The sequence below is a fragment of the Arthrobacter sp. LFS091 genome (assembly GCF_047977885.1).
Classification (GTDB): domain Bacteria; phylum Actinomycetota; class Actinomycetes; order Actinomycetales; family Micrococcaceae; genus Arthrobacter.
Map to the genome: position 1 here is coordinate 284,606 of NZ_JBFPFP010000001.1, position 230,686 is coordinate 515,291.

Here is a 230,686-nt window from a genome sequence, read left to right on the forward strand (position 1 = left end):
TGGTGGTCTTCCAGCCCAAGCTGCAGGCCTGGGTGCGCAGCAGGGAACAAAACCCCGAGCATGCGATCCGCGATCGAAGCCACGGCGTACTGCTGGTGGTCCTCGTGTACCTTGCCGGTGTTTATGGTGGCTACTTCGTCGCAGCCCAGGGGATTCTCCTGGTGGGAATCCTGGGGGTCTTCCTCTCGGGAACCATGCAGAACGCGAATGCCATGAAGAACATCTTGGTCCTTGGCGTCAACATGGTAGCCGCCGTTTCCTACTTGATTTTCGCCTTTGACCGCATCGAATGGTTCTTTGTCCTGATCATTGCCGTGAGTTCCACCATCGGCGGACTCATCGGTTCGAAAGTGGGGCGGAAGCTCTCCCCGAAAGTCCTGCGGGCCGTCATTTTCGCGCTCGGCCTCGTTGCACTGGGCTTCATGATCGCCAACCTGCTGAAGTAATCCCCTGTGACCTTTCACTACCTCGAGTCCGCAGATGATCCACGCGTCACGGACTACACCACCCTCACCGACGTCCACCTTCGCAAACTCCGCGAGCCGGAGGAGGGCATGTACATCGCAGAATCCTCCCGGGTACTCCGCCGGGCGCTGGCTGCGGGACACCAGCCCCGTTCTTTCTTCCTTGCCGAAAAGTGGTTGGCGGACCTCGACGACGTTTTCCGGCAATACCCCGACGTTCCGGTTTTCATTGGCAAGGCCGACCTGCTGGAACAGATCACCGGGTTCCACCTCCACCGCGGAGCGATGGCAGCCATGCACCGGCCAGCGCCTGTTCCCTTGGAAGAACTCCTCGCGAAAGCCCGGCGGGTGGCCGTGCTGGAGGACATCGTGGACCACACCAACGTGGGCGCAATCTTCCGGTCGGCGGCAGCGCTCGGCGTCGACGCAGTCCTGGTCTCGCCACGGTGCGGTGATCCGCTGTACAGGCGCAGCGTCCGCGTGAGCATGGGCACGGTCTTCCAGGTCCCGTGGGCGCGCTTGGAAAGCTGGCCGGATGACTTGTCGCGTCTGAAGGAACAGGGCTTCACGGTGGCCGCCATGGAGCTGACGGAGGATGCGGTAGACCTCGACGATCTGGCCGCACGGCAGATCCCCAAACTTGCCCTGGTCCTTGGTACCGAAGGTGCCGGCATGAGCGAGGAAACGCTCGCCGCCGTCGATCTCGCCGTCAAAATCCCGATGCGGGCTGGTGTCGATTCACTCAACGTGGCCGCGGCCTCGGCGGTGGCGTTCTGGGAACTCCGCCCGCGGGACTGAAGCCGGTTCGTATGGCATGGACGTTTCCGCTATGATTGGTTGTTGGCCCAGTCGCTGGAATATCCACTTTCCAGTGACGGACCACCTCCATTCATACCTGGCAGCTGGCAAAATCCAGTTGCGTGAACAAAAGGTCCCATTATGAAGTCTGATATCCACCCGAAGTACGAAGCTGTTGTCTTCAACGACCTGGCCTCCGGTACGCAGTTCCTGACCAAGTCCACCGTGTCTTCCTCGAAGACCATCGAGTGGGAAGACGGAAACACCTACCCGGTTATCGACGTCGAAATCTCTTCGGAGTCCCACCCGTTCTACACGGGCAAGCAGCGCATCATGGACTCCGCTGGCCGCGTCGAGCGCTTCAACGCTCGCTTCAAGGGCTTCGGCGGCAAGAAGTAACCACTTCACCCCGAGTCTTTTCAAAAGCCCGCATCGCCGTCATTCCGGCAATGCGGGCTTTTGCGTTTTCCGGCAAGATGGAGAGCATGACTTCCCAGCCCAGGCCTGAAACCCTGAACCACGACGACGACACCCGCCTTCACGGCGAATATAAGGTTCCCGGCGGAAAACTGGTGGTGGTTGACCTTGAGGTGGCGAACGGCCACTTCGCCAATGTCTCCCTGAGCGGAGACTTCTTTTTGGAGCCCGACGAGGCCCTGCAGGACATCAACAAGGCACTGACAGGACTGCCGGGCACGTCAACGGCAGCGGACATTGCCGCGGCCGTAACCGCGGGCTTGCCTGAAGGTGCCGTACTGTTCGGCTTCTCCGCAGAAGCCGTGGCCATAACAGTTCGGCGGGCCTTGTCCAAGGCCACCGGCTGGTCAGACCACCAATGGGAAGTCATCCCACCCACGGTCCTGCCAACCGAGGTCAACGTGGCCCTGGACGAAGTCCTCACTGAGGAGGTCGGTGCCGGGCTGCGGAACCCGACGCTGCGGTTCTGGGACTGGGAAGAGCCCTCTGTGGTGATTGGCAGCTTTCAGTCAGTGCGTAACGAAGTGGACCCCGACGGCGTGTCCCGGCACGGCATCACCGTTGTGCGCAGGATCAGCGGCGGGGGAGCGATGTTCATGGAGGCAGGAAACTGCATCACGTATTCGCTGTACCTGCCGCAGACACTGGTGGACGGCATCAGTTTCGCGGACTCCTATGCCTTCCTTGACTCCTGGGTCATGGCCGCGTTGGAGAAGCTCGGCATCAACGCTTTCTACGTCCCGCTCAACGACATTGCAACGGACCAGGGCAAAATCGGCGGAGCAGCACAGAAGCGGCTTGCCAACGGGGGCATGCTCCATCACGTCACCATGAGCTACGACATCGACGCCGACAAGATGGTGGAGGTCCTGCGCATCGGCAAGGAGAAGTTGTCCGACAAGGGAACCCGGAGCGCCAAGAAGCGCGTGGATCCCTTGCGTCGGCAGACCGGCTTGGCCCGGTCCGCCATCCTCAAGGCCATGCAGGAAGTCTTTACCGAGCGCTATGGCGCAGTCGAGTCCCGGCTCAGTGAAGCGGAGCTCGATGAAGCCCGAAAACGGGTTGACGCGAAGTTCGGCACGGACGAATGGCTGAACCGGGTTCCCTGACGGGTTCTATTCCGCCGGCCTAGCCCTTGGCGGCCTGCGCAGTCAGGGCACGCAACAGGTGGCTGCGCTGCTCGATAATGATGCGCCGCAACGCACGCGGAGCGTCACCATGTTCGGCCAGCCATTCGTCGGTGCGGAGCACCACCGGGTGCCGGGCAGGTTCCATGCCGTCGCCAAGGTCCTGGGCGGCCGGGAACAGTCCGCGGACAATCCTTCCGGCAATTTCAATGCTTCGCTCTGCCCACACTTTTTCAAGGCAATCGAAATACGGTTCCACGTAGGGCTCCAGCATGGCAGCCGGGGCCGTGGCGAAGCCGGCAATGGTGGCGCTCAGGATTTCATTGGAGAGTCCGGTACCCAGGACCGCCGAATCCCATGCCGCGGCCTTCACCGAAGGGGCTGGGCGGGCCGCCGAGGCAAGAGCGTGGCCCTCACGTCCTGAGGCTGTCTTGTCCGCTTCCAGTTCCCGGTCGAGCTCAGCTTGCGACGCCTGTCCGTGGGCTGCCAGGGCCTGCCACAGGCTCCAGCGCAGTTCTGCGTCGACTGCGAGTCCGTTAATGACAACGCTGCCGTCAAGGATGCTGCGCAGCAGGGAGAGTTCAGCGTCGCCATGCCGCGAGACATCCGCGAGTGTCCTGGCCCAGGCGAGTTGCTGGTCCGACCCCGCTGGGGCAGCCTTCAACTGTGCGGCAGCAACGGCCAGGAAGTCCTTGCGGACACCGTCCCGCGTCTTAGCAGGCACGAATCGCTCAATGGCGGTGGAGGCGTTGCCCAGGACATTGAGCAGGACTCCAATGCCGGTTTCGGCCGGAGCGAACTGTTCCACCGCGGCGACATACCGGGCTGCAGGGGTGACGCCGTCGCGGGCCGAATCCCAAAGCGCCGTCCAGCACAGTGCCCGGGCCATGGGGTCCTGGATCTTGTCCAGCGAAGACCTCACCGTGTGTTCGGATCCGGGATCGAGCCTGATCTTTGCATAGCTCAGGTCGTCATCGTTGACCAACAGCAGGGCAGGCCGGGTCTTGCCGTTCAGCTCGGCTACCAGGGTGCTGGGAACGTCCACATCAATTTCGATACTTTCGGTCCTGACAAGGGCACCGTCTGCGTTGGGGTCATACAAGCCAAGCCGCATGCGGTGGGGGCGGAGTTCCTGGTGCCCTGTGATGGGGTCGATGGCGTCCTGTTGGAGCGTCACCGCGCCCAGCGTCCCGTCGTCTTCGACAATCCCGGCTGAAATGGTGGAGATTCCGGAAGTCTGCAGCCATTGGCGCGCCCAACCGGACAGGTCCCGGCCAGAGGAGGCACTTAGCGCTTCCAGCAGGTCCTTCAGGGAGGTGTTGCCGTAGGCGTGGTCGCGGAAATATTGGCGTGATCCGGCGATGAAGGCGTCAAAACCGACGTAGGCAACCAACTGTTTCAGGACCGAAGCGCCCTTGGCGTAGGTGATGCCGTCGAAGTTCTGCTTGGCCGCCTCAAGGTCCGGAATGTCGGCGACGATCGGATGGGTGGTGGGCAGCTGGTCCTGCAGGTACGCCCAAGCCTTGCGTTTGCTGGCGAAGTTCACCCATGCGGAGTCCCAGTCAGTGGCACGATCCACGCCAAGGGTTCCCATGTAGTCAGCGAACGACTCCTTGAGCCAGAGGTCGTCCCACCAGTTCATGGTGACGAGGTCGCCGAACCACATGTGTGCCATCTCGTGCATCAGGGTGTTGGCGCGTCCCTGGTACTGGGCGTCGGTGGCCCGCGAGGCGTAGACATACTTTTCCGTGAAGGTGACCAGTCCGGGATTTTCCATGGCCCCGAGGTTGTATTCGGGCACGAATGCCTGATCGTACTTGCCCCATGGGTAGGGATAGTCGAAGAGGGCGTTAAAGAACTCCAGGCCGTTCTTGGTCAAGCGGAACAGCTCGTCGGCGTCGAAAGCGTCTGCCAATGAGGCGCGGCAGTAAAGTGCCAGCGGCACCTCAAGCCGGGTGTCGCCGTCGAGCGTTGCTCCCCAGTGGTCTGTCGCTTTGAAGTAAGGCCCGGCCAGCACCGAGGTGATGTACGTGGACATCCGCTTGGTGGTTTCAAAGTCCCATTGGGCCGCTTTGGGGTCATCCGCCAAGGGTGTCCGCGCCGCCTCCACGCCATTGGACGCGACCTCCCAGCCAGCAGGCGCGATCACGTGAAAGGTGAATTCGGCTTTGAGGTCGGGCTGCTCGAAGTTGGCGAAGACGCGTCGGCTGTCTGCCGGTTCGTACTGGGTGTAGAGGTAGCACTGCCCGTCAGCAGGGTCCACGAAGCGGTGCATTCCTTCCCCGGAACGGCTGTAGAGCGCTGTTCCGGATACCGTCACCTGGTTGTCCGCAGCGAGGTTTTCGAGGATGACCCGGTCCCGGTCCACCACCGCATCGACGTCCAGGGCCTGGCCGTTCAGCACCACTGACTGCACGCTGCCGCTGATGAAGTCCAGGAACGTGGCAGAGCCGGGCTCTGCGGAGAACGTGATGGTGCTGGTGCTCGGGTAGCCGGCGACTGCGGGATCTGCCGCGTCGCGGACATCGAGGATGACGTCGTAGCTGTGGGTGGTGATCAGGGCTGAACGGGAGGCGGCTTCATCGCGCGACAGATTGTGATTCGACACACGGCTATCTAATCATGATCCAGGCAGCAACCAGGCCCAGCGATGCGATGAGCAGCCAAGAGCCCAGGGCCACCATCACCGCGCGTCCACCCGTGTGGATCAGCGTGCGGACACGCACGGCGGATCCCAGTCCGAAAAGCGCCGATGCGAGCAGGATGTCCTGGACCAGGGCGGCTCCTTCCAGGACCGCCGGGGGAGCCCAGCCCACGGATCGCACAGCGACCATGGCAAGGAAGCCGAGCACAAAAAGCGGAACGATAGGCGGGAACCTACCGTCGGTCCCGTCATCCTGGCCGGCACCATTGGCCCGCTTCCGCACATGGTCGACGCGCTGATGCAGTCCCGCCGCCGCCACTACCGGAGCCAGCAGGACAACCCGCGTCAATTTCACGACGACGGCGATCGCCAGGGCCGCCGTCCCCGCAGTTTGCGCCGTGGCCACCACCTGGCCCACATCGTGCACGGAAGCGCCGGTCCATGCCCCAAACTGTTCCGGGTTCAGGTTCAGGGGGTGCATGAGGAGGGGCAACACGCCAATGGCAAGGGTGCCGCATAGCGTTACGAGCGCCACCGGGAGCACAGTGTCCTGATGCCTGATGCGCCGCACAGCAGCCATCGCGCCGATAGCCGAGGCGCCGCAGATGGAGAAACCCGTGGCGATCAGCAGGGCGGTCTCGCCAGGCAGCCGCAGTAAGCGGGCCAACCCATAGGTGCCCACAAAGCTGACCAGCACCACACCGGCTATGAGGACCAGGGACAACCAGCCCAGTCCCAGCACATCCTGAATGCTGACCTTGAGGCCCAGCAGCACGATTCCGGCCCGCATGAGGTGCTTTCCGGCGAAGTCCAGGCCCGGGCGGGCGCGCCCTGCAGTGAGGACAGAGGTGCCCGGTATATTTGCTGAGAGCAAGCCCAAGGCAACAGCGAGAGTCATTGCTGGAACAGCTGGCAAGACCGCGTGGATGGTGAAGGCAAGGCCCGTTGCGGCGAAGCACAGGACCAATCCCGGCCCCAACCGGGACAGCTGGGAAGCGGGACTCTTGAAGGGCATGCCTCAACCCTGCCGGATGGGGGCACGGAAAGGCGAACCGGGGGTTCCCGGAAACAGCGACACAATCAACGCGAAATGCGCTCGACTCGAAAAGGTGATTGTCTAATTCCCATGTCTGACCTATTCCAGGATTACTCCGAGGCCGCCGCCCGCAGTGGCGCCTACGACGAGATGTTTGCCCCGGGCCACGTAGCCAGAAAATCCTACGGTCAGGTTTCCGGTGCCTTGCGCGAGCTTTCCCTGGCGGATGTCACCGCCAGGGCGGACTCCATGGCCCGCACCTTCCTGGACCGCGGAGTGACCTTCGACTATGCGGGGGAGGAGCGGCCCTTCCCGCTCGATATTGTTCCCCGCGTCATCCCGGCCGACGAATGGGACGTCCTGGAGCGCGGTGTCGCCCAGCGTGTAAAGGCCCTTGAAGCGTTCCTCAACGACGTTTATGGACGCATGGCGGTGGTGGCCGATGGCGTGATCCCACGGCAGCTCGTCACCACCAGCGCGCACTTCCACCGGGCGGTCCACGGCTTTGAACCGTCCGGCGGGGTCCGTGTGCACGTCTCGGGTATCGACGTCGTCCGCGATGCTGCCGGAACTTTCCGCGTGCTGGAGGACAACGTCCGTGTCCCGTCGGGCGTAAGCTACGTCCTGGAAAACCGCCGGGCCATGGCAAAGGGCCTACCTGAAGCGTTCGGCCAGCAGCACATCAGGCCCGTGGAGGAATACCCCCGGCGGCTGCTTTCGGCCCTGCGCAAAACAGCACCGGCCGGTGTCGACGATCCGACGGTTGTTGTCCTGACTCCGGGTGTCTTCAACAGCGCCTACTTTGAGCACACCCTCCTCGCAGGCCTGATGGGTGTGGAACTGGTGGAAGGGCGCGACCTCATCTGCCGCGGCAACCGCGTCTACATGCGGACCACCGCGGGTGAACAGCGTGTGGACGTGATCTACAAGCGCATCGATGACGACTTCCTCGATCCCCTCCAGTTCCGCTCCGATTCGATGCTGGGTTGCCCCGGTTTGGTCAACGCTGCCCGCGCGGGCGGAGTCACCATCGCCAACGCAGTAGGCAACGGCGTAGCCGATGACAAGCTCGTGTACAGTTACGTGCCTGACCTGATCCGGTACTACCTCCACGAAGAGCCGATCATCGCCAACGTCGACACTTTCCGACTCGAGGAAAAGGAAGCCAGGGAGCATGTTCTGGACCGCCTCGATGAACTGGTGGTCAAGCCGGTTGACGGCTCGGGCGGCAAGGGACTTGTTATTGGCCCGGACGCCTCCAAGGACGAACTGGATGCCTTGCGCAAGCGTGTGATCGCCGATCCCCGCGGGTGGATCGCCCAGCCTGTCCTGCAGCTCTCCACGGTGCCGACCCTTTCGGGCGACAAGTTCGGTCCCCGCCACGTGGACCTGCGTCCGTTTGCCGTGAACGACGGCGACGACGTCTGGGTCCTGCCCGGTGGCCTGACCCGGGTTGCGCTGAAGGAAGGGTCCCTGATTGTGAACTCCAGCCAAGGCGGTGGTTCCAAGGACACCTGGGTGCTGGCCAATTCACCGGAGTTGCCTGCCGAGTTCATCCCGCGCCAGTCCGTGACCGTGCGTGAGCAGGTTTCTGTGTGGCCTGTGGAAAGCAACTGGCGCGACCGGCAGACGGAGCAACAGCAGTGAAACCCCTCCACCAACTACTTGAACTCCGACAGGCACCACGTGAAGGAGGCACAGTTCCATGCTGAGCCGTATTGCTGAGTCACTCTTTTGGATCGGACGCTACGTAGAACGCGCCGACGGTACTGCCCGGATCCTTGACGTGCACCTGGAGCGCCTGAACCACCTTCCCCTCGAGGAGCAGCGCAGCGTGGCGCGGGAACTGCTCGCCGTCATGGGCGCCAAACCCCAGAGCGAGGACTTCGGCCTGCCTGAACTGCTCCATGCCCTGGCCTACGACAAGCAGAGCGCCTCCTCGATCGCCGGTTCCCTCGGGGCAGCCCGGGAAAACGCGCGGCGTGCCCGGGAGACCGTCTCGCAATCCCTGTGGGAAAGCCTCAACACGACGTACTACGGCCTCAACCAGCACCGCAAGGACGTCGTTGGGACATACCGTTTCTGCAACTGGGTGCTTGAACGGACCGCGATGGTTCGAGGACTGGCTGATACGACCGTCAGCCACGACGAAAGCTGGCTGTTCATGGTGCTGGGGCGCTCCCTTGAGCGTGCCGACATGACCGCCCGCATGCTGTCCACCCGTGATGTCCAGTCGGCTGGTATGTCCTGGGTCAACATGCTGCGCTGTGCCGGTGCCTACGAATCCTTCATCCGCACCCGCCGGGCAGCCTTCGGGGACCAGCACGCAGCCGAATTCCTGCTCCTGGACCGCTTGTTTCCCCGCTCGATCGTGTACGCGTTGCGCGACGCCGATGAGTGCCTTGCCAAGCTGGACCCCTCGGCGCAGCGCGTTGGTTTCATCAACGACGCCCGGCGGATCGTGGGCCAGGCCCGGACCTTCCTTGAGTTCCACCGCACCGATGACCTCATGTCTGAACTGCCCGAGCACATGGAACGTGTGCAGAAGGCCGTGACACAGGCTTCTGATGCCATTTCCCGTAAGTACTTCAATCAGGCTGATGAACACGCCTGGGTGGGAGAAGTTTCATGACCCGGCTGAGCATCGTCCACAAGACGGCCTACAAGTACAACCGCCGCGTGACCCTGTCCTACAACGAGGCCCGGATGACCCCGTTGACGGACGGACAGCAGGTGGTCCTGGAAGCGTCCCTGAAGGTCTCACCGAACCAGGCTTCCGTGAGCACCTACCGCGACTATTGGGGCACCCGGGTCACGGCCTTCGATATGCAGATGCCGCACGAAAGCCTGGAAGTGCTTGCAACGGCCACGGTGGAGGTCCACCGCAGTGAGCGCGTGGCAACGGAAGACGACATTGTTGGTTGGGACGTCATCGCCTCGGACAAGATCCAGGACGAATTCAGCGACTGGCTGCCCCAGTCGCGGTTAAGCGGCCCCGGTGAAGAGGTACTCGACATTGTTCCCGGCATTGTCGAAGGAAAGAACCCCCATGAGGCGGCGTTGGCGGTGTTCGCGTGGATGGCTGGCGAGATGACCTACATGAAGGGCACCACCGGCGTGACGACGAATGCCGAGCAGGCGTGGTCGCAGCGCCAGGGTGTGTGCCAGGACCTGGCCCACCTTGCCATTGGAGCCCTGCGCTGCAGCGGCATCCCTGCCCGCTACGTGTCCGGTTACATCCACCCGCGGTCCTCGGCTGACATCGGGGAAACAGTAGCCGGACAGTCGCACGCCTGGTTGGAATGGTGGGACGGCGAATGGCGCAGCTGGGACCCCACCAACCACAAACCGGCCGGCGACTATCACGTCACTGTCGCGAGGGGCCGCGACTACCGAGACGTTCCTCCGCTGAAGGGAATCCTTTCCGGCGGCGGAGGCTCTGGGCTCTCCGTTTCGGTGGAGATCACCCGTCTCGCGTAGAAGCTCCTATATAGCCAAGGCCCTTAAGAAGAACTCTTAAGGGCCTTGGCTGTACTCAATATAATTCTTTACCAGGGGGACGGCTTGTAATCCTTGAGAAACACGCCGTACTGGTCCTCGCCCTTTTCGCCCATCACGATGGGGTCGTAGACGCGCGCGGCACCGTCCACCAAGTCCAAGGGAGCATGGAAACCTTCTTCCATCAGCCTGACCTTGGTGTAGTGCGGACGTTCATCGGTGATCCAGCCCGTGTCCACGGCGGTCATGAGGATGCCGTCGGAGTCCAGCATCTCCTGGGCGCTGGTCCGGGTCATCATATTCAACGCAGCCTTGGCCATGTTGGTGTGGGGGTGCCCGGGGCCCTTGTAGGCGCGCGAGAACTGCCCTTCCATCGCTGAGACGTTCACGATGTACTTGCGATGTGCCGTGGAACGCTTCATCGCCCCACGCAGCCGGCTGACCAGCAGGAAGGGTGCGGTGACATTGCACAGCTGGACCTCGAGCATCTCCAGGGGATCCACTTCGTCCACCACCTGGGTCCAGCTGTTGATCGAGGCCAGGTCCGGGACCAGTCCGCCGGCATCAATGGCTGTCCCCGATTCGATACGCTCCAGGGACGCAGAACCCGTCGAGAGCGCCAAGGACGTGATCGCATCACCAGCCAGCACCGGGTGTTCGGTGACGCTGCTGGCCAGAGCCAAGGGGTGCTTGTCATGCGCATGGCCGAACGTCACCAGCTCGGGTCCGCCGTTGGCCGCTTCCAGGGCGGCAGGCAACGGTTCGTCTTCGGCATCCACCAGCGGTTTGTAGGCATTGCCTGAACGCCGCACAGTCTGGGCTGCATTGTTGATGATGATGTCCAACGGTCCGGCCTCGTTGAGCGAATCCGTGAGCGCCATGACCTGGGCCGGGTCGCGAAGGTCGATGCCAACGATACGTAGGCGGTGCAGCCATTCCGAGCTGTCTTCCATCGCGGCAAAACGACGGGCGGCGTCCTTGGGGAAACGGGTGGTGATGGTGGTGTGGGCGCCGTCCCGGAGCAGGCGCAGGGCAATGTACATGCCAATCTTGGCGCGTCCGCCGGTCAACAACGCCCTCCGGCCAGTGAGGTCGGTGCGGGCATCACGCTTGCTGTGGCTGAAGGCCGCGCATTCCGGACACAACTGGTGGTAGAAAGCATCCACCTGGGTGTAATGCGTTTTGCAGATGTAGCAGGGGCGGGAACGGATCAGGTGCCCGGCGATCTCGCCTGTGGCCGACGGGGCAAGCTTGTTGCCGCGGGTCTCGTCATCAATCCGGTCCGGGGCTGCTGTTGCTGTCAGGGCAATAACAGCACGGTCGGCCTCGGCGATGGAGTCGCGTTTGGTGACGCGGCGGTGGCGCTTGACGGCCTTGAACATCTTGCCGGTGGCACGCCGGACGGCAACATAGTCCGGGTGCTCTTCGTCATAGACGTGGATCGTTGTCAGAACCTTGAGGCAGGCCTGGATCTCTTCAGGCGTCAGATCGGTGGAGCTCATTGACCTGATTTTACAGCCTTGGGAGCCTCCGGCCTGCCTCGGGTTCTGTCGATGGACTGCGGGTTAGTGCGCGGCGCCCTGGGATGCAGCGTCCGCCACTCGGGCCTGGATTCCAGCGGCTACCTTTTCGGCGGAGTCACGGATGTCGGGATCGTGGTGTGTGGCTGCCTTGACCGCTTCCGGAAGGCTGCGGCGATGCTGGGCTGACAGAGCGAGCTCGACTTCGCCTGGCTCCGGGACCACCTGGCCCTTCGCGAGGACAGTGATTCCGGACTCCGTGACCTTGTATCCACGTGCCCTGTCCAGCTCCGGGTCCAAGCCGATGGCAGCCCCCGCGGGGACCTTGACGTTTTTATCCAGGATGGCGCGCTTGATCACGGCGCCTTCACCCACACGGACCTTGTCCATGAGGACGGAGTCCTGGACACGGCTCCCAGCCGCCACGTACGCATCGTTGGAGAGGACGGATCCTTCAACGATGCCTCCGGAAATCACCACGCCGCTGGCCACGATGGAATCGAGGGCAGTGCCCACCGTGTTGTTTTCGCCGCGAACAAACTTTGCCGGCGGGGAAATGCTTTGGCGGGTGTAGATGGGCCATTCGGAGTTGTAGAGGTTGAAGACAGGGACGGGGGAGATGAGGTCCATGTGTGCGTCATAGAACGAGTCGATGGTCCCCACGTCCCGCCAGTAAGTACGATCCCGGTCCGTAGCGCCGGGGATGTCATTGAGCGTGAAGTCGTACACGCCGGCTTCGCCTTGGTCAACGAAATAGGGGATGATGTCGCCACCCATGTCGTGCTTGGTGTCGAGCCGTTCCGCGTCAACGTGCAGTGCCTCAACCAACGCATCGGCGTCGAAGACGTAGTTGCCCATGGAGGCAAGGAACTGCGTGGGGTCGGCTGCGAGCCCGGGGGTGCTGGCAGGCTTCTCCACAAAGGCGGCAATCTTCTGGGGATCGTTCTGGTCTACCTCGATCACGCCGAACTGGTTGGCCATGTTCAGCGGCTGGCGGACTGCGGCCACGGTGGCCTTGGCACCGCTGGCGATGTGCTGCTCCACCATCTGCGAGAAGTCCATGCGGTACACGTGATCGGCGCCGACCACTACCACGATGTCCGGGGCGTCGTCATGGATGAGGTTCAGCGATTGGTAGATGGCGTTTGCACTGCCAAGGAACCAGCTCTTGCCCACGCGCTGCTGCGCCGGAACCGACGCCACGTAACGGCCCAACTGCGTGGACATGCGCCAGGTTTCAGAGATGTGGCGGTCAAGGCTATGCGACTTGTATTGCGTCAGCACAACTATTTTCAAGTATCCCGAGTTAACGAGATTGGATAATGCAAAGTCGATGAGCCGGTAGCCGCCGGCAAACGGAACCGCGGGCTTGGCCCGGTCCGCCGTCAGCGGCATGAGTCGGTTGCCCTCGCCGCCAGCCAATACAATTGCCAAAACTTTCTTCAACGCCATGGTCACTGCTCCCCGTACGTCTTCGTAGCCCCCAAAAGTCCGATTTTCCGGACTCTTTCACACTAGAACACATACGCCGGAACGACTACGTTGGTTAGCGTGCGAATAGACATTGTGACTAAAGAATTCCCTCCGGAAATTTATGGCGGTGCCGGTGTCCACGTTGCCGAGCTCAGCCGGGTGCTGGCAAAGCACGTCGACCTTCACGTCCGGGCGTTCGGTGCGCCCCGTGATGCCGACTACCACGGGGCTACGGTGGCGTCATACGCCACGCCCGAAGACCTCGGCGATGCCAACGCCGCAATCCAAACGCTGGGCGTGGACCTGAGGATCGTTCCGGACATTGCGGGAGCGGACCTCGTCCACTCGCACACCTGGTACGCCAACATGGCCGGCCACCTCGCTTCGCTGCTGCACGGCATTCCGCATGTCCTCAGCGCCCACAGCCTTGAGCCCCTGCGCCCATGGAAGGCTGAACAGCTTGGAGGCGGCTATGCCCTGTCCTCCTGGGTGGAAAAGACCGCTTATGAGGCTGCCGCTGCCATCATCGCCGTATCCGACGGCATGCGCCAGGACATCCTCCGCAGCTACCCCAGCGTGGATCCGGACAAGGTCCGCGTGGTCCACAACGGCATCGACGTCTCGCTGTGGGAGCGTGATGACGAGGACGACGCGATCCGGGCGTTGGGGATCGATCCCGCCAAGCCGAGCGTGGTGTTCGTGGGGCGCAACACGCGCCAGAAGGGCGTTCCCTACCTGCTTCGCGCGGCTTCGAGCTTGCCGGACGATGTCCAGCTGGTGCTGTGCCTCGGCGCCGCGGACACCCCGGAGCTGGCTGCGGAAACTGCCCGCCTCATCGAGGAACTGCAGACCAAACGCGAAGGCGTGGTCCTGATTGAGCGGATGCTCCCGCGGCGGGAACTGATCCAGGTCCTCAGCCATGCCACCGCCTTCGCATGCCCGTCGATCTACGAGCCCCTGGGCATCGTGAACCTTGAGGCCATGGCCTGCGGCGCAGCCGTGGTGGCCAGCGCAACCGGCGGCATCCCCGAAGTGGTCCAGCACGGGGAAACCGGCCTGCTGGTCCAACTGGAACAGGTCACCGACGGAACCGGCACCCCGCTGGATCCGGAAAAGTTCGTCAGCGATTTCGCGGCGGCTTTGAACGAAGTGGTGGCTGACCCGGCCCGGGCCCGCGAAATGGGTATTGCCGGCCGGCGAAGGGCAGAGGAGCACTTCTCCTGGGAGTCCATCACCGAAACAACCCTTGAGGTGTACCGCTCGGTCCTGCGCTGAGGCACAGCGTCCAACCAGCAGTCCAAACCACGACGGCGCCGCCCCACTTCGGTGGGGACGGCGCCGTCGGGCGTTAACAAAGCTTCCGCAACTGTTCACCGCCTGTCAGCGGAGTACTGCTAACGGGACTTGGCGGCCTTCAAGGCAAGCAGGGCTTTCTCGTCGGCAGGAGCGGTGCCACTGGCGCGCTGCCCACGGAAATGTTCGCGGGCCTGGTCCTGCCGGGTGGCTTCAGCCCCGGTCGCGATGGCAGCGCGCAGGTGTTCCGGGCCGTATCCAAAGGCATCGACGAGGTCCAGTGCGTGCGGCCGGATCTTGACCAGCAGGCGGTTGATGTAGGTGCCCACGGTCCGGCCACGCTGCATGGACAACCTGCCGTTCATGAGGTACCAGGAGAGGTGCTTCTCGATCAGCGACAAGCCGAACAGATCACGCAGCCAGGTCAGGACACGCTTGGTTCCCTCATCGGCAACGTGGGGGAGTGCCTCGGTGAAAGCCTCCCACTGCAGGAGTTCCGCGTGGGCCTGTGCAGCTTCGATGAGTTCGTGTTGGTGCTGGTTGAACAATGCTGCGGCCTGGTGCTGGGGAAGCTTGTTGGCACCCTTGAGTGCCGCACCCACCTCAGCGACCATGGACTGGACCCGGTCAGCGAGCAAGGTCCGCTGGCCTTCTTCGTCCCGCAGCGCGAGAGCCGCTTTTTGGACCGAGCCGGTGTCGGCAACGAACTGTGCAACCTGCCGCAGGCCCGTCCTGTGCAAGGCCACCCCGGCGGCCTGATCCACGACGTAGCGGGCAAGGACACCGAAGTCGGCGCTGCGGAATTCCTTGGCGTAATCGGCCAGCAGGCGCTTTGCCACCAGCTGCAGCAGGACGGTGTTGTCGCCCTCGAAGGTCACATACACGTCCAGGTCCGCACGCAGGGAGGCGAAGCGGTTCTCGATCAGGAAGCCGGCACCGCCACATGCTTCGCGGCATTCCTGCAGCGTATCCAGGGCATGCCAGGTGCTGAGCGGCTTGAGCGCGGCAGCGAGCGTTTCCAGGTCCTGCCGGTCGGCGTCAGTGTCGTGCGCGCCCGAGAAGACGTCGTCGAATTTCTGCAGCAGCTGTTCGTGCGCGAAGCTGGCTGCGTAGGTCGTGGCCAGCCTGGTGAACAGGCGCCGCTGGTGCCGCTGGTAATCCAATAGCACTTCCTCATCCGTGGCGGACGAGGCATTGAACTGCCGGCGTTCGGTGGCGTACTGGATGGCCGTCTTGAGCGCGAGCTTGCTCGCCGCAACCGCGGCGCCGTCCAGAGAAACCCGCCCCTGGACCAGAGTTCCCAACATGGTGAAGAAGCGGCGCCCCGGGCTTTCGATGGTGGAGGTGTAGGTGCCGTCCGCAGCCACGTCGCCATACCGGTTCAACAGGTTGGTCCGGGGGATACGGACATTGGTGAAGTGCAGCCGGCCGTTATCGATGCCGTTCAGGCCACCCTTGATGCCGTCGTCCTCGCCGCCGATGCCGGGCAGGAATTCCTTGGTGGCGGGGTCGCGGAGTTCGACGTAGAAGGCGTGGACGCCGTGATTGACATTCTTGGTAATCAGCTGCGCGAATACGACGGCGGCAAGGCCGTCAGTGGCAGCGTTGCCGATGTAGTCCTTCCAGGCAGCACGGAAGGGCGTGTTGATGACGAATTCCTGGCTGGCTTCGTCATACGTGGCGGTGGTGGCAATGCTGGCCACATCTGAGCCATGCCCTGTTTCTGTCATCGCAAAGCAGCCGGGTATCTCCAGGCTCATGATGCCGGGGAGCCACTTGTCCTGGTGTTCAGCGGTGCCCAGGTGCATCACGGCGGAGCCGAACAGGCCCCACTGCACACCGGCCTTGATCTGCAGGGAGGGATCTGCGGTGACGATCTCCTCGAAGCCTGCGATGTTGCCGCCGTGATCGTCGGAACCGCCCAGGCGGGTCGGGAAGGCGCGGTGGACGGTGTTGTTGTCCACCAGGAATTTCAACTGCTCGAAGACGCGGGCGCGGTGCTCGGTGTGGTGCAACCCTTCGATCTTTTGCACGGCCGGGTTGCCTGCCACCTTGCGGGCCTCGTGACGGATATGGGCCCATTTGCCGAGGAGTTGCTCCCCGAGCGCAGCCACATCCACGACGGGTTCAGTGGCAGCGGTGGCGGCGTCGTCGCGGCCGGAGGATTTCTGGGCCGATGAGGCCTTGTCCACTACTTCAGTCATGTTGCTTCCTTCTTTGGTTCCGACAACTGATGAGTCATTGCTGGTGTCAGGTGGTGGTCTTGAGGGCCGGAGCGATGCCCAGGCACAGCCAATCGGTAATCTGCCCGGCCATGGTTGCCTGATCGGGCTTTGCGCTGTCCGCGGGGCTTCCCAACCACATCTCGCCGGCATTCCTGACCAGCCCGATTGCGGCCGTGGGCCAATAGACGATTACCGACTCGTGGTGGTCGCCGAGGTATTCACGCATGGGCGTGGCGATCATCCCGGTGATCTGTTCAAAAAAATTGCCCAGCGCACCGGATGCCGCGATGGCGTCCTGGGCGGATGCCTCGCCTGGCGAGAGCCGGGTAATAAAGGCGTAGACATTGGGACTGGATTCGGCCATTTGAAGATACGCGGACACCATGGCCAGCAAACCTTCCCGGGGCGTTTGGGCCTGTTGGGCTGCTTCCTGCATGCGGCGTTGCATTTGTCCGAGGACTACCTCACCCATGGCCTGCTGCAGCCCTGCCTTGTCACCGAAATAGCGGTAGAAAACCGACTTCGATGTGCCCGCTGCGCTTGCAATGTCCTCCATGGAGGAGTCGCTGCCCAGCTTATGCACGGCCTTGCGGGCCGCCTTGATGAGTTCCCGCCGGCGTTCTTCCCGGTGCGACTGCCAGCGGGCGGCCCGGCCGTCAACCACCCCAACGGCACCGGCTTGCGGGGTCGCTGTTGAGACGGCGGATTCATCGTGGCTGTTGTTCACGATACCCAGCGTATCAGGTACGCTGGGTATCAGTAACCCGCATTGATCGAAGGAGACCAGCATGGCTGCATCAGATCTGAACCCGAACGCTTCCCGGGAACACACCGCTAGGCCCACGGCGAACCGCGCCGCCGTTATTGTCGGCGGCAACCGCATCCCCTTCGCCCGGACCGGCGGCGCCTACGCCAAATCCTCCAACCAGGACATGCTGACCGCCTCACTTGAGGGGCTCATTGCCCGGTTTGGCCTGCAGGACGAACGCATCGGCGAAGTCGCGGCCGGAGCGGTGCTCAAGCACTCAAGGGACTTCAACCTCACCCGCGAAGCCGTCCTCGGCTCGGCCCTTTCACCCGAGACACCGGCCTACGACCTTCAGCAGGCCTGTGCGACGGGACTGGAGACAGTCCTGGGGCTGGCCAACAAGATCAAGCTGGGCCAGATCGACTCGGCGATCGCCGGCGGCGTTGATTCAGCCTCGGATGCGCCCATCGCAGTGAGCGAGGGCCTCCGCGAGATACTGCTGGACCTGAACCGCGCCAAGACCCCGGTGCAGAAAGTGAAGATCCTCAGCCGCATCAGGCCCAAGGATCTGGCACCCGATGCCCCGAACACCGGCGAACCGCGGACAGGCCTCTCCATGGGGGAGCACCAGGCCCTCACCACCGCACAGTGGAAGATCACCCGTGAGGCCCAGGATGAACTGGCTTTCAACAGCCACCGCAACCTGGCGGCCGCCTACGAGCGGGGCTTCTTCGATGACCTCATCACTCCCTACCGCGGACTCAACCGCGACTCCAACCTCCGCCCCGATACCACGCTGGAGAAGCTGTCCACACTGAAGCCGGTCTTCGGCAGGAACCTTGGCGCCGAGGCAACAATGACGGCCGGCAACTCCACCCCATTGACCGACGGCGCCTCCACCGTCCTGCTGGCAAGCACGGAATGGGCCGATACCCACGGCCTGCCGAAGCTGGCCACGGTCCTGGATGGTGAGGCGGCCGCCGTCGACTTCGTCCACGGCAAGGACGGCCTGCTGATGGCGCCCGTCTTCGCTGTCCCGCGCTTGCTGGCCCGCCATGGACTGACCTTTGAGGACATCGACTTCTTCGAGATCCATGAAGCCTTTGCCGGAACCGTCCTGAGCACGCTGGCCGCATGGGAAGACGAGGAATTCGGCCGCACCCGCCTGGGCCTGGACGGTGCACTGGGCAAGGTGGACCGCGCAAAGCTCAACGTCAACGGATCGTCGCTCGCGGCAGGACACCCTTTCGCCGCAACGGGTGGGAGGATCGTGGCATCGCTTGCCAAGATGCTGCATGAGAAGGGCACCGTCAACGGGCGGCCCGCGCGCGGCCTGATCTCCGTGTGCGCCGCCGGCGGGCAGGGCGTCGTCGCCATACTGGAAGCAGCTTAGGGGGAGTCTTGGCAGATAAATACACACAATTGGTGAGCCAAGGGCTCGGCAAGGACCTCGCCAAAAGGCTCGGCCTTCCCCAGCCGGTGGAACTTCGGCGTTACAGCGCCGGTGCACCGCTGGTCACCGGCCCTGTCCTCGTCAGCGGGGACAGCCCGGGCGCCGACGACATCGCCACAACCCTGCTGGGGTGGGGCCTGGATGTCCGGCGGAACGCCCTGCCCAAGGAAAAACTCGGTGCGATCGTACTGGTCCTGGATGCCGTGCAGCACCCCGACGACCTGGCAAAACCTGTCCTCACAGCCGGGGCCTCATTGCGTGACCTCGCCGTCAACGCCAGGGTAGTCACCATCTCGCGCACTGCGGACTCCGCCCAGTCTCCGGCCTCCGCCGCCGCGCGGCAGGGCATTGATGGCTTTTTGCGCTCCTTGGCCAAGGAGCTTCGGGCAGGGGCAACGGCCAATGGCATTCTCCTGGCCGACGACCTTGCAACCACCAGTCCCTCGGCACTGGGGGCCCTGCGCTTCTTCCTGTCGGGACGTTCTGCCTATGTTGACGGACAGTTCCTGACGGTCAGCTCCACCAAGGGCATCCTGCCGGGCGATCCGGAGAAGCCGCTGGCTGGAAAGGTGGCCGTGGTGACCGGCGCGGCGCGTGGCATCGGGGCAGCTATTGCCCGGACCCTTCACCGTGACGGGGCTACGGTAGTCGTCGTCGACATTCCGGCCGCGGGTGACCATCTGGCGAAGGTCGCCAACGATGTCCGCGGGACCGCCCTGCAGTTGGATATCAGCCGCGACGACGCCGGGCACCGCATCATCGAGCACGCAGTGGAACGCCACGGACGCCTCGACATCGTGGTCCACAACGCCGGCATCACCCGGGACAGGCTCCTGGCAAATATGGATGAGGGGCGTTGGCGCTCAGTCATCGCAGTGAACATCGCGGCCCAGCTCCGGATCAACGAAGCTTTGCTCGCTTCCGAACACTTCAAAGACTCTCCCCGCATAGTTTCGGTTGCCTCCACCAGCGGCATCGCCGGCAACCGGGGACAGACAAACTACGGAGCGTCAAAGGGCGGTGTCATCGGCATGGTGCGTTCCACTGCCGACCACATGGAACCATTCGGTGGCACCATTAACGCGGTTGCCCCGGGCTTCATAGAAACGGAGATGACAGCCAAGATGCCGTTCGCCATCCGCGAGGCGGCCCGCAGGCTCAACTCCCTCAAGCAGGGCGGCCAGCCCCAGGACGTCGCGGAGGCCATTGCGTTCCTGGCCAGCGACGCTGCAGGCGGAATCACCGGAGGGGTGCTGCGGGTGTGCGGCCAACAACTGGTGGGAGCATGAGCACCCTGCAGCCGGTCCTTCTTGGCGAACTTCCGTCGCTGTCCAAGCTGTACGTGAATGCGGCGGCCACGGCAGCACGGCGCCGGGTCCTTGGTGCGGCGGGTGGGACAGGGCAATTGCCGGCCGTCAGCCATGAGGTACGGAACGTCCATGCCGACGTCGGAAACCTCACCGCCTACCAGCACCTGGTCGGCGAGACCGCCAGCGACACCCTGCCCGCCGGGTACGTGCATGCACTGGCGTTTCCCATCTCCATGAGCGTCATGAACCGGGACGATTTTCCCCTGCCCCTCCTGGGGATGATCCACTTGAAGAACAAGGTGGAGCAAAGGGTTCCCATCGTATTCTCCGAGTCCCTGGACATCCTTTCCTGGGCAGAGAACCTGTCCGGGCACAGGGCAGGGACCCAGGTGGACATTGTGGCCGAGGTCCGTTCACATTCAACCGGTGAATTGCTCTGGCGGGGCGTCTCTACCTACCTCGCCAAAGGAAGCTTCCTTCCTGGCATCGACAAGCCGGGGGCCCCGAATGGCGCCGCTGGGACCGGGGATTTCTCCCCGCCCAACCCTACGGCGCTCTGGCAACTTGGCCTCGATACCGGGCGGAACTACGCCACGGTTTCCGGCGACTTCAATCCGATCCACCTGAGCGTCCTGTCGGCCAAGGCGCTCGGCTTGCGTGGTTCAATTGCCCACGGAATGTACCTGGCATCCCGAGCGTTGGCGGACGTTGGAGCGGTGAAGGCGGATTCGTTCGCCTGGGAGGTGGCGTTCGAGGCTCCAGTGTTCCTTCCGGCACGGGTCGCGTTGGACATCACCACGGTCCCGTCGGAGTCCGGTGGCTGGGAGCGCTCGGATTACGTCGCGTGGAATCCCCGAAGCGGGCGTCGGCACTTCACAGGCACAGTCTCCGCGCTGGCCTAAGACAACGCGGACGACGGCGGCGGTCACCTTCGGGGGACCGCCGCCTTTTTCGTACCTGTGTTGTGCATCTGTCCGTGCGGCCTAGGTTAGTCCTTCTTGCTGTCAGCACTTTCCGGCACATATGCGCCAGCCCAGCGGAAGACTTCCTGGAAAAACCGGCTCCTCGCCGGTTCGGCCGAGAGCGCCAGGTCGTGGATGCCGCCGTCGGTCTTGCCAAAGTCACCAGGCGGCCGAGCCGTGTACTGCGGTCAGCGATGTGCCGCACGTCCAGGACGATGTCCGCGGAACTGATGGTCTCCAGCGGTGCTGTCTCTGCGGCGCTGGCCGTCGACGCGCACACCAGGACCGGGCAGCGGATGTCCAGCCCTTTGGCGAGTTCGGCGTGACCGCGCCGGATCGCACGAAGCCAGCCTGCCAGCACCGGAAAGCCTTCGAGCGGCTTCCAGGCGAGGTTGAAATCCCAGGCACCCCCGGTGGTTACGTGCAGGCTCTGGCCGTACCGCTGACCCAGCACGCCAACCTGGCGTCTCGGCTGGTAGTTGGCAAGGCGTTCGACGACGGCGGTACCCACCGTGCGCTGGAAGAAAGGCTTGTTCAGGTCGAACCACGGGCTATTGAGGACCAACGCGTCCACGATGCCATCGAAACGCCGCCGATGCGCCCACAGGCTGGTCACCAAACCGCCCGTCGAGTGGCCAAGGACAACCAGTACGTCGTGTCCGTCCTCGTCCTTGATGATCCGCGCGGCCTCGTCCAGCTCTTCGTCGTAGCTTTGGAGTGACTCGATGTAGTTGGGCGTCTGGTGTGGCAGGAGCGAGCGTCCGTATTTTCGGAGGTCCAGGGCATAGAAGTCGTACCCGGCCTTGATCCACTCATCAGCCAGGTGCCCTTGGAAGAAGTAGTCCACGAAGCCGTGAACGTACAGCACCGCCCGCCCGGCCGGCACCGTCGCTTTCCGCGACAGGAGGGTAGCTGTTACTTCACCCTCGTCATCGGGCTGGAGTGCCAGCGTCCGTACCGTGTACTCGGCGCCGAGGATGACTTCTGAGCTGTCCATCGTTTCCTTATGTGAGCTGGGAAGTGATACGTGTGATCAAACTCGCATTGTATGGGCCGGCGAACTCCCGACAAAACAAACAAGGCCCGGAATCCTTTGGATTCCAGGCCTTGTGTTGGTGCGCGGAGGGGGACTTGAACCCCCACCCCCTTTCGAGGACTAGCACCTCAAGCTAGCGCGTCTGCCATTCCGCCACCCGCGCAGGTGGTGTTCAGAGAAGTGATTAAGGACCTTGCGGTGCTTTGCTTTCCTCCGAAGCAGCGAGAAAAACTCTAACACGGTTTGGGGTTACGGAAAAATCGGGGCTGGCCAGGGCCCCTTCCTTGGTTGTCCGGCGACCCATGGCGCAACGAATTCCTGACTCGTACCGCTGCTGGTGAGTAGGCTGAGGGGACACGGGACGGGCTGCGGAAGCCGCAGAGCGCGTCGCCGGAACCTGCAGCCCAGCCACGCAAGGAGAGTTTCCATGTCTGTCATCCGCCCCGAAGACGAAGTAGTCCGGATCTGCCAGGAGCTCATCCGCATTGACTCCTCGAACTTCGGCGACGACACCGGCCCGGGGGAGCGCGCGGCGGCCGAATACACCGCCGGACTCATCACCGAAGTAGGCCTTGAGGCTGAAATCTTCGAGTCCGCCCCGGGCCGCGCCAATGTGGTGACCCGCCTGGCAGGAGAAGATCCCTCGGCGGACGCTTTGGTGGTGCATGGGCACTTGGATGTGGTTCCTGCATTGAAGGACCAGTGGAGCGTTGATCCTTTCAGCGGGGAGTTGAAGGACGGGCTGGTATGGGGTCGGGGTGCCGTGGACATGAAGGACATGGACGCCATGATCCTCTCAGTCATGCGCGATTTTGCCCGGACCGGCCGTAAGCCCAAGCGGGACATCATCTTCGCCTTTTTTGCCGATGAGGAAGCTGGCGGCACGTACGGTGCCCGCTACGCCGTGGAACACCGGCGCGAGCTTTTCGATGGCGCCACGGAGGCCATCTCCGAGGTGGGTGGCTTCTCCGCCACGATCGGTGGGCAGCGGACCTACCTGCTCCAGACCGCTGAAAAGGGTCTCTCCTGGCTGCGGTTGGTGGCCCATGGACGTGCGGGCCACGGCTCCCAAATCAACACCGACAACGCGGTCACCCGGCTGGCTGCTGCGGTAACGAGGATTGGGGAGTACAAATGGCCAGTGGAACTGACCCCCACCACCCGCCAGTTCCTGGACGGCGTGACGGAACTGACCGGCGTCGAGTTTGACGCCGACAACCCGGACATCCTCCTGAAGGAGCTCGGCACCGTGGCCAGGTTCGTTGGAGCCACCCTGCAGAACACGTCCAACCCCACACTCCTGCGGTCGGGCTACAAACACAACGTCATCCCGGAGTCGGCGGAAGCTTTCGTTGACTGCCGCACTCTTCCTGGCCAGCAGGAACTGGTTTTCGAGACGATCAAGGAGCTCGCGGGGGACGGCATCGAGATCAGTTACGTCAACAAGGATGTGTCCCTTGAGGTGCCCTTCGCCGGGAACCTGGTGGACTCCATGATCGACGCCCTGCATTCGGAGGATCCCGGGGCAAAGGTCCTCCCATACACACTCTCCGGCGGCACCGATAACAAGTCGCTGAGCAAGATCGGCATCACCGGCTACGGATTCGCGCCGTTGATGCTGCCCGATGAGCTCGACTTCACCGGCATGTTCCACGGGGTGGATGAGCGGGTTCCGGCCGAGTCCCTCCAGTTCGGCGCCCGTGTCCTGAACAGGCTGCTGAGCAACTACTAGACGCCACCACCAGAAGAAGGCACGTCGATGAATTCCGAAGAAATCCTGCCGGATGTCCTGCTCGAGCGCCTGCGCGGCCGTGCCGCAGGGTACGACCGCGACAACCGCTTCTTCCACGAAGACCTGGAGGAGTTGGCCGACGCCGGGTACCTCAAGCTTTTCGTACCGGAGGCCGACGGCGGACTGGGGCTTGGTCTTGAAGCGGTGGCGGCGTTGCAGCAGCGTCTCGCCACGGCGGCCCCGGCCACGGCGCTGGCCGTCAACATGCACCTGGTGTGGACCGGCGTCGCGCGTGTCATGGCGGCCAGGGGCGACAATTCTTTGGACTTCGTGCTGAAGGAGGCCGGCCAGGGGGAGATCTTAGCGTTCGGCATTTCAGAGGCGGGCAACGACTCCATGCTTTTCGATTCCGGAACAGTGGCCGAAGCGCTGCCCGATGGGGGCTACCGGTTCACGGGCAGGAAAATCTTCACCAGCCTTTCCCGCGGCTGGACACGCCTGGGGACGTTCGGTAAGGACGCCGCCGCCAGGGACGGGGCAGGGGAGCTGGTGTTCGGCTTCATCCGCCGCGACGAACCCGGCCACGAAACGCTAAGTGACTGGGACACTTTGGGAATGCGGGCCAGTGCCTCGAACACCACCCTGCTGCATGGTGCCGTGGTTCCTCCGGACCGGATCTTCCGCAAACTGCCGGTGGGCCCCAACCAGGACCTGCTGATTTTCGCCATCTTCGCCTGTTTTGAAACGCTTCTCGCCGCCGTGTACACAGGCGTGGCAGAGCGTGCGTTCTTCCTGGGCGTCGAGAACGTCAAACGCCGTGTTTCGGCCAAGAATGGCGGCCGCAGCCTCGCCCAGGACCCCGACATCCGTTGGAAGGTAGCAGATGCCGCCTTGGCCATGGACGGGATCCAACCTCAAATAGCCACCGTTGCCCGGGACGTCGACAACCTCGTGGATCACGGCGCGCAGTGGTTCCCCAAGCTGGTGGGCATCAAGTCCAGGGCCACCGAGAATGCGCGCCACGTGGTGGACCTGGCAATCCGGGTAACGGGCGGTTCGAGCTACTTCAGGGGTTCTGAGATGGAACGGCTGTACCGGGATGTGCTGGCGGGCATCTTCCATCCCTCCAACGACGAATCCGCGCACAACACTGTCGCCAACGCATGGCTTGGACCCTTGGAGAAGTAGTGTGGCCGGGCGGTGGCGCCTAGACGGTGCGCTGGACGGAATACACTTTTCGCCGCAGCCAGAAACGGCGCCCACCGCCCAAGTACAGGACGCTGCGTTCGAGTTCCCATTTGCCGTACTCGGAATGCTCGGCCAGCCGGCGGCGGGCCTCAGGCAGTGAATCGTCAGGGCCCACCGTCAATACGAGGTACTCGTACTGACGTGCATAGTCTCGTTGGCGCTCCACGGAGCTGCCCGGAAATTGTTCTCTCATCCCTCTCCATTTTCGTCTTTTTCCGGCTAACGTGAAGTCATGAGCATCGATCCGCGTGTCGCGCTTCAATCACTGACCGCCGCCTTGGAAGAGCACCTGGTTGCCGCATCCGCCCGAAGGGGCGAGGGGGACCCCAATGTCGAGGCCGCGTTCTTCGCGGTTGCCGACGCTTTCGAAGTTTACGAGGACGCACTTTACGAGGCATTCTCCGAGGTCACTCCGCTTCAGGTCTTCGACGACGAGGATGAGGACGACGACGAGGCACTCGATGAGGACCTCGAAATAGTAGAGGACTAAGACTCTCCGCTTTGCACCGGCTGCCTTCGGGTGGCCGGTTTTTTGTGCCCATTGCCGTCACGGCATTGCCGTTGATGACCCATGATTCCGGGCTATTTTACCCGGCGTACAGGGCCCGGGACACGTAGTCCCAGCGGTGCCGGCTAGGTACTTGCACGTAGGGGGATTGGGTAATGCTGCGCAAACTTGAGTACACACTACTGGTGCGCCCCCTGACAGCCGAGGCTTCACTGATATGTAGGCAATGGCAGGTCTGCGAAGAAGGCTGACATGGTGAAAGTTCCAGTCTTGCGTCTGGGCAAGGTAGCGGCACCCACGGGTCCGAACCATGCCACCGTGGGATCAGTCTTTCCAACGGAACCTGCCACTGCCGATGTCAATCCGCCGGCGTCTCCCTGGATTGACAAGTCCGTTGCTGCACAACGGACTGAAAAGGCGGGACTGGCGGCGCCGAGGCCGGATGTCACCCTGGACCTTGTGCCGCCAGTCACCCACCGGCGCTCCCGGGTCGCCGCACCGCCCAAGGACCGCCTGACATGGACGCACCGGCTGACCACCAGCCTCCGACTGGCTGACACCATGTTGGTAGCGGCGGCCGTCACCGTCGGGTTCCTGGTGGATACGGCGGGATGGCCGTTCACCGCCGACCCCCCGGCGCAGGCAAACCACCTGGTGCTGGGCGGGATACTGGGCTTCGTTTGGCTGGCAGCACTGGAGGTCTACAGGACCCGGGATCCCAAAGTCCTGGGCGTGGGCCCGGAGGAATACAAGCGGATCTTCTCAGCGAGCATCCGCGTCTTCGGTTTCCTTGCCATCGTGGCTGTAGTCTTCCGCCTTGAAACTGTCAGTTCCTTCGTCCTGGTTTCCCTGCCGCTTGGCCTGATATCGCTGACAGGCAGCAGGTGGGGGTTCCGCCGGTGGCTGAGCCAGGAAAAATCGCGGGGGCGCTGCCTCTCGCGCGCCCTGGTAGTCGGGGAGCCGCAGGACGTCCGGTACGTGATCAAGCAAATCAACAGGAGATCAGGGGCGGTCTACGAGATTGTGGGCGCCTGCCTGCCGGGTGCCCGGCGGGGAGCGGTCCTGGCTGTAGACCACCAGCGCGTCCCGGTCCTGTCATCAATCTACGGGATCGCGCACACCGTACGGCAGACAGGCGCGAACGCAGTCATTGTGGCGGGGCCTGTTCCCGGTGGCAACCAGTTCATCCAGGAACTCGGATGGCGGTTGGAGGAGAACGCCGCAGAACTCGTCCTCGCGGCAACCCTCACCAACGTCGCCGGTCCGCGCATCCACTGGCGGCCGGTCGAGGGGCTTCCGCTAATGCATGTCGATATCCCGCATTACTCCGGCGGCAAGCACACACTGAAACGCCTGATGGACATCGTCATCTCATCGGCCGCGCTGATCGCCCTGGCACCGGTGTTGATGCTGTTGGCCGCGATAGTCCACGCCGACAGTCCAGGCCCGATCCTTTTCCGGCAAGAGCGGATCGGCAAGCAGGGGACGACCTTCAGGATGCTGAAGTTCCGCTCCATGGTGGTAGATGCCGAATCCCAAGTGGAAGCCCTGGGCAGCCAGGACGAAGGTGCGGGTGTCCTGTTCAAGATCCGGGGCGACCCCCGGATCACGCGATGTGGTCGATGGATGCGCAAATACTCCCTCGACGAACTGCCCCAATTCTGGAATGTCCTCATGGGCGATATGAGCCTCGTTGGCCCCCGCCCACCGTTGTCCCGCGAGGTCAGCGCCTACGAACAACACACGCACCGGCGCCTGCTGATCAAACCGGGCATTACCGGCCTGTGGCAAATCAACGGACGTTCCGACCTTCCCTGGGATGAAGCGGTCCGGCTGGATCTCTACTACGTGGAGAACTGGTCCCTGGCCGGTGACCTAATGATCATGTGGCGAACTTTCCGGGCGATGACCCGGCCATCCGGCGCCTATTAGCGACGAACTGCAGTACAGACCGAGTACCGGGCTACCAGCACAGAAGTTGAGTGGGAAATGAGCATACGCACTGTTCCAGCAGGACCATTGAACGGACATGACCTCAGGCCGAAGCTTCGCGCGGCGGTGGTAGGGGCAGGCTACTGGGGTCCAAACCTCGCAAGGAACCTCAAAGCAAGCCCCGATTGGGACCTGGTTGCCATCTGCGACCTGGACATCGAGCGCGGACTGAAGCTCGCCGGAACCGTGGGCGGGGTGGCCGTCGTCGAGTCTTTGGACGAACTGCTGGACACCTACAACCTGGACGCGATCGCCGTCGCCACACCGGCGCACACCCATCACGGCGTGGTGATGACGGCCCTGCGCGCAGGAAAGCACGTGCTCGTGGAAAAGCCGCTCGCGGACAGCCGAGCCAAGGGACTGGAAATGGTGGAAGAAGCCAACGCCCGCGGGCTGGTCCTGATGGCCGACCACACCTACTGCTTCACCCCGGCAGTCCTGAAGATCCAGGAACTGGTCTCCAGCGGAGTGCTGGGCGACATCCTGTACGTTGACTCAGTCCGCATCAACCTGGGACTCGTGCAACCGGACGTCAATGTCTTCTGGGATCTGGCACCCCACGACCTCTCAATCCTCGACTTCGTGCTCCCCGGCGGACTGCATCCTACGGAAATCTCGGCCCACGGCGCGGATCCCCTCGGCACCGGCCGGGACTGCGTGGGACATCTGACCTTCGGCCTGCCCAACGATGCGATCGTGCACATCCACGTGAACTGGCTCAGTCCCACCAAAATCCGCCAAATGATCATCGGAGGGTCAAAGCGGACCCTTGTGTGGGACGACCTGAACCCGCAGCAACGGCTCAGCGTCTACGACCGCGGAGTCAGCCTGGACCAGCAACCCAGATCAGCGGCCGACAAGAAGGCCTCAGCGATCTCCTACCGCTTGGGCGACACGTGGTCCCCGGCGCTGCAGGAACGCGAACCCCTCGGCCAAGTAGTAGCGGAACTGGCCACCTCCATCCGTAACCACACCCGGCCCCGCACCAGCGGCGAATCCGGGCTGCGGGTCCTGTCCGTCCTTGAGGCCGTGACCCAGAGCCTGGGTACCGATGGCCAGGCAACCGTGGTAGCCGGCAACGAGGTAAATCTCCAGGTCGCACGATGAAGAAGCTACTGGGCGCCAGCGTGCTGGTCACCGGAGGCGCCGGAACCATCGGATCCACCCTGGTGGACCAACTGCTCGACGCCGGTGCGGCGCATGTGGACGTCCTGGACAACCTGGTCCGGGGACGGCGGGCCAACCTGGACGGCGCACTGGCCACCGAACGCGTCCAACTCGTCGAAGGCGACCTGCGGGACAGGGATCTCGTCCACGACCTCACCCACGGCAAGGACCTGGTCTTCCACCAGGCGGCCATCCGCATCACCCAATGTGCGGAAGAACCCCGGCTTGCCCTCGAAGTGTTGGTGGATGGCACGTTCAACGTGTACGAGGCAGCCGTAGAACACAAAGTGGACAAGCTCATCTCGGCGTCCAGCGCCTCTGTTTACGGGATGGCCGAGCAATTCCCCACCAAGGAAAGCCACCACCACCACAACAACGACACCTTCTACGGAGCCGCAAAATCCTTCAACGAGGGGATGGCCAGGAGCTTCCGCGCCATGTCAGGCCTGGACTACGTCATCCTGCGCTACTTCAACGTCTACGGACCCCGCATGGACGTGCACGGGCTCTACACCGAAGTGCTGGTGCGCTGGATGGAACGGATCGTCGATGGCAAGCCACCTATGATCTTCGGCAGCGGAGAGCAAACAATGGACTTCGTCCACACCGCGGACGTGGCCAGGGCCAACGTCCTGGCAGCCGTCAGCGACGTGCGCGAAGGGGCCTACAACGTGGCCAGCGGCACCGAAACCAGCCTGGCCGAACTGGCTCAAACCCTGCTGACGGTCATGGAATCCTCACTGCACCTTGAACACGGCCCGGAACGCGCAGTGAATGGGGTTGCCCGGCGCCTGGCGGACGTCACCGCTGCCCGGGAAGACCTCGGCTTCGAAGCAGCGGTCGGCCTGGAAGACGGGCTGCGGTCGCTGGTCTCCTGGTGGCGTCCCCTCCGCGACGAGATTGCAGCGGCCAGGCTGGTGGATGGGCCCGGAGCCCCGGCAGTTGGTGCGCGATGACCATCTCCGGGACACGCTTGGGCCGCATCGACGTCATGAAACCCTGGCTGGGCGAAGAGGAAGCCCAAGCCGTGGCCGAAGTGATCGCTTCGGGTTGGGTCGCGCAAGGCCCCAAGGTCCGCCAGTTCGAAGAAGCGTTCGCAGTGGAACAGGAATCCCGTCATGCGGTGGCAACCTCCAGCTGCACCTCGGCCCTTCACCTGGCGCTCGCCGTCGCCGGCGTCGGCCCGGGAGACGATGTGGTGGTCCCGTCTTTCTCTTTCATTGCCACCGCCAACGCAGCCACCTACATGGGGGCGCGTCCCGTCTTCGCCGACGTCGATATCCAGACGGGCTGCCTGACCGCAGAGACGGTCGAGAAGGCCCTCACACCGGCCACCAAGGCCGTCATCGCCGTAGACCAGGGCGGGGTTCCAGTTGACTTGGACCCCATCAGGTCCCTCTGCGATGGCCGCGGCATCATCGTGGTCGAAGACGCAGCCTGCGCCATCGGCTCCCGCTACCGCAGCCGTCCGGTAGGCGCCGGTGCCGAGGTGGCCGCGTGGTCCTTCCATCCCCGCAAGATCCTCACCACCGGTGAAGGCGGAATGCTCTCCACCCCGCGCCAGGACTTCGCGGACCGGGCACGGCGCCTCCGGGAACACGCCATGAGCGTTTCAGCCACGGACCGGCACGCCAGCATCCTCGCTCCCGCGGAAGAGTACCTCGAAGTCGGCTTCAACTACCGGATGACAGACCTTCAAGCCGCCGTCGGACTCGTCCAACTGGGTCGCCTCCACGAGGCTGTCCAGCGGCGCCGTGAACTGGCCGCCACCTACGCGAACGCGTTTGCCGGCGTCGAAGGCCTCCGGTTGGTCAGCGACCCCGGATACGGCACCAGCAACTTCCAATCCTGCTGGCTGGAAATCGGTGCTGCATTTCCGTTGGGGAGGGATGCCCTGATGATCCGCCTCGCCGAAGACGGCATCTCCGCGCGGCGCGGCATCATGGCGGCCCACCGCCAGCCCGCCTACGCCGGGAAGGACACAGGCGGAGCCGAACTTCGGGCCACGGAATGGCTGACCGATCACACCCTGATTCTCCCGGTGTACCACCAATTGGCTCTCCACGACCAAGTCCGCGTCATCGATTCCGTACTCCGCGCGGCAGGACAAGGACGATGACCGAGCTACTCCTTATCGCAGCCAGCGGACTCGCCCGCGAGGTCCTGGCGATGGTCCGCAGCAGCGGCCCGTTCGACGTCATCGGCATCCTCGACGACGACGAAGACAAACTCGGGCGCGTGGTCGATGGCGCCCACGTGCTCGGTCCCATCAAGGACGCGCTCCTCTTCCCACACGCCTTGTTGTTGGTCTGCATCGGTTCAGGGGCGGGCCGGGAGAGCGTCGTGATGCGGTTACGGTCCCTGGGGCTTGCAGAGAACCGCTACGCCACCGCCATCGATCCCACAGTCAATGTCCCGGAAGGGTGTGTGATCGGCGCAGGCAGTATCCTCCTGGCCCACGTCAGCATGACAGCCTCCGTCACTATCGGCAGCCATGTAGTCGCCATGCCCGGGGTTACCTTCACCCACGACGACATCATTGGCGACTTCGCGACGTTCGCTTCCGGGGTTTCGCTCGGTGGGAACGTCAGCATTGGCCGCGCCGCCTACATAGGAATGAACGCCAGTGTCCGCGAGCGCCGTTCCATTGGCGCGAAAGCCACCATCGGCATGGGCGCGGCGGTCCTCAACGACGTACCCGATGACGAGACGTGGGCAGGTGTCCCCGCCCGGGTGATCAGGCGCGGCAACTCTCCGGCGCTGGAGGGGGCCCAATGAGGGTGATGCGTCCAGTCCCGGCCTCGGCCCCTCCCACTGTGAGTGTGGTGGTTCCCTGCTACAACTACGGCCACTACCTGCCCCAGGCCGTGGGGAGTGCACTGGCCCAGGAGGGCGTGGACGTCGAGGTCATTGTGGTGGACGATGCGTCTACGGACGGCAGTGCCGCGGTGGCTTGGCGGCTGGCTTCCTCGGATCCGCGCATCAGCGTGGTGCATCACGCCACCAACCAAGGGCATATCGCCACCTACAACGACGGTCTTGCCCGGGCCGGGGGCCGCTATGTGACCCTGCTCTCCGCAGACGACCTGCTTGCTCCGGGCGCCCTGGCCCGGGCAGCTGCCCTCATGGAGGCCAACCCGCGGGTGGGCATGGTGTACGGCTTGCCGAAGGACTTCACGGATCAGCCACCTGCCGTGGCCCCGCACGAACGCTGTACATGGACCGTGTGGGGTGGCAGGAGCTGGATCGCGTTGGCGTGCGCCCGTGGCAGGAATTTCATCCTGTCACCAGAGGTAGTGATGCGGACGGAGGCTGTCCTTAGCATTGGGGCCTACAGTTCCACCCTGCCGCACTCCGGGGACCTGGAGTACTGGTTGCGGGCTGCTGCTTCCTGGGACGTGGGACGGATCAACGGGCCCGTCCAGGCTTTCTACCGTGTTCACGGGGCGAACATGCACCAAACACAGTTCGCTGCCGCTGCGGTGGACCTTCAGCATCGGTTGGATGCTTTCCGTGTCCTGGAGGACCCCCGGTTTCCGTGCCCTACGGACAAGCGGTTCAGGCAGTTGGAGCGGGCGAAGCGGGCCTTGAGCAAGGAAGCTGTGCAGCTTGGTTCGAAGGAGACCGCCCGGGGTGGGTCGGTGGAAGCGGCCATTGAGCTGCGAAAGTTCATTGAGCGCCTCCAGGATGTTCCAGGCAACGTCCACCGGGCCAATGTCCTCCAAGCCCGGATCTCCCGCCTCTCGCAGGGCAGGGGACCAGGCACAGGACGGGTCGCTGCACAATTCGTCCATACCCAGTTGGACAGGGCCCGTTGGCGTTTCTGGGCCATGACGGGCATCTCATGACCACCGCCAGCGGGCAGGACCGCCCCCTGGGTCACCGGGCTGCGAGCGCGACGCTCTGGGGCGGGGTCAACATGGCCCTGGGCAGGGTCGTCCAGTTCGCGACCACCATCATCGTGGCCCGGCTGCTGGCACCTGAACACTTTGGAGCACTCGCAGTCGCCATCGTGGTACAGACGATCGCGACGAACATGGCTGAACTCGGCGCGACGGCGGCACTGGCCAGGGGAGAGGGCGATCCTGACAGGATCGCTCCAACGGTGTTCTCCATTGCCCTCCTGACCAGCGGGATCATGACGGCCGCTGCGGTGATCCTTGCCCCGGCCCTGGCAGCGGCCTTTGACGACCCCGCCGCGACACCGGTCATCCAGGTACTCTCGATCACCATCCTCCTGCAGGGCCTTGGTGCCGTGCCTTCCACGATGGTGTGGCGGGAGTTCCTGCAGAAGCCGCGTGTCGTCGTCGATCTTTGCAGCCTGGTGACAGTGCTGGTCCTGGTGGTTCCGATGGCGCTGGACGGCTGGGGTGCCATGGCGCTCGCCTGGTCCAGGGTGGGCGGGCAACTGGTTGCGATGGCCGGGTACTGGATCATTACGCCGAAAAGGTATGGACCGGGTTTCGACCCCCAGGTGGCTGCAGGGATTTTGACCTTGGGTATGCCGCTCGCGATGGCCAATTTGGTGGTGTTTGTCACCCTGAATGTGGACTATTTGCTGGTGGGGCGGATGCTGGATCCGACGGCGTTGGGCCTGTACCTGCTCGCGTTCAACCTCGCAGGGCTGCCAAGCTCGGTGATCACTTCCGTGATCCGGGCTACGGCGGTTCCAACTTTCGGCAGGCTTTTCGCTGAAGGCACCTTGGGCCCGCTTGCAGCGAAGTTTGTGAGCGGGGTGTCCTATTGCGCCTTTCCGATCTCGGCCATGGTCGTAGCGCTGGCACACCCGTTGATCGTGACCGCCTACGGTGGGCCATGGGCGCCGGCGAGCGTCGCACTGGCAACACTGGGGGTCTTCGGCGCCACGAGGATCCTCGTGGAACTCTTCGCTGACCTGAGCGTCGGGGCAGGCCGGACCGGTTGGCTGTTCTGGGTGCAGGTTGCCTGGCTCCTCACCCTCACGCCTGCGCTCTTCTTCGGCATCGCGTGGTGGGGGATAGCGGGTGCGGGGGTAGCCCACGCGACAGTGGCCTGCCTGGTGGTCATTCCGCTCTACGTAAAGTCCCTGACGACGGTACTGCACGTTTCAGCGTGGCAGCTCCTGCGCGGCAGTACCTTTCCGCTGCTGGGCGCAACGGTGGCCGGGCTCGCCGCATGGCTGGCCACCCGGGGGATGGAAAACCCGGCAGCAGCGCTCGCCGCCGGGACCGTTCTCGGTACGGCACTGTATGCCCTCCTGACTTTCCGCCAAGGCAAACTCCTGTTCGCGGACATTCGAGCATTACTGAGGCCCAGGGCCGCCGCCTTCGATCCGGCCGGCTCCGCCCCTCCCGGAGAGGCGGCACGGCCATGACATCACGGCTTCCGGCAACAACCCGGCTTGCTGCCGACCGTCTGCGCAGGGACGGCTGGCGGGCACTGGCCAGAACAGTGGCCGCGAAAGCAGCAACCATCGCCACCGACAGGTGGAACCTCGCCGAACCGACCCTTCCCTTGCGGGAAGAGGACATCATGGACTCCCGTTCCAGCGTCCGGACTTCCCCTGAACCGAAGACGGCTGGCTCCCTCAACGTCGGCTGGATTTGTACGCCCCCGGCACCGGGCTCAGGGGGGCATACCACGTTCTTCCGAATGGTCGAGGAGATGGAACAACGCGGCCACGATTGCACCCTGTTCCTCTATGACACCAATGATGACGAGGTACGCCGTCACGAAGACACCATCCACAGCCACTGGCCGGCGCTGCGTGCCGGGGTTCGCAGCGCCACACAAGGGATGGAAGGGGTGGACGCTATGGTAGCCAGCTCATGGCCCACGGCACATGTTGCTGCGGGCAGGGCCCCGGCCGGCGTCCACCTCTTCTATTTCATCCAGGACTACGAGCCTTACTTCTACCCCCGCGGGTTCCTCTACGCCCTGGCCGAAGACAGCTACCGGCTGGGACTGACCACCGTCGCCCTCGGCCCGATGATCTCCGAGGTGATGCGCAACGAGCTTGGCCAGCCCGCCCAGGCCGTCATTCCTTATGGCACCGACACCGCAACGTACCGGTTGCTCAGTCCAGCCCCAGCCGCCACCCGAACGGGCGTTGTGTACTACGCCAAGAAAAAGGTGGACAGGCGCGGCTACCTTCTGGCCAAACTCACGTTGGAACGGTTCCACTCCCTCCGGCCCGAACAGGAAATCCACATTTACGGGGACACTGTCACGGGTTGGCCGATACCTGTGACCAACCACGGCAACCTCAGCCCCGCCGACTTGAACGTCCTGTACAACCAAACAATCGCGGGCCTGGCCATTTCGTTCACCAACATCTCCCTGGTTCCCGACGAATTGCTCTCGGCAGGATGCGTTCCGGTGCTCAACGAAGCGGCCTTCGCGTCGGGGCTGCCGACGGACCCTGACGCCGTCTGGGCCCCGGCAACACCCGCTGGCCTGGCCATGGCGCTCGCAGATGTGGTCGGCACCCCGGGCGTGGAGGCACGCGCAGCAGCCATCGCGGGCAGGAAACGGCTGGACTGGGCCGACTCCCGCCAGGCGTTCGCGCAGCTGATCGAATCATGGTGCGCGGGCCAACCCTTTGACGTTCCGGGCAGCTCTTTGCGGGGAGCCAGGCCATGAAGTCCCTTCGGAGGACCCTCATCTTCCCGGCCCCACGCGAGGTGCGGCCCAGCGAGCTGTCGGAGTTCACCGGCAAGGGTGGCCACGTGGGACTGTTGCTGAAATTCGCCGTTTTCGGCATCTTTTTCTTCCCGTCCAACATGGTCATCAAGCCCATCGGTGCTGCAGGCACGGTTCCGATCATCCTGGCTGTCCTGCTACTGGCGGTCTGGTTGTCGTCGGCGCTTTTTGGACTGCACAATCCGCTGAAATCCAGTAATCCAGGCCGTCTGGGCCTCGGACTGCTGTGGGTGGGTTCATGCGCCTCCTACGCGGCCTTGTTTTCGGGCTTTACGGGTAACACCAACGTGTCGGCGCAGGCCGCGGCCGACCGCTGGCTGATCCTTATTCTTGCCTGCGGCGGAATAGCCCTGGTGACCAGCGAGGCTGTGCGCACCCTCGACAACGCCATGTCACTGGTGAGAGCCATCCTTGCCGGCGCGTTCTTCTGCTGCATCGTTGCGCTGATCCAGTTCCTTTTCCGCGTCAACCCCATGGTGTGGATTCAGGAAGCCATGGTGGGGTTCACGGACAACGGCGGCAACACGGCCTTCCAGGTGCGCGGATTCATGACACGCGTTGCCGGCAGCACCTTCCACTCGATTGAGCTGGCCGTCGTCTGCGCCATGTTGCTGCCGTTATCCATTTGGCGCGGGCTCTATGACCGCTCGGGCCATAAATGGTTCCACTGGACGGGGACAGCCCTGCTGGTCGTCGCCATCGCATCCACCGTGTCACGGTCCGGTGTTCTCGGATTGTTCCTCGGGCTTGCGGTCTTTATCCCCTTCATGCCCCGGGTGGCCCGCCGATGGGCGGTGATAGCCGCCCCAGCAGCCATGGCTGCACTGTTTGTCGCCATCCCCGGACTCGTGGGCACTTTGACGTCATCCTTCACCGCCGGAAACAGTGACCCGTCCCTGACAACGCGGACAAACAACTATCCCCGCGTCGCGGAGATGTTCGGCGAGCTGCCATACCTGGGGCTTGGACCCGGGAACTACATGCCCGACAACGCCCTCTACATCCTGGACAACCAGTACCTCAACTCCCTGGTCACCCTGGGCCTGGTGGGCTTCGTCGGTACTTTGGCGTACCTGGCCTTGCCGGCCGTTTCATCGTTCATCGCAGCGCGGGCATCCCGGATCGCTCCGCTCCGCTGCCTTGCCGGCGCGATAGCTGCGGGCGGCGCGGTAGCTGCAGGCTGCTCACTGACATTCGACTCCATGGCGTTTCCTGTTTTCGCACTGTCCTACCCCCTCATCGTCGGGCTCGGAGGAGGGACCTGGGTCATGATCCGCCGCGAAATCGAGCTTCGGAACAACAAAGCACCGGATCACCACAACAGCGGGCCACCCCTGGGGGGACCTCCAAGCCAACCGTCAACACCGAATGCAAAGGCAGACACATGGACCCGGTAGCAGTCATCCGAACGTTATGGCACCACAAACTCATCGTGCTGCCGGTCCTGCTGGTCACGGCCCTGGCAGCACTCTATGTCTACACCTTGGCCCCACGGTCCTACGAGGCCAAGGCAACCTACGCGATCGTCAACCCCAAGATTCCCACCGCAGCAGAACTGGAGAAGAACCCTCAGCTCAGCAACCTCAACTCGGACAACCCCTACCTCCGATCGGCGGACTCTTCCCTGATCGCGCAGGTAGTGGGCACACGCTTGAGTGACGACGCCACCGGCGACGCGCTGCTCCGGGACGGACTCAGCACCGATTTCACGGTGCAGCGCCCACCGGCATCTTTCCTGATCGAGATTTCGGCAGTCTCAAGCAGCAAGGACAAAGCAGTCGCCACGGTCAAAGCGCTCGGAGCGCGGCTGGAGTCCGACCTTTCGGCCATCCAGACTGTCAACGGCGCCGACGCACGGTACCTGTACACATCCCTGATGATCGCCGCACCGGACAACGCCACTGAACAGTTCTCCAGCCGGCTGAGGTCACTCATCGTCGTCCTGGTTGCCGGGGTGGTCCTCACTTTCGGTGCCGTGTCCATTGCCCGGGGCTTGGAATCCTCCCGGTTGCGGATCCGTTCAGCGGCCCCTGACGGGGATCGGCGGAAGAGAGCACGCCGCCGGCATGAGAAAGACCACGATGACCTGCCGGTGGGCGGAAAGCTTGACGAACTGACCATCGAGGACGTGCTGAATCCCGCCGAGGCTGATCAGTTCTTCGCCGCCCACGCCCCCTTGGCCAAGACCTTGAAAACCAGCAGCAACGGGAAAACGCCCGTCAAGGAAACGTCGGCCTGAAAGGTAGTCCGTGAAACGAAGGACAATCGGCGTCCTGGCAGGCACTGCTTTGGCCGGCGTCGCCGTTGCCGTGGCGGCCGCCAGCGGAGTCCCTCCCTTCACCGGCCCTCCTGCACCGGCCAGCAGCCAGCCCGGGACCAAAGCGACCCCGTCACCGTCCTATGAGGGCGTCGTGCTGCGGCCCGTCGACGGGGGCGCGGACTACTACGGACGATTCAGGAACGGGCTCCCCGCTGATCCCGCCTATTTCCCTCTTGCCGTCTGGTTCGAGAGTGTCCTGGACAAGGGCAACATCGCCCTGGACACCCAAGCCGGCCTCAATACCTATGTCGAGCTGACCGCCAACTCCGACCTCCAACTGGTGCGGGCCTCGAACATGTACGCCATCCCTACCTTCGACTCTGCCTATGCCTCCGGTTTCGCGCTCAGTGATGAAGTGGACATGTGGGCAGGACCGGGAAGCACTCCCTGGACCGGAAAGTACCCCGGGGAGGGGCCACTCTGCATTCCCGAAGAGAGCAAGTGCGGGTACACGGTACAGAAAGAACGCCGCGCCGTTGCCCCGACAGGTGCCATGCTCTACGCCAATTACGGCAAAGGCGTGGCCTTTTGGCTCTCGGATGAAGAATCCTTCGAATTCTTCAAAGGCGTCCAGGACGTCGTCTCAGCCGACACTTACTGGTTTACGGACCCCAGCATCTGCGCCAAGGGCGAAGGGGGCGCCATCGTGGGCTACACACGGGACCTCACCCCTGGCGAATGCCGGCTCGCAGCCAACTACGGCTGGACCATAGACCGGATCCGAAAGCTGCAACCGGCCGGAAAGGCCACCCCCATCTGGGCCTTCGTGGAAGCCGGGCATCCCTTCAAGGATTCGCCCAACGCCACAACCATCACCGCCCCCCAGATCCGCGCTGCCGTATGGAGCAGCCTGATCCATGGTGCAAGGGGAGTGATCTACTTCAACCACAACTTCGGGGGCGACTGCATTTCCCAGCACGTCCTACGGGACTGCGGCACCCAAGTCCGACCAACAGTGACGGCACTGAACCAACAGATCACTAAGCTCGCGCCCGTCCTCAACGCACCCTTCCTGGACGGTGCCACCACAGCAACCGGCCCGGTGGACCTCAGCACCAAAATGTACGACCATACGGCCTACATCTTCGCCGGTGCCACCAAGCCAGCCGGCGGTCAGGCCAGCTTCACCCTCAAGTGCGGCGGCAGCTCCGCCGTCGTGATCGACGAAAACCGGACCATTCCCATCCTCGACGGCCGCTTCACCGATACCTTCCAGGACGGCAACGCCGTCCACCTGTACCGCATCGAAGGAGGCGGGAACTGCGGCTTCTGACTAGCGGCTGCTCTCGTCCCGCTCCCAGGCCGTTGCGGGCCTACGGCCCACCAGCGGACGACGACGGCCCGCAACGGCGAAGGCGGCGTACACGGCGGCGTCAACAGCAGTCAGCGGCCCCCGCACGGACGAAAGCAGCTCACGCAGGGTACGGGAGGCCGACTGCCCCGCGAATCGTTCATCCTGCTGCGCGTTCCCGCGATACGTCCGCCGAAGAACGGCGAGCAAGGAAGCCGCGGTCCGTGGCGTCCGCACCACCACAGGTACCGTCGCCACCACTGCCTTCTCCGAACCACTGAACAGACGATCCACGTAGTAGTCGTCCCCGGTCAGTGCAGGAAATTCGCCCAAACGATCGTGCCCCGCGCGGCTCAGGGCGTACGCCCCCGCACCCCACAGGCCCCGCGCATTGGCCGGCACCCGGCCCCGGGCCCGGTAATAAGAGCGCACCAACCAAGAAGCGCCACTGGTGTCGTAGCGGAACGCCGGGCGGGCAGCAAGCAACGGCCCCTCGGCAAGGGACCGCAAAACTTCCGCCACCGCTTCCATGCTGACCTCGATGTCAGCGTCCAGATACAGCCTCGGCCAAAGGCCCGCAACCTGGTCGGCGGCATTCAACGCCGCAGACTTCGAAGCAGCCTCAACGTGAAGCACACGCACCCCATGGAACGTCGACGCGATATCCTCCGTCTCGTCCGTGCACCCATTACAGGCAACAATGACCTCCACCGTGCCCCAACCGAAGACACCACCCAGTGATTCGAGCGTCCGGCCGATCACCGCCGCTTCGTTGTGTGCAGGAATGATCACAGCACCCGCCGGAGGCGGCCCACCACCCAACGCTGCCGTGGTGGCCCTCGTGGCGTGCGGCAGCCCTTCCCACCGCCTTCGGCTGACCACAGCAAACGCAGCCTCACGATGCCCCGGCTTACCCATGCGTACAAGCTCCCCGGCAAGCACGACGGCCGTAAAGGCCCCCAAACGGGCCGGCGGCAAATACTTCGACGCGTATCGCACACGATTGACCGCCATCAACGCCGTCAACTGCGGCGAAGAACCCGAACCCCCTCGTTCATGCCACATCCGGGCCAACGGCTCAAACCACATGGAACCACCGGACTCCCGGACACGCCGACAATAATCCGTCTCCTCCGAGTAGAGGAAGAACTGTTCATCCCAATCGCCTACGGCCCGCGCGGTGTCGCCGCTGATCAACAGCGCAGCACCCGTAGCCCAATCCACCAGGTGTGCGTGCCGGTAGCTTTCCGGGTCGTAGTCCATCTCCGATAACCAACCAGGCCTGCCCTGCACCCGGCTCCCGAACACCGCATCGCCCAGCGCTCGCAGAACACCGGGCTCCCGTCGCAGCGACGGATAGACAGTGCCATCGTTGTCCAGCAGGACCGGCACCACCACTGCCGCCCCGGATTCGGCCATCCGGCGACGCATGGCCAGGATCGCGCCTTCATCGACCCGCAAGTCGGGGTTGAGGACGAGGTAGGCATCCGCGGCCCCCGCGATGCGCATGGCGGCATTGATTCCGCCCGCGTATCCGAGGTTGCCACCTGTCGGCACGGCCACGACATCCCTATGCCGTGACAGTTCCAGCATGGTGCGATCGTCCGGGGAGTTGTCTGCCACCACCACCTTGATGCTTTGCGCAGCGGTTTCCTTCCGCAACCCCGCAAGCAGGGGCCCGACGTCGTCGGCGTTGTTGTAGGTGACCACCACAACGGCCACGTCGGCTGCGGACTCCACGGGGACAAACGATCCCGGAGCACGGCTGGGCTCATGCTCCGGGTCGGCTGGGACGAAGGCGGCAGCAGCATTCGGCACGGCGCCGGCAGCTGGAAGGGGTGTGGCATCGCTGCGCATCCGCAGCTTAAGATAGGCACCCGGCCCATCCACGAGGTAGCGGTGGGCGAGCCTCGTGGGTTCAAGCATCAGTCGCCAGGCCCACTCAAGGCCATGGGCGCTGACCCATGCCGGTGCCCGGCGGATCCGGCCGGACAGGAAGTCGACAACCGCGCCGAAGGCCAGGAGGACCCTGGCCCCGGTCAAGGGCCCATATTCAGCGATCCAGAGTTCCTGACGCGGCTTGCCCAAGCCCACCACCAGGATGTCCGTTCGGCTGGCAGCTATGTCGGCGGCCAGGCGGGAGGACGCGTCGACGTCGCTCAGGACTGAACGCTCGGGGGCCCACCATCCTGCGACCACCAGACTGGGACGCTCCACGGCGAAACGCTCGCGGATGAGGGCCTGGGCTGCGGATGAACCTCCCAGGAAACCCACGCGGAGCCCACGCTGCTCAGCCTGGTCAAGCAACGGCCCTATGAGGTCACTGCCGGCCAACCGGGGCCAGTCACGGTGGGTGAGCCTCCGGGCTTGAGCCACCAGTGGTGCCCCGTCAAGCAGCGTCAGCCACTCCACCGGCACATGCGGGTTCAAGGTGCCCGCCCAACGGCTGCCGGCACCGAAGTGCCGCAGGTGATCGAGGTTGGCCGAGCAGACACCCAGGGGTTTGGCGCCATCCGCAGAGGCACGATCCACGATGTCGCGCAGGGCGTCCTCGAATCCCATCAGCTCTACAGGTGCGCCGCCGAGCAGCAGGGAGCGGGCGTTGACGGCGGTACCGCGGTGGGGGAGGACTGTCCTGTATGGGGCGATCTTTGGCAGCAGCATTCTTGGCTCTCCAGGCTTCGGGGTCCAGCTCAAGGCACAACTCACAGCCGGCGATCCTGGGCCGCTGCACAGCCCTGGGTCGCCGTGGCCAGCGTGGTGCTGGCCTGCCAGTTTGTTTACTTAAGGTGTCTCCCGGCCCGCCCGGACGGGCTGCCGTACGCCAACTCTAGGACGAATGTGACCCCTTCGCTAGGGTTTCCCGCGCGAGGAGGTACTCAACGAGGCGCTGCGACGCGTCCGGGGGAGAGAACCCGGCAGCCTTGATTTTTGCCAGGTCCAGCACACTGTTCCGTGGTCTGGGGGCGCTGCCCGGTCCCGCGTAGGCAGCGGTGCTGACAGCGGTTACCTTGAGGGGATCCACTCCGCTCAGCCGATACACCTCCCTGGCCACCTGGGCCCACGAAACCGGCGCGCCGCTGTTGCTGATGTTGTAGGTCCCGTAGGGAGCCTGCGTATCCAGCAGATGCTTGATTCCGGCGGCCAGGTCGTCGGCGAAGGTCAGCCTGCCAAACTGGTCGTCCACGACGTTCGGCGACGCTCCGCGTTCAGCCAGGGCAGCCATGGTCCGGACAAAGTTCCGGCCATCGCCCACCACCCAGCTTGTCCGCACGAGGTAGTGCCGCGGCACGGTTGACGCCGCCAGGTCGCCTGCCGCCTTGCTTTGGCCGTACACCCCCAGGGGAGTCAGCGCCTCTTCCTCGCTGTGAACCTCCGCCGAGCCGTCAAAGACGTACTCGCTGGACAGATGGACAAGCGTCAGGGAATGCTCGACGGCGGTACGCGCCAGGGCAGCCACGGCACCGGCGTTGATCAGCCAGGCAGCGGTCCGGCCTTCAGTGGTTTCTGCGACGTCCACGGCTGTGAACGCTGCTGCGTTGATGACGGTGGAATAATGGGGCCAATCGACCGACTCGAACGACTCCACCGAGGTGATGTCGAACTGGGGATGCCCAGCGAAATCAACTGTCGCGTCGCCCGCAAAAGCCTTCCGGAGCGCCGAACCCAACTGGCCATCGGCCCCCACTACCAGAGTGCGCTTTTTCTGCATCGGACGGACGTCCGCCAGCCGCGGATGCTTCCTGTCCTGCGGAGACACTGTTGCCTGCTCCACGGGAATAGGCCAGGGCACGGCGACCTGCTCGTCCGCAAGGTTCAGGAAGGTGTACTCCTCCTGGGCTTCAGGGCTCCAATGATCGTTGACGAGATAGGAGTACACGGTGCGGTCCTCAAGCGTTTGGAAGGCGTTGCCCACGCCGCGCGGGACGAAGATCGCGTCACCCGGAGTCAGTTCGGCCGTGAACAACACACCGAAGGTCGGTCCTTCGCGCAGATCCACCCAGGCACCGAAGATCCGCCCTGCGGCCAAGGAGACAAATTTGTCCCACGGCTCAGCGTGTATACCGCGGGTGGTGCCGCGTTCGGCGTTGAAGGAGATGTTGTTCTGCACTGGACCGAAATCCGGGAGCCCGATATCCATCATCTTGCGACGATGCCAGTTCTCCTTGAACCATCCGCGGCTATCGGCGTGAACCGGAAGACGGAACAGGGTCAGTCCCGGAATGGACGTGGCCAGGGACTGCAGCCGGTGTGCCCCGTCCATCAGTGTCCTTGGCCTGCGTACTTGGACTCCGTCGCCGCCTTCTGGGGACGCCACCAGTCCTCGTTGTCCCTGTACCACTGCATGGTGTCCGACAACCCGGCGTCGAAATCCCGGTAACCCGGCATCCAGCCAAGTTCGCGGCGAAGCTTGCTGGAATCAATGGCGTAGCGCAAGTCATGGCCGGGGCGGTCATGGACGAGGTCGTAGGCGTCACGGGGTTTACCCGAAATCTCCAGCAACATCTCCACAACCTCACGGTTGGACCGTTCGCCGTCGGCACCAATCAGGTAGGTTTCACCGATCCGCCCGGCCTCGAGGATTCTCAGCACCGCCGAGGAATGGTCTGCCACGTGGATCCAGTCCCGCACGTTGCGCCCCTGGCCGTACAGCCTGGGACGTACGCCGTCCAGGATGTTGGTGATCTGGCGCGGAATGAACTTTTCCACGTGCTGGTACGGGCCGTAGTTGTTGGAGCAATTACTGATGGTCGCCCGAAGTCCGAACGACCGGACCCACGCCCGGACCAACAGGTCCGAACCCGCCTTCGTGGCGGAGTACGGACTGGTGGGGCGGTAGGCGGAGCTTTCCGTGAACCTGTCCGGATCCTCCAGGGCCAGGTCCCCGTACACCTCGTCCGTGGAGATGTGATGGAACCGGGTGCCGTGCTTCCTCGCCGCTTCGATGAGGGTGAAAGTACCCCCCAGGTTGGTGTCAAGGAACGGCCGTGGATCCTCCAACGAGTTGTCGTTGTGCGACTCTGCAGCAAAATGGACCACCGCATCGACCGTGGGGGTCAGGGAGTCCACCAAGGCGGCATCACAGATATCGCCTTTAACAAATTCAAGGCGGCCGGACGGCAGCCCCGAAAGCGAATCAATAGTGCCGGCGTAGGTCAGTTTGTCCAGGACAGTGACATGGAGGCGGGTGTGCTCCATGATGAAGTGAACAAAATTGCATCCGATGAATCCGGCCCCGCCGGTGACAAGGATTCTCTGCATGGCCATAGCGTAACCGCAGGATACTGCAGTGCGCAGCGGGAGAGGACAGTAGATGCGCGGAATTATTCTTGCCGGTGGCACAGGTTCCCGGCTTCATCCAATTACGCTCGCCATCAGCAAGCAGTTGGTTCCCGTCTTCGACAAACCCATGATCTACTACCCGCTGTGCACTCTGATGCTTGCCGGCATCCGCGACATCCTCATCATCACCACACCTGCCGACGGCCCGCAATTCGAGAACCTCCTGGGCGACGGTTCCCAGTTCGGGATCAACCTGACATACGCCCGTCAGCCGACGCCGGATGGCCTGGCCCAGGCGTTCATCCTGGGGGAGGAACATATCGGGGCCGGCAAAGTAGCCCTGATCCTTGGAGACAACATCTTTAACGGCCCCGGAATGGGCAACCAGTTCCGCCACTACGCCGACGTCGATGGCGGCGCCATCTTCGGGTATTGGGTCAAGGACCCGAGCGCTTATGGCGTGGTGGAATTCGACGACGAAGGGCTGGCGGTATCCATCGAAGAGAAGCCGGCTAAACCCAAGAGCAATTACGCAGTTCCGGGCCTCTACTTTTACGACAACGACGTAGTTGCCATGGCAAAAGACCTAAGACCCTCGCCCCGCGGCGAATTGGAAATCACGGACATCAACCGCAAATACATGGAACTCGGAAAGCTGCATGTGCAGAAATTCCCCCGGGGAACCGCCTGGTTGGATACCGGAACCTTCAGCGACTTGAATGACGCGTCGAACTACGTGCGCACCACCGAGAACCGCCAGGGCCTGAAAATCGGAGCCCCGGAGGAAGTGGCCTGGCGGATGGGTTACCTGAACGACGACGGACTGCGTCAACAGGCCGCGAAGTTGGCCAAAAGCGGTTACGGAAGCTACCTGCTGGATATTCTGGATCGCCATTAGGCAATCCGCGGCAGCCCTGGCTACGACGCCGAAACGTCCTCAAGGGCGCGCGATATCTCTGCGGGCAGGTCAGTCAGCGCGGCGTCCAGGAGCTCTTTGAGCTGGACGGCGTTCCTGGCGCCCACGACGGCCGTGGCAACGCCGGGCCGGGACAGCAGCCAGCTCAGGGAAACATCCAGGGAAGATCTGCCCAAGCCGCGTGCGGCCATGGCCACAGCTTCAACCACCCTGGAAGCCCGCGGCTCCAGGTACGGCTCAACATACGCCGCGAGGCGGCTTTGGGCGGCACGGGAGTCTGCGGGAATTTGTCCGCGGTATTTGCCACTCAGGACACCCCGGCCCAGCGGCGCCCACGCCATGATCCCCAGCCCGGCGTCCTCCACCGCGGGAATGAGCTCGTCCTCCGCCTTGCGCTGGACCAAGGAATATTCGGACTGGTTGGCCACCAAGGTGAAACCGGCGATGGCCGCGGCCTTCGCTGTCTGCCAACCGTTGTAGTTGGAGATGCCCACGTAACGCGCACGCCCGGTCCGCTGCGCCAGTTCCAAAGCGGAAAGGGTCTCCTCCAAGGGCACGTTGTGGTCCCACTCATGGGCGAACCAGATGTCGACGTAGTCGGTTCCGAGCCTGGCAAGGCTGGCGTCAAGTGCCGAGAGCATTGCGCCACGTGAAGCATCGACACTTCGTCTGGACTCCGTGGACGACACGCCTGCCTTCGTGGACAAAACCACCTCGGACCGTGCCACGACATCTCCAAGCATGGAGCCGATCATGGCCTCAGCCCGCCCCTGGCCGTAAGACGCAGCGGTGTCTATGACGGTGCCCCCTGCAGCTACGAACGCGTGAAGGACCTCGGCAGCGTCCTGCTCATCAGTTTCCTGGGCCCAGGACATGGTTCCGAGGGACAAGGAGGACACGCGAAACCCGCTGTTTCCGACATAACGCTGCTGCATAGCTGCTAGCTTACGGGCAGTTCCCAGTCTTCATGACGTAGGGTCTATTCACGTGAACTGGATAGAAGCAGCCTTGCTGGGCCTCGTGCAGGGCCTCACCGAATTTCTCCCGATCTCCTCAAGCGCGCACTTGAGGATCGTCGGATCATTCCTCCCCGGGGCCGCCGACCCGGGCGCCGCTTTCACTGCGATCACGCAGCTGGGAACCGAAACCGCCGTCATTGTGTACTTCTGGCGCGACATCGTCCGGATCGTCCGTGCTTGGTTCGGCTCCTTGAGGGGCAAAGTCGAGCGCAACGATCCCGATGCCCGCATGGGCTGGTTGGTGATCCTGGGCAGCCTGCCGATCATCATCCTGGGCCTGCTGTTCCAGGACCAGATCGAATCGGTACTTCGCAGCATGTGGATCGTAGCCACCATGTTGATCGTCTTCGGCATGATCCTGGCCGTCGCCGACGCCACCGGGCGGCAGGAGCGGGACCTCACCCAGCTGAGCTACAAGCACGGCATCCTCTATGGCTTCGCTCAGGCAATGGCCCTGATTCCGGGAGTTTCGCGGTCCGGCGGCACCATCACTGCCGGCCTGCTCATGGGCTACACGCGTGAAGCCGCAGCCCGGTATTCCTTCCTGCTGGCCATTCCGGCCGTGTTCGGCAGCGGGCTTTACCAGCTCTACAAGACGGTTTCCCACGAGGGCCTCACCGGACCGTACGGCCTTCCGGAGACAGCCCTGGCCACGGTCATCGCCTTCGTGGTGGGCTACGTCATCATTGGGTGGTTCTTGAAATTCGTCTCGACCAGGAGCTACCGCCTCTTCGTTTGGTACCGCATCCTCCTCGGACTGGCCTTGTATGTCCTGCTCGGTTTCGGTGTCATCAGTGCCTAGCACTAAGGTTGAGTCGTGAAATCGTGGACTTCCCGCCCTGTTCCTGAGCTGCCCGGCAGCATGCCGCAACTACGCCTGTTCGACACTGCCCTGGGCCGTGTCGTGGAGGTTGAGCGGCAACCGGAGCAATCGATGTACGTCTGCGGCATCACGCCCTACGACGCCACCCACATGGGGCACGCCTCAAGCTATGTTGCCTTCGATCTGCTGAACCGCGCCTGGCGCGATGCAGGGATCCGGGTGTCCTACGTGCAAAACGTCACGGACATCGACGACCCCCTGCTTGAGCGGGCCAATGCCACGGGCGTTGACTGGCAAGACCTGGCCCAGAGCCAGATCGAACTGTTCCACACCGACATGGACGCGCTGAACGTCCTTGCACCTGATCACTACATCGGCGCGGTTGAAGCCATCCCGGACATCGTGCCGGCCATCGAGAAACTCATAGCTGACGGCGTGGCCTACAGGGTTCCCGGCACCGACGGTGAACCCGACGGTGATGTCTATTACGACGTCGAAATGGCCGGGAAACGCTCGGATGCCACGGATGCGTGGACTTTGGGCGATGTGTCGGGGCTCGGCGAAAAGGACATGCTCGCCCTCTTCGCGGAGCGCGGCGGCGACCCGGCACGGCCCGGCAAACGCCACGCGCTCGACCCCCTGCTCTGGCGTGTGGCCCGCGAAGGTGAACCCAGTTGGCCCGGAGCAAGCCTAGGCTCCGGCCGCCCCGGTTGGCACATCGAATGTACGGTGATCGCCCAGAAATACCTTCCGGCACCCTTCACGGTCCAAGGCGGCGGCTCGGACCTGGTCTTCCCGCATCATGAGATGGGAGCCGGCCATGCTTATTCGCTGTCTGGAGTTCCCCTGGCACGGCACTACTCCCACGCGGGCATGGTGGGCCTGGACGGCGAGAAGATGAGCAAGTCCAAGGGAAACCTGGTCCTTGTGTCCAAACTTCGCGCAGCAGGCGAGGAACCCGCAGCCATTCGCCTGGCCATCCTCGCCAACCACTACCGCTCGGACTGGTCATGGACTAATGAAGGCTTCGCCGCGGCCAAGGAGCGCCTGGCGAAGTGGCGGGCCGCCCTGAACCATGCTCCGGCAGGTTCCTCGGCCCCCTTGCTTGCGGCCATGCGCGCTGGACTGGCCGATGACCTCAACGCTCCCGCAGCCCTTGCCGCCGTCGATCAGTGGGCCCAAGAGGCACTGCGCTCCGCCGCCGAAGGCTCGGCCACGGAGAGGGCCGTCATCTCGGATGCCGTCAACGCCTTGCTCGGCGTGGAGCTGTAACCGGACCTGCTGATGTTCAAACGCCAACGGCCCTGACATTCCTGTCAGGGCCGTTGGCGTTTACCGATAGTGGGAACGGTCAGGGACGGTCTTTGCCACGGCGCTTGAGGTAGCGCTCAAACTCGCGGGCAATGGATTCGCCGGAAGCTTCCGGGAGGTCGGCCGTGTCCTTGGCTTCCTCGAGTTGCCGCACGTACGCCGCGATCTCGGGGTCCTCGGTGGCGAGCTCGTCAACGCCGCGTTCCCACGCCTCGGACTCTTCGGCAAGTGCCTGGCTGTCCAGCGGGACCTGGAGCAGGTCTTCCACTTTGTGCAGGATCGCGAGCTGGGCCTTGGGGGAGGGGGGCTGGGCAACGTAGTGCGGCACCGCGGCCCACAGTGAAACCGTCGGCAGCCCTGCAAGCATCGCAAATTCGGCCAGGACGCCTACGATCCCCACCGGCCCCTCGTACTGGGACGCCTCCAGGTTGAGGCGCTCACGCAGCGAACTGTCCTCAGTGCTGGTGCTCACGGGAATGGGGCGGCTGTGCGGCACATCGGCCAGCAGGGCACCCACCAAAATGACGGAGTCCACCTTGAGTGCCTCGGCGTGGACCAGCAATTCCGTAGTGTATGCACGCCAACGGTAGGAAGGCTCGGTGCCCAACACGAACACCACGTCCACATTGCTGTCCGGAACTGCCGCCTTGTAGATCCTGGTGGATGGCCACTTGACCTTCCGGGCACCTGACGACGTGCGGCGCACAGTGGGCCTGGTGAACTGGAAGTCGTAATACTCCTCCGCGTCCACAGTGGCAACCTTCTTGCCGTCCCAGAGCTTGTTCAAGTAGTGCAGGGCGTCGCTGGCTGCCTCTCCGGCGTCGTTCCAGCCTTCGAACGCGGCGAGCATCACGGTGACACGTTGGCCTTCCACGGGTTCCTTGAGGAAACGCTCGGGCTCCGCGGTGATGTCCTGTCCTTCGGGGGTCCCGTCCACACTGTTCATCCACTCACCCTACGTCCAAGACCCTCCGGGATGCATGGCATTTCACGCCGGTGCGTGTCCCCTCTTCGCCCACAGCGCAATGCGCGCACAGGCGCCCGCCCGGTTCCACGTAGACTTGAAGCCATGCATTCCTTACCCAGCCAGCCCCTCCTCAAAGCCGTGCTCTGGGATATGGACGGCACCCTGGTGGACACTGAGCCCTACTGGATCGCGGCTGAACGCGCCCTGGTGGAGTCCCATGGCGGCACGTGGTCGCACCAGCAGGCGATGCAGTTGGTGGGCCAGTCCCTGCTGCACTCGGCAGCCATCCTGCAGGACGCGGGGGTCAAGCTTGAGGCCCGCCAGATCGTCGACACCCTTAGTGCCCAGGTGATCGCGCAGGTGCGCCGGAACGTTCCATGGCGGCCAGGCGCGCGGGAGCTCCTCGATGAACTCCACCAGGCCGGCGTCCGGTGCGCGCTGGTCACCATGTCCGAAGGCCCCCTGGCCGGAGTGGTAGTGGAGAGCCTGCCCAAACCGTACTTCGAGTTCATGGTCACCGGAGACACCGTCACCAACGGAAAGCCGCACCCCGAGGCCTACCTGACTGCGGTTGAAAGGCTCCGCCTGGATGATCCTGCCCTGACCATCCACCACTGCGTTGCGCTGGAGGATTCCGTTCCCGGTGCCACGGCCGCCATTGCTTCAGGCGTCGTGACGGTGGGCATACCCCACCAGGTGCCGCTGCCCGAAGACCCACGCATGGTCATGTGGGACACGCTCACAGGCCGGACCGTCGAAGACGTGAGGCAACTCGTCGTCGATCGCTTCCCGGCTGGAAACGTTCTTGAAAGGGCCAACTAGGTGAGCAGTCCCACCACACCGCACCACGCCTCCGCCAAGAAGGAGGGTATCCCGCTGGGGAAGATCGCCGGCATTCCGGTCTACCTTGCGTACTCGTGGTTTGTTATTGCAGGGTTCACCGTCATTGTCTACGGGCCGGCCCTGCTGGTGCAGATGCCGCGCCTGGGCCTGGGCGCCTACTTCGTAGCATTGGGCTACGCCTTGCTGCTGGCCATCTCCGTGCTGCTCCACGAACTGGCACATGCCCTCAGCGCCAAGGCCTTCAAATGGCCCACCCAGAAGATTGTCCTGAATCTCTGGGGCGGACACACGCAGTTTGAGAACTTCACGGCCTCACCTGGCCGCTCAGTCGTGGTGGCCCTGGCCGGGCCTGCTTCGAACTTCGTCCTGGCAGCCGCCATGTGGGGTGTCCTCTCCGCCGATGTGCTGAGCGGCGTATCCGAAATCCTGGCCAACATCCTCATGTGGGCCAATCTCTTGATCGGCCTGTTCAACGTGCTTCCGGGTTTGCCGCTCGACGGTGGTCGTTTGGTGGAATCCGCAGTGTGGAAAGCCACCGGAAGCCAGGACAAGGGAACAATTGCTGCCGGCTGGTCCGGCCGCATCATCGTCGCGGCCTTGGTCATCTGGTTCATTGCGTTGCCACTCCTGACCGGTGCTCCGCTGGATATCAGCCTGATGTTGATCACCGTCCTTGTCTGCGGATTCCTCTGGATGGGTGCCTCCAGCTCCATCCACCACGCGAAGCTCCGCAGCCGCCTGTACCTGGTCAGCGCGGCGGGACTCGCGGATCGCGCCGTCGGGGTGCCGAACTCGGCTTCCGTGGCCGATGTCCTGGCCATCGCTCCTAACGGAATCCCCGCCGTCGTCATCTGTGGACCGGACGGTAAGCCGCAAGGCGTCGTGGACCCGGGTGCCGTCGCTTCGGTGCCGCTTGAGGCCGCTACGACGACGCCGGTTACCGCAGTGGCGCACGCACTGGGGGCCGGGGCCTATGTCCCCGAATGGTCCAAAGGACAGGAACTCATCCAGTACTTGGCGCGCTTGGAAGGGGGCGAATACGCTGTGGTGGACCACAACGGAATCGTCACCGGACTGCTGCGCCAGCAGGCTGTCGTGACAGCCATTACAGGTAAGGAAGCCCGCCGGAGCGGTCGCCCCTGACCCAGCGACCGGTAGAGTTACATGCCGGCCGTCTTAGCAAACAACTCCGCGGCCTTTTTGGCGCCCACCAGCCAGCAACACGTCGCGGCCCAGCCGTACAACAGCGAGGAAACACCACATGAGCAGCGAAAACGCCGCCCCCGAGGCCAGCGCAGGCCCTGACGCGGCAGCTACCGGAACCGCCGTGCAGCCGACGGGCGCAGCCCGCCGCCGTGGCCCTTTCCGCGTGGGCGAACGGGTGCAACTCACGGACGAACGTGGCCGCATGAACACTGTGACGCTGGAAGTCGGCGGGGCATTCCACACGCACCGGGGCTTCCTGAACCACGATGAGATCATCGGCAAGGTGGATGGCTCCGTGGTCAGCAACAACGTCGGCCAGCAGTACCAGACGCTGAGGCCGCTGCTGTCCGACTTCGTTTTGTCCATGCCTCGCGGTGCCGCCGTTGTTTATCCGAAGGACGCCGGCCAGATTGTCACCATGGCTGACATTTTCCCGGGCGCACGTGTCGTGGAAGCCGGCGTGGGTTCCGGTGCCCTGTCCATTTCCCTGCTGCGGGCTGTCGGCGACGGCGGTTACCTGCACTCCTTCGAGCGCCGCGAAGAATTCGCCGACATCGCCCGCGGGAACGTCGAGACAATCTTCGGTGGTCCGCACCCGGCCTGGCAGATCTCGTTGGGTGACTTCCAGGAAGAGGTCGTCAAGGCAGAGGCCCCCGGATCAGTCGACCGCGTAGTGCTTGACATGCTGGCTCCGTGGGAGTGCTTGGACGCGGTGGCTACCGTGCTGGCGCCTGGCGGCGTCTGGATCAACTATGTAGCGACAGTCACCCAGCTGTCCCGCACTGCCGAAGCCATCCGCGCTGACGGGCGTTTCACCGAGCCGGATGCCTGGGAGTCGATGGTACGGGGCTGGCACCTTGAGGGCCTGGCTGTCCGGCCGGATCACCGCATGGTGGCGCACACCGGCTTCCTGCTGGTCACCCGCCGCCTCGCCGAAGGCGTCACCGGAATCTCGGTAAAGCGCCGTCCTTCCAAGACCGAATTCAGCGAAGAGGACCTCAACGCCTGGACGCCCGGCGCAGTAGGGGAGCGGGCAGTTTCGGACAAGAAACTCCGGCGCGCCGCACGTGATGCCATCGCCGGAACCAACGTCCAGGATGACCCCACGGTCACAAACTGACAAAGGTCACAATAGGGTCCGCATTCCGAATGTCACCCAGCACCCTGAGCTTTTCGGGACTAAGGTCTTGTTAAGCGCAGGAAGGGGCTGATGATTCGTGGACACGTCAAACAACGACCTTGGACGGCAGACGCCGGAAGAAGGACACGCCGCACCGGAAGAGGCAGCAAGCCGGGGGCTGGCCCCCGCGCAACCGTCGGAGGCCTCGAGTGAACTGACTGTTGCCGAGCGGCAGATCAACATCCTCCGGGACAAGCTCCGCCACATCGACCGCCAGCTGGCCGCCGCTACGCAGAACAACGGCAAGCTCGTCAGCATGCTGGAAGCAGCGAAGTCCGAGATCCTGCGCTTGAAGGGTGCTTTGGAGCAGGAGGGGCAGCCGCCCTACAGCTTTGGGACCGTGGTGCAGGTCAACCCCCGGAAGCAACCCTCGGCCGGGAGCTCCGGCCAGGCCGCAACCGAAGAGTCGGTGGATATCTTCAACGCCGGCCGCAAGATGCGCGTGGGTGTCAGTCCCTTGGTCAACATCAACCAGCTTGCCGTCGGACAGGAAGTCCTGCTCAACGAGGCACTCCTGGTGGTTGCCGGGCTCGGTTACGAGCGCGCCGGCGAACTGGTCACGCTGAAGGAGATGCTCGGCAAGGACCGGGCGCTGGTGGTGGGCCGGGCGGACGAGGAACGCGTTGTGCGGCTTTCTGGAGCCCTGCAGAACATCCACCTGAAGGTGGGCGATGCGTTGTCACTGGATTCACGCACGGGCTACGCCCTGGAAAAGGTCCCGCGCGCCGAGGTGGAAAACCTTGTCCTCGAAGAAGTACCTGACATCACTTACCAGGACATCGGCGGCCTCGGCCCGCAGATTGAACAGATCCGCGACGCCGTCGAACTGCCGTTCCTGCACCCGGACCTTTACCGTGAGCACGGACTCAAGGCTCCGAAGGGCATCCTGCTGTACGGTCCTCCGGGCTGCGGCAAGACGCTGATCGCCAAAGCCGTGGCCAATTCGCTGGCGGCCCGCGCCGCCGAGCGCGCCGGCAACACGGAGGTCAAGAGCTACTTCCTCAATATCAAGGGCCCGGAGCTGCTCGACAAATACGTGGGTGAAACGGAACGACACATCCGCCTGATCTTTTCGCGTGCCCGTGAGAAGGCTTCCGATGGCAGCCCGGTGGTGGTCTTCTTCGATGAAATGGATTCGCTGTTCCGTACCCGCGGCACCGGCGTGTCGTCCGACGTCGAAACGACCATCGTTCCGCAGTTGCTCAGCGAGATCGACGGCGTGGAACGGCTCGATAACGTGATCGTCATCGGTGCTTCAAACCGTGAGGACATGATCGATCCCGCGATCCTTCGCCCGGGGCGGCTCGATGTCAAGGTCAAGATCCAGCGGCCCGATGCCGAGGCTGCAGCGGACATTTTCGGGAAGTACATCACCACGGACTTGCCCTTCCACGCCCAGGACCTCGCTGAGTACGGAGGAGACGTGCAAGCCACGGTGGACGCCATGGTCCAGCGAACGGTGGAGGCCATGTATTCGACGGAGAAGTCCAACGAATACCTCGAAGTCACCTATGCCAACGGCGATACGGAGATGCTGTACTTCAAGGACTTCAACTCCGGCGCAGTGGTCCAGAACGTGGTGGACCGCGCCAAGAAGTACGCCATCAAGGACCTCCTGACGAACCACCAAAAAGGCCTGCGCATCGAGCACCTGCTGCGGGCCGTGGTGGACGAGTTCCGTGAGCACGAGGACATGCCGAACACCACCAACCCGGACGACTGGGCCAGGATATCGGGCAAGAAGGGCGAACGGATCACCTACATCCGCACGATCGTGCAGGGTAAGGCCGGGCAGGAGCCGGGCAAGTCGATCGAGACTACCGCCAACACGGGCCAGTACCTGTGACAGCAAGAGTCGAAGGAACACCGTCCGCGCAGTTACCCGAAGGCGGCGCAATGCGCGTCATGGGCTCGGAAACCGAATACGGGATCCACGCCCCGTCGGCCCCGGGCGCGAACGCGACCATGATGTCTGCCAGGATCATCCAGGCTTATGCCACGGTGACCCGCCAACGCGCTGCCGGCGGTGCGGAGACCCGCTGGGATTACACCGACGAGGAACCCTTGCATGACGCACGCGGGTGGACCCTGGACCGGGCGGCAGCGGACCCCAGCCAGTTGACGGATCAGCCGCCGGTGCTCGACGCCGAGGCCGTGGCCTTGGCTTACGGCCGCCAGGAGTTGGAGCTGGACGGCGCGGACGAGTCCGGCTCCCTGCTGATGAACATGGTCCTGGGAAATGGTGCGCGCCTCTACGTGGACCACGCCCATCCCGAATACTCGAGCCCGGAAGTCACCAACCCCCGTGACGCCGTTGCGTGGGACGCCGCCGGGGACCTCGTCGCCCTGGCCACGGTCCGGAAGGTCGCGGCTGATACCAGCCTTCCTCCCATCAACCTGTACAAAAACAACACCGACAACAAATCCGTCTCCTACGGATCCCATGAGAACTACCTCATGCCCCGTTCGGTGCCCTTCGGTGACATCATCCGGGGACTGACCCCGTTCTTTGTTTCCCGCCAGGCAATATGCGGCGCGGGACGGGTCGGCCTTGGCCAGGACAGTTCGACGCCCGGGTACCAGATCAGCCAACGTGCCGACTTCTTCGAGGCGGAGGTGGGGCTGGAAACCACTATCCGCCGGCCCATCATCAACACCCGGGACGAGCCCCACGCCACCGCGGACAAGTACCGGCGACTCCATGTGATCATTGGGGACGCGAACCTCAGCCAGGCGTCCAACTACCTCAAATTCGGTACTACGGCCATGGTTCTGAGCCTCATCGAGGCCGGGCAGGCTCCAAGGATCGAAGTCCATGAGCCAGTCCAAGCCCTTCAGTCCGTCAGCCATGACACCACGCTTACGGCCACCGTGCGACTCGTCGACGGACGGAGGGTGACCGCCCTCGACCTCCAATGGATGTACTACGAAGCAGCGTCGAAACTGGCACAGGAAACAGGGGTGTCGGATTCGGTCTCGGGCGACGGACACACCCACGGCGTGTTGTCCCAGTGGGAGTCCACGCTCACCACGCTCGGGACTGACCTCGACGCCGCGGCTTCCTCCGTGGAATGGGTGGCCAAGAAATCACTGCTGGAGGGGTACCGCAACCGGGACGGACTCGCTTGGGACGACGCCCGGCTGGGACTGGTGGACCTGCAGTGGGCTGATATTCGACCGGAGAAAGGCCTCTATTACCGGCTGCTGTCCAGGGACCGCATGACGCGCATCGTCGACGACGGCGACATCGCCCGGGCGGTGAGCGAACCGCCGTCGGACACCAGGGCCTACTTCCGTGGCCGCTGCGTCACCAAGTACGGCAAGGACGTCGTCGGTGCCAGTTGGGACTCGGTGATTTTCGACGTTCCCGGGCTCGGGAAGCTCCAACGGGTGCCCACCCGGGAGCCTTTGAGGGGGACCCGTTCCCTGACCGGTGCGCTGTTCGACCGCCATCAGGAGGCCGGCCCATTCCTTGCCGAATTGATGGGGCAAGGCCAGCCACCGGCAAAGGCCTGATCCGGTTCGCCACAGGCGGCTTGGCAGCTGGCCAAAGCCGTCCGCAACGGCCCGCAGCGTGGCAATATTGCAGTAGGAAGTCTCCGCCCCCGGAGACGGACAGTAGGGAGAAGAAAATGGCAGCTCAGGAGCAGCAACAACCGCAGTCGCGGGAAACCGAGACTGAAGTGGACGTCCCGGAGGCTCCGCCGGCAGCACCCGAAGCGAAAGCCTCGGAGGCGACGCAGGGCGTGGATGACCTCCTGGACGAAATTGACGGCGTGTTGGAATCCAACGCCGAGGAATTCGTCAGGGCGTTCGTTCAAAAGGGTGGCCAGTAACCGGAGCCCCCACAGGTTGTACGGCCCGGCCGCGTGAGGCCGCCGGGCATCGGAACGCAGAGTCGAAGGAGTGCAGCAATGCAGGACCCATCAACCGGCCCCCTGGCCAACCAGGCAACGTCTTCCTTTACGGAGCATCTCCAACGATCCCGTCCCGAGCTCCTGCCGTTCAATCAGTTGTTACCCGCAGGCACCGTGCCGTCGTCCCCACATGCCACCACAATCGTCGCGCTGACATATGCCGGCGGGGTGCTGATGGCCGGTGACCGCAGGGCCACCATGGGCAACGTCATTGCCAGCAGGCACATCGAGAAGGTGTTCCCGGCCGACCAGTACTCTGTCCTTGGTATCGCCGGGACGGCAGGCCTGGCCATCGATATCACGCGCCTGTTCCAGGTTGAACTGGAACACTACGAGAAGATCGAGGGAACACTGCTCAGCCTCGTGGGCAAGGCCAACCGCCTCGGGGCCATGATCCGCGGAAACCTGCCCATGGCCATGCAGGGGATGGCCGTCATCCCACTCTTCGCCGGATTCGACCATTCATCCGGAGTCGGCCGCCTGTTCTCCTACGACGTCACCGGGGGCCGCTATGAAGAGCAGGAACATCACTCCGTGGGTTCCGGATCCGTGTTCGCCCGCGGCGCCCTGAAGAAGCTCTGGAAGCCGAACCTCCCGGAGGAGGCCGCCGTCGCCGTGGCTGTCGAGGCCCTCTACGACGCCGCCGACGACGACTCCGCCACGGGTGGACCGGACCCTGTCCGGCAACTCTGGCCGGTGGTGTACACAGTTAATCGCGCTGGTCACCGACGGGTTCCCGAAAGGGACCTGGCGGCCATCGCCGGGGCCATTGTTGAGTCGCGGGCCATCGCCGGACGGGAGGCCTGAGATGACGCAGCAGTTCTATGTATCGCCCGAGCAACTGATGAAGGACCGTGCGGACTTCGCACGGAAAGGCATCGCACGTGGCCGTTCCGTTGTGGTCATCAGTTGCGCGGATGGCATCGCCTTGATAGCCGAAAACCCGTCACCCTCCCTGCACAAGATCGGCGAGATCTATGACAAGATCGCCTTCGCCGCAGTGGGAAAGTACAACGAATTCGAAAGCCTTCGACAGGCCGGCGTCAGGTACGCTGACGTCCGCGGCTATTCGTACGATCGCGAAGACGTGACTGCCCGCGGACTGGCGAGCGTCTACGCCCAGAGCCTGGGTGCCGTGTTCACCGCCGAACAGAAGCCATTCGAGGTGGAACTGGCAGTGGCCGAGGTTGGCGCCACCCGGGAGCAGGACCACCTCTACCGGCTTACTTTTGATGGATCGATCGCTGATGAAAACGGCTTTGTCGTCATGGGCGGTTTGGCTGACCAGATCTCCGACGTCGTCCGTGAGGCTTGGGAGCCGGAAATCAGCCTGGCCGGGGCCATGCGTTTGGCATTGCGCGCCTTGGCGACAGACAAGGAAGCGGATGAACTGCCCGCCACCGCCGTCGAGGCAGCAGTGCTGTACCGCGCCTCCGAAAGCCACCGCGGCTCGCGCAGGGCTTTCCGGCGGTTGCTGCCCGAGGATATGACCCGGTTGCTCACAGAGGAGACCTGAGATGGACAAGCGAATATTTGGCATTGAAACGGAGTTTGGAATCTCCTATTCCAGCCCGGATTCGCGCCCGCTGGCACCGGAGGAAGTCGCACGATACCTCTTCCGCAAGGTGGTCAGCTGGGGCAGGTCGTCGAACGTGTTCCTGACCAACGGCTCCCGCCTGTACTTGGACGTTGGTTCGCACCCTGAATATGCCACGGCTGAATGCGACGACCTCGCCCAGCTCATCGCCCATGACCGGGCCGGCGAACTTATCCTGGACGACCTCGTGGACGAAGCCCAGTCGAGGCTTGCTGCGGAGGGCTTCAACGGCACGGTTTATCTCTTCAAGAACAACACCGACTCCGCAGGCAACTCCTACGGCAGCCACGAAAACTACCTCATCCCGAGGCGCGGGGAGTTTTCCCGCCTCGCTGAGATCCTCATTCCCTTCCTGGTGACCCGGCAATTGATCGCCGGTGCGGGCAAGGTCCTGAAGACCCCGCACGGCGCCACGTTCGCGTTCTCCCAGCGCGCCGATCACATCTGGGAAGGCGTGTCGTCGGCCACCACCCGTTCGCGTCCCATCATCAACACCCGTGATGAGCCGCACGCCGATGCCGAGTTCTACCGCCGCCTTCACGTGATCGTGGGCGACTCCAACATGTCCGAGACCACCGCGCTGCTCAAAGTCGGAACCGTCGACCTCATCCTGCGCATGATCGAGGCCGGCGTCATTATGCGTGACATGCGGATGGAGAACCCCATCCGCAGCATCAGGGAAATTTCCCATGACCTGACCGGGCGCGCACTGGTACGGCTTGCCAATGGCCGGCAACTGACGGCGCTGGACATCCAGCGGGAGTACCTGGCAAAGGTCACCGACTTCGTGGCCAGCAACGGGGCGCACAACGCCCATGTACCGCTCATCCTTGATCTGTGGAAGCGGACTCTGGATGCCATCGAAAGCGGCGATACCAGCACCATCGACACCGAAGTTGACTGGGCCATCAAGAAGAAGCTCATGGACGGCTACATGCGCCGGCATAACCTCGGCCTGGACTCGCCCCGCATCGCCCAGCTCGACCTCACCTATCACGATATCTCCCGGCAGCGCGGCATCTTCTTCCTGCTGCAGGCCCGTGGAGCAGCCCGCCGCCTCGTGACCGAGACGGACGTGAAGGACGCTGTGGACGCGCCGCCCCAGACCACCCGCGCCAAGTTGCGTGGGGACTTCGTCCGGAGGGCCCAGGAGCTTGGCCGTGATTACACCGTGGACTGGGTGCACTTGAAGCTCAATGACCGCGCGCACCAGACGATCCTGTGCAAGGACCCGTTCCGCAGTGTCGACGAGCGGGTGGACGCCCTCCTGGACTCTATGAGCTGACTCCCAGCTTCACGGGCTATCCTGAGTAGTGGTCTCCTCTAGAGGGGCCACCTGCTTGGATGCGCAATGCGTCATTCCAAGTCTCCCTTGCCCCGACGAAAGTGTCTTTTTTGTGCGCCGACTCCTAGCAATTCTCCTTCCTGCCCTGCTGCTGATGACCGCGTGCGGAGGAGGAACAACTCCAGCCAGCGAGCCCACCAGCCAGTCGACGGGAGACCTCTCCAAGCTCGACTCCCTCAAAGTGACGGACAACGGCGAAAAGAAGACGCCGGGCGTTGAGTTCGCCAAGCCGCTCACGGTCGCCGAGCCCACCGTGAAATTGGTCAGTGCCGGCACGGGTGATGCTGTCAAGGCCGGACAGACGGTACAACTCGCCTATGTCGTGATGGATGGCAATGACGGCTCTTCGCTGGAGGACACCTACGCCAGCGACCCCGAAAAGCTGGACATCAACGATCAGTTGAAGTCTTCCAACGCCGCCATGTACAACGCCATCGTCGGCGCCAAGGTGGGAAGCTACATTGCCATCGCCGCTCCGGGCAACGCGACGGCTTCACCTGCAACTTCTGCCAAGCTGATCGTTTTCAAGGTGGTCGGAGCCCAGGACGCGGCACCTGTTCTGGACAAGCCTGAGGGCGAGACCGTGACGCCGCCGGCAGGGCTTCCCACCGTGAAGGAAGACGACAAGGGCATTCCGCAGATTTCCGTGGACGGGGTTGCCGCTCCGAAGGAACTCATCTCCCAGGACCTGATCAAGGGCAGCGGTGCTGAAGTCAAAGCCACTGACACACTCACGGTGAACTACGTAGGCGTCACCCTCGTCGGCGGAACCAAGTTCGATTCCAGCTACGACCGCGGACAGTCCACCAGCTTCCCCCTCAGCGGAGTCATCAAGGGCTGGACCCAGGGCCTTACCGGCAAGACCGTAGGCTCCCGCGTCCTGCTGGTCATTCCGCAGGACCTGGCCTACGGCGCTGCCGGCCAGGGCGAAGCCAAGGGCGACCTCGTCTTCGTCGTAGACATCCTCGGCGTCAAGTAATCACCGACGCACGTCGACATCCCTGCCGCGTGCTGGCTTAGGCTGGTATCCGACAACCATTCGTACATCCTGCAAAAGGAGCAACCATGTCATTTGGTCAGCGTGACTTCGACCGCACCAAGCCTGAAATCGACTTCCCGGAAGGTGACGTCCCCACGGACCTCGTCATCACGGACCTCATTGAGGGCACGGGCGCGGAGGCAAAAGCCGGAGACACCGTCTCCACCCACTACGTTGGTGTCGCCTGGTCCACGGGCGAAGAGTTTGACGCTTCCTGGGGCCGCGGCGCTCCGCTCGACTTCCGTGTCGGCGTCGGCCAGGTTATCCAGGGCTGGGACCAGGGCCTCCTGGGCATGAAGGTTGGCGGTCGCCGTCGACTGGAGATCCCGTCGGAGCTGGCTTACGGCTCCCGTGGTGCCGGCGGAGCGATCAAGCCCAACGAAGCACTGATCTTCGTGGTTGACCTCGTCGCTGTCCGCTAGGACCCGCGTTCTGCGCAAGGCGCGTTGCCCTCCGGTTTTACCGGTCGGTGACGCGCCTTGCTGCTTTCCCGCCGGACTTTAGTAACGTAGCAACCGTGTCTGCATCCCGCACCGAACGACTCCTGAACCTCCTCCTGGCTTTGCTCAATACCAAGGTGGGGCTTCCGCGTTCCGTCCTTCGCGAAAAGGTCTACCACGATTCAGCCGAGAACGACGTCGCTTTTGGGCGCATGTTCGAGCGCGACAAAGTGGACCTGAAGCAGTTCGGCTTCGAAATCGAAACATTGACCGATCCCCGCAGTTTTGGGGCCGACGACCCCGCGTCCACCCGATACCGGATCGGCAAGGACTCCAACCGGCTTCCCGAGGTGAACCTGACACCGGCAGAGAGCACGGTGCTCCTTCTCGCTGCGCAGTTGTGGGAACGCGCCGCTTTGGGTACCGCGGCAGCAAACGCCGTCCGGAAGCTGCAGGCTGCCGGTGGTTTCACGGACGTCGACCTGCCTGCCGGGGTTCAACCCCGCATCAAGCCCGCCGGACAAGCGTTCGACGACGTCGTGGCGGCCATGCACGGCAGGCATCCGGTCCGTTTCGGCTACCTTGCGGTCAGCACCGGACGCGAAGAAGTGCGTGAAGTGGAGCCGTGGGGTCTCGGGAGCCGGTTCGCCCAGTGGTACCTCGTGGGCTTCGACCGGGGGAGGGGAGCGAAGAGGCTCTTCAGGCTCTCGCGCATGACGACAGCGGTAACGGTCGTAACCGGAGGCAGTTTCGAGCCCCCGGCGGGATTCAACGCCCGGGCCGAGCTTGACGCCCTCAACGAACTGCCCATCCAACAAGCTATCCTCGACGTTGACAGCGGCCGGCTCCTCGCGCTCCGCAAGAGGGCTGTCCGGCCCGGCTCGACTCCTGCCATCAGCGACCCTGACGGTGACCGTGACCGCATCGTGGTGGAGTTCCGGGATCCTGAGCAGCTCGCCGAAGAGCTGGCATCCTATGGACCACACGCCACGGTGATCGAACCCGCAGAGTTGCGGTCCGCCGTCGTCCGCCGCCTTAAAGCTGCCTTGGACTTCGACGCCGCGCCGGAGCCACCGGTGATCTTCCCCGAAGCCGGACCGACGCCGCGGGCGCGCAAGCGTACATCGGAGGACCAGCTGGCCAGGATGCTGCAGCTCGTCCCGTTCCTGGTCCACCACCAGGGCCTGCACATCCAGGAAGTCGCAGACCACTTCGGCATCAGCCGCAAAGCGCTGATAGACGATCTCAAGATCCTGATCTGTTCCGGCTTGCCGGAAGGCTATCCGGACGACCTCCTGGACATCCAATGGGAAAACGACCATGTCTACATTTCCGAGCACCTGGACCTGAACCGCCCCGTACGCTTCAGCGAAGACGAAGCAGCGGCCCTCCTGACCGGGCTGGCCATGCTGGGAGACCTACCGGCCCTGGCGGGCATGCCTGAGGACGAACCAGGGAGCGCACTGGAGTCCGTCACCATCAAGTTGACCGGCGCTGCGGGGCAGGCTGGTCGGCTGGCGGGGTCGGTCGCAGGCCAATCCGTGGCACCCGAACAATCCCAGGCCTTCGCCACCATTACCAAGGCCATCCGGGACGGCGAGCAGCTCCGGCTGAGGTACTTGTCGCTACAGCGGGACGAAGTTTCAGAGCGGGATGTCGACCCCTTGCGGCTCTTTTCCCTCGACAACACCTGGTACTTCGAAGCGTATTGCCACAGCAAGGAAGGGCTCCGGAATTTCCGGCTGGACAGGGTTGAGTTCCTGGAGCCGAACGGCCGTCCGGTATCCGGGACGGTGACGGCTCCGGACGCCTTCCCGGCGCGGCTCTACACACCCAGTGATGACGACGTGCTGGTAGTGCTGCAACTTACCCGGCAGGGCGCTGGGCTGGCTGACGACTACTACGCCGAGCGCACGGCGCAATTGCCCGACGGCGGCCTCCTGGCTGAGGTCCGGTTCGGCAGCGCGGAGTGGCTTCCCATGTTTGTTTCCCAGAACGGCGGGTCGGTGCGTATTCTCACTCCTGGGGCCTTGCGGCAGGCAACCCGCGCATGGATCAACGAGGCCCTGGCTGGATACGACTCTTCGTCGGCCGGCCAGGCTGGCTAGACTACTCAGATGCCTTGGTGGTTCTGGATCCTGTTGTGGATCGCGCTCATTGCCCTTTCGTTGCTCCTCCACGTGACGCTGGGGTATCGGTTGTTCAGGAAATTCATGACAACTGTTCATGAATTGGCTGACGCAGGTAAACGTTTCAGCAACCTTCCACCGGTCCCGAAAACCTCCGATGTTGAAACGCCCGCGGACCGCCCTGAACCGGGTTCCGCCATTTTTGCCTCCCCGGAGCAGATGCGTCATGATTACCTGACGGCCAAAGCCTCCCGACAGGAAGTTCGGCGTCAAAAACGCGTCAAACGCAAAGCCGAGCGGGGTCAGCCACAATCCCTGCACGACATGGAATTCAGATAGACGTAGGATGTATCCAAAAGGAAAGGACCTCCCCACATGAGGCTCGAAGGCTGGCATCTCATCATCATCATCGTCCTGGCTCTGGTGCTTTTTGCCGCACCGAAGCTGCCGTCCATGGCGCGCAGCATTGGACAGTCGATGCGCATTTTCAAGTCTGAAGTCCGGGAAATGAAGAAGGACGGTTCTTCCGAAACGAAGGATACGCAGCAACCTTCCGACGCCGTTGAAGGCAAAGTGGTAGGGCACCCGGATGTGAAGGCACAGAACAACGGCGAAACCGACGTTCCGCCCGCTAACCGCGTCTAAGAAGAAGTGGTAGAAACGAAGGGGCGCAAGACCAACCCCGAAGCCCGGATGGCGCTCCTTGACCACCTCAAGGAGCTCAGGAACCGGCTCTTCAAGGCTGCTATCGGCGTCATTGTCGGAACCGTGGTGGGCTTCATCGTCTACCAGCCGCTCCTTGAAGCGCTGATCAAACCGATCAAGGACCTCAACGCCAAAGAGGGCAGGGCGGCCACCCTAAACTTTGACGGTGTGGCCAGTTCCTTTGACCTCATGGTCCAGGTGTCGGTGTTTCTTGGCGTGATAGTTTCCAGCCCCGTCTGGATCTATCAACTGTGGGCGTTCATTGTCCCCGGGCTTCACAAAAAGGAGCGCCGCCTGGCGCTGTCGTTTGTGGCGGCGGCAGTTCCCCTGTTCATTGGTGGTGTCCTCCTCGCGTGGTTAGTGCTGCCCAACGCAGTGCGCGTGCTGACCGACTTCACCCCGATCGGCGGTTCAAACTTCATCAGCGCCGAGATCTACTTGGCGTTCGTCCTCCGGCTGTTGCTGGCTTTCGGTATCGCCTTCCTTGTTCCGGTGGTGCTGGTTGGCTTGAACCTCGCGGGAATCATCAAAGGTAAGCAACTCGTCAAGAGTTGGCGCATCACCATCTTCCTGGTGTGCCTTTTCGCGGCCATGGCCGCTCCGGGTGCCGACGCAATGAGTATGTTCTACCTGGCCGCCCCCATGTTGCTGCTGTTCTTCGCAGCCGTTGGACTGTGCCTCGTCAACGACAGGCGCCGGGAACGACGCTCCCTGAAGCGTGCTGCTGAGACTGAAGCCACTGCGGACATCGCCACCTCTGCCGCGGATCTGGAGAATCTGTAGACCTCGGCCTACTAGGCTTGAGGCATGTCCTCCACTTCCGGGTCTCCATCACCGTCCGACCGTTACCAGGCCGCAGCCCAGCGGGCGGCCGAGTCGAAAACGTATCTCGGATCCTTTGCCCGTTCGCTTGATTTCGAACTCGACGACTTCCAACGGGACGCGTGTCGCTCCCTTCAGGAGGGGCGGGGAGTCCTGGTGGCCGCCCCGACCGGTGCCGGCAAGACAATCGTTGGCGAGTTTGCCATCTACCTTGCCTTGGAACGCGGCCTTAAGGCTTTCTACACCACCCCCATTAAGGCGTTGAGCAACCAGAAGTTCTCCGAATTGGCGGCCAAGTACGGTGCGGCCAATGTGGGACTGCTGACCGGTGACACCACCATTAACGGCGACGCTCCTGTGGTGGTCATGACCACCGAGGTCCTTAGGAACATGTTGTACGCCGATTCGGAGACGCTCGGTGATTTGGGCTTCGTGGTGATGGATGAGGTCCACTACCTGGCGGATCGCTTCCGCGGGGCGGTGTGGGAAGAAGTCATCATCCACTTGCCCAGCGAGGTACAGGTTGCTTCCTTGAGCGCTACAGTCTCCAACGCCGAGGAATTTGGCGCGTGGCTGGACACCGTCAGGGGCGACACCGACGTCATTGTCTCGGAGCACCGGCCCGTTCCACTCTGGCAGCACGTAATGGTGGGCCGCGAGATCGTTGATCTTTTTGCCGGGGACACTACGTTCGATGAAATAGCTCCAGCCGTGCCGGGCCCACTGGACCCCGAGGTGCCTGATCTCTCCGAGAACGCCGAGATCCCTGTCGAGCCAAGCGGCCCCCAACGCCGCAAAGTGTCTTCCGCGCGCTCCGCATCGACCAAGGCGAGCCAAAGCCTCGTTAGCCGGGAATTTGAAGTGAACCCCGACCTCCTGGCCATGGCACGCTCGGAAAGCAGGATGAACTCAGCCGGCCGATACGGGCACGGGGGCCGGAGCCGGCGCCGCCAGGACCGCTACAGGGAGGAGCGGCAGCAGTCCGAGCAACGCAGCCCGGTCCGCAAAGCCAGCCGCCCCCAGGTGATCGAAAGCCTGCGTCGCCAGGATCTGCTGCCTGCCATCACCTTCATCTTCTCCAGGGCGGGCTGTGACGCCGCGGTTGCCCAGTGCGCGGCATCGGGGTTGTGGCTCACAACCGAGCGCGAGCAACAGATCATTGCCCAGCGCGTGGACGAAGCAAGCCACGAAATTCCTGCAGACGACCTCGATGTCCTTGGCTTTTGGAGCTGGCGGGACGGCCTGGTCAGGGGCTTCGCCGCCCATCATGCCGGCATGCTCCCTACCTTCAAGGAGGTAGTGGAAAAGCTCTTCGCAGACGGTCTGGTCAAAGCCGTGTTCGCAACAGAAACACTCGCTTTGGGCGTCAACATGCCGGCGCGCTGCGTGGTCCTGGAAAAGCTCGAGAAGTTTAACGGCGAAGCGCACGTCAACATCACCGCGGGGGAGTACACCCAGCTCACGGGTCGCGCTGGACGACGCGGCATCGACGTCGAGGGCCATGCGGTGGTGCTGTGGCAGCCCGGAACTGATCCCACCGCCGTCGCAGGCCTTGCTTCGCGGCGCACCTATCCCTTGAACTCCAGCTTCCGCCCCACGTACAACATGAGCATCAACCTGATCGCCCAGTTTGGCCGTGTGCGGGCGCGCGAAATCCTTGAATCATCCTTCGCGCAGTTCCAGGCGGACCGATCCGTCGTTGGCCTCGCCCGGCAGGTGCGCGGCCGCGAAGAGTCACTGGCTGGGTATGCAAAGTCCATGCAATGCCATTTGGGGGACTTCACCGAGTACTCCAAGCTCCGCCGCGACCTCAGCGATGCCGAGAACTTCGCGGCCCGGGATAACCAGCGCGCCCGCCGCTCCCATGTAACCGACTCGTTGACACGGTTGATCCCTGGGGATGTCATCAGCATCTACAGCGGCAGATTGGCTGGGCACGCAGTGGTCCTCGAGGTGGATCGGAATGCCCGCGAACCGCGGCCCTCCGTGCTGACATCCGATAACCAGCTCCGGCGCATCGGTGTCCACGACCTGGAGGGGCCCGTGTCACCGGTTACCCGCATCAGGATCCCCAAATCCTTCAATTCCAAAGTACCCAAGGCCAGGCGGGACCTTGCCGCGGCCATGCGTCATGCCATCAGTGAGGACGTACCCCAGAGCCGTCGCAACAGCAGGCACGAGGACTTCGGTTTGGGTGCCCGGCTCCCGGACCAGGAAAAAAAGATTGCGGATCTGCGCCGTGCATTGCGCGCCCACCCCTGCCACGGATGCAGCGAACGCGAGGACCACGCCCGCTGGTCGGAGCGCTGGTGGAAACTGCGCAAGGAAACCGACGGACTGGTTCGCCAGATCCAAGGCCGGACCAACACGATCGCCAAGACGTTCGACCGTGTCTGCGATGTCCTCTCGGCCTATGGTTACCTGGAGACCGACGACGCCGGTCATGTGACGATCAGCGCTGATGGCCAGCGTCTCCGCCGCATCTACGGAGAAAAGGACCTCCTTATCTCCCAGTCGGTCCGGCAGGGCGCCATCAACGACCTTGATGCCGCAGAGCTCGCTTCCCTGGCCAGTACCTTGGTGTACCAGGCCAAGCGCGAGGACCGAGGGCTCAGGCCGAAGATGCCCTCGGTTTCGCTCGAGTCGGCCGTGGACATCGTGGTGCGTGAGTGGTCACAGCTGGAGGACACAGAAGAACACCACAGGCTCCCGCTGACCGGGGAGCCCGAACTTGGACTGATGTGGCCCATGTACAAGTGGGCCAAGGGACGCCACCTCCAGGATGTCCTCAACGGCACCGACCTCGCGGCCGGCGACTTCGTCCGTTGGGCGAAGCAGGTAGTGGATCTCCTGGACCAACTGGCCAAAATTCCCCAACTGGACCCCCGCCTGTCCAGGATCTGCCGCGAGTCCATCGACCTGGTCCGGCGCGGCGTCGTGGCCTATTCCACCGTGGCCTGACGCCACCTCCATGAATTACCGTCTTCAACCGCTCAAGGAGCTCAACGCATGAACCAGCCAGGCGTGCCTGCCGGCCATCACCACGCAGGGACCGGCAAGAAGGTCACCATGTACCGCAATGGTTCGATCTATACAGCTGCGGATCCGTTCGCAACAGCCATGGTGGTCGACGGCGATACCGTTGCCTGGGTGGGCTCTGAGCAGGCCGCAACCTCCATTGCGGATTCATCAATGGACATCATTGACCTTCGCGGAGCCTTGCTCGCACCAGGCTTTGTCGACTCGCATGTGCACCTGACAGAAACCGGGCTGGCCCTGTCGGGGCTGCAGCTGGGCGCTGTGCGTTCGGCCAGGGAACTGCTCGACGCCGTTGCTTCTTCGGGTGGTACGGGAACAATCCTGGGCCACGGTTGGGACGAGACGCTGTGGGATGATCCCACGCTTCCTACCCTCGAAGAACTGGAACGGGCATCGGGGGGCCGCCATGTGTACCTCTCACGCATCGATGTCCACTCAGCACTGATCACGGCTTCGCTGGCTGCCGAGGCCAACGCAGCGGGCCTGGACGGGTGGTCAGGAACCGCGCAGGCAGTGCGGGCGGCACACACAGCAGCCCGGCTGGCAGCCCGAAAATTCCCGGAAGACCAGCGGCGCGCATATCAGGAGCGGGCCTTGAAGGAAGCATCCGCCAACGGGTATGTGGCGTTGGCAGAGATGTCCGCACCCCACATCTGCGGCCCGGAAGACCTTCGCTTGGCGACATCATGGAATGGGCAGCCGGGCAGTCCCGAGGTACTTCCGTACTGGGGTGAGCTGGCTACCTCCGAAGAGCATGCCCGGAGCATCCTGGCAGGCCTGGGTACCGATGTGAGAGGACTCGCCGGGGATCTCAACATGGATGGGTCCCTGGGTTCAAGGACGGCCGCGTTGCTGGATGATTACTCTGATGCACCCGGTCAACGCGGCAGCCTGTACCTCGGGGTGGATGACGCAGCGAAGCACATCGCAGCTACGTCCTTGCTGGGCATCCAGGCAGGCTTCCACGTTATCGGCGACGCCGGGCTGGCCGCGGTACTGGACGCGCTGGACGTGGCCGCCGCCGAGGTGGGGGAGCAGCGCATCCGTGCAGCCAGCCACCGCCTGGAACATGTCGAGATGGCTGACCAGGCCGCCATCGACAGACTGGCCAAGTACTCCATTACCGTCAGTGTGCAGCCGGGCTTCGATTCCGCGTGGGGTGCAGCTGGCGGCCTGTATTCGCAACGCCTCGGCGCGCGAAGCCAATCCATGAATCCCTTCGCCTCCTTCTACGCCAGCGGAGTCCCCATTACCTTCGGCAGTGACAGTCCGGTCACACCGTTGCGCCCCTGGTCCAGCGTCCGCGCCTGTTTGGAGCACAGCAACCCCGAGCAGCGGATCTCAGCCAGGGCTGCGTTCCTCGGCCACACCCGGGCCGGCTGGCGGGCCACCAAGCATCGGAACCCCCTGATGGGCCAGCTCGTGCCCGGCGCCCCGGCCAGTTTCGCGGTGTGGGAAGTCGACGAACTCATGGTCCAGGTTGCCGATAGCAGGGTCCAGTCCTGGAGCACGGACCCCCGTGCGCGGACACCCCTGCTGCCTGCCCTGGACACCGGCACCGATCCGCGTTGCCTCCAGACTGTCCGGGAAGGACAGGAGCTATTCGCCCATGAGGCACTCAGGTCCTAGCTGGCGAATTTTCCGCGGAGAGCGAGTGCTCTGAGCTGGGAAGACAGACGGATCCGCAGGTCATTGACTGGTTGACAGCATGCTGTGAGTCCGTAGCATTGAGGCTCAACGGATGATCAACTTAGAGGCAGCACACGGAGCCTAACGGTCCAGCCGTGGCCGGTTTTCCATGTTGGCGGCACATGAGTGGGCAGATCCTCGGTGACCCAGAAAACAGTTTGTCCTGGACTTCGCTTCCCGGCACTACTGGCCCTGGGCCTGCGGAGCTGCCCGCACATGTGTTCGGCGCCACAGCCGCCCGAGGAGGTCCCGGCGTCGTCCTATAATGGAGAGTTGCGCCAGAATGCCAGCCGACTGGCTGGTCCGGCACACTGACCGCTCCATCAAGGAAAGGCCTCTTCTTGCGTGTCCTGACGATCATTCCCACCTACAACGAGCTCGAATCGCTCCCCAAGACCCTCGGGCGCCTCCGCGCAGCAGTTCCCGATTCCGATGTCCTGGTGGTTGACGACAACAGCCCTGATGGCACGGGACAGTTGGCCGACGGCTTCGCCGCGGAGGACAGCAACGTCCATGTCCTGCATCGGAAGGGCAAGGAAGGCCTGGGGGCCGCCTACATCGCAGGCTTCAAATGGGGTCTCGCCGCTGGGTACGACATCCTGGTCGAAATGGACGCCGACGGTTCGCACCAGCCGGAGCAACTTCCCCTCCTCCTGGATGCAGTCAAGGACGGAGCAGACCTCGCCATGGGTTCCCGCTGGGTGGAAGGCGGCAGCGTCGTCAACTGGCCGCTCTACCGCCAGGCCATCTCCCGGATCGGCAGCACATATGCGCGCATCATGCTGGGCGTCAAGATCAAGGATGTCACCGGCGGCTACCGCGCATTCCGTCGCAGCACGCTGGAAGCGCTGAAGCTGGACGAGGTCGAGTCGGTTGGTTACGGCTTCCAGGTTGACCTTGCCTGGCGCGTAGCCAAACTGGGCCTGCGCATCGTAGAGCGACCCATTACGTTCGTGGAGCGCGAACTCGGTGCCTCGAAGATGAGCGGCAACATCGTTGTCGAGGCCATGATCAATGTCACCAGGTGGGGGCTGGCAGCACGCTGGGCCAAACTCACCCGGAAGTCGCAGGCGGTGACCAAGTAACCGCCACTGCACACCAAAAAGGCCGGCTCCGATTTCCCTACGGGAATCGGAGCCGGCCTTTGGTGTATCTGGCTTGCTATGCGGAGCGGCGTTCTCCACGGCGCTCACGCAGAATGTTCAAACGATCCTCAAGGATCTGCTCCAGTTCGGGAAGGCTGCGGCGCTCAAGGAGCATATCCCAGTGCGTACGGACAGCTTTCTCGTTGGCATCCACGGGACGCTCGCCATCAACCAGGAGTGCTTCCTTGCCGGTCTTGGAAACCCAAACCGGGGGGATCTCGGCTTCTGAGGAGAAGGTCACGAAGACCTGCTCTCCATCTTCGCAACGGTACTCGACCCGCTGGCGCGGTGCCGGCTCAACACCGGATTCGGTTTCCATGCTCTGGGCGCCAAGACGCATACCCCGCAGGCTGCGATCGCTCATGATTACTCCCTCTGTCTGTTCGCGGAGCAGTAACCCCGCGCTAGCCGTAAGCCGTTTTCACGATCCTTACGGACTACTTCTGCACACCTTGCATCACTAATTGCAACGCCTGGCAAAGCTTTTATGTTCCATCCACGCTGAACCAGCCGGACAAATATCCCATTATACGCGGATCGGCGCTCCGTACTCAAAAGGGGCCGGACGCGACGAACGGCCAGCCACTGGGGCTGGCCGTTCGTCGCGTGTTGGCGCTGCGTTTACTCAGCGCTCCGGGACGGCGCCGCCGGTGTAGTCTCGGCGGACTTGGCTTGTTCGTTACCGCCAAAGAGGCCAGCTACAGGAGACTCTCCCGTAGCGCCCCCGAGGGCACCGCCGATTCCCTTGAGTGCCTCGCCGACTTCGCTGGGAATGATCCACAGCTTGTTGGAGCTGCCCTCGGCAAGCTTGGGAAGCGTCTGCAGGTATTGGTACGCCAGCAGCTTTTGGTCCGGGTTCCCCTTGTGTATCGCGTCGAACACCTTCTGGATGGCCTGGGCTTCACCATCGGCCCGGAGGATAGCAGCCTTCGCATCACCTTCGGCGGCGAGGATAGCGGCTTGGCGCTGGCCTTCCGCTGTGAGGATCTGCGACTGCTTGGTGCCCTCGGCGGTCAGGATGGCCGCGCGGCGGTCACGTTCAGCGCGCATCTGCTTTTCCATCGAATCCTGGATGGAGTGGGGCGGATCAATGGCCTTGAGCTCGACCCGTGAAACGCGGATTCCCCAACGGCCTGTTGCCTCGTCCAACACACCACGGAGTTGGCCGTTGATCTGGTCGCGGGACGTCAGTGCCTCTTCGAGGTTGAGCCCACCCACCACGTTACGCAGCGTGGTAGTAGTCAGCTGCTCCACAGCCTGGATGTAGTTGGCGATTTCGTAGGTGGCCGCCCTGGGATCAGTGACCTGGAAGTACACCACGGTGTCGATCGAGACCACCAGGTTGTCTTCGGTAATGACCGGCTGAGGCGGGAAGGATACGACCTGCTCGCGCAGGTCAAGCAACGGCAGGAGCCGGTCGACGAACGGGATCAGGATGGTGAGTCCCGGATTGAGCGTGCGCTGGTACTTACCAAGCCGTTCAACGACGCCGGCGCGCGCCTGCGGGATGATCCTCACCGAGCGGACCAACACTATGATCACAAAAATGACGAGAACAATCAGCACAATTGCTGCTGCTGTTCCTCCTAAGCCGTCCATACATCTCCTTCGTTCCCCAATTGCGTGGTTTGATGCCGCTCTGCACGGGAGTCCCCGCCGGCCCGATAACCGGCAGGCGGGTGTCGCGCCCTAGAGCGGGCTGTTTTCGGCAGGCGTGGCGACCACTGCCGTCGCGCCGTCAATCCTCGTGACCTGGACTGTCTTTCCGGCGTCCAGGGTGCCGGCGGCGCTGCGGGCTGTCCAAACGTCGCCGCCTATTTTGACGAGTCCACTGGTGCCGGTAACGGCTTCAATGACCAAGGCAGGTTGTCCGATCAGGCGGTCGATGTTGGAACGCTGCTCTTCAGGCCCCTTGTGAAGGTGCCTCAGGGCAACGGGCCGCAGGAAGACGATCATCAAGAGGGAAACCACGCAGAAGACGACGATCTGCAGCCATAGTTCGGCACCGGCGAAGTCGGCGACCAATCCTGCAAGGGCTCCGCCGCCCAGCATGATGAAGAAGAGGTCGAGAGTCAGCATCTCCACCACTGCAAACGCGAGGAAGAGGGTGAGCCACAATGCCCACCAATTCTCGCCGAGCCATTCGAACATCGGTTCCCCCTTGGTCCCGGACCCCTTCAGGAGGGATCACAGTCGCTGTTCTTCCATCCTAGCCCGGCGCGCCCTCCCACGTCAGGACACGGTGAACACGCTGATCCGGAACATGGCGGTGGTGGAAACGGAACCGTCGAATGCGGCCAATTCAGCCAACTTCCCGTCCTTCAGGTGGTGCCCCGCGGGTCCCATATATGCAAGGTCCGCCATCTCCGGGCCGCGCAGCGTCAGGGCGATGTCCAGGTCCACACTGGACGTTGACGTGAAATGCCCACGCATGGACTCGGCGAGGCGTTCCGCTTTGCCTTCCTCGATGCCGAGCATGCCCGTGCGCTCGGCGATCCCGGCCAGGTGGCCAGGCCGAGGAGTCACTACCACCAGCGTCCCCCCGGGACGGAGGACACGGGCGAACTCCGCCGGATTCCTCGGCGCAAAGACCACCATGACGGCGTCCACGGTGTCATTGGCCAAGGGCAAGGGGCGCCAGATGTCCCAGACGAGGTTGGCCACCTCCGGATTCAGCCGGGCAGCCCTCCGAAGGGCGAACTTGGAGATGTCCAGGCCTACGGCAGAAGTGCCGGATCCCTGTATGGCCTGATGCAGGTAATGGCCCGTTCCCGTCCCAGCGTCAAGGACGAGGGACTCCGGCCCGTGGAGCACCGCCCTCACTGACTCCGCGACTGCCCCGGCAAGATCGTCATAGTGTCCCGCGTCAAGGAAACGCTGCCGTGCTGCAACCATGGCGGCGGAATCGGCTTCGAACACCGTGCCTTTGCCGGTCAGCAGGTTGAAGTATCCCTGCCGTGCCGCATCGAAATGGTGCCCGGACGGGCAAGTAAGGGTCCTTTGCGGCTTCTCCAGGAGCCGGAACGGCCCATGGCAAACAGGACAGCGGAGGGCCGCAACGGCATCAGGCAACATGGCTCCAATCCTACGGCGGGCCGGAGTGTCTGGTGCCGGCGCCGCAGCCGTCGGGCTAGGCTCACCAACGTGAAACCAGAGCAACTGCCTTTGCTGAACTCCGTGTCCGCCCCCGCAATCCACCCTGATGGCAGCAAAGCCGTCGTGTCCGTCACCAGGCCCGACTTCGACGCGGACAGCTACGTCGGCCAGCTCTGGACGGTCCCGTTGGACAGCACCAAACATTCGCGCCGAATCACCCGCGGGTTCCGTGACACCTCCCCGGCGTTCTCGCCCGACGGACTGGTCCTGGCCTTCATCCGCACCGAACCAGACGGTAAGCCGCAACTCTTCGTGGTGGAAGCGGCCGGCGGGGAGCCCCAGCGGATCACGGACCAACCGCTGGGAGTCTCCGGCTTCAGGTGGGCGCCGGACTCCCACCGAATTGCCTTCACCTCGCGCGTACCGGAGCAGGGGCGCTACGGAACGGTCGACGGCGTCGGTTCCGGAGCTGAGGACGCCCGCCTGGTCACCGCAAACCAGTACCGGATGAACGGGCTCGGCTATACCGCCGACCAGCGCCAGCAACTGTTCATCGTGGAGGTACCGGAGCTGGGCGGAGAACCGGCCGTCACCCCGCGGGGCAGGGCCGCGCACGAACAGCCGAAGAATCCATCCAAGGGAATTCCAGCGGCAAAGCAGCTCACGTTCGGCGATTCCGACCATGAGTCCCCATGCTTCTCCGCTGACGGCAGTGAGCTCTACTTCGTGGCGGCCCTCCATGAAGGACACGACGACGACCTCGTCACCTCCGTGTACCGGATCGCCACCCACGGAGGCCAGCCGACCGCCGTCGAACCTTCCAACGCCGGACGCCAAACCGTGACGGACGTCCACGCATCCTCCGATGGGCAGTGGCTGTTCTATCTTGCGCAGGATATGGGTGACACGGGCCGGGACTTCGTCGCGCGCAACACTGCGCTCCACGTCATGCCCGTCGGCGGGGGAGAGGCAGTAACCCTGACCGACGTCGAACATTTGGACGTGTCGGGACCGTTGGAGCCCAGTGGTCCTGACAGTGTGCTGGTCCTGAACAACGCGCTGGGCAGCGTTGAACTCTTGGAAGTGTCTGCCGGAGGAGCAATCACCCCGCTGGTGCACGGGGCCAGGGTCGTCCTAGGCGCCACGGTGGCAGCGAACGGTGAAATCGCGGTCAGCTTCTCCGACGCCGCCACAGTGGGCGACGTCGCAACCTTGGAACGCGGTGAAATCCGTCTCCTCACGGACTTCTCGGCCACACTCCGGAACGAGTCGCGGGTGATTGAGCCCCGGGAGTTCGAGGCTCACTCCGGCGATGGACACCCCGTCCAGGGTTGGGTTGTGCTGCCGGACGGGCCCGGTCCGCATCCGGTCCTCCTCAACATCCACGGCGGGCCCTTTGCCCAGTACACCGGAGCGTTCTTCGACGAGGCACAGGTATATGCTGCCGCCGGTTACGCCGTGGTGATGTGCAACCCCCGCGGTTCGTCCGGCTATGGCCAAGCCCACGGACGTGCACTCAAGGAACGCATGGGCACCGTTGACATGCAGGATGTCCTCGCTTTCCTTGACGCCGCTTTGGCTGGCTTCGGCACCCTGGATAAGGAGCGGGTGGGAATCATGGGAGGCTCATACGGCGGTTTCCTGACCGCATGGATCATCGCGCATGACCACCGGTTCAAGGCCGCGATCGTTGAACGCGGATACCTGGACCCTGTCAGCTTCGCCGGTTCCTCTGACATTGGCTGGTTCTTCGGCGCGGAATACACCGGAGGGACGGCCGCACAGATGGCGGCGCAAAGTCCTATGGCTGTCGTCACTGACGTCCGCACTCCCACCCTCGTGGCGCACAGCGAGAATGATCTTCGTTGCCCCATTGAGCAGGGACAGCGCTACTACTCGCAGCTCAAGTCGCAAGGGGTAGAGACAGCCCTGCTGGTCTTCCCTGGTGAGGATCACGAACTGTCCCGTTCCGGCACCCCGCATCATCGGAAGCAGCGCTTCGACCACATCCTTCGCTGGTGGGCGCGGTACCTTCCGACGGCTTCCAATCACCTGGCGTCATAGGACTTTGCAGGGGTTGAGGCCCCGCGCCACCACCTAGGGCTGGAAACCGAGGGTCCTGCGTGCTTCATCGACATCCGGGGCGGCCCACCGCGCTGAATGCTCCGCATTGCTGGACAGTGACCGTATCTCGGCCCGGTCCAGGTAGAGGGTTCCATGGAGGTGGTCTGTTTCATGTTGCACGATGCGGGCCTGCCAGCCGGAGAACCACTCTTCCACGGGCTCGCCGGCAGTATCGGTGTACCGCAACTCGACGTTCCGATGGCGTCTCACGACGGCTTGGTATCCGGCGACAGACAAGCACCCTTCGAAGAACGAGGCTGTCTCCGATCCCAGGGGCTTGTACGTCGGGTTGATGATGGCGAAGAACTCCAGCTGCTCCCGGTGCCGCACAGCGGCCGACGCCGGGTCAACCTCGTATTTGTCCTCAAGGACGGCCAGTTGAAGGGGGATGCCCAACTGCGGAGCAGCCAAGCCCACGCCCGGAGCGTCATGCATGACCTCACGCATCCGATCAACGAGTGCCAGCAACTCAACGTCGTCTATCTGGCCATCAAAGGGGGCCGCAACATGACGCAGGACAGGATGACCCGCCTGGACAATTGCCGGAAGCCCCTCTGCGTCAAGCAGCCTTCGGACAGCATCCCTGATCTGCGTGGGGTTGAAGTCGGTGGCGGGGCTGGGCGCCTCGGGATGAGGTTGATGCGTCATGCCTTTGAGCCTAACGCGGAAGTGTCCGCGACGGTGGGCTAGGCTCGACGGATGAGCCATTCCACTCCCTTGGACCAGGTCCTTGCCTTCGTCAGGACCGTAGAAGCCGGCGGCGGAGCTGCAGAACTGCGGCCGTTCCTCGCCGAGGACTTCACGCTCACCGAGTGGCCACACGCACTGTCCAAATCAGGTTCCACCCGCAACCTGGCCGAGACGCTCTCCGGGGCGGACCAAAGCAAGGACATCGTTGCCAAGCAAACATTCGACGTTGTCCGGACCACCTGCCAGGGTGACCGGGTCGTGCTCGAAATGAATTGGTCGGCCACACTGCTTCTTGACCTTCCCCACTGGGATCGCGGCGACACTATCCGGGCCCGCAGCACGGCCGTCTTCGAGCTCCGCGACGGGCTCATCATCAGCCAGGACACCTACGACTGCTACTACACCGCGCCGGAATAATCAGCGCATGGTGAAGCGCCGCTCCACCAGCGCTGCCACAGCAGGAAGCTCCAAAGCCGCAGCAAAAAGCCTGTTCCGGGTTTCCATAACGGCCGGAGGCAGCGGCCTGCCCAGCGCCATGTTCAAGCCGGCCTGCCGCGAAGCCCGTAACGCTGTCCTGCGCCTGGTTACCTCAAACCGTGCAAGCCGACGCCCAACATCATTCCCCATGAGGGAAGCGTGCATTATTGGCGCGAGTTCCGCCGCATCCAGCCATCCCAGGTTCATGCCCTGCCCACCAATCGGACTGATCTCATGGGCGGCGTCACCGAGCAAGACCACCCGGCCGTGAACCATCCTCCGTACCAGGCGGGACCGTACTTCAAAGGCACTGATCATGGTGTTGCTGGCCGGGTCAAGCACCTCGCCGGTCCTGGCCCCCACCAGACCGGCCAGCCCGGCCGCCGTCGAGCCTTGATCCGGTTCACCCAACCGCACCACCCACCTGCGCACCCCGCCCGGCAGCGGAAACGACTCCACAATCCCTTCCGGTTCCAAATACAGCACCGCATCGGAGCCATGACCGGTGGCGTCAGAGAAGTCACCCATGATGTAGCTGTCCGGGTAGCCCCGTGCCGGCAGTTCCGGAACGATCTGCCGGCGAACAGTTGAATGGGCACCGTCGGCGGCTACCACCAGGCGGGCGGTGAACTGTTTCTCCCCGGCGGGTATGGCCGCAGCCACCTCCACCACTCCTGAACTGTCCTCGACGAGGCTCATGACGTCGGCCCCGCGGATGATCGCTCCAGAATCAAGGCGCACTACGGCCTCCTCCAGGACCTTTTCGGTGAGGGGCTGCGGTACGGCGAGGATATAGGGGAAGTCCGGGTCACCGGAGAACGGCAGTTCGGCCACCCGCTTTCCGCGGCTGTACGCAAGTCCACGACGGATATGAACTCCGGCCTCTGTCAGTTCAGCCGCCACTCCTGCGCGTGCCAGCTGGCCCAGCGCCGGGGGATGAATACCGATGGCGCGGGACCGATGGCTCCGGGCGGGCCGCCGTTCCAGGATCCTGACCGTATGCCCCTGTTGCAGCAACAAGGCGCCCATGAACAGGCCTACGGGCCCGGCGCCGACCACCACAACGTCAAACACTTTCGCCCTCCTGACTGGCGCCTGCGGCATCGTAGACGAGCAGGGTGTGCCAGGGGCCGTTGGCTTCCACCGACCAGCTGCCAGGAACGGCGGACCGCAGTTCCGCACGGGTATAGCTGCGTTTGATGGACACCAGGCCGTCCCCGCATATGTAGGAGCCGAGGCCCAGAGGCCAAAAACCCGCCATGAACAGCAGGTAGGAGATATTGCTGCGCACGAGATCGTTGTGGAGGACGAGTCGCCGGCTCAGGAGCTCTGAGTCCCGTAGCACTCCGGCGAGCTGATCGGCGTCGAGGTGGTGAAGGATGTGGTTGGACATCACGACGTCGAAGGTCCGGCCCTCGGCTACCAGCTGGGAGCTGTGCGCGCGCCGGTAGGTGACACCCTCAACGTGGGGTGCATGGCGGGCGAAGTCGTACGCCCTGGGGTCTGGGTCGATCGCAGTCACCTCGAGCCGGAACCCATCGCGTTGTGCCCATCGCGCCAGGCTCCGGGCAACGTCGCCGCTGCCGCAGCCGACATCCAGCAATGTCACCGGATCCGAACCGGACATCAGGGGCCGGATGCGGTGCTCATAGGTGCGATGCCAGCCGGACAAGAGACTGTTGACCACCGGAAAGCGGGCGTAGGTCCGGTTCAGGCGCACGGGATCGCAGTCCGGCCTGTCCATTTCCTCCACGGCGTGCAGGTCCCTGTGCTTGAGGGAACCCCACGGGCTCACAGTGCGGGGGAGACCAACGTGAAAAGGCCTGTCTCCACCGTCAGGCCGGGACCAAACGCCATGGAGCAGATACGTTCCTCGCGTTCGGCCGCATCCCGTTCCAGCATGTACTTCAGGACGAACAGGACGGTGGCGCTGCTCATATTGCCGTACTCCCGCAGCGTCTCACGGGCCGGAACCAACTGCTCTTGGGTGAGTTCAAGCTTTGACTCGACCTTGTCCAGGATGCTGCGTCCGCCGGGGTGAATGGCCCAGTGCGTTATGTCGCGGTAAGGCAGGCCGGCCAGCTGCGGCTCCTTGGCCAGGAGTGGCTCCAAGGCTCCCGTGATGTGTTCCTCGATGATGTGGGGAACATAGGACCCGAGCACCATTTCGAACCCTTCATCGCCGATGTTCCAGGCCATCGCTTCCTCGCCCACCGGGGTGAGGACCGTCTCGAAGTGGTCCAGCCTGATGACAGGATCAGGACCTTCCGGTTCACGGGCCGTGACGATGGCAGCGGCAGCTCCATCGCCAAAAATGGCCGACCCCATGATCGTGTCGGGATCATTGGAGGTCCTTACGTGCAGCGAACAGAGTTCCACGCAGATCACCAGGACCACAGCCCCCGGATCGGCCTCGCAGAATTGCTTTGCCGCCTTGAGCGCGGGGAACGCGGCGTAACAGCCCATGAAGCCCAGGTGATAGCGCTGTACCGATGGGCTCAGACCCAATGCCCGGACCACTTTGTAATCCGGTCCAGGGTTGAAGAACCCCGTACAGGAAACCGTGATGACGTGGGTGATGTCGTCCAGGTCAATGCCCGCAGCCTGGGCCACCGCGGTCTTGCCGGCCTCCACGAAGAGCTTGGTGGCCTCGGTGGCAAAGATCTCGTTGCGGACCTTGGTGCTGGGGCTCAGCACCCTGTTCGTTTCCGGATCAAAGAACCTGGGATTCTCGGGATGGGCGTCAAGGCTAAGTTCTTCCACGGCCGTGTACCGGGTGTCGATCGCGGCGGAGTCAAAGCAAGTGGAGACGAGCCGTGTTCCCAGCCGGGTCAGGCCCGGTTGGGACGCAAAAACTTCCCGTGCTTGTTGCTGGATCAGGATAGTTGGCGGAACTGCGGTTTCTAGGGACCTCACATATACCGGCATGCTTCATTCTTAGCGAGTAAACCGTGGAAGACAATGGCAGAATCGAAGCTACTGGCCGAGGCTGGCCAGTGAGAGCCAGGGGCGCCAACGGGGGACTGTTGGGCAACGCCGCCTAACAGATGGAGAAATCATGAGTATCGCCACGGGCACGCACACATCATCTCCCGCGTCGCACGTCGCCGACACCCACGATCTGATCAGGGTCCAGGGTGCACGTGAGAACAACCTGAAGGACGTCACCATCGAGATCCCGAAGCGCAGGCTCACGGTCTTCACGGGTGTCTCCGGCTCCGGAAAGAGTTCGCTCGTCTTCGCAACCATCGCCGCCGAGTCCCAGCGAATGATCAACGAGACGTACAGTGCTTTCGTGCAGGGCTTCATGCCGTCCCTGGCGCGGCCCGACGTCGACATGCTTGAGGGCCTCACAACGGCGATCATTGTCGACCAGGAACGGATGGGCTCCAATCCGAGGTCCACGGTTGGTACGGCCACTGATGCCAATGCGATGCTCCGCATCCTCTTCAGCCGCCTCGGCCACCCGCACATCGGTTCGCCCAACGCCTACTCCTTCAACGTGCCAACGGTGAAAGCCAGCGGCGCCATCACCGTGGAGCGCGGGGAAGGCAAGACCAAGACGGAAAAAGCTACCTTCAACCGGCTGGGTGGCATGTGTCCCCGGTGCGAAGGCATGGGATCTGTCAACGACTTCGACCTGACGGCCCTGTATGACGACACCAAGTCACTCAGCGAAGGGGCGCTCACCATCCCGGGTTACACCATGGACGGTTGGTACGGACGCATCTTCAGCGGTTCGGGCTTTTTCAACATGGACAAGCCGATCGCCAAGTTCACTAAAAAGGAACTCCACGACCTTCTCTACCGCGAACCCACAAAAATCAAGGTTGAGGGAATCAATCTCACCTACGAAGGCGTGATCCCCAAGATCCAAAAGTCGATGCTCAGCAAGGACGTCGACGCCCTGCAACCACACATTCGCGCCTTTGTTGAACGAGCCATTACTTTCACCACCTGTCCCGAGTGTGACGGCACCAGGCTCAGTCCCGAGGCCAGGTCGTCGAAGATCAAAGGCAAGAGCATCGCTGATGTCTGCACCATGCAGATCAGCGACCTCGCCGATTGGATCCGGGGAATCGACGAGCCCTCCGTCGCTCCGCTGTTGAAGGGCCTCCAACACCTCCTGGACTCCTTTGCCGACATCGGCCTTGGCTATCTTTCCTTGGATCGCCCGGCGGGAACCCTGTCCGGGGGCGAGGCGCAGCGGACCAAGATGATCCGCCACCTGGGGTCCTCCCTGACCGACATCACGTACGTTTTTGACGAACCAACGATCGGTTTGCACCCCCACGACATAGAGCGCATGAACCAACTCCTGCTGCAGCTCAGGGACAAGGGCAACACAGTCCTTGTGGTGGAGCACAAGCCCGAAACCATCGCCATTGCCGACCACGTGGTTGACCTTGGACCCGGCGCAGGCAGCGGCGGCGGATCTGTCTGCTTCGAAGGCGATGTTGAGGGGTTGCGCGGCAGCGACACGATCACCGGCCGGCACCTCGACGACCGGGCGGGCATCAAGGCCTCGGTTCGTCCTGCCACCGGCAAACTCGAGGTCCGCGGCGCGTCCACCAACAACCTAAAGAATGTCGACGTCGATATCCCCTTGGGTGTCCTCTGCGTCCTGACCGGCGTGGCCGGTTCGGGCAAAAGCTCGCTGATCCACGGCTCAGTTGCCTCGCGTGACGGCGTCGTGGTGATCGACCAGGGCGCCATCCGGGGTTCACGCCGAAGCAACCCGGCTACGTATACTGGCCTGTTGGAGCCGATTCGAAAAGCGTTCGGAAAAGCGAACGGTGTGAAGCCAGCGCTCTTCAGTTCCAACTCGGAAGGCGCATGCCCCACGTGCAACGGTGCCGGCGTGATCTACACCGACCTTGGCGTCATGGCTACCGTCGAGTCGACCTGCGAGGAATGCGACGGGAAACGATTCCAGGCGGCTGTCCTGGAATACACCCTCGGGAAGCGCAATATTGCAGAAGTGCTTGCAATGTCCGTGGTCGATGCCGAACGCTTCTTCGCCGAGGGTGACGCCCGCACTCCCGCCGCCCACAAGATCCTGGAACGCATGGCCGACGTCGGGCTCGGCTACCTGACCCTCGGCCAGCCTCTCACTACGCTGTCCGGCGGAGAGCGCCAGCGCCTCAAGCTGGCCACCCAGATGTCAGAGAAGGGCGACATCTACATCCTGGACGAACCAACAACCGGCCTGCACCTGGCCGATGTCCAGAACCTCCTTGGCATGCTTGACCGCCTGGTCGAGTCCGGCAAATCGGTCATTGTTATCGAACACCACCAGGCCGTCATGGCCCACGCGGACTGGATCATCGACCTTGGCCCGGGTGCAGGGCACGACGGCGGAAGGATCGTTTTCAACGGAACGCCGGCTGACCTCGTGGCCGCCAAGGGGACGCTGACGGGGAAGCACTTGGCTGCCTACGTGGGTGCCTGAGCTCTTGGTCAGTTCGCTGGTACGTCCGTTCGTCAGGAGCCCACGGTGCTTGCCGTGTCCCAGTCGATGTGGTGGTGATACAGCCAGTCGAAATTGTCAGCGGACTTGCGTGAGAGGGCACGGAATACCAGCGGCAGGGTCATGTCCTCGAACACCCGCTTGAATTGGCCCCTGATCTTCGGTGCTGCATTCCGTCGCCCCCAGTGGACCACCAGCTCCGCCCGGTTCCTGCGTTCGGCTTCGTAACGGGCCAGGGCTTCAGGTATCGGTTCCGGCCCGGCGCCGCGCAAAGCGCGCCCCAACGTGACGGCGTCCTCTATGGCCATGGACGCTCCTTGCCCGGAGGAGGGCGATGCCGCGTGGGCGGCGTCTCCCACCAGGACCATTCTTCCGCGCCACCAGCGCGGGATGCCCGGAAAGTCGGAGGTCCTATACGGCCGGATGACGTCCTCTGTCGCGGCAACGATCACAGCCATGGGTGTGCGATCGCGTTCCACGAGCTCTGTCAGCCACGCTTTGCGGGCCCCGGCATCCAAAGTGGCAGGATCTTCCGAGGACCGTTCCAGCGGGTTGGCGAACCACCACACCCGCCCGTCGGGATCCCGCATGTAGCAATAGAAACAGCGTTTTCCAAAAACCATCTTCATGCGGCCAACCTCCACATCGATCGTCCCCGGATGTAGGACTCCGGCTGGCACGATGCCGCCGGTGTTGAGCAGCGGAATGCTCCTGGGCGCAGGGGAGGAGGGGTCGATGAGGTCCCTCACCTTCGACTTGAGTCCATCGGCACCGATCAGGACGTCTCCGGCGGCTGAGGTTCCGTCGGCGAAAACTGCGGTCACGCCGTCGGGCCGTTCTTCCACCGCGGTGAGCCGTTTGCCGTAGCCGATGCCAATGCCGCGTCGGCTGGCCTCTTCACGGAACATGCCGTATAGCTCCGAGCGGGTCATGGTTCCGGCGGTGGTGCCGTCCGGCAAGGAGCCGCCATAGTCGAAGTCGATGAGGTGCTTCCCGTTGCTGCCCAGGTACATGGACATCAGGATAGTGGGGAAACCCAAGCGACAGGCGTCGTCTTTGAGGCCAAGTGTTTCCAACGCGTCAAAGCCGTTGACGGCAACTGTGAGGAAGCCGCCAATACCGTCGGAGGGTGCGTCGTAGGCTTCAAAGATGACCGGCCGATGTCCGGCTTTCTGTAGTGCAATTCCGGAGGCCAACCCGGCGATCCCAGCTCCAATGACCAAACAGTTCATCATGTCGTGCTCCATTTTATTTCGTTCGGACAAACGAAATATATAGCTGGAGCGTGCGGAGCGCAATCCTTTCGGGAAAACGAAATAACTTGCTAGCCTCGTCGCATGGAATCCGAAGCCAAGCACAGCGCCCACCGGCAAGCGCTGATGGACGCCGTTTTCACTTCCGGAAGGGAGCTTTCGACGGCCGCCGTCATGTTCCACACCAAGCTGTCCGAGCTGCGCGGGTTGTCCGCCACGGAGGGAAAAGCCATTGATATCCTGTTGCGCTTTGGGCCCATGACAGCAGGGGAATTCGGACAGCATTCAGGGTTGGCGCCTGCCTCAGTCACCGGCCTCATGCAACGGCTGGAGGCCAAGGGAGTCGCCAGAAGGGTCCGGAGCGACGAGGACAAACGAAAGGTACTGATCGAGCTGATCGGCGACCAGGTCACCGCTGCGACACCGTATTTCGTCGACTTCATGGACGGACTCGGGCGCCTTCTTGAGGGGTACAGCGACGACGAACTGCGGACCATCGCCGACTACTCAACCAGAGCTGCGGAGATCCAGAAGAAAGCCGCGTCGCGCTTGGGCAATCCGGGAACTGTCGGGACCTAAGGGCACCCACTTCCGGCTCTCGACATTAAGTGCCGATAATCTACATTATGTAAAGTAGAGATGAATCGGGGCTCCCCTCAGTCACCAGCCATAGCCTCGTGGATCTCCTTGAGATCCTGCAATGCTTCATGGCAGCGACGACACACGGCCACGTGGTGATCGAGCCTTTGCCGCGCGGCCCTACAAACAGCGTTCCTGACGAACTTGCCCAAATGTCGGGAAAAATCGATGCATGGATCGTCCGGCGATACTTTCACATGTTGTTGGAGATACGCCTGCCGGAGCCCTTCACGCGCCCTGATAAGCAGCGAAGAAACTCCATTGGGGCTCAGTTCCATGACCCGCGCGGTTGCCGCAGGTTTCAGGCCTTCAACTTCCACGCACCACAGGACCGCCTGCCATCGCACAGGTAACGAGTGGAAGGCCCTCATCAGGGTCGTGGATTCGAAAGCTTTGATGGTCGAGTCCTCGCTGAGAACCAGGGAATCCATGGCGCTGCCGTAACCAAGCGTTGCACGTCGTCGGCCCTGGATGTTGCGCCGATGTGCAATTCGCCTGACAGTTGTCGTCAGGTACGCCTGGAACGACTCGCGGGGCCCGCCTCCTTTGGCCAGTGATCCAAACACCGAGCCAAAGGCTTCTGCCACGACGTCGTCCGGATCGTTGCCGGGGTCGCACTCCGCGCGGGCCACGTAACCGGCCACCGCCACGTGGCGACGGTACAGCCCGGCGAACGCCGCGAGGTCCCCCCGACGTACAGCGGACACCAACAAGGCATCGGACCAGCTTCCATCGGCCGGATGCGCAGCCCCACCTCTCCCCCACGCTTTCCGTACGTCGGCGGCATGAGCCTGCGCAGTGATGGCAGCCGGGTCGGCGGTTTGAGTGGACATGAGATGGGCCTTTCAGTGGGGCGGCCCCAAACCTAGGCAATAGGTGGTTGAATACACTCAAAACGCAGGTTTTTTGCTGAAAGAGCAGGAAAAATGCAGGAATATCATCTCGACGAGCGGGATCTTCGGCTTCTGCACGCCCTCCAGATCCGTCCCCGTGCTCCGTGGGCCGCTTTGGCTCCTGTAGTCGGAGCCGACGCCGTGACACTGGCCAGGCGCTGGAGTGCGTTGGAAGACGCCGGGCTGGCCTGGATCACGGCCTATCGGGGGCCCGGAGCGAAATACACCGGCGCCATCATCGAGATTGATTGCGCGCCTGCAAATATTGCTTCCGCCACTGCGGACCTCGCGGATGATGACGAGGTCCTGTCGATCGACCAGACCGCCGGCGGTCGGGACCTCGTACTGACTTGCCTTTGCCAGTCCGATGCTGACCTGGGCCGCTTTGTCCTGGACAGGCTCCCCTCCATTGCCGGCGTCAAGACTACCCGTACCCACCGCGGCATCAGGCTGCTCGCGGACGCGCAGCAGTGGAGATTGCGTTCGCTGCAGGAAAGGGAAATCGCCCGGCTCGAACTTGGACTCCCCCAGCCCACTGCAGCCCAGCGGGGTGTTCCTTCAGAAGTGGAAAATGCCGTTGCCGCAATTCTGCGCCACGACGGCCGCGCGTCCGTCGCCCACATCGCCAAGAGTGCCGGTATCAGCCCTGTCCGCGCGAAGAACGCCCTCTTAGCGCTCCTTGCCGAAAAGCGCCTCATTGTGCGCTTGGAGGTGGCCCGCGCCTATGCCCCCTGGCCTGTATCAGTGTGGTACTTCCTGCGCGTTCCCGTCACGCAGGTTGAAGCAGTCGCCGGACGACTCGTGGGCCTCCAGGAGGTCCGGTTCGTAGCCACCACTGCTGGGCTGTACTCCATCTTGATGATGGTCTGGCTTCGCCGCATCGAGGACATGACAGTCCTGGAACGGCAGCTCGGCGAAAGGCTTCCTTTCGCCGAGATCATGGACCGCTCCATCGTGTTGCGCACACCAAAACACATGGGCAAGCGACTTACCGCGGACGGCCGGCGGATCGGCTGAAGCCACCTGGATGCCCCTCCGGGAATCCGGGCGGGGCATCCAGTGAAGGCGGGATCGTGGAGCTACTGCTGCTGCTGTTCTCCTGCGATGTTGATCAACCAGTTGATACCGAACTTGTCGACGCACATTCCAAAAGTGTCGCCCCAGGGCGCCGATTCGAGCGGAACGGTGACCGTACCACCGTCGACGAGCTTGTCCCAGAAGCCACGCAGCTCAGCTTCGTCTGATGCGTCACCGCTAAGGGATACAGAAATGTTGTCGCCGGGGTTGTATTCCATGCCGTTCGGCGTGTCAGCTGCCATGAGGGTCAGGCCGCCGGGAGTGACCAGCATGGCGTGCATGACCTTATCGGCTTCGGCCGGGTCCTGACTCCCCGGCATATCACCGAAAGTGCTGATGTTCAGCTCACCGCCAAAGACGGATTCGTAGAACGTGATTGCGTCCCGGGCATTGTCCCGGAATGAGATGTATGGGTTGAGGCGCGTTGTCATCGGTCGGTTCTCCTCATGGTTGCCAGGTGCGTGAATACGGCACCCTGCGCACATGCTAGCAGCGCGTCCGGCGCCTGTCCCCCATGGTTACTCAACGCCGTCGTAAGCCCTTTGGAGCTCGTTGATGTCGAGCTTGCGCATCTTCATCATCGCTTCCATGGCGCGCTGGGAACCTGCCGGGTCCGGCCCATTGAGGATCCCGGCCATACCAGTGGGAACAACTTGCCACGAAAGGCCAAACCGGTCCTTTAACCAACCACACTGGCTCTCTTCTCCCCCGACGAGCAGGGCATCCCAATAGCGGTCCACTTCCTCTTGGGAGTCGCAATTGACCACCATGGAAACCGCCTCAGTGAACTTGAACAATGGGCCACCATTGAGGCCCATGAACTGCCTGCCCTCGATCTCGAATTCCACGGTGAGTGCCTTGCCGCCGGGCCCAGGCATAACCTCGCCCATGGACGAATTGTCGAACGTGGAAGTGTAGAACTCCGCTGCCTCCTCAGCCTGGCCGTCGAACCACAAACAGGTGGAAATCTTCTGCATCTGCCATCCCTCCAAGGAACCGGGGAACTCCTTGTCCCCCGTCCGAGGCTAATACCGGGGCTTTCACCCCCACAATGGCCCGGAGCGAATTCCCGCCTGACCGCAATGGCCGCTAATGTCGGAGGCATGCCTTCCCCATCCAAGCCGTGGCTTCCGGCCGCAATCGCCGACCTTTTGTTGATTCTTGTCTTCGCAGCCATTGGTCGCGATGCTCATGCCCGTGGCGACATTGTCCTCGGGGCCTTCACCACGGCGTGGCCCTTCCTTGCCGGCGCCGCCATCGCATGGATGGTCCTGCGTGCATGGCGGGCGCCGTTCTCCCTATGGCCGGTCGGCGTGGGCGTCTGGCTGGGCACGGTAGTGGTGGGAATGCTCCTGAGGGCAGCCACCGGGCAGACAGTCGTACTGCCGTTCATCGTGGTAGCACTGATCAGCCTCGCTGTTTTCCTGCTTGGATACCGCGCGCTGGTGGCCTTGGTGGTGCGGGTCGTGCGCAAGGGGCGCAGCCGGGTGTGATCCAGCCCGGGACATGGTGGATGCACTAGGCTGGAAAGCGTCCGCAATGATGCTTTTCCGGAAGGGCCCCACGTGATCACTGCTTTCGTCCTGATCAAGACCGACGCCTCGCGCATCCCGGAGACGGCCGAGCAAATCTCCGCCATCCAGGGCATCAGCGAGGTCTACTCCGTCACGGGCGAATGGGACTTGATCGCGGTGGCCAGGGTTTCAAAGCATGAAGAGCTAGCCGACGTTATCGCCGACAAGCTTTCAAAGGTTGATTCTGTGGTCCACACCACCACACACATCGCGTTCCGCGCGTATTCGCAGCACGACCTCGATGCGGCATTCGCACTCGGCTTCGAATAAACAGAACCGGGTCAGCTGTCAGCTCTGGCTGAGCGCCGTCCACTTCTCCAGGACCGCGGCTGCCTTACCCGAATCAACAGTTTCAGCTGCGCGGGCGAAGGCGGCACCCATCCGCTCCACCAGGCTGCCCTGGGCCTGAAGGTCGAAGGACACCAGCCCTGCTGCCGCGTTCAGGAGAACAGCGTCACGCACGGGCCCGCCCTTACCGTCGAGGATCTCCCGGACAACGGCAGCGTTGGCTGCGGCGTCACCGCCCCGCAGATCGGCCACGCTGGAGGGACCTATTCCCAGGTCCGCAGGAGTGAAGACCTGCTCCGTAACAGCTCCATCCCTGATTTCCCATACCGTGGACGGCCCGGTGGGCGTGAGCTCATCCAGGCCGTCGTCACCCCTGAACACCAATCCGCGGCTTCCACGCCGGGCCAGTACTCCGGCAACCAACGGGGCCATCCTGGCATTGGCCACACCAACAGCAGATGCCTGCACATGGGCCGGGTTGGTCATCGGCCCCAGAAAATTGAAGGCTGTTGGAACGGCCAGCTCCCGCCTCGGGACGGCCGTGTGACGGAATGAAGGGTGGAAAACCTGGGCAAAACAGAACGTGATTCCTGCCTCTTCGGCGTTCCGGGCCACCTGCTCGATCGAGAGGTCAAGGCGCACGCCCAGAGCTTCCAGGACATCAGCAGAACCGGACGTCGACGATGCCGCCCTGTTGCCGTGCTTGACCACCTTTGCACCCGCACCCGCAGCAACGAGCGCGGCCATGGTGGATATGTTGACCGTATTGAGGCGGTCCCCTCCCGTTCCAACGATGTCCAGCTTCTCCCCGGTGATCCCGATGGGATTGGCGTGCTGGACCATGGCCTCGACAAGGCCGGCCAGCTCTTCGACCGTCTCGCCCTTTGCACGCAAGGCCACAAGGAAGCCGGCGATCTGCGACGGCGTGGCTTCACCGGACATGATCGTGTTCATGGCCCATTCGGTGTTGGCCACCGCAAGGTCGTCGCCGTTGATCAGTGCTGAGATGAGCCCTGGCCAGGTGTTGCTGGCTGCAGGTGCCGATGCCGGAGAAGTCACTCCCTGATGCTATCGAGCCAGCCACGCCGATGACCAATGTGAACCGGGCCGGGAACTTTTCCGCGCGATTTCGCGTCTTTGTAGAAAAAGTCTCCCGAATCGGTGGTTTGCATTGGGAACTCTGGACTTTTACAGACATAATGTCCTTGTGACATCTGCGACCCATGCCCCCAGTACCCCGGCGCACCCGACGCTGAACCGCCCCAACTTGGTTTCTGTTGGAACCGTAGTTTGGCTGTCCAGTGAGTTGATGTTCTTCGCCGGCCTCTTTGCCATGTACTTCACCCTGCGCTCCACATCGGGAACGATGTGGGCCGAGGAGACGGCCAAGCTCAACTTCCCGTTTGCGCTCGTCAACACCATCGTCCTTGTGGCTAGTTCCTTTACTTGCCAGATGGGCGTCTTTGCCGCCGAGCGGCTGGAGCCCCGCCGGACCGGCAGGCCGCTTCAGTTCACCCGCTGGGGCATGTCGGAATGGTTTGTCCTCACGTTCATCATGGGTGCCTTCTTCGTAGCCGGCCAGACCACGGAATACGCCATGCTCGTCTCCGAGCATGTTTCCCTGTCGTCCAACGCCTACGGCTCCGCCTTCTACATGACTACAGGCTTCCACGGCCTTCACGTCATCGGCGGTTTGATCGCGTTCCTGTTCATCATTGGACGCGCCTTTGCAGCCAAGAAGTTCGGACACTTCGAAGCGACGTCGGCAATCGTCACCTCTTACTACTGGCACTTCGTCGACGTCGTGTGGATCGGCCTCTTCCTGGTCATCTACGTCCTCAAGTAAGCCCCAGCTTTGACTCTTTTTCTACAAGAGGCAGAATTTAAAGAAGCGGCTCCCGGAGCCGACGCAGGATCGAAAAAAGGAACCACCACGTGAAGGCACTCTCGCAGAAGCGACGTCACCCACTGGCAGCCATAGCGCTGCTGTTGATGGGCCTCCTCCTCACTGGTGGGCTCTACGCCGTTGCCACAACCGTCAACCAGGCCAAGGCCGACACCACTAGCTACAGCGCCAGTGACGTAGAAGAAGGCGGAAAACTTTTCGCCGCCAACTGCGCCACCTGCCACGGCATGGGTGCAAGCGGAACCAACGACGGCCCCTCGCTGGTCGGCGTGGGTGCTGCTGCTGTTGACTTCCAGGTTGGTACCGGTCGTATGCCCATGCAGATGAGCGGCCCCCAGGCCCAGAAGAAGCCCGCCCAGTTCAATGAGGAACAGACCAAGCAGCTCGCTGCTTACGTTGCCTCCCTCGGTGCAGGTCCGGCAATTCCCGAGGAAAAGCTCCTCGACGGTAAGGGAGACGCAGCCAAGGGCGGCGAGCTCTTCCGCGTCAACTGCGCGATGTGCCACAACGCAGCAGCCGCTGGCGGTGCGTTGACCCGCGGCAAGTTCGCTCCCGGCCTGGCAGGTGTCACCGAAGCCCACATCTACGAAGCCATGGTCACGGGCCCGCAGAACATGCCCGTCTTCAACGATTCGAACGTCACGCCTGAAGACAAGCGCGACATCATCACCTTCCTGAAGACGATTGAAGCCAATGGATCGCCCGGTGGAGCTGAACTTGGTTCCCTTGGTCCGGTATCCGAAGGCCTCTTTGTTTGGGTTGCCGGCCTGGGTGTCATCATCGCCTTCACCATCTGGTTGACGTCCCGCACGTCCTAGCCTGCAGGCAAGAAACTTCTGCTGCACAGTCAGCAGTTTGAAACTGAAAATAACTCGGCCCCGGCCGAGACAACGAGAGAAGGATGAGGCGAATTATGGGCAACCATAGTGACGGCAGTCCGAACCACTCGGGCACCGTAGCTACGGCTGGTCAGAATGAGGTGGAGAAGTTCCAGGATCCTGGACTTCCTCCGCATCGTTTGCGCCTGGCTGACACGGACCCGGTAGCCGCGAAGCGCGCCGAGCGTCAGGTAGCCATTCTGTTTGGCACCTCCGTCATCGGTACGTTGGTCTTCCTGGTGGCGTACTTCGCCATCGATTTGGGCGACGACACCACCATTGCGACCATCCGCACCCAAAACCTCCTTCTGGGCCTGGGAACGGCTTTCGCCATGCTGGGTATCGGAACGGGCATCGTGCACTGGGCCAAGGCCCTGATGCCCGATCATGAAGTGTCGGAAGAGCGTCACGCCATCCGCACCGAGGAAGACCGCCAGGCTGCGGTCCGTATCGTCGACGACATCGTGGAGGAGACGGGCATCAAGCGCCGTCCGCTGATCCGCAACACCCTCCTTGGTGCCGTAGCATTGGCTCCCCTGCCGGCCCTCGCCATTTTCGGCGATTTGGGTCCGCGTCCGGACAAAGCCCTTGCACACACCATGTGGGCACCCGACGGCGACAAGCTGAAGCGACTCACCCGTGACCCTGATGGCACCCCCATCAAGGCATCCGATGTGACCATTGGTTCGGCATTCCACGTGATTCCCGAGGGACTCAACGAGCTGCACGAAGGCAAGTTGAATGAAAAGGCAAAAGCAGTTGTCCTGCTCATGCGCCTCGACCCGAACTCGTTGAACCCCTCCAAGGGCCGTGAAAACTGGAGCTACAACGGCATCGTTGCTTACTCCAAGATCTGCACGCACGTTGGTTGCCCCGTTGCTCTCTACGAGCAGCAGACGCACCACCTCCTGTGCCCCTGCCACCAGTCCACGTTCGACCTTACGCAGGAATGCAAGGTCATCTTCGGGCCGGCCAGCCGTCCGCTCCCCCAGCTGCCCATCGCAGTTGATGCAGAGGGCTACCTCGTCGCCACCAGCGACTTCAGAGAACCTGTAGGACCGAGTTACTGGGAGCGTGACGAGCATGAGCGCCTCATCAACAGCTGAAGCCCCCTTCGTTCCGAAAACCAAGGTTGGTAGTTTCACCAACTTCGTTGACGAGCGCGTAGGCGGCTCCGGCATCCTGCGTGAGTTCGGCCGGAAGGTCTTCCCGGACCACTGGTCATTCATGTTTGGCGAAGTGGCACTGTACTCCTTCGTCATCCTTTTGATGTCGGGTACCTTCCTGACGTTCTTCTTCGATCCGTCCATGGCGGAGACCCACTACCAGGGCTCGTACACCCCGCTGTACAACGTCGAGATGTCGGTCGCTTACAACTCCTCGCTGAACATCTCGTTCGATGTGCGTGGCGGGCTCTTCATGCGCCAGGTCCACCACTGGGCAGCACTGCTGTTCGTGGCCTCACTCGGCGTTCACATGCTGCGTGTCTTCTTCACCGGTGCGTTCCGCAAGCCCCGTGAAATGAACTGGGTAGTGGGCGGCGTCCTGCTGATTCTTGCCATGGCAGCCGGCTTTACGGGCTACTCGCTCCCTGATGACCTGCTGTCCGGTAACGGCCTGCGCATCATCGACGGCGTGATCAAGTCCATCCCGGTGATTGGTACTTACATCTCGTTCTTCCTCTTCGGTGGAGAATTCCCGGGAACGGCCATCATTGGCCGACTCTACGTACTGCACATCCTGCTGGTGCCGGCACTTATCCTCCTGATGATTGTCATCCACCTCTTCATGGTGGTCGTACACAAGCACACCCAGTACCCCGGCCCCGGCCGTAATGACGGCAACGTCGTCGGCTACCCCCTCGGCCCGGTATACGCAGCCAAGGCCGGTGGATTCTTCTTCATCGTCTTCGGCGTCTTGGCCCTGATGGCTGCAGCATTCACGATCAACCCGATCTGGAACTACGGCCCGTACGATCCTTCGCCCGTTTCGGCTGGTACGCAGCCTGACTGGTACATCGGATTCGTCGACGGCGCCTTGCGTCTCATGCCAGGTGTTGTGAACAACTTCCACTTCGAGTGGATCGTCTTTGGCCACACCCTGACCCTGAACGTGCTGCTCCCGGCCCTCGTGCCTGCCGGCATCATCTTCACGGTTCTGTTTACCTACCCCTGGATCGAACGCTGGATCACCAAGGACAACCGGGAACACCACGTCCTCGACCGTCCGCGTAACGCTCCAACGCGTACCGCAATCGGCGTTGCAGGCTTCACCTGGTACTGCGTTATGTGGGCAGCGGCTGGTTCCGACCTCATTGCAACCCACTTCCACGTGTCGTTGAACGACGTTACGTACTGGCTCCGCACGCTGTTCTTCATTGGCCCGATCATCGCGTTCATCGTGACCAAGAGGATCGCTTTGGCTCTCCAGCGCAAGGACCGCGAAATTGCACTCCATGGCCGCGAAACCGGCCGCATTGTGCGCCTCCCGCACGGTGAGTTCATCGAGGTTCACGCCCCGTTGGACGAGTACAAGCGATACAAGCTGGTTGGCTTCGAGTCACCTGCTCCCCTGCCGGCCCAGCCTAACGAGCACGGTGTGGTCACCCGTCAGGAAAAGCGCCGCGCGGCACTCTCCAAGTGGTTCTTCGAGGACCGGGTCGCACCGGCAACTCCGGCCGAACTGGAAGCAGCACACGCTCATGGCCACCATGAAGCAATCACCTCCGGTGAAGACCAGAAGAGCCTGAGCCACTAGCGCCCAGTAGCCTCTGTCAGATCACGTAAAAAGCCCGGCTGGATTTCTCCAGCCGGGCTTTTTACGTGCCCTTCATTACACCGGTACAGCAACGACGGCGGTGGGCCGGCTTTGGCTGGCGTCGCCGCTTAGGGCGTCCTGTAGCCCGACGAGTAATTACGGGTAGGACGGACGCCAGGACGCTGGAGGGGTACCCACAGCTTGTATCGGTCTGCCCGGTAATACGACACGGAGTAGTCCACCATCGCCCGAGCCACAAAGGCATGGCGCTGGATCTTTAGGAGGGGCGAACCGACGTCGACGTTGAGAAGGCGGGCCGTGGACGGTGACGCGGCGGTGGCCTCAATCATGTCCTCGCCCCACTCCATGACCAGTCCGAAACGTTCGCTCAGGACGTTATAGAGCGATGTGGGTGGGGCCTCATCCAACAAGCCGGGGACGCGGTGGGCTGGGATAAAGTTCTCATCAACGCTCATTGGCTCGTTATCTGCCAACAGCAGGCGTCGGAACCGCACCAGCGGCGTACCCTCATCCAGTTGCAATTCGCGCGCCAGGAAGGCACTTGCTGCGATCTGCTCAAAGCTGAGGACCTTGGCGGCCGGAACCATGCCTCGTCGCTGCATCTCCTCGCTGTAGGAGGTCAACTTCACCTGGAGATCCAGTTTGGGCTTCTTCACGAAGGTTCCGAGGCCGACGACGCGCTCTATGACATCTTCGCCGACCAAGGCGTCAATTGCTTGGCGCACGGTCATTCGGGCCAAGCCGAAACGTTCGGAAAGGTCCCTCTCGGACGGCAGCGAAGACCCGGGCGGACAGGACTGTGCTATGAAGGTCCGGAGGATTTCGCGTAGCTGGACGTAGATGGGTGTTCCGCTGGTCCGGTCGATATCTCCAGCGATACTCGCCGCTTCAGGCACGGCTGCTATCCATCATGTGAGTCATGGCTTAAGGATAATTCACTGGCACGTCAGGTCTAGACCACTGCCTTCGGTACCTACTGGTAACAGCTGGGCCAGCTACGCTTATATGGATCATTTCACGCGGAGCATCCGTCGTAACAAAGGAGTTGAGGTTGCCGGAGCTGAAGACCTACGTCGCTGCCGGGATCGGACTGCATGCGCGGGCCGCCGCCGTATTCGTTCGTGCTGTCACGGAGACCGGGCTGCCAGTGACAATTCGGAAACGGGAAGGTCGTGCTGTTGACGCACGCTCATTGTTGGAGGTCATGACAGAGGACTTTGCCCACGGCTGCGAGGTTTTCCTCGGAGTAGCTCCAGAGGCCCTCGCTGACGAGCACAGTATCTCAAGCATCGAGAATGCCCTGGCGCAACTTTCGTCCGTTCTGGAGGCCTCTGAGGGTCACTGAACGGACATCCAGCATCCCGGTGCGCCGAGCAGGCGAGCAACACTGCGAAACCTTGGAACGATGTTAAAAGAAAGGGCCCCACCTTTCGGTGGGGCCCTCTATTTGTTCTCAGGTGCTGCTAGTGTGCGTGGTCGCCACGGCTGTATTCAAAGACCCAGCCAATGAGTGCCACCAAGGCCAGACCACCGGCAACGTAGGTGATCCAGAAACCAACTGCGAGACCCAGGAAGCCGCCTGCGCAGGCAAGGCCGAGAACCAGCGGCCACCAGCTCCAAGGGCTGAAGTGCCCCTGTTCGCCTGCGCCCTCGTGAACCTCTGCATCGGGACGGTCTTCCGGACGCATGCCGACACGCTTGCCGGTGAAACCAAGGTATGCGCCGATCATGCCCGCAAGGCCACCGACCAAGAGGATTCCCAAGACGCCGACCCACTCAGACCAATTGGTCAGGAAGCCATAGGCGATGGCTACGGGGACGAAGAAGAAGACTCCGGCTCCGAAGAGCCACGATTCAATTTTCATTTGTTGACGTCCCTCTGGTCGGCGTTACCCAAAACAGCTGCTGCGGGTGACGGGGCCTCTGCGGTGTGGATCTGAGCCAACTCGGGGTGGTGCAGGTCCAGTGCCGGGCGCTCGGAGCGGATACGGGGCAAGGAGGTGAAGTTGTGGCGCGGCGGCGGGCAGGACGTAGCCCACTCCAGCGAGGCACCGAAGCCCCAAGGATCATCAACTTCAACCTTCTTGTTGCTGCGCCAGGTGATGTAGACGTTCCAGAAGAACGGCAGCAGCGAGGCGCCCAGTACGAAGGAGGAGATAGTGGAGAACTGGTTCATCCAGGTGAAGTTATCCTGCGGCATGTAGTCGGCGTAACGACGCGGCATGCCTTCGACACCCAACCAGTGCTGGATGAGGAAAGTGCCGTGGAAACCAAGGAACAGGAGCCAGAAGTGGATCTTACCCAGGCGTTCGTTGAGCATCTTGCCCGTCCACTTTGGCCACCAGAAGTAGAAGCCGGCGAACATGGCGAACACAACCGTACCGAAGACCACGTAGTGGAAGTGCGCCACCACGAAGTAGGAGTCCGAGACGTGGAAGTCGAGCGGCGGCGACGCCAGGATGATGCCCGTCAGGCCACCGAAGAGGAAGGTCACCAGGAACCCGATGCTCCAGAGCATAGGAGTTTCAAAGGTGATGGAACCCTGCCAGAGCGTTCCGATCCAGTTGAAGAACTTCACGCCCGTCGGTACCGCGATCAGCATGGTCATGAAGGCGAAGAACGGCAGCAACACCGAACCGGTCACGTACATGTGGTGTGCCCACACGGTAACGGAAAGTGCAGCAATGGCGATGGTGGCGTACACGAGCCCCTTGTAGCCGAAGATCGGCTTGCGGCTGAACACCGGGAAGATCTCGGAAACAATGCCGAAGAACGGCAGGGCGATGATGTACACCTCGGGGTGTCCGAAGAACCAGAAGAGGTGCTGCCAGAGAACGGCACCGCCATTTTCAGGGTCAAAGATGTGGGCACCGAAGCGACGGTCCGCGCCGAGCGCGAACAGCGCAGCTGCCAGCGGCGGGAAGGCCATCAGGACGAGGATAGCCGTCACGAGAGTGTTCCAGGTGAAGATCGGCATACGCCACATGGTCATGCCCGGTGCACGCATGCAGATGATGGTGGTGATGAAGTTGACGGCACCAAGGATGGTTCCGAAGCCTGAGAGCGCGAGGCCAAAGACCCACAGGTCACCACCTACACCAGGGCTGAACGTGGTGTTCGACAGTGGAGCGTAGGCGAACCAACCGAATGACGCAGCACCCTGGGGGGTGATGAAGCCTGAGACGGCGATGGTGGAACCAAAGAGGAAGAACCAGAAGGCCAAGGCGTTCAAACGCGGGAAGGCGACATCGGGAGCACCGATTTGCAGCGGCATGATGACGTTGGCGAAGCCCGCAAACAGCGGGGTTGCGAACATCAGCAGCATGACGGTGCCGTGCATCGTGAACATCTGGTTGTACTGCTCTTTGGTCTGCAGGATCTGCATGCCGGGCTCAAAGAGCTCGGCGCGGATCAGCAGGGCCATGACACCACCGAGGCAGAAGAACACGAAGGACGCAATGAGGTACATGTACCCGATGGTCTTGTGGTCGGTGGAAGTGATCCAGTTGACGACGATGCGTCCCTTGGACTTGGGTACTACCGGAGCTTCAAGAACCCCCGGCGCGGATTGAGTGTACGTAGCCACGTCGCTCCCCTTACTTGGATTCGTTCAGGTTCGGGTTGCGGTCGTATTCCGCACCGAGGAGACCCGTGTTGCCTTCTTGGCGAAGCTTGTCCATGTGCGACTGGAATTCAGACTCGGAGACAACCTTGACTCGGAAGAGCATTTCGGAGTGGTATTCACCGCAGAGCTCGGCACACTTGCCATCGAAGGTGCCCTCCTTGGTGGGGGTGAACCTGATGTAGTTCGTCTTACCAGGGATCATGTCGCGCTTCTGGAGGAATGCGGGAACCCAGAATGAGTGGATGACATCGCGGGAGTTCAGCTCCAGGTCCACGGACTTGCCAACGGGCAAGTACAACGTGGGGAGGAGTTCCTTGTCGACATCGTTGCCGGTCAGGTGGGCCTGGACGCCGGCCTCGTGGAGGTCCTCGTTGACGACCTCACCCTTTTTGTAGTTGAAGTCCCAAGCCCACTGCTTGCCGCGGACGTCAACAACGACGTCGGCAGGCTGCGAACGGTCATCGATCGCACGCTGGTCCTGGTCGGTGAAGTAGAAGAACACCAGCACCATGAACAGCGGAATGGTCAAGTAGAAGACCTCAAGCGGCAGGTTGTAGCTGAGCTGCTTGGGGAATCCCGTGGTGCCCTTGCGGCGACGGTACGCGATGATGCACCAGACCAGGAGGCCCCACGTGATGATACCGACTGCCAAGGCGGCGATCCATGAGTTGACCCAGAGGTCCATGATCCGGTCAGTGTGGTTGGTCGTGCCGCGCTCTGTTGGCAGCCAACCCTTCTCTACCTCTGGTGAACATCCGGTCAAAACCAACGCGCCGGCGACTGCCAAGCCAGTGATCGAGGTGATCTTTATGCGTCGGCTGCCGGTTCGGTTCTGCGAACTCACAGACGGCCCTTCCTCTTGTTGCTGTCTCCCGGCAGGCCGAAGGCTCACCGGGCACACTAAAAGTTTTACTACCCGATGTAGAGCTTACCGCTATCAAGCGGTTTTCGCGCACATGTCGGCGCCGTGGCTCCCAACGCGTTTAACCGCGTCGGAAGTGGCGCCGACGTGCAGCGACGGCTCACATCAGTGGAATGAATCACCGCAGGCGCAGGAGCCGCCCGCGTTCGGGTTATCAATGGTGAAGCCCTGCTTCGAGATGGTGTCTTCGAAGTCGATGCTTGCGCCGCTGAGATACGGAACGCTCATCTTGTCCACCACGACCTCGACGCCGTCATAGTCACGCACGGCGTCGCCGTCGAGCAGGCGCTCGTCGAAGTAGAGCTGGTAGATCAAGCCGGAGCATCCGCCGGGCTGGACTGCAACGCGCAGCCGAAGATCGGTGCGCCCTTCCTGCTCGAGGAGGCTGCGGACCTTGCCTGCGGCGACGTCGGTCAGATTGACCTCGTGCGTGGCCAGTTCGTCGTTGGCGACGACCTGCGTTCCGGTGCTGTTTTCGTTGGTTGCAGTGCTCATTGGCCTACCTTCTTATGAAGCTCTTGGCGGCGGCGCCGGGACGCTGCCTGCCCTTACCCAATTACGTACGGGTTATAGCTAATGCTACGTCGCGCAGACGCTTAGCTATAACTCCTGACGTAACCACCTGCGGCATTTGGTTGTTCCCGGCCTGCACTTTCGGTTCAGCCCGCGAGGCCCTCGGCATTGAGCCTGGCCAGCATGAGAGCCTCTGCGACCACAGCATGGCGGAAATCGCCGATATGCAGTGACTCGTTGGCACTGTGGGCCCTGGAATCAGGGTCTTCCACCCCGGTCACCAGGATCTGGGCTTCCGGGTACATTTCCAGGAGGTCCGCGATGAAGGGAATGGATCCACCTATTCCCATCTCGACAGGCTTCACTCCCCAGGACTCCCCCAGGGCCCAAAGGGCCACCCGGGCCGCAGCTGATGACGTATCGGTGGAGAACGCATCGCCCCTCTCCCCCGGCGTGAAGGTCACCTTGGCGCCGAACGGAGCATGGGACTCGACGTGCCGCCGCAGGGCGTCCATGGCGGCCTCGGGGTCCTGGCCGGGCGCCAGCCGCATGCTGAATTTGGCTCGCGCCGCCGGAATGAGCGTGTTGGAGGCAACGTCCACTGCCGGAACGTCCATGCCAATGATCGAAAGGGCGGGCTTGGTCCACAAGCGGGAAGCGATGGTACCGCTCCCGGCGAGCCGCACGCCGTCGAGCACTGACGCGTCGGCGCGATAGTCCGCTTCGGCGAGGTCCACGGCCACCTCGTCCCGGCCCACCAGACCGGCAACAGCGACGTTGCCCTCGTCATCGTGGAGGGTAGCAATGAGCCGCGAAAGTAGGGTCGGGGCGTCGAGCACTGGGCCGCCGAACATCCCGGAGTGCACCGCGTGGTCGAGCACGCGGACTTCAAAAGTGCCGTCAACGAGGCCGCGCAGGCTGGTGGTCAGGGCCGGAACGCCCACTTTCCAGTTGCTGGAGTCTGCAACAACAATGACATCAGAACGCAGGAGTTCGCGATGCTCCTCGAGGAAAGTCCTGAAGGTGGGCGAGCCCGCCTCTTCCTCGCCTTCGAAGAAGAATGTCACTCCGAGGCCGAAATCCTCGCCCAGGACTTTGGTTGCTGCACTGTAGGCCGCCAGGTGGGCCATGATGCCTGCCTTGTCATCAGCCGCACCGCGACCATACAGCCGACCGTCACGTTCCTCAGCGGCGAACGGCTCCGACTCCCACAGTCCACGGTCTCCGGGGGGCTGTACGTCGTGGTGGGCGTAAAGGAGGATGGTCGGCTTGCCTTCCGCCGGGGGACGGCGCGCGACGACGGCGGGCCCGCCGGGGGTGCCGTCACTTTTGTCGCAACGAAGGATGTGGACGTCCTCCATGCCTGTTGCCTTTACCAGTGCGGAAACAGCTTCGGCGCTCTTATCCAGTTCCGAGGGGTCGAAGCTGGACCAGGCAATTCCCGGTATGGCGACCAGGTCTTTCAAGGATGCCAGAGTGGCATCGAAGGAGTCATGGACCGCCCGGGTCAGTGCCTCCACCGGGGTAGCGCCGGAGTCCAGGGGCTTGTTCTGCGGGGTCTCCGCATGTGCTGAAGTCATGGGCCACACTTTACCGCCGGGCGTTCTCCCGGCGGGGCAGGCACGGAGTGGCCATTGGGGCACGGGCAACCCCGGGCGTAACCTGCGCCACCTTGGTGCGGGGTATTCTGTAGGGGTGTTCGGACGCAAAAAGGAAGAGCCCAGCGCTCAATCAGTAGTAGACCAGGCCTATGCCACCGCCCAGGAGCCCGTAGCCGGAAAGGGCGCGCCCACGCCCAAGCGGAAGGACCAGGAAGCAGCCCGCAAGCGCCCTCTGGTGCCCACCGACCGTAAGGCATCAAAGGCAGCGGAGCGGGTGGCCATCCAGGACCAGCGCCAGAAGATGCGGCAGGCCCTGGATACGGGTGACGAAAAATTCCTGCCACTTCGGGACAAAGGGCCCCAGAAGAGGTACGTCCGCGACTACGTCGACGCACGGTTCAGCCTGGGCGAGTACCTGATGTTTGGTGCCCTGTTGTTCGTTGTCATTTCACTGATCATTCCCACCACGAGCGCGGGAATCAGCTACGTACTGGTGGGCTTCTGGATCATGTTCCTGGCTGTATTCATCGATGCCTTCATCCTCTCCCGCAAGCTGCGGAAGAAACTTACCGAGAAGTTCGGCGAAGTGGAGCGTGGCTCTGTCTGGTACGGATGCATGCGAGCCCTTCAGTTCCGCAAACTCCGCCTGCCCAAGCCGCAGGTGAAGCGCGGACAGTACCCGGCCTAAGGCCCCAACCCCTGTCAAACGTATGAAGACCCCGGACCAATGGTCCGGGGTCTTCATCGCTTAACCGCAGTCTTAGTGGCCTGAGCCCCGCCGAAGCCTTACAAGGCCCTTGTTGATTCGGGACGCCCAGAACGGGCCTTCGTAAAGGAATGCCGTGTAGCCCTGGACCAGGGTGGCGCCGGCCTCAAGGCGTTCGTGGACGTCCTCGGCCGATTCGACGCCGCCGACCGCGATCAGCACAAGGTCATCGCCCACGGCCTGCTTGAGCCTGCGAAGCACCTCCAGGGACCGCTCCTTGAGGGGCGCTCCTGACAAACCTCCGGCACCGATGGAATCCACCTTCGCACTTCCGGAAACAAGCCCCTCACGGGTAATCGTTGTGTTGGTCGCGATGATTCCGTCCAGCTTGAGGTCAAGTGCAAGCCGGGCGACGTCCTCGATGTCTTCGTTGGACAGGTCAGGCGCAATCTTGACCAGAAGCGGTACGTGGCGCCCCGCGGCTTCGTCGGCAGCGTCTCCAACTGCCCGCAGCAAAGGACGCAGCGTCTCCACGTTCTGCAGTAACCGCAGGCCCGGCGTATTGGGCGAACTGACATTGACTACCAGGTAGTCTGCGGCGGGGGCGAGGCTCCGAGCGCTCACCAGGTAGTCCTCCGTGGCGTCGGCGAGGTCCACCGCCTTGGTCTTGCCAATGTTCACCCCGATGATGGGCCGAAGATCAGGATGGTTTTTCTGCAAAGCAGCCCGAGCAGACTTGAGCCGGGGCGCAACGGCAGCGGCGCCGTCGTTGTTGAATCCCATCCGGTTGATGACCGCCCGGTCCTCTATCAGGCGGAACAGGCGTGGTTTGTCATTGCCCGGCTGCGCTTGGCCCGTGATGGTACCCACTTCGACGTGGCCGAAACCCAGCTCCGTCAGGGCCTCGATGCCGTGGCCTTCCTTGTCGAAACCCGCTGCAAGTCCGAAGGGCGAGGGAAAGCTCAGGCCCAGCGCCTCGGTGCGGAGCGAGGCATCCGGGGCAGTCATGCGGGCAAGGACCCGCCCCGCGCCAGTACGGTGGGCGGCACGGATTCCCTGGAATCCGATCTTGTGGGCCTTCTCGGCATCCATCCAGGAGAAGGCCAACTTAAAGAATGTGGGGTAAAAACGCATGGTCTTAGTTTTGCTGTTCGTGGACGACTCACCAAACCCGTGACTGTGCCGGGCGCTAGCATGTACGCATGCCGCCTAAAAACAGTGACCTGCGTCATCCCCGCACGAGCCGCAGGATCACGGCCGATGTCGTGGTGGTCGGGGCGGGCCTGTCGGGACTGGTGGCAGCCGCCACAGCATACGCAGCGGGCAAGACGGTGGCCGTCCTGGACCAGGAGCCGGAAGCCTCGGTCGGCGGCCAGGCCCATTGGTCCTTTGGCGGCCTCTTTATGGTGGATACGCCGGAGCAGAGGAGGCTCGGCGTGCGGGACAACGCGGACCTCGCACTTTCCGACTGGCTGGCCTCCGCGGCTTTCGACCGACCGGTGGATTCGAACGCCAGGCAATGGGCCGAGGCCTATGTGGACTTCGCCGCCGGTGGGAAGCGGGCGTGGCTGAAAAGCCTCGGCGTTGGCATCTTTCCGTTGGTCCAGTGGGCGGAGCGGGGCGGGTACGGGCCGCAGGGCCATGGAAATTCAGTACCCCGCTTCCACGTCACCTGGGGCACGGGACCAGCCCTGGTGGAACCCTTTTTGGGGAAGGTGCTCGAGGGCGTCGAAGCCGGAAGGGTGTCGCTTCACTTCCGGCACAGGGCGACAGCCCTCACCATCACGGCCGGTTCGCTGACCGGCGTCGTCGGAGATGTCCTGGAACCGTCGACGGCGGTGCGGGGCCAGGCCTCATCCAGGCTCCCCGTTGGGGACTTCGAGGCTGCGGCAGGAGCGGTTGTGGTGACAACCGGGGGCATAGGCGCCAACCACGCGGCAGTCCGACGCCAATGGCCAGGAGGGCGACCACCCGCGGAGATGCTCAGCGGCGTCCCCGCCTCAGTAGACGGTAAATTCCTTTCAGTGGTGCAATCCGTCGGCGGCGCCATGATCAACGGCGACCGGATGTGGCACTATCCCGAAGGTATCCACAACTACGATCCCGTGTGGCCGATGCACGGTATCCGTATTCTTCCCGGGCCATCATCCTTGTGGCTCGATGCGGAAGGACATCAACTGCCGGCGCCATTGTTCCCGGGGTACGACTCCCTTGGCGCCCTCCGTCACATTGTGGCAACAGGCCACAGCCATTCGTGGTTCGTCCTCAACCGCACCATCGCCCTCAAGGAACTTGCTTTGTCAGGCTCGGAACAAAACCCTGACCTGACCGGCAAGGACGTCAGGCTCCTTGCGTCGCGGTTGAGGGCGGGAAGCGACTCCCCCATCCAGCGGTTCCTGGACCGAGGTGTGGATTTCCTGCAGGCAGCCACCCCCGGGCAGCTCGCGTCGAAGATGAACCAGCTGGCCGGAGGCGACCTCATCCAGCGGGAGTCCTTGGAGTCCCTGGTCAGCGCCCGGGACCGGCAGGTATCCAGTGGGCTCGGCAAGGACCCGCAGCTTGCGGCCATCAGGGCAGCGAGGCGGTTTGCCACCGACAAGCTGATGCGAGTGGCTCCCCCGCACCGCCTGACCGACCCTGCGCACGGGCCACTCATCGCCATCCGGCTCTCGGTATTGACCCGGAAGAGCCTGGGCGGCTTAAGGACAGACTTGGCCTCGAGGGTTCTGGACGATAGTGGACAGGCGATTCCAGGGCTCTACGCAGCCGGGGAGGCTGCCGGGTTCGGCGGCGGAGGCATCCACGGTTACCGGGCACTGGAAGGGACATTCCTGGGCGGCTGCCTCTTCACCGGAAGGGCGGCCGGAAAGGCAGCAGCGGCTTTTGTCTAAGCTGGAGCCATGGAATGGACCGCTGACATCCTGGGAACCGGCTACCAGTCCTGCAGTATCGACGCAGCAGGACCGGATGGCGTGATCCGCCATGCCACGCTGATCCGACACGACGCGGATCCGCTGGCCCAGGCCGAAAGCGGCGACGACGGTTCGGTGCGACGCCTTGGCGTTGTTTTGTTCCTCCATGGATGGAGTGACTACTTCTTCAACACCGAGCTCGCCGAGTTTTGGTCGCGCCAGGGCTATGAGTTCTATGCCCTGGACCTGCACAACCATGGACGGAGCCTCCAGCCCGGAGATCCCGGTGGCTATGTCGCCAACCTGGCCGACTACGACGCCGAAATCAACCAGGCCATTAACGCGATTCACCAAGGACGTGCCGGATCCACGGCGGACAACCTGACACTCATGGGCCACTCGACAGGCGGGTTGGTAGCCGCCCTCTGGGCCAGCCGACACCCTGAACGAGTCCAGTACCTCATTCTCGACAGCCCCTGGCTGGAGATGCATGGGAGTTCCATGGTCCGGCGGACAGCGAACGCCATGGTGGCGCCTTTGGCGAGATTCCGTCCCGAAACGGTCCTGAAACTGCCGGAGCGTGGTTTCTATTTTCGCAGCATCAGCAGTTCCGCAGAGGGTGAATGGCACTTGGACGAAAAGTATCGGCCGCCCTTGGCCTTTCCTGTCCGGGCGGGCTGGCTCCGCGCCGTTTTCGCCGGCCAGTCGCAGGTGGCCCGCGGCCTGAACCTGGAAATGCCGGTTCTGGTCCTGATGTCCTCAGCCAGCGCAAACGGCATGATGTGGCACGAGTCCATGCGCCGTTCAGACGCTGTGCTTGATGTAGGCGTAATGGCTTTGCGAGCCATGGCACTGGGCCGGACTGTGACTTTGGAGCGTATCGATGGTGGCCTCCATGACGTATTCCTGTCGGCACCTGCCGTGAGGAAGGACGCCTACGGCCGCCTGGCCCGATGGATCAGGGGCTTCATGCAGGACAAAGCACCGGATGACCACCATGAGGGGGACAGATGAGCGCCGCAGGTAAAACCGGTGCCGGATGGGAAGACGACGTCTTGGGCCACGGCTATGAATGCTTGGACCTGCCCCTTAAGCCGGATGAGGAGGGACAGGTCAAGGCGACGCTGGTCAGGCACGCGCCTCCCGTCGCCCACCCCGCCCCGCAAGGTGTACTGGACTTCCTGGTGTCCTTTACCAAGCGCCATCGTCGCGCCACCCCTGCGGATCCCGGAGGTGCCCCGCGGGCCGTCCTGTACCTCCACGGATGGGCGGACTACTTCCTCCAGACCGAGCTCGCCGAATACCTCACAGCCTCCGGTTTCCACTTCTACGCGCTGGACCTGCGGAAGTTCGGCCGCAGCCTCCTCCCCGGACAGACTCCCGGATACACCTCCGACCTTGGTGTTTACGACGAGGACATTGCGGCAGCCTTAGTGGAAGTCGAACGGGACGTGATGGCCCGGACCGGCAACTCCACTGCACCCACCATCCACATGGTGGCCCACTCCCTGGGCGGTCTCATCGCTGCCCTGTGGGCTGACCGCAACCCGGGCAGAGTGGGCACCTTGGTACTGAATTCACCGTGGCTTGAACTGCAGGGAAGCAGCTTGGTCCGAAGTATCGCCATGCATCTGGTTGAACCTTTTGCCCGAACGGACCCGAAAAGGCCCTTCAGGTTCCCCGAGATGCCGGCGTACTGGGAAAGCGTCAGCAACGAAGCCCACGGCGAGTGGATCCTGGATCCGGTCTGGCGACCACGGGCGTCCTTCCCGATCCGGGCGGGATGGACCAAAGCAGTGCTCGCCGGCCACGCTGCCGTGGAACGTAAGCTCAACATTGACGCGCCGGTGTTGGTCCTCTTATCCGGACGGACCCGGATCCAAGCGGAATGGACGGCGGACCTCATGCGGGCCGATGCCGTCATCGACGTCGAGGAAACATCCCGACGTGCGCTGGGCCTGGCCCGGCGCACGGCCGTCTTCCGCTATCCCGGAGCCCTTCACGATGTGTTCCTGTCCCGACGCACAGTACGCCAGCAGGCCTATCGGGACGTCGCCGTCTGGCTTGCGGCATACCCCTACTGAGCAGGCACACCTCGTATTAGCGCGGCCGTGCTATTTGGTAGCGGGGGCGGCATCAATCGCACCACCGTAGCGGCGATCCCGCTTGGCGTAAATCTCCACGGCCTCCCAGAGCGTCCGCCTGTCAACGTCCGGCCACAGAGTGTCCATGAAAACGAACTCCGCGTAAGCCGACTGCCAGAGGAGGAAGTTGGAGAGGCGCTGCTCGCCGGAGCTGCGAAGGAAGAGATCCACATCCGGAAGGTCGGGTTCATCCAGGTACTTCTGGATGGTCTTCTCCGAGACAGAGCCAGGCTTCAACCGCCCCGCCGCCACGTCCTGGGCAATGGCTGCGACCGCGTCAGCGATCTCCGCCCGTCCCCCGTAATTAACACACATGGTCAAAGTGCAGGTGTCATTGGCCCGCGTGTAGTCCTCGGCCTCTTCCAGTTCCTTAATCACCGAACCCCACAGTCGTGGCCGACGACCGGCCCAGCGGATCCGGACTCCCCACTCGTCAAGCTGATTGCGTTGACGACGTAGCACGTCCTTGTTAAATCCCATGAGAAACCGGACTTCATCAGGCGAACGCCGCCAGTTCTCGGTGGAGAAGGCATAGACGCTGACGTACTTGATGCCCAGCTCGATCGCACCGGCCATGACGTCCAACAGTGCCGGCTCCCCTGCCTTGTGCCCCTCTACCCGGGGCAGTCCCCTCTGGTTGGCCCAGCGCCCATTGCCATCCATGACAATGGCCACGTGCTGCGGTATGAGCTCAGTGGGTATCTTTGGTGGCACTGCCCCGGAAGGGTGTCCATAAGGCGCAACCACTGGCGCCGTCCTCGCTACTGTTGACTTGTTCTTTTTGCCAAGTGCCACTGTCAGCTTCGCTCCACATGTTTGAGTGATTTCACGGCACGTTCCAAATGCCATTGCAGGTAACTGGCCACCAGCCCCGCGCTTTCCCTGCGATGCCGGGGATCCGAGGCATCGGCAATGCTCCAATTGCCTGTCAGCAGCGCTCCGAGGAGTTGCACCGTTTCCGGTGCGGGAGCCGGAGAACCCGGAGGACGGCAATCGCTGCACACCATTCCGCCCACCGGCGCCGCAAATGCAGTGTGGGGGCCGGGACGGCCACATCGGGCACAATCCGTAAAGCTTGGTGCCCAGCCACCGGTCGCCAGGGCGCGCAGGAGATACGAATCCAGAATGAGTTCGGGCGGGTGGTCGGAGCGACTCAAAGAGGCCAGTGCTCCAACCAGCAGATTGTATTGAGCGGTCCCCGACTCGGTGTCGGCATCCGTCAATTTCTCGGCTGTCTCGGTCATTGCGGCCGCCACGGTGAACCGGCCGTAGTCGGCGGCTATGGCGCTTCCGTAGGCTCCTTTGGCGACTGCCTGGGTCACGATGTCGAGTGTTCGGCCGGACACGAGTTGCAGGTCGGCGACCATGAACGGCTCAAGGCGCGCTCCAAACCGGCTGCTGGTTCTCCGGACTCCCTTGGCGACGGCCCGTACCTGCCCATGGTGCTTGGTCAGCAGCGTAATGATCCTGTCCGCCTCGCCCAGCTTGTGAGTACGGAGCACTACGGCATCGTCCCGATAGGACCGTGCTGCAAACGACGGATTGGCCACAACTAATCTTTGCACTTCGCGCCGGTCGGGCGTGACCGCCGGACGGTGTGGTGACTGAAAATCCAGCCACCACACCGAAGGGTTCTATGCCTGGGCGTCGCGGACTGCCCGGTTTACTGCCGAGATCAGGGCCTTCAGTGATGACGTGGTGGTGCTGGGATCAATCCCGACGCCCCAGAGTACGCGTTCACCGACAGCGCATTCTACGTACGCTGCCGCACTCGCGCTGCCGCCTTCGGACAGTGCGTGCTCGCTGTAGTCGAGCACCCGGACGTCCACGCCGTCCTGGTGCAGGATGTCCAGAAGTGCCGCGATGGGACCGTTGCCGTGACCTGTTCGGCGTACTTCGGCGCCGTCGATCCTGAGGTTCGCGTTCATGGTCATGGCGCCGGACTCGTCAGTCTCGGTGCTCACGCTGCCCAGGGTGTAGCGGCCCCATTGCGCCTGTTCTTCGTCAGAGGGGAGGTACTCGTCTTGGAAGATCTGCCACAGCTGGGCGCCACTGACCTCACCGCCCACAGCGTCGGTGCGTCGCTGGATGACACCGGAGAACTCGATCTGGGCCCTGCGCGGCAGGTCCAGGTTGTGCTCATTCTTCAGCAGGTAGGCGACGCCACCCTTGCCGGACTGGGAGTTAACCCGGATGACGGCTTCGTAGCTTCGGCCGAGATCCTTGGGGTCGATGGGCAGGTACGGAACCTGCCACGTGAAGTCATCCACCGACTTGCCGGCAGCCGCGGCATCCTTCTCGAGCGCCTCGAAGCCCTTCTTGATCGCGTCCTGGTGCGAACCGGAAAACGCGGTAAACACGAGGTCTCCACCATACGGGGAGCGCTCCGGCACCGGCAGTTGGTTGCAGTACTCCACCGTGCGGCGGACTTCATCGATGTCGGAGAAGTCGATCATGGGATCAACGCCCTGCACGAACATGTTCAGGCCCAAGGTCACCAGGTCCACGTTGCCGGTGCGCTCTCCGTTGCCGAACAGGCAGCCTTCAATCCGGTCGGCACCTGCCAGGTATCCCAGTTCAGCAGCAGCCACGCCAGTCCCGCGGTCGTTGTGCGGGTGCAGGGAGATGATGATTCCCTCGCGCGGGTGCAGATTGCGGTGCATCCACTCGATCGAGTCCGCGTAGACGTTGGGTGTCGCCATTTCCACCGTTGCCGGCAGGTTGATAATGACTTGCTTGTCCGCGGAGGCCTCAAAGACATCGGCGATGGCATTGCAGACGCGGGCAGCGTACTCGAGCTCGGTGCCCGTGAAGGACTCCGGGGAGTATTCGTACGTGATGTGCGTGTCTTGCAGCGTCTCTTCGTACTTCTTGCACAGGCGGGCACCCTGCAAGGCGATGTCCATAATGCCGTCTTCGTCCTGGTTGAAGACCACCCGGCGCTGCAGCACGGAGGTGGAGTTATAGAGGTGGACGATGGCCTGCTTGGCGCCCACCAAGGACTCGTAGGTCCGCTCAATCAGGTGCTCGCGCGCCTGGGTCAGGACCTGGATGCTGACGTCGTCAGGAATGTGGCCGCCTTCGATGAGCTGCCGAACGAAGTCGAAATCTGTTTGAGATGCCGAGGGGAAGCCAACCTCGATCTCCTTATAGCCCATCTTGACGAGCAGCTGGAACATCTTCAGTTTGCGTGCCGGACTCATCGGATCGATCAGTGCTTGGTTTCCGTCCCGCAGGTCAACCGCGCACCAGCGAGGGGCCTTGGTGATGACTTTGTCAGGCCAGGTGCGGTCCGGAACATCTACAGTGATCTGGTCCTGGAACGGCAGGTAGCGGTGAATCGGCATACCGGAGGGCTTTTGTGCATTACGCATGATGTGGCCTTTTCTGTAAAGAACTAAGTGAAAGCTTAGCCGGACACAACGGAACTCCGCGGCGAGGATGGCCCAGCGTCAGATAGCTTTCAGGCCTCGCCGCGGCAGCTAAGAAGAAGCATTTCCGCACGCACAAATTCACAGTAACACGATGCGTATGATGACAGTGCAACACCTCATGCAACGTCCACTATGCAGACGCCACGACGGTGGAAACGCCGGCTGCAGCGTCCACACAAGGAGCCACAGTGCCACAGTCGGGGATCACTCTTTCCAACATCGACCACAACGTCCGGCCCCAGGACGACCTCTACCAACACGTCAATGGCGCGTGGCTCAACAGCACGACGATCCCGGACGACCGCCCGTTGGAAGGAACATTCACCGCACTGAGGGACGGTGCCGAGCTTGCCGTGAAGGCGATCATCGAAGAAGCCGCCGCAAAAGCGGACTCAGCTACCGGCGTCGAACAAAAAGTCGGCGGCCTCTATGCCAGCTTCATGGATGAAGCGGCGGCGGAGGAAAAGGGCTACGAGCCGGTCCGCGGCAGGCTCCAGGAGGTTGAATCCGTAGACTCCCCGCAGGAATTGGCAGCGCTCATCGGGCGGTTGTTCCGATCCGACGTCTCAGGCTTGTTCTCCATCTACCCTGCGCCGGATGCCGGCAATCCCGAACGCATCCTTCTCTACATCGGTCAGGGCGGCCTGGGGTTGCCTGACGAATCGTACTACCGCGACGAAAAATTCGACGAGATCGTGACGGCCTACGGTAAATATATTGCCGCCATGTTCAACCTCGCGTCCATCCCCGATGCAGAGGCCGCCGCCGGGCGCGTGGTTGCCCTGGAACGGGCGCTGGCCTCACATCACTGGGACAACGTCACCCTTCGGGATCCGCAAAAGACCTACAACCTCAAGACCGCAGACGAAGCGCGGGCGCTGTTCCCCTTACTGGACACGTGGTTTGAAGCGGCTCGCGTGGACCAGGACAAGCGGAGCGAGCTGGTGGTGAGCACGCCGGACTTCTTTACGGGAGCCGCTGCACTCCTGGAATCCGAGTCCCTGCAAACGTGGAAGGAATGGCTGACCCTGCGCATCCTGAGCTCGGCAGCCCCATATTTGTCGTCCGGTTTCGTCGAGACCAACTTCGACTTCTATGGGACCACGCTCAGCGGCACGCCCCGCAACAAGGAAAGGTGGAAGCGCGGCGTAGCCGTGGTGGAAGCTGCCCTCGGCGAAGCAGTAGGCCAAATCTACGTTGAGCGGCATTTTCCTCCCGGTCACAAGGCCCGGATGGAGACACTGGTGGGAAACCTCATCGAGGCCTACCGGGACAGCATTTCAGCGCTCACCTGGATGAGCGAAGAAACCAAGGTTGAGGCCCTCAAGAAGCTCCAGGCCTTCCGGCCCAAGATCGGCTTCCCCGAGAAGTGGATTGATTACTCGGCCGTCGAGATCGACCCCACTGACCTTTTGGGCAATGTAGAGCGTGCACACAATGCCGACGTCGACAGGCACCTTGACGAGATCGGCAAGCCGGTGGATCTCACCAAGTGGCTCATGACGCCACAAACCGTCAATGCCTACTATCACCCGATGCTGAATGAAATCGTCTTTCCCGCCGCCATCCTCCAGCCGCCATTCTTCAATGCCGATGCGGACGACGCCGTGAACTACGGCGGTATCGGAGCCGTCATTGGACATGAAATCGGCCACGGATTCGACGATCAGGGGTCCCAGTTCGACGGAACGGGCGCCCTTCGGAACTGGTGGACCGAAGAAGACCGAACTGCCTTTGAAGCCCTCACCACCAAACTGGTGGCACAGTACGACGCCCTCTCCCCCTATGCCGCCCCCGACCACAAGGTGAACGGAAAACTGACTCTGGGTGAGAACATCGGCGATCTGGGTGGCCTCGCAATCGCCTACAAGGCCTTCCTCCTCAGCCTGGACGGGGCGGAACCTGAAGTCATCGACGGCTTCACCGGACAGCAGCGGTTCTTCATGTCGTGGGCAGCCGGATGGCGCCAGGTAATCCGCACTGAGGAAGCAATACGGAGGTTGGCCACCGACCCGCACTCCCCCAACGAGTTCCGTACCAATGCCATTGCCCGCAACCTCGACGCTTTCCACCAGGCGTTCTCCGTGGCCGAGGGCGACGGAATGTGGATGGAACCCGGAGAACGGGTCAGTATCTGGTAAGCAGCCGACGAGCTAACCAAAGAGGACGGGCCATCTGGCCCGGCCTCTTTGGGCTTCAATAATTATTGGTCGATATACAGCGGATTGACCTGCTGGCAGACGGCGTCGCTGGCTGTCTGATTAACAACGTCCGGCGGTACCGAAGCAGCCCCATAGACCAAGCCCGTTCCGAAGTCAGTGCCCACATAGAGCTGAACACCGGCGACTCCCGCTGCCTGCTGGACCTGCGCGGCAGGAATACCGTAGAGGGTCGCCACATCGGCGGCCACGTCCGCAAAACCGGCTCCGTAATAGACCACGGTCCGGTCCACCGGGTTGGCCAGGTAGGACACAGCCTGGGTGAAGCCGTTGCCCGTGAGGACGGCCATTACTTCCTGGGCCCTGGTGGCTACTCCGCTGCCGTTGGCAACCGCTACCGGCTGGATGGCCTTGTTGTAGGCGGGCACGGCTGGCGTCGTAGCAGTTGGCTGGGCTGCCGGGCTTTGGGAAGCGGCCGGGCTCGAGGTCGCACCCGGCGTGGTGAGGTCAAGATCGGCCCGCAGTGCCGAGAAAAGCTGCGATGCCTGTGGTTCGGCCAGCTCCAGTCGGTTCGGATCGATGGCAGCCGGCTGGGTGGGAACAGCGACGAAGGCCACCTTTGAGACATCAATGTCCTTCAGTCGCCCGCCGATCGTCAGCAGGGACGGCACGGAAGCCAGTCCGTTGTCGACCGTGAGGTTCTGCGTTACGACGTCGGCAATTTGCAGCAGCCGCTGCGGGTTGCCCAAAGTACCTTCGTCCTTGAGCTTCCTGGTCATTGACGAGAGGAAAGCCTGTTGGCCCTTGATCCGTCCGAGGTCGCCACCATCACCAAATGCATGCCTGGTTCGCAGGAACGCCAATGCCTGTTCGCCTTCAACCAGGGAATTGCCCTTGGGGAGGCGGAGCCGGGAGTCCGGATCGAAAACGGGGTCGCTGACACAGACACTAACGCCACCAACAGCTTTGGAGAGCTCCTTGACAGCGTTGAAGTCCGCCATCATGAAGTGGTCGATCTCCAGGCCGGTCAGTTTGTTGACCGTGTCCACAGCGCAGCCGATGCCGGCCTCTGCCATGGCCTCATTGATCATCACGCCACTTCTGGCGGGAAAGGTCTGGTTGTTGGTGTGGTCCGTACACTGCGGCACGTCAACCAGCAGGTCGCGTGGGAAGCTCATGACATTGACGCGCTTGTTGTCCGCGGAAATGTCCAGCAGCATCATGACATCGGAATGCCCGTAGCCGGTGGAGTCCTCAGAGGTGCCGTAGTCGGAGTTTTTTCCGTCACGGGTGTCCGACCCAAGAATGAGGATCTGCAACCGGTCGGTTTTGTCGTTCGCTGCCGCAGCCCCCGAATCCCGGTTTTCGCCGGCGCTGAGTGGGGCTTTGGTGATGTTCGACTGAAGGCGGATAAACCAGAATGCGGCAAAGGCAACGCCGGCAACCAGCGCCAAGGAAACCACGCCGGTCGTAATTTTCAACCAGAGCGGCAGCCCCTTGCGTTCCTTCATGTGCCGGGGAGTGCCATCAGCATCCTCCCCATGGCGTCCCGCAACGGGGCCGGCGGTGCCGGTGCCCTGCGGGCGGGCGTCACGACGTCGCACTATTCGGTTTACCTTTCCTTAATCACCTGAATCTCCGCAATCATAGTTGCCAATTCTGGGAAGTTCCCTATCGGAGGGGCACTGCGCAGGATCGTGTCCCGGCAAACCTAGAACCCGAGTTTCACCAACTGCTTGGGGTCGCGCTGCCAGTCCTTGGCCACCTTGACGTGGAGATCAAGGTAGATCCGGGTGCCCAGAAGGGTTTCGATGCCTTTTCGGGCGTTCGTTCCCACTTCCCGCAAGCGGCTCCCCCCCTTACCGATGATGATCGCCTTTTGGGACGGCCGCTCAACGTACAAGTTGACCCTGACGTCCAGCAGCGGGTTGTCCTCGGTTCGGCCTTCGCGGGGAACAATTTCTTCGACCACCACTGCCAGGGAGTGCGGGAGCTCATCCCGGACACCCTCCAAAGCAGCTTCCCGGATCAATTCGGCGATCATGACTGCCTCGGGCTCATCAGTGAGTTCGCCGTCAGGGTACAGCGGCGGCGACGACGGCATGTGGCTGATCAGGACATCGGCAACCGTTGAGACCTGGAAGCCATCCGCCGCGGAAACCGGGACAATGTCTGCCCAGCCCTGTTCACCCAGCACATCCCGGCCCAGTTCAGCGACGGCGAGCAACTGCTCGGTCAATGCCTGGCGGTCCACCAGGTCGGTCTTGGTCACGATGGCGACAATCGGCTTGCGACCCACTGCGGCCAACTGCGCCGCAATGTACTTGTCGCCAGGGCCGATTTTCTCATTGGCCGGAAGGCAGAATCCAATGGCGTCAACTTCGGACAGGGTGTCTGCCACCAGATCGTTGAGGCGCTTGCCCAACAACGTGCGCGGCCGGTGGAGACCTGGCGTGTCAACGAGGATGAGCTGCGCGTCGTCGCGGTGCACGATGCCACGGATGGTGTGGCGCGTGGTCTGCGGTTTTGCGGACGTGATGGCCACCTTTTGCCCCACCAAGGCGTTGGTGAGGGTTGACTTGCCGGCATTGGGCCGGCCGACCAGCACGGAGAAACCTGCGTGGAAGCCACCGAAGTCCTGATCGGCGTCGAATTTCTTATTTTGCTTGCTCACGTGGAACTCCCTGTTGCGTTGAGTCGGCGTCTTCGAGGAGGTCCTCAAAGTCAGTGTCTTCCTTTGGGATGGCTGCCGCAATGATGTGGCTGACCCTGTTTCGGCGACCCTCAAGCCTATCGGCCCGCAGCGACACTCCGTTCACCTCCACGGAACTTCCGACAATGGGTACCTGCCCCAGTGCCTTGGCGAGGAGGCCACCGACAGTGTCTACCTCGTCGTCGTCGAGGTCCATGTCGAACAGTTCGCCCAGGTCATCGATGCTCATCCGTGAGCTGACCCGGTACGTGCCATCCCCCAGATCGATGGCCTCTTCAGCGGCGGCGTCGTATTCATCCACGATCTCACCCACGATTTCCTCGATCAGGTCCTCGAGGGTAACGAGGCCGGCTGTGCCACCGTACTCATCAATGACAATGGCCACGTGGGTGGATTCCTGCTGGAGTTCGCGGAGGAGGTCACTGACCGGCTTGGACTCCGGAACGTAACGGACATCCCGGGCCAGCGAGTCGACGTCGTGGGCCTGGAGCCCTGGCTCCGTGCGGTGCAGGGCCGCTGCCACGTCCTTCAGGTAGAGAATTCCACGGATCTGGTCGGTGTTTTCACCGATTACCGGGATTCTCGAATAGCCCGAACGCAGGAACAGGGCCATGGCTGTCTCCAGGTCCGTGCCGGTTCCGATGGTGACAATGTCAGTACGGGGAACCATGACGGAGCGCACCAGGGTGTCCCCGAAGTCGAAAACAGAGTGAATGAGTTCTGCCTCGTTGTCCTCGATCATGTCGGATTCGGCTGCCCGGTCCACGAACTCGCGGAACTCTTCCTCGCTGACGAACGCGTCATCACCGGCTGGAGCGCCGGGCGCCACTGCCTGTCCCAGCGCCACAAGCCATCCGGGAATGGGTCCCAGGATCCAGCAGAGGAACCTGATCAGGGGCGCGGTGAACCGGACTACCGGTCCTGAGTGCGCCCTGCCCAGCTGCCGGGGGGAAACCCCTACCAACACAAAACCGATGACGGCCATAATGCCGGTGGCCGCGAGGCCCGCAAGCCATACGTTGTCCAACAGGCTGTGAAGGACGACGGCGACTGCCACCGCAGCCGCCATCTCGAACCACACCCGCCAGAACCGCAAGGCGCGCATGTGCGCGATGGGGTTCCGCAGGATGCCGCCCAGGGCCTTGCCCTTGTTTCGGCCTATGGATTGTTCGGCTTCATGCCGGGGCAGGAAGTTGAAAGCAGCCTCCGCTGCGGTCAGCAAGGCGACGAAGCTCAGGAAAACCAGCGCCATGCCGACCAGGATGATCGAGGTCACTGCATGGTCTCCATGGGGGCATCCTTGCCCAGGAATTCAGACAGCAACTCACGCTGCAAACCGAACATCTCGGCTTTCTCCTCAGGCTCTGCATGGTCGAAGCCAAGCAGGTGGAGAATGCCGTGGGTGGTAAGGAGCAGCATCTCGTCCTGTGTCGGGTGTCCCGCGTTGCGCGCCTGCACCTCGGCCACCTGGGGGCAAATGGCGATGTCCCCAAGCATGCCTTGGGGCGTCGGCTTGTCCGGAGTACCCGGCGTCAGCTCGTCCATCGGCACCGAAAGAACGTCCGTGGCTCCGGGCTCGTCCATCAGCTCGATGTGCAGTTTCTCCATGGCAGGCTCGTCCACCAGCAGGATGGACAGCTCGGCCTGGGGATGGATGTAGAGACGCTCAAAGATGAAGCGCGACAACGTCACCAACTGGGCCTCGTCCACCGCGACGCCGGACTCGTTGTTTACTTCGATGCTCATTTACGTTCTCCACGCTTGTGATGGGTGTTGGCGTCGGCGCGATGCGCGTCATCCCAGTTGCTGTAGGCCGAGACGATGTCGGCTACCAAACGGTGCCTGACGACGTCGGCGGCTTCAAGGATCGAGAAATTGACGTCGTCGATCCCCGTGAGGATTTCCCGGACGATGCGCAGGCCTGACGTCGCCCCGAACGGAAGGTCGATCTGGGTGACGTCTCCGGTGACTACCATCTTGGATCCGAAACCGAGTCGGGTCAGGAACATCTTCATCTGTTCGGGTGTGGTGTTCTGCGCTTCGTCAAGAATGATGAAGGCGTCATTCAAGGTGCGGCCACGCATGTAGGCCAGGGGCGCTACCTCGATGGTCCCGGCAGCCATCAACCGCGGTATGGATTCAGGATCCATCATGTCGTGGAGGGCGTCGTACAGCGGACGAAGATAGGGATCGATCTTGTCGCTCAGCGTCCCGGGCAGGAACCCCAGGCGCTCCCCTGCTTCGACGGCGGGCCGCGTCAGGATGATCCTGCTGACTTCCTTCGTTTGCAGCGCCTGGACGGCTTTCGCCATGGCGAGGTAGGTCTTGCCCGTACCGGCGGGGCCGATCCCGAAGATGACCGTGTTGTCGTCGATGGCATCAACATAGTTCTTCTGGTTCAGCGTCTTGGGGCGGATGGTCTTGCCCCTGCTGGAAAGAATGTTGTGGGTCAACACGTCTGCAGGATTTTGCACTGATTGGGTGCGCAACAGTGAGACAAGTTGCTGCAGAACGTCAGGGGTCACCAGCGTGCCCTTTGACACCAGCCCACGGACTTCCTCAAGCAGGCGCATCACCCGGGAGATATCGGTGGACGGACCTGTCATGGAGAGCTCGTTGCCACGGACGTGGAAACTGACGCCTTCGAACTGATCCTCGATGTAGCGCAGGGCTTCATCGTGGCTTCCCAACGAGTGAACCATCTGGTCGGAGTTGTCGAACGTGACAATTTCCGTGCGCGTGCCCGGTAAGGTGTGCGGGAACTCAGTGGGCGGCAGGTTGCCGTTTCCGGTCCTGAGCCGTCCGTTCAAAGATTCACTCATAGTGTTGGCCGTATGGCCTGTTCTCCTCCGGTTCGATGGTGTCCTGGCAATAATCCTACGCCAGCCCGTCCCTGATGGACCTCACCTGAGCCGTCCGTCCAAGCCACAAAGGGATGGCCGACATTTTGTCTCAACTCTGCATCAAGCCGGTATCAATCATGTTTCAGTTGCTCCGGGCCCCCTCATTCCCGGCCGGCAGCCGTCGGCGGTGTGCCAAGCTGGCATAGCGGGTGGACAAAGCGCCCCGCAGCCACGCCGACCCGGCGAAGGGTTGCCAACGATGCACCGCAGGACAGGAATCCCCATCAGCAAGCCAGGAAACACCGCGCAGGGCGCACACAAGCGGAAGAAGTCCGCTTTTGCCGTGCCCGCGATGGTCTCTGTGCTGCTGCTCACCGGCTGCATCGCCGATGGGGCAGGAAACCAGGTTTCACCGAGCTCCCCTTCGCTCTCCGTGCAGGAGGCCCCGGCAAGCAACGCCCCCTTGGAAACCACGCAGGCCTCCACGAAAATTCCCGTGTACTGGATCGGCCGCAGCAAGGATGAGGTCTACCTCTACCGGGAGTTCCGGGACATCGACGGTGACGACAACCCCGTAACCACCGCCCTGCGGATCATGATGGCGGAAAAGCCACTGGACCATGACTTCTTCACGCCGTGGCAGCAACCCAGCAGCCTGGCTACTTCCATATCGGGCAAGAACGTCATCACAGTGGACATCTCCCGTGATGCTTTCAATTCGAATCTCGATGCCGCCATGGCTCAGCGGGCCATTCAACAGTTGGTCTACACAGCCACTGCCGCGGCGTCGTCGTCGGGCCTTATCAATTCCGGCCAGCAGATCCAGGTGGTCATCCTGGTGGACGGCCACCCCGATTACATGGCTTTCGGGCAGGTGAAGCTGGGACAGCCGATGGCACGTGACGCCTCCCTTGTGGCACCGGTGTGGATCATCGATCCGCAGGAGGATGTCACGGTGCCGCCGGGCGCGGTGAAGTTCAACGGCCGCAGCACCGACAGCTCCAAAACCATCGCCTGGCAGATCCTCAGGGACAACGGCAAGGCCGAGAAAACGGGTCTGCTCAACGGACAGGCCAAGCCAACGGGCGAGCCGGGCCAGTACGGCGTCTTTACTTTCAGCGCGACGTTGAAGGCCGGCAAGTACGAGCTGCGGGTCTCACAGGTCGACGCCGCAGGCAAAGTCATCGAGTCCAGTACCGACACGCGACTGTTCAGCGTCGGCTAGGACCCGCCGGCGTCCTACCAGCGGCCCAGGACGTCACTGGCGAGAACGACGGCGGTTGGTCCCGCCGTCGACGACCGCAGGACATGGTGTCCCAACAGCGCCGTAACGGCTCCGGCGTCACTGAGCCGGGTGACTTCACGGGGTGAGATTCCGCCCTCCGGCCCAACGATCAGCAACACTTCCCGGGGTGATCCCGGATCTGAGCCATCCGGCACGCCCGACTCCTCCAGGACGGTCCGCAAGGGGTTCTTGGCATCTTCGTGCAGGATGATGGCCAGGTCCGCAGCAGCGACGACTTTCGCCAAGGCCGCGGTATCCACGATGGGGCGAACATGCGGGATGTGTGACCTCCGTGCCTGTTTCGCTGCGGCGGCAACCACCGATTGCCACTTGGCATGTGCCTTGGCGGCCCGATCACCCTTCCATCGGACAATGGAGCGTTCGGACTGCCACGGAACCACCGCGTCAATGCCGAGTTCGGTGGCCGTTTCGACGGCAAGTTCGTCACGGTCCCCTTTGGCAAGCGCCTGGACGAGGACCAGGCGAACGGCCGGCTGCTCTTCGAAGACGACGTCCGAGGCCGTCACAGCCAAGGTGCCTGACCCGGTCTCGGAGACCGTACCCGTCAAACGTGTACCGGCGCCGTCTGCGATGTCTACCTGTTCGCCCACCGCCAAGCGTTTAACGGTGACCGCGTGGCGCGCCTCCGGGCCTTCCAGTACAAACACGGAACCAGGCCCCAGGTGGCTGAGGTTGCCTGCCTGGGTGAAGAAGACGGGGTTGCTCACCGCTACAGGTTACCGAGCTTGTCCCGCAGTTTGGCGAACATGCCGCCGCTGGCAACGAGCTTTCCCTCGGTGAACTGCTCTCCCCGCAGTTTGGCGAGCTGCTGGAGCAGCTCCTCCTGGGCGGCATCGAGCTTGGTAGGCGTTTCGACGTGCAAATGCACCTTGAGGTCGCCTCGGCCATAGCCGCGAAGGTGGGTGACGCCAAGCCCGCGAAGAGTGATGATTTCGCCTGACTGGGTTCCCGCCTTGACGTCGATGTCCTGTGCTCCGTCGAAGGTGTCCAACTGAAGTTCCGTACCCAGGGCAGCGGCTGTCATGGGCACGCTCAGGGTTGCGTGCAGGTCGTCGCCTTCACGCATGAACATGGAGTCGTTGTTGACGCGGATTTCGACGTAGAGATCGCCGGCCGGGCCGCCCGCGGGGCCGGCTTCACCCTGGCCGGACAACTGGATCCGGGTACCGGTGGCAACACCGGCAGGAACCTTGATGGTGAGGGAACGACGACTGCGGATGCGACCCTGCCCGCTGCACTCGTTGCAGGGGTCCTTGATGACCGTGCCGAAGCCCTCGCAGGAGCCACAGGGTGCCGTGGTCATGACCTGGCCGAGAATGGACCGGACAGCCCGCTGGACCTGGCCGCTGCCACCACAGATGTCACACCGTTCAGGATGGGTACCAGGGCGGCAGCAACTGCCATCACACGTGGGGCACACAACGGCCGTGTCGACTTCGAGCTTCTTGTTGACGCCGAATACCGCATCCTTGAGGTCGATGCGGACGCTGATGAGGGCGTCCTGGCCGCGCCGGACCCGGGAAGCCGGGCCGCCATGGCCGCCACCGCCGCCAAAGAAGGTGTCGAAAATGTCCTGGAAGGCGAAGCCCTGGCCGGAATAACCGCCGCCGAAGCCGTTTTCGGTTCCGTTTTCATTACCGGTGGCGTCGTAGACACGGCGCTTCTGCGGGTCCGACAACACCTCGTAGGCGTGGGTCACTGCCTTGAACTGCTCCGCGACATCTTCCCCGGGGTTGACGTCCGGGTGAAGTTTCCGCGCCAACTTGCGGTACGCCTTTTTGATCTCTTCCCCGGTGGCTTCCGGAGAGACTCCCAAAACGTCATAGTGGCTGCTCAAAGTCGGTATCTCTTCCTTGTTGTACTGCGGATGTTTCCTCGGGCCGGTGTTCAACCGCCGAGAATGCGGGAAAGGTATCTGGCCACGGCCCGGACTGCGGCCATGGTGGTGGGATAGTCCATGCGGGTAGGGCCAAGGATCCCAACCTTGGCTCCGGAACCGTAGCCGGTGGCCACGACGGAAGCCTCGGCCAAACCGTCGTACGGGTTCTCCCGGCCGATGCTTACTGACACGCCCCGCGGATCATCGCCCATATCGGACAACAACCGCAGCATGACGACTTGTTCCTCAAGGGCTTCAAGCACCGGACCGATGCTCAAGGGGAAGTCCACATTGGAGCGGGCCAGGTTGGCGGTGCCTGCCATCAAGATCCGCTCTTCGCGGCTGTTGTCGCTCAGTGACTGCAGCCCGTGCGCAAGAGTCTGGGCCACGCCGCGAAGCTCGGGCGGGCAGAGGGCCACTACCGATGGAAGGACCTGTGGGAGAAGGTCCAGTTGCGTCCCGGCTATGCTTCCGAGGAACCGGGACCTCAGCAGCATCAATGCCTCGTTCGCAACATCTGATCCGGCATCGATGACCTTCTGGCCAACGCTGCCTGTGTCCGCAATGAGGACCACCAGGACCTGCTTTGGCGCAAGCAGCACGAACTCGACGTGGCGGACGACCGCCCGGCTCGAGTGCGGGTACTGCACGACGGCGACCTGGTTGGTCAGCTGGGAAAGGAGCCTCACGGTCCGCTCCAGGATGTCGTCCACGTCATCCGGGCCCTCGAGGAGGGAGTGGATGGCACGGCGCTCCGCGGCCGAAAGTGGCTTTACCTGGGAGATACGGTCCACAAACAGGCGGTAGCCCTTGTCCGTGGGAATGCGTCCTGCGCTGGTGTGGGGCGCCGCGATGAGTCCTTCTTCTTCCAGGACAGCCATGTCATTGCGGATGGTGGCACTGGAAACACCGAGGTGGTGGCGCTCGACAAGGGCCTTGGATCCAACGGGTTCCCTGGAATGCACGTAGTCTTCAACGATGGCACGCAGCACTTCCAACTTGCGTGGCTCACTCATTGCTCCACCTCCTGACGACGTCCGTGGTCGTGGCGACCGGCGACTGCGGCACGCCCGCCGGGCCTCCGCACTTAGCACTCAACATGCCCAAGTGCTAACAAGTCTATTATGGGCCACCCCGTTGCTAGCATTGAAAACGCCCGTATTCAGCTTCCGGCGTGCAGGTTCGGCAGCTTCGCAACCCAAACGGCTCCCCCACCCATCAAGTACTCAAAGGTAGGAAATATCCCTTGGCTTTCGACAATTGGGGTCCACAGGATCTGACCGCTCCCGCCAAACGCCAGCTTCCTGAGGTAGCGGTCCAGCGGGGAATGGTCCTTGAAGACGTCCAGTCAGGATGGGTGGGTGAAGTGACCAGGGTGGAGAAGACCGGCGGCATGCATATCGTGTCCTTGGAGGACCGGCGTGGTAAGTCCAAATCGTTCCAGTTGGGATACGGCTTCCTGCTCGAAGGCCAGCCCATCCGCCTGATGCCTCCAGCAGTCCGGCAGTCGCCGTCGGCCGCCCAGCCGGGCCGTACCGCCTCAGGTTCCGTCAAGGTGCAAGGCCAGCGCGCACAGGTGGCCAAGGCCAGCCGCATCTGGGTGGAAGGAAAGCACGACGCCGAACTGGTCGAGAAGGTCTGGGGTGACGATCTCCGGGTCGAAGGGATCGTGGTTGAGCCCTTGCATGGCGTGGACGACCTCGCGTCCGCCATTGCGGATTTCAACCCCGGCCCGGACCGCCGCCTCGGGATCCTGGTGGACCACCTGGTCCAGGGATCGAAAGAATCCCGCATCGCCGCCGAGGCCATGGCCTGTCCCGGAGCCGCTGGAAACGTCCTCATTGTGGGACATCCGTACGTGGATGTGTGGCAAGCCATCAGGCCCAAGGTGTTGGGCATTGAGAAGTGGCCCACAGTACCGCGTGGCATGGATTGGAAGACCGGCATCCTCCGCGCCTTCGGCTGGCCGCACGAGACCGCCGAGGACATCGGGTTGGGCTGGCAAAGGCTGCTGGGGGCCGTACGGAGCTACGCCGACCTTGAAGCATCCCTGCTGGGCCGTGTTGAGGAAGTCATCGACTTCCTGACGGTCCCCTAAAGCATTCACCCTGAACCACTGCTACTGCAGCGCCAACGGGGAGTTGGTCCAGAGAAGCGGGCTCGTGCCGGTATTCTGGGACAGCAACACCGCAGCATCTTTACAGCAAAGGGAAGACACCGTGGCAGAGAACGCTCCTGAAGAACCGGGCAGCGCCGCAGGGCGGCCCCAGTACCATGGCGCGCCAGCCAATGCACTGCCCTTGACGGCCGGCGAAGACCGGCAGTGGGCCACATTGGCGCACTTTGGCGGCATTCTTGGCTGCTTGCCTTCCCTGTTGATCTACCTGATCTTCCGGGACCGGGGACCCTTCACTGCACAGGAATCCAAGGAAGCGCTGAACTTCACCCTTCCCCCGACCATCGCAGCGGTCCTCGCCAACATCCTCGTCCTGCTTCCAGTGGTCGGCAACATTTTCGCCGTGATCGCGACCGGCATTTGGGTAGCCCTGACGTGCTTCTCCGTTTCAGCCGGAATCCGCGTGAACCACGGCCAGCCGCACCGCTACAAACTGAATTTGCGCTGGATCAAGTAGCTGCCTCACCAGCAGGAGAGTCCCGGCAGTGCTGCCAAACGGCCGTGAGGCTCAGTCCGGGAGGATCCTGCGGACCACTGCGTCTGCCAGCAGGCGACCCTTCAGCGTGAGGACCAAGCGGCCCTTGAAGGCCTGGATCGGGTCAACCAGTCCGTCTGCGATCAACCCGGCCATTGCATGCCGCCCCACGGCGTCCAAGGCGTCGACAGCCAGGCCTGTACCCAGGCGGGCTTCGAGCATGATGCGCTCCACCTCGCGCGTGTCAGGGTCCAGCGTCTCCCTGCCTGCCGCCGGCGAGCTTCCCGCTCCCAGTCGCGCAGCATAAGCAGTAGGATGCTTGACGTTCCACCAGCGCACACCGCCTATGTGGGAGTGCGCTCCGGGGCCCACGCCCCACCAGTCATCTCCACGCCAGTAAGCAAGGTTGTGGCGGCATGCCTGCTCCGGAGAGCGCGCCCAGTTGCTGACCTCGTACCAGGCCATCCCCGCCGCTGAGATGAGTTCATCGGCGAGTTCGTATTTCGCGGCGTGGTCGTCGTCGTCGATGCCGGGCACCTCGCCTCGACGGATTTGCGCAGCAAGCTTGGTGCCGTCCTCCACGATCAACGCATAGGCGCTGATGTGGTCCGGTTCGTACGACAAGGCCGTTTCGAGGGAAACGCGCCAGTCCTCCATGGACTCCCCCGGGGTCCCATAAATGAGGTCCAGGCTGACGGCGAGTCCGGCGTCGCGCGCCCACTGCACCACCAGCGGAACGCGGCTTGGCGTGTGAGTGCGGTCCAGCACTTTGAGGACATGCGGCACAGCGGACTGCATGCCGAAGGAGACCCTGGTGAATCCGGCATCCGCGAGCAGCATCAACGATTCGGGCGTGACGGAGTCAGGATTGGCCTCGGTGGTCACTTCCGCGCCGGATTCCAGCCCCCACGTCCCAACCGCGGAACGCAGGATCCTTGCCAAGTCCTCGGCTGGAAGCAGAGTCGGGGTACCACCGCCGAAAAAGACGGTACTCAGGGGGCGCGCCGGAACCGATGAGGACTCGAGTGCCTTCACGGCGAAGTCGAGCTCCGAGATGGCGGTACTGGCATAGGCATCCTGCGAGGCACCACCGCCCAGTTCCGTCGCGGTATAGGTATTGAAATCGCAATAGCCGCAACGCACGGCACAAAAAGGGATGTGGACGTACAGTCCGAACTTGCGGTGCTCGACGCCCGTCAGCACCTGCGGAGGCAGAACGCCATCCGCAGGTGCTGGATCGCCCAAAGGAAGGACGCTGGGCATTTACTTTTTGGCCTTGTCCTTGGACTCGTCGGTGGTCAGGGCAGCGATGAACGCCTCCTGGGGCACCTCCACGCGGCCCACCATCTTCATGCGCTTCTTGCCTTCCTTCTGCTTCTCGAGCAGTTTGCGCTTACGGGTGATGTCACCGCCGTAGCACTTGGCAAGAACGTCCTTGCGGATGGCCCTGATGCTTTCACGCGCAATGATGCGCGAACCAATGGCCGCCTGGATGGGCACTTCAAACTGCTGGCGCGGAATAAGTTCGCGGAGCTTGGCCGTCATCATCACGCCGTAGGCGTACGCCTTGTCACGGTGTGTGATGGCACTGAACGCATCTACTTGCTCACCCTGGAGCAGGATGTCGACCTTCACGAGGTCGGCGACTTGTTCGCCGTCGGCCTTCCAGTCCAGCGAGGCGTAGCCACGGGTCTTGGACTTCAGGAGGTCGAAGAAGTCGAACACGATTTCAGCCAGCGGGATCCAGTAACGGAGCTCCACGCGGTCCTCGGACAGGTAGTCCATGCCCTTCATCTGCCCACGACGGCTCTGGCACAGTTCCATGATGGAGCCGACGAACTCGTTTGGCGCAAGGATGGTAGCCGAAACCATCGGTTCACGGACCTCGGAAATCTTTCCCGTGGGGTATTCGCTGGGGTTCGTCACGTGGACAACTTTCTTGTCCTCGAGCGTTACCTCGTATTCCACGTTGGGGGCGGTGGAAATGAGATCCAGGTTGTACTCACGCTCAAGGCGCTCCCTGGTGATTTCCAGGTGCAGCAATCCGAGGAAGCCCACGCGGAATCCAAAGCCCAGCGCAGCCGACGTCTCGGGTTCGTAAACGAGCGCGGCATCGTTGAGCATCAACTTTTCGAGGGCATCTCGAAGCACCGGATAGTCCGTGCCGTCCAACGGATACAGGCCGGAGAAGACCATGGGTTTCGCGTCCGCGTAACCGCTCAAGGACTCCGAAGCAGGTTTGGCCAGGTTGGTGACAGTATCGCCCACCTTGGACTGGCGGACGTCTTTTACACCGGTGATCAGGTACCCCACTTCACCCACGCCGAGACCCTTGGACGGGGTAGGTTCCGGGGAACTCACACCGATTTCCAGGAGCTCGTGCGTGGCCCGGGTGGACATCATCTGGATTCGCTCACGGGGGTGCAGCATGCCGTCAACCACCCGGACGTAGGTGACCACGCCACGGTAGGTGTCATACACGGAGTCGAAAATCATGGCACGGGCCGGAGCGTCCGGGTCACCCACGGGCGCGGGGAGGTCCCGGACAATTTTGTCCAGCAATGCCTCGACGCCCACGCCGGTCTTGCCGGAAACCTTGAGGACGTCTTCGGGGTCGCCACCAATCAGGTTCGCCAGCTCCGCAGCATACTTCTCCGGCTGCGCTGCCGGGAGGTCGATCTTGTTCAGTACCGGGATGATGGTGAGGTTGTTTTCCATGGCCAAGTACAGGTTGGCCAAGGTCTGGGCTTCGATACCCTGTGCCGCGTCGACCAGGAGAACCGCGCCTTCACAGGCAGCCAGGGATCGCGAGACCTCGTAGGTGAAGTCCACGTGGCCGGGGGTGTCGATCATGTTCAGTGCATAGCTGGTGCCATCCAGCTCCCAGGGCATGCGAACAGCCTGGGACTTGATGGTGATGCCGCGCTCACGTTCGATGTCCATACGGTCCAGATACTGGGCCTTCATGTCGCGCTGTTGAACGACGCCGGTGTACTGCAGCATGCGGTCGGCCAGGGTGGACTTACCGTGGTCGATATGGGCAATGATGCAGAAGTTCCGGATGATGGCCGGATCTGTTGCGGCGGGCACCGGTGCGGTGCGGGCCATGGGAGACACGCAGGATCCTTACTGTCGATACTCACACGGCAATTCCGCGAACTGGGCATAGGCCAGCCGGAATGCGCCGCGCATCTGATCCTCCAGTCTCCCACGAACCAGCGGTTCACCGTACATTGCCGGCGCAGAGCGGTACCGGCCCGGTTGTAGCGTTGTCACATGGCTATCGACTTGCGCCCCCTGGGCAAACTCATCCTGCGATCGCTCAAGGCATGGGGAAGCGGCAACACCAAACCGGCCACCCTCCCCAGTGGAGCAAAAACGCAAACCCGGCCTGCCGGCGTCGGCGGCCCCTACCCCGGTGACTTTAGCGGGCCGCTCCGGCCCAAGTACTCCCCCAAGCCGGATGGGCAACCGGACCCGGGCGAGATCGTGTGGGGATGGGTGCCCTATGAAGAGGACCACAGCCGGGGGAAAGACCGTCCCGTGCTGCTCGTAGGTGCTGACGCCAAGTGGCTCCTGGGCCTGATGCTGACATCCAAGGACCACGACCACGGCGCCCGCGCCGACGATTACGTCGACATCGGCGCCGGAGCCTGGGACCGGCAAGGGCGACCCAGTGAAGTCAAAGTGGACCGCGTGATCCGGCTCGACCCGGCGTCCATCCGCCGGGAGGGTGCGGTGCTGGACAAGGTCCTGTTCAACGAGGTCTCCCGGGCACTCCGCGCGCAACAGGACAGGCGGTGACTTCAAAGTCGCCGTCAGGGCGGACCGTCTGCTATTCTTTATAGCTGTGTGTTCGTGCAGGTCGACGGCCACACATGGTTGGCTGCCATAGGCATCCCCACGCCGCTCAGTCGATGGCCAACCTGAAAACCCTCTAGACCATTTCCGCATTAAAAAGAGAGTTCATACGTGGCTAATATCAAGTCCCAGAAGAAGCGCATCCTCACCAACGAGAAGGCTCGCCTGCGCAACAACGCAGTCAAGTCCGAGCTGAAGACTGCCATCCGCGCCGTCAACACCGCCGTTGAGTCTGCTGACAAGGATGCTGCTGGAACTGCACTTGTTGCTGCCAGCCGCAAGCTGGACAAGGCTGTCAGCAAGGGCGTTATTCACAAGAACAACGCTGCAAACCGCAAGTCGGCGATCTCCAAGAAGGTCAACGCACTCTAAGGTTTTTCCAGTTCGACTGAGCTGATCACAAGGCCGGCGCCCAATGGGTGCCGGCCTTTGGGTTTAACGCGGTCAGCGTCGGCTGGTTTAACGCGGTCAGCGTCGGCTGGCCGATGTGGCAATAACCGTCACTGCGTGCTCCACCGCGTACACGGGATCGCGGGAAAGACCCTTGACCTGGGCGTCCGCTTCCGCAATGACCTGAATGGACCGGATAAGACCCTCAGGCGTCCATCGTCGGACATCACGTTGGGCCTGCTCCACGAGCCAAGGCTGCATGCCCAGGTTCCTGGCGATGGTGGCCGGGGAGCCATTGGCTCCGGCCACTTTGGCCAGGGTACGCAACTTGGCCGCCAGTGCTGCAACCAAAGGAACCGGATCCACTCCTGTCGCCAGAGCGTGACGGAGCGTTGATAATGCCACGGGACCATTACCGGCCATTGCGGCGTCGGCAACCTTGAATGCGGTGGCTTCGACTCTTCCGCCGTAGTATCGCTCCACAGTCGCCGCATCCACGGCGGTGGTAGCGTCGGCGATCAACTGGCTGCAGGCCGCGGCCAGTTCGGACAAGTTGGCGCCCACGGCATTAACCAGTGCCATGACAGCCTCGCCTTCGATGCGCCGGCCCCCGGCTTTGAATTCAGAGACAACAAAGGAGGTCTTCTCGGCGTCCTTCTTTAGCGGCTGGCAATCCACCACTGGCCACCCAGCCGACTTGACGGCGTCGAGCAGTTTCTTGCCGCGAACGCCGCCCGCATGCCTGAGGACCAGCACGACATCCTGGTCGGGGTTCTGCAGGTATGCCAGGCCATCGGCGAGGAAGGCGTCGTTCATGGCTTCCAAGCCCTCGATTTCAATGAGCTTTCCCTCGCCAAACAGTGACGGGGTAACGGTCATTGCCAAGGAGCCGGCCTCATAGGAGCCTGCGTTGAGCCGGCTCAACTCTACCTCCGGAGTAGCCGTCCGCACGTGGGACCGGATGCGGTCCATGGCACGGATGCCCAGGTACTCCTCGGGACCCGTAACCAACACCACGGCCGCAGGAGTGATCTCCCGCCAGCTGACGTTGTTGGCCGAGGCGGTTTTGGCCCGGTTATTTTGGGCAGCAGCCAATGGTGGTTCCTTCCGGACGTTTCCTTGCAGGATTCAAGTCTGCCATGCCCGGGCGGGAGCTTCGGACAGTTGCCACCATGCTCACACCGTCCCAGGGAAGGCCGCACGGATTGCCCTCATTCGTTCTTCAGAAGGTGTTCGAAAAGGTCGTGGTGCCGATCCCCGTACCGCTGATCTGGTAGCTGAGGGTCGTGGTTTCCGTCGGCCCTTTCCTGGTGACCCCGAGGCCGAACCGGAGAGCCGCAGGGTCCACCCTGGTGCTGACGCAACGGAACTGCCTGGTCGTGGAGGGGTCGTGGGTACACGTCCAACCGTCGGGAGCATCAAGCTTTCCTGGAATCATGTCGGAGCCTTCGGACACTGTGAAGACGGCTTCAGCTGTGCTGGGAGCGGCCCCGCCAAGGTCGAAGGTAATGATCACGTTGACATCCGACGCTGTTGTGCCTGCTTCGGTGCTGAAGGTCGCGCTCACCACGGGTTGCGGCTGCGGGGTGACAGAAACCGATGGAAGGGGCGTGCTGGACGGACCCGGAGTTGGTATTGGGGTTGGAAGCAGCGAAGGCAGGGAACCAGGTTCTCCCGGAACGGCGGGTGGCAGCGGAAGAACGGGAATGCCCGGCGAGGCTGGGGAAGACGGCTGGATAGCCGGTGGCCGCTGCACGTCCGGGAGCAGTGGAAGCGCCTTGGAACTGCCGGCCTTTGTACCGGCCGCAGAGGGCTTCCCTGGAAGGACCGGAACCCCTTCCTGATCCTTTTTTCCGGGATCAGCTATGTCCTCGACGACGGCGGGGATCGTTTCCGGTGTGGCTGTGGGCTTGGCTGGGTTTGCAGTAACACCGGGCAGGGGGCTCGTCGCACCGGCAGGTCCTTCCAACGATGGCGAACCTGTGACTCCCAGCGCTACGGCCGCACCCAAAACCACAGCAGCGCCCGTGAGCACACCTGCGGCTATTTTCCACGTCAAAGACCATTGCCTGGGAGCAGCGTGGGAACCCCGTGCCACCGCCGTGGCTCCAGAACCCGAAAGAGCCGGTACTGCGGAGGTGAACCCAACACCGGTCACCAGAGGGAAGAGGGCGGCACGCATTGCTGATTGGACGTCGTTAAGGTCCAGCAACAACGCTGTGCATCGAGCACACTCGTCCAAATGCGCCTGCATCTTGTCCTGGGATCGCCGACGCAGTCCATTACGGGCATACACACCGAGCTGCGACGAATACTCTTCGCAGTCCTGTCCCACGGAATTACTGAGGTGCTGCTGGAGGTAGACCTGACGTAGCCGTTCCCTGGCCCTCAATGCCAGGGAAGAGACCCCGTTGGGGCTCAGCCCCAACATCACCGAGGCGGCTGCCGGCTTCATCCCCTCTATATCCACATACCAAAGAACCGCCTGCCATCGCTCAGGAAGGGTCTTGAACGCCCGGGCGACCGCTGCGGACTCGAACTCCGCCATGACCGGGTCCTGCTGCTCCTCCACGGAATCGAGCACGTATGACTCGTCCGTCGGCCGCGTGCGGGACGCTGCCTGGTTGGCCTTGAACGAGATGCGTTTGACGGTGGTCAGCAGATACGCCCTAAAGAACGTATCCGGACCCTTTCCCGACTTCAGGGACTGAAAAACGGAGGCGAAGGCGTCGGATACAACATCATCGACATCGGCCCGGTTATCGGCCTGGTTCGCTGCGACATATGTGGCGATGCCTCGGTGCCGCTCGTACAGCACATCAAATGCCTCCGTGTCACCGGAGCGCACCCGCGCCACCAGGTCAGCATCGCTGTCAGCCAGACCGACTCCGGCGCGTCCCTCGCTCTCCGCTGGAACTGTTCCCTCCATACCGGCCCCGAGTTCGGACGCGGATCATCCAGTGGACCAACCTGGTCATCGCGGACCAAGGCTTTATGGGGCCACGCTGCTGCAGCCCCGTCGCAGTCGCCGCATCCATGCGCTGCGCTCCACGGGCCCAGCTTACGATCGGGCGGTGAATTAATACACAACGCCCTGATGAATGTCCACACGTAGGAGGCTTGGCCTCCCTTCCCCGGCGGGAGGCCATTGCTTCCAGCAGCGTGACGATTTCGCTGTGGAGGGCAATGACAGAACCCTGCAGGGTCGTCGGATGAAGCATCATCCACGCCGACAAGACCGTTACCACCGAGAAAACAGCCATGGCGACCACACCCGCCGGACCTTCTGCCCAAGGCAACGCTGCGCCCGGCAACCCAGCAAAAAACCTGGCCAAGGCCGCTATCGCCCCGGCACAATACCCAGCGATGGCCAGCGGGGCCGCCGCCACCCAGGGAACAAACGCAGCGAGTGGCACCGCAATGGTCCCCAGGATTGTCACAGGAGCCACCAGCGGACCGGCCGTCACGTTCGCGACGAGCGCGTACGGGGTGAACTGTGGCTGCAGCGCAGCAATGACGGGGCCGCACAGTAACTGCGCAGCTAACGGTACTGCAACAGCCGTTGCCAGCCACCGGGGCACCTGTGGTGGAAACCAGGAGCATATGCGGCTGCCCAGTAAAACAATGCCCAAGGTGGCAAGCACAGACAGGAGAAAGCCGACATTGCCGGCAAGCGAGGGGTCCACGAACAAGAGTACGGAACTGGCAACGCAGAGAAAGGTCAATGCCCGTCCCCTCAGCCCACCAGCCAAGGCTGTCACACCAACGCACCCCATGACCGCGGCGCGCAGCACGCTTGGGTCCGGTCCCACCAACACCACAAACGCGAAAAGCCCAAGGCAACCACCTGCCGCAGAAAGGGGCCTGGACAGCCGAAAGTACCTCGCCAACAGAACGAACCCGCCCAACACCAGGCTGCAGTTGGCGCCGGACACGGCTGTCAGGTGCGTCATGCCGGTAGTTTTCATGTCGACACCAAGACTCTCCGGCAGCGCGCTCGTGTCGCCAGTGACCATTCCGGGTAACAACCCCGCCGCGTCCGGGGGTAGCCATGCGGTAGCTTCCACGAAGTGTTTCCTCAGGTCACCCGCGACACCGTGCACGTCGAAATCCGCCCCCACGGCGACAGGGGCAGACGCCGCCGAGAGTAAGCCCGCTTCCGGTTGACCTGTTCGCACTTCCTTGAGGGAGCCGGTTGTCCTGACCCGGTCTCCCGCACGTACGTTCTGCCAGCGATCGTCACCCACCACCACCACATCGGCCTCACCCCGCACCCTGGCGCCGGAGTACGTGGCATCGATGAGGTGGGCATCGACGGTCCACCGGTCCCTCGCGGACTGTCCCGGGGCAGGGATCTTGCTGGGGCTGCCCGTGATGACCAAGTGTGCGACGACGCCGTCCCCTGACTCGACTGCCGGCGCGAGCGGACCGTGTTCCTGCTTGGCTTCACTCACAGCGCAGTGGGCCGCGACAGCAGCCCCCACGACGCAGGCAAGCGCAAAGGTGGCTGCCATGGTCCGTTGGGGCCGGCGCCTGTGGTGCCGCCCTCCAACGAGCAGCCCTCCCCCGGCCACAAGAAGCCCCGACGCGAGGACTGCACAGCCCGCCGCACCCAAAATCCCACCAGCAAGCGCCGCGGCCCATGAAACCAGCACTGTGGGCACAAGCCTCAGATCCAGGCGGCGAGGAGAAGTTTCCGCCTCAGCCACTGTCCACCGCCACGAGGTCCTTCAATGACTCCATCAGTTTGGGCCCGATCCCATCAATTGCGTCGAGTTCATCCACGGAGGCGAAAGCACCGTGTTCCTTCCGCCAATCGACGATGCGCTGAGCCATCACCGGCCCCACTCGTGGCAACGTTCCGAGTTCTTCCACGGAGGCGGTATTGATGTTGATCCTGGCAGCGCCTCCCGCAGTGGCACCCGCAGGTGTGCTTGCAGCCCCGGAACCGCCGGTACCCACAGGTGGTTCCCCCTGGGGTGGCTCGCCGAGCGCGGGTACATGGACCTTGGTGCCGTCCCTGAGGACTTCCGCGAGGTTCAGGCCGCCGAGGTTCGCGTTCGGCGAGGCGCCACCTGCCGCTTCGATGGCTTGAAAGACGCGGCTGCCTTCGGGCAGTGACACTACGCCTGGCGCTTTCACGGCACCTGCTACATGGACCAGCACAGTCCCGGATGCATCACCGTCAAGACCTGCCGCGGCAGTGGGTACCGGACTGCTGCCCGATGAACTGCTAGGGCTGAGGGGAACAAATGTCGGGGCCGCTGCCGGGGACATCCACCATTGGAGCCCGATGAAGCCAACAACCAGCACGGCCAGGAGAGCCGCAACCCGCCAAGGTGTCCGCCATCGGAGGCGGGCCGGGGCCGCTCGTTCAGGATCTGCCCCGCCTTGGTTCCCCGCCTCTGGAAGCTCCAACAACGGAGGTGCCGTAGGGCCGGTAGCCACGCGGTCCACGAAACGCTGCCGGACGGCCTTCGCTGCGGCATCCGGCGACGGGTCCTGGCTCCACCGTGGCATGGAACGAGCCTATGGCCAGCACTCCGGGCCGGAACCCGGGGAAGTTTCCTATGTGGAAAACACGGGTGCTCAACCCGCGGGTGTACTGCTTTCCCCAACGATGACAGCCAGCACGCCCAGGCCCGCGTGGGCAGCCAGGACAGCCGGTAGCGCACTGATTTGAGGCGCCGGGCACTCCGGGCATTTCTGGTTCAACCGGGCGGCCAGGGCTTCGGCCTCTATTTGATTGCCGAAGTGGTGCACGGCCAGGCGCTGCTGGCCCGCCGGCCGGGAGGCAACATCGGCTGCCACGATTTCCTCGAGGCGGCTTATGGCGCGGACGGCGGAACGCACCTTTTCGAGCGGAACGATCTTGCCGCCGTCGACCGCCAGAATCGGCTTGATGGCCAGCACGGTTCCAAGCAGCGACGCTGCCGCCCCAATGCGTCCGCCACGCCGCAACTGCTCCAAGCTGGGGACATAGAAGTAGACCTTGGTCCGTTCCATGCGGCGCTCCGCGAAATGGCGCACTTCAGCTGCCTCGCGACCGTCGGCCGCAGCCACCACGGCGCTCTGGACACCCATGCCTTGTGCCATGCCAACCGTGCGCGAGTCCACCACTTCCACCGGAATGCTGACCCGGGCCGCAGCCAGCCGGGCTGCATCGGCAGTTCCGGACAGCTCTGAGGAGATGTGGATGGAGACCACGGCCTCGAAACCCCGGCGCTGCGCAAGGAGGTAGGCCTGTTCAAATTGTCCGGGCGATGGCCTTGAGGTTTTGACCGATGCCCCTGACGCCAAAGCCAGCGATAACGTTTGGGTGATGTCGTCTTCGCCCTCACCGTAGATCTCGTTCCCCACCATAACGGGCATGGGAACGACCGCCAGGCGCCCGTCGGCGGTGAAGGCGGATACCCATTCCGGTGGCAGGGCTGCCGCTGAATCCGTGACGACAGCAGTCTTAACGACGGCGGCCAGCGGCTCGCCAGGGACGGTAACCGGAACTGTGGGTTGCCGGAGGCGCGCCACTCTTTCCTTGAGCCATATCCAGGCGGGTGGTTCTCGCTCAGGCACGCAACCTCCAAAGATGATGGCCGGCCGCCGGCACGATACCGGCGGCCGCACAATCCCTGCTAGGCAGGAACGATGTTCACCAGTTTAGGGGCCCGCACGATCACGGTGCGGATACCGCGGCCGTCCAGGGCACGCTGGACGTTTTCCGAAGCCAGCGCAAGTTCCCGGAGGGCGTCTTCGGTGATGTCCGGAGAAACGTCCAAGCGGTCGCGAACCTTGCCTTGTACCTGGACCACAGCAGTCACGGTGTCCTGAACCAGCAGTGCGTCGTCGTGTTTGGGCCAGCCTGCATTGGCAACTGATGCCGGGTGGCCCAGCGTGTTCCAGAGGTCCTCGGCTGTGTACGGAGCGAACAGGCTCAGGATGACCGCAACGGCCTCCACTGCTTCGCGTACAGCCGGATCGGCAGCGCCCGCACCGGAATCGATGGTCTTGCGGGTGGCGTTGACCAGCTCCATGAGGCGGGCCACGACCACGTTGAACTTGTTGTTGTCCAACAGTTCGGCGGCATCGGCAATGGTTTTGTGCGTCACCGTACGCAGGGCGCGGTCACCGCCGGCCGGGTCAACGCCGGGCTCGCTGCTGACATCCTGGCCGAGCCGCCAGGCACGCGCCAGGAACTTGGCAGAGCCCGACGGCGACACGTCCGCCCAGTCGACGTCGTCTTCCGGTGGGGAGGCGAAGACCATGGTGAGGCGGACGGCGTCGACGCCGAACTTATCCAGCTGTTCGCCCAGGTCCACGCCGTTGCCGAGCGACTTGCTCATGGCCTTGCCGCCGTTGAGCACCTGGCCCTGGTTGAGCAGCGCGGAGAATGGCTCGTTGGCTTCGATCAGCCCAATGTCTTTGATGACCTTGGTGAAGAAACGCGCGTAGAGCAGGTGCAGGATGGCGTGTTCGACGCCGCCTACGTACTGGCCTACCGGCATCCAATCGTTGATCTTGTCGGGATCGAACGGTCCCTCGGTGTAGTGAGGCGAGACGAACCGCAGGAAGTACCAGGACGAGTCGACGAAAGTATCCATGGTGTCGGTGTCACGCTGCGCGGCACGGCCGCAGTTGGGGCAATCGACGTTGACCCACTCGACGGCGGCGGCCAGCGGCGACGTGCCCTTGGGCGACAGTGCCTCACCGCGCAGGTTGTCGGGCAGCCTTACCGGCAGCTGATCATCGGGAACGGGAACTTCGCCGCATTCCCCGCAGTGGATGATGGGGATGGGCGTACCCCAGAAGCGTTGGCGGCTCAGCAGCCAGTCACGCAGGCGGAAGTTCACGAACTTCTCGCCGGTTCCCAGCTTATCCAGGATGCTGATCGCTGCCGGGATGGCTTCAGACTTTGACAGGCCATCGAGCTCGCCGGAGTTCTTCAGGGTGCCCTCGCCGGCAGTGGCTACTCCGGTCTCCGAGGGGTCCTCGTCACCGGTGTCCAGCACGGCCCGGACGGGCAGGTCGAAGGCCTTCGCGAAGTCGAGGTCGCGCTGGTCGTGCGCAGGGACGGCCATGATGGCGCCGGTGCCGTAGTCAGCCAGGACGTAGTCGGCAGCCCATACGGGCAGCTTCTCGCCGTTGAGTGGGTTGATGGCGTAACGGCCGGTGAAGACGCCGGTCTTCTCCCGTTCTGTGGACTGGCGTTCGATTTCCGACAGCGCCTTGACCTTCTCGCGGTAGGCCATGAGTTCGTCGTGATGTTCCGGTGTCACCAGGTCCAGTGCCAGGTGCGCGTCAGCGGCAACGACGAAGAACGTTGCACCGTAGAGGGTGTCCGGACGCGTGGTGAAAACGGTGACTTCACGTTCCGCGCGATCTTCAGTGGCTTCGATGACGAACCGGACGTGCGCGCCTTCTGAACGGCCGATCCAGTTGCGCTGCATGGCCAGGACACGCTCGGGCCAGTGTCCCTGCAATTGGTCCATGTCCTGCAGCAGGCGGTCTGCGTAATCGGTGATCTTGAAGTACCACTGGTTCAGGGACTTCTTGGTGACCGGCGTGCCGCAGCGTTCGCAGGCACCGTTGACGACCTGTTCGTTGGCCAGGACGGTGAGGTCCTTCGGGCACCAATTGACGGGCGAGTCCTTGCGGTAGGCCAGGCCACGCTCGTAGAACCGCTTGAACAGCCACTGCGTCCAGCGGTAGTACTCGGGGTCGGAGGTGTGGAGGCGGCGCGACCAGTCGGCCGAGATGGCATAACGCTTGAAGGACGCAGCCTGCGTGTCGATGTTCGCGTAGGTCCACTCGCTGGGGTGCGCGTTGCGCTTGATGGCGGCGTTTTCGGCGGGCAGGCCGAAGGAGTCCCACCCGATGGGGTGCAGGACGTCGAAGCCCTTCTGGCGCAGGTAACGTGCTACGACGTCGCCCATGGCGAACGCTTCGGCATGACCCATGTGAAGGTCGCCGGAAGGGTAGGGGAACATGTCCAGCACGTAGCGGCGTTCCCGCGAGCCGTCGTCGGCAGGCGTGAAGACCTTGAGGTCTTCCCAGACCTGCGGCCATTTGGCTTCCATCGCAGCGAAGCTGTAGACGCCTTCTTCAGGCACCTCGGCTGCGGCTGTCTGTGCTGTTCCGGTCTCTGTCTCCGGCTGAACGCTCACTGCTGCCCTCTTCTGTTCTCGATGGCGGTTTTGCCTCCTGCTGCGGTCCCGGATAACCCCGGACACACAAAAGCCCCTCAACAATGGAGGGGCGGCCGCACGGCTGTTAAAGCCGGGCGGCTAGCTAAGCAGAAGGATCTCACGCATACCAATACCTTACCCCACCAAACCCATGGGCTGGGTGTAAGGGGGCCGGACGCCAAAAGAGGTTCCGGGGACTCCCCGCCATGGTGTGGCGGGCACCGCGAAGCGGGCGGGCGGGAGTCCCCGGAACCTCTGTCAGGAGAAGGCTACTTAACGTCCTCGTCGACCCAATCCATGGACTTGGTCACTGCCTTCTTCCAGAGCCGCAACTGGCGCTCCTGCTCTTCGGCGGGCAGCTGCGGTTCCCACCGCTTGTCCTCGCCCCAGTTTGCGCTGAGCTCGCCGAGGTCGTTCCAGAAACCGACTGCCAGGCCGGCCGCGTAGGCGGCACCGAGGGCCGTTGTTTCTACGACCTTCGGACGGACCACGGGCACGCCGAGGATGTCTGCCTGGAACTGCATGAGAGCATCGTTGGCGACCATGCCACCGTCGACCTTCAACTCGGTGAGCGGGACGCCCGAGTCGGCGTTGACGGCGTCGAGCACCTCGCGGGTCTGGAACGCTGTGGCTTCCAGGGCTGCGCGGGCGATGTGGCCCTTGTTGGCGAAACGCGTCAGGCCCACGATCGCGCCGCGGGCGTCTGCCCGCCAGTAGGGTGCAAAGAGGCCGGAGAACGCGGGGACGATGTACACGCCACCGTTGTCTTCCACTGCAGCGGCGAGTTCCTCGACCTCCGGGGCTGAACTGATCATGCCCAGGTTGTCGCGGAGCCACTGGATCAAGGAGCCCGTGACGGCGATGGAGCCTTCCAGGGCGTAGTGCGGCTTGTTGTCGCCCAGCTTGTAGCCGAGGGTGGTGAGCAGGCCGTTCTTGGAGTGGACAATTTCCTCGCCGGTGTTGAAGATCAGGAAGCAACCGGTGCCGTAGGTGTTCTTCGCTTCGCCGGCCTGGAAGGCCGCCTGGCCGAAGGTTGCTGCCTGCTGGTCGCCGAGGATGCCCGCAACCGGGGTTTCGCGCAGCAGCTGCGAGGTGTGGACGTGCCCATAGACCTCGGAGGAGGACTTAATGGTGGGCATCATGGATGCCGGGACACCGAAGATGTCCAGGATCTCCTGGTCCCACTGCAGGGTTTCGAGGTCCATGAACATGGTGCGTGAAGCGTTGGTGACGTCGGTGACGTGAACACCACCGTCGACGCCGCCGGTGAGGTTCCACAGGACCCACGCGTCAGTGTTGCCGAAGAGGAGGTCGCCGGCTTCGGCACGTTCACGGGCACCGTCGACGTTGTCCAGGATCCATTTGATCTTGGTGCCGGAGAAGTAGGTGGCCAAGGGCAGGCCGACCTTCTGCTTGAAGCGCTCCGGTCCCCCGTCCTTGCCGAGTTCGTCGACGATGGACTGGGTACGCGTGTCCTGCCAGACGATGGCGTTGTAGACCGGCTCGCCGGTGTTCTTGTCCCAGACCACTGCGGTTTCGCGCTGGTTGGTGATGCCGACGGCGGCGATATCGTGCCGCGTCAGGTTCGCCTTGGACAGCGCGGAGCCGATGACCTCGCGGGTGTTGTTCCAGATCTCCGCGGCGTTGTGCTCCACCCAGCCGGCCTGCGGGAAGATCTGCTCGTGCTCCATCTGGCCGGTGGACACGATGTTGCCCGAGTGGTCGAACACGATTGCCCGGGAGCTGGTGGTGCCCTGGTCAATGGCGATGACGTATTGGTTCATGGTGACGTCCTTGTCTGTTGTTGGTTACTCAGTGGCGTTGTGAGGGTGTGCGGAGTGTGCGTCGATCGAAAGCGTTTTTAGCCGGCAATGGCGGGCATGATGTCCGGGACCCAGAGGGCCACGAGCCCGGCAAGTGCGCCACCGACCAGCGGTCCGACGACGGGAATCCAGGAGTAGGCCCAGTCGCTCGAGCCCTTGCCCCTGATGGGCAGGACGGCGTGTGCGATGCGGGGGCCAAGGTCACGTGCAGGGTTGATGGCGTAGCCGGTGGGACCACCCAGGGATACACCGATACCAACAACAAGCAGTGCTACGGCCAGCGGGCCGAGGCCGGAAGGTGTGCCGCCGAAGGTCAGGATGACGAAGACCAGGACGAACGTGCCAATGATTTCGGTGATGAGGTTCCACGGGGTGGAGCGGATGGCCGGGCCGGTGGAGAAGGTTCCCAGCTTGTTCGCTGCCAGGGGCTCATCGTCGAAGTGCTGCTTGTAAGCGAGCCAGCAGACAACGGCACCCAGGAAGGCGCCCAGCAGTTCGCCTCCGAAGTAGGTCAGGGTCGAGCCGAAGGTCACAGCCACATCCGGGGCGTACTCTTTGCTGCCTTTGACCAGCAGGCCCAGGGTGACGGCCGGGTTCAGGTGCGCACCGGACTTTGCGGCCACGAAAACGCCCGCGAAGACCGCAATACCCCAGCCCCACGTCACCATTAAGAATCCACCGTTGTTGCCCTTGGTGCCTTTGAGCGCAACGTTTGCCACGACACCGCAACCCAGCAGGGTCAGCATCATGGTTCCGAATACTTCGGAAAGGAAAACAATTCCAAGAGACATCTTTGACTCCTCATTTTTCTGTTGTCAGCCTCCTCGCGGGTGAGGAGGCTGTGTGGGGCGGGTCCGGTTTCCGGAACCGCCCCGATGGTGGTTTCAGGCCACCAAGCTGTGCACGTCAACCTTGTGGAACCGTTGCAGTACTTCTTGTGCGTGGCGGATTTCCGCTTCACGGGTGGCGGCGTCCCAACCAAGTGGCTCAGCAAGCGCAGCAGCGATCTCGTTAAGCAGCTCCCCTGTTACCAGGCCGCGGAATGCGAGGGATGTCCGGCGGATCAGGACGTCCACCAGGTGCCCGATCTGCTCGTGCTCGGCCATGAAAGCCAACTCGCGGACACTCAGTTCGCGAGTGGACCGCAACGGTGTGTCGTGTCCGGCATTCAGGTAGTCGATGACGGCGTCGGCACGTGTTCCGTAGCGGGTCAGCAGGACAGCGACGCGGTCAGCGTCCAGGCCCGGCCCCATGTGCTTCTTGATCCATTCCTGTTCACCCTGCTCGGTGGCCGGGAACCCGGCACCGCCACCGATGGCGAGTTTCGCCGTCGAGACTTTGCGTTCCATGCCCAGTTCGCGAAGGACGTCATTGGTCATGTGCTCTGCAAGGGCGCGGAATGTGGTCCACTTTCCGCCGACCAGGCTAAGTACGACGGCGGCCTTACCGCCCGGCGTTGTCACAGCGTCGCTATCCGTGCGGACGCTGCGTTCGATCCTGTAGTCGCGCGAGACGAACCCGGGCTGCGTGGCGTCGTGGCGTGGCAGCGGGCGGACGCCGGCGAAGCTGTACACGATCTGTTCGCGTTCGACCTTGATGGTGGGGAACACGTGGCCCACGAGGTCGAAGAAGTAGTCGATCTCTTCTTCGGTGCACACTGCGTCTTCTGACATGTCCGCATCCACGTCCGTGGTTCCGACCAGCACACGGTCTCCCATGGGGTAGATCAGGACGATGCGGCCATCGGTGTGTTCAAAGAAGATCTCCCTCCCATTGCAGGCGGCGAGCAGTTCGGGGTGGTCCAGGACAATGTGGGATCCCTTGGTGCCGCCCATGAACTTGCTGACGGCACCCATGGCCTGGTTGGTGAGGTCCACCCATGCGCCTGTGGTGTTGACGATGACGTCGGCCTGGAAGTCGAACTCCTTGCCGGTCAGTTCGTCGCGGAGCCGCACTCCGTCCGTGCCCATGGAAACGAGCGAGACGTAGTTGCTGGCGCGGGCGCTTCCACCGGGGAGCCCGCCACCACGGCCGGCCTTTTCGCCATCCTGGAGGACGTCCAGGGTCAGGCGTTCGGGGTTGTGCACGGATGCGTCGAAGTACGTTGCAGCGTACTTGATGCCGGAGTGCAGCTTGGGAAGTTCGGCGAGGGCCTTGGTGCGGCCGCGGAACTGGTGCCGCGGAACACTTCCACCGTCGCGGGAGAAGAAGTCGTACATGCTCAGGCCCACCTTGATGAGGAACGCACCACGTTCCTTCGGCTTGCCCTGCCTGTGGGTCAGGAAGCGCATGGGGGCGGAAAGGATTCCGGAGAAGGTGCTGAAGATCGGGATGGTTGTCTGCAGCGGTTTGACGTAGTGCGGTGCGATCCGCAGGAGCCGGTTTCGCTCCACTACCGATTCCTGGACAAGGCGGAACTCGCCGTTTTCGAGGTAACGGATGCCACCGTGGATCATGTGGGACGAGGCGCCGCTGGCACCCTGGCAGTAATCGCCACGTTCAACAAGTGCCACATCGACGCCTTGCAGGGCGAGGTCGCGGAACGTTCCGACACCATTGATGCCACCGCCGATGATGAGTACCTTCGCCGAGGGCCGCTCCTGCAATGCGACGACGGAGTCGCGCTGCTGTGCGTGCTGTGAGGTACCGGAAATCCTGTTGTGTCCCAAAACTGCTCCCTTGGGCTTGGTTCGTGCGCCGCGCCACTCGCTGCTGCACCGTTCACCACTAATCTTGCGAAGGTGGAAAATGGAGTCAAGCTATTTGCACAAACGTGCAGTAAGGAAATGAGATGGCACGATCACGTCACTCGGATGCGCTCCGGGCTGCACAAATGTATTACCTGCAGGACCTGACCATGGATGCGATTGCCCGCGAGCTGCGGACCTCCCGTTCCACGGTGTCCCGGCTGCTGTCCTCGGCTCGGGAAACGGGCCTCGTGCAGGTCCAGATCCGCAGCCCCTTCGACACCGGACCCGAGCTGGAAAGCCAAATCCGGAACCAATACGGAGTGGATGTTCACGTCGTCCCGGTGCTGGACACCCTCAATGAGGCCGAGACTTTGGACCGTGTTGCCATGCAGGCAGCACGAACCATCGGCCCCCTGGTGGACTCCAACGCCATCATCGGCGTGGCCTGGGGTGCAACCCTCAGTGCCGTCAGCCGCCACCTCACCCGTAAGGTGACGCACGACAGCATCGTGGTCCAACTCAACGGGGCGGGCAACATGCAAACCACGGGCATTACGTACGCCAGCGACATCATGAGACGCTTCGGCAGCGCCTACGGGGCACGGGTGGAACAGTTCCCGGTGCCGGCGTTCTTCGATCACGCGTCCACCAAGACGGCGATGTGGAATGAACGCAGCGTTCAACGCATCCTCGACTTGCAGGCGCGAATGAGTATTGCGATATTCGGCGTAGGCTCAGTCGATTCCGATTACCCCAGCCACGTCTACGCCGGCGGATACCTCGACGAACACGACCTCAGCATGCTGGCTGCCGACGACGTTGTAGGTGACGTGGCGACGGTGTTCTTCCGGAGCGACGGTTCCTCCGACGGCATCACCTTGAACGAAAGATCCACGGGGCCGAGCCACGAGCAGCTCCGTCAGGTCAGGCGCCGGATATGCGTCGTGTCCGGCGCTTCCAAGATCAACGGACTACAGGGTGCCCTGGCGGCAGGACTGGCCACGGACCTTATCCTGGACGAGGCGTCCGCTCGACGCTTGGTGAGTTTCAACGGCCATGCCTGAAGAAATCGCGTCCGGACTGGGTAGAGTCGTTGCTATGAGATCCTCATCCAAGCTGACATCGGGCCGGCTGGCACTTAACAACGGCGTACAGATGGAACGACTGGGATTCGGACTCTACAAGGTTCCGCCCCATGACGCTGACACACTGGTGGCTACGGCCCTCGGGGAAGGGTACAGGCGCTTCGACACTGCCGCTATGTACGGCAACGAGGTAGGCGTCGGCCGGGGAATTGGGGCAGCCATCGGCGATGCCGCTGCAGCCCGCAGTGCCACTGGCGGTTCCGGAGAAGCCGTACATGGCCTCTCCCGGGAAGACCTGTTCGTCACAACCAAAGTCTGGAACGATGACCAAGGCTACGACTCGACGCTCAGGGCCTTCGACACCTCCATCTCGAACCTGGGGCTGGACTACGTGGACCTTTACCTGATCCATTGGCCCTGCGCCGGCCGCGGGTTGTTTACCGAGACCTACAAAGCGATGGAAACCCTGTACCGCGAAGGCAAAGTCCGGGCCATTGGCGTATCCAACTTCCAACCCGGACACCTTGAAGAACTTATGGACAAGGCAGAAGTTGTTCCGGCGGTCAACCAGATCGAGCTGCACCCGTGGCTGCAGCAGACCAGGCTCAGGACCCTGCATGAACAGCTGGGGATCGCCACGGAGGCCTGGAGCCCACTGGGTCGCGGGCAGGTCCTGGCCGACCCCGCCATTGTTTCCCTGGCGGAAAAATATCACCGGACCCCGGCACAGATCATTCTCCGCTGGCACCTCCAGCTGGGAAACCTGGTCATCCCGAAGGCAAGTTCTCCTGGCCGGATCAAGGAGAACATTGCCGTCTTCGACTTTGAACTGGACACCGCCGACATCGAACGCATGGCAGAACTCGAGCGCCACCACCGGACGGGTTCGCACCCGGACAACGTGAACTAGGACTATCCGTATGGAAAAAGTGGACACCTCGCAATCGCCTGACGGTGCCCAGGCCCCTGACAAGTTCTTCAGCGCGTCCTTGCCCGGGCGGACACACGCCTCGGACGTCGATGTGGACGGCAGCAAAATTGCGTATTGGACCTATGAGCCCGTGTCCGCCACCGCTGCAACCCGCACCATCCTGGTCATCCACGGTTTCCGGGGCGACCACCACGGGCTGCTTCGCGTCGCCGACCAGCTCCCCGAAATGCGCATCATCATGCCTGACCTGCCGGCCTTCGGCAGCTCGGAACCCTTCGTTGGCGACGAGCACAGCGTGGAACGCTACGGCCGGTTCATCTCCAGCTTCATGGCAGGGGTCGGCCTCGGCCCCAAGACAGTACTGCTGGGGCACTCCTTCGGTTCCATCGTGGCCAGCCACTTCGCAGCAGCGCACCCGGGATCCATCTACCCCCTGATTCTGGTCAACCCCATTGCCGCGCCGGCACTTGAAGGCCCCAAAGGCATCATGACCAAACTGGCTGTGTTGTACTACCAACTCTCGGCAAGGCTCCCCCGCCCCCTGGGGCTGGCCGTACTCCGCAACCGGGCGATCGTACGCATCATGAGCATCACCATGGCCAAAACCAAGGACAAGAACCTGCGCCGGTTCATCCACGCACAGCATGACGCCTATTTCAGTGCCTTCGCCGACCGGAACAGCCTGCTCGAATCCTTCAAGGCCTCGGTCTCAGGCAACGTAGCAGAGGTCGCCGAACGGCTGGCCCTCCCGGTTCTCCTCATCGCCGGCGAGAAAGATGAGATCGCCACCCTTCCCAACCAGCACAAACTGATGAAGCGCCTGCCCGACGGAACGCTGGAAGTGATTCCCGACGTCGGGCACCTCATCCATTACGAGACACCGGCCCCGGCCGCAGCAGCCATCCGCACCTTCCTGGAGGAACATCCCGCGTGAAAATCGTCATCGACGCCCGCTTTACCCGAACGGACCACCACGATGGCATCAGCCGCTACGGTTCCAGCCTCATAGCAGCTACATCCAAGATCGCAGACGTGACCATGCTGATCAGCGACAAGCGCCAGCTTGCCCTGCTGCCGGATGTTCCCTACGTGCTGATCAACAGCCCCCTCTCCCCACTGGAGCTGTTTGTTGCCCGCAAAGTCAACCCACTGGGCGCAGACGTCGTAGTCTGCCCCATGCAAACCATGGGTACCCTGGGGCGGCGGTATGGCCTGGTCCTGACATTGCATGACCTCATCTACTACGAGCACCCCACGCCCCCCGGTTTCCTCCCGGCTCCCGTCCGCTTGCTGTGGCGGCTCTACCACAAGGCATTTTGGCCTCAGCGCCTCCTGCTGAACCGTGCCGACATTGTGGCCACCATCAGCCAGACGACCCGCGCCCTCATGGCCAAGTACGCACTGACGCAACGGCCGGTGCGCATCGTCGGCAACGCACCCCAACCCGGCCAGACACCCCGCGATCCTGCTGCGGGCGCTGACAAGACGCTGCTGTACATGGGGTCGTTCATGCCGTACAAGAACGTGGAAACGATGATCCGGGGTATGGCCGGGCTGCCGGACTTCACCCTGCACCTGCTCAGCCGGATCACTCCGGAACGCAAAGCGGAACTGGAAGCGATGGTTCCGCACGGAGCCAAGGTGGAGTTCCACAACGGCGTCACGGACGCCCAATACGACCAACTCCTTCTGCGGGCCACCGCGCTTATCAGCCTTTCCCGTGCAGAGGGTTATGGCTTGCCGCTGGTGGAGGCCATGGCGCTGGGAACGCCCGTGATCGCCAGCGACATCCCGATTTTCCGTGAAGTAGGCGGCGATGCCGTGAGCTACGTGAACCCGGATTCTGCTTCTGAATTCGCAGCCGCCGTCACGGCCTTGGCTGAGGATTCCCTCTGGCAGGAGCGCTCCGTGCGGTCAGTGGAGCGCGCGGCAGAATTCAACTGGGACGAGTCGGCGCAGCAACTCCTTGCAGCAGCCGAGGAAGTAGTGGCCCTGCGCAAACGCAAAGGCTGACGCGCCGGTTAAAGTACGTCCACGCCGTCCAGACGGACTTGCACAGGGCCGGACGTGCGCTTGGCGGCGCTGGCGGACTTCACGGCGCGCATGGCACGGGTTGCCGCGGCTGCGTCCGCGTAGGGAATGAAGTAAAGCGTCCTGACATCGGCATCATCCGCTGGTGACTGCGTGGTTCCTGTGAGCGTCTGAAGGGGCGCCGGCCCGGCGCTGCGGAGTTTGGTGCCCGACGGCAGCGCTGCACTGGCCTCGAAGGCCTGCGAAAAGTGTCCGACGTCGGCCCTCCCGCCGGTGATGGAGGCTACCCGCACCGCTGGGGGCAACTGCAGTTCCTTCCGCAGTGCCAGCTCGCGCGAAGCGTATCCCGGGCCGTCCCAACGCAGCAACGCACCGGTCGCGGCGGTATCGTCTGCCGTGATCACCACAAGTCCGCCCTGGCTTGCGGGCTTGACCAGCGCGGCAGCGTTGAACCAGCGCCTGACAGTGTCCTCGCCTGCCCGGAGGTTCTCGCGCCGGAGCAACGAGTTTCCGTCCAGCAGCAAGGCCGCAGCGTAGCCGTGGGCAGCCACGGGCTCAGCCCCGACAGTTGCCACTACCAGGGCCGGAGCATCAGGCACCGTCGCTTTGATGTGCTCACCCGAGGAAGTCACCACCGCCTTGCCCGGGAAGGCCCGCCCCAGTTCCTCCGCCGTCCGCATCACACCCACAGCGCCTCGCCGGAGCCGGGTTCCGCTGCAATGGCTACAGCGCCACTGAGGTGCCGGCGTCGAGCACCAGCGGCACGCAGGAATGGCCGATCCGCTGGCTACCGCCAACGGCCCTTGGCAGGCGTTGCAGCGGGCAAGTTCACGGCACGTCTCGCACACCAACGACGGTGCATAGCCGGCCCGGGCAACCTGCACCAGGACCGGACCCCGCTCGAGGCCTTCCTTCGCCGCGCGCCACGCGGCCCCAGGCAGGCGGGCAACGCGTGCCAGGGGATCTCGTTCCTGCTCAAAACTGTCAGCCGTGTTGAGCACCCGGGGAACCGTCGAACGGACCACGGACCGTGGCGCCTCAATAGGTACCGCCCACTGCATCTCGACGAGGCGTTGAAGTTCTGTGCTGCGGCTGTGCGATGCCAGGAGGCAGGCGGCAGCCTCCTGTTCGGCACGCAGCAGCAGGACCTCCCTGGTATGGGCGTAAGGCGTCCGTTGTTCGATGTGCAGGTCATCGCCGTCATCCCAGCACACCACAAGGCCCAGATTCTGCACAGGGGCGTAGGCTGCTGAACGCGTGCCTATTGCCACTCCAGCGGAACCAGTCAGCAGCCGAAGGAAGTTCCGGTAGCGGGGCGTCTGGCCGTCGTCCGCGGTGAGCCGGGCGACGTCCGACTGAGGCAAGACATTCTCCAGCGCCGCTTCAACCCGTTCCAGGTCCCGGTAGTCGGGTACGACCACCACTGCGCCCCGGCCCGAGGAGCGGACAGCCGCGACCGCGGAAGCGACAAGCGCCGGCCATCCGTTGGGGCCGAATCCCTGCAAGGCGGTCAGGACGGCCTTGGGCGTACCACCACCGGCCAAGTGCTGCACGTACGGTGCGCCGTTGGAGTAAGCCCTCCAGCCATCGGGCGGACTGAAACCCAGCTCAGGCGTACCGGCAGCAACCAGCTCGCCGGCGAGCAGTTCCTTCTCCACCTTGGCGACCCTGGGCGGGATCGCCGTCCGCAGGACGTCGCTGAGGGTTCCGGCATACCGGGCCGCGACACTGGCGGCCAGTTCCGCAATGGCGGGAGTCAGGACGGCCACCGGGGAGACGACTTTGTGGAGGGTCGCCAGGGAATGGGAGCCCTCCGAATCCGCGCGGCGTTCTACGATGTACCCGTTCAGCTCCTGGCCATTGAACTTGACCTTGACGCGAACGCCGGGAACAGCCACGTCAGCAAGTTCCGCGGGCACGCTGTAGTCGAATGGCCTGTCCAAATGTGGCAACGAAGATTCAAGCACTACCCGCGCCACGGGGTTCTCCGCGGCGAGGGGCGGCCCGTTGACAGCTGCCCGCTCTGGAAAACCCTGCAGCAGTGAAGGCTGCAGCAACGAGGGCTGGGCTTCGAATGCTGCCATGCACTTCACCTCCACCTCACCATTGGACATCCACGAATATCGTCAACGCAGAATGCCCGCAGCGGGATTGACCCGCTGCGGGCATCTCTCTGGCTTCAGCAAACCATGGGGCACCGACAAAGTTGTAACCCGTGCCCAGGCCGCGCAAAGCAAAAGGATCAGGCGTTGAAGTATTCCTTCAGGTCATCAACCCGGTCCAGCCGCTCCCACGTGAAGTCGGGGTCGTCGCGGCCAAAGTGGCCGTGCGCCGCCGTCTTGGCGTAAATGGGGCGCTTCAGGTCAAGGGCGTCAATGATGGCCCGGGGACGCAGGTCGAAGAGTTCCGTGATGGCCTCGCTGATACGGGCCGGGTCAACCGTCTCCGTGCCGAACGTCTCAACGTAGGTTCCAACGGGGCGGGCCTGGCCGATGGCGTAGGCGATCTGGATCTCGGCACGCTTGGCCAGTCCTGCGGCGACAACGTTCTTGGCGACCCATCGCATGGCGTACGCAGCCGAGCGGTCCACCTTGGACGGATCCTTTCCGGAGAACGCTCCACCACCGTGCCGGGAGAATCCGCCGTACGTATCAACGATGATTTTGCGGCCGGTAAGGCCGGCGTCTCCTACCGGGCCGCCGATCACGAAGGCACCGGCGGGGTTCAGGATGTTGGCAGTGTGCGCGATATCCAGGTTGGACGCGGACAACACGGGGTCGATCACGTAGCTGGCGAGATCCGCACGGAGCTGCTCCAGGCTCGCTTCCTCGGCATGCTGGCTGGAGATGACCACTGTTTCCACGGACACGGGCCGGTCGCCGTCGTAACCTACCGTGACCTGGGTCTTGCCGTCGGGGCGGAGGTACGCGAGTTCGCCGTTCTTGCGGACTTCGGTGAGGCGTTCCGAGAGGCGGTGTGCCAGCCAGATGGGAGTAGGCATGTAGGAGGCGGTCTCGTCGCTGGCGTAGCCAAACATGATGCCCTGGTCGCCGGCGCCCTGGAGGTCGTAATCGTCTTCCTGGCGGCCTTCGCGGGCCTCAAGCGAGTTGAAGACGCCACCCGCGATGTCGTTGGACTGTTGGCCGATGGAGACGGAGACACCGCAGCGGGCGCCGTCGAAGCCGTTGGCCGAGGAGTCGTATCCGATACCGAGAATGGTTTCGCGTACGATCTGCGGGATCTCGACGTAAGCGTCAGTGGTGACCTCACCGGCCACGTGGACCAGGCCGGTGGTGGCCATGGTCTCCACGGCAACGCGGGATTCAGGATCCGCGGCCAGCAACGCGTCAAGAATGGAGTCGCTGATCTGGTCGCAGATCTTGTCCGGGTGCCCTTCGGTGACCGACTCTGAGGTGAAGAGCCGGAGCTTGGACGGGGTGCCATGGTGTTCATGGTGCAGCGGTAAAGTCACTCGTCCACCTTACTGGGTTGCGGGACAGCGGAAACTTCCGTGTGTCCCTTTGCTAAGAATTCGGGTGTGGGTTCGGTTACACAGCGGGAAAAACCCGTGCAAGCTCGGCGCCCACCCGGTCGATCACGGCGGCCGCAACGTCGGCCTTGGAGCCTGCGGCGGACTCCGGTTCTGCCCCGTGGCCTGAAAGGATGACGACGGAGTTGTCGTCCTGGCCAAACACACGGCCGATGCCAACATGGTTGACTACCAGGAGGTCGCAGCCCTTGCGCTTGAGCTTGGCTGTGGCGTGCTCCAGGACGTCTCCTTGGGCATCGCCCGTTTCGGCCGCGAAGCCCACGATCAGTTGCTTGCCACCTTCGGCGTTCCGCCGTTCAACGAGCTCGTGCAGGATATCCGGGTTCCGGACCAGGTGCACCAACGGTGCGTCCTCGCCGTCGACCTTCTTAATCTTGGTGTCTGAAACTTCCGCCGGACGGAAGTCCGCCACAGCCGCCGCCATAATAACGACGTCGGAATCGGCCGCCGCTTTCAGCGCCGCTTCCCGCAACTCCAAGGCTGACTCAACGCGGACAAGCTCGACGCCGGCCGGCGGTTCGACGTCCATATGGGCCGCAAGGAAACGGACAGTGGCTCCGGCGGACAGCGCGGCAGCGGCCAGGGCCGCGCCTTGCTTTCCTGACGAGCGGTTGCCCAGGAAGCGCACCGGATCCAAGGCCTCCCTGGTTCCGCCGGCGGAGATGGTCACGACGCGTCCGGCAAGGACACCGGAGTGACTGCCTTGAACTACAGGGGATTCCGCGCCGGCAAGGGCCATGGCAGCTGCGAAGATCGCTTCAGGTTCCGGCAGGCGGCCCGGGCCCGAGTCTGCACCGGTGAGGCGCCCGGATGCGGGCTCAAGGACTGTGACGCCGCGGCTGCGCAGCGTCTCAACGTTGGCCTGGGTGGCGGCGTGTTGCCACATTTCCGTGTGCATGGCCGGAGCAAAGAGGACAGGCCCGTGGGCCATGAGGAGCGTGTTGGTCAGGAGGTCGCCCGCCTGTCCGGTGGCTGCCTTGGCCAGGAGGTCGGCCGTGGCTGGAGCCACGACGATCAGGTCAGCCTCATGTCCCAACCGGACATGGTTGACCTTCTCGACGTCGTCAAAGACGCTGTTGCTCACCGGATTGCCCGAGAGGGCCTCCCATGTAGCCACACCAACAAAGCGGGTGGCCGCTTCCGTGGGAATGACCGTCACCTTGTGACCGGCTTCAGTAAAAAGCCGGAGGAGCGATGCAACCTTGTAGGCTGCGATCCCTCCCCCGACTCCGAGGACTATGCGCACGTGACCTCCGTCAACAGGCAGTCTGTTTTATTCTGCGGGCTCGATCGGCGTGGAGACCAGGAGGCCTTCGTTGATCTCGCGCAGGGCGATCGAAAGCGACTTTTCGTTCAGCTTGGTGTCGACCAGCGGGCCAACGTACTCGAAGAGGCCCTCGTGAAGCTGGGCGTAGTACGCGTTGATCTGGCGGGCACGCTTGGCGCCGAAGATCACCAGGCCGTACTTGGAATCGGCAGCCTCAAGCAGCGAATCGATCGGCGGGTTGATGATGCCTTCAAGGTTCGTGGACACGAATTCTCCAAATTCTAGCGGGCCAACAAATGCAGGCGCTTTAGCGCCCGTGCGGGGTAAGCCCCATGAGTGAAACAAGCTCGTCCGCTGCCCGGCGAACGTCGTCATTGATGACGGTGTGGTCAAACTCCGGTTCAGCAGCAAGTTCCAGTTTAGCGGTTTCCAGCCTGCGCTGCTGTTCCTCGGGGGTTTCGGTGCCCCGGCCCACCAGCCGACGCACCATTTCATCCCAGCTCGGCGGGGCCAGGAACACGAAATTGGCGTCAGGGACTGCCTCTTTCACCTGCCGGGCACCCTGCAGGTCGATCTCGAGCAACACCGACTTCCCTTCGGCAATCGCTGCATTCACCGTGCTGCGGAGGGTTCCGTACCGGTTGCGTCCGTGGACAACAGCCCATTCGAGAAGTTCACCCGCTGCAACCAGGTCATCAAATTCTTCAGCGGTCTTGAAGAAGTAGTGGACGCCGTCCTGCTCTCCCGGACGGGCGGCCCGGGTAGTTGCCGAGACTGAGAGCCAGACCTCCGGATAGTTGTCCCTGATGTAGGTTGAAACGGTTCCCTTGCCAACGGCAGTGGGGCCTGCAAGGACAGTCAGTCCAGGATTCTTGCTCACGGATTCCTTCGGGGAGATGCGTCAAACGCTTTGCTGGGTATCCATAAAATCTACCAGCGCCCGGGCCTGGTGAATTCCCAGCCCCCTGATCCGCCGGGATCCGGCGATTCCAATCTCCGCCATGATCCCGGCGGCCCTGACGGGTCCAATACCCGGCAGGGCCTCCAGCAATTCCACGACCCGCATGCGGGCTATCGCCTCATCGGTGGTGCCCGACGAGATCAACTCGGCAATGCTCAGCTCACCGCGCTTGAGCCTTTCCTTAGCTGCCGCACGCACGGCACGTGCCTTGGCAGCCTTCTCAAGGGCATCGGAACGTTCCTGCGGTGTCAGCTCTTTAAGGCCCACTGCCAAACCCCTGTCAGATCGAGATTGTGATCCAGATCACGCGGACTGATCCTGAACCTACCGGCAGGGGCCCGGTTGCGCAATGCAGCCAGGCAACTTACTCGGAACGGAGCCCATCCCGGGTCTGCTCGGTAGCAGCCCGCAAGGCCGTAACCGAGGGTCCAGCGGCCAGGATTCCCCGGCTTGATGTCGCGAGGACAGTCGGATACGCGGCCCCAAAAGTGGCACGGAGATCGGCGGGAGTAGCGCCCTGGGCACCGAGTCCCGGGGCCAGGATGGCACCACGGACCGGACCGAGGTCGATGTCGAGGTCCTCCAACGCCGAACCAATGGTGGCACCCACCACCAGGCCAACCGAACCCAGGACCCCGTCATAGCGCGCGTTCTCCGCGGCGGCCTCGGCCACAATGCGCCGGGCAACGGAATCAGCGCCGCCAACATGCTGGACGGACTTGCCCTCCGGGTTGGATGTTAACGCGAGCACAAACACTCCCCTGCCGTATTGGGCGGCGAGATCCAGCGCCGGACGCAGCGACTCAAAGCCCAGGTATGGGCTCAAGGTCACAGAGTCCGCGGCCAGCGATGACCCGTCCCGCAGCCAGGCATCGGCGTAGGCAGCCATCGTGGAGCCAATATCACCACGCTTGGCGTCAGCGATGCTCAGGACACCCGCTTCCGAGGATGCGGCCAGGGTACGCTCCAGCACTGCCATGCCGGCAGAGCCGTGCCGCTCGTACAGTGCCACTTGCGGCTTCACCGCGGCAGCGAGGGAACCCACTGCCTCCACCACCGTCAGCGAAAAGCGTTCCAGCCCGGCGGCGTCGTCGTTCAGTCCCCACTCAGCCAGGAGCTGCGGGTGCGGGTCGATCCCGACGCACAGCGGCCCGCGGTCCGCCATGGCGGCAGCCAGCCGGGAGCCGAACGACTCCCGGACCGGCTGCTGTTCCAGGTGCGGCGAAGCAGACTCAGGCATTGGCTGCTTCCACTGCCGCTGCCAGGTTGCCTGCGTGCTCCTGCAGGCTGGTCACGGACCATTCGTAGGTCCGCAGCGCTTCAATGGCCTGTACTGCAGCGTTGAACTCGGCCACGGTGGTGATGCAAGGAATACCAATGGACGTCGCAGCGGCACGGAGTTCGTACCCGTCGCTGCGGGCTTCGCCGCCTGAGGGCGTGTTGAAGACCATGTCGATCTCGCCGGCAACGACGAGGTCGGCGATGGTTCCTTCGCCTTCGGCGCTGCTGCCCTCGGCGACCTTGCGCACCGGAGTGGCCTGGATGCCGTTGCGGCGCAGGACATCTGCCGTGCCACCGGTGGAGACGATCTCGAAACCGAGGTCCGAGAGGCGCTTGACGCCCATGATCACCGAACGCTTGTCACGGTTGGCGACCGAGACGAAGATCTTGCCTTCGGTGGGCAGAGCGTTGTTGGCTGCGGCCTGGCTCTTGGCGAATGCGGTATCGAAGTGCTTATCGATACCCATGACCTCGCCGGTGGAGCGCATTTCAGGACCGAGCAGGGAGTCCACAACCTTGCCCTCCGGGGTGCGGAAGCGGCTGAACGGCAGGACGGCTTCCTTGACGGCAACCGGAGCATCCAGGGGCAGGGTGGAGCCGTCCCCCGTCTCCGGCAGCATCTTGTAGGCAGTGCGGAGCTGGTTGATGGTGACACCCGTGCCGATGAGCGCCGCGGCCTTGGCCATCTGGACACCCGTGGCCTTGGAGACGAACGGAACCGTGCGGGAGGCCCGCGGGTTGGCTTCAAGGACGTACAGGACATCGGAAGCCAGCGCGAACTGGATGTTGATCAGGCCGCGGACACCCACGCCCTCGGCGATGGCACGCGTTGCGGTGCGCACGCGTTCGATCACGTTGTTGCCAAGGGTGATCGGAGGAAGCACGCAGGCAGAGTCACCCGAGTGGATGCCGGCCTCTTCGATGTGTTCCATGATGCCACCGAGGTACATGTCGGTGCCGTCGAAGAGTGCGTCGACGTCGATTTCGACGGCGTCCTCAAGGAAGCGGTCGATCAACACCGGGTGGTCCGGGGTGATCTCGGTGGCGTTGGCGATGTAGCGGGAGAGGTTGGCTTCGTCGTAGACGATCTCCATGCCACGGCCACCCAGGACGTACGACGGGCGCACCAGGACCGGGTAGCCGATCTCATCGGCGATCTTCTTGGCGTCCTCGAAGGAGACGGCGGTGCCGTTCTTCGGGGAGGTCAAGCCGGCTTCGTCCAGCACGCGGGCGAAGGCGCCACGGTGCTCGGCGAGGTCGATGGCCTCAGGCGAGGTGCCCAGGATCGGTACGCCGGCATCGGCGAGCTGCTGCGCCAGCTTGAGGGGAGTCTGACCGCCGAGCTGCACGAAGACACCCATGACGCCGCCGGTGCGTTCTTCTGCCGCGATGACCTCGAGGACGTCCTCAAGGGTCAGCGGTTCGAAGTACAGGCGCGTGGAGACGTCGTAGTCGGTGGAGACTGTCTCGGGGTTGCAGTTGACCATGACGGTCTCGTACCCGGCCTTGCGCAGGGCCATGGAAGCGTGCACGCAGGAGTAGTCGAACTCGATGCCCTGGCCAATGCGGTTGGGGCCGGAGCCGAGGATGATGACCGAGGGCTTGGCGTGCAGGCCCACCTCATCTTCTTCGTCATAGGACGAGTAGTGGTACGGAGTGTAAGCGGCGAACTCTGCAGCACAGGTGTCCACCGTCTTGTAGACCGGACGGATGCCCAGTGCCTGGCGGACACCACGGACCACTGCCTCATTGTTGTGCGTCAAAGCACCGATTTGCTCGTCGGAGAAACCGTGGCGCTTGGCATTGCGCAGCATTTCCTCGGTGAGCACGCCGGCCTTGCGGATCTGCTGCGCAGTCTCGTTGAGCAACTGCAGCTGGTCCAGGAACCAGGGGTCGATCTTGGTGGCCTCGAAGACCTCTTCCAGGCTGGCCCCGCCCAGGAGGGCCCGCTGCACCTGGTGCAGCCGGTCGGTGGTGGGACGCTTGGCCTTCTCAAGGAGCTCGGCAACTTCGTATTCGGGGACGGAGCTGAAGTCCAGCTGCGAGCCCTTCTGCTCCAGGGAACGCAAGGCCTTCTGCAGGGCCTCGGTGAAGTTGCGGCCCATGGCCATGGCCTCGCCGACGGACTTCATGGTGGTGGTGAGGGTGTTGTCCGCTGCCGGGAACTTCTCGAATGCGAAACGGGGAACCTTGACCACAACGTAGTCCAGGGTCGGCTCGAACGATGCCGGCGTCTTCTGGGTGATGTCGTTGGGGATCTCGTCAAGCGTGTAGCCCAGGGAGAGCTTGGTGGCGATCTTTGCAATCGCGAAACCTGTTGCCTTCGATGCCAGGGCCGAGGAGCGGGAAACGCGGGGGTTCATCTCGATGACCACCACGCGGCCCGTGGCAGGGTCGATAGCGAACTGGATGTTGCAGCCACCGGTGTCCACGCCGACTTCGCGGATGACGGCAATGGAGACGTCACGCAGCTTCTGGTACTCGCGGTCCGTCAGGGTCAGGGCCGGAGCTACCGTGATGGAGTCGCCGGTGTGGACGCCTACGGGATCGAAGTTCTCGATGGAGCACACAACAACGACGTTGTCGTTCTTGTCGCGCATCATCTCCAGCTCGTATTCCTTCCAGCCAAGGATGCTCTCTTCGAGCAGGACCTCGGTGGTGGGGCTGTACTGGAGGCCCTGGCCGACGATGCGGCGGAGGTCGTCCTCGTTGTACGCCAAGCCGGAGCCCAGGCCACCCATGGTGAAGGAAGGACGGACCACCATCGGGTACCCGAGGTCTTCCGCTGCCGCAAATGCTTCGTCCATGGTGTGGATGATGTGGCTGCGTGCGGACTCTGCGCCACAACGTTCCACCACGCCCTTGAACTTTTCGCGGTCTTCGCCGAGCTCGATGGCGGCAATGTTCGCACCAATGAGTTCGACGTTGTACTTCTCCAGCACACCGTTCTTGTCCAACGCGATGGCGGTGTTAAGTGCCGTCTGGCCGCCCAGGGTGGGCAGGATGGCGTCCGGGCGCTCCTTGGCGATGATCTTCTCCACCACCTCGGGGGTGATGGGCTCAACGTAGGTGGCATCCGCGAACTCGGGGTCCGTCATGATGGTGGCGGGGTTGGAGTTCACGAGGATGACGCGCAGGCCTTCCTCCTTGAGGACACGAAGGGCCTGGGTGCCGGAGTAGTCGAACTCGGCAGCCTGGCCAATGACGATCGGGCCCGAACCAATGACGAGGACGCTCTTGAGATCTGTACGCTTGGGCATTACTTCTTGTCCTCAGTCTTGGAGTCGTTGGAGTCGTTGGTGTTATCGCCTGTGGCCTTGGACTTGGTGTCGGCCATGAGGTCGATGAAGCGGTCAAAGAGGTAGGCGGCATCGTGCGGGCCGGCCGCGGCTTCGGGGTGGTACTGGACCGAGAACGCGGGGATGTCCAGGCAGGCGAGCCCTTCAACGACGTCGTCGTTCAAGGAAACGTGGCTGACTTCAACGCGGCCGTAGCGCTCTTCCGGTGCCACCGTGGCGCCGTTCAGCGGCGCGTCGACGGCAAAGCCGTGGTTCTGGGAGGTGATCTCCACCTTGCCCGTGCGGCGGTCCATGACAGGCTGGTTGATGCCGCGGTGGCCATAACGGAGCTTGTACGTACCGAATCCGAGGGCGCGGCCCAGGATCTGGTTGCCGAAGCAGATACCGAAGTACGGCAGCTTCTCGTCCAGCACCGAACGCAGGAGCTTCACCTGGTGATCGGCCGTCGCGGGGTCGCCCGGGCCGTTGGACATGAAGAAACCGTCCGGCTTGACCGCGTTGACGTCTTCCACGGTGGACGTTGCCGGGAGGACGTGGACGCGCACGCCGCGCTCGGCAAAGCGGATCGGCGTCATGGCCTTGATGCCCAGGTCCACAGCGGCGATGGAGAACCGCGGTTCGCCTTCCCAACCGTGGTCCTTGGGTTCAACAACATAGGCCTCGTCAATAGAGACTTCCTCGGCCAGGGCTGCGCCTTCCATCGGAGCACTTGCCAGGACGGTGTCCAGCAGTTCCTTGTCGGTTGCCTGGGCGGCCTCGCCGGAGAAGATGCCTGCGCGCATGGTCTTGTGCTCGCGGAGGTGGCGGGTGATGGCGCGGGTGTCCACGCCCTGGATGCCGACAACACCCTGCTCCGTGAGTTCGTCATCCAGCGAACGCTCGGAGCGCCAGTTGGACGGTCGGCGTGCGGCGTCGCGCACAATGTACCCGGCCACCCAGATGCGGCGGGACTCGGCATCTTCACTGTTGACACCCGTGTTGCCGATGTGCGGCGCAGTCTGGACGACCAGCTGACGCGCGTAGGAAGGGTCGGTAATGGTTTCCTGGTAACCGGTCATGCCGGTGGCGAATACCGCTTCACCGAGCGCGGTCCCCTGGGCGCCGTAGCTGCGGCCGCGGAACATGCGGCCGTCTTCGAGCACCAGCACTGCTGCTGAGGAGGTGGGGGTGGTGGCTGCTTTACTATCCGTCACTTTATTACTTTCCACTATCGGCATCTGCCTGAGGGGCTGCGGAGATCAATTCCTGGAGGGCTTCGAGGAGGAGCTGCTTGTCGGCTGCGTGCCTGGACCGGAAACCGGTGTCCAGTTCGCGGGTGCCCAGTTTCCAGCTGATGACCACGAGTCCGTCCTTTTCGACGAACTTCCCGGTCATGCCGTCTGCTGGGTGGCTGTCCTGCACAGCCGAGCGCGGGATAAAAACCGGGGCGGCGCCGGATCGGTCAAACAGCACGCCTTCGGCGTGAATGCTCAGTTCCGCGTTGGTCCGGATGCCCAGGCCCTGGACGGCGATTCGGTCCAGCCAGTCGCCCGCGGTCGTGGTGGCCACGTATTGGCCATCTGCGACGACGGTGGCAGGGGTCAGCTGCTCCGGAACCTCGGGGAGGCGTTCGACGTCGGCTTGTCGCCTCAGTCGGTTCCGCCAACCCAGCCAGAGCATCGCCAGCACCACGGCGATCAACGGAACCGTGATAAGCACGGTCAATGTCTGGTTGTCCATCAGTTACCGCTGACTGCAGGGTAGCGGTACGGGGTGTTGAGTTTGCCGTCGAGGACAGTGGGGTGGCCCTTGAAGAAGGTCGCCACCACTGAACCGGGCAGCTCTTTGCCCTTGAACGGTGAATTGCGGCCCATGGTTGCCATTTTATGGGGGTCGACGGTCCAACGCGCAGCCGGGTCCACCAAGATGACGTTGGCGGGCTCCCCGACGTCCAATGGGCGCCCTTGGTCTGCAACGCGTCCGATCACGGCCGGAGTAAACGAGGTAACCCTGGCGAAGTCTGCCCACGACATAAGGCCGGTTTCGATCATGGTTTCCTGCACCACTGAGAGCGCGGTCTCCAGGCCGGTCATGCCCATTGCTGCCTGTGCCCATTCACACTCTTTGTGCTCACTGGGGTGCGGAGCGTGGTCGGTGCCCACGACGTCGATGGTGCCATCGGCGAGGCCCTCGCGCAGTGCCTGCACATCGGCGTCCGTGCGGAGCGGAGGATTGACCTTGTACACGGGATCGTAGCTGCGGACCAGTTCGTCGGTCAGGAGCAGGTGGTGCGGGGTGACTTCAGCGGTGACGTTGATGCCGCGGGCCTTGGCCCAGCGTACGATCTCCACGGAACCGGCGGTGGAGACGTGGCAGACGTGCAGGCGGGAACCCACATGCTGGGCGAGCAGGACGTCGCGGGCAATGATGCTCTCCTCGGCCACGGCCGGCCACCCGGTCAGCCCCAGCACCGCCGAGACAGCGCCTTCGTTCATCTGTGCCCCGGCGGTAAGGCGGGGTTCCTGCGCGTGCTGGGCCACGACGCCGTCGAACGCTTTGACGTACTCCAGTGCGCGGCGCATGATGACGGGATCGTGGACGCAGATGCCGTCATCGGAAAACATCCGGACCTGCGCGCGCGAGTCCGCCATGGCGCCGAGCTCGGCAAGCTGCTCGCCGGCCAATCCCACGGTGACCGCGCCGACCGGACGCACGTCAACCCAACCGGAGGCTCGGCCCAGGCTGTGGACCTGCTCGACGACGCCGGCAGTGTCCGCTACCGGGTTGCTGTTGGCCATTGCATGCACGGCGGTAAAGCCACCCAGCGCAGCGGCCCGGGTTCCGGTCTCCACGGTTTCAGCGTCCTCGCGGCCCGGTTCGCGGAGGTGGGTGTGGACATCGACCATGCCCGGCAGTGCGATCAGGCCCTTGCCGTCAACGACCGTGGCGTCGCCGTCCGCGAGGTCCTTTCCGCGTGCTTCGATGATGCCGTCGCGGATCAACAGGTCCTCAGGTTCACCGCCGAGGATGGCTGCCCCACGAATCAGGTAGGTGTTCTCTGCCATCAGTTGGTCTCCTTGCTGGACTGGATTGCGTTCGGGGCAGCTTCGCGGGAATCCCCGGAGAGCAGCAGGTAAAGGGCGGCCATGCGGACCGAGACACCATTGCGTACCTGCGCAAGCACAGTGGAACGCGGCGAATCCGCGGCGGCCGAGGAAATCTCCAGGCCGCGGTTCATGGGGCCAGGGTGCATGATGATGGTGTCCTTCATGCCAAGGTCATCAAGGGCACGGAGACGCGCGTCGTCGAAACCCCAGCGGCGTGAGTACTCGCGGGTTGATGGGAAGAACGACGCGTTCATCCGCTCACCCTGGACACGCAGCATCATCATGGCGTCGATGCCGGCTTCCAAGGTCTCGTCCAGGTTGTAGCTGACCTTGCATGGCCAGTGCTCGACGCCGATGGGCAGCAGGGTGGGTGGCGCCACCAAGGTGACGTCAGCTCCGAGGGTCTTCAACAACCAGACGTTGGAACGGGCCACCCGGGAGTGCAGGACGTCACCGGCGATTGCCACGCGCATGCCCTTGAGATCGGCTCCCGTGGAAGCCGTTCCCTTGAGCTGGGCCCAGTGCCGGCGCATGGTGAACGCGTCCAGGAGTGCCTGCGTGGGGTGTTCGTGGGTGCCGTCACCGGCGTTGATCACGGCAGCGTCAATCCAGTCCGTCGCTGCGAGGCGATGGGGTGCCCCGGAGGCCCAGTGGCGGATGACCACCGCGTCAGCGCCCATGGCAGCCAACGTCTGTGCGGTGTCCTTGAGCGACTCGCCCTTGGACACCGAGGAACCCTTGGCTGCGAAGTTGATGACGTCAGCAGACAGGCGTTTGGCTGCGGCTTCGAAGGAGATGCGCGTACGGGTGGAGTCCTCGAAGAACAGGTTGACCACTGTCCTGCCGCGCAGGGCAGGAAGCTTCTTCACTTCACGCTCGCCCACTGCCGACATCTCCTCGGCCGTATCCAGGACCCGGATGGCATCGAAGGCGCTGAGGTTCTCGGTGGAAAGGAGGTGCTTCACTTGCCCGCCTCGATCACGACTTCGTTGACGGGCACGCCATCCACGGTGTCGATTTCCTCCAGGTGGACCCGGACTTTTTCGGAACTTGAAGTCGGCAGGTTCTTGCCAACGTGGTCTGCGCGGATCGGCAGCTCCCGGTGGCCCCGGTCCACCAAAACGGCCAAACGGACAATCCGCGGGCGGCCAAGGTCCACCAAGGCATCCAGTGCGGCCCGGATGGTACGGCCTGAATACAGGACGTCATCGATCAGGACAACCACTTTGTTGTCAATCCCCGACAACGGCAGGCGGGTGTGGCGCGGGGGCCGGGTGGGCTGGTGCGAGAGATCGTCACGGAACATGGTGACATCCAGTTGGCCGACAATCGTTTCGGCGTTGACCGTGGGGTCGGCAGCTGCGATTTTGTTGGCGAGCCGCACGGCCAATGGATAGCCGCGGCTGGGAATGCCCAAAAGAACCAAATCCTGGGAGCCCTTGTTGGCTTCAAGGATCTCGTGGGCGATACGAGTGAGCGCACGGTCAATGTCCGCCTGGTTGAGGACAACCCGCGACGGCAGGTGCGCTGAAGTGACTTCAGTCATCGCTCGTCTCCCCTTTCCCCGCCTCACGGGACGGAATTAAAAAAGGAATATTTGCTTTTCCAAGCTACCACAACGCCAGTTTCCCGCTTCACCCGCGGGCGCCGGGCGGCACGAGTTTAAGCTCACATTCCCCGCCGTGGAATAGGCTCATTCCCATGACCATGAACCCTCACGGCCAACCCTATCCGCGGCCCTATGTGGAACCTGGCGCCAACCCCACCTGGATGGGGCGGGTGCAGCCCGCCAACTACCAGCACGCTCCAGGGAATCCGGCATCACTCCCCCAACAAACCTGGGCAATGCCGCCGGCGCCGAAACGGTCCATGGGCACACTTCCGCTGGTCATCGGTGGCGGGATCCTGGCACTTGCCAGCCTGCTGCTGGTACTCCCCTTCCTTCTGGGCAACACGGGAATCACTGGCTTCGTGATTGGCTTCGTCGCCTCCCTCATTCCGTTGACCGTGGTGCTGCTCACCGTCCGCCTCATTGATCGCTGGGAGCCGGAACCAAAGCGGCTCCTTTGGTTCGCCTTCACGTGGGGCGCCGCCGTGTCCATCGCGGGCACGCTGCTGATCCAGCCCTTGTTCGCGCTGGCCGCACCCACCAGCAGCGAAGAAGCCTTCACCTACTTCATGGCCACCGTCCAGGCGCCAATCGTCGAGGAGTTCACCAAGTCGTTGGGACTGCTGGTACTGATCCTCGCGGCCCGGAAATACTTCGACGGACCCGTAGACGGCGTTGTCTTTGCCTTCACCATCGCCGCCGGATTCGCGTTCACGGAAAATATCCTCTACTTCGGGCGGGAGATTGCCTCGTCGACCGATCCCGGCACCGACTTTGTACGGATTTTTATCCTCCGCGGACTCATGTCGCCATTCGCCCACGCCGTGTTCACCGGCACAACCGGGCTGATCATGGGCTTCGCCGCCCGCAGATGGCATCCCGGCTATGCAGTGCTGGCGTTCTTCGTGGGCTTGTTGCTGGCCATGTTCCTGCACAACCGATGGAACAGCATGGGCCAGGACTTCCTGGTGGAGTACTTCGTGGTCCAGGTTCCCATTTTCCTGACGGCAACTGTGGGGATCATCCTCCTTCGCGTGGCCGAAGGAAAGCTCACGCGCCAACGACTCCTCGAATACGCCCGTGCGGGATGGTTCACACCCGCTGAAGTGGAGATGCTTGGCACGTCCAGGGGCCGGCGCCAGGCCCTGCGCTGGGCGTCGTCCCGGGGAAGGTCAGCGCAAATGCGGAACTTCATCAAAGGCGCCACGGCTTTGGCCTTCACCCGCCAGCGCATCCTTAGCGGTCGTGACGTACCGGTCCACCAACACGACGAACTCGAGCACCTTCGAGCCATACCTGCCCTGAGGGCGGCAGTCCTCCAATAGTGCGTGGACGGATCCTGGACAAAAAAGGACCCCCTTCCCGGTTACCCGGGAAGGGGGTCCTTCTAACCTTTGCCGCCGATCAGGCCAGCAGTGAAGGCTTGAGCTTCTGCAAACGGCCGAGCAGGCCATTAATGAACGCCGGCGACTCGTCCGTGGACATCGTCTTGGCAAGGGCGACGGCCTCGCTGACGGCTACACCATCAGGAACTTCGTCGTTGTAGAGCAGTTCCCATGCGCCGATACGGAGGATAATCAGGTCCACGGACGGCATCCGCTCCAGGGTCCAGCCCTGGGCGTAGGTCTCAAGGAATTCGTCAATGGTCGCCTGCATGGAGACCACGCCTTCAACGATTTCCACCGTGTAGGGGTTGATCACGAGGTCTGTCTTCTCCCGGCGCGCCTTGAGCGCATCGAAAGCCGAGACGGAACGCTGCTCCGCTTCGAAAAGTACTTCCAGAGCCCTGCTACGGGCTTTACCGCGGGCGCTCACTAGTCGTTGACCCGGCCCAGGTAGCTGCCATCGCGGGTGTCGACCTTGACCTTGGTGCCCTGTTCGACGAACAGGGGTACCTGGATCTCGTAGCCGGTTTCAACAGTGGCAGGCTTGGTTCCTGCGGAGGAACGGTCACCCTGGAGGCCGGGCTCCGTGTAGGTGATTTCGAGGACGACGCTCGGGGGAAGTTCGATGTAAAGCGGGGTGCCCTCATGGATGGCGATGTTGACCATCTGGTTCTCGAGCATGAAGTTGGTGGCGTCGCCTACCGTTGCACCGGAAACGGTGATCTGGTCGTAGTCCTGGGTATCCATGAACACGAAGTCTTCGCCGTCCTGGTACAGATACTGGTAGTCGCGGCGGTCAACCGTTGCGGTTTCAATTTTCAGGCCGGCGTTGAAGGTCTTGTCGACCACCTTGCCGGACATGACGTTGCGCATTTTGGTGCGGACGAAGGCGCCGCCCTTGCCCGGCTTGACGTGCTGGAACTCAATGATGTTCCAGAGCTGGCCCTCGAGCTTCAGTACGGTCCCGTTCTTGATGTCGTTTGTGGTTGCCACTCGTATCCTCTGGTTAATCGCACTGGTTCTAGCTGCCAGCTATCTATGCCAAGCAGGCGTGCCAATCGGCGCGCCAGCGCGTATTTATCAAAAATCCAAAAACCATTCTACCGGCAAAACCGGCCGAGGCTTGCGGGCGGCGTTTCCGGTGGCTCCTAGGAAGCCAGTTCCAGCACGTTCCGGGCGCGCTGCAGGGCCACTGCGGACGAGTAGATGAGCGCGGCATCAGCAGCCATCGCCACGCGCAGGTCCAAGGCCTTGGCGAACTCTTCCGACGCCGCCAGCGCATTCCCACTGACAAAGTAGGCACGGCCAAGGTACTGATGGACGATCGCTTCCTTGGAACTGCCCTGGACATCATGCAGCAAGTGCCTGAACAACTGCACAGCGCGGTCCAGGCGATGGGTGGCCCGGTGCACTTCGGCTTCGAAGATCCGGAGACGGAATGACTCGGGATCCTTATAGCGGGCCTCGGCAAGGAGCTCAGCGGCTTCGTTTGGCTGGTTATCGAGCAGGAGGGCCATGATCCGGTCCGCTGGATCCTCGGAGGCCGCCAGTGCTGCGTCCATTGCCTCTTCGTTGACGACGACGGGAAGCAGCGTGTCCGGGTTCATGCGGACGCCCGGGAAACCGGCCGTCGGCCAATCGCTCACGCCGTCCTGCAGGGCGATGGTCATGATGCGATTTCCTGGTAGGCCGCAAACAAGAGCGAAGTGTCAGGAACATCCAGGATGCCCGGCTTGGCGATGCCGTCAAGGACAACAAAGCGCAAAAGATCGCCACGGGACTTCTTGTCCCGGCGCATCCCATCCAGCAAACCCTGCCAGCGGTCCCTGCGGTAGGTGATCGGCAAGCCCAGGCTCTCCAGGATGGTGCGGTGCCGGTCGGCGTCGGCATCGGACAGGCGGCCCACGCTGCGGGACAGCTCGGCGGCGAACATCATGCCCACCGATACAGCGGCACCGTGACGCCAGGAGTAGCGCTCAACCAGCTCGATGGCGTGGCCCAGAGTGTGACCGTAATTGAGGATCTCGCGGAGGCCGGATTCCTTCAGGTCCTGTGACACGACGTTGGCCTTGACGGAGATGGCCCGCTCAATGAGCTCGCGGACAACGTCGGAGCCGGCATCCATGGCGGCCTCGGTCTTGTTTTCCAGCAAGTCCAGGATCACGGGGTCGGCGATGAAACCGCACTTGATCACTTCGGCCATGCCGGAAATGAGCTCATTCTTGGGCAGGGTCTGGAGCGTGTCGAGATCAACAAGCACGGCCGCCGGCGGGTGGAAGGAGCCCACGAGGTTCTTGCCCTCTGCGGTGTTGATTCCGGTCTTGCCACCCACCGAAGCATCCACCATGCCCAGGAGGCTGGTGGGCATGTGGATGACCTTGACGCCCCGGAGCCACGTCGCTGCCACAAAGCCCGCGAGGTCGGTCACTGCCCCGCCGCCCACGGCAACAATTGCGTCGGATCGGGTGAAGTCGTTTTGTCCCAGCACCTGCCAGCAGAACGCGGCAACCTGGATGTGCTTGCCTTCCTCGGCGTCCGGGATCTCCGCCGTGAGCGCCGTGAAACCGGCAGCCTCGAGCTCGTCACGGACGGTATCGCCTGTCAGGCGCAAGGCACGTGGGTGGATGACCAGCACCCGTCGGACACGCTCACCGAGCTTGGCCGGCAAGGACTCCAGAAGGCCGCGGCCCACCACGACGTCGTAGTTTTCGCTGGCGGCCTGTCCAGTCACCTTGATGACCGTTGCTTCGTTGCTCACTTTTCAACTTCCTGTTTCAAGGCTGCATGCTCGCGCAGCCGCGCCTCCAGCTGGAGGCCGATTTCCGCCACGGATCCTGAACGCACATCAATGACCAGGTCCGCGAGACGTTCGTAGACGGGACGCCGGGTGGCAAAAAGCAATTCCCAGCGTTCCATGGCGTCACCCTGCAGCAAAGGCCTCCCGGTGTTGCGCGCAATCCGATCGGCGACCGTTTCCGCGTCACATTCGAGGTAAACCACAGTGCACTCGCCCAGCAGTTGTTGGGTGCCGGTGTCCAGGACCGCTCCCCCGCCAAGGGAGATTATGGCCGGTTGCGCCTTGGCTGACTCGATGGACTTCGCCACGGCACGTGCTTCAATTTCACGGAACGCGTGCTCCCCGCGCCCAGCGAAAATGTCTGCGATGCTGCCATGCGCGGCAACAACCACTGCGTCGGTATCCACGAAGGGCAGACCCAGCTGCTGAGCAAGTTGCTGGCCGATGGCCGATTTACCGACGGCCATTGGACCCACCAGGACGACAGGGCGGCCAGGCCGGATATCGGGGACCACTACCGGCCGACCGAGTCCAGGGTGGCCGGGATGCTGTCGAGGTAGCTCTGCAGGTTGCGCTGCGTTTCGGCAACGGAGTCGCCGCCGAATTTCTCGGCGATGGCTTCGGCGAGAACGAGAGCAACCATGGCTTCGGCAACGACGCCGGCGGCGGGCACCGCACAGACGTCCGAACGCTGGTGGTGGGCCTTGGCAGGCTCTCCGGTGCTGACATCGATGGTGCGGAGCGCACGCGGAACCGTGGCGATCGGCTTCATGGCGGCGCGAACCCGCAGGACCTCGCCAATGCTCATGCCGCCTTCAATGCCACCGGCACGATTGGTCTGGCGGACAATCCTGCCATTCTCGTCCTTGAGGATTTCGTCGTGGGCAGCCGAGCCGCGTCGAGCAGCGGTCAGGAAGCCGTCCCCAACCTCCACGCCCTTGATGGCCTGGATACCCATGAGTGCTGCGGCCAACCGTGAGTCGAGCCGACGGTCCCAGTGCACGTAGCTGCCCAGTCCAGGCGGAAGCCCGTAGGCGAGAACTTCGACAACTCCACCCAGGGTTTCGCCTTCCTTGTGGGCAGCATCCACCTCGGCAACCATCGCGTCCGAGGTCTCGCGGTCGAAGCAGCGCAGGGGGTCGGCGTCAAGCGCCAGGACGTCCTTGGGCAGCGGCAGGGCCCGCCCTTCCGGAACCGTCACGCTGGCAATGGAAACAGTGTGGCTCACCAACTCGACGCCCAACTGCTTCAGGAACTGGGCCGCGACAGTGCCAAGGGCAACGCGGGTGGCAGTTTCCCGGGCGCTTGCACGCTCAAGGACCGGACGGGCTTCGTCGAAGCCGTACTTTTGCATGCCCGTGAAGTCGGCATGGCCGGGACGGGGCCGGGTCAAGGGAGCGTTGCGTGCCTGGTCGGCGAGCACTTCGGGGTCCACGGGATCAGCAGCCATGATCTGCTCCCACTTGGGCCACTCAGTGTTGCCCACCTGGATGGCGACTGGGCCACCTTGGGTCAGACCGTGCCGGACGCCACCCATGATGGTGACTTCATCCTGCTCGAACTTCATCCGGGCACCACGTCCGTAGCCCAAGCGGCGACGCGCCAGAGCGTCGCGAATCTGCCCACTGGTGAGTTCAACACCGGCGGGCACGCCTTCAACAATTCCGATCAGAGCCGGACCGTGGGATTCACCGGCAGTCAACCAACGCAACATATAACCAATCCTGCCATGTAAGGCTTCTAGAACACCCGCCGGGGAAGCCCGACTGAGTCGCACATCACATCTATGACGGCGGCATCCACGTCACAGCCGCTGAAGCGCCTGATCTGTTCCGCCGCCTGGTACATCAGCATCTCCAGCCCGGGAACCACCGCTCCCCCATGGCCGCGCCACACTTCGGCCAGGCGGCTCGGCCAGGGATCATACGCGACATCCAGGAGCACACCGGCCCCGGTTCCGGGCAATGCCGCAAGCTCCTCAGCCAATGAGTCGGCCGCACGCGGCGGGAAGGTCGAGATCACCAGGTCCGTTCCGGCAATGGCGGTGGCTGCTTGCGTCAGCGGCCGGACAGCAATCGACATTCCGACGGCGGCCGCAGCAGCTTCCGCTTCGCCGGCACGTCCTGCGTCACGGACGAAAACGTCCACGTGGCCGGCACCAAGTTCGCGGGCAGCGGCGACGGCCGCGGCGGAGGTGCCTCCACCACCGAGGATGGCGGCATGCGGAGTGGAGGCAACACCGGCGTACCGGACCGACTCAACAATCCCCGCGACGTCAGTGTTGTAACCTACACGACGCACCGTCCCGCCGTCGTTCTCGAAAGCCACGGTGTTGATGACTCCCAGCTGGGCGCCTGCCCCGCGGACTTCGTCAACTTCCTGGACCATGGCCGACTTCAGCGGCATGGTCACCGACAAACCGCACCATGATTCATCGCCGACCAGCGATGCCATGAACTCCGGAAGGGCGGCAACCGTCACGTCAATGGCCGAGTAGTCAATGTCCACGCCGAGCTTGGCGTAGGCGGCGGTGTGCAGCGCTGGGGACTTCGAATGCGAAATCGGATGCCCCAGGACTGCGGCACGACGACTCACACACACCGTCCCGCGTTGGCCTGGCACCATGCGTTGTATTGCTCCACATAGGTTAAGTGCTCAGCCAGCGTCTTGGAGAACTTGGTCTCCTTGGTGTCCAGGTTGATCGTCACCCAGTACAGGTAGTCATTGGGGGTCGGTTTGGCAGCAGCGTCGATCGCAGTCTTTCCCGGTGATCCGATGGGACCCACAGGCAGCCCAACATTCGCGTACGTGTTGTACGGGTTTGATTTGTCGGCCTTTTCCTCTTCCGTGACGTGGAAGGACTTCCTGCCCAACCCGTACGTCACCGTAGCGTCTGACTGGATAAGCCCACTGGTTTCGACGTTGTTGGGTTTGAGCCTGTTGTAGATCGCGCCGGCCACGTTTCCGTAGTCCGCCTGGCCACCCTCAGCCTGCACGATACTCGCGATGGTCACGGTGTCGTACTGCTTGGCGGGATCGGTGATCCCCTGCGACTTCAGCTCGTCCAGTGTGGTGTTCACCAGCTTCTGGAGGATGTCCTTTCCGGAGGTCCCGAGATCGAAGCGGTACTCCCCGGGAGCCAGGAAGCCCTCAAGGTTCTTGGCCTTGGCAGGCACGCCGAACTGCGCCGGCGATTGGTTCAAGGCGTTGAGTTGCTGCAGGGGAATGCCTGATCCCTTGGAGATTGCCTCCAGGGATTCAGTGATCCGCAGGCCCGCACTCAGCGCGAAATACATGACCTTTGAAGCGTCCTTGTTGGCGAGGACAGCCACAGCATCGGAGTTCTTCATCTCGGTACGGAACGTAAATTCGCCCGGCGACAACTCGGCACCTTCGCTCATGAACTCCTTGACGAAGGAGTCAGCATCAGCAACGACCTTGTTCTGTACCAAGGCGTTCGCCACAATTTTCGGCCCGGAGCCTTCGGCCACAGTAATCTTCACTGAACCCGTACCGGGACCTGGATAGTCGGTGACCTTGTCCATCCCCAGCAATGGCTTCAGGAACTGGGCTCCTATGGCAATCGCGGCCACGAACACGCCGAGCGTGATCAGTAGGGCAAGAACGCGACGGCGTCGACGCGCCTTCTTCGCCGCAGCCTTGGAGCCCGGGGCTTCCACCGGGGCAAGAACCGGGGCAATGAGGTCGTGATGGTCTTCATGGTGGTCAACGTGGTGTTGGTCATCATGATGAACATCGTGAACATCGAAAGCGTGGTCTGCGTACTCGTGGTGGTCAACGAGGAGCGCTGCATGCTCGGCGTGCTCCACGTCGCCTTCAAGTTCGTGGTGCTGTGGTTCGTGGTGATGTAGTTCGTGGTGCTGGGGTTCGTGATCAACGTGTGCAAGGTGCGCCTGCTCCGGATCTTCGTGCCCAGCTTCGTCGTGGTGTGCCCCTTCTTCCGTTTGCGGCACGTGGGCTTCAGCCCCCGGCCCGTCAACGGAGGCCACCGCGTCGAACGCCGTCTCCGGCGCTGCGGGATGTGCTTCAGATGCGGGATTTGCCTCCGCTGCCGGATTTGCCCCAGATGCGGGATTTGCCTCCGCTGCCGGATTTGCCCCAGATGCGGGGCGTGCTTCGGGGGTGGGCGGCGCAGCAGGCTCAGGCTCAGGCTGCACCGATGGAACGGGTGGCTTGGCGGCTTCCGACCGCGCGCCCGGCACTGGTGGAACAGCGGGGGCCGGAGGAACCGCGGGAACGGGTCGCGGCAACTCGACGTCGGCAGGCGGGTCAGTTTCACCCGGCGTGGCTTCAGGAACGGGTACCACATTGTGGTTCTGGGTGGCGAGGAATCGTTCCCGCGCGCGCAGCTCTTTGCGGGTCAGCGGCATGCCGCCGCCCGCAGCACCGGTGGAGGGGTCGTTGTTGACCGGGCTCACAGTTGCAGTCCCCTCGTAGAAGAATCGGGTTCACTGCCGGAGGGAGCCTGCAGCGTTGGGGCACTGCCGGGCTTTGTGGACTGCGCCGGTACCTGCACTCGGCGGCCAACGTCCGTTCCTCTGGCTTTTTGCATGTCGATTGCTTGCTGGAGTATCCCAGCAGCAGCAACCTGATCAACCACTTTACGGTGGTTCTTGCTGCTCATGCCAGCTTCGTGCAGGTTGCGGTGAGCCGTAACAGTGCTGAGACGCTCGTCAATTAGGGCCACAGGGATGTCCGAACCGGCGAGGAAAAGCTCGCCGGCCAGGAGTTCTGCGTACTCTGTGGCCATCTGCGCTGACGCGCGTTCCTCACCTTTCATGGTGCGGGGAAGGCCAACAAATATCTGCACTGCCGGCAGCTCCAGGGCATGCTTGACGATGACGCGCACGTCGGTGTTCTTCTTGGCGTTCCGGCTCACCGTTTTGAACGGGGTCGCCAGGATTCCGTCCGGATCGCAGATCGCCACGCCCACCCTGACCGTGCCAACGTCTACCCCCAGCTTGATGCCCCGGGGGTAGACGCCACTGTTCGTACTCGCAGCCACCGTCAGCGCTTGGCTATCGCGTCCACCACCGCTGTGAGGGCCTCAGGGACCTTCCCAGCGTCGGTGCCGCCGCCCTGGGCGACGTCATCCTTGCCGCCGCCGCCACCGCCGAGGATACCGGCAGCCGTGCGAACCAAAGCGCCGGCTTTTACGCCTGCCTCGCGGGCGGCCTCGTTCGTGGCAATCAGGATGACGGGGCGGTCATTGCTGACACCTGCGACGGCCACTGTGGCGGCGTCGGAGCCCAAACGGTTACGCAGATCCAGGGCAAGGTTGCGCAGATCGTCCGCACCACCCACCTGGCCGGCATCGTGGGCGATAACACGCACACCCGCTGCATCCTTTGCCGTGCCCACCAGGTTGGCCGCTGCAGCCGTGAGCTGCTCCTTGCGGAGCCGGTCAAGTTCCTTCTCCGTGGCCTTGAGCTTGCTCAGGGTGCTGGAGATACGGTCCGCGAGCTGTCCGGAAGGCACCTTCAGCAGTTCGGTGAGCTCGTTGACCAACGCGCGCTCTGCTGCCAGGTGACGGAACGCGTCCAGGCCCACGAAGGCCTCGACACGGCGGTTTCCTGAACCAACCGACTGCTCTCCCAGCAACGAAAGGCTGCCGATCAAGGAGGTGTTGGACACGTGGGTACCACCGCACAACTCACGGGACCATGCGCCGTCGATCTCCACGACGCGCACTTCGCTGCCATAGTTTTCGCCGAAGAGTGCCATGGCGCCCAACGCCTTGGCCTCGGCAAGGCCCATCACCTTGGTGTCCACGCGGAAGTTGTTCCGGATGGCGATGTTGGAAACTTCTTCGATTTCGGACCGCGTAGCCGTGCTCAGGCCTTCACCCCAGGCGAAGTCGAAGCGCAGGTAGCCTGCCTTGTTGTAGGAACCACGCTGGGTGGCTTCCGGGCCAAGGATCTGGTGCAGGGCGGCGTGCACGATGTGGGTGCCGGTGTGCGCCTGCTCGGCTGCATGGCGGCGTTCACGGTCGACGGCGGCGCGCACCAACGCGTCGGAGCCGATCTCACCTTCGCGGACAATCGCCTTGTGCACGCTCAAGCCCTTGATGGGGCGCTGGACGTCCAGGACCTCCACCACGAAGCCGTCGCCGGTGATGAGGCCGGTATCAGCGGACTGTCCGCCGGCTTCTGCGTAGAACGGGGTTTCGTTGAGGACCAGCTCAATTTCGTCACCGGTGGACGCATGGGCCACCGCGCGTCCGCCGCTGACGATGCCGCGGACCTTAGCCTCGCCCTCGAGTTCGTCGTAACCGGTGAAGACGGTTTCGCCCTTGCCCAGGAGCTCCTGGTAGGCGCTGAGGTCGGCGTGGCCGCCCTTCTTGCCCTTGGCATCTGCTTGGGCGCGCTGGCGCTGCTCGAGCATGAGTGCGCGGAAGCCTGCCTCGTCCACCTTGAGGCCGGCCTCTTCAGCCATTTCCAACGTCAGGTCGATCGGGAAACCGTAGGTGTCGTGGAGGGCGAAAGCGTCGGCGCCCGAGAGTGGAACGCCAGCAGCCTTGGACTCAGCCACCGCATCTTCCAGGCGCGCAGTTCCGGAGGCGATGGTGCGCAGGAACGCCTTCTCTTCGGCATACGCAATGCGGCTGATCCGCGCGAAGTCCGTCTCAACGATGGGGTAGACGCCCTTCATGGCGTCGCGGGAGGCAGGCAGGAGGTCCGGCAGGCATGCCTTCTCCACGCCCAGCAGGCGCATGGCGCGGACGGCGCGGCGGATCAGGCGGCGCAACACGTAGCCGCGGCCCTCATTGGACGGAGCAACGCCATCAGCGATCAGCATCAAGGCCGAACGGATGTGATCGGCGACCACGCGCATGCGGACGTCGTCCGTGTGGTGGGGATCCTCAGGAGTCTCAGCGGAGGTGTACTCGCGGCCGGACAACTCAGCGGCTTTATCGATGACAGGACGGACCTGGTCGGTCTCGTACATGTTCTCAACGCCCTGCAGGATCATTGCAAGACGTTCCATGCCCAGGCCGGTATCGATGTTCTTGTTGGGCAGTTCGCCCACGATGTCGAAATCGACCTTGGAACGCACATTTTCGATCTGGTACTGCATGAACACCAGGTTCCAGATTTCGATGTATCGGGTTTCATCGGCCAGCGGGCCACCCTCAATGCCGTAGGCCGGTCCACGGTCGTAGTAGATCTCCGAGCACGGACCCGCCGGACCAGGCTGGCCGGTGTGCCAGTAGTTGTCCGACTTCCCCATGCGCTGGATGCGCTCAGCCGGAATGCCGGTGTTCTTGAGCCAGAGTTCCTTGGCTTCGTCGTCCTCTTCGTAGACCGTCACCCACAGGCGCTCGGCAGGGAGACCGTAGCCGCCGTCGTCGACGCTGCTGGTAAGCAGCTCGAACGCAAACTTGATGGCGTCTTCCTTGAAGTAATCCCCAAAGGAAAAGTTGCCGCACATCTGGAAGAACGTGCCGTGGCGGGCGGTCTTTCCGACTTCCTCGATGTCACCGGTACGGATGCACTTCTGCACGCTCGTAGCGCGGCTGTAGGGCGGCTCCTCGCGGGCGGTCAGGTACGGAATGAAGGGAACCATCCCGGCCACAGTGAAGAGAAGCGACGGGTCGCTGGAAACGAGCGACGCGGAGGGAACGGCGGTGTGGCCCTTGCTGACAAAAAAGTCCACCCAGCGCTTGGTGATCTCCTGCGACTTCATTAGCTGATTACTTACCCTTCTCAATTCACTGCACACGATGTGCGCGGACCGGCTGGTGCCGTTCCGCAGCTTTCCATTCTGCCCTGTTGCGGGCGCGGGAGCGAAACGCTCCCGCTAGCGGCGGCCTGCCCCGTCGTCCTGGATTCCCAGCGCCGCCCGCAAATCCTCTTCGCGCTGGTGCATGCCGGTTCGGACCGCATCGGCAAAATCAAAGAGGCCGTCGGCCATGCGGCCTACGGCGCGGTTCAGCCCTTCCGGGCCGAGATTGGCCTGCGCCTGCGTTACTTTGCGGAACGCTATGACGCCGATGGCGACGCCGATACCCATCCAGACAATTCTTTTCATCGGTTTCTCCCGTTGATTCAGCGGCTGCGGCGGCCGGAGGACGGTGTGCGGCGGCCAGCGAATGCTGAACGTACGCCGTAGCTGAATGCCGCCACCTTGATCAGCGGTGAGCCCACGGTGGCAGCAACCAGCGACGAAAGCGCCGAGATGTTGGCCGAGGCATCGGAGACATTGGAAGCTATCCCGTCAACTTTCTTGAGCTGTTGGTTGGTGGTGGTGACCGTGGCGGTCACTTCGTCCATCAGGGGCGTAGCGCCGTCGCTGATGAGCCGGATGGAGGTGCGGACTTCGTCAAAAACGCCGCCCAGCTTCAAGATGGGCACGGCCAACAGCAGGACAAGGAGCGCGAACACTCCCGCTGCGATGAGGCCGGCGATGTCGCCACCAGACATAGAACTCTTCTCCTAGGATCGTTGCGCTGCCCTGCGCCCACCGGTTCCCGGCGCGGCCAAGGCCTCCCCCAGTACCTTACCTACAAAGGGCGGGCACCCGGGATACAAAGAAGCCCGCGGCGGCTGCCACGGGCTTCTTTGTATACGCTGCTTGGATTTAGCGTGCGTAGAATTCGACGACGAGCTGCTCTTCGCAGATCACGGGGACCTCGGAGCGCTTGGGACGGCGAACCAGGCGTGCCTGCAGGGCGTCGATCTTGACGTCCAGGTAAGCCGGAACGTTGTTCAGGACGTGTGCACCAGCAGCTGCCACCTGGAACGGGGGCATAACCTCGGAGCGGCTGTGAACGTGGATGAGCTGGCCTTCGCCAACGCGGAAGGACGGACGGTCCACGCGAACACCGTCAACCATGATGTGGCGGTGCACAACCAACTGGCGGGCCTGTGCGATGGTGCGGGCGAAGCCTGCACGGAGCACCAGGGCGTCCAGACGCATTTCGAGCAGCTCAACCAGGTTTTCACCGGTCAGGCCCTTGGTGCGGCGTGCTTCTTCGAAGGCACGAGTCATCTGGGCTTCGCGGATGCCGTACTGGGCGCGCAGGCGCTGCTTTTCGCGCAGACGTACGGCGTAGTCGGAGTCCTGCTTCTTGCGGGCACGGCCATGCTCACCGGGGCCGTACGGGCGGCGCTCCATGTACTTGGCGGCCTTGGGGGTCAGAGCAATGCCGAGTGCACGCGAAAGGCGTGCGGTACGGCGAGCACGAGTGTTGTTAGCCACTTGTGTCCTTCCAATTACTGCGGTGTGTCAGTGTTACTGGCCTCCATCAGGGAGAGCATCGGCCAACCGCTGCCTCTTGCTACTAGCCCGGGCGCACAGCACTATGGAAGAAATCTTCAAAGGGATTGTGCGTCGGGCCATGCCAGACAAGGATCCATCCTACCACGCACGGCAGCAACGCCGGCCCCTGGCTGGTCCTGGCCGCTACTCACCACGCACGATCTTGCGGAGCCGCTCCAACCTCGCTGCGATATCGCGTTCGGCGCCGTTGTTGGTGGGCTCGTAATAGTCCTTTCCCACCAGGTCGTCGGGTGGGTATTGCTGCTGCGCGACGCCGTGGGGCTCGTCGTGCGCGTACTTATAGCTTTTTCCATGGCCCAATTGCTTGGCCCCGGGATAGTGCGCGTCCCGCAGATGCATGGGGATTCCACCGCCGTATCCGGCCCGGACATCGGCAACTGCCTTATTCAATCCCATGTACGCGGCATTGGACTTGGGCGCGGTGGCCAGGTGGACCACGGCTTCCGCGAGGACGATCCGACCTTCCGGCATTCCGATCAACTGGACGGCCTGCGCAGCAGCCACGGCTGTCTGCAGCGCCGTCGGATCTGCCATGCCAATGTCCTCGGCTGCTGAAATGACGATGCGGCGGGCCACGAACCTCGGGTCCTCGCCGGCCTCAAGCATGCGCGCCAGGTAATGCAGGGCGGCGTCGACGTCGGAGCCGCGGATGGACTTGATGAACGCGCTCGCTACGTCATAGTGCTGGTCTCCGGCCCGGTCATAGCGCACCGCGGCAGCGTCGAGGGCCCGCTCGGTGTGGCGCAGCTCCACCACCACTGGGTCCGCGGACTCGCCGTCGTCCTCGGCTGCGGAGTCACCGAATGCCACGCCGGCGGCAGCTTCCAAGGCCGTCAGGGCCCTTCTGGCGTCACCACCGGACAGGCGCACCAGGTGGTCCAAAGACTCGTCACTGAGCGTCACCCGTTCAGCCAAGCCCCTGGCATCAACCACCGCCTTTTGCAGCAGTCCTGAAATGTCGTCGTCGGTCAGTGGCTTCAACGTCAGCAGGAGTGATCGGGACAGCAGGGGCGACACCACCGAGAACGAAGGGTTTTCGGTAGTGGCGGCCACAAGCACCACCCAGCGGTTCTCGACGCCGGGCAGCAGCGCATCCTGTTGCGCCTTGTTGAAGCGATGGATCTCGTCAAGGAAGAGGACGGTGGTCTTCTTGTAGAGGTCCCGGGCGGTCAGGGCCTCGTCCATGACTCGCCGGACGTCTTTGACCCCGGCAGTGATGGCCGACAATTCCACGAACTTACGGCCCGGACCGCGGGCGATAACATGCGCCAGTGTGGTTTTGCCCGTTCCCGGGGGTCCCCAGAGGATCACGGAGCTGGGCCCGGCCGGGCCTGCCGCTTCGGCACCGGCGGCCAGCTGGCGAAGCGGCGAACCCTGGCCCAGCAAATGCTGCTGTCCCACGACGTCATCCAGGGTGCGGGGCCGCATCCGCACGGCCAGGGGGCTGCGCTGGGAAGCCATCCAGTGCGCGTCTGACGGCGCCCGGAGGGACTGCGGCATGCCGGGCAGGTCCTCCGACTCGTCGTCGTTGTCAGCACCGGCACCAAAGAGATCTTCCACATGGATAGGCTACTCATAGTTCCAGCAAAGGAGACATCGACGTGGGCCGCCCCGATTCCACACCGCTGCCGAAGCAGCAAGGAACCACCACCCGCTTGGCGCTGGTACCGGCCCAGCGGCTCAGCGGATGGGTGGACAGGTTCGCTGCCAGTCATGGACCGTTGCAGGAAGAGATGATCGACGACGGCCTGGTCCTGCAGGCATCCGACGGCGCGGTGGCCCTCCTGCGCGCCCCCTGGCCCGTGGACGGAAGGCCCGGGCGGGGTGCAAGCAGCATTGAAAGGCTCGCTTCCCTTGCCACCCAGGAGCGCGGCCTGGGCATCCTCCTGGTCCGCCGGGGCGGTTTCGCCGTCGCGGCGGCCAGCGGCCAGCGTGTCCTCGCTTCAAAAGGTGGCAAGCGCTACGCCGACGCCCGGACCACCGCCAGATACGCCGCAGAGGTCTTTGCCGGTCACCTGATCGAGTACATCGTTCCAGGTGGCGACAGGGCGCTGGTGGATCAGGTCCTCGCTGAACCATCCCTGGGGGCCGTGGCAGGGCGGACGCGGCTGGCCCTGCTGGACATCCAGGACCCCAAACCAGCGGTCCTCCAGAAAGCAGCCGCGGAGGCGTGCGCCATCAGGATTACCGTGACCAACCCGTCCCCTAGCAGCCACTGAGGGCACGCCTGATGGGAGCCTGCCGGTAAAGGTAGCTGCCGTAGTTGGTGAACCCCGCCTGTGCGTAGAGTGACTGCGCCACCTGGTTGGCTGCGGTGACCAGCAGCCAGAAGCCCTGGAGCCCGCGCTCGGCACCGGAGTCCAGCAGTGCCGCCAGCACCAGACTGCCGTAACCGCGCCTTCGGTGCGTGGCCGTCGTCGCCATGCCGTAGATTCCGCCCCAGCCATCTGCCACGGCGAGGCGTCCGACGGCGGCTGGCACGCCGTCGTCGTCCCTTACCAACGCGTACAACGCCGGGCAGCCGAGCAGGATCCGGCGGGCGACCGCAAGTTCTGCTGCACCGCCGCGACCATCCACCGACCACCACACGCTGAGCCATTCTTCGGAAGGTTCATCGCTGAGCTCGACGTTCCGGCTGGAAGCGGGCGCGGGCAGTCCTTCGAGGCCGCGCACCATGATCCGCGTTTCAGACTGCCTGGTGAAGCGCTGCGTGTCCAGCATGGTGTTAAGGGCGGCGCTGCGGGGGTCGTCGAAGACCTGGAAAATGAGCGGGAGGCGCCGCTGCCGGTACCACTCAGACGCAGAGCGGAGGGATGCAGCAAGGTCCGGGGCGTCGTCGGCAGAGTCAATGATGGTGCGCGGCCAGACGGAATTGGCCCTCTGCGTCACCCCTTCGGACGCGCGCAGCACCCACTCCCCTGTGTCTTCGCGTTCAACGGCAGGCCACGCCTTATCCATGAGCGTTTCCAGGTGTGCTTGCTCGAGCATGCCTCGACGCCTTTCATTCGCAGGAACACCAAAGGCCCTCCACCGCAGTGGAGGGCCTTTGGTCGTAGTGCTATTCGGACTTGTTTTCCGCCTTGGCGGCAGGCTTGGCCTCGGGCCGGAAATCGACGCCCGCTTCCTTGCGCTGCTGGGCCGTGATGGGGGCCGGTGCCGCGGTCAGGGGGTCGTACCCGTTGCCGGTCTTCGGGAAGGCAATGACATCGCGAATGGACTCCACGCCGGCGAGGAGGGCCACAACGCGGTCCCAGCCCATGGCCATTCCGCCGTGCGGAGGTGCGCCGTACTTGAAGCCTTCGAGCAGGAAGCCGAACTTCGTTTCTGCTTCTTCCTTGTCCAGGCCCATGAGCTGGAACACGCGTTCTTGCACTTCACGGTCGTGGATACGGATGGAACCGCCACCGATCTCGTTGCCGTTGCAGACAATGTCATAGGCGTAGGACAGTGCCGATCCGGGATCCTTATCGAAGGTGTCCAGGTACTCCGGCCGCGGCGAGGTGAAAGCGTGGTGCACAGCTGTCCACTGTCCGCCGCCCACAGCGACATCACCGGAAGCCACTGCTGCTGCGGCAGGCTCGAACATGGGAGCGTCCACAATCCAGACAAACGCCCAGTCGTTGGGATCAATCAGGCCGGTGCGGTGCCCGATTTCGACGCGGGCAGCGCCGAGGAGCGCCCGGGCTGCGGACTTCTCACCGGCAGCGAAGAAGATGCAGTCGCCGGGCTTGGCGCCAACAGCGTCGGCCAGGCCTGCCCGCTCTTCCTCGGTGAGGTTCTTCGCAACCGGGCCAGCCAGTTCGCCGTCTTCCTTGAAGAGGACGTAGGCCAGGCCCTTGTGGCCACGCTGCTTGGCGAATTCCTGCCACCCGTCCAGGGTGCGGCGCGGCTGGGAAGCACCGCCGGGCATGACCACTGCGCCGACGTACGGTGCCTTGAAGACGCCGAAGTTGGTGTCCTTGAAGAACTCGGTGAGCTCCGTCAACTCCACGCCGAAACGCAGGTCCGGCTTATCCGAGCCGTACCTGGCCATGGCGTCCAGGTACGTCATGCGGCGGATCGGTGTGGGGATTTCGACATCGATCAGCTGCCACAGTGCCTTGACGATCGCCTCACCGAGCTCAATGATGTCGTCCTGGTCAACGAAACTGGCTTCGATGTCCAGCTGGGTGAACTCCGGCTGGCGGTCGGCGCGGAAGTCCTCGTCACGGTAGCAACGGGCGATCTGGTAGTACTTCTCAAAACCGCCCACCTGGAGCAGCTGCTTGAAAAGCTGCGGCGACTGCGGCAGCGCGTACCAGGAACCCGGGGCCAGACGCGCCGGTACGACGAAGTCGCGGGCGCCTTCCGGCGTCGAACGCGTCAACGTGGGGGTTTCGATCTCCACATAGCCACGCTGGTGCAGCAATTCGCGGGCCACCCGGTTCGCCTCGGAGCGGAGGCGGAGGTTGCGTGCGGGGCCGGGACGGCGAAGGTCCAGGTAGCGGTGCTTGAGCCGGGCTTCCTCACCGACCTCCACGTGCTCGTCAATCTGGAAAGGCAGGGCGTCGGAGGTGTTGAGGATAACAACCTTGTCGGCGATGACCTCGATTTCACCGGTCGCCAGGGCCGGGTTTTCGTTGCCTTCAGGACGCTTGTTGACGGTACCCGTCACCTGCAGCACGTACTCGTTCCGCAGGCCATGGAAGACCTCTTCCTCACGGACAACCACCTGGGCGACACCGGACGCATCACGCAGGTCAACGAATGCAACGCCACCGTGATCACGGCGCCGTCCCACCCAGCCGGCCAGGGTAACGGTTTGTCCAATGTGCTCGGAGCGAAGCGATCCGAGGTCATGTGTGCGCAGCACAGCATTCCTTTCAGCATGAAATTTAACGGGACCGCTGCAAAGCGGTCCCGTCCGAGTTTACCCGCCCCGGCCGCGCCTCCCGCCACAGGCGGGACAAGCTCTGTGTGCGTATCAGGCGGTTGTGGTGACGCGTACGTGCAGGTCCTCTTCCGACGGCGTCCAGCTGGACGGGTCAGCATCAACCTGTTCACCGGAACGAATGTCCTTGACCTGGTGCTTGCCGTCGTCGTCGGTGAACCACACGAAAGGAATGCCCCGTCGGTCGGCGAACTTGATCTGCTTGCCGAACTTCTCGGCTTTGGCGGCGACTTCCGTGGCGATCCCCCGGCCCCGCAGCTGCGCTGCGATGTCCTGGGCGGCGGCCCAGCTGTCGTCCGTGTTCAAAGCCACGAGAACTGCTGTGGGTACCGAACGCGATGCCGTTGCCAGTTCCTGGCTGAGGATGCGGGAAACCAGGCGCGTCACGCCGATGGAAAGCCCGACGCCGGGGAACTTGCGGTTGCCCTTGCTGGCCAGGGCGTCGTACCGGCCGCCCGAACAGATGGAACCGAGCTGCTCATGGCCCACCAGCACCGTTTCGACCACAGTTCCGGTGTAGTAATCCAGGCCGCGGGCGATGCTGAGGTCCGCCACTACCTTGCCCGGGGCGCGCTGGACTGCGGCCTGGATGACCTGCTCCAGTTCGTTGAGGCCTTCCTCCAGGAGGTCATCGGTGATGCCCAGGGCGCGCACCTGCTCGACAAACGAGGTGTCTTCGGTCCGGATACTTGCCAGTTTCAGGGCGAGGCCGGCCTGTTCGTCCGTCGCCCCCAGCTCAGTCTTCAGGAGCTCGGCAACCTTCGCGGCCCCGATCTTTTCCAGTTTGTCGATGCTGCGCAAGACCCCGGCAGTGTCTGTGAGGCCAATGCCACGGTAGAAGCCTTCGGCAAGTTTCCTGTTGTTGATCCGCAGCCGGAAATCCGGAATGGGCAGCGCACTCAGGGCCTCCGCGATCACCAGGGCAATTTCGACGTCGTAACGGAACGGCAGCTCGCCGTCTCCCACGACGTCGATGTCGGCCTGGGTGAACTCCCGGGCACGGCCTTCCTGCGGACGCTCGCCACGCCAGACCTTCTGGATCTGGTAGCGCCGGAAAGGAAACGCCAGGTAGCCGGCGTTTTCCACAACGTAGCGGGCGAACGGCACAGTGAGGTCGAAGTGCAGGGCCAGGGCGTTAGGATCCGTTTTGGCGGCGTCACCGTCATCGTCCTGAAGCCGGCTGAGGCCGTAGACCTCCTTGTCGATCTCGCCTTTGCGAAGCAACTGGCCAACTGTTTCGACGGCCCGGGTTTCAATCGATGAGAAGCCGTGCAGTTCAAACGTCTTCCGCAGCGTATCGAGCACGTGGAGCTCCACCAACCGCTCCTGGGGAAGCCACTCGGGGAATCCGGACAGGGAGGCGCTACGTGCCATGGAATGTGTCTCCTCAGAAAGCTGACGCTGGCAACAGCACCGCAGCTTTAAACATCCAATCGGCGTTTATAAGGCGGGCGTCCAGCCGGTCATGCATAAACTATGTGCGGCAGCCAGTTTATGCTTTCCGCGCGTGCACATCTAATGCAGCATGCCCGCATACTGCCCGGCTACCATCGGAAGCGGGACACAATCAGGAGGACTCTTGGCTACAAGGTCGCGGGATGACCGCGAATCGAAACGTCGCATCAGGCAGATGGAAGCCAAGCGTGCCCTGCGGCAGGAACAGGGCAAGCGACGCAAACGCGACAACACCATCGCCATCAGCGCCGGCGCGGCAGCCGTGGTCCTGGCTGTCGTGATGCAGCTGACTGTCTTCAGTTCCAATCCCACCGAGGCCGAGTTCGCCGCCGCCGAAGCCGGCCTGAGCTCTCCGTCCACTTCGCCGTCGGCTTCCAACAGCGCCGACATTCCCAGCCCGGACACCGCTGCCGGCAAGACCTTCACGGGTGACTTGGTTTTGAACGGTGGCACGCTGGGCGTTGAGTTGAACGGTACCGCCGCACCGCAGGCAGCAGCGGTACTGAAATCACTGGCGGACGCAGGCTATTACAACGGGGCAAACTGCCACAGGCTTACGACGGCGGAAACCTTCGGCCTCCTGCAATGCGGCGCGAAGACCGCCGACGGCTCGGACGACGCCAACTACCGTTGGGGCCCACTGGAAAACACCCCCACGGACAACAAATACCCCGCCGGAACGATCGCTGTTGCCCGCACCGGCAACAACGCCTACGGCAATGGCCACCAGTTCTTCATTGTCTATAAGGACACCACCATTCCCGCCGACACAGCCGGCGGCTACACCGTGGTGGGCAAAGTAACCAGCGGCCTGGACGTTGTTACGAAGATCGCTGCAGCCGGCCTCAAAGCCGGCGCAAACAGCGGCGACGGCGCCCCTGTGGCACCTGTCACGATAGACTCGTTCTCTCTGAAGTAACCAACTCCTGGCCCCAGCCCGGGGTGCATTACCCAGCAGTCCCTCCAAGCGAAAGACTTTTAGCGGTGACAGACAGTCAGAAACCCGACGAAACAGCAGTAGCGGCCAACGAAGAAGCTGCCGGACAGGCGCCAGCCGCGCCCCGGCCGACGCCTTCCGCAGCCCCGTCTCCCGCGGCTTTCGCGGCCCGCCCCAAGGCTCCGGCCGCCGTCGTCCCTGCCGCTCCGGCTGTTTCATCGGCGTCGCTTGCTGAGGCAGCGAAGTGGGGCCGCGCAGAAGGGGACGGCCATGTGTTCCTGACACTGGACGGCGAAGAAATCGCTGTCGGCCAGTACCCCGGCGTCAGCCCCGACGAAGCACTGGGCTACTTCGCCCGGAAATTCGACGACATCATCGCCCAGGTGGTCCTGCTCGAACACCGTGTGGAGTCCAAGGCACCTGCCACGGACATGCAGAAGACTGTGACGCACCTCCGCGAACAGCTCGCTGAGCGCAACATGGTGGGCGATATCCGCTCGGCGGAAAGCCGCCTTGACGCTTTGTCGGCCCAGATCGTTGAGCTGGAAAAGACTGAGAAGGCTGCTCACGAGGCCGTACGCGCCAGCGAACTCGCTGCACGTGAGGCCATCGTTGCCGAGGCTGAGTCCATTGCCGGCCAGGATCCGGCCCACATTCAGTGGAAGACCTCCAGCGCGCGCATGAACGAGCTGTTCGAAACCTGGAAAGCAGCACAGAAGAGCGGCGTCCGCCTGGGCCGCAGCAACGAGGACGCCCTGTGGAAGCGGTTCCGTTCCGCACGCACCGTCTTTGATCGCCATCGCCGGGCCTACTTCTCCCAGCTGGACAGCAACAACTCTGCTGCCAAATCAGCCAAGGAAGCCCTGATCGCCGAGGCTGAGGCACTCTCCTCCTCCACTGACTGGGGCTATGCCGCCGGGGAATACCGCAGGCTCATGGACCAGTGGAAGGCCACGCCGCGTGCGAGCCGCAAGGATGACGACGCCCTGTGGGGCCGCTTCCGCGCAGCGCAGGACGTGTTCTTCAGCAACCGCCAGGCAGCCAATGACCAGATCGACCAGGAATACACCGCGAACCTGGCCGTGAAGGAACAGCTGGTCGCCGAGGCACAAGCTCTTCTGCCGATCAACGACCTCAACTCCGCCAAGAAGGCCCTCCAGTCCATCCGGGACCGTTGGGAAGACGCCGGCAAGGTTCCCCGCGCCGACATGGGTCGAATCGAGGCAGGTCTTCGCAAGGTCGAAGACGCTGTTCGTGAGGCTGAGGAAGAGAAGTGGCGTCGGAGCAATCCGGAAACCAAGGCACGCACCAACAGTGCGTTGTCCCAGCTCGAAGCCGCCATCGCTGGCCTCAAGGAAGACTTGGAGAAAGCCGAAAAGGCAGGCGATCAGCGACGCATCAAGGCGGCCCGCGAAGCCCTGGAAGCCCGTCAGGCCTGGCTTGACCAGATCCAGCGCTCGGCCAGCGACCTCGCTTAGCACCACCTGACGTTCCCGTCCTACAGGCTCCGTTCCGGTTATCCACATAGCCGGGGCGGAGCCTGTACTCGTTGGGTGGCCGCACGGAATGATCGGTGGATGGTCCCCGTTGCAACTGCCCCACACTTAGTGGAGCCCGTACTGTCCGAGCTCTACTCCCCCAGCCGCCTTTTTACCTGGAATGAATTGCAGGGCATGGCCATCGACGGCATCCTCCTGCCGCTTTACGGGAAGAGTTATGCCTCGCCAGGCGTGGCTGTCACTTACCGCCTGCGGGCCCGTGCTGCGGCCATGACAGTGCCGGAGAGGATTCGGACCAAAGTGGTGGCCGGAAGGCTGACCGCGGCATGGATCTACGGCTGCGCGAAGCCCCCTGAACGCCTGTCCCTCCTGGTCGATGCGAAGCACCGGATATCCAGCCTGCGGGGAGCTGCTGCCTGCAGTCTCCACGAAGTCAGGCTGGGACAGCTGGATGTGGTGAGCATGGGCGGGATGCTGGTCAGCAGCCCGCTGCGCACCGCAGCCGATATCGCCCTGCACGTGGAAACAGAACGTGCGCTGCCCGCATTGAAGCGCCTCCTGAGCCGGGACGAGCTCGGCATCAGGCTGCGACTGCTCATCCTGGCCGTCGAGGCCGCGCCCAGGGTGCCCCACAAGAAGCGGGCACTGGCCACCCTGGCACTGCTCGATAATGGACCGGGTTAGCTGCGGCGCCGGTTCCCCGTTGTGCGGTAAACGTCGAAGACACCGTCGATGCGACGCACGGCGTTCAAGACATGGTGCAGGTATTTGGGGTCACCCATCTCGAAAGCGAACTTCGAGATGGCCACCCGGTCACTGGACGTATGCACGGATGCGGCCAGGATGTTGACGTGGTTCTCGGACAAGATCCTCGTAACATCCGAGAGCAACGATTTGCGGTCCAACGCTTCCACCTGGATCTCCACGAGGAAGACGCTGGACTGGGTGGGGGCCCACTCCACTTCCACAATCCTGTCCGGCTGGTCACGGAGCCCCGAAACGTTGGTGCAGTCCGTCCTGTGCACAGAGACACCGGAACCACGGGTAACAAAGCCCAGAATTGGATCCGGGGGCACAGGGGTACAGCAGCGGGCCAGCTTGACCCACACGTCCCCGACACCACGGACGATGACGCCGGAGTCGGAGAACTTGGACTTTGCAACCTGGGTGGGGATGCTGACTTCTTCAAGATCTTCGTCCGGGGTCTCCTGGCCGCCAAGGTGCTCAACGAGCTTTTCCATGACGGACTGTGCCGACGTGTGTCCATCGCCGACTCCCGCATACAGCCCCGAGATGTCGACGTAGTGGAACGCCTCCGCCACGGCCGACAAAGCATCGTGCGTCATGAGCCGCTGCAAGGGAAGGTTCTGCTTCCGCATGGCCCTTGTCAGCATGTCCTTGCCGCGGTCGATCGCCTCTTCGCGGCGTTCCTTGGTGAACCATTGGCGGATCTTGTTCCGCGCACGTGCCGACTTGACGAAGTGCTGCCAGTCCTGGCTCGGCCCGGCCCCTTCGGCCTTCGAAGTGAAAATCTCCACCCAGTCGCCGTGGTTGAGTTCGCTGTTCAGTGGAACGAGCTTGCCGTTGACGCGTGCACCGATGGTGCGATGGCCCACCTCGGTGTGTACCGCATAAGCGAAGTCAACGGGAGTGGAACCGGCGGGCAGGGCCATGACCTCACCCTTGGGGGTGAAGACGAAGACTTCCCGGGCGTTGATTTCATATCTCAGGGAATCCAGGAACTCGCCAGGATCGGAAGTTTCCTGCTGCCAGTCCACCAGGGACCGAAGCCATCCCATGTCCCCGTCCCGCGGGCTGCCAGGACCTTGGGCTGTACGGTTGGGCTGGTCTTTGTACTTCCAGTGGGCTGCTACACCGTATTCGGCCCGACGATGCATTTCATGCGTGCGGATCTGGATTTCGACCGGCTTACCGCCTGGACCGATCACCGTGGTGTGCAGCGACTGGTACATGTTGAACTTGGGCATCGCGATGTAATCCTTGAACCGGCCCGGCAGGGGGTTCCACCGCGAATGGAGCGTTCCCAGTGCGGCATAACAATCCCGCACGGAATCGACCAGGACACGCACGCCCATGAGGTCGTTGATGTCGTCGAAATCCTTATCCCTGACGATCATCTTCTGGTAAATCGAGTAGTAGTGCTTCGGCCTGCCGGTGATGGTGGCCTTGATGCGCGAGGTCCGCAGATCGTCGGCGATCTGGTTGCGGATGACGCTGAGGCTCTTTTCACGCTCCGGCGTGCGGTCTCCCACCATGCGGACGATTTCCTCGTACACCTTGGGATACAGCGCCGCGAAGGACAGGTCCTCAAGTTCCCACTTGATGGTGTTCATGCCCAGGCGATGGGCAAGCGGAGCAAAGATTTCCAGGGTTTCGCGGGCCTTGCGCGAGGACGACTCCGCAGAGACGAAGCGCCACGTTCGCGCATTGTGCAGGCGGTCCGCCAGTTTGATCATGAGGACACGGATGTCCTTGGCCATGGCCACGACCATCTTGCGGACGGTCTCGGATTGGGCAGCCTCGCCGAAGCTGACCTTGTCCAGCTTGGTCACGCCGTCCACCAACATGGCGACCTCGGGGCCGAAGTCGCGGGTGAGGTCGTTGAGGGTGTAGGGAGTGTCCTCCACGGTGTCGTGGAGCAATGCCGCCGCCAGGGTGGTCCCCGTCATGCCGAGCTCAGCCAGAATAGTGGCCACCGCAACCGGGTGGGTGATGTACGGGTCACCACTCTTGCGCTTCTGGCCTTGGTGGCTCCGCTCCGCTACGGCGAACGCCCGTTGGATCAGGTCGAAGTCCTCTTTGGGGTTATTGGCCCGAACGGTGCGCAGCAGCGGTTCCAGGATTGGCGAGTAGGGGGCGACGCCCCGGCCTGTGAGGCGGGCGAGCCTGGAACGTGTACGTTCCCTCCTGCCGGGGAAAGTCGGGCGCACGCCGCTGTCGATCGGTACCGCACCTGCGGTCCGTCCGGCCACGCCTGTTGTTGGGACGGCCACAGCATTACGGCCATCTTCCCCGCCCGCCGGTGGTGCCGACGTCGCACGTTCTTCCACAGAAGCACCCCTCACAACCTATTTAATTCTCCCAGTCTATTCCCGTCAGCGAATGCTTCTGCAACCGGACAGCACATGACGAGGACGTGGACAAGTCAAAGAGCCGGCCTCCGCAATGCTGCGGAGGCCGGCTCCCTAGTGAAACTGTACTTTGGGGTGGACCTAGACGGTTGCCTCGGCCCTGCGGTGCGATACCTTCTTGGCTTGCTTGACGAGCTCCGGTTCGCCTTGGCGCAGCCAGGCGTACAGGGGCGCGGCGATGAAGATCGTTGCCGCTGTGCCAATGAGGATGCCCACGAACAGTGCCAAGGAGAGGTCCCGCAACGTACCGGCACCCAACAGCCCGGCCCCGATGAAGAGGATGGCTGCCACGGGCAGGACTGCCACCATCATGGTGTTGATGGAGCGAACCAGGGTTTGGTTGACTGCGAGGTTGACCTCTTCAGCGAAGGTACGACGCGTCGACGTCGTGATATCGGACGTATTTTCGCGGATCTTGTCGAACACCACCACGGTGTCGTAGAGCGAGTAGCTGAGGACCGTGAGGAAGCCGATGATGGCCGACGGCGTCACTTCGAAATCGCTCAAAGCGTAGACGCCCGCTGTGGTGAACATGGTGACGAGCATGCCCACCAGTGCCGACAGCGACATTTTCCATGTACGGAAATACAGCGCCATCAGGATCGCCGCCAGCCCAACGAAGACCACCAGGCCGATGAGCGCCTGGCGCGTGACGTCCTGCCCCCAAGTGGGGCCCACGAAGTTGGACGTCACCTCGTTCTCGGTGACCCCGTACGCACTGGTCAACGCGTCCTTGATGCGGTTGGTTTGTTCGTCACTGAGCTGATCCGTCTGGATCCGCATGGTGTTGCCGGCCACGTTCGCGACACGCGGGATGGCCTCGGGCACCACTTCGTGGACTGCCTTCTCGCCGAGCCCGGCGTCGGTGTTGGCCACGTTCGAAACGGTGAACTCGGAGCCACCGCGGAATTCGATGCCGAGGTTGAATCCGCCCTTGACCACAGGGATCAGGATGGACAGAGCCACGGCTACGGCCGCAATGGTGAACCAGATCTTCTTGGAATTGACGAAGTTGTACGAACGCTTGCCCGTGTAGAGCTCATGGCCGAAGGTCGCGAAGCTCGTTGTCATTTACTTCTCCTCCTTGGTCGCCTTGGAGGAGCCGGCGAACTGGCTCTTCTCGGCGAGGCGCCGTTCGGCGATGGTCATGCGGCGTTCTGCTTCGGCTGCTGCACCGGTGTTGCGCGCACGTACCGGCGTCGGCTTTTGATCCGGGGTGCGGAGCCTGCCGGCGCCGCGGTACAGCGGAACAGCGCCCAGACGGTCGGGCGACAGTCCGGAGAAACGGTGTCCTTCGCCGAAGAACCGGGTGCGTGCCAGGACCTGGAGCATGGGGTGCGTGAACATGAACACCACCAGGAGGTCGGCCAGGGCTGTGAGGCCGAGGGTGAAGGCGAAGCCGCGGACGTTGCCCACAGCCACGAAGTAGAGAACCAGGGCAGCGAGGAGGTTGACTGCCTTTGAGGCCAGAACGGTGCGCTTGGCACGCTTCCAACCATTTTCGACGGCGGACACGAGTCCACGGCCGTCGCGGAGCTCATCGCGGATACGTTCGAAGTAAACGATGAAGGAGTCCGCGGTCTGGCCGATGGCAACGATCAAACCCGCAACGCCGGCCAAGGAAAGCCGGTAGTTTTCGGTCCAGCCGAGAATGGCAATGGCAAGGTACGTCAAGGCACCGGCAACCACCAGTGATGCGATGGTCACAAAGCCGAGTGCCCGGTATTGGAAGAGCGAATAGACCACAACGAGCAGCAGGCCGATCACACCGGCCAGCAGGCCCAGGCGAAGCTGGTCGCCACCGAGCGTCGCGGAAATTTGCTCCTGTGACTGGATTTCGAAGCTGATGGGCAACGCGCCATACCGGAGCTGGTCGGACAACGCCTTGGCTGATGCCTGGGTGAAGTTGCCCGTGATCTGCGGCTTACCGTCCGTGATGACGGCAAGGGAGCGAGGCGCGGAGATGACCTTGTCGTCAAGGACAATCGCGAACTGCGATTTGGGATCATCCGTACCCTGGGCCTGCGCGGCAGCGTAGAACTGGTTAAGGCGTTCGGTGACTGCCTTGAACTTCGCGGTAGCATCCGCGTTGAAGACGATGTTCACGCCCCAGGAGTTCGTGACAGAACCCTGTGCACCCTGGACCTGGGAGTAGGTCGAGTCGCTGATGTCCTGACCCTTGACCTCCACCGGTCCAAGGATGTACTTGACCGCGGGAGTCTTGTCCGTGGCGGCCTCGCAGGTGACCAGCGGCTTGGCCGGGTCTGAGCGCTCACGCTTCTCCGTGGACGGATTCACGCAGTCCAGTGCTTCAAATTCCTTGACGACATCGGCAGTGACCCAGTTGATGTCGCTTGCGTTGGCCGGCGCCGCAGTGGGCTTGGGCAACTGGGCATCAGGGGTACGGGATTCGGCTGGAACGGCAGCCGGGTCTCCCGCAGCGATGACCGGGCGGAAGTTCATGTCGGCAGATGCCTGGATGAGGTCGCGGGTTTCCTTGGAGGGGGTTCCCGGAAGGCTCACTACCACGTTGCGCCCGGACTGGGTGCTGATTTCCGCTTCGGCTACACCTGAGCCGTCAACGCGCTGCCTGATGATGGCAACGGCCTGATTCAGCTGTTCCTCGTTGATTTCGCCAGAACCCTCAACCCTGGGAGCCAGGATCATCTGGGTTCCGCCTTCGAGGTCCAAAGCAAGCTTCGGAGCCCAGCTGGCATGGCCAGTCAGCACTCCGCCACCCAGGACAGCGGTCAGTACAACAAATATTGCGCCTAGCCATGTCAGCACCCTGCGGGCTGAGTTTTTGGGGCCGGTCCTTGCCATTATCGATCTTCCTCTTATCGCCGGACAGCCGCCGGCGGACGCTGGTGAGCGTCTGCCGGCGGCTCTCCGCTGCCGTAGAAGTTGTCCAGCGCGGTGTTGCCGCGGCTGACAGTGCTAGTTGTCCTTCTTGTCCTCTTTGTTGAGGCGCGCAATGGTCTCTTCCGGGGTCTCAACCGTGGCAGGAGTTTCAGTCCCGGCAACGGTCAGGGAAGATGCGTCGTCCGGAACAACCGGTGTTTCCTCAGCGGCCGGTTCTACTACCTTGGTGACTGCCTGCCGGTGAACCGTAGCTTCGTTGCCCGGGGACAGTTCGATAACGACCTTGTTCTCGGCCTCGTCGATGGAGACGATACGGCCGAAGAGCCCGAAGCTGGTCATGACGTCCACGCCGGGAGCAAACTTGGACTGCATTTCAGCCTGTTGCTGCTGGGTCTTCTTGTTGCGGCGGAACATCATGAAGACAAAGAGTCCAAGCATGACGAACAGCAATATGGTCATTGGATCCACAGGGAAGTTCCGTTCTGTACTTACGTTTTGGTTCACGGCAACGTCCCTGGCTGATCCGCAGAGCGGGCGCATGAATCAAGGACTCGAACGTGCCGAGCGTCATACCAGTCTAAAGGGAAAAGCTGAAGAGAGCGTGTTAACCAGCAGTATCTACGCTTTCGGCGTGGTTTTCGTCCTCACCAAACAGGTCCAGTGCCTCCTGGCCGAATACTCCGGCCGGAACCGCGAAGCCCAGGTGTGTCCACGCTGGAGCCATGGCAATACGTCCCCGCGGCGTCCTCCCGAGCAACCCTTCGCGCACCAGGAACGGTTCCGCCACGGTCTCCACAGTTTCCGGCTCTTCACCCACTGCGATGGCCAACGTGGAGAGGCCCACCGGGCCACCGTTGAACTTGGTAATGAGGGCTTCCAGGACGGATCGGTCGAGGCGGTCCAGCCCACGCTCGTCCACTTCATACATATCCAGGGCCGCAGATGCTGAGCGGGCGTCGATCTGTTCAATGCCGTGCACCAGGGCCCAGTCCCGGACCCGTCGAAGCAGCCGGTTGGCAATACGGGGCGTCCCACGGGAGCGTCCGGCGATTTCGGTGAATCCGGCCGAGTTCACTTTGAGGTCCAACAGCCCGGCGGAGCGGCGAAGCACCAACTCCAGTTCAGCTACGGAGTAGAACTCAAGGTGCCCAGTGAAACCGAACCGGTCACGCAGTGGCCCGGGCAGGAGTCCCGCACGCGTAGTGGCACCCACCAGGGTGAAGGGCGGCAGCTCGAGGGGAATGGCAGTTGCACCCGCTCCTTTGCCCACGACGATGTCTACACGGAAGTCCTCCATGGCCATGTACAACATCTCTTCCGCAGGCCGGGACATACGGTGGATTTCATCGAGGAAAAGCACCTCCCCTTCCGACAACGACGAAAGGATCGCGGCCAGGTCGCCGGCATGCTGGATTGCGGGACCACTGCTGATACGCAAGGGTGCGTTCATTTCGGCAGCAATGATCATGGCCAGCGTTGTTTTGCCCAGTCCGGGAGGGCCGGACATCAAAACGTGGTCGGCGCTGCGCCCACGCATCTTCGACGCTTCGAGGACAAGTGCCAGCTGTTTCCGGACGCGATGCTGGCCTACGAAGTCATGGAGGTTCTTGGGACGGAGGGCGGCCTCAATGACCCGCTCTTCCGGTTCCTCTCCCCCGCTGACGAGTGACTGCTCAGCCACGGCTGCCTACGCGGTTTCCGGCGCGTGCGCCGTCCTGGCCGAGCCAACGGAGCGTGGCACGGAGGATCTGGGCGACATTTCCTGCCTCCACCAGCTCCGGAGAATCGGCCATGGCTTTGTCGATGCTTCCGGTTGCGTCCTTTTCGGACCAACCAAGGCTGGTCATGGCCGCGACCACCTGGGGCTTCCACTCGGCCTTGATCGGGGCCTGGGGCTGGGCGGATGTACCCGTGCCGTGCGGAACGAGCTTTCCGGCGAGCTCCAAAACAATGCGTCCGGCTACCTTCGGGCCAATTCCGGGCACCTTGGTGAACGTCTTGCCGTCACCGGTGTGCGCAGCCACCCGGATGGCTTCGGGTTCGTGAACCGCAAGGACGGCAAGCGCCAACCTTGGTCCCACGCCACTCACGCTCAACAGGACGTCGAAGACTTCCCGTTCGTCATCATCAGCAAAGCCGAAGAGCGTCAGGGAATCCTCCCTGACGATCATGGAGGTGAAGAGCTTGGCTTCGGTTCCTACCTTGAGGTGGCTCAGGGTCTGCGGCGTCGCAAAGACACTCATGCCTGCGCCGTTGAGGTCAATAACGGCGGTGGACAAACCAACGTGGGCTACGGTTCCACGGAGAAAACTGATCAAGACCCGGCTCCTGAATTAGCGGACTATCCGAACATATCTACGAATACCCTAGCAAGGGCAGGCGACAATCACCGCGCGCGGCGCGCTTTCGCTTCGGCGTCGGCCCATGCCTTCTGCGCAGGTGTCAGTGTTCCCTTGCCGGATCCACCTGCGGATCCCATGCCGCTGCCTGCACGCCAGGCGTGGGTGAGCGCCAGGGCCAGGGCGTCAGCCGCATCTGCCGGTTTGGGCGGCGCATTCAGTCGCAGGATCTTGGTGACGAGTTTGGTAACGGCATCCTTGTTGGCCGTACCGCTCCCCGTTACCGCGGCCTTAACCTCGGACGGCGTATGGAGGGCCACGGGGATACCGCGGCGTGCCGCGGCGGCGATCACCACCCCGGAAGCCTGGGCCACACCCATCACGGTGCTCACGTTCATCTGCGAGAAGACACGCTCGACGGCGACGACGTCCGGTTTGTGCAGGTCGAGCCACTCATCGATTGCCTGGGCGATGACCAGCAATCGCTTGTCCAACGTCAGCTCAGCTGACGTCCCGACCACTCCGACGGCCACCATTGTGGCCCTTCGGTTCTGCTCGATGTCCACCACGCCGATGCCGCAACGGGTAAGGCCCGGATCGACTCCCAATACGCGAAGAGTCAATTCCGGGCCTTCCTAAGAGATATCAAAGCTGAGTGCTGCCGCGCCTAGTCGGCGTCGAGGGCAGCCTGCACTTCCTCGCTGAGGTCCGCGTTGCTGTAGACGTTCTGGACATCGTCCAGGTCTTCCAGCGCGTCCACGAGCTTCATGAACTTGCGGGCACCATCGACGTCGAGGTCAACCTGCATGGACGGCACGAATTCAGCTTCATCGGTTTCGTAGTCGATGCCTGCTTCCTTCAGGGCGTCGCGGATGGCCTGGAGGTCTGAGGGCTCCGAGTGGATTTCCCAGTTCTCGCCGCTGTCCTTGACTTCCTCGGCGCCGGCTTCAAGGACTGCCATCAGGATGTCGTCCTCGCTGAGGCCGTTCTTCGGCAGGACAACGACGCCCTTGCGGGCAAAGAGGTAGCTCACGGAACCGGGGTCGGCGATGGTGCCGCCGTTGCGGGAGATGGCGAGACGGACCTCGGAGGCTGCGCGGTTCTTGTTGTCGGTCAGGCACTCGATCAGCAGGGCCGAACCCTGGGGGCCCCGGGCTTCGTACATGATTTCGGTGTAGTCGACGACTTCGCCGGTGAGTCCGGCACCACGCTTGATGGCGCGGTCGATGTTGTCGTTGGGCACTGAAGTCTTCTTGGCCTTGGTGACGGCGAGTTCCAGGCCGGGGTTTCCGGCGAGGTCAGGGCCGCCCATGCGGGCAGCGACTTCGATGTTCTTGATCAGTTTTGCGAACGACTTTGCACGCCGGCTGTCAATGATGGCTTTTTTGTGCTTGGTGGTCGCCCATTTGGAGTGGCCTGACATGCTTTACGCTTCTCCTCTGATCATTCGAATAAAGAGTTCATGCACGCGCTTCTCCCCCGTCACTTCCGGGTGGAAGGAGGTGGCCAGCAATTGGCCGGAGCGCACTGCAACAATTCTAGCCACTCCGTGCAAAGTGGCCGTGTGGCTGGCGTGGTCCGGATCGACCTGGGCCAGAACTTCGACGCCGGGGCCGACGCGTTCCACCCATGGGCCGCGGATGAACACTGCGTGGACTGGCTCTACACCGGATTCGCCGGCACTGAAGTCCAGCCCCTTGAAATCGAGGTCTGTCTCGAAGGATTCGCGCTGGCGGCCAAAGGCATTGCGGCGCACCGTGATGTCGAGTCCGCCGAAGGTCTGCTGGGGGGCTCCCGCGAGGTCGGTGGCCGGGTCGGCGATCTCGTCAGCAAGGAGGATCATGCCGGCACAGGAACCGTAGACAGGGAGTCCTTCTGCAATGCGCTTTTGCAACGGATCGCGGAGCTCAAAGATCCGGGACAGTTTGTCGATGGTGGTCGATTCGCCGCCCGGGATGATCAGGCCGTCGATGTCGTCAAGCTCTGCCGGCCGGCGGATACCCACGCCGGTAGCTCCAGCGGCCTCCACGGCATGGATGTGCTCGCGGAAATCGCCCTGGAGAGCCAGTACGCCGATCCGGAGTCCTGAACCCACGCGTGATGAAGCGTCGGAAAGGGGGGTTGTCATTGGACCATCATAGTGCTCCCGGCCCGGCCAGTGGTTGATGCGAACCGTCCTGCACCGGTCGTGCACCGCCGAAGGGCCAGGTTCCATGCCATGACTGGGATATATTACAGAGCATGCTTTCCTTCAGCGTTCCCCTCGGCAAGCTGGTCCGCAGGCTCTCCCGACTTCGGGGCGGCGGCTCGGCTTTTCCCGGCTTGGTGGTCGAGAAAATCGATCCCGGCTTCATGCAGCGAACGTTGGCTTCCCTGCCGCACGGCGTAGCCGTGGTGAGTGGCACAAACGGGAAAACCACCACTACCAAAATGGTGGTGGAGCTTCTCGAAAGCCAAGGCCTGAAAGTCTTCACCAACCGGTCCGGAAGCAACTTCACCCGCGGTGTCGCAGCTTCCCTGCTGGGTGACGTCGACTGGCGTGGCCGCCTCGACGCGGATATTGCCGTGTTGGAACTCGACGAAGCCCATGCAGTGCATTTCGTCAACAAGGTCCAGCCGCGCTACAGCCTCCTGCTGAACGTCCTGCGGGACCAGCTGGACCGCTTCGGCGAGATCGACAAGACCGCCCGTTTGCTGGAGCACATCGCTTCAAAGACAACCGACACCGTTGTCCTGAACCGCGAAGATCCGCGTGTTGCGCGGATCGCCACCGTCGTCAACAGCCTGGACGCCGTCCACCACCCCGCCATCCGGTACTTCGGCCTGGATGAGTCACTGCGCAGCACGTTCCCCAACGACGACGAAATGCGCACCGGCAGCGGCCCTTCACCGTCCGGAACTTCAGTAGCCGCAGCGCCCGGTGAGGCAGTAGACCTGCCGGCTGCCGACGTCGTGCTCCGCAGGGTCGGCGCGCAGGACGCTGACTTTGAGTTCGACGGCGAGACCGTCAGTACCGCCATGAAGCTCCGCGGGGTCTACAACATTTTCAATGCCGCCGCCGCATTGTCGCTGACCAGGGCGATCCTTGGCACCGGACCTGTTGATACGCCCAAACTGGTGAAGGCCCTGGGTGAGGTTGCTCCCGCATTCGGCCGTGGAGAGAGCCTGACGGTGGACGGGCAGCCGCTTGAGCTGGTCCTTGTTAAGAACCCCAGCGGATTCCGCCTCGGCCTCAAGTCGTTCCCTGCCGGCGGCTATGCCACCATGATCGCCATCAACGACAACTACGCTGACGGCAGGGATATGTCCTGGCTGTGGGACGTGGAGTTCGATTCCCTCCGTGAAAACGGGGTGGAGGTCCTCACGGGCGTCCGGGCGTATGACATGGCCTTGCGTCTTCAATACGACGACGTCCGGTTCGGAGTTGTGGAGCCGGACATCACCGCCGCCCTCCGCACGTTCATTGATGGCTCCCGCGGCAAACCCAAGCGGGTCTTCTGCACCTACACCTCCATGCTCGCCATTCGCCGTGAGCTCGCCAAAATCACCATAGTTGAGGTGGTCTCATGACCTCGGAAACACAGCCCAAGCCGAAAACACAGCCCAGCCCGGAAACGCAGCCCAGCAAGGGCACCATCCGCGTCCTTCAGCTCTATCCCAAAGAGATGAACATCTACGGCGACTGGGGCAACGCCCTGGTCCTGCAGCAGCGCATCAAGTGGCACGGCTACACGCCTGAACTGCTGGAGTACAACGTTGGCGATGAATTCCCCGAAGACATCGACATTGTGGTGGGCGGCGGCGGTCAGGACAGTGGCCAGCTGGTCATCCAGGACGATCTCCAGGCCCAGGCGCCGCACCTCAGGAGAATGGCCGACGACGGTGCCCCCATGCTGGTAATTTGCGGGCTTTACCAACTTTTCGGCAAGTTCTTCAAGACCAGCACTGGCCCTGTGATCCCGGGAATTGGCATCCTGGATATTGAAACCCACGGCACGGACGAACGGCTGATTGGCAACGTCATCATGAAGTCCACCGAGTTCGGGGACATCCTGGGGTACGAGAACCACAGCGGACAGACCACCTTGGGTCCCGGCGTCGAACCTCTCGGTACGGTGACCAAGGGTGCCGGCAACAACAGTAAGGACGGCCACGAAGGCGCCCGCTACAACAATGTGGTGGCAAGTTATTTGCACGGCTCGTTGCTGCCGAAGAACCCGGCGATTGCGGACTTCCTGATCCGGACCGCTGCGGAACGCAAGTTCGGCTCTTTCGTCCCGGGAGCGCCCGACGACGATTATGCCCGTCTCGCGCGCGAACACGCCGCCCGGCGTCCGCGCTAGGACCTATTTCTCCTTGGTGATCAGCAGTTCGTGGGCACCGGCGGAGGCCGCGCCCATGGACTCGACAACCGTCTTGGTGCGTTGATGGGTTTCGGCATCCGCCGCGGGCGAGGCACACACTCCCTGGGGTGCGTCGCTTGCCACTGAGCACCAGCGGTACGGGTCGCGGACAATGACCGACGGCGCCCATGCGAGATCCGACGCGGTCCAGGTGCCGGCAGCGTTCTGGCTGAACTGTGCCCGGACCAGGAGACCCTCATTGTTGACGACATACCAGGGGGACAACTCGGTGATGCCGTTGCCCAGTCCGTAGACGATCCAAGTCCCCTTGTAGCTCTCGATCGGGAGCACGGAGTGGGTGTGGTGACCGTAGATCATGGTGAACTGGCCACTGTCCACCAGCGCGTGCGCAACATCGCGCTGCTGGGCGTTGGCTTCGCTGGCGTACTCGTCGCCGGCATGCATGACGCCCAGGACAATGTCGGCCCCGAGCGCTCTGGCGCGCGTCGCTTTTTCGATCATTGCGGCTGGATCAAGCTCGTCCACAAGCCACGGATATTCGGGGATCTGCCCGTTGTGGCCGTAAGTGCCGGCGATGACGGCCACCTTGGCAGCATCGGTCTGAAGCATCAGAATCTCTTTGGACGCCGCTTCCGTCCGGTAGGAACCGGTGTGCTTCAGCCCTGCAGTATCCAGGGCGTCCAGGGTTCGGAGCAGTCCTTCGGTCCCACGGTCAATGGTGTGGTTGCTCGCGGTGGTGCACGCCTGGTAGCCGACGTCCTTGGAAGCGGTTGTGATCTGTGGGGGAACGTTGAAGGACGGGTATGCGGAGAAGGGTCCGTCGGGTGTGCCGACAGGGGTTTCCTGGTGGCAGATGGCGAGGTCGCTCTTGCTGATGTAGCGCCGCTGCCCTTCAAGGAGTGGCACGAAGGTATACCCAGGCAATCCCGCGGCTACGGCGTCTGCCCTGGCCTGCTGCCAGAGCTGGGTGTGGACCAGCATGTCTCCCGTAACCGTAATCGAGGTACACCGCAGTTCCGGACAAGCGGGCCCTTTTCCGGCGGTTGGGTTGGGAGACGGTGTTGTAGTGGGCGATGAAGACTTTGTGGCCGGGGCCGTGGCTGCGTTACTGCCGTCCTGCTGGTTATTTTCGGCGATCACCCCACAGGCACCCAACGACAGCGCAAGGGCAGCAACGATGGCCAGCTTCAGCCCCGACGCACGCGTGGCGTATGCCCACGACTTTGTGACCTTCCCCATATTTGCCATCCTACGGGCGCTGTAGGCCGGATCAGGGCGCGCCGCTCTTGAGGACACGATTCTTACGTGAAAGAGTCACTTCATGATCAATCCTCTCGTGAGTCCCAGTTCCTTGCCGTACGGGCTCCCACCGTTCGACGGAGTCACAGCCGGGCACTACGCCGAAGCCGTCGAGGCAGGGCTCGCTGAGCACCTGCAGGAGATCAAGCTCATCGTAGAGAACCCGGAGGCTGCGTCGTTCGAGAACACTGCCGTGGCGATGGAACGCTCCGGGAGGCTCCTGCACAGGGCGGCATCAGCGTTCTATACGTTGGTCTCAGCGGATGCCACGGACGACATCAAGGCATTGGAAATCGAATTATCACCCAAGTTCTCCGCCCACCAGGATGCGGTGTACATGGACCGCGGACTCTACGAGCGGTTCGCGGCCATCGACATGGCCGGACTCGATCCTGAATCAACCCGACTTGTGGAGGAATACCTCAAGGAGTTCCGGCAGTCCGGAATCCAACTCGATGACGACGGCCAAGGCAGGCTGCGCGACGTCAACGCCGAGCTCTCCCGTTTGGGAACCAGGTTTGGCCAGCGCGTAAAGGACGCCATGAAGGCCTCGGCCCTGATCCTCGATGACGAGGCGGACCTGGCCGGGCTCCCACCCGAAGACATCGCCGGCGCCGCAGAGGCCGCCAAAGCCGCTGGCCACGACGGTAAGTACCTCATCACCCTCATTCAACCCAGCAACCAGCCGGCCCTCGCCTCATTGGAAAACCGGAGCATCCGCCGTCGTCTCTATGAAGCGTCCCTCGCCCGCGGCACCGACGGCGGGCCGCTGGACGTGCGCGAACTCGTGACAGCTACTGTGCAACTGCGCGCAGAAAAGGCATCCCTCCTGGGGTTCGCCAACTACGCCGAACTGGTAGTGGATCAACAAACCGCACCGGATTTTGCCGCAGTCCAAGCAATGCTTGGCCGCTTGGCGCCCGCCGCGGTGCGGAACGCACAGGCGGAAGCCGACGCCTTGGCACAGTCTGCGGGCCACCCCCTGGAGGCCTGGGACTGGGCTTTCTACTCGTCCCGCGTTCGCAAGGACAAGTTCCAAGTGGACGAACAGGCGCTCCGGCCATATTTCACTTTGGACGCCGTACTGCGCGACGGGGTGTTCCACGCGGCCACGCAATTGTATGGTTTGAGCTTCCACGAGCGGGACGACCTGCAGGGCTACCATCCCGACGTCCGGGTGTGGGAGGTCCGAAACGAAGACGGCACCGGCCTTGGCCTGTTCCTCGGCGACTACTACACCCGGGAGTCCAAGCGCGGCGGGGCGTGGATGAACTCCCTCATGGACCAGTCCAGGCTGCTAGGCACCCAATCCGTGGTGATCAACAACCTCAACATCACCAAGCCGGCTCCGGGCGAACCGACGCTGCTCACCCTTGACGAGGTACGCACCGTCTTCCACGAATTTGGCCATGCCCTCCACGGCCTTCTCTCGGATGTCACGTACCCACGGTTTTCCGGAACCTCCGTGCCACGTGACTTCGTGGAATATCCGTCGCAAGTCAACGAAATGTGGATCATGTGGCCCGAGGTCCTGGCCAACTATGCCCGCCATCATGAAACTGGTGAGCCACTCCCCCAGGAGATCGTCGATAAAGTCAACGACTCCCTGCTATGGGGTGAAGGTTTTGCAACCACGGAATACCTGGGCGCGGCGCTGTTGGACCTTGCCTGGCATGTGCTCTCCGCTGCGGATGTACCCGATGATGTGCTGGCCTTCGAGGCTAAGGCCCTGGCCGACGCCGGCGTCGCCCACCCACTGATTCCGCCACGCTACCGGACCGGGTATTTCCAGCACATCTTTGCCGGCGCGGGGTACGCGGCCGGATACTACTCCTACATTTGGAGCGAGGTTCTGGATGCCGACACCGTGGAATGGTTCAAGGAAAACGGGGGCCTCAACCGCGCGAACGGCGATCACTTCAGGGCAGAATTGCTGTCCCGGGGAAACAGCCGCGACCCCTTGGAATCGTTCAGGGCATTCCGGGGCCGGAAAGCCGAACTGGAACCGCTGCTCACGCGCCGGGGACTGAGCTGACAACGACGCCGGGTGGCCACCTCTGTGAGGCGACCACCCGGCGTCGTACTGCTTTTGCTATTTACCAGCCGCGCTCGGCGAGGCGGTGGGGCTGCGGGATTTCGTCGACGTTGATGCCGACCATCGCTTCGCCCAGGCCGCGGGAGACCTTGGCAATGACATCGGGGGCATCGTAGAACGTGGTGGCCTTGACGACAGCGGCTGCGCGCTCTGCCGGGTTACCGGACTTGAAGATGCCGGAACCCACGAACACACCGTCGGCGCCGAGCTGCATCATCATCGCAGCATCAGCCGGGGTTGCGATGCCACCAGCGGTGAACAGGACCACCGGGAGCTTGCCGGTGGCAGCGATTTCCTTGACCAGTTCGTACGGGGCCTGCAGTTCCTTGGCCGCAACGTACAGCTCGTCCTCGGGGAGGGCGGCGAGCTTGGCGATCTCGGCACGGATCTTGCGCATGTGACCGGTCGCGTTGGACACATCGCCGGTACCGGCCTCGCCCTTGGAACGGATCATCGCAGCGCCCTCGTTGATGCGGCGCAGCGCCTCACCCAGGTTGGTCGCACCACAGACGAAGGGAACGGTGAAGTTCCACTTGTCGATGTGGTTGATGTAGTCGGCCGGGGTCAGGACCTCGGACTCGTCGATGTAGTCAACACCGAGGGACTGCAGGACCTGGGCTTCGACGAAGTGGCCGATGCGGGCCTTGGCCATGACCGGGATGGACACGGCGGCGATGATCTGATCGATCATGTCCGGATCGGACATGCGGGACACGCCACCCTGGGCGCGGATGTCGGCCGGGACACGCTCGAGGGCCATGACGGCAACGGCGCCGGCGTCCTCGGCAATACGGGCCTGCTCGACGTTAACGACGTCCATGATGACGCCGCCCTTGAGCATCTCAGCCATGCCCCGCTTAACGCGGCTGCTGCCCGTGACGCTGTTCGCGGACGAACCGGCTTCGTTGCTTACATCTGGTGTAGACACAAAAACCCCTATGGGTAGATAAACGACCTTCTTGCCGGAGCCACGCGCAGCCACACGACCGCTATCAGTGCACACCGGGTTTCAGGTCAAGGTGACCAAGTACTAGTAATAGTAGTCGCACGTTGCAGGGCCGCAGTACATTCATTACTGCCTTTGGGGGCAACAATCAGTGCTGTGGTAGGACGCCTGCACAAATGCGGAAGCAACACTCTGGTCACATGCCAGTTCCCTCGACCTCGGCCATGGCTTGCCGGTGGACCGTGGCCATTCTTTGGACGATCGTGACCACACTGGCAATGGCAAGCAGGACCAGGGTGGCGAACAGCACCACAGGTGGAAGGCCCAGTCCCGTGAGTCCGGCAATCAGCAAAACAGACGCCAAACGTTCGGCGCGCTCAGCGATCCCAACACTGGCTTGGTAGCCAAGGGATTCGGCTTTGGCCCGCGCGTAGGAGACCACCATTCCCAGGACAAGGCATACGACGGCGGCTGCTCCGATGGCGGGGTCGTGGCCTCCGGTGAAAAACCAGATGGTAAGGCCCGCGAAAATGGCACCGTCAGCCAACCGGTCCAAGGTGGAATCCAGGAAGTTGCCCCACCCCCCGCTCCGTCCTTGCAACCTGGCCATGATGCCGTCCACCACGTCCGAGAAGGCGAAGAAAGCAACCACCACTGAGCCCCACCACAAATGGCCAAGCGGGTAGAGGACCAGTCCGCCGAGAATCACGCCCGCTGTCCCCGCAATGGTGACGGCGTCAGGGGACACACCTATCCTGAGGAGCCAGCGGGCCAGTGGGGTAAAGAGTGAGGTAAAAAAGCCGCGCGCATGCCTATTGAGCATTCGACTCCCCCGGCCAGGCTTCAGCCACAAGCTTGCGGACCTCATCGAGTGTCTGCGTGATGGCCTTGGTCTGGGCGATGATGGGGAAGAAGTTCCCGTCCCCACCCCAGCGCGGAACGACGTGCTGGTGCAGGTGCGCGGCGATGCCGGCGCCACCCGTCACTCCCTGGTTCATGCCCAGGTTGAAGCCACTCGGGTTGGAGACTTTCCGCAGGACGCGCATTGCGGTTTGGGTCAGCTCAGCGAACTCGGCCGTCTCCTCCACTGTGATGTCCGTGTAGTCGGGCACGTGGCGGTAGGGGCAGATCAACAGATGCCCCGGGTTGTACGGGAACAAATTGAGGACCACGTAGCAGGACTTTCCCCGGTGGACGATGAGGGATTCCTCATCAGAACGGGTGGGTCCTACACAGAATGGGCAATCGTCCTTGTTCTTGAACTGATCCTGCCCGCCTTTGATGTAGGCCATCCGGTGCGGAGTCCACAGGCGCTGGAATGCGTCCGGGACGCCCGCGAGTCCGAAGTCATCTGTTACTTCGGCGTCGCCTGGAATGCCGTCTGCTGCGCCTGTGTTCTCCTGCACCGTCTGTGTCCCGTCCCGTCAGCTCTCGCGGTTCTTGACAGCGTCCACGATCCGGCGGACCGCCTCAGCCACGGGCACGCCATTATCCTGGCTGCCGTCCCGGAAGCGGAACGATACAGCACTGGCTTCGGCGTCCTCTCCCCCGGCGATGAGGACGAACGGGATCTTGTCCTTGCTGGCAGTTCGGATCTTCTTCGGGAAGCGGTCAGAGGAGATATCCACTTCGGCCCGGATTCCTGCAGCCTTGAGCTGGTCCACGACGTCGAACATGTAGTCGTTGAATGTCTCGGCTACCGGAATGCCCACTACCTGGACGGGAGCGAGCCACGCGGGGAAGGCACCGGCATAGTGTTCGGTGAGGACGCCCATGAAGCGTTCAACAGAACCGAACAGGGCGCGGTGGATCATGACCGGCCGCTGGCGCGTGCCGTCGGCGGCCTGGTACTCCAGTTCGAAGCGTTCGGGCAGGTTGAAGTCCAGCTGGATGGTGGACATCTGCCAGGTCCGGCCCAGTGCATCTTTGGCCTGCACCGAGATCTTGGGACCGTAGAACGCTGCTCCACCCGGGTCCGGGACAAGTTCCAAGCCGGAAGCTGCGGCGACCTCGGAAAGGGTGCGGGTGGCCTCTTCCCAAGCTGCGTCGTCGCCGACGAACTTTTCCTCGTTCTTGGTGGAGAGCTCCAGGTAGAAGTCGTCCAGACCGTAGTCCTTGAGGAGGCCCAGGACGAAGTTCAGGGTAGTGGTGAGTTCGTCCTTCATCTGCTCGCGCGTGCAGTAGATGTGGGCGTCATCCTGTGTCATGCCGCGAACGCGTGTCAGGCCATGGACGACGCCGGATTTCTCGTACCGGTACACAGATCCGAATTCGAACAAACGCAGCGGCAGTTCACGGTAGGAACGGCCACGCGAGCGGAAGATCAGGTTGTGCATGGGGCAGTTCATCGGCTTCAGGTAGTAATCCTGCGCCGGCTTGCGGACGGTACCGTCTTCATTGAATTCGGCGTCCACCTGCATGGCAGGGAACATTCCGTCCTTGTACCAATCCAGGTGGCCGGAAACCTCGTAAAGGTGCCCCTTGGTGATGTGCGGCGTGTAAACGAACTCGTAGCCGGCATCCACATGGCGCTTGCGAGAGTAGTCTTCCATCTCCTTGCGGATGATGCCGCCCTTGGGGTGGAAAACGGGGAGGCCGGAACCAAGCTCATCCGGGAAGGAGAACAGGTCCAGCTCGACGCCGAGCTTGCGGTGGTCGCGGCGTTCGGCTTCGGCAATGCGTTCCTGGTAGGCCTTGAGGGCCTCCTTTGTAGGCCATGCCGTGCCATAGATGCGCTGCAGCTGCTGGTTGTTCTGGTTACCCAGCCAGTAGGCGGCGGAGGAACGGGTCAACGCAAAGGCGTTGGAAATGATTTTGGTGTTGGGCAGGTGGGGTCCGCGGCACAAATCGCACCAGACGCTCTCGCCGCTCTTCCTGTCCACGTTGTCGTAGATGGTGATATCGCCGGCTCCGACTTCAACGTTGACGCCTTCAACAGCGTCGGTTGAGTCGTTCTTCTTCCCCAGCAGTTCGAGCTTGTAGGGCTCGTTTGCCATGGCTTCGCGGGCTTCTTCTTCGGTGACCACCCGGCGAACGAACTTCTGGTTCTGGTTGATGATCTTCTGCATCATCTTTTCCAGCTGACGCAGGTCTTCCGGCGTGAAGGGCTCGGCTACGTCAAAGTCGAAGTAGAAGCCGTCAGTGATGTACGGGCCGATGCCAAGCTTGGCGTCGGGACGCAACTGCTGAACAGCCTGTGCCATGACGTGCGCGGTGGAGTGGCGCAGAACATTGAGGCCATCGGGGGATTCGATGGTGACGCCTTCGATTTCAGCGTTGGCGGGAAGCACCTGGTCGAGGTCTTTCAGCACGCCGTTGACACGGGCTACAACGACATCGCGGCGCTCGAAGAAGAGTTCCGCGCCGGTAGTCCCTTCCGTCACCTTGGTCTCTTCGCCATCGACGATGAGGGTGATCTGTTGGGCATCTGACACGGGTGTCTCCTATTCATGGTTGAGGCTTCATAGCTTGTGGCGTACGGGGACCACAGCCAGCCATCGTCAATCGTATCGGTTTCGATGAAGGCGGCCAAAGCAGCACGCCGTCACCGGATTCAGCTGCCTAGGCCCGTGATGGCAAGGTTCCGGGAGATCCCGTGAAGAGGTCCGTGGCGCGTGTATTCATCAGGCAGACCACCTCCCGATGGAAAGAGTTCAGCGTAGGGCAGGGTCTCGGGCTTGCTGAGGTCCCATGCTTTGCTGGCGCTCAGGCTGATTCCCCTGGGACCGGTCCTCCTGGTAGTTCCCCGGATCAGCAACATCCGGGTGCCGAACAGCAGTGGACCCGACTCTTCCTGTGCTTCGTGGAAGAAAACAGAGTCGACGCAACCCGTGCCGTCGTCGATGCTGATGAACACCACACGCCGCCCTCCACGCATGGGAGGGGTTTGGGTGGCGACCCGCACTCCAGCCACCAGGACCTCAGTGCCGTTTCGAAGCCCCAGAAGTTTGTCAGCTGTAGTGACTCCGAGCTTGTCCAACAACGGCCTATGGCTCTCCATCAGGTGCTCGCTGACGTCCATTGCCATCAGGTCAAGCTCCGCCCTGACAGTTTCCACCCGGGTGGGGGGCGGCAGTTCCGGGGGCAGGTTCCTCAGCTCAACATCCCCCAGCGCAAACGACAGTTGCCCTTCAATGACATCGGCAGCCTTCCGGGTAGAAGTTGTTTGGAGGGCTTGCAGATGCTGTACGAGGTCTGCGCGGTTTGCTTTTCCGCCGGAATCCCTATGGAGGGCATCAAAGGCCCCCAACTGCGCCAGCCTTTTGATGTTCGGCTTACTAACCCTTGCCCGGGCCCTGAGGTCGGCGAGGGAATCGTAGGGTTGGCCTGCCACGATTCTCTTCAGCTCCGCCCCGGACAGCCCATAGATTCCGGTCAGGCTCAGACGGATGCCGAGCTTGCCGGCGTCAGGGCCCTCCAGGATTTTTTCGACCCGGTATTCAGCATGGCTTCGGTTGATGTCCAACGGGAGGATGGGTATGCCGAGCCGGCGGGCTTCTGCGACCAGGAGGCGTTTGGGATACATCCCGGGATCGTGTTCCCACAGCCCTGCGAGGAAGGCTTCGGGATGATGGGTCTTGAGCCAGGCCGATTGGTAGGTGGGCACGGCAAACGCTGCCCCATGGGCCTTGCAGAAGCCGAAGCTGCCAAAGGCCTTGAGGGTCCCCCAGACCTTGTCCACGACCTCTGGTGGATAGTTCTTGATGGCTTCCTTGCGAAAGAATTTTTCGACGCCGGGTTCGTGGACTTCGTCGCCCAGCGCACGACGGAACTCGTCAGCCCTGTCCAGTCCGCATTTGGTCATGACATCGAATGTCTTGAGGATTTGTTCGTGGAAGACGGTGACACCATGCGTTTCCTCCAGCACTGGCTTGAGGTCCGGATGCGGATAGACCTCAGGGGCAAAGCCGTGCCTGTGTTCCAGGAAGGGCCGGACCATGTCAGATTTCATGGGCCCGGGCCTGAAGAGGGAAATATCTATGATGAGGTCGTTGAATTCACGGGGCGCCATCTTGCCAATGAGCTCGCGCTGACCCGGGGATTCAATTTGGAAGCACCCCAGGGTGTGCGTGCTCCTGATCAGCTCATACGTGGCCTGGTCGTCGAAGGGCACAGCGTTGAGGTCGATCCTGCCATCCGGCGCAATATAGTCAGGACCTGAACCACCCGGCCCGATGGGATGCCGACCGGCTTTCACCACCTCATCCTTCCCCGGATGCAACCGGATAACCTCCCGGACAGCAAAAGCCATGGCACTTTGCATCCGCACGCCAAGGACATCCAGTTTCAGCATGCCCATGGGATCCATGTCGTGCTTGTCGAACTGGCTCATCGGCAGGCCCAAGCCGCTGGGTTGCACAGGAGTGCGGTCCAGGAGCGTGGCGTCACCCAGGATCACTCCACAGGGGTGCATGGAGATGTGGCGGGGCAAGCGGTCCAGCCTTTCAGTCAGGTCCACCAGGAGATCGAGCTGCTGGTTTTCTTCCAAAGCACCCCGTTCCACCCGCCCGGCAAATTCGCGAAGTTCGGGCTTCTCCACCAGCGCCTCACGGAATTTCCGGGCAGAGAACCTCCACAGCTGCTTGGCGATCCCGCTGATCTCACCTTCGTCCATGCCCAATGCCATGCCCGCATCCCGGACTGCGCCCCTTGCCCGGTAACCGTTTTGCATGCTCATGAGGGTGACGCGTTCAGCCCCGAACCGGTCAAAGATTTTTCGATAGACGTTATGCCGTTCAGCACTTTCAACATCAATGTCGATATCAGGCAGGGTCGATCGGCGCCCGGAAAGGAAACGTTCGAAGATGAGGTCGTGGCGGATCGGGTCAACCTGGCTGATGTCGATCAAATAATTGACCAGGCTGGAGGCACCGGATCCTCGGGCCGCGACCCTGACCCCCATTTCCAGGATCATCCGTGAGACCTCAGCCACGGTGAGGAAGTAGGAGCCGAAACCAAGGTTTCCAATAATTCCGAGCTCGTGGTCCAACCGCGAGCGCAGCCGTTCTTCGGCCGGGCCACTGATACCGGGGAATCGTCGGCTGATTCCTGCGTTGCATCGTTCGGACAGTTCGACCATTGGATCTTTTTCGATACCGATGATGGAGGCTTCTGGGACAACCGGCGTTTTCCATCCCATATCGAGGACGGGGTTGATCCGGCATTTGTCGGCGAGGGCTTCAGTGTTGGCAAGGAGTTTGTGAAGGTCTGCTTTGCCGAGGCCTGCGGCGCCCATGATTTCCTTGCCCAGTTGAAGCATCTGGTGGGCGTCCTTGAGCCATCCTTGGCCCGTCGGCTGGAGCATTGGGGCGGTAGAGAGTTCGGGGAGGGATTTGAGGGTACGGGCTGAGTCGAGGACGTCGGCGGTGGCGGCGCCGTCCTGTGCGCAGTAGCGGACGGCGTTGCTGAGGATCACAGGGACGTTGTATTCCAGCGCAAGTTTGAGCATCCTTACGGCGTGGGCGGTGCTGAGGGGTTCTCCGGGGGCGCTGAGGTGGGTCACTGTTTCGGCAACGATGGTGCCTGGTGGCATGGCGTTGATCCACTCGTTGAAGAGTGTCCGGGGCCGGAGGTATTTGCGTCCTCCCATGGATTGCCCCACATCGGAGTCCGGTCCAATCAGGACCGTGAGGACAGGTTTCAATGTTTGGGGGTCGAGGGTTCGTGAGGCGAGTTCACTTCGGGTGACTGCGACCGGGATGGTTCCACCGGCTTTTCCTGAGGTCCGTGCATGTGCGTCGGAGATGAGGCGGCAGAGTGCCCTGTATCCGGCCCCGTTGTTATTGCCATGGGCAAGGACGACGACGCGGCCCGAGATCCGGGTGCGGTGGTCGCCGTCGTCGTCGAAGACTGCAAGGTCGACCCCCACGATGGGGTCGATGCCGGCGTCCATGCAGGCTTTGATGTGTTTTACGGTTCCGTACAGCCCGTCCCTGTCGGTACAGGCGAGCGCGGTTGCTGAGTCTGCCGCAGCGGCTTGGGCAAGTTCATCGGGCCAGGAGACGCCATAGTGGGCGCTGAAGGCTGTTGCGACGTGCAGGTGGGTGAAGCTCAAGGGTCACGCTGCTTCGTCGGGTTCAACGGCGCGTGCAGGTGCGGCGTCGTGGATGCGGAGTAGCCGCCATCGCCCGCTGCCAAGGTGGCGGACGACGTCGAGGGTGATGGTGTTTTCGAGTTGTACGCGCCAGATTTCGTGGTCAACCAGCCCTGCTCCGCTGCCGATGGGTGCACGGGTTTCCTCTGCCCACCACTTGCGCCGTTCGAACCATCGGTTCGGTTCTCCCGTGACTTTGTAGCTGGTCCCTTTCCATGTGACTTCCAGTGGCTGGCCCTGGTCTGTGCAGATGACGTCCACTGATTCGCTGAACAGTCCCATATCCACACTCCTTGCGCCTGAGTTCGTATTCGAAAGTATGTTCGAATACTTCCAGTTTACGACGCTGTACCGACAAAACCTACTTCGAAGTTTTCGCCTTTCCGTGGGTTCGGGAGACACTCTTTCCCGCTTGCTTCAGCAAGGCGTCCCGCGCGGGTTGCCAGCGCTGGGCGAGGGAAATCCTGCCCATCAGGGACGATGCCAACCGCATTTGCTGAGTACGGAGTACACGCTTCCTTTCATACTTGGCGAGCGCTTCCTCTATCGGCAGGTCATTGAGCAGCCCTCCCAGGGTCACGGCATCAATGAGTGCTTCGCAGGCGCCCCTGCCGAGGTTGGGAGTCATGGCGTGGGCGGCATCTCCGATCAATACGACCCTTCCCTTTGCGTAGCGGGCAAGGGGAGGGGTGGTCCAGATGCGTTGGGCCAGCGAATTTTCGTCGGATGCCTGGGAAAGCACCTGCTGCACGGCTGATGAGTACCCGGCATAGCGCCCCCTTGTCTCTTCGAGCGCTTCTTCGACGTCGACCCGCCCTGGACCCAGGTGGGATCTGAAGGAGGCGTACCAGTTGGTTCCGCCCACGGCCGGGGCCATGCCGAAAATCTCGCCCTTGCCCCAGTACTCTCCAACATCCCCGGGTGATGGGACCGTGGGTACTACCCCACGTATGGCCAGGAACGGCGTCGCCTTGGCGGTACTGCGTTTCCCCCATGCAGCTTGGCGAACCACGCTATGGACGCCGTCCGCACCCACCGTCAACCCAGCGGGAGCGGGAAGGCTTTCCACCCGCTGCGTAACCCGGCGTACGACGCCCGGCACGGCGGAGTCCAGCAGGCTGAGCAGCTCGGTCCGGGAGACGCCGAGCAAGCCCTCTCCTTCCATGGACAGCACCGGCTCTCCTCCCGGATTCCGGAGGGCGCCCGCGCTGATGACGGAGCCCCGCCCCCTTACTGCACCGAGTATCCCCAACCGGGACAGGGCCCGCTGGGCTTCGGGCCACATCGCCAACGTTGTTCCGACTGTGGGGAGTTGGGGTCTTTGCTCGTGCAGGGTGACCGTGAAGCGTCCGGGATCCAGCCGGGCTGCGAGCGCCAGCCCGGCTATCCCGCCGCCAATAATGTCTACGTTTTCCATGCGGTCACTGTACTACTACATTTGTAGTACTACCAGGGGTTGAAGCTAGACTTTCGCCATGGCTGACCGACGCACACTCCTCGCCGACGCAGCGCTCGCCGTTGTCTCCGCGCAAGGCCTCAAAGGACTCACCCACCGCGCCGTCGACGCCCAGGCCGGCGTCGCCGTCGGAACTACCTCCAACTATTTCCGCAACCGCGCCGCTTTAGTGGCAGCCGCCGTCGACCGCGTTGAAGAACAAGACAACCGGCTGCTGCAGCAGGGAGCCCTGGAGGTTCCGACGTCGGTGCCCGCTTTGGCGGGTCAACTCGCCACCGCAGTCATGGCACTCGCGCACGAAAACGCTGAACTGACCCGGACACGGTTCGTCCTGGCCCTCGACCAGCCGGACACTGTGGCAGCCGGCCATGAACGGATGCTCTCCGCCTTGGCGCAGGTCTTTGAAACCATGGGCATACCCGATGCCAGGGCGCGGGCGGAAGCTGTGGCCGATTACAGCGACGGACTTGCCCTGCACACCCTTACTGCGCGCCGTGGACAAAGCCTTGAGCCCACAGTCGTGGCGAGCAACATCCAGCGCCTCCTGGAGGGCTAACCGGCCAGGGGGTGGACGGCAGAGGGTCCGCAGAGCAGGATTGTGCCATGAGTACCAATGACGCACTCCTCAAGCAGGTCAACATCTCCGCCTCCGACGAGAACCTGGTGGCACGGTTCGAAATTGACGGCAACATTCCTGGCTCCGGCGCCTACGTCGTGGGCCTTGTTGCTGCCAGCGAAGACTACTCCTCCCAGCGCAGGTTGGGGATCGAGTTCATGAACGGTGAAGCGATCTCGTTCTACTCGTTCAACCACGCACTCAGCGCGGAGGAAAATTACGATATCAAGGGCGTGGAGCACTCCGGCAACGTCATCACGGGCAACTTCCCCATCTCTGCCATTCATGGACTCAGCAAGGGACACGTCATGACAGCGTTCAGCGAAGCAGACGGCCGGGATTTCCAGTCCGGCGTCCCCGTGAACGAAGCGCTCTGACCGCTAGAAGAGCCCTTCCACGGGTTCAATGAGTTCCGGTGAGTTGTTGCGGACATTACCCACAGCGGCACCCACCGGGTCGATGGTCCAATCGGCCGCTGCGTCGTGCGCCCTGGAACGGACCAGTTCCACCAACCCCGCCGCATCCTTTTCCCGCGGATCAAGCCAGGCTTCCATCGTCTCGGTGCTCATAGGCAAGGGAACGCGGTCATGGAGGGCAGTCAGTTCGTCAAACACCGAGGCACTGCGCCGGGTCCGGGCTGATTCGGCCGTCGGGGTGTCTGCGGTCAGAATGGACATCGAAAGCAGCCAGCGTCCCGGGTCATCGGGTGAAGCCGACTGGTCCTTCCACCACTCATACAACCCCGCGAAGACCAGTCCATGCCCGTCCCCCGGGTGCACGTAATAGGGCTGCTTGCTCTTTCCCTCACCCTTCTTCCACTCGTAGTAGCCATCGGCAGGGACCGCACACCGGCGCGCAACGGCGGCCTTCTTGAAGGAGGGCTTCTCCAAGAGGGTTTCACTGCGGGCGTTAATCAGCCTGGCACCGCCCTTGGGATCCTTGGCCCACGAAGGCACGAGCCCCCACTTGGCAACATGCAGCTGCCTTTTCGGGTGATCGTCAACAAGCCTCTCCAGGACAACGGGAACCGCATCTGTCGGGGCAACATTCCACGACTTTTCCAAGGCGATCTCGTTCTCCAGCTCGGCGTCAAAGTCGGCGAGCAGGTCCCCCACCGCACGGGCCATTACATAGCGTCCACACATGCGAACAGTCTGCCCTTTCCCGAAGGAACGCACCAGCGCGGACATGTGATGTCATGTGCGCTTCCCTGCCGTACGGGAATTATTCGGTACCGGGTTACCGTTGTCAGGAGGGAACCAACCCGCGAAAACGACCCACTTACTGAGGAGAGCTCTGTGGACTTCACTCCCGACTCCGGCACCATCACCATGTTCTCGACCACCTGGTGCGGTTACTGCAACCGCCTGAAGAAGCAGCTGGACGCCAAGGGCATCGGCTACACCGAGATCAACATCGAAGAAGTCGATGGCACCGCCGAACTCGTCGAGCAGCTCAACGGTGGAAACCGCACCGTTCCCACCGTGCTTTTCCCGGACGGCACGGCAGCGACCAACCCCTCGGCATCCGAGGTTGAGAAGCGCCTGGTCGCCGTATAACCGCTGGCTCCACGCGTAACCGCACCAGGGTCCGCCGGAACAATCCACACGCTGTCTGCCACCTGTGATAGACAGAATGGGAATCCGTAGCGGGCCCTTCTGCAGTTATCCGGGCCCGCTCTCCGCGAGCCCGAAGGGAACCCTCTCCATGGTCCACGCAGTCAAAGGCGTCGTCGTCCGCTCCAAAGGCGCGCCCGCAACCCTCGAAACCGTCTTGGTACCCGAACCCGGACCCGGCGAAGCCCTCGTTGACATCCTCACCAGCGGCGTCTGCCACACCGACCTCCACTACAAGCTGGGCGGCATCAGTGACGACTTCCCGTTCCTGCTGGGCCACGAAGCCACCGGCGTCGTCAGCGCGGTGGGTCCCGATGTCACCGACGTCGCCCCCGGCGACCGCGTAGTCCTCAACTGGCGGGCAGTCTGCGGAAACTGCCGCGCCTGTAAGCGCGGTCAAGCCCAGTACTGCTTCAACACCCACAACGCCACGCAAAAGATGACCCTCGAGGACGGCACCGAGTTGTCGCCGGCCCTGGGCATCGGGGCGTTCATCGAAAAGACGCTCGTAGCTGCCGGGCAGTGCACCAAAGTAGACTCCGACGCCGATCCCGCCGCCGTCGGCCTGCTCGGCTGCGGCGTCATGGCAGGTCTGGGCGCCGCGATCAACACCGGCGGGGTCAAGCGCGGCGACTCCGTTGCCGTCATCGGCTGCGGAGGTGTTGGCGTAGCCGCCATCGCCGGCGCTGCGCTCGCAGGGGCCACCACCATCATCGCGGTGGACATCGACCCCAAGAAGCTCGAACGCGCCAAGGAACTGGGAGCCACCCACACCGTCGATTCCTCTGCCGGGGACCCCGTCGAGGAAATCCGTGCGCTCACCGGCGGTTTCGGAGCGGACGTGGTGATTGACGCCGTCGGAAGGCCCGAAACCTATAAGCAGGCCTTCTACGCCCGCGATCTCGCCGGAACCGTTGTCCTGGTGGGCGTCCCCACCCCCGAGATGACGCTTGAGCTGCCGCTCCTGGATGTCTTTGGCCGTGGCGGCTCTTTGAAATCCTCCTGGTACGGCGACTGCCTGCCCTCCAGGGACTTCCCCATGCTGGTTGACCTTTACAAGCAGGGCAGGTTGGACCTCGATGCCTTCGTCACCGAGCGCATCTCCATCAACCAGGTGGAAGAAGCGTTCGACAAAATGCACCAGGGCGCCGTCCTCCGCTCGGTGGTTGAACTGTGAACGCCGGATCCAACCCCACGATCGATCGCGTCGTAACCTCCGGAACCTTCTCCCTCGACGGCGGAACATGGGAGGTGGATAACAATGTGTGGATCATCGGTGACGCCGAGGAGTGCATCGTCATCGATCCCGCCCACGATCCCTCCGCGATTGTCGACGCCGTCAACGGCCGGGCAGTGACAGCCATCCTGCTCACACACGGCCACGACGACCACATCCGCTATGCCGGCGAATTCCGGGAGCTCACCAAGGCACCGGTGTACCTGCACAAGGACGACTGGATGCTCTGGCACGATGTCTTTCCGGAAGCCGATCCTGACAACTCCATCGCTGACGGAGATACCTTCACCGTTGCCGGGGCAACACTGGAGGCGATCCACACACCCGGCCACTCGCCGGGGTCGGTGTCCTTCCACCTGCCCAGCCAGGCGACGCTCTTCAGCGGCGATACCCTCTTCCAGGGCGGGCCAGGAGCCACAGGACGGTCCTACAGCGACTTCCCCACCATCATCGAATCCATCCGTACACGGTTGCTGCCGCTCCCCGCGGAAACAGTGGTCCGCACAGGACACGGTGACACCACCACCATCGGTTCCGAGGCCCCGCACCTGGACGAATGGATCGCCCGCGGACACTAGCCCTTAAGGGACGGCTGCGGCCGGCTGCCACCTTTTTCGAGGAGGCAGCCGGCCGCAGCCGTGGCTATTGACCAGCCGTGGTTATTGCCCCGCCGTGGCCATTAACCCAGGAGCGCCGGGAAGTCGCCGTCGAGGACGTCCGCGTAACCACGGTAGGCCTCGATCACGGCGTCCTCGACGGTTTTGACATCCAGGTGCGGCAGCAGGTCGTTTGCCGCACCAGCGGTAGCCGGATCCCAGTCCAGTCCGAGGGCTGCGTAACTGGCCGTCAAAACGTTGCGGATGGGCTGCGAGTTCTCCACCACGATCACTGAACTGAAGAGCCAACCGCCGGAAACCACGCGTTGCGCGGTGCCGATCAGCTTGATCCGGTGCGCAGGAAAGTCCGGGTCCTCACCGTGGACGCTGAACTCACCAGGGCAATACTCCCCCGGGATTTCTCCGACGGCGGCGTGGACGCCAACGCTGCGCAGGGCACCGGCCAGCAAATCGCCAAATTCCGAAAACCGTGCCTTGGCCCGGACGATGGCGTCGGGGTGGGGCTCCACATGATCGATCACCAGCGAGCCTTCGTGGTAAGCAGCCGCCCGGCCGCCGGCTTTGCGGACCAGCGGCTCGAACCCCAGCTCGCGGCACGCTTCTTCGGCGGCACCAAAACCCGGCAGGTTAGCATCGCGCTGGCCGAAGGCAACCGTCGGCTTCGGGCGGTACAGACGCAGGGACGGCCCCAACTGACCGCTCCGGGCACGTTTCAGGAGCTCCAAAGCGAAGTCGAGGTCCTCTGCCGCCCCCAATGACTTGGGCTGACGGTATGCCGTCAGCTGTTTACGTTCCGAGACTTCCGTCGTGGCCGCACCCACTAGCTCTTCCTCAGGGTCAGGATCTGCTCGGCCCGGCCGAACGGTCCGTTGACGTCGTGAAGCACGGTGGACGTCAGGCCAATGCCGTCTGCCCCGAAGGAGACCTTGTTGTCCAACCCCAACCATTCGCCCGCAGGCGCCCTGTACATGTGGATCTGCAGGTCCAGGTTGGGGAAGATGTAGCTGTTTTCTCCGGGCGGAACGCGGGCGGCGATGCCGTTGGCCGTATCCACGAGTCCCATCAGCCGTGCCAGGTCCGTGCTGTCGTCCCGATCGGTCAGCGGGTGCGAGGTCCGGATCCACACTCGGCCTGAGCCCGGACGGTGCCCCTCGGCCAAGCGCATTTCCAGGGAACGGATGTAGCCGCCGGGCCACACGCTGGCACCGTCCCACGGTTTGCACTCGTCCGGAGCGGGCATCGGTTCATCTTCGACGGCGGCCACAGCGCTGGTGTCACTGGTGATCATTCGCCATGCAGCCGCCCGGATGGCCACCCGGCCCCCTGCTGAAAGTTCGGCCTGGATGAGTTCGATGGTCCTGCCCGGCCTCAGCGTCGAGGTGGTGACCTGGAACTCCCCGCCCGGAATGAGCCCCAAAATTTCATAGCTGATCCGCGCCAGGCGAACATCGTCCCTGGGCTCGTGCCGGACCAAAGCATCAGCGATGATGCCGGAGGCCGGGGCCATGTGCTGTTCATGCGGATTCCAGGCACCCTGGGCGTGGATCGTCGAGCGGTAGCGCCCCGATCCCAACGACTTGTAGTAGAAATCGCCGTCCGCCAAATCCGGTAATGCAGTAGTCAAACCTAAGCCTTTCGCCGATCCAGCTGTAGAACTCAGACCACTGTATCCGCTGATTTGGCCGCTGCCCGACGCCGGCGGAACACGACAACCCAGACCACAACCGCCGCCAAAGTGGCAACGCCCAACGCGGCACCCACAGGCGACGCCGCAGCCACCGCCAACCAGGCCTCCAAGGCAGCCAGGCCAATGGTGGCGTACAGCAATGCCCAGACCATGGAGCCGATAACGGCTGCAGGGAGGTAACGGCGCAGCGGCATACGGGCCACGCCGGCTGCCAGGTTGATGGCCGTCTGCAGGCCAATGGTCAGGAAGGAAAGCACGACGGCGTACGGTCCCCAACGCTGGATGAGCGCTTGGGCCCGGGCTGCTTTGGGTCGCTCCAGGGAATTGCCCAAACGGGTGTGCGCTAAGCCGGCAACCGCTCCCCGGCCAATCCAATACGTGACGTTGACGCGGATCATGACGATGGCGAAGAGCGCCGCGAGGGCGACACCGAAGGGCAAGCTCATGATCTGGTCCACTCGACTTAGGCTACCCTAAGTACCCGCCCTCCGCGGATTCGGTCCACCGGGTTCGTCCGGAGGAACCCTAGGATGGGTCCATGGAACTCCGCGACGCTGCCCAGGAGCTGTACGCCGTCATGCCGCGCGACTTCACAACGCAGCGCACAGCCTTGGTCCGGAAAGCCAAAGACAACGGCGAAAAGGAGCTGTCGAAGGAAATCGGCAGCCTTCCCAAGCCAGCTGCCGGAGCCTGGGCCATCAACATGCTTGCCGTTCACAAACCCGAGGTGATTGACGGCGTCGTACGTTTTGGCAGTTCCCTCCGGGCCGCGCAGGAAGCGTCGGACGCTGGAGCTTTTCGCGAACTCGGACAGAAACGCCAAGGTGAACTGACTGCGGCCGTGCATGCAGCCAAAGACCTGGCCGCCGAGCTGGGAGCGCCGCTCAGCGCAGCAGCGGCTGCCGACGTCGAACAGACCTTGAGGGCAGCGATGGCTGATACCGGAGCCGCGACAGCCGTGGCGACTGGCAGGCTGGTACGGGGGCTGAGCAGCAGCGGGTTCGAAGCAGTCGACCTCGACGGCGCCGTTGCGGCTGCCGGTCCCGAGGACGCTGCACGCCCTGCCTCGACAGTGCCTGAGCAACAGGTGCACACGCCAAAGAAGCGGGATAAACCGGAACCTGCCAGGAAAACGCGGGCGCCCAAGAATGCACCCCAGGATGAAGCTACGTCCCTGGCCGAGCGTCGGGCAGCCAAACGGACGGCAGCGCTGGAGGAAGCCCGCGCCGCGTTCGATGCTGCCGATCAGGAGGCGCGGGAAGCGGAACAAGCGGCGGCCGCGGCGTGGGAGGCTGTGAAGGAACTGGCCGATCGCCGTGCGGGTGTGAAGTCAGACATCGAGGAAGCCAAGCGCCGCCTGGCGGAGCTGGAAGCCGAACTGATCGGCCTCACCAGGGACACGGACACCGCCGAATCCAAGAAGAAGCTCGCAGTCAGGGCCGCGACCCAGCAACGACGCACCGCGGACCAGGCGCAACGACGCGTAGAGCGATTGGGTTAGTCCTTCTTCCTGACCAGGGACTTTTGCAGGTGATGGGTCGCGGGACCTTCAAGGTATTTGCCTTCCGGAGTGAAGCGCGATCCGTGCAAAGGGCAATCCCAGGTCTTCTCGGCGTCGTTCCACGTCAACAAGCCGCCAAGGTGCGCGCAACTGCCCGAGACCCTGCAGACCTTCCCATCCACGGTGGACACCGCCGCCGGTTCACCCTTGTAAAGTCCGACGACGCCGCTCCCCTCTGGCGGGCGGGTTTCGTCAGTGATTTCCGGGTTGTTCTTGACCTTGGATTTGTCCTCCACCATCCGACGGGCAATGTCCGCGTTGTGCCGGATGGCTTCGGCCGCCCCCTTGGGCGAGGTGACGCGGTGGTGGATGGTGGTAGCCCAGTCCGAGTGTCCACCCAGAATCTCGGAGGTAATGGCCAAGGCAGCGGCGACCCCGTTACTCATGCCCCACTTGTTGTATCCGGTGCCGAAGAAGATCCGGCCCTTGCCGCGGGGAAGCTTGCCGAAGAACGGCATAAGGTTGGTCGCCTGGTAATCCTGGGCGGACCAGGTGTGGGTGACCTCGGCACCCGGATAGTGCTGGTTGGCCCATCCGAGGAGGTCCTCCAGGTGTTGTCTGGGCGACGTCGCCCGCCCACCTGCATGCCCGTAACCGCCCACCAGCAACAGTTCTCCCTCGGCTGCCGGGTAGGTGCGCTGGGACCTCGTGGGCGAATCAATGGAAAGGTACATGCCCTGGGGAATGGCGCCCGGTACTCTCAACGCTGCTGCGTAGGACCGGTTCGGCTCCAGCTTGGCAAAGTACAGGCCGCGGTCCAGGATGGGTGTGCCTGTCGCGAGCACTACTGTGTCAGCGGTGAAGCTGCCTTTCCTGGTGGTGACGTTCAGGGGCCGGTCGCCGCTGACGTTTTGAACTTGCACCCCTTCAACAACCAGGCCGCCGTGTTCACGGATATCCCGGGCCAGCGCGTCCAGGACCTCCATCGGATGGATCTGCGCTTGGCCTTCAAGTTCCAGCGCCTCCACCACCTTAAAAGGCAGGCCGGCATCACGGCTGAAATGGACGTCCAGACCTGCGTCCCGGGAGACCGCAGCTTCCTTGCGGAGCCGCTGGCCGCCGTCGTCGGTGGTTGCGAAGGTGATGGCTGTACGGCGCTGGAAGGGGACAGCTTGCTGTTCCATGTACTGGGTGAGCCACGCCTGCCCCGTCCTGTTGGCCTCCACATACGCCTGCACCACCTTCAGCGGGTACTGGCTGCGCAGGGCTGACAACGCGCCGCCTTGCAAGAGGCTCAACTTTCCGGTGGTGTTTCCAGTGGTCACGGCACCCAGGGTTCGGGCTTCGAAGACCACCACCCGTTGGCCGGACCGCGACAACAGCAGCGCGGCTAGCATCCCGGTGATGCCCGCTCCCACCACTATCGAGTCAAAGTGCTTCTCCTGTGGGACGGGGTCGGATGTGAAGTCTGACTCCCTGTCCAACCACAGTGATTTCATCGAACAACCTGCCTCTCAATTCACGGAATTGGCTCCTGGCATGTGTTGATGGAAACGGTAGGCGGCTCGCTGGTGCTTATCAAGGGGCTATGGTGCGGCGGCAAGGCTGGCTGCATATTGCAGTTCACTATCCGGGTCGTTGGCCCATCGCTCCAGCACCCGCTCCGCCCTCTCCTTGGCCAAACCCTCGAGCCGGGCCAGCAACGGCCGCGCCACATCTTTGGCCAGGGGCTCGACGAGTTCGCGGGTTCGGGCGCTCCGGATGAAGCCTTCAATGCGCGTCAGGTCCGTGTTGACCAGCAAAGCTACCTTTGTCTGGAGCAGGACCACCGCTGCCAGCCGCCGCTCGAACACCGGTTCCTCCCACAGCTCAGAGCTCAGGGCCGTGATGTCGTCGTGGCTGAGGTTCTTGTACCGCTTCAGGGCGTCACGGACCGTCCCGCGTATTGCGCCTACCGATGCACCATAAACCTTCAGGCCTTGGCCGAGGCGCTCGCTGGTCTCGGCAGCTTTCTCCCAGGTCGATTCCATCTGCAGCGTGTAGTCCACGAATTCACCGGCTTCACTCACACGCCTATTTTGTCAGGGCCTCCCCATACCGTCGTTTTACCAGCCACTGACAGGAGAAACATGCCGTCCCAAGAACTCGCCGCCGAGGCGTCATTTCCGGGTGTTCCCGCCGCATCGTCGATGCCCGACTGGTACCCCACGCTGCTCGACACCGTGGCCAGGGAAGTCCGAGTGGGACGCACCCGTGCGATGGCGGCGGCCAACAGTGAGCTCTTGAACTCCTACTGGAGCATCGGGCGGCAACTGGCCGAACGCGAATCGGAGCAAGGCTGGGGCGCCAAGGTGGTGACCCGGTTGTCTGCCGACATCCGCACGCGGTTCCCCGAAGCGAAGGGCTTCTCCCCCAGGAACCTGCGGTACATGAAAAGCTTCGCGCAGGCTTGGCCGGACTTCCCAACGTTGCAAGCGCCGCTTGCAACATTGCCCTGGTACCACCAGATCGCCCTGCTGGAAAAGCTCGACGACGCCGCCACGCGGCTTTGGTACGCCGCGGCCGCTGCCCAGCATGGATGGTCGCGGAACGTTTTGACTCACCAGATCTCCACGCGCTTGCATGAACGCTCCGGGCAAGCCATCACCAACTTCGCCTCCACCATGGTCCGTGCGGACTCCGACCTCGCGCAGCAGGCAACCAAGGATCCCTACGTTTTCGATTTCCTTGCCATGACCGATCGACACACTGAACGGGACCTGGAGGTGCAGTTGGTGAAGCATGTGGAGAAGTTCCTGTTGGAGCTTGGCCAGGGGTTCGCCTTTGTTGGCGAGCAGGTGCGGCTCGAAGTCGCCGGTGACGAATTCTTTGCCGACCTGCTGTTCTACCACCTGAAGCTTCGTTGCTACATGGTGATTGAACTCAAGGCAGTGAAGTTCGAACCCGGGTTCCTGGGGCAGCTGGGCATGTACATGGCAGCCGTTGATGATCTGATGGCGCACCCGGACGACAAGCCAACCATTGGGTTGCTGCTGTGCAAGGAGAAGAACAGCGTGGTGGCCGAGTACGCGCTCCGAGGCTTCAACGCACCCGTGGGCATCGCGGAATGGAAGACCTCACTTGCGGATTCCTTGCCGGACGAGCTGGTGTCCAGCCTGCCCAGCATCGCGACGTTGGAGGCAGAGCTCGCGAGCGAAGCGGCCCGGTTGCGGGGCTAGACGTTGTCCCTGAACCACGCCAGTGTGTCGTTCCATGCCGCCGTTGCCTGGGCTTCCACGTAGCGGTCACTGGTGTCGTTATGGAAGGCATGGTCCACGCCGGGATACACCTTGAGTTTGTGCTTGACGCTGGTCCTGTCCAGCGCTTCCTGGAGTTGGGGCATGGGGCCCGTGATTCGCGCATCCTTCTCGGCATACACACCCATGACTGCCGGTTTGATGGTGGGCACCTTGGCCAAGTCCGGGGCCGGGCCGTAGAAGGCGCTCGTTGCTTGGAGTCCTGGAATCTCCGTGCTCGCCTGCCATGTGATGCCACCGCCGAAGCAGAAACCGATCATGGCGATACGGCCTCCTTCGACGAAGTCCTGGCCGTTGAGGTACTCGAAGGCGGCTTTGAAGTCACCGACATGGCGTGCTGCGCCAGCCTGGGTCAGCGCACCAGGAACGGCATCCGGGTCCATGTTGGCCGTGCCGCCTTCCCTGCTGAGAAGGTCCAGCGCCAGTGCGACGTATCCTTGCTTGGCGAAGCGCCGGGCCACGTCTTGGATGTGCGGGGTGAGGCCTCGGTTTTCGTGGCAGATCAGCACGGCGGGGTGTTGCCCTCCGTCCTCGGGCCGGGCCAGGTAACCACTGATTTGGGTTCCTTGAGACTGGAAATTGGCTGTGGCCGTGGTCAGCCCCGCTGCGCCTTCCGGGACAGACAGCGGACTTTTGGCGTTGGGCACAGCCGTTGTGGCAGTGCCTTTTGGTGCCGCCGGTCCGGTGGCGGTTGGGGTCGGCATAGGATCCGTTGCCCTCGGTATCTCCTGCGGTGTACAGCCCACCAACGTCATGGCCGCCGCAGTGGCTGTCATGCTGCCCATGATGAAGGCAACGCGCCTGGTGAACGTCCCGTGCGACATGTCACCGGAGCGGTAATCGTCGTAGAACTCCTCGATCAAGTACTTTTCGAATTTCTCAAGCTGCACCATGGGACGTCCTTCTCGAAGTTGGCCAATATCTTGCCCTGAAGTTGGGACGCGGACAAGGGTGGGACGGTTCATACCGTCAGAAAAGGCCGCACCACATCACTACTATTCAGACGTAACCATGACCCGACGGAGGGGAGCATTCGGGAATGACGGGAATCGATAACGGATTGGAAGATTGGCCGCCATCGGCCAAAAGTGTTCAACAAGTGTATGAGGAGATTCGCGGTCCCCTGCAGGCGCTGGCCACCACCGTCATTGCCGAGTGTCGGAACGCAGAACCCAAAGCGTCGGGCTGGACCTTTGATCTGGTGACGGTGAGCGGCGAGCGGACCTTTGTCCTCCCAGCGAGGGTGTGGAATGCCGAACTGGCTACGATCAAAAGGGCCTTCGATACGGCTGGAGAGAACTTCAGGGCGGCCATGATTGACGGCATGGAACTGGAGGTTTCCGGACAGCTGCGGATGTGGCCCGAGACCGGCGACATTTATTTGAAAGTCACTGACATTTCATCGCATTTCTCCCTGAACGGTGCGATGCTCCTGAAGGATCGCCAAACGCTTCAAACCCTCAAGGCAGAATTTCCGTGTCACTCGAGACTCCACGCCGATGATGACGCCATATATGAGGACGCCAAAGACGGTTTTTCGTTGGGACGATTACGCAAGATCACTGTGATCTCGCCGGAAAAATCTCAGGGCGTCGAGGACTTCAAGCACCACCTGAGCATTGCGAAGAGTGGGGAAAAGCCGGAAATCACGTATCGTCACATGAGCTTGGGTGGTCAGTCGGCAGCCGCGACGCTCCGAGACTTTTGTGATGAAGCGCGCAGGAACGGCCATGATCTTGTAGTCATTACGCGCGGCGGCGGGCACTGGCGGTCGATGCGGGGATTCCAGGATGAAGGATTGGCGCGTGCCATCCTCGAGTCGCCCGTGCCTGTTATCACCGGCATTGGGCACCGTCAGGACGTATCCATCGTTGACCGGGCAGCCACGGCATCTTTCACGACACCGACAGCCGCCGCAGTTGCCATAACGACCCCCTCAGTCAGCGCCGCGGCACCCGGGAAAAAGTACCCGACGTCCTTCAAGGAAAGCCTTGGCGCCGAGCGCCGAAAGGTTGCGAGACTTGAGCGAGAGGTGTTGTCCATGCGGCAGTCGCTCGCCCATTCCCACGATGAGCTGGCATCGGCTAATGCGGCCCTTCGCCGGTATGAGGCGGATCTTACAGCAGGCAACGGCGCGCTCAGGAAGAGCTGGGCATCGCATATCGCCTCTGACCGTCAACACGGACTGGACCTGCTTGAGCTAGCAAGGCTCCGAGTACGCGGATACTCCTGGCTGCTGACCTTGGCGACGCTGGGCTTGGCAGTCACGTTTGTGGTCAACTCAACGCTCATTGCCATCTGGCTGACTGGTTCGGACGACCACGGGCTCGGGCTTTGGCTGGCTATCGGCACAGTGGCCCTTACGGTCTTTGCCCTCTTAGCGCAGTTCTCTTCGCGAAAGCACCTGAATGAAAAGCACAAAAAGCCTCTGAAACAACCACCGGTGACTGTCCGTGAGTGGGAGATCCGAATTATGAATGTAAGGACAGTTCGGGCCCTCCGGAAACTACTGCACCATATACCGGTGGGCTGACCAGTCACGACATTTTGCCTCATCAACTGGTGGCCCTATTTTGTCGGTGCCTGCTGGGAGAGTGTTCTCATGGAGCAGGTTCGGGAGGGGCAGTCGGGTGCGGTGGCTATGTCTGCGCCGGTTCGTTCCGCTGCTGCGACCATTGCCGGTGACGCTGGTTACGGGCCGGAAAACACGGTCAGTGGTGACCTGATCCAGCAGTTGCGGGTGCTGGAGGACATGAAGTCGGCAATCTCGAGCTTGCAAGCCAAGATCGCTGTGGCGTTTGACCTGGCCCAGCGGCAGGAACAGGCAGAGAAAGGTATCCCGGCTTCGGAGCGGGGCAAGGGTATTGGGGCGCAGGTGGCGTTGGCCCGGCGGGAGTCACCGAACAAAGGCTCCCGGCTGCTGGGCCTGGCCAAGGCTCTGGTCACGGAAATGCCGCACACCATGGCCGCGCTGGAATCCGGGCAGTTGAACGAGTGGCGGGCCACGCTGCTGGTGAAGGAAACGGCGTGCTTATCTGTTGAGCACCGGGCCGCGGTGGATGAGGAACTCGCCCCCGACACCGGCACGTTCGACGGAGCCGGGGACAAAGCCATCACTGCCGCCGTGAAGGCAGCCGCGTACCGGCGGGACCCTCGCACCGTGACCGAACGGGCAGCCCACGCCGCGTCCGAACGGTACGTTAGCCTCCGCCCCGCACCGGACACCATGACCTACCTGACCGCCCTGTTGCCCGTCGCCCAAGGCGTCGCCGTGTTCGCGGCACTGACCCGGCACGCTGGTACGGCCCGGTCCGACGGTGATACCCGGTCCAAGGGACAGGTCATGGCCGACACCCTGGTCGAACGGACCACCGGCACCGCGGCCGGGTACACGGGTATCGACCTGCAACTGGTCATGACCGACAGGACCCTCCTGGCCGGAGACAGCGAACCGGCACGGCTGAACGGCTACGGCATCGTCCCCGCCGGCTGGGCCAGGGAACTGCTCAGCAACAGGCAAGACGGCGACGGGCAAGCCGGTAACGAAAACGGCAGTGACGGGCCCGGGGCTTACTACCAGGACTTCAACGTCTGGGTCCGCCGGCTCTACACCGCCCCGGGAACCGGTGAACTGCTCGCCACCGACTCACGGGCACGTTTCTTCCCACCCGGAATACGAGGATTCATCGAAACACGCGACAACACCTGCCGCACCCCCTACTGCGACGCGCCCATCCGACACCTGGACCACGTCATTCCGTGGCATTCAGGCGGTCCCACCACGGTCGACAACGGCACCGGACTCTGCGAAGCCTGCAACCACACCAAAGAAAACCCCGGCTGGACGGCGACGCCGGAAGCAGGAAGCCGGCACACGCTCAGAATCACCACACCCACCGGCCACAGCTACCAATCACAAGCTCCACCACTGCCCGGGTACCGAAGAACCTAGCTCGCGGGATCGTATTGGAACTCCCTCAGTTCCTGGGCGCACCGACAGGCCACAGCGATCTTGGCTGCCCATTCGATGGCTGCTTCACGGATGGGCAACTCCGGGACCGTGTAGCCGCCGTTGGGCACCCCAAGCCCAGGATAGGTGCCGGGTTCCACCGTGCCGTCCGGCGCCACGCGCACAGGCTCCACGTCCTCATCGATGCCGCCACCGAAGACGTAAACGTCTGCTTCTTTAGCCTCTTCGATCACTGCATGGGCGGCGTCAGCGACAGCTTGGAATTCCCCTTCAGGGATCACCATGGCCTCGCTGGGAAACTAAATCAGCTACTTAGTCATGCCGGTCTCCGTTGGTGGTTAACGTCAAAGCCCCTGGCGCATGACGCGTCAGGGGCTTTGTCAGAGGGTTAGAACTCCCAGTCCTCATCCTCCGTGTTCACGGCCTTGCCGATCACGTAGGAGGATCCGGAGCCGGAGAAGAAGTCGTGGTTCTCGTCGGCATTCGGGGACAGGGCGGAGAGGATGGCCGGATTCACGTCGGTGACGGAAGCCGGGAACATGGCCTCGTAGCCCAGGTTCATCAGGGCCTTGTTTGCGTTGTAGTGCAGGAACTTCTTGACGTCCTCGGCCAGGCCGACTCCGTCGTAGAGGTCATGCGTGTACTGGACTTCGTTTTCGTACAGCTCAAAAAGGAGCTCGAACGTGTAGTCCTTGATTTCCTGCTTGCGGGCCTCGGAAACCTTCTCCAGGCCCTTCTGGAACTTGTAACCGATGTAGTAACCGTGCACGGCCTCGTCACGGATGATGAGGCGGATGAGGTCGGCCGTGTTCGTGAGCTTGGCACGTGAGGACCAGTACATGGGCAGGTAGAAGCCCGAGTAGAACAGGAAGCTTTCCAGCAGGGTGGAAGCAACCTTGCGCTTCAGGGGGTCGTCGCCCTGGTAGTAGTCCATGACGATCTGGGCCTTCTTCTGCAGGTTCTCGTTTTCGAGGGACCAGCGGAAAGCGTCGTCAATCTCCTTGGTGGAGCACAGGGTGGAGAAAATGGACGAGTAGGACTTGGCGTGCACCGACTCCATGAAGGCGATGTTGGTGTACACAGCTTCTTCATGCGGAGTGATGGCATCGGGAATCAGTGAGACTGCCCCGACGGTGCCCTGGATGGTGTCCAGCAGGGTCAGGCCCGTGAAGACGCGCATGGTGAGCTGCTGCTCTTCCGGGGTCAGCGTGTGCCACGACTGGACGTCGTTGGACAGCGGCACCTTCTCCGGCAGCCAGAAGTTGTTGACCAGTCGGTTCCAGACTTCCACGTCCTTGTCGTCCTGGATCTTGTTCCAGTTGATGGCCTCGACGTGTGTCAGCAGCTTGACCTTTTCGGTCATTTCATCCCCTTAAGCGATGGTGTTCTTGAGGTAAGCCTACGACGGCGGGTGGTGACCCGCCGTCGTACTCTTTAGTTTTCGAGCGGCAACCGCCGCAAATATCAACCGATATCGGTTACAACATGCACGAAACGCAGCCTTCAACCTCAGTCCCTTCCAGCGCGAGCTGGCGGAGACGGATGTAGTAGAGGGTCTTGATGCCCTTGCGCCATGCGTAGATCTGCGCCTTGTTGATGTCACGCGTGGTGGCCGTGTCCTTGAAGAACAGCGTCAGGGACAAGCCCTGGTCCACGTGCTGCGTGGCAGCGGCGTAGGTGTCGATGATCTTCTCGTAGCCGATTTCGTAGGCATCCTGGTAGTACTCCAGGTTGTCGTTGGTCAGGTACGGAGCCGGGTAGTAGACGCGGCCGATCTTGCCTTCCTTGCGGATTTCGATCTTGGCGGCCACCGGGTGGATCGACGAGGTGGAGTTGTTGATGTAGCTGATGGAACCGGTCGGCGGTACGGCCTGGAGGTTCTGGTTGTAGATACCGTGCTCCATGACAGAAGCCTTCAGCTCGCGCCAGTCATCCTGGGTGGGGATGTGGTGACCGGCGAAGAGCACGCGAACGCGCTCGGTCTCCGGGGTCCACTCCTGCTCGGTGTACTTGTCGAAGAACTCGCCGCTGGCGTAGGTGGACTTCTCGAAGCCGCCGAACTTCTGGCCGGTCTCGATGGCCAGGCGGTTGGAAGCGCGCAGAGCATGGAACAGCACCGTGTAGAAGTAGATGTTGGTGAAGTCCAGGCCCTCTTCGGAACCGTAGTGGACGTGCTCACGGGCAAGGTAGCCGTGCAGGTTCATCTGGCCAAGGCCAATCGCGTGGCTCTGGGCGTTGCCCTGCGCGATGGACGGCACCGAGTTGATGTAGGACATATCCGACACAGCACTCAGGGCACGGATGGACGTCTCGATGGAGAGACCGAAGTCCGGCGAATCCATGGTCTTGGCGATGTTCATGGAACCGAGGTTGCAGGAGATGTCCTTGCCCACGGTCTCGTAGCTGAGGTCCTCGGCGTAGATGGACGGCGAGGAAACCTGCAGGATCTCCGAGCAGAGGTTGCTCATGGTGATCTTGCCGTCGATCGGGTTGGCCCGGTTTACGGTGTCCTCGAACATGATGTACGGGTAGCCGGACTCGAACTGGATCTCCGCGAGGGTCTGGAAGAACTCGCGGGCGCTGATCTTGGTCTTCTTGATCCGGGAATCATCGACCATCTCGTAGTACTTCTCGGTCACCGAGATATCGGAGAACGGAACGCCGTAGACCTTCTCGACGTCGTACGGCGAGAAGAGGTACATGTCCTCGTTCTTCTTGGCGAGCTCGAACGTGATGTCCGGGACCACAACACCCAGGGAAAGGGTCTTGATACGGATCTTCTCGTCGGCGTTCTCGCGCTTGGTGTCCAGGAAGCGGTGGATGTCCGGGTGGTGTGCGTGCAGGTAGACGGCACCTGCACCCTGGCGGGCACCGAGCTGGTTTGCGTAGGAGAAGCTGTCTTCGAGGAGCTTCATGACAGGGATGACGCCGGAGGACTGGTTCTCGATCTGCTTGATCGGGGCGCCGTGCTCGCGGATGTTGGTGAGCGAGAGCGCTACACCGCCGCCACGCTTGGAGAGCTGAAGTGCGGAGTTGATGGCGCGGGCGATCGACTCCATGTTGTCTTCGATTCGGAGCAGGAAGCAGGAGACGAGCTCGCCACGCTGGGCCTTGCCGGCGTTGAGGAACGTGGGGGTGGCAGGCTGGAAACGGCCGTCGATGATTTCGTCGACGAGGCGGTTGGCGAGGTCTTCGTTGCCGCGGGCAAGGTGCAGGGCAACCATGCAGACGCGGTCTTCGTAGCGCTCAAGGAAACGCTTGCCGTCAAAAGTCTTGAGCGTGTAGGACGTGTAGAACTTGAAGGCGCCCAGGAAGGTCTCGAAACGGAACTTCTTCTTGTACGCGCGGTTGAAGAGGTCGCGGATGAAGTTCATCGTGTACTGGTCAAGCGTCTCTCGCTCGTAATACTGGTTCTTCACCAGGTAGTCGAGCTTCTCTTCCAGGTCGTGGAAGAAGACGGTGTTGTTGTTCACATGCTGCAGGAAGTACTGATGCGCAGCTTCACGGTCGGCTTCGAACTGGATCTCACCGTTGGGGCCATACAGGTTCAGCATGGCGTTGAGTTCGTGATAGCCGAGGCCCTTGTAAGCCTCAGGCAGCGGCTTCTTGGCCGTGTCCACAGCGCCCCCGGTTACTTCTGTTTCTGCGACAGTTGTGTCCAAAACTTTTCCAGCCCTTCGTTGACCCGTTGGACGTCTTCTGGCGTCCCCATGAGTTCAAATTTGTAAAGATGCGGCACTTTGCACTTGACGGAGATGATGTCTCCCGCTGCGCAATAGTTGTCCGCGAAGTTTGTGTTCCCCGCTCCGATAACACCCCGGATCAGCTTCCTGTTCCCGGGATCGTTCAGAAACCTGATGACCTGTTTCGGCACCGAACCTTCGCCGTTGGTGCCCCCGTAAGTAGGCAGCACAAGAACGAAAGGCTCAAGGGCCTGGAGCGGGGCGTCCTGGGCGTACAGCGGGATGCGTGCAGCATCCCTGCCCAGTTTCTGGACGAATCTTTTGGTGTTCTCAGAGGTGGAGGAAAAGTAGATGAGGTGACTCCTCGTGGTCACAGCTTCCGTCGCCTTGCGTACGGTGGCCGCTGCCAGCGGTGCCATGGGAGTCACCTCAACTACATAGGAATTCTTGGTGTGTGGTGGCGAAAGTCAGGCCACGGAGGAAACGGCCTGGGCCAGCTCCTCGATCTTGTCCGGGCGGAATCCAGACCAGTGGTCCTGCTCGGTCACGACGACGGGAGCCTGCATGTAACCCAGTGCCTTGAGGCGCTCAAGGGCCTCGGCATCCTGGGAGATGTCGACACTCTGGTAGGCAATGCCCTTCTTATCGAGTGCCCGGTAGGTTGCGTTGCACTGAACACAGGCCGGCTTCGTGTAAACCGTTACGGTCATGATCCCTGTCCCCTAAGTTGAAGTCTGATTCTCTTCGTATCTGGCGGGCTCAACCGGAACTGATTACTGAATCCGATACCGGCCCGCGGGCTGCCGTGACAGCCAACACGCTCTGATTTTGTCTTGTGCTGGTTTCCCGCTCAATCCGTAAATCGATACTACATGTAGTGCAACCGCCGAACTGGAACCCCAAGATGATGTATTACAAGTATGTCATTCAATCCACCGCTCGTCCACAGGGCGGGGGGTTCAAAATGTCCGGGATTCCGCCAAAATGAGAGATGTCATCCACACCCTGTGGACTACTTAGCCACATTTAATCTTCAGCGTGTCGCGCGGATACGGCGTGTCGTGACACTTTGAAAATGTGGCGTGGCGAACAGCTAAAATCGGCTGATGGTCAACCTCCTCCACCTCCGCACGCTCATGGAGGTGACCCGCCTTGGCTCGTTCGCCGCCGCCGCTGCACAGCTCGGTTACACCGCCTCTGCAGTCTCCCAACAGATGGCCGCGCTGGAACGTGATACCGGCGTCGAACTCTTCCAGCGGTCGGCGCGCAGTGTGGTCCCCACCGAGGCGGCGCTGACCATGACACGGCACGCTTCCAAGGTGCTCACCGATGTCGAGGCCCTGATGGCCGCCGCGTCCAGGACCAACGACTCCCCCGCGCAGGAACTCAGGTTGGGCATCTTTCCCAGCCTCGCCACCTACGTCCTGCCGGACATCCTGCGGAACGACCGCTGGAACGGTTTGAGCATTGAGTTAAAGGTCTCAGTGGCTGAACCGGCACAAACCATCCAAGGGCTGCGCAGCGGCGGCGAACTGGATGTGGCGCTGGTCTACCAGGTGGGGCAGTCCGGGCTGGCGTGGCCCCACTCGCTTGAACGGCAGTGGATCGGCGACGACGACTTCCGCGTTGTCCTGCCCGCGTCGTGGAAGATCCGCGAAGATGCCGAAATCGAGGCGGCCCACCTTTCCGACATGCCGTGGATTGTCCACCACCCTGGCACCAGCGATGCCTTGGTCATTGAGCGCCTGTTCGCCAGCTGCAACCTGCACCCTCGTGTGGTGGCCTACAGTGACGACTTCCATGCCAGCCTGGAGATGACCGCAGCCGGCCTTGGTGCTTCGCTGGTACCGGAACTGGCCCTGCGGAACCGGCCGCCCGGCGTCGTGGTCCTGGACGTCCCGGACATCAGGCTGGCCCGCAATGTGTTCGCCCTGCTCATCAACGAAAAGCGCACCGCGCAGGTGCAATTGTTCACCCAACTGCTGGCCGACACGCTCAGGGACTCCTCCGGAAGAAGCGGCCTGCACCCCCTGAAAACCGCGCCCGTCAAGGGCTCACAGCGGCGCAAGTGAAATATTCGCAATTGCTGGAACCCGCCGGTGGTTGGGGTTAGATTGATCACATGGGCAAGCTAGCGAGCAAACATTTCGGGGAAGTCGAGCTCAACCACGGCAGTGAACATTGCTTCGTTGCCAAGCATGAACTCGGCGGCAATCCGCTGGAACTTGACCTCAACGTCACTGCCCACGATCACTTCGACGAAGCCGCTATGCGCAAAGTGGACTATCGCCTGCGCTTCCTGCCCGAACTGGTGGACCAGGTCCGGGAGATGATTGCCGATGAACTCGACCAGGACGGCACCAACCCCCAACAGTTCCTGCATTTCCACAGCTCACAGCTCAAAGAGGAGCAGTTGGAGTCCGTTTTCGGTGTCCGGGACAAGGGCCAGCTCACCAATGATGTCTTCCTGAATGCCCTCAAATTGGGGCACGTGGCCATCTACCCGGGGCAACCCGAGCGATACTTCGTGTTGGATTTCACCCTCGGCTCGCACTTCACTGACGAACTCCTGGTGGTCGCCGCCGATGAGGACGGCGTGGTGGACGACGAAATCCTGTGGGAGTAGAGCTCCATTAAACGCCGACGGCGGTCGGTCACCATGGCCTGTCAACTCCCGGCCCATTATCGGGACCCCGCAGGTATTCGTCGCGTTGCTGGCCTTCGGCCCGCTCCTGCTGTGCCTGCTGCGCGCTGTCCCTGAGTTCCTTCAGTTTCCCGGACTGAGGGTCGGTTGCTTTGTCCGGCGCGGTCGGTGCATCGCCGGCCTTTCTGTCCGTGCCCTGGATCTTGCCCGAGAGCCGAGCGGCAGCCGAATCCAATGTTGATCCTTCGCCGTCCGCATTGGCGGATCCGGCTTCACGGCACTTCTCCGGAGCAGCGTTCGCGGCATCCAACGCTTCCTTGAACAACCGGGCTGCCGTGCCCCTGTCCGCCGCCGCGTCGCCCAGCTTCTCGATACTCAGGACCAGATTGACGCGGACCTTACATTCATCGTCACCGGCCCCCGCATGTAACGCGGCCTCGAAATCGGTTCGGGCTGCCGCGAACTCCCCCGCCAGCACGTGGGCATCACCGGAAGCGAAGGGCGCCTTATACGGCTCCACTATGTTGGCTACGCCAAGCCACGATGCTGCCCGCGCCAGTTCGTCGTGCTGTCCGTTCCGGAACAACTCCCCCGCAGCACTGCCCAGCAGGCCGACGCTGAGGAGTTTCGCAGCGACCGCGAGGACCAGGAGGACTGGAAGAGCTGACCAGATCACCAGCCGGAGACGCCGGCGTCGTGCCGTTCGGAGGCTCACAGGTCCGGCTCCTTCCGCAAGGGCCGGCGCAGGTTGGCGAGCTCAAAGGAATGTCGCAGGGGTTCGTGCATTGCCAGGAGGAACGCCGCCAGGGCAAACAGCCAGTAAAGCTCCACCCGGCCGGGACCGTCGCCTCCGGTGGTGGTCAGCTTTCCCAGCTGGACGCCACGGAGAATGTCGGAGGTCGGCTCTGCGCCCGTCCGGTGGGCATAAGGGACGTGGAGCTGGTCCGCGATGCGCCCGAGCTGTGCTTCGTCAATACGCGACACAGCATCCTTCGCCTCGTTGGAACCCTTGTCTTTGACATACCCGGCGCCGCCGTCAGCCGATTCCCTCATCCGGCCACCTTCGCCGGTACCGTAGCCCAGGACTGCTCCCCCGGCAACGTTGGTGGCATCCATGGGCGTCGGCGTCTCTGCACTGGTGTTTTCTCCGTCGCCGGCGTAAAAGACCAGCGCAGGTCGACCCGGATGTTGCTTCTGGGCGGCGTCGAGCCTGTCCTTCAAGAGGTTGGCCGCGATGGTGACGCTGCTGCCCGACGCGTAGCGTGCCCTCTGCGGTTGAAGCGTGGCCATGGCGGTCTGCAGTGCCGTGGCGTCCTGTGTGAGCGGCATAAGGACTGTGGCTTTGCTGTCAAAGGTGATCAGCGAAAATTTGGCCCCCGCAAGTTCCCGCGCGACTGCCGTCACGTCTTGTTTGACCCCGGCCAATCGCGTTTCGGTGCCGTGATGATCCTCTGCAGCCATGCTGGTGCTGGTATCCACCACGAAGAAGACATCGATCTCGGACGAAGCGCTGACGGACTGCCCGCCCATAAGCCCCGGCCGCATTGCGGCGATGAGAAGAAGCACGACGGCGGCACTGCGGAGGGCGGCTGGCCGCACCTTGCCGTGGGGCCGGGTCCCCTGCCGCGGGATCAGAGTCCAGGCAGTCAGGACGAGGATGCCGAAGCCGGCCACGACAAGGACCGGCCACGGCAGAATCGGTTCGAAGGTCATGGTTCAAGCCGCCATCCGAGGACCAGCATTCCTGCACCGGCCAGCAGGGCAATCCCCAGTGGCCACGCAGGTGTGTCCGTGACGATTGCCTGCGGGGCGGCGCGGTAGCTGGTGGCTTCCGTTGCCTGCACGTCGCGGACTATGCCTGGGACCGCTTCGGGGCTGTCCAGTTTGTAGTA

Annotated in this window: 208 protein-coding genes and 1 tRNA gene (2 of these 209 cut by a window edge); 91 read left to right on the forward strand and 118 right to left on the reverse strand. The window is 62.9% G+C overall.

What is annotated here, in order from left to right; genetic code table 11:
* The 4 genes from ACNQOP_RS01340 to ACNQOP_RS01355 all read left to right on the forward strand — a co-directional run.
* On the forward strand, positions 1-446 hold the 3' portion of the coding sequence (locus ACNQOP_RS01340; protein ID WP_416403082.1) for a sulfite exporter TauE/SafE family protein. It extends 340 nt beyond the left edge of the window; only the last 446 of its 786 coding nucleotides appear in the window; its start codon lies off the left edge, out of view; it ends in the stop codon at positions 444-446.
* A gap of 6 nt (positions 447-452) precedes the next feature.
* Positions 453-1,262 (forward strand): TrmH family RNA methyltransferase, encoded by an 810-nt coding sequence (locus tag ACNQOP_RS01345; RefSeq protein WP_284985673.1) that lies wholly within the window; start codon positions 453-455, stop codon positions 1,260-1,262.
* A gap of 141 nt (positions 1,263-1,403) precedes the next feature.
* On the forward strand, positions 1,404-1,661 hold the full coding sequence (locus ACNQOP_RS01350) for a type B 50S ribosomal protein L31 (protein ID WP_017200906.1): 258 nt from the start codon (positions 1,404-1,406) through the stop codon (positions 1,659-1,661).
* 77 nt (positions 1,662-1,738) lie between these two features.
* The gene (locus ACNQOP_RS01355) at positions 1,739-2,848 is read left to right on the forward strand and encodes a lipoyl protein ligase domain-containing protein (RefSeq protein WP_416403085.1); all 1,110 of its coding nucleotides are present in this window, start codon (positions 1,739-1,741) and stop codon (positions 2,846-2,848) included.
* 19 nt (positions 2,849-2,867) lie between these two features.
* Here ACNQOP_RS01355 and pepN read toward each other — a convergent pair whose 3' ends face one another.
* Together pepN and ACNQOP_RS01365 are read right to left on the reverse strand one after the other, a co-directional pair.
* Positions 2,868-5,474: an aminopeptidase N gene (gene pepN, locus ACNQOP_RS01360; protein ID WP_416403087.1), complete on the reverse strand. Its 2,607-nt coding sequence runs from the start codon at positions 5,472-5,474 to the stop codon at positions 2,868-2,870.
* Positions 5,475-5,478: 4 nt separating this feature from the next.
* Complete coding sequence (locus ACNQOP_RS01365; RefSeq protein WP_416403088.1) at positions 5,479-6,525, reverse strand: YeiH family protein; 1,047 nt, start codon at positions 6,523-6,525, stop codon at positions 5,479-5,481.
* A gap of 111 nt (positions 6,526-6,636) precedes the next feature.
* On the opposite strand from ACNQOP_RS01365, the gene ACNQOP_RS01370 reads away from it, so the two are divergent.
* Genes ACNQOP_RS01370 through ACNQOP_RS01380 form a run of 3 tightly spaced genes read left to right on the forward strand, consistent with a single transcriptional unit; the run spans position 6,637 to position 10,026 of the window.
* Positions 6,637-8,193, forward strand: coding sequence for a circularly permuted type 2 ATP-grasp protein (locus ACNQOP_RS01370; protein WP_257368107.1), 1,557 nt, complete (start codon positions 6,637-6,639; stop codon positions 8,191-8,193).
* Between the two features lie 58 nt (positions 8,194-8,251).
* Positions 8,252-9,178 carry an alpha-E domain-containing protein gene (locus ACNQOP_RS01375; RefSeq protein ID WP_144648266.1) on the forward strand — a complete coding sequence of 309 codons (927 nt, stop codon included), beginning with the start codon at positions 8,252-8,254 and terminating at the stop codon, positions 9,176-9,178.
* Positions 9,175-10,026: a transglutaminase family protein gene (locus ACNQOP_RS01380; protein ID WP_416403089.1), complete on the forward strand. Its 852-nt coding sequence runs from the start codon at positions 9,175-9,177 to the stop codon at positions 10,024-10,026. The genes ACNQOP_RS01375 and ACNQOP_RS01380 overlap by 4 nt, the downstream gene beginning before the upstream one ends.
* A 68-nt stretch (positions 10,027-10,094) precedes the next feature.
* Here ACNQOP_RS01380 and ACNQOP_RS01385 read toward each other — a convergent pair whose 3' ends face one another.
* The gene (locus ACNQOP_RS01385) at positions 10,095-11,546 is read right to left on the reverse strand and encodes an SDR family NAD(P)-dependent oxidoreductase (RefSeq protein ID WP_235521987.1); all 1,452 of its coding nucleotides are present in this window, start codon (positions 11,544-11,546) and stop codon (positions 10,095-10,097) included.
* A gap of 63 nt (positions 11,547-11,609) precedes the next feature.
* Entirely contained in the window at positions 11,610-13,022 is a 1,413-nt protein-coding gene (glgC, locus tag ACNQOP_RS01390; RefSeq protein ID WP_416403090.1) for a glucose-1-phosphate adenylyltransferase, read from the reverse strand.
* 93 nt (positions 13,023-13,115) lie between these two features.
* On the opposite strand from glgC, the gene glgA reads away from it, so the two are divergent.
* Positions 13,116-14,312, forward strand: a complete 1,197-nt coding sequence (gene glgA / locus ACNQOP_RS01395; RefSeq protein WP_416403091.1) for a glycogen synthase — start codon at positions 13,116-13,118, stop codon at positions 14,310-14,312.
* 119 nt (positions 14,313-14,431) lie between these two features.
* On the opposite strand, the gene ACNQOP_RS01400 is transcribed toward glgA, so the two are convergent.
* Both ACNQOP_RS01400 and ACNQOP_RS01405 read right to left on the reverse strand, forming a co-directional pair.
* Positions 14,432-16,534, reverse strand: a complete 2,103-nt coding sequence (locus ACNQOP_RS01400) for an acyl-CoA dehydrogenase (protein WP_416403092.1) — start codon at positions 16,532-16,534, stop codon at positions 14,432-14,434.
* Positions 16,535-16,580: 46 nt separating this feature from the next.
* Complete coding sequence (locus ACNQOP_RS01405; protein ID WP_235521991.1) at positions 16,581-17,345, reverse strand: TetR/AcrR family transcriptional regulator; 765 nt, start codon at positions 17,343-17,345, stop codon at positions 16,581-16,583.
* Here ACNQOP_RS01405 and ACNQOP_RS01410 point away from each other — a divergent pair.
* From ACNQOP_RS01410 to ACNQOP_RS01420, 3 genes are read left to right on the forward strand one after another with little or no spacing between them, the layout of a single operon-like run.
* Positions 17,344-18,696, forward strand: a complete 1,353-nt coding sequence (locus ACNQOP_RS01410; RefSeq protein ID WP_235521992.1) for an acetyl-CoA C-acetyltransferase — start codon at positions 17,344-17,346, stop codon at positions 18,694-18,696. The genes ACNQOP_RS01405 and ACNQOP_RS01410 overlap by 2 nt on opposite strands.
* An 8-nt stretch (positions 18,697-18,704) precedes the next feature.
* Entirely contained in the window at positions 18,705-20,045 is a 1,341-nt protein-coding gene (locus tag ACNQOP_RS01415) for a 3-oxoacyl-ACP reductase (protein WP_257368101.1), read from the forward strand.
* Positions 20,042-20,968, forward strand: coding sequence for a MaoC family dehydratase (locus ACNQOP_RS01420; RefSeq protein ID WP_284985681.1), 927 nt, complete (start codon positions 20,042-20,044; stop codon positions 20,966-20,968). Before ACNQOP_RS01415 ends, ACNQOP_RS01420 begins: the two co-directional genes overlap by 4 nt.
* On the opposite strand, the gene ACNQOP_RS01425 is transcribed toward ACNQOP_RS01420, so the two are convergent.
* Complete coding sequence (locus ACNQOP_RS01425) at positions 20,940-22,025, reverse strand: alpha/beta hydrolase (RefSeq protein WP_416403093.1); 1,086 nt, start codon at positions 22,023-22,025, stop codon at positions 20,940-20,942. The two genes, ACNQOP_RS01420 and ACNQOP_RS01425, sit on opposite strands and share 29 nt — an antisense overlap.
* Positions 22,026-22,141: 116 nt before the next feature.
* A tRNA-Leu gene (locus ACNQOP_RS01430) sits at positions 22,142-22,227 on the reverse strand.
* A gap of 264 nt (positions 22,228-22,491) precedes the next feature.
* Between ACNQOP_RS01430 and ACNQOP_RS01435 the strand changes: the two genes are divergently transcribed.
* Entirely contained in the window at positions 22,492-23,796 is a 1,305-nt protein-coding gene (locus tag ACNQOP_RS01435; protein ID WP_211712679.1) for a M20/M25/M40 family metallo-hydrolase, read from the forward strand.
* 27 nt (positions 23,797-23,823) lie between these two features.
* Positions 23,824-24,984 carry an acyl-CoA dehydrogenase family protein gene (locus ACNQOP_RS01440; RefSeq protein ID WP_416403095.1) on the forward strand — a complete coding sequence of 387 codons (1,161 nt, stop codon included), beginning with the start codon at positions 23,824-23,826 and terminating at the stop codon, positions 24,982-24,984.
* A gap of 19 nt (positions 24,985-25,003) precedes the next feature.
* Here the strand turns inward: ACNQOP_RS01440 and ACNQOP_RS01445 are convergent, their stop codons facing one another.
* Entirely contained in the window at positions 25,004-25,237 is a 234-nt protein-coding gene (locus ACNQOP_RS01445; protein ID WP_017200923.1) for a DUF5703 family protein, read from the reverse strand.
* Positions 25,238-25,276: 39 nt separating this feature from the next.
* Between ACNQOP_RS01445 and ACNQOP_RS01450 the strand changes: the two genes are divergently transcribed.
* From ACNQOP_RS01450 to ACNQOP_RS01505, 12 genes are all read left to right on the forward strand, one after another.
* Positions 25,277-25,534, forward strand: a complete 258-nt coding sequence (locus ACNQOP_RS01450; protein WP_235521998.1) for a hypothetical protein — start codon at positions 25,277-25,279, stop codon at positions 25,532-25,534.
* A gap of 270 nt (positions 25,535-25,804) precedes the next feature.
* Positions 25,805-27,484 (forward strand): sugar transferase, encoded by a 1,680-nt coding sequence (locus tag ACNQOP_RS01455; protein WP_416403096.1) that lies wholly within the window; start codon positions 25,805-25,807, stop codon positions 27,482-27,484.
* Between the two features lie 57 nt (positions 27,485-27,541).
* Positions 27,542-28,651 carry a Gfo/Idh/MocA family protein gene (locus ACNQOP_RS01460; RefSeq protein WP_235522000.1) on the forward strand — a complete coding sequence of 370 codons (1,110 nt, stop codon included), beginning with the start codon at positions 27,542-27,544 and terminating at the stop codon, positions 28,649-28,651.
* Positions 28,648-29,667, forward strand: coding sequence for an NAD-dependent epimerase/dehydratase family protein (locus tag ACNQOP_RS01465; protein WP_416403097.1), 1,020 nt, complete (start codon positions 28,648-28,650; stop codon positions 29,665-29,667). The genes ACNQOP_RS01460 and ACNQOP_RS01465 overlap by 4 nt, the downstream gene beginning before the upstream one ends.
* Positions 29,664-30,830, forward strand: coding sequence for a DegT/DnrJ/EryC1/StrS family aminotransferase (locus tag ACNQOP_RS01470; RefSeq protein WP_416403098.1), 1,167 nt, complete (start codon positions 29,664-29,666; stop codon positions 30,828-30,830). The genes ACNQOP_RS01465 and ACNQOP_RS01470 overlap by 4 nt, the downstream gene beginning before the upstream one ends.
* Positions 30,827-31,489 (forward strand): acetyltransferase, encoded by a 663-nt coding sequence (locus ACNQOP_RS01475; protein ID WP_416403099.1) that lies wholly within the window; start codon positions 30,827-30,829, stop codon positions 31,487-31,489. The genes ACNQOP_RS01470 and ACNQOP_RS01475 overlap by 4 nt, the downstream gene beginning before the upstream one ends.
* 5 nt (positions 31,490-31,494) lie before the next feature.
* Complete coding sequence (locus ACNQOP_RS01480; protein ID WP_416403251.1) at positions 31,495-32,559, forward strand: glycosyltransferase family 2 protein; 1,065 nt, start codon at positions 31,495-31,497, stop codon at positions 32,557-32,559.
* Complete coding sequence (locus tag ACNQOP_RS01485) at positions 32,556-34,064, forward strand: oligosaccharide flippase family protein (protein WP_416403100.1); 1,509 nt, start codon at positions 32,556-32,558, stop codon at positions 34,062-34,064. Before ACNQOP_RS01480 ends, ACNQOP_RS01485 begins: the two co-directional genes overlap by 4 nt.
* Positions 34,061-35,332 carry a glycosyltransferase family 1 protein gene (locus tag ACNQOP_RS01490; RefSeq protein ID WP_416403101.1) on the forward strand — a complete coding sequence of 424 codons (1,272 nt, stop codon included), beginning with the start codon at positions 34,061-34,063 and terminating at the stop codon, positions 35,330-35,332. Before ACNQOP_RS01485 ends, ACNQOP_RS01490 begins: the two co-directional genes overlap by 4 nt.
* Complete coding sequence (locus tag ACNQOP_RS01495) at positions 35,329-36,789, forward strand: O-antigen ligase family protein (protein WP_416403102.1); 1,461 nt, start codon at positions 35,329-35,331, stop codon at positions 36,787-36,789. Before ACNQOP_RS01490 ends, ACNQOP_RS01495 begins: the two co-directional genes overlap by 4 nt.
* Positions 36,777-37,631: a chain-length determining protein gene (locus ACNQOP_RS01500; protein ID WP_349470070.1), complete on the forward strand. Its 855-nt coding sequence runs from the start codon at positions 36,777-36,779 to the stop codon at positions 37,629-37,631. The genes ACNQOP_RS01495 and ACNQOP_RS01500 overlap by 13 nt, the downstream gene beginning before the upstream one ends.
* Positions 37,632-37,641: 10 nt before the next feature.
* A complete protein-coding gene (locus tag ACNQOP_RS01505) occupies positions 37,642-38,985 on the forward strand; it encodes a hypothetical protein (RefSeq protein ID WP_416403103.1) in 1,344 nt (447 codons plus the stop codon).
* Here ACNQOP_RS01505 and ACNQOP_RS01510 read toward each other — a convergent pair whose 3' ends face one another.
* The 3 genes from ACNQOP_RS01510 to rfbB form a co-directional block, all read right to left on the reverse strand.
* Positions 38,986-41,667, reverse strand: coding sequence for a WecB/TagA/CpsF family glycosyltransferase (locus tag ACNQOP_RS01510; RefSeq protein WP_416403104.1), 2,682 nt, complete (start codon positions 41,665-41,667; stop codon positions 38,986-38,988).
* A 166-nt stretch (positions 41,668-41,833) separates the two neighbouring features.
* Positions 41,834-43,267, reverse strand: coding sequence for a sugar nucleotide-binding protein (locus ACNQOP_RS01515; protein ID WP_416403105.1), 1,434 nt, complete (start codon positions 43,265-43,267; stop codon positions 41,834-41,836).
* Complete coding sequence (gene rfbB, locus ACNQOP_RS01520) at positions 43,267-44,265, reverse strand: dTDP-glucose 4,6-dehydratase (RefSeq protein WP_416403106.1); 999 nt, start codon at positions 44,263-44,265, stop codon at positions 43,267-43,269. The genes ACNQOP_RS01515 and rfbB overlap by 1 nt, the downstream gene beginning before the upstream one ends.
* Positions 44,266-44,317: 52 nt before the next feature.
* Here rfbB and rfbA point away from each other — a divergent pair, with 52 nt between their 5' ends.
* Entirely contained in the window at positions 44,318-45,184 is an 867-nt protein-coding gene (gene rfbA, locus ACNQOP_RS01525; RefSeq protein ID WP_284985696.1) for a glucose-1-phosphate thymidylyltransferase RfbA, read from the forward strand.
* Positions 45,185-45,204: 20 nt separating this feature from the next.
* Here the strand turns inward: rfbA and ACNQOP_RS01530 are convergent, their stop codons facing one another.
* Positions 45,205-46,137, reverse strand: a complete 933-nt coding sequence (locus ACNQOP_RS01530; protein ID WP_416403107.1) for an aldo/keto reductase — start codon at positions 46,135-46,137, stop codon at positions 45,205-45,207.
* A 52-nt stretch (positions 46,138-46,189) separates the two neighbouring features.
* On the opposite strand from ACNQOP_RS01530, the gene ACNQOP_RS01535 reads away from it, so the two are divergent.
* Positions 46,190-47,023, forward strand: coding sequence for an undecaprenyl-diphosphate phosphatase (locus tag ACNQOP_RS01535; RefSeq protein ID WP_235522015.1), 834 nt, complete (start codon positions 46,190-46,192; stop codon positions 47,021-47,023).
* A gap of 15 nt (positions 47,024-47,038) precedes the next feature.
* Positions 47,039-48,316, forward strand: a complete 1,278-nt coding sequence (gene mshC / locus ACNQOP_RS01540; protein WP_284985698.1) for a cysteine--1-D-myo-inosityl 2-amino-2-deoxy-alpha-D-glucopyranoside ligase — start codon at positions 47,039-47,041, stop codon at positions 48,314-48,316.
* A 79-nt stretch (positions 48,317-48,395) separates the two neighbouring features.
* Here the strand turns inward: mshC and ACNQOP_RS01545 are convergent, their stop codons facing one another.
* Positions 48,396-49,301 carry a PAC2 family protein gene (locus ACNQOP_RS01545; protein ID WP_416403108.1) on the reverse strand — a complete coding sequence of 302 codons (906 nt, stop codon included), beginning with the start codon at positions 49,299-49,301 and terminating at the stop codon, positions 48,396-48,398.
* 30 nt (positions 49,302-49,331) lie between these two features.
* Here ACNQOP_RS01545 and ACNQOP_RS01550 point away from each other — a divergent pair, with 30 nt between their 5' ends.
* From ACNQOP_RS01550 to ACNQOP_RS01635, 18 genes are all read left to right on the forward strand, one after another.
* A complete protein-coding gene (locus ACNQOP_RS01550) occupies positions 49,332-50,144 on the forward strand; it encodes an HAD family hydrolase (protein WP_416403109.1) in 813 nt (270 codons plus the stop codon).
* Complete coding sequence (locus tag ACNQOP_RS01555; RefSeq protein WP_416403110.1) at positions 50,145-51,308, forward strand: site-2 protease family protein; 1,164 nt, start codon at positions 50,145-50,147, stop codon at positions 51,306-51,308. It begins immediately after the preceding gene.
* Between the two features lie 118 nt (positions 51,309-51,426).
* The gene (locus tag ACNQOP_RS01560; protein WP_257368075.1) at positions 51,427-52,491 is read left to right on the forward strand and encodes a tRNA (adenine-N1)-methyltransferase; all 1,065 of its coding nucleotides are present in this window, start codon (positions 51,427-51,429) and stop codon (positions 52,489-52,491) included.
* Positions 52,492-52,588: 97 nt separating this feature from the next.
* On the forward strand, positions 52,589-54,397 hold the full coding sequence (arc, locus tag ACNQOP_RS01565; protein WP_235522021.1) for a proteasome ATPase: 1,809 nt from the start codon (positions 52,589-52,591) through the stop codon (positions 54,395-54,397).
* A gap of 50 nt (positions 54,398-54,447) precedes the next feature.
* Entirely contained in the window at positions 54,448-56,067 is a 1,620-nt protein-coding gene (gene dop, locus ACNQOP_RS01570; RefSeq protein ID WP_416403111.1) for a depupylase/deamidase Dop, read from the forward strand.
* Positions 56,068-56,183: 116 nt separating this feature from the next.
* Positions 56,184-56,387: a ubiquitin-like protein Pup gene (locus ACNQOP_RS01575; protein WP_211712386.1), complete on the forward strand. Its 204-nt coding sequence runs from the start codon at positions 56,184-56,186 to the stop codon at positions 56,385-56,387.
* Positions 56,388-56,465: 78 nt separating this feature from the next.
* The gene (gene prcB / locus ACNQOP_RS01580; protein ID WP_349470059.1) at positions 56,466-57,275 is read left to right on the forward strand and encodes a proteasome subunit beta; all 810 of its coding nucleotides are present in this window, start codon (positions 56,466-56,468) and stop codon (positions 57,273-57,275) included.
* A 1-nt stretch (position 57,276) separates the two neighbouring features.
* Positions 57,277-57,984 carry a proteasome subunit alpha gene (gene prcA / locus ACNQOP_RS01585; protein ID WP_416403112.1) on the forward strand — a complete coding sequence of 236 codons (708 nt, stop codon included), beginning with the start codon at positions 57,277-57,279 and terminating at the stop codon, positions 57,982-57,984.
* Position 57,985: 1 nt separating this feature from the next.
* The gene (gene pafA, locus ACNQOP_RS01590; RefSeq protein ID WP_284985705.1) at positions 57,986-59,350 is read left to right on the forward strand and encodes a Pup--protein ligase; all 1,365 of its coding nucleotides are present in this window, start codon (positions 57,986-57,988) and stop codon (positions 59,348-59,350) included.
* Between the two features lie 112 nt (positions 59,351-59,462).
* Positions 59,463-60,389, forward strand: a complete 927-nt coding sequence (locus ACNQOP_RS01595; protein ID WP_284985706.1) for an FKBP-type peptidyl-prolyl cis-trans isomerase — start codon at positions 59,463-59,465, stop codon at positions 60,387-60,389.
* 86 nt (positions 60,390-60,475) lie between these two features.
* Positions 60,476-60,871, forward strand: a complete 396-nt coding sequence (locus tag ACNQOP_RS01600) for an FKBP-type peptidyl-prolyl cis-trans isomerase (RefSeq protein ID WP_026540707.1) — start codon at positions 60,476-60,478, stop codon at positions 60,869-60,871.
* Between the two features lie 95 nt (positions 60,872-60,966).
* Positions 60,967-62,997: a helix-turn-helix transcriptional regulator gene (locus ACNQOP_RS01605; protein WP_416403113.1), complete on the forward strand. Its 2,031-nt coding sequence runs from the start codon at positions 60,967-60,969 to the stop codon at positions 62,995-62,997.
* A 9-nt stretch (positions 62,998-63,006) separates the two neighbouring features.
* A complete protein-coding gene (locus ACNQOP_RS01610; RefSeq protein ID WP_416403114.1) occupies positions 63,007-63,357 on the forward strand; it encodes a hypothetical protein in 351 nt (116 codons plus the stop codon).
* Between the two features lie 36 nt (positions 63,358-63,393).
* The gene (gene tatA / locus ACNQOP_RS01615; RefSeq protein ID WP_235522029.1) at positions 63,394-63,663 is read left to right on the forward strand and encodes a Sec-independent protein translocase subunit TatA; all 270 of its coding nucleotides are present in this window, start codon (positions 63,394-63,396) and stop codon (positions 63,661-63,663) included.
* Positions 63,664-63,669: 6 nt separating this feature from the next.
* Positions 63,670-64,506, forward strand: coding sequence for a twin-arginine translocase subunit TatC (tatC, locus tag ACNQOP_RS01620; protein ID WP_416403115.1), 837 nt, complete (start codon positions 63,670-63,672; stop codon positions 64,504-64,506).
* 24 nt (positions 64,507-64,530) lie between these two features.
* Positions 64,531-67,506 carry a DEAD/DEAH box helicase gene (locus ACNQOP_RS01625; RefSeq protein WP_416403116.1) on the forward strand — a complete coding sequence of 992 codons (2,976 nt, stop codon included), beginning with the start codon at positions 64,531-64,533 and terminating at the stop codon, positions 67,504-67,506.
* Between the two features lie 48 nt (positions 67,507-67,554).
* Positions 67,555-69,213 carry an amidohydrolase gene (locus tag ACNQOP_RS01630; RefSeq protein ID WP_416403117.1) on the forward strand — a complete coding sequence of 553 codons (1,659 nt, stop codon included), beginning with the start codon at positions 67,555-67,557 and terminating at the stop codon, positions 69,211-69,213.
* Between the two features lie 401 nt (positions 69,214-69,614).
* Positions 69,615-70,358, forward strand: a complete 744-nt coding sequence (locus ACNQOP_RS01635) for a polyprenol monophosphomannose synthase (protein WP_416403118.1) — start codon at positions 69,615-69,617, stop codon at positions 70,356-70,358.
* A 76-nt stretch (positions 70,359-70,434) separates the two neighbouring features.
* Here the strand turns inward: ACNQOP_RS01635 and ACNQOP_RS01640 are convergent, their stop codons facing one another.
* From ACNQOP_RS01640 to ACNQOP_RS01655, 4 genes are all read right to left on the reverse strand, one after another.
* Positions 70,435-70,782 (reverse strand): RNA polymerase-binding protein RbpA, encoded by a 348-nt coding sequence (locus ACNQOP_RS01640; RefSeq protein ID WP_011774875.1) that lies wholly within the window; start codon positions 70,780-70,782, stop codon positions 70,435-70,437.
* A 257-nt stretch (positions 70,783-71,039) separates the two neighbouring features.
* Positions 71,040-72,017 (reverse strand): SPFH domain-containing protein, encoded by a 978-nt coding sequence (locus tag ACNQOP_RS01645; protein ID WP_416403119.1) that lies wholly within the window; start codon positions 72,015-72,017, stop codon positions 71,040-71,042.
* Between the two features lie 90 nt (positions 72,018-72,107).
* Positions 72,108-72,569 carry an NfeD family protein gene (locus ACNQOP_RS01650; protein ID WP_257368064.1) on the reverse strand — a complete coding sequence of 154 codons (462 nt, stop codon included), beginning with the start codon at positions 72,567-72,569 and terminating at the stop codon, positions 72,108-72,110.
* An 81-nt stretch (positions 72,570-72,650) separates the two neighbouring features.
* Positions 72,651-73,493, reverse strand: a complete 843-nt coding sequence (locus tag ACNQOP_RS01655; RefSeq protein ID WP_416403120.1) for a putative RNA methyltransferase — start codon at positions 73,491-73,493, stop codon at positions 72,651-72,653.
* A 69-nt stretch (positions 73,494-73,562) separates the two neighbouring features.
* On the opposite strand from ACNQOP_RS01655, the gene ACNQOP_RS01660 reads away from it, so the two are divergent.
* On the forward strand, positions 73,563-75,578 hold the full coding sequence (locus ACNQOP_RS01660) for a S9 family peptidase (protein ID WP_416403121.1): 2,016 nt from the start codon (positions 73,563-73,565) through the stop codon (positions 75,576-75,578).
* A 33-nt stretch (positions 75,579-75,611) separates the two neighbouring features.
* On the opposite strand, the gene ACNQOP_RS01665 is transcribed toward ACNQOP_RS01660, so the two are convergent.
* Entirely contained in the window at positions 75,612-76,286 is a 675-nt protein-coding gene (locus tag ACNQOP_RS01665; RefSeq protein ID WP_416403122.1) for a peptide deformylase, read from the reverse strand.
* 51 nt (positions 76,287-76,337) lie between these two features.
* Between ACNQOP_RS01665 and ACNQOP_RS01670 the strand changes: the two genes are divergently transcribed.
* Positions 76,338-76,745: a nuclear transport factor 2 family protein gene (locus tag ACNQOP_RS01670; RefSeq protein WP_284985714.1), complete on the forward strand. Its 408-nt coding sequence runs from the start codon at positions 76,338-76,340 to the stop codon at positions 76,743-76,745.
* On the opposite strand, the gene ACNQOP_RS01675 is transcribed toward ACNQOP_RS01670, so the two are convergent.
* Genes ACNQOP_RS01675 through ACNQOP_RS01685 form a run of 3 tightly spaced genes read right to left on the reverse strand, consistent with a single transcriptional unit; the run spans position 76,746 to position 79,733 of the window.
* A complete protein-coding gene (locus ACNQOP_RS01675; RefSeq protein WP_416403123.1) occupies positions 76,746-77,879 on the reverse strand; it encodes an FAD-dependent oxidoreductase in 1,134 nt (377 codons plus the stop codon).
* The gene (locus ACNQOP_RS01680; RefSeq protein WP_416403124.1) at positions 77,872-78,600 is read right to left on the reverse strand and encodes a class I SAM-dependent methyltransferase; all 729 of its coding nucleotides are present in this window, start codon (positions 78,598-78,600) and stop codon (positions 77,872-77,874) included. The genes ACNQOP_RS01675 and ACNQOP_RS01680 overlap by 8 nt, the downstream gene beginning before the upstream one ends.
* On the reverse strand, positions 78,597-79,733 hold the full coding sequence (locus ACNQOP_RS01685) for a type III polyketide synthase (protein WP_416403125.1): 1,137 nt from the start codon (positions 79,731-79,733) through the stop codon (positions 78,597-78,599). Before ACNQOP_RS01685 ends, ACNQOP_RS01680 begins: the two co-directional genes overlap by 4 nt.
* Positions 79,734-79,863: 130 nt before the next feature.
* Between ACNQOP_RS01685 and ACNQOP_RS01690 the strand changes: the two genes are divergently transcribed.
* On the forward strand, positions 79,864-82,257 hold the full coding sequence (locus tag ACNQOP_RS01690) for an ATP-binding cassette domain-containing protein (RefSeq protein ID WP_416403126.1): 2,394 nt from the start codon (positions 79,864-79,866) through the stop codon (positions 82,255-82,257).
* 32 nt (positions 82,258-82,289) lie between these two features.
* Here ACNQOP_RS01690 and ACNQOP_RS01695 read toward each other — a convergent pair whose 3' ends face one another.
* Positions 82,290-83,510 (reverse strand): FAD-dependent oxidoreductase, encoded by a 1,221-nt coding sequence (locus tag ACNQOP_RS01695; RefSeq protein WP_416403127.1) that lies wholly within the window; start codon positions 83,508-83,510, stop codon positions 82,290-82,292.
* Between the two features lie 102 nt (positions 83,511-83,612).
* Between ACNQOP_RS01695 and ACNQOP_RS01700 the strand changes: the two genes are divergently transcribed.
* The gene (locus ACNQOP_RS01700) at positions 83,613-84,107 is read left to right on the forward strand and encodes a MarR family winged helix-turn-helix transcriptional regulator (RefSeq protein WP_416403128.1); all 495 of its coding nucleotides are present in this window, start codon (positions 83,613-83,615) and stop codon (positions 84,105-84,107) included.
* 77 nt (positions 84,108-84,184) lie between these two features.
* Here the strand turns inward: ACNQOP_RS01700 and ACNQOP_RS01705 are convergent, their stop codons facing one another.
* Complete coding sequence (locus tag ACNQOP_RS01705) at positions 84,185-85,000, reverse strand: RNA polymerase sigma factor (protein WP_416403129.1); 816 nt, start codon at positions 84,998-85,000, stop codon at positions 84,185-84,187.
* Positions 85,001-85,093: 93 nt separating this feature from the next.
* On the opposite strand from ACNQOP_RS01705, the gene ACNQOP_RS01710 reads away from it, so the two are divergent.
* Positions 85,094-86,077 (forward strand): Lrp/AsnC family transcriptional regulator, encoded by a 984-nt coding sequence (locus tag ACNQOP_RS01710; protein ID WP_284985722.1) that lies wholly within the window; start codon positions 85,094-85,096, stop codon positions 86,075-86,077.
* Positions 86,078-86,139: 62 nt separating this feature from the next.
* Here the strand turns inward: ACNQOP_RS01710 and ACNQOP_RS01715 are convergent, their stop codons facing one another.
* Together ACNQOP_RS01715 and ACNQOP_RS01720 are read right to left on the reverse strand one after the other, a co-directional pair.
* Entirely contained in the window at positions 86,140-86,568 is a 429-nt protein-coding gene (locus ACNQOP_RS01715) for a VOC family protein (RefSeq protein ID WP_257368051.1), read from the reverse strand.
* A gap of 87 nt (positions 86,569-86,655) precedes the next feature.
* Positions 86,656-87,114, reverse strand: a complete 459-nt coding sequence (locus ACNQOP_RS01720) for a VOC family protein (RefSeq protein ID WP_257368050.1) — start codon at positions 87,112-87,114, stop codon at positions 86,656-86,658.
* A gap of 126 nt (positions 87,115-87,240) precedes the next feature.
* Between ACNQOP_RS01720 and ACNQOP_RS01725 the strand changes: the two genes are divergently transcribed.
* Both ACNQOP_RS01725 and ACNQOP_RS01730 read left to right on the forward strand, forming a co-directional pair.
* Positions 87,241-87,630 (forward strand): DUF3054 domain-containing protein, encoded by a 390-nt coding sequence (locus ACNQOP_RS01725; protein WP_257368049.1) that lies wholly within the window; start codon positions 87,241-87,243, stop codon positions 87,628-87,630.
* Positions 87,631-87,702: 72 nt separating this feature from the next.
* The gene (locus ACNQOP_RS01730) at positions 87,703-87,981 is read left to right on the forward strand and encodes an Lrp/AsnC family transcriptional regulator (protein WP_257368048.1); all 279 of its coding nucleotides are present in this window, start codon (positions 87,703-87,705) and stop codon (positions 87,979-87,981) included.
* Between the two features lie 18 nt (positions 87,982-87,999).
* Here ACNQOP_RS01730 and trpD read toward each other — a convergent pair whose 3' ends face one another.
* Positions 88,000-89,058, reverse strand: coding sequence for an anthranilate phosphoribosyltransferase (trpD, locus tag ACNQOP_RS01735; RefSeq protein ID WP_416403130.1), 1,059 nt, complete (start codon positions 89,056-89,058; stop codon positions 88,000-88,002).
* 112 nt (positions 89,059-89,170) lie between these two features.
* Between trpD and ACNQOP_RS01740 the strand changes: the two genes are divergently transcribed.
* From ACNQOP_RS01740 to ACNQOP_RS01755, 4 genes are all read left to right on the forward strand, one after another.
* Positions 89,171-89,845 carry a cytochrome c oxidase subunit 3 gene (locus ACNQOP_RS01740; protein ID WP_255774424.1) on the forward strand — a complete coding sequence of 225 codons (675 nt, stop codon included), beginning with the start codon at positions 89,171-89,173 and terminating at the stop codon, positions 89,843-89,845.
* Between the two features lie 89 nt (positions 89,846-89,934).
* Complete coding sequence (locus tag ACNQOP_RS01745; protein WP_257368046.1) at positions 89,935-90,723, forward strand: c-type cytochrome; 789 nt, start codon at positions 89,935-89,937, stop codon at positions 90,721-90,723.
* Positions 90,724-90,818: 95 nt separating this feature from the next.
* Complete coding sequence (locus tag ACNQOP_RS01750; RefSeq protein WP_235522055.1) at positions 90,819-91,889, forward strand: ubiquinol-cytochrome c reductase iron-sulfur subunit; 1,071 nt, start codon at positions 90,819-90,821, stop codon at positions 91,887-91,889.
* On the forward strand, positions 91,867-93,540 hold the full coding sequence (locus ACNQOP_RS01755) for a cytochrome b (RefSeq protein WP_257368045.1): 1,674 nt from the start codon (positions 91,867-91,869) through the stop codon (positions 93,538-93,540). Before ACNQOP_RS01750 ends, ACNQOP_RS01755 begins: the two co-directional genes overlap by 23 nt.
* 128 nt (positions 93,541-93,668) lie before the next feature.
* Here ACNQOP_RS01755 and ACNQOP_RS01760 read toward each other — a convergent pair whose 3' ends face one another.
* The gene (locus ACNQOP_RS01760) at positions 93,669-94,457 is read right to left on the reverse strand and encodes a GntR family transcriptional regulator (protein WP_235522057.1); all 789 of its coding nucleotides are present in this window, start codon (positions 94,455-94,457) and stop codon (positions 93,669-93,671) included.
* Positions 94,458-94,612: 155 nt separating this feature from the next.
* On the opposite strand from ACNQOP_RS01760, the gene ACNQOP_RS01765 reads away from it, so the two are divergent.
* On the forward strand, positions 94,613-94,906 hold the full coding sequence (locus ACNQOP_RS01765; RefSeq protein WP_257368043.1) for an HPr family phosphocarrier protein: 294 nt from the start codon (positions 94,613-94,615) through the stop codon (positions 94,904-94,906).
* Between the two features lie 118 nt (positions 94,907-95,024).
* On the opposite strand, the gene ACNQOP_RS01770 is transcribed toward ACNQOP_RS01765, so the two are convergent.
* The 5 genes from ACNQOP_RS01770 to ACNQOP_RS01790 form a co-directional block, all read right to left on the reverse strand.
* Positions 95,025-95,426 carry a cytochrome c oxidase subunit 4 gene (locus ACNQOP_RS01770; protein WP_257368042.1) on the reverse strand — a complete coding sequence of 134 codons (402 nt, stop codon included), beginning with the start codon at positions 95,424-95,426 and terminating at the stop codon, positions 95,025-95,027.
* Complete coding sequence (gene ctaD / locus ACNQOP_RS01775) at positions 95,423-97,147, reverse strand: cytochrome c oxidase subunit I (protein ID WP_235520698.1); 1,725 nt, start codon at positions 97,145-97,147, stop codon at positions 95,423-95,425. The genes ACNQOP_RS01770 and ctaD overlap by 4 nt, the downstream gene beginning before the upstream one ends.
* A gap of 10 nt (positions 97,148-97,157) precedes the next feature.
* Complete coding sequence (coxB, locus tag ACNQOP_RS01780) at positions 97,158-98,030, reverse strand: cytochrome c oxidase subunit II (RefSeq protein WP_235520699.1); 873 nt, start codon at positions 98,028-98,030, stop codon at positions 97,158-97,160.
* A 183-nt stretch (positions 98,031-98,213) separates the two neighbouring features.
* Positions 98,214-98,603 (reverse strand): HesB/IscA family protein, encoded by a 390-nt coding sequence (locus ACNQOP_RS01785; protein WP_211712345.1) that lies wholly within the window; start codon positions 98,601-98,603, stop codon positions 98,214-98,216.
* Between the two features lie 164 nt (positions 98,604-98,767).
* Positions 98,768-100,201, reverse strand: coding sequence for a dipeptidase (locus tag ACNQOP_RS01790; protein ID WP_416403131.1), 1,434 nt, complete (start codon positions 100,199-100,201; stop codon positions 98,768-98,770).
* 115 nt (positions 100,202-100,316) lie between these two features.
* Between ACNQOP_RS01790 and ACNQOP_RS01795 the strand changes: the two genes are divergently transcribed.
* Positions 100,317-100,910, forward strand: a complete 594-nt coding sequence (locus ACNQOP_RS01795; RefSeq protein WP_257368040.1) for a DUF3043 domain-containing protein — start codon at positions 100,317-100,319, stop codon at positions 100,908-100,910.
* A 72-nt stretch (positions 100,911-100,982) separates the two neighbouring features.
* Here ACNQOP_RS01795 and ACNQOP_RS01800 read toward each other — a convergent pair whose 3' ends face one another.
* The gene (locus ACNQOP_RS01800) at positions 100,983-102,062 is read right to left on the reverse strand and encodes a quinone-dependent dihydroorotate dehydrogenase (RefSeq protein ID WP_284985727.1); all 1,080 of its coding nucleotides are present in this window, start codon (positions 102,060-102,062) and stop codon (positions 100,983-100,985) included.
* A gap of 68 nt (positions 102,063-102,130) precedes the next feature.
* Between ACNQOP_RS01800 and ACNQOP_RS01805 the strand changes: the two genes are divergently transcribed.
* The 3 genes from ACNQOP_RS01805 to ACNQOP_RS01815 are packed head-to-tail and all read left to right on the forward strand — an operon-like array spanning position 102,131 to position 105,924.
* On the forward strand, positions 102,131-103,819 hold the full coding sequence (locus ACNQOP_RS01805) for an FAD-binding dehydrogenase (protein WP_416403132.1): 1,689 nt from the start codon (positions 102,131-102,133) through the stop codon (positions 103,817-103,819).
* A gap of 9 nt (positions 103,820-103,828) precedes the next feature.
* On the forward strand, positions 103,829-104,854 hold the full coding sequence (locus ACNQOP_RS01810) for an alpha/beta hydrolase (RefSeq protein ID WP_416403133.1): 1,026 nt from the start codon (positions 103,829-103,831) through the stop codon (positions 104,852-104,854).
* On the forward strand, positions 104,851-105,924 hold the full coding sequence (locus ACNQOP_RS01815) for an alpha/beta hydrolase (RefSeq protein WP_416403134.1): 1,074 nt from the start codon (positions 104,851-104,853) through the stop codon (positions 105,922-105,924). The genes ACNQOP_RS01810 and ACNQOP_RS01815 overlap by 4 nt, the downstream gene beginning before the upstream one ends.
* Positions 105,925-105,954: 30 nt before the next feature.
* On the opposite strand, the gene ACNQOP_RS01820 is transcribed toward ACNQOP_RS01815, so the two are convergent.
* The 3 genes from ACNQOP_RS01820 to leuA all read right to left on the reverse strand — a co-directional run bounded on the left by ACNQOP_RS01820 (position 105,955) and on the right by leuA (position 109,358).
* On the reverse strand, positions 105,955-106,779 hold the full coding sequence (locus ACNQOP_RS01820) for an isoprenyl transferase (protein WP_257368034.1): 825 nt from the start codon (positions 106,777-106,779) through the stop codon (positions 105,955-105,957).
* 2 nt (positions 106,780-106,781) lie between these two features.
* Positions 106,782-107,534: a DNA repair protein RecO gene (recO, locus tag ACNQOP_RS01825; protein ID WP_257368033.1), complete on the reverse strand. Its 753-nt coding sequence runs from the start codon at positions 107,532-107,534 to the stop codon at positions 106,782-106,784.
* An 84-nt stretch (positions 107,535-107,618) separates the two neighbouring features.
* Entirely contained in the window at positions 107,619-109,358 is a 1,740-nt protein-coding gene (gene leuA / locus ACNQOP_RS01830; protein ID WP_235520708.1) for a 2-isopropylmalate synthase, read from the reverse strand.
* Between the two features lie 248 nt (positions 109,359-109,606).
* On the opposite strand from leuA, the gene ACNQOP_RS01835 reads away from it, so the two are divergent.
* Positions 109,607-111,559, forward strand: coding sequence for a M13 family metallopeptidase (locus ACNQOP_RS01835; protein ID WP_416403135.1), 1,953 nt, complete (start codon positions 109,607-109,609; stop codon positions 111,557-111,559).
* A 62-nt stretch (positions 111,560-111,621) separates the two neighbouring features.
* Here the strand turns inward: ACNQOP_RS01835 and ACNQOP_RS01840 are convergent, their stop codons facing one another.
* The 5 genes from ACNQOP_RS01840 to ACNQOP_RS01860 form a co-directional block, all read right to left on the reverse strand.
* Positions 111,622-113,181, reverse strand: coding sequence for an LCP family protein (locus ACNQOP_RS01840; protein ID WP_416403136.1), 1,560 nt, complete (start codon positions 113,179-113,181; stop codon positions 111,622-111,624).
* A 107-nt stretch (positions 113,182-113,288) separates the two neighbouring features.
* A complete protein-coding gene (era, locus tag ACNQOP_RS01845; protein WP_257368030.1) occupies positions 113,289-114,251 on the reverse strand; it encodes a GTPase Era in 963 nt (320 codons plus the stop codon).
* Positions 114,235-115,566 carry a hemolysin family protein gene (locus ACNQOP_RS01850; RefSeq protein ID WP_235520712.1) on the reverse strand — a complete coding sequence of 444 codons (1,332 nt, stop codon included), beginning with the start codon at positions 115,564-115,566 and terminating at the stop codon, positions 114,235-114,237. Before ACNQOP_RS01850 ends, era begins: the two co-directional genes overlap by 17 nt.
* On the reverse strand, positions 115,563-116,036 hold the full coding sequence (gene ybeY, locus ACNQOP_RS01855; RefSeq protein WP_235520713.1) for an rRNA maturation RNase YbeY: 474 nt from the start codon (positions 116,034-116,036) through the stop codon (positions 115,563-115,565). The genes ACNQOP_RS01850 and ybeY overlap by 4 nt, the downstream gene beginning before the upstream one ends.
* Positions 116,033-117,112, reverse strand: coding sequence for a PhoH family protein (locus ACNQOP_RS01860; protein ID WP_416403137.1), 1,080 nt, complete (start codon positions 117,110-117,112; stop codon positions 116,033-116,035). Before ACNQOP_RS01860 ends, ybeY begins: the two co-directional genes overlap by 4 nt.
* Positions 117,113-117,485: 373 nt before the next feature.
* Here ACNQOP_RS01860 and ACNQOP_RS01865 point away from each other — a divergent pair, with 373 nt between their 5' ends.
* Positions 117,486-118,358, forward strand: coding sequence for a GerMN domain-containing protein (locus ACNQOP_RS01865; RefSeq protein WP_257368430.1), 873 nt, complete (start codon positions 117,486-117,488; stop codon positions 118,356-118,358).
* 14 nt (positions 118,359-118,372) lie between these two features.
* Here ACNQOP_RS01865 and ACNQOP_RS01870 read toward each other — a convergent pair whose 3' ends face one another.
* Genes ACNQOP_RS01870 through hrcA form a run of 3 tightly spaced genes read right to left on the reverse strand, consistent with a single transcriptional unit; the run spans position 118,373 to position 121,334 of the window.
* Positions 118,373-119,146 carry a 16S rRNA (uracil(1498)-N(3))-methyltransferase gene (locus tag ACNQOP_RS01870; protein WP_416403138.1) on the reverse strand — a complete coding sequence of 258 codons (774 nt, stop codon included), beginning with the start codon at positions 119,144-119,146 and terminating at the stop codon, positions 118,373-118,375.
* Between the two features lie 2 nt (positions 119,147-119,148).
* Complete coding sequence (gene dnaJ, locus ACNQOP_RS01875; protein WP_211712328.1) at positions 119,149-120,276, reverse strand: molecular chaperone DnaJ; 1,128 nt, start codon at positions 120,274-120,276, stop codon at positions 119,149-119,151.
* A gap of 50 nt (positions 120,277-120,326) precedes the next feature.
* Positions 120,327-121,334 (reverse strand): heat-inducible transcriptional repressor HrcA, encoded by a 1,008-nt coding sequence (gene hrcA, locus ACNQOP_RS01880; RefSeq protein ID WP_257368026.1) that lies wholly within the window; start codon positions 121,332-121,334, stop codon positions 120,327-120,329.
* 230 nt (positions 121,335-121,564) lie between these two features.
* On the opposite strand from hrcA, the gene ACNQOP_RS01885 reads away from it, so the two are divergent.
* Positions 121,565-122,416, forward strand: coding sequence for a DUF3097 domain-containing protein (locus tag ACNQOP_RS01885; protein ID WP_257368025.1), 852 nt, complete (start codon positions 121,565-121,567; stop codon positions 122,414-122,416).
* Between the two features lie 121 nt (positions 122,417-122,537).
* Positions 122,538-122,951, forward strand: a complete 414-nt coding sequence (locus ACNQOP_RS01890; protein ID WP_235520718.1) for a DUF4870 domain-containing protein — start codon at positions 122,538-122,540, stop codon at positions 122,949-122,951.
* A 51-nt stretch (positions 122,952-123,002) separates the two neighbouring features.
* Here the strand turns inward: ACNQOP_RS01890 and hemW are convergent, their stop codons facing one another.
* On the reverse strand, positions 123,003-124,232 hold the full coding sequence (hemW, locus tag ACNQOP_RS01895; protein ID WP_416403139.1) for a radical SAM family heme chaperone HemW: 1,230 nt from the start codon (positions 124,230-124,232) through the stop codon (positions 123,003-123,005).
* A complete protein-coding gene (gene lepA / locus ACNQOP_RS01900; RefSeq protein WP_235520720.1) occupies positions 124,233-126,086 on the reverse strand; it encodes a translation elongation factor 4 in 1,854 nt (617 codons plus the stop codon). It lies immediately after the preceding gene.
* Positions 126,087-126,245: 159 nt separating this feature from the next.
* Between lepA and ACNQOP_RS01905 the strand changes: the two genes are divergently transcribed.
* Positions 126,246-126,773, forward strand: a complete 528-nt coding sequence (locus ACNQOP_RS01905) for a type II toxin-antitoxin system PemK/MazF family toxin (protein ID WP_416403140.1) — start codon at positions 126,246-126,248, stop codon at positions 126,771-126,773.
* Positions 126,774-126,941: 168 nt separating this feature from the next.
* Positions 126,942-127,202, forward strand: coding sequence for a 30S ribosomal protein S20 (gene rpsT / locus ACNQOP_RS01910; RefSeq protein WP_011774926.1), 261 nt, complete (start codon positions 126,942-126,944; stop codon positions 127,200-127,202).
* Positions 127,203-127,298: 96 nt separating this feature from the next.
* Here the strand turns inward: rpsT and holA are convergent, their stop codons facing one another.
* The 9 genes from holA to ACNQOP_RS01955 form a co-directional block, all read right to left on the reverse strand.
* A complete protein-coding gene (gene holA, locus ACNQOP_RS01915) occupies positions 127,299-128,315 on the reverse strand; it encodes a DNA polymerase III subunit delta (protein WP_284985741.1) in 1,017 nt (338 codons plus the stop codon).
* Between the two features lie 127 nt (positions 128,316-128,442).
* Positions 128,443-130,149 carry a sigma-70 family RNA polymerase sigma factor gene (locus tag ACNQOP_RS01920; protein ID WP_416403141.1) on the reverse strand — a complete coding sequence of 569 codons (1,707 nt, stop codon included), beginning with the start codon at positions 130,147-130,149 and terminating at the stop codon, positions 128,443-128,445.
* Positions 130,094-131,734, reverse strand: coding sequence for a ComEC/Rec2 family competence protein (locus tag ACNQOP_RS01925; RefSeq protein WP_416403142.1), 1,641 nt, complete (start codon positions 131,732-131,734; stop codon positions 130,094-130,096). The genes ACNQOP_RS01920 and ACNQOP_RS01925 overlap by 56 nt, the downstream gene beginning before the upstream one ends.
* 187 nt (positions 131,735-131,921) lie before the next feature.
* The gene (locus ACNQOP_RS01930; protein WP_416403143.1) at positions 131,922-132,740 is read right to left on the reverse strand and encodes a helix-hairpin-helix domain-containing protein; all 819 of its coding nucleotides are present in this window, start codon (positions 132,738-132,740) and stop codon (positions 131,922-131,924) included.
* Between the two features lie 69 nt (positions 132,741-132,809).
* The gene (locus ACNQOP_RS01935; RefSeq protein ID WP_416403144.1) at positions 132,810-133,793 is read right to left on the reverse strand and encodes a DegV family protein; all 984 of its coding nucleotides are present in this window, start codon (positions 133,791-133,793) and stop codon (positions 132,810-132,812) included.
* A gap of 59 nt (positions 133,794-133,852) precedes the next feature.
* A complete protein-coding gene (leuS, locus tag ACNQOP_RS01940) occupies positions 133,853-136,381 on the reverse strand; it encodes a leucine--tRNA ligase (RefSeq protein WP_416403145.1) in 2,529 nt (842 codons plus the stop codon).
* Positions 136,382-136,671: 290 nt separating this feature from the next.
* Positions 136,672-138,186: a glycerol kinase GlpK gene (gene glpK / locus ACNQOP_RS01945; RefSeq protein ID WP_284985747.1), complete on the reverse strand. Its 1,515-nt coding sequence runs from the start codon at positions 138,184-138,186 to the stop codon at positions 136,672-136,674.
* Positions 138,187-138,263: 77 nt separating this feature from the next.
* The gene (locus ACNQOP_RS01950; protein WP_235520729.1) at positions 138,264-139,016 is read right to left on the reverse strand and encodes an MIP/aquaporin family protein; all 753 of its coding nucleotides are present in this window, start codon (positions 139,014-139,016) and stop codon (positions 138,264-138,266) included.
* Positions 139,017-139,109: 93 nt separating this feature from the next.
* Positions 139,110-140,894, reverse strand: coding sequence for a glycerol-3-phosphate dehydrogenase/oxidase (locus ACNQOP_RS01955; RefSeq protein ID WP_416403146.1), 1,785 nt, complete (start codon positions 140,892-140,894; stop codon positions 139,110-139,112).
* A gap of 122 nt (positions 140,895-141,016) precedes the next feature.
* On the opposite strand from ACNQOP_RS01955, the gene ACNQOP_RS01960 reads away from it, so the two are divergent.
* The 4 genes from ACNQOP_RS01960 to ACNQOP_RS01975 are packed head-to-tail and all read left to right on the forward strand — an operon-like array spanning position 141,017 to position 144,944.
* A complete protein-coding gene (locus tag ACNQOP_RS01960) occupies positions 141,017-141,979 on the forward strand; it encodes a sugar-binding transcriptional regulator (RefSeq protein WP_284985749.1) in 963 nt (320 codons plus the stop codon).
* Between the two features lie 34 nt (positions 141,980-142,013).
* Positions 142,014-142,910, forward strand: coding sequence for an aldo/keto reductase (locus tag ACNQOP_RS01965; protein ID WP_284985751.1), 897 nt, complete (start codon positions 142,014-142,016; stop codon positions 142,908-142,910).
* A gap of 10 nt (positions 142,911-142,920) precedes the next feature.
* The gene (locus ACNQOP_RS01970; protein ID WP_416403147.1) at positions 142,921-143,865 is read left to right on the forward strand and encodes an alpha/beta fold hydrolase; all 945 of its coding nucleotides are present in this window, start codon (positions 142,921-142,923) and stop codon (positions 143,863-143,865) included.
* Positions 143,862-144,944: a glycosyltransferase family 4 protein gene (locus tag ACNQOP_RS01975; protein ID WP_416403148.1), complete on the forward strand. Its 1,083-nt coding sequence runs from the start codon at positions 143,862-143,864 to the stop codon at positions 144,942-144,944. Before ACNQOP_RS01970 ends, ACNQOP_RS01975 begins: the two co-directional genes overlap by 4 nt.
* 8 nt (positions 144,945-144,952) lie before the next feature.
* On the opposite strand, the gene ACNQOP_RS01980 is transcribed toward ACNQOP_RS01975, so the two are convergent.
* The 13 genes from ACNQOP_RS01980 to pyrR form a co-directional block, all read right to left on the reverse strand.
* Entirely contained in the window at positions 144,953-147,046 is a 2,094-nt protein-coding gene (locus ACNQOP_RS01980; RefSeq protein ID WP_416403149.1) for a primosomal protein N', read from the reverse strand.
* Positions 147,047-147,204: 158 nt separating this feature from the next.
* Entirely contained in the window at positions 147,205-148,434 is a 1,230-nt protein-coding gene (metK, locus tag ACNQOP_RS01985; RefSeq protein WP_235520735.1) for a methionine adenosyltransferase, read from the reverse strand.
* Between the two features lie 76 nt (positions 148,435-148,510).
* Positions 148,511-149,758, reverse strand: a complete 1,248-nt coding sequence (coaBC, locus tag ACNQOP_RS01990) for a bifunctional phosphopantothenoylcysteine decarboxylase/phosphopantothenate--cysteine ligase CoaBC (RefSeq protein WP_416403150.1) — start codon at positions 149,756-149,758, stop codon at positions 148,511-148,513.
* Positions 149,759-149,785: 27 nt separating this feature from the next.
* Entirely contained in the window at positions 149,786-150,046 is a 261-nt protein-coding gene (gene rpoZ, locus ACNQOP_RS01995) for a DNA-directed RNA polymerase subunit omega (protein ID WP_017197559.1), read from the reverse strand.
* A gap of 40 nt (positions 150,047-150,086) precedes the next feature.
* Positions 150,087-150,659: a guanylate kinase gene (gmk, locus tag ACNQOP_RS02000; RefSeq protein WP_416403151.1), complete on the reverse strand. Its 573-nt coding sequence runs from the start codon at positions 150,657-150,659 to the stop codon at positions 150,087-150,089.
* Between the two features lie 21 nt (positions 150,660-150,680).
* On the reverse strand, positions 150,681-151,007 hold the full coding sequence (gene mihF / locus ACNQOP_RS02005) for an integration host factor, actinobacterial type (protein WP_211712304.1): 327 nt from the start codon (positions 151,005-151,007) through the stop codon (positions 150,681-150,683).
* 97 nt (positions 151,008-151,104) lie between these two features.
* Complete coding sequence (gene pyrF / locus ACNQOP_RS02010; RefSeq protein ID WP_284985758.1) at positions 151,105-151,980, reverse strand: orotidine-5'-phosphate decarboxylase; 876 nt, start codon at positions 151,978-151,980, stop codon at positions 151,105-151,107.
* Positions 151,973-155,281 (reverse strand): carbamoyl-phosphate synthase large subunit, encoded by a 3,309-nt coding sequence (gene carB / locus ACNQOP_RS02015; RefSeq protein WP_257368007.1) that lies wholly within the window; start codon positions 155,279-155,281, stop codon positions 151,973-151,975. The genes pyrF and carB overlap by 8 nt, the downstream gene beginning before the upstream one ends.
* Positions 155,281-156,537 carry a glutamine-hydrolyzing carbamoyl-phosphate synthase small subunit gene (gene carA / locus ACNQOP_RS02020; RefSeq protein ID WP_416403152.1) on the reverse strand — a complete coding sequence of 419 codons (1,257 nt, stop codon included), beginning with the start codon at positions 156,535-156,537 and terminating at the stop codon, positions 155,281-155,283. Before carA ends, carB begins: the two co-directional genes overlap by 1 nt.
* Positions 156,518-157,039: a hypothetical protein gene (locus ACNQOP_RS02025; RefSeq protein ID WP_284985760.1), complete on the reverse strand. Its 522-nt coding sequence runs from the start codon at positions 157,037-157,039 to the stop codon at positions 156,518-156,520. The genes carA and ACNQOP_RS02025 overlap by 20 nt, the downstream gene beginning before the upstream one ends.
* The gene (locus ACNQOP_RS02030) at positions 157,039-158,364 is read right to left on the reverse strand and encodes a dihydroorotase (protein WP_257368004.1); all 1,326 of its coding nucleotides are present in this window, start codon (positions 158,362-158,364) and stop codon (positions 157,039-157,041) included. The genes ACNQOP_RS02025 and ACNQOP_RS02030 overlap by 1 nt, the downstream gene beginning before the upstream one ends.
* On the reverse strand, positions 158,364-159,371 hold the full coding sequence (locus ACNQOP_RS02035; protein WP_235520743.1) for an aspartate carbamoyltransferase catalytic subunit: 1,008 nt from the start codon (positions 159,369-159,371) through the stop codon (positions 158,364-158,366). Before ACNQOP_RS02035 ends, ACNQOP_RS02030 begins: the two co-directional genes overlap by 1 nt.
* Complete coding sequence (gene pyrR / locus ACNQOP_RS02040; protein WP_257368003.1) at positions 159,368-159,952, reverse strand: bifunctional pyr operon transcriptional regulator/uracil phosphoribosyltransferase PyrR; 585 nt, start codon at positions 159,950-159,952, stop codon at positions 159,368-159,370. Before pyrR ends, ACNQOP_RS02035 begins: the two co-directional genes overlap by 4 nt.
* Positions 159,953-160,107: 155 nt before the next feature.
* On the opposite strand from pyrR, the gene ACNQOP_RS02045 reads away from it, so the two are divergent.
* Positions 160,108-161,340, forward strand: a complete 1,233-nt coding sequence (locus tag ACNQOP_RS02045) for a PrsW family intramembrane metalloprotease (RefSeq protein WP_416403153.1) — start codon at positions 160,108-160,110, stop codon at positions 161,338-161,340.
* A gap of 79 nt (positions 161,341-161,419) precedes the next feature.
* Here the strand turns inward: ACNQOP_RS02045 and nusB are convergent, their stop codons facing one another.
* The 14 genes from nusB to ACNQOP_RS02115 form a co-directional block, all read right to left on the reverse strand.
* Positions 161,420-161,830: a transcription antitermination factor NusB gene (gene nusB / locus ACNQOP_RS02050; protein ID WP_257368001.1), complete on the reverse strand. Its 411-nt coding sequence runs from the start codon at positions 161,828-161,830 to the stop codon at positions 161,420-161,422.
* Positions 161,830-162,393 (reverse strand): elongation factor P, encoded by a 564-nt coding sequence (gene efp, locus ACNQOP_RS02055; RefSeq protein WP_011774957.1) that lies wholly within the window; start codon positions 162,391-162,393, stop codon positions 161,830-161,832. The genes nusB and efp overlap by 1 nt, the downstream gene beginning before the upstream one ends.
* Before the next feature lie 155 nt (positions 162,394-162,548).
* Positions 162,549-163,070, reverse strand: a complete 522-nt coding sequence (locus ACNQOP_RS02060) for a tetratricopeptide repeat protein (RefSeq protein WP_416403154.1) — start codon at positions 163,068-163,070, stop codon at positions 162,549-162,551.
* Entirely contained in the window at positions 163,067-164,158 is a 1,092-nt protein-coding gene (aroB, locus tag ACNQOP_RS02065) for a 3-dehydroquinate synthase (RefSeq protein WP_257367998.1), read from the reverse strand. The genes ACNQOP_RS02060 and aroB overlap by 4 nt, the downstream gene beginning before the upstream one ends.
* Complete coding sequence (locus tag ACNQOP_RS02070) at positions 164,155-164,712, reverse strand: shikimate kinase (RefSeq protein WP_374198950.1); 558 nt, start codon at positions 164,710-164,712, stop codon at positions 164,155-164,157. The genes aroB and ACNQOP_RS02070 overlap by 4 nt, the downstream gene beginning before the upstream one ends.
* Positions 164,712-165,911 carry a chorismate synthase gene (gene aroC, locus ACNQOP_RS02075; RefSeq protein ID WP_284985764.1) on the reverse strand — a complete coding sequence of 400 codons (1,200 nt, stop codon included), beginning with the start codon at positions 165,909-165,911 and terminating at the stop codon, positions 164,712-164,714. Before aroC ends, ACNQOP_RS02070 begins: the two co-directional genes overlap by 1 nt.
* A gap of 26 nt (positions 165,912-165,937) precedes the next feature.
* A complete protein-coding gene (locus ACNQOP_RS02080; protein WP_257367995.1) occupies positions 165,938-166,792 on the reverse strand; it encodes a shikimate dehydrogenase family protein in 855 nt (284 codons plus the stop codon).
* Positions 166,789-168,636, reverse strand: a complete 1,848-nt coding sequence (gene mltG / locus ACNQOP_RS02085; RefSeq protein WP_416403155.1) for an endolytic transglycosylase MltG — start codon at positions 168,634-168,636, stop codon at positions 166,789-166,791. Before mltG ends, ACNQOP_RS02080 begins: the two co-directional genes overlap by 4 nt.
* Positions 168,633-169,223, reverse strand: a complete 591-nt coding sequence (gene ruvX / locus ACNQOP_RS02090; RefSeq protein ID WP_284985767.1) for a Holliday junction resolvase RuvX — start codon at positions 169,221-169,223, stop codon at positions 168,633-168,635. Before ruvX ends, mltG begins: the two co-directional genes overlap by 4 nt.
* 2 nt (positions 169,224-169,225) lie before the next feature.
* Entirely contained in the window at positions 169,226-171,904 is a 2,679-nt protein-coding gene (alaS, locus tag ACNQOP_RS02095; RefSeq protein ID WP_235520754.1) for an alanine--tRNA ligase, read from the reverse strand.
* Between the two features lie 114 nt (positions 171,905-172,018).
* Complete coding sequence (locus tag ACNQOP_RS02100; protein ID WP_235520755.1) at positions 172,019-172,249, reverse strand: hypothetical protein; 231 nt, start codon at positions 172,247-172,249, stop codon at positions 172,019-172,021.
* 17 nt (positions 172,250-172,266) lie between these two features.
* Positions 172,267-172,641, reverse strand: coding sequence for a DUF948 domain-containing protein (locus tag ACNQOP_RS02105; RefSeq protein ID WP_235520756.1), 375 nt, complete (start codon positions 172,639-172,641; stop codon positions 172,267-172,269).
* 157 nt (positions 172,642-172,798) lie between these two features.
* The gene (rpsD, locus tag ACNQOP_RS02110) at positions 172,799-173,419 is read right to left on the reverse strand and encodes a 30S ribosomal protein S4 (RefSeq protein ID WP_142939071.1); all 621 of its coding nucleotides are present in this window, start codon (positions 173,417-173,419) and stop codon (positions 172,799-172,801) included.
* A gap of 204 nt (positions 173,420-173,623) precedes the next feature.
* Entirely contained in the window at positions 173,624-175,060 is a 1,437-nt protein-coding gene (locus ACNQOP_RS02115; RefSeq protein ID WP_416403156.1) for a replication-associated recombination protein A, read from the reverse strand.
* Between the two features lie 41 nt (positions 175,061-175,101).
* On the opposite strand from ACNQOP_RS02115, the gene ACNQOP_RS02120 reads away from it, so the two are divergent.
* Positions 175,102-175,719 (forward strand): Vms1/Ankzf1 family peptidyl-tRNA hydrolase, encoded by a 618-nt coding sequence (locus ACNQOP_RS02120; protein WP_416403157.1) that lies wholly within the window; start codon positions 175,102-175,104, stop codon positions 175,717-175,719.
* Here ACNQOP_RS02120 and ACNQOP_RS02125 read toward each other — a convergent pair.
* The 3 genes from ACNQOP_RS02125 to hisS form a co-directional block, all read right to left on the reverse strand.
* Complete coding sequence (locus tag ACNQOP_RS02125) at positions 175,706-176,488, reverse strand: GNAT family N-acetyltransferase (protein WP_416403158.1); 783 nt, start codon at positions 176,486-176,488, stop codon at positions 175,706-175,708. The two genes, ACNQOP_RS02120 and ACNQOP_RS02125, sit on opposite strands and share 14 nt — an antisense overlap.
* A gap of 70 nt (positions 176,489-176,558) precedes the next feature.
* A complete protein-coding gene (gene aspS / locus ACNQOP_RS02130; RefSeq protein WP_257367989.1) occupies positions 176,559-178,352 on the reverse strand; it encodes an aspartate--tRNA ligase in 1,794 nt (597 codons plus the stop codon).
* A 111-nt stretch (positions 178,353-178,463) separates the two neighbouring features.
* Positions 178,464-179,804: a histidine--tRNA ligase gene (gene hisS, locus ACNQOP_RS02135; RefSeq protein ID WP_235520766.1), complete on the reverse strand. Its 1,341-nt coding sequence runs from the start codon at positions 179,802-179,804 to the stop codon at positions 178,464-178,466.
* 205 nt (positions 179,805-180,009) lie between these two features.
* Between hisS and ACNQOP_RS02140 the strand changes: the two genes are divergently transcribed.
* From ACNQOP_RS02140 to ACNQOP_RS02150, 3 genes are all read left to right on the forward strand, one after another.
* Positions 180,010-180,804, forward strand: a complete 795-nt coding sequence (locus ACNQOP_RS02140) for a peptidylprolyl isomerase (RefSeq protein WP_416403159.1) — start codon at positions 180,010-180,012, stop codon at positions 180,802-180,804.
* A 65-nt stretch (positions 180,805-180,869) separates the two neighbouring features.
* Entirely contained in the window at positions 180,870-182,300 is a 1,431-nt protein-coding gene (locus ACNQOP_RS02145) for a DUF349 domain-containing protein (protein ID WP_257367986.1), read from the forward strand.
* Between the two features lie 99 nt (positions 182,301-182,399).
* Entirely contained in the window at positions 182,400-183,005 is a 606-nt protein-coding gene (locus ACNQOP_RS02150; RefSeq protein WP_257367985.1) for a hypothetical protein, read from the forward strand.
* Here the strand turns inward: ACNQOP_RS02150 and ACNQOP_RS02155 are convergent.
* The 9 genes from ACNQOP_RS02155 to pdxT all read right to left on the reverse strand — a co-directional run bounded on the left by ACNQOP_RS02155 (position 183,002) and on the right by pdxT (position 192,802).
* Complete coding sequence (locus ACNQOP_RS02155; protein WP_308194943.1) at positions 183,002-185,392, reverse strand: bifunctional (p)ppGpp synthetase/guanosine-3',5'-bis(diphosphate) 3'-pyrophosphohydrolase; 2,391 nt, start codon at positions 185,390-185,392, stop codon at positions 183,002-183,004. The two genes, ACNQOP_RS02150 and ACNQOP_RS02155, sit on opposite strands and share 4 nt — an antisense overlap.
* Before the next feature lie 162 nt (positions 185,393-185,554).
* Complete coding sequence (gene secF / locus ACNQOP_RS02160; RefSeq protein WP_257367984.1) at positions 185,555-186,544, reverse strand: protein translocase subunit SecF; 990 nt, start codon at positions 186,542-186,544, stop codon at positions 185,555-185,557.
* Complete coding sequence (secD, locus tag ACNQOP_RS02165) at positions 186,545-188,296, reverse strand: protein translocase subunit SecD (protein WP_235520775.1); 1,752 nt, start codon at positions 188,294-188,296, stop codon at positions 186,545-186,547. It abuts the gene before it with no gap.
* Between the two features lie 114 nt (positions 188,297-188,410).
* Positions 188,411-188,794, reverse strand: a complete 384-nt coding sequence (gene yajC / locus ACNQOP_RS02170) for a preprotein translocase subunit YajC (protein ID WP_257367983.1) — start codon at positions 188,792-188,794, stop codon at positions 188,411-188,413.
* A 145-nt stretch (positions 188,795-188,939) separates the two neighbouring features.
* The gene (gene ruvB / locus ACNQOP_RS02175; protein WP_235520779.1) at positions 188,940-190,016 is read right to left on the reverse strand and encodes a Holliday junction branch migration DNA helicase RuvB; all 1,077 of its coding nucleotides are present in this window, start codon (positions 190,014-190,016) and stop codon (positions 188,940-188,942) included.
* A complete protein-coding gene (gene ruvA / locus ACNQOP_RS02180) occupies positions 190,009-190,653 on the reverse strand; it encodes a Holliday junction branch migration protein RuvA (protein ID WP_349469978.1) in 645 nt (214 codons plus the stop codon). The genes ruvB and ruvA overlap by 8 nt, the downstream gene beginning before the upstream one ends.
* 68 nt (positions 190,654-190,721) lie before the next feature.
* Positions 190,722-191,297 carry a crossover junction endodeoxyribonuclease RuvC gene (gene ruvC, locus ACNQOP_RS02185; RefSeq protein WP_235520783.1) on the reverse strand — a complete coding sequence of 192 codons (576 nt, stop codon included), beginning with the start codon at positions 191,295-191,297 and terminating at the stop codon, positions 190,722-190,724.
* A gap of 44 nt (positions 191,298-191,341) precedes the next feature.
* Positions 191,342-192,097 (reverse strand): YebC/PmpR family DNA-binding transcriptional regulator, encoded by a 756-nt coding sequence (locus ACNQOP_RS02190; protein WP_167265987.1) that lies wholly within the window; start codon positions 192,095-192,097, stop codon positions 191,342-191,344.
* Positions 192,098-192,100: 3 nt separating this feature from the next.
* Positions 192,101-192,802: a pyridoxal 5'-phosphate synthase glutaminase subunit PdxT gene (pdxT, locus tag ACNQOP_RS02195; protein ID WP_235520785.1), complete on the reverse strand. Its 702-nt coding sequence runs from the start codon at positions 192,800-192,802 to the stop codon at positions 192,101-192,103.
* A 113-nt stretch (positions 192,803-192,915) separates the two neighbouring features.
* Here pdxT and ACNQOP_RS02200 point away from each other — a divergent pair, with 113 nt between their 5' ends.
* Complete coding sequence (locus ACNQOP_RS02200; protein ID WP_416403160.1) at positions 192,916-194,244, forward strand: MurT ligase domain-containing protein; 1,329 nt, start codon at positions 192,916-192,918, stop codon at positions 194,242-194,244.
* Positions 194,241-195,017, forward strand: a complete 777-nt coding sequence (locus ACNQOP_RS02205) for a type 1 glutamine amidotransferase (protein WP_416403161.1) — start codon at positions 194,241-194,243, stop codon at positions 195,015-195,017. Before ACNQOP_RS02200 ends, ACNQOP_RS02205 begins: the two co-directional genes overlap by 4 nt.
* A gap of 3 nt (positions 195,018-195,020) precedes the next feature.
* Here the strand turns inward: ACNQOP_RS02205 and ACNQOP_RS02210 are convergent, their stop codons facing one another.
* Entirely contained in the window at positions 195,021-196,286 is a 1,266-nt protein-coding gene (locus ACNQOP_RS02210; RefSeq protein ID WP_416403162.1) for a CapA family protein, read from the reverse strand.
* A 73-nt stretch (positions 196,287-196,359) separates the two neighbouring features.
* Here ACNQOP_RS02210 and ACNQOP_RS02215 point away from each other — a divergent pair, with 73 nt between their 5' ends.
* On the forward strand, positions 196,360-198,372 hold the full coding sequence (locus ACNQOP_RS02215; protein ID WP_416403163.1) for a M3 family metallopeptidase: 2,013 nt from the start codon (positions 196,360-196,362) through the stop codon (positions 198,370-198,372).
* 61 nt (positions 198,373-198,433) lie between these two features.
* Here the strand turns inward: ACNQOP_RS02215 and pdxS are convergent, their stop codons facing one another.
* The 7 genes from pdxS to ACNQOP_RS02250 form a co-directional block, all read right to left on the reverse strand.
* Positions 198,434-199,360: a pyridoxal 5'-phosphate synthase lyase subunit PdxS gene (pdxS, locus tag ACNQOP_RS02220; protein ID WP_416403164.1), complete on the reverse strand. Its 927-nt coding sequence runs from the start codon at positions 199,358-199,360 to the stop codon at positions 198,434-198,436.
* Between the two features lie 214 nt (positions 199,361-199,574).
* Positions 199,575-200,201: a phosphatidylinositol phosphate synthase gene (gene pgsA, locus ACNQOP_RS02225; RefSeq protein WP_416403165.1), complete on the reverse strand. Its 627-nt coding sequence runs from the start codon at positions 200,199-200,201 to the stop codon at positions 199,575-199,577.
* On the reverse strand, positions 200,191-200,784 hold the full coding sequence (locus tag ACNQOP_RS02230) for an HIT family protein (RefSeq protein WP_416403166.1): 594 nt from the start codon (positions 200,782-200,784) through the stop codon (positions 200,191-200,193). Before ACNQOP_RS02230 ends, pgsA begins: the two co-directional genes overlap by 11 nt.
* 18 nt (positions 200,785-200,802) lie before the next feature.
* The gene (thrS, locus tag ACNQOP_RS02235) at positions 200,803-202,812 is read right to left on the reverse strand and encodes a threonine--tRNA ligase (protein ID WP_416403167.1); all 2,010 of its coding nucleotides are present in this window, start codon (positions 202,810-202,812) and stop codon (positions 200,803-200,805) included.
* A 119-nt stretch (positions 202,813-202,931) separates the two neighbouring features.
* Complete coding sequence (locus ACNQOP_RS02240) at positions 202,932-206,432, reverse strand: DNA polymerase III subunit alpha (protein WP_416403168.1); 3,501 nt, start codon at positions 206,430-206,432, stop codon at positions 202,932-202,934.
* Between the two features lie 3 nt (positions 206,433-206,435).
* Entirely contained in the window at positions 206,436-206,753 is a 318-nt protein-coding gene (locus ACNQOP_RS02245) for a DUF6504 family protein (protein ID WP_235520801.1), read from the reverse strand.
* A gap of 79 nt (positions 206,754-206,832) precedes the next feature.
* Positions 206,833-207,888, reverse strand: a complete 1,056-nt coding sequence (locus tag ACNQOP_RS02250; RefSeq protein ID WP_416403169.1) for an FAD-dependent monooxygenase — start codon at positions 207,886-207,888, stop codon at positions 206,833-206,835.
* A gap of 58 nt (positions 207,889-207,946) precedes the next feature.
* Between ACNQOP_RS02250 and ACNQOP_RS02255 the strand changes: the two genes are divergently transcribed.
* Positions 207,947-208,483, forward strand: a complete 537-nt coding sequence (locus ACNQOP_RS02255; protein WP_416403170.1) for a TetR/AcrR family transcriptional regulator — start codon at positions 207,947-207,949, stop codon at positions 208,481-208,483.
* A 47-nt stretch (positions 208,484-208,530) separates the two neighbouring features.
* Positions 208,531-208,920: a hypothetical protein gene (locus tag ACNQOP_RS02260; protein ID WP_235520807.1), complete on the forward strand. Its 390-nt coding sequence runs from the start codon at positions 208,531-208,533 to the stop codon at positions 208,918-208,920.
* 3 nt (positions 208,921-208,923) lie between these two features.
* On the opposite strand, the gene ACNQOP_RS02265 is transcribed toward ACNQOP_RS02260, so the two are convergent.
* A complete protein-coding gene (locus ACNQOP_RS02265) occupies positions 208,924-209,670 on the reverse strand; it encodes an SOS response-associated peptidase (protein ID WP_416403252.1) in 747 nt (248 codons plus the stop codon).
* 171 nt (positions 209,671-209,841) lie between these two features.
* Between ACNQOP_RS02265 and ACNQOP_RS02270 the strand changes: the two genes are divergently transcribed.
* The 3 genes from ACNQOP_RS02270 to ACNQOP_RS02280 all read left to right on the forward strand — a co-directional run bounded on the left by ACNQOP_RS02270 (position 209,842) and on the right by ACNQOP_RS02280 (position 211,974).
* Complete coding sequence (locus ACNQOP_RS02270; RefSeq protein WP_091467878.1) at positions 209,842-210,102, forward strand: mycoredoxin; 261 nt, start codon at positions 209,842-209,844, stop codon at positions 210,100-210,102.
* A gap of 148 nt (positions 210,103-210,250) precedes the next feature.
* Entirely contained in the window at positions 210,251-211,336 is a 1,086-nt protein-coding gene (locus ACNQOP_RS02275; RefSeq protein WP_257367969.1) for an S-(hydroxymethyl)mycothiol dehydrogenase, read from the forward strand.
* The gene (locus ACNQOP_RS02280; protein ID WP_257367968.1) at positions 211,333-211,974 is read left to right on the forward strand and encodes an MBL fold metallo-hydrolase; all 642 of its coding nucleotides are present in this window, start codon (positions 211,333-211,335) and stop codon (positions 211,972-211,974) included. Before ACNQOP_RS02275 ends, ACNQOP_RS02280 begins: the two co-directional genes overlap by 4 nt.
* A 101-nt stretch (positions 211,975-212,075) precedes the next feature.
* On the opposite strand, the gene ACNQOP_RS02285 is transcribed toward ACNQOP_RS02280, so the two are convergent.
* From ACNQOP_RS02285 to ACNQOP_RS02295, 3 genes are read right to left on the reverse strand one after another with little or no spacing between them, the layout of a single operon-like run.
* A complete protein-coding gene (locus ACNQOP_RS02285; protein WP_416403171.1) occupies positions 212,076-212,834 on the reverse strand; it encodes a lipoate--protein ligase family protein in 759 nt (252 codons plus the stop codon).
* Positions 212,834-213,637, reverse strand: a complete 804-nt coding sequence (locus tag ACNQOP_RS02290; RefSeq protein ID WP_235520815.1) for a thioesterase family protein — start codon at positions 213,635-213,637, stop codon at positions 212,834-212,836. Before ACNQOP_RS02290 ends, ACNQOP_RS02285 begins: the two co-directional genes overlap by 1 nt.
* A 32-nt stretch (positions 213,638-213,669) precedes the next feature.
* A complete protein-coding gene (locus tag ACNQOP_RS02295) occupies positions 213,670-214,158 on the reverse strand; it encodes a DedA family protein (RefSeq protein ID WP_416403172.1) in 489 nt (162 codons plus the stop codon).
* Between the two features lie 80 nt (positions 214,159-214,238).
* Between ACNQOP_RS02295 and ACNQOP_RS02300 the strand changes: the two genes are divergently transcribed.
* Positions 214,239-215,201, forward strand: a complete 963-nt coding sequence (locus ACNQOP_RS02300; RefSeq protein ID WP_416403173.1) for a hypothetical protein — start codon at positions 214,239-214,241, stop codon at positions 215,199-215,201.
* On the opposite strand, the gene ACNQOP_RS02305 is transcribed toward ACNQOP_RS02300, so the two are convergent.
* A complete protein-coding gene (locus ACNQOP_RS02305) occupies positions 215,198-216,700 on the reverse strand; it encodes an FAD-dependent oxidoreductase (protein ID WP_416403174.1) in 1,503 nt (500 codons plus the stop codon). The genes ACNQOP_RS02300 and ACNQOP_RS02305 overlap by 4 nt on opposite strands.
* Before the next feature lie 87 nt (positions 216,701-216,787).
* Positions 216,788-217,270 (reverse strand): DNA alkylation repair protein, encoded by a 483-nt coding sequence (locus tag ACNQOP_RS02310; RefSeq protein WP_257367962.1) that lies wholly within the window; start codon positions 217,268-217,270, stop codon positions 216,788-216,790.
* Between the two features lie 60 nt (positions 217,271-217,330).
* On the opposite strand from ACNQOP_RS02310, the gene ACNQOP_RS02315 reads away from it, so the two are divergent.
* On the forward strand, positions 217,331-218,419 hold the full coding sequence (locus tag ACNQOP_RS02315; protein WP_416403175.1) for a PDDEXK nuclease domain-containing protein: 1,089 nt from the start codon (positions 217,331-217,333) through the stop codon (positions 218,417-218,419).
* On the opposite strand, the gene ACNQOP_RS02320 is transcribed toward ACNQOP_RS02315, so the two are convergent.
* A complete protein-coding gene (locus ACNQOP_RS02320; RefSeq protein WP_416403176.1) occupies positions 218,416-219,390 on the reverse strand; it encodes a dienelactone hydrolase family protein in 975 nt (324 codons plus the stop codon). The two genes, ACNQOP_RS02315 and ACNQOP_RS02320, sit on opposite strands and share 4 nt — an antisense overlap.
* Positions 219,391-219,536: 146 nt before the next feature.
* Here ACNQOP_RS02320 and ACNQOP_RS02325 point away from each other — a divergent pair, with 146 nt between their 5' ends.
* Together ACNQOP_RS02325 and ACNQOP_RS02330 are read left to right on the forward strand one after the other, a co-directional pair.
* Positions 219,537-221,030: an exodeoxyribonuclease VII large subunit gene (locus ACNQOP_RS02325; RefSeq protein ID WP_416403177.1), complete on the forward strand. Its 1,494-nt coding sequence runs from the start codon at positions 219,537-219,539 to the stop codon at positions 221,028-221,030.
* Between the two features lie 69 nt (positions 221,031-221,099).
* Positions 221,100-222,449, forward strand: a complete 1,350-nt coding sequence (locus ACNQOP_RS02330; protein WP_416403178.1) for a DUF222 domain-containing protein — start codon at positions 221,100-221,102, stop codon at positions 222,447-222,449.
* Here the strand turns inward: ACNQOP_RS02330 and ACNQOP_RS02335 are convergent.
* From ACNQOP_RS02335 to nrdH, 5 genes are all read right to left on the reverse strand, one after another.
* Positions 222,446-222,751, reverse strand: a complete 306-nt coding sequence (locus ACNQOP_RS02335) for a transcription initiation protein (RefSeq protein WP_416403179.1) — start codon at positions 222,749-222,751, stop codon at positions 222,446-222,448. The genes ACNQOP_RS02330 and ACNQOP_RS02335 overlap by 4 nt on opposite strands.
* Before the next feature lie 104 nt (positions 222,752-222,855).
* Positions 222,856-223,830, reverse strand: coding sequence for a class 1b ribonucleoside-diphosphate reductase subunit beta (nrdF, locus tag ACNQOP_RS02340; RefSeq protein ID WP_166840537.1), 975 nt, complete (start codon positions 223,828-223,830; stop codon positions 222,856-222,858).
* Positions 223,831-223,945: 115 nt separating this feature from the next.
* Positions 223,946-226,087: a class 1b ribonucleoside-diphosphate reductase subunit alpha gene (nrdE, locus tag ACNQOP_RS02345; protein WP_416403253.1), complete on the reverse strand. Its 2,142-nt coding sequence runs from the start codon at positions 226,085-226,087 to the stop codon at positions 223,946-223,948.
* A gap of 11 nt (positions 226,088-226,098) precedes the next feature.
* Complete coding sequence (gene nrdI / locus ACNQOP_RS02350; RefSeq protein ID WP_257367955.1) at positions 226,099-226,569, reverse strand: class Ib ribonucleoside-diphosphate reductase assembly flavoprotein NrdI; 471 nt, start codon at positions 226,567-226,569, stop codon at positions 226,099-226,101.
* A 48-nt stretch (positions 226,570-226,617) separates the two neighbouring features.
* Positions 226,618-226,860: a glutaredoxin-like protein NrdH gene (gene nrdH / locus ACNQOP_RS02355; RefSeq protein WP_011775022.1), complete on the reverse strand. Its 243-nt coding sequence runs from the start codon at positions 226,858-226,860 to the stop codon at positions 226,618-226,620.
* A gap of 396 nt (positions 226,861-227,256) precedes the next feature.
* On the opposite strand from nrdH, the gene ACNQOP_RS02360 reads away from it, so the two are divergent.
* Positions 227,257-228,222: a LysR family transcriptional regulator gene (locus tag ACNQOP_RS02360; RefSeq protein WP_416403180.1), complete on the forward strand. Its 966-nt coding sequence runs from the start codon at positions 227,257-227,259 to the stop codon at positions 228,220-228,222.
* 50 nt (positions 228,223-228,272) lie between these two features.
* Positions 228,273-228,776 (forward strand): DUF2004 domain-containing protein, encoded by a 504-nt coding sequence (locus tag ACNQOP_RS02365; RefSeq protein WP_211712244.1) that lies wholly within the window; start codon positions 228,273-228,275, stop codon positions 228,774-228,776.
* A 28-nt stretch (positions 228,777-228,804) separates the two neighbouring features.
* Here the strand turns inward: ACNQOP_RS02365 and ACNQOP_RS02370 are convergent, their stop codons facing one another.
* The 3 genes in view from ACNQOP_RS02370 to ACNQOP_RS02380 are tightly spaced (each overlapping or abutting the next) and all read right to left on the reverse strand, a layout consistent with a single transcriptional unit that may run on beyond the window.
* On the reverse strand, positions 228,805-229,509 hold the full coding sequence (locus ACNQOP_RS02370) for a hypothetical protein (RefSeq protein ID WP_416403181.1): 705 nt from the start codon (positions 229,507-229,509) through the stop codon (positions 228,805-228,807).
* A complete protein-coding gene (locus ACNQOP_RS02375) occupies positions 229,506-230,507 on the reverse strand; it encodes a vWA domain-containing protein (RefSeq protein ID WP_416403182.1) in 1,002 nt (333 codons plus the stop codon). The genes ACNQOP_RS02370 and ACNQOP_RS02375 overlap by 4 nt, the downstream gene beginning before the upstream one ends.
* A protein-coding gene (locus ACNQOP_RS02380; protein ID WP_416403183.1) for a vWA domain-containing protein crosses the window boundary here: on the reverse strand, positions 230,504-230,686 show its end. The gene runs 807 nt beyond the window's last position; only the last 183 of its 990 coding nucleotides appear in the window; its start codon lies off the right edge, out of view; the stop codon is at positions 230,504-230,506. The genes ACNQOP_RS02375 and ACNQOP_RS02380 overlap by 4 nt, the downstream gene beginning before the upstream one ends.

What these genes read in the sequence shown, in the direction of transcription:
- ACNQOP_RS01350 (WP_017200906.1), top strand. Translation starts at nt 1,404, where the DNA reads ATGAAGTCTGATATCCACCCGAAGTACGAAGCTGTTGTCTTCAACGAC.
- ACNQOP_RS01355 (WP_416403085.1), top strand. Translation starts at nt 1,739, where the DNA reads ATGGAGAGCATGACTTCCCAGCCCAGGCCTGAAACCCTGAACCACGAC.
- ACNQOP_RS01365 (WP_416403088.1), bottom strand. Translation starts at nt 6,525, where the DNA reads ATGCCCTTCAAGAGTCCCGCTTCCCAGCTGTCCCGGTTGGGGCCGGGA.
- ACNQOP_RS01370 (WP_257368107.1), top strand. Translation starts at nt 6,637, where the DNA reads ATGTCTGACCTATTCCAGGATTACTCCGAGGCCGCCGCCCGCAGTGGC.
- ACNQOP_RS01375 (WP_144648266.1), top strand. Translation starts at nt 8,252, where the DNA reads ATGCTGAGCCGTATTGCTGAGTCACTCTTTTGGATCGGACGCTACGTA.
- ACNQOP_RS01380 (WP_416403089.1), top strand. Translation starts at nt 9,175, where the DNA reads ATGACCCGGCTGAGCATCGTCCACAAGACGGCCTACAAGTACAACCGC.
- ACNQOP_RS01385 (WP_235521987.1), bottom strand. Translation starts at nt 11,546, where the DNA reads ATGAGCTCCACCGATCTGACGCCTGAAGAGATCCAGGCCTGCCTCAAG.
- ACNQOP_RS01400 (WP_416403092.1), bottom strand. Translation starts at nt 16,534, where the DNA reads ATGACTGAAGTAGTGGACAAGGCCTCATCGGCCCAGAAATCCTCCGGC.
- ACNQOP_RS01410 (WP_235521992.1), top strand. Translation starts at nt 17,344, where the DNA reads ATGGCTGCATCAGATCTGAACCCGAACGCTTCCCGGGAACACACCGCT.
- ACNQOP_RS01405 (WP_235521991.1), bottom strand. Translation starts at nt 17,345, where the DNA reads ATGCTGGTCTCCTTCGATCAATGCGGGTTACTGATACCCAGCGTACCT.
- ACNQOP_RS01420 (WP_284985681.1), top strand. Translation starts at nt 20,042, where the DNA reads ATGAGCACCCTGCAGCCGGTCCTTCTTGGCGAACTTCCGTCGCTGTCC.
- ACNQOP_RS01425 (WP_416403093.1), bottom strand. Translation starts at nt 22,025, where the DNA reads ATGGACAGCTCAGAAGTCATCCTCGGCGCCGAGTACACGGTACGGACG.
- ACNQOP_RS01435 (WP_211712679.1), top strand. Translation starts at nt 22,492, where the DNA reads ATGTCTGTCATCCGCCCCGAAGACGAAGTAGTCCGGATCTGCCAGGAG.
- ACNQOP_RS01440 (WP_416403095.1), top strand. Translation starts at nt 23,824, where the DNA reads ATGAATTCCGAAGAAATCCTGCCGGATGTCCTGCTCGAGCGCCTGCGC.
- ACNQOP_RS01445 (WP_017200923.1), bottom strand. Translation starts at nt 25,237, where the DNA reads ATGAGAGAACAATTTCCGGGCAGCTCCGTGGAGCGCCAACGAGACTAT.
- ACNQOP_RS01450 (WP_235521998.1), top strand. Translation starts at nt 25,277, where the DNA reads ATGAGCATCGATCCGCGTGTCGCGCTTCAATCACTGACCGCCGCCTTG.
- ACNQOP_RS01455 (WP_416403096.1), top strand. Translation starts at nt 25,805, where the DNA reads ATGGTGAAAGTTCCAGTCTTGCGTCTGGGCAAGGTAGCGGCACCCACG.
- ACNQOP_RS01460 (WP_235522000.1), top strand. Translation starts at nt 27,542, where the DNA reads ATGAGCATACGCACTGTTCCAGCAGGACCATTGAACGGACATGACCTC.
- ACNQOP_RS01465 (WP_416403097.1), top strand. Translation starts at nt 28,648, where the DNA reads ATGAAGAAGCTACTGGGCGCCAGCGTGCTGGTCACCGGAGGCGCCGGA.
- ACNQOP_RS01470 (WP_416403098.1), top strand. Translation starts at nt 29,664, where the DNA reads ATGACCATCTCCGGGACACGCTTGGGCCGCATCGACGTCATGAAACCC.
- ACNQOP_RS01475 (WP_416403099.1), top strand. Translation starts at nt 30,827, where the DNA reads ATGACCGAGCTACTCCTTATCGCAGCCAGCGGACTCGCCCGCGAGGTC.
- ACNQOP_RS01480 (WP_416403251.1), top strand. Translation starts at nt 31,495, where the DNA reads ATGCGTCCAGTCCCGGCCTCGGCCCCTCCCACTGTGAGTGTGGTGGTT.
- ACNQOP_RS01485 (WP_416403100.1), top strand. Translation starts at nt 32,556, where the DNA reads ATGACCACCGCCAGCGGGCAGGACCGCCCCCTGGGTCACCGGGCTGCG.
- ACNQOP_RS01490 (WP_416403101.1), top strand. Translation starts at nt 34,061, where the DNA reads ATGACATCACGGCTTCCGGCAACAACCCGGCTTGCTGCCGACCGTCTG.
- ACNQOP_RS01495 (WP_416403102.1), top strand. Translation starts at nt 35,329, where the DNA reads ATGAAGTCCCTTCGGAGGACCCTCATCTTCCCGGCCCCACGCGAGGTG.
- ACNQOP_RS01500 (WP_349470070.1), top strand. Translation starts at nt 36,777, where the DNA reads ATGGACCCGGTAGCAGTCATCCGAACGTTATGGCACCACAAACTCATC.
- ACNQOP_RS01510 (WP_416403104.1), bottom strand. Translation starts at nt 41,667, where the DNA reads ATGCTGCTGCCAAAGATCGCCCCATACAGGACAGTCCTCCCCCACCGC.
- ACNQOP_RS01515 (WP_416403105.1), bottom strand. Translation starts at nt 43,267, where the DNA reads ATGGACGGGGCACACCGGCTGCAGTCCCTGGCCACGTCCATTCCGGGA.
- rfbB (WP_416403106.1), bottom strand. Translation starts at nt 44,265, where the DNA reads ATGCAGAGAATCCTTGTCACCGGCGGGGCCGGATTCATCGGATGCAAT.
- rfbA (WP_284985696.1), top strand. Translation starts at nt 44,318, where the DNA reads ATGCGCGGAATTATTCTTGCCGGTGGCACAGGTTCCCGGCTTCATCCA.
- ACNQOP_RS01530 (WP_416403107.1), bottom strand. Translation starts at nt 46,137, where the DNA reads ATGCAGCAGCGTTATGTCGGAAACAGCGGGTTTCGCGTGTCCTCCTTG.
- ACNQOP_RS01545 (WP_416403108.1), bottom strand. Translation starts at nt 49,301, where the DNA reads ATGAACAGTGTGGACGGGACCCCCGAAGGACAGGACATCACCGCGGAG.
- ACNQOP_RS01550 (WP_416403109.1), top strand. Translation starts at nt 49,332, where the DNA reads ATGCATGGCATTTCACGCCGGTGCGTGTCCCCTCTTCGCCCACAGCGC.
- ACNQOP_RS01560 (WP_257368075.1), top strand. Translation starts at nt 51,427, where the DNA reads ATGAGCAGCGAAAACGCCGCCCCCGAGGCCAGCGCAGGCCCTGACGCG.
- dop (WP_416403111.1), top strand. Translation starts at nt 54,448, where the DNA reads ATGCGCGTCATGGGCTCGGAAACCGAATACGGGATCCACGCCCCGTCG.
- ACNQOP_RS01575 (WP_211712386.1), top strand. Translation starts at nt 56,184, where the DNA reads ATGGCAGCTCAGGAGCAGCAACAACCGCAGTCGCGGGAAACCGAGACT.
- prcB (WP_349470059.1), top strand. Translation starts at nt 56,466, where the DNA reads ATGCAGGACCCATCAACCGGCCCCCTGGCCAACCAGGCAACGTCTTCC.
- prcA (WP_416403112.1), top strand. Translation starts at nt 57,277, where the DNA reads ATGACGCAGCAGTTCTATGTATCGCCCGAGCAACTGATGAAGGACCGT.
- pafA (WP_284985705.1), top strand. Translation starts at nt 57,986, where the DNA reads ATGGACAAGCGAATATTTGGCATTGAAACGGAGTTTGGAATCTCCTAT.
- ACNQOP_RS01600 (WP_026540707.1), top strand. Translation starts at nt 60,476, where the DNA reads ATGTCATTTGGTCAGCGTGACTTCGACCGCACCAAGCCTGAAATCGAC.
- ACNQOP_RS01610 (WP_416403114.1), top strand. Translation starts at nt 63,007, where the DNA reads ATGCCTTGGTGGTTCTGGATCCTGTTGTGGATCGCGCTCATTGCCCTT.
- tatA (WP_235522029.1), top strand. Translation starts at nt 63,394, where the DNA reads ATGAGGCTCGAAGGCTGGCATCTCATCATCATCATCGTCCTGGCTCTG.
- ACNQOP_RS01625 (WP_416403116.1), top strand. Translation starts at nt 64,531, where the DNA reads ATGTCCTCCACTTCCGGGTCTCCATCACCGTCCGACCGTTACCAGGCC.
- ACNQOP_RS01630 (WP_416403117.1), top strand. Translation starts at nt 67,555, where the DNA reads ATGAACCAGCCAGGCGTGCCTGCCGGCCATCACCACGCAGGGACCGGC.
- ACNQOP_RS01640 (WP_011774875.1), bottom strand. Translation starts at nt 70,782, where the DNA reads ATGAGCGATCGCAGCCTGCGGGGTATGCGTCTTGGCGCCCAGAGCATG.
- ACNQOP_RS01645 (WP_416403119.1), bottom strand. Translation starts at nt 72,017, where the DNA reads ATGGACGGCTTAGGAGGAACAGCAGCAGCAATTGTGCTGATTGTTCTC.
- ACNQOP_RS01650 (WP_257368064.1), bottom strand. Translation starts at nt 72,569, where the DNA reads ATGTTCGAATGGCTCGGCGAGAATTGGTGGGCATTGTGGCTCACCCTC.
- ACNQOP_RS01655 (WP_416403120.1), bottom strand. Translation starts at nt 73,493, where the DNA reads ATGTTGCCTGATGCCGTTGCGGCCCTCCGCTGTCCTGTTTGCCATGGG.
- ACNQOP_RS01665 (WP_416403122.1), bottom strand. Translation starts at nt 76,286, where the DNA reads ATGACGCATCAACCTCATCCCGAGGCGCCCAGCCCCGCCACCGACTTC.
- ACNQOP_RS01670 (WP_284985714.1), top strand. Translation starts at nt 76,338, where the DNA reads ATGAGCCATTCCACTCCCTTGGACCAGGTCCTTGCCTTCGTCAGGACC.
- ACNQOP_RS01685 (WP_416403125.1), bottom strand. Translation starts at nt 79,733, where the DNA reads ATGCCGGTATATGTGAGGTCCCTAGAAACCGCAGTTCCGCCAACTATC.
- ACNQOP_RS01690 (WP_416403126.1), top strand. Translation starts at nt 79,864, where the DNA reads ATGAGTATCGCCACGGGCACGCACACATCATCTCCCGCGTCGCACGTC.
- ACNQOP_RS01695 (WP_416403127.1), bottom strand. Translation starts at nt 83,510, where the DNA reads ATGATGAACTGTTTGGTCATTGGAGCTGGGATCGCCGGGTTGGCCTCC.
- ACNQOP_RS01700 (WP_416403128.1), top strand. Translation starts at nt 83,613, where the DNA reads ATGGAATCCGAAGCCAAGCACAGCGCCCACCGGCAAGCGCTGATGGAC.
- ACNQOP_RS01705 (WP_416403129.1), bottom strand. Translation starts at nt 85,000, where the DNA reads ATGTCCACTCAAACCGCCGACCCGGCTGCCATCACTGCGCAGGCTCAT.
- ACNQOP_RS01710 (WP_284985722.1), top strand. Translation starts at nt 85,094, where the DNA reads ATGCAGGAATATCATCTCGACGAGCGGGATCTTCGGCTTCTGCACGCC.
- ACNQOP_RS01715 (WP_257368051.1), bottom strand. Translation starts at nt 86,568, where the DNA reads ATGACAACGCGCCTCAACCCATACATCTCATTCCGGGACAATGCCCGG.
- ACNQOP_RS01720 (WP_257368050.1), bottom strand. Translation starts at nt 87,114, where the DNA reads ATGCAGAAGATTTCCACCTGTTTGTGGTTCGACGGCCAGGCTGAGGAG.
- ACNQOP_RS01725 (WP_257368049.1), top strand. Translation starts at nt 87,241, where the DNA reads ATGCCTTCCCCATCCAAGCCGTGGCTTCCGGCCGCAATCGCCGACCTT.
- ACNQOP_RS01750 (WP_235522055.1), top strand. Translation starts at nt 90,819, where the DNA reads ATGGGCAACCATAGTGACGGCAGTCCGAACCACTCGGGCACCGTAGCT.
- ACNQOP_RS01755 (WP_257368045.1), top strand. Translation starts at nt 91,867, where the DNA reads ATGAGCGCCTCATCAACAGCTGAAGCCCCCTTCGTTCCGAAAACCAAG.
- ACNQOP_RS01770 (WP_257368042.1), bottom strand. Translation starts at nt 95,426, where the DNA reads ATGAAAATTGAATCGTGGCTCTTCGGAGCCGGAGTCTTCTTCTTCGTC.
- ACNQOP_RS01785 (WP_211712345.1), bottom strand. Translation starts at nt 98,603, where the DNA reads ATGAGCACTGCAACCAACGAAAACAGCACCGGAACGCAGGTCGTCGCC.
- ACNQOP_RS01790 (WP_416403131.1), bottom strand. Translation starts at nt 100,201, where the DNA reads ATGACTTCAGCACATGCGGAGACCCCGCAGAACAAGCCCCTGGACTCC.
- ACNQOP_RS01800 (WP_284985727.1), bottom strand. Translation starts at nt 102,062, where the DNA reads ATGCGTTTTTACCCCACATTCTTTAAGTTGGCCTTCTCCTGGATGGAT.
- ACNQOP_RS01805 (WP_416403132.1), top strand. Translation starts at nt 102,131, where the DNA reads ATGCCGCCTAAAAACAGTGACCTGCGTCATCCCCGCACGAGCCGCAGG.
- ACNQOP_RS01810 (WP_416403133.1), top strand. Translation starts at nt 103,829, where the DNA reads ATGGAATGGACCGCTGACATCCTGGGAACCGGCTACCAGTCCTGCAGT.
- ACNQOP_RS01815 (WP_416403134.1), top strand. Translation starts at nt 104,851, where the DNA reads ATGAGCGCCGCAGGTAAAACCGGTGCCGGATGGGAAGACGACGTCTTG.
- leuA (WP_235520708.1), bottom strand. Translation starts at nt 109,358, where the DNA reads ATGCGTAATGCACAAAAGCCCTCCGGTATGCCGATTCACCGCTACCTG.
- ybeY (WP_235520713.1), bottom strand. Translation starts at nt 116,036, where the DNA reads ATGAGCATCGAAGTAAACAACGAGTCCGGCGTCGCGGTGGACGAGGCC.
- ACNQOP_RS01860 (WP_416403137.1), bottom strand. Translation starts at nt 117,112, where the DNA reads ATGAGTGAATCTTTGAACGGACGGCTCAGGACCGGAAACGGCAACCTG.
- ACNQOP_RS01865 (WP_257368430.1), top strand. Translation starts at nt 117,486, where the DNA reads ATGGTCTCTGTGCTGCTGCTCACCGGCTGCATCGCCGATGGGGCAGGA.
- hrcA (WP_257368026.1), bottom strand. Translation starts at nt 121,334, where the DNA reads ATGAGTGAGCCACGCAAGTTGGAAGTGCTGCGTGCCATCGTTGAAGAC.
- hemW (WP_416403139.1), bottom strand. Translation starts at nt 124,232, where the DNA reads ATGCCCAGCGTCCTTCCTTTGGGCGATCCAGCACCTGCGGATGGCGTT.
- ACNQOP_RS01905 (WP_416403140.1), top strand. Translation starts at nt 126,246, where the DNA reads ATGGCTATCGACTTGCGCCCCCTGGGCAAACTCATCCTGCGATCGCTC.
- ACNQOP_RS01920 (WP_416403141.1), bottom strand. Translation starts at nt 130,149, where the DNA reads ATGGAGGGAACAGTTCCAGCGGAGAGCGAGGGACGCGCCGGAGTCGGT.
- ACNQOP_RS01925 (WP_416403142.1), bottom strand. Translation starts at nt 131,734, where the DNA reads ATGGCAGCCACCTTTGCGCTTGCCTGCGTCGTGGGGGCTGCTGTCGCG.
- ACNQOP_RS01930 (WP_416403143.1), bottom strand. Translation starts at nt 132,740, where the DNA reads ATGCCACGGTGGAGCCAGGACCCGTCGCCGGATGCCGCAGCGAAGGCC.
- glpK (WP_284985747.1), bottom strand. Translation starts at nt 138,186, where the DNA reads ATGAACCAATACGTCATCGCCATTGACCAGGGCACCACCAGCTCCCGG.
- ACNQOP_RS01950 (WP_235520729.1), bottom strand. Translation starts at nt 139,016, where the DNA reads ATGTCTCTTGGAATTGTTTTCCTTTCCGAAGTATTCGGAACCATGATG.
- ACNQOP_RS01960 (WP_284985749.1), top strand. Translation starts at nt 141,017, where the DNA reads ATGGCACGATCACGTCACTCGGATGCGCTCCGGGCTGCACAAATGTAT.
- ACNQOP_RS01965 (WP_284985751.1), top strand. Translation starts at nt 142,014, where the DNA reads ATGAGATCCTCATCCAAGCTGACATCGGGCCGGCTGGCACTTAACAAC.
- ACNQOP_RS01970 (WP_416403147.1), top strand. Translation starts at nt 142,921, where the DNA reads ATGGAAAAAGTGGACACCTCGCAATCGCCTGACGGTGCCCAGGCCCCT.
- ACNQOP_RS01980 (WP_416403149.1), bottom strand. Translation starts at nt 147,046, where the DNA reads ATGGCAGCATTCGAAGCCCAGCCCTCGTTGCTGCAGCCTTCACTGCTG.
- pyrF (WP_284985758.1), bottom strand. Translation starts at nt 151,980, where the DNA reads ATGCCTGAGTCTGCTTCGCCGCACCTGGAACAGCAGCCGGTCCGGGAG.
- carB (WP_257368007.1), bottom strand. Translation starts at nt 155,281, where the DNA reads ATGCCCAAGCGTACAGATCTCAAGAGCGTCCTCGTCATTGGTTCGGGC.
- carA (WP_416403152.1), bottom strand. Translation starts at nt 156,537, where the DNA reads ATGCCGATAGTGGAAAGTAATAAAGTGACGGATAGTAAAGCAGCCACC.
- ACNQOP_RS02025 (WP_284985760.1), bottom strand. Translation starts at nt 157,039, where the DNA reads ATGGACAACCAGACATTGACCGTGCTTATCACGGTTCCGTTGATCGCC.
- ACNQOP_RS02030 (WP_257368004.1), bottom strand. Translation starts at nt 158,364, where the DNA reads ATGGCAGAGAACACCTACCTGATTCGTGGGGCAGCCATCCTCGGCGGT.
- pyrR (WP_257368003.1), bottom strand. Translation starts at nt 159,952, where the DNA reads ATGACTGAAGTCACTTCAGCGCACCTGCCGTCGCGGGTTGTCCTCAAC.
- ACNQOP_RS02045 (WP_416403153.1), top strand. Translation starts at nt 160,108, where the DNA reads ATGACCATGAACCCTCACGGCCAACCCTATCCGCGGCCCTATGTGGAA.
- ACNQOP_RS02060 (WP_416403154.1), bottom strand. Translation starts at nt 163,070, where the DNA reads ATGACCATCGCCCTGCAGGACGGCGTGAGCGATTGGCCGACGGCCGGT.
- aroC (WP_284985764.1), bottom strand. Translation starts at nt 165,911, where the DNA reads ATGTTGCGTTGGTTGACTGCCGGTGAATCCCACGGTCCGGCTCTGATC.
- alaS (WP_235520754.1), bottom strand. Translation starts at nt 171,904, where the DNA reads ATGAAGTCGCAGGAGATCACCAAGCGCTGGGTGGACTTTTTTGTCAGC.
- ACNQOP_RS02100 (WP_235520755.1), bottom strand. Translation starts at nt 172,249, where the DNA reads ATGAAAAGAATTGTCTGGATGGGTATCGGCGTCGCCATCGGCGTCATA.
- ACNQOP_RS02105 (WP_235520756.1), bottom strand. Translation starts at nt 172,641, where the DNA reads ATGTCTGGTGGCGACATCGCCGGCCTCATCGCAGCGGGAGTGTTCGCG.
- ACNQOP_RS02125 (WP_416403158.1), bottom strand. Translation starts at nt 176,488, where the DNA reads ATGCTCGAGCAAGCACACCTGGAAACGCTCATGGATAAGGCGTGGCCT.
- hisS (WP_235520766.1), bottom strand. Translation starts at nt 179,804, where the DNA reads ATGGCACGTAGCGCCTCCCTGTCCGGATTCCCCGAGTGGCTTCCCCAG.
- ACNQOP_RS02150 (WP_257367985.1), top strand. Translation starts at nt 182,400, where the DNA reads ATGGTCCCCGTTGCAACTGCCCCACACTTAGTGGAGCCCGTACTGTCC.
- secF (WP_257367984.1), bottom strand. Translation starts at nt 186,544, where the DNA reads ATGACAACGAGCTTCGCGACCTTCGGCCATGAGCTCTACACGGGCAAG.
- secD (WP_235520775.1), bottom strand. Translation starts at nt 188,296, where the DNA reads ATGGCAAGGACCGGCCCCAAAAACTCAGCCCGCAGGGTGCTGACATGG.
- yajC (WP_257367983.1), bottom strand. Translation starts at nt 188,794, where the DNA reads ATGACCATATTGCTGTTCGTCATGCTTGGACTCTTTGTCTTCATGATG.
- ACNQOP_RS02190 (WP_167265987.1), bottom strand. Translation starts at nt 192,097, where the DNA reads ATGTCAGGCCACTCCAAATGGGCGACCACCAAGCACAAAAAAGCCATC.
- pdxT (WP_235520785.1), bottom strand. Translation starts at nt 192,802, where the DNA reads ATGACAACCCCCCTTTCCGACGCTTCATCACGCGTGGGTTCAGGACTC.
- ACNQOP_RS02200 (WP_416403160.1), top strand. Translation starts at nt 192,916, where the DNA reads ATGCTTTCCTTCAGCGTTCCCCTCGGCAAGCTGGTCCGCAGGCTCTCC.
- ACNQOP_RS02205 (WP_416403161.1), top strand. Translation starts at nt 194,241, where the DNA reads ATGACCTCGGAAACACAGCCCAAGCCGAAAACACAGCCCAGCCCGGAA.
- ACNQOP_RS02210 (WP_416403162.1), bottom strand. Translation starts at nt 196,286, where the DNA reads ATGGCAAATATGGGGAAGGTCACAAAGTCGTGGGCATACGCCACGCGT.
- ACNQOP_RS02215 (WP_416403163.1), top strand. Translation starts at nt 196,360, where the DNA reads ATGATCAATCCTCTCGTGAGTCCCAGTTCCTTGCCGTACGGGCTCCCA.
- pgsA (WP_416403165.1), bottom strand. Translation starts at nt 200,201, where the DNA reads ATGCTCAATAGGCATGCGCGCGGCTTTTTTACCTCACTCTTTACCCCA.
- ACNQOP_RS02245 (WP_235520801.1), bottom strand. Translation starts at nt 206,753, where the DNA reads ATGGGACTGTTCAGCGAATCAGTGGACGTCATCTGCACAGACCAGGGC.
- ACNQOP_RS02250 (WP_416403169.1), bottom strand. Translation starts at nt 207,888, where the DNA reads ATGGAAAACGTAGACATTATTGGCGGCGGGATAGCCGGGCTGGCGCTC.
- ACNQOP_RS02255 (WP_416403170.1), top strand. Translation starts at nt 207,947, where the DNA reads ATGGCTGACCGACGCACACTCCTCGCCGACGCAGCGCTCGCCGTTGTC.
- ACNQOP_RS02260 (WP_235520807.1), top strand. Translation starts at nt 208,531, where the DNA reads ATGAGTACCAATGACGCACTCCTCAAGCAGGTCAACATCTCCGCCTCC.
- ACNQOP_RS02265 (WP_416403252.1), bottom strand. Translation starts at nt 209,670, where the DNA reads ATGGCCCGTGCGGTGGGGGACCTGCTCGCCGACTTTGACGCCGAGCTG.
- ACNQOP_RS02275 (WP_257367969.1), top strand. Translation starts at nt 210,251, where the DNA reads ATGGTCCACGCAGTCAAAGGCGTCGTCGTCCGCTCCAAAGGCGCGCCC.
- ACNQOP_RS02300 (WP_416403173.1), top strand. Translation starts at nt 214,239, where the DNA reads ATGGAACTCCGCGACGCTGCCCAGGAGCTGTACGCCGTCATGCCGCGC.
- ACNQOP_RS02305 (WP_416403174.1), bottom strand. Translation starts at nt 216,700, where the DNA reads ATGAAATCACTGTGGTTGGACAGGGAGTCAGACTTCACATCCGACCCC.
- ACNQOP_RS02315 (WP_416403175.1), top strand. Translation starts at nt 217,331, where the DNA reads ATGCCGTCCCAAGAACTCGCCGCCGAGGCGTCATTTCCGGGTGTTCCC.
- ACNQOP_RS02320 (WP_416403176.1), bottom strand. Translation starts at nt 219,390, where the DNA reads ATGGTGCAGCTTGAGAAATTCGAAAAGTACTTGATCGAGGAGTTCTAC.
- ACNQOP_RS02325 (WP_416403177.1), top strand. Translation starts at nt 219,537, where the DNA reads ATGACGGGAATCGATAACGGATTGGAAGATTGGCCGCCATCGGCCAAA.
- ACNQOP_RS02330 (WP_416403178.1), top strand. Translation starts at nt 221,100, where the DNA reads ATGGAGCAGGTTCGGGAGGGGCAGTCGGGTGCGGTGGCTATGTCTGCG.
- ACNQOP_RS02335 (WP_416403179.1), bottom strand. Translation starts at nt 222,751, where the DNA reads ATGGTGATCCCTGAAGGGGAATTCCAAGCTGTCGCTGACGCCGCCCAT.
- nrdF (WP_166840537.1), bottom strand. Translation starts at nt 223,830, where the DNA reads ATGACCGAAAAGGTCAAGCTGCTGACACACGTCGAGGCCATCAACTGG.
- nrdI (WP_257367955.1), bottom strand. Translation starts at nt 226,569, where the DNA reads ATGGCACCGCTGGCAGCGGCCACCGTACGCAAGGCGACGGAAGCTGTG.
- nrdH (WP_011775022.1), bottom strand. Translation starts at nt 226,860, where the DNA reads ATGACCGTAACGGTTTACACGAAGCCGGCCTGTGTTCAGTGCAACGCA.
- ACNQOP_RS02360 (WP_416403180.1), top strand. Translation starts at nt 227,257, where the DNA reads ATGGTCAACCTCCTCCACCTCCGCACGCTCATGGAGGTGACCCGCCTT.
- ACNQOP_RS02365 (WP_211712244.1), top strand. Translation starts at nt 228,273, where the DNA reads ATGGGCAAGCTAGCGAGCAAACATTTCGGGGAAGTCGAGCTCAACCAC.
- ACNQOP_RS02375 (WP_416403182.1), bottom strand. Translation starts at nt 230,507, where the DNA reads ATGACCTTCGAACCGATTCTGCCGTGGCCGGTCCTTGTCGTGGCCGGC.